This is a genomic window from Curtobacterium sp. MCJR17_020 (assembly GCF_003234365.2).
In the GTDB taxonomy this organism is placed as follows: Bacteria; Actinomycetota; Actinomycetes; order Actinomycetales; family Microbacteriaceae; genus Curtobacterium.
The window spans coordinates 2,507,925-2,738,610 of record NZ_CP126260.1 but is presented as its reverse complement, the minus strand read 5'-3'; the positions used below and the strand labels follow the sequence as shown (position 1 = coordinate 2,738,610).

203 protein-coding genes, 4 tRNA genes, 1 other RNA gene and 1 pseudogene (2 of these 209 only partly in view) are annotated in these 230,686 nt (G+C 71.3%); 132 read left to right on the top strand and 77 right to left on the bottom strand.

Translation table 11 applies throughout. From position 1 onward, the window contains the following. Positions 1-376: the 3' portion of a Pr6Pr family membrane protein gene (locus DEJ14_RS12830; RefSeq protein WP_111084259.1), read on the top strand. Its footprint begins 233 nt before the window's first position; only the last 376 of its 609 coding nucleotides appear in the window; the start codon falls outside the window, past its left edge; its stop codon occupies positions 374-376. Here the strand turns inward: DEJ14_RS12830 and DEJ14_RS12825 are convergent. Together DEJ14_RS12825 and DEJ14_RS12820 are read right to left on the bottom strand one after the other, a co-directional pair. Continuing rightward, a complete protein-coding gene (locus DEJ14_RS12825) occupies positions 373-1,116 on the bottom strand; it encodes a YqaJ viral recombinase family protein (RefSeq protein ID WP_111084258.1) in 744 nt (247 codons plus the stop codon). The two genes, DEJ14_RS12830 and DEJ14_RS12825, sit on opposite strands and share 4 nt — an antisense overlap. A 67-nt stretch (positions 1,117-1,183) precedes the next feature. After that, on the bottom strand, positions 1,184-2,395 hold the full coding sequence (locus DEJ14_RS12820; RefSeq protein WP_181437421.1) for an ROK family transcriptional regulator: 1,212 nt from the start codon (positions 2,393-2,395) through the stop codon (positions 1,184-1,186). A 144-nt stretch (positions 2,396-2,539) separates the two neighbouring features. On the opposite strand from DEJ14_RS12820, the gene DEJ14_RS12815 reads away from it, so the two are divergent. The 6 genes from DEJ14_RS12815 (at position 2,540) to DEJ14_RS12790 (ending at position 8,938) form a co-directional block, all read left to right on the top strand. Continuing rightward, positions 2,540-3,286, top strand: a complete 747-nt coding sequence (locus tag DEJ14_RS12815) for a sugar phosphate isomerase/epimerase family protein (RefSeq protein ID WP_111084257.1) — start codon at positions 2,540-2,542, stop codon at positions 3,284-3,286. After that, entirely contained in the window at positions 3,283-4,428 is a 1,146-nt protein-coding gene (locus DEJ14_RS12810) for a Gfo/Idh/MocA family protein (RefSeq protein WP_111084256.1), read from the top strand. The genes DEJ14_RS12815 and DEJ14_RS12810 overlap by 4 nt, the downstream gene beginning before the upstream one ends. 104 nt (positions 4,429-4,532) lie before the next feature. Next, on the top strand, positions 4,533-5,834 hold the full coding sequence (locus DEJ14_RS12805; protein WP_111084255.1) for an ABC transporter substrate-binding protein: 1,302 nt from the start codon (positions 4,533-4,535) through the stop codon (positions 5,832-5,834). A 225-nt stretch (positions 5,835-6,059) separates the two neighbouring features. Next, positions 6,060-7,055, top strand: coding sequence for a carbohydrate ABC transporter permease (locus tag DEJ14_RS12800; RefSeq protein ID WP_111084254.1), 996 nt, complete (start codon positions 6,060-6,062; stop codon positions 7,053-7,055). Beyond that, a complete protein-coding gene (locus tag DEJ14_RS12795; protein ID WP_111084253.1) occupies positions 7,048-7,887 on the top strand; it encodes a carbohydrate ABC transporter permease in 840 nt (279 codons plus the stop codon). Before DEJ14_RS12800 ends, DEJ14_RS12795 begins: the two co-directional genes overlap by 8 nt. A 109-nt stretch (positions 7,888-7,996) precedes the next feature. Continuing rightward, entirely contained in the window at positions 7,997-8,938 is a 942-nt protein-coding gene (locus DEJ14_RS12790) for a TolB family protein (protein ID WP_111084252.1), read from the top strand. 60 nt (positions 8,939-8,998) lie between these two features. Here DEJ14_RS12790 and DEJ14_RS12785 read toward each other — a convergent pair whose 3' ends face one another. Next, a complete protein-coding gene (locus DEJ14_RS12785) occupies positions 8,999-9,676 on the bottom strand; it encodes an ABC transporter ATP-binding protein (RefSeq protein ID WP_111084468.1) in 678 nt (225 codons plus the stop codon). Positions 9,677-9,810: 134 nt separating this feature from the next. Then, on the bottom strand, positions 9,811-11,355 hold the full coding sequence (locus tag DEJ14_RS12780; protein WP_111084251.1) for an ABC transporter permease: 1,545 nt from the start codon (positions 11,353-11,355) through the stop codon (positions 9,811-9,813). A 160-nt stretch (positions 11,356-11,515) separates the two neighbouring features. Between DEJ14_RS12780 and DEJ14_RS12775 the strand changes: the two genes are divergently transcribed. Both DEJ14_RS12775 and DEJ14_RS12770 read left to right on the top strand, forming a co-directional pair. Beyond that, positions 11,516-12,949 carry an oligosaccharide flippase family protein gene (locus DEJ14_RS12775; protein ID WP_111084250.1) on the top strand — a complete coding sequence of 478 codons (1,434 nt, stop codon included), beginning with the start codon at positions 11,516-11,518 and terminating at the stop codon, positions 12,947-12,949. Beyond that, positions 12,946-13,866 carry a glycosyltransferase family 2 protein gene (locus DEJ14_RS12770; protein ID WP_111084249.1) on the top strand — a complete coding sequence of 307 codons (921 nt, stop codon included), beginning with the start codon at positions 12,946-12,948 and terminating at the stop codon, positions 13,864-13,866. The genes DEJ14_RS12775 and DEJ14_RS12770 overlap by 4 nt, the downstream gene beginning before the upstream one ends. 9 nt (positions 13,867-13,875) lie before the next feature. Here the strand turns inward: DEJ14_RS12770 and DEJ14_RS12765 are convergent, their stop codons facing one another. Genes DEJ14_RS12765 through DEJ14_RS12755 form a run of 3 tightly spaced genes read right to left on the bottom strand, consistent with a single transcriptional unit; the run spans position 13,876 to position 16,972 of the window. After that, the gene (locus tag DEJ14_RS12765) at positions 13,876-14,586 is read right to left on the bottom strand and encodes a glycosyltransferase (RefSeq protein ID WP_258373184.1); all 711 of its coding nucleotides are present in this window, start codon (positions 14,584-14,586) and stop codon (positions 13,876-13,878) included. Continuing rightward, positions 14,583-15,938: a PIG-L family deacetylase gene (locus tag DEJ14_RS12760; protein ID WP_258373183.1), complete on the bottom strand. Its 1,356-nt coding sequence runs from the start codon at positions 15,936-15,938 to the stop codon at positions 14,583-14,585. Before DEJ14_RS12760 ends, DEJ14_RS12765 begins: the two co-directional genes overlap by 4 nt. Continuing rightward, complete coding sequence (locus tag DEJ14_RS12755) at positions 15,935-16,972, bottom strand: acyl-CoA dehydrogenase family protein (RefSeq protein WP_146249685.1); 1,038 nt, start codon at positions 16,970-16,972, stop codon at positions 15,935-15,937. The genes DEJ14_RS12760 and DEJ14_RS12755 overlap by 4 nt, the downstream gene beginning before the upstream one ends. A 104-nt stretch (positions 16,973-17,076) precedes the next feature. Between DEJ14_RS12755 and DEJ14_RS12750 the strand changes: the two genes are divergently transcribed. The 4 genes from DEJ14_RS12750 to rplL all read left to right on the top strand — a co-directional run bounded on the left by DEJ14_RS12750 (position 17,077) and on the right by rplL (position 20,544). Further along, entirely contained in the window at positions 17,077-17,817 is a 741-nt protein-coding gene (locus DEJ14_RS12750; protein ID WP_017888661.1) for a response regulator transcription factor, read from the top strand. Beyond that, complete coding sequence (locus tag DEJ14_RS12745; protein WP_111084246.1) at positions 17,814-19,331, top strand: sensor histidine kinase; 1,518 nt, start codon at positions 17,814-17,816, stop codon at positions 19,329-19,331. The genes DEJ14_RS12750 and DEJ14_RS12745 overlap by 4 nt, the downstream gene beginning before the upstream one ends. A 265-nt stretch (positions 19,332-19,596) precedes the next feature. Next, positions 19,597-20,112, top strand: coding sequence for a 50S ribosomal protein L10 (gene rplJ, locus DEJ14_RS12740; protein ID WP_111084245.1), 516 nt, complete (start codon positions 19,597-19,599; stop codon positions 20,110-20,112). Between the two features lie 51 nt (positions 20,113-20,163). Beyond that, on the top strand, positions 20,164-20,544 hold the full coding sequence (rplL, locus tag DEJ14_RS12735) for a 50S ribosomal protein L7/L12 (RefSeq protein WP_017888664.1): 381 nt from the start codon (positions 20,164-20,166) through the stop codon (positions 20,542-20,544). A gap of 181 nt (positions 20,545-20,725) precedes the next feature. On the opposite strand, the gene DEJ14_RS12730 is transcribed toward rplL, so the two are convergent. Both DEJ14_RS12730 and DEJ14_RS12725 read right to left on the bottom strand, forming a co-directional pair. Further along, complete coding sequence (locus DEJ14_RS12730) at positions 20,726-21,646, bottom strand: hypothetical protein (protein WP_111084244.1); 921 nt, start codon at positions 21,644-21,646, stop codon at positions 20,726-20,728. A gap of 188 nt (positions 21,647-21,834) precedes the next feature. Continuing rightward, on the bottom strand, positions 21,835-23,259 hold the full coding sequence (locus DEJ14_RS12725; RefSeq protein ID WP_111084243.1) for an amino acid permease: 1,425 nt from the start codon (positions 23,257-23,259) through the stop codon (positions 21,835-21,837). Positions 23,260-23,400: 141 nt separating this feature from the next. On the opposite strand from DEJ14_RS12725, the gene DEJ14_RS12720 reads away from it, so the two are divergent. The 5 genes from DEJ14_RS12720 to DEJ14_RS12700 all read left to right on the top strand — a co-directional run bounded on the left by DEJ14_RS12720 (position 23,401) and on the right by DEJ14_RS12700 (position 30,084). Further along, positions 23,401-25,284: an ABC transporter ATP-binding protein gene (locus tag DEJ14_RS12720; RefSeq protein ID WP_258373182.1), complete on the top strand. Its 1,884-nt coding sequence runs from the start codon at positions 23,401-23,403 to the stop codon at positions 25,282-25,284. A gap of 181 nt (positions 25,285-25,465) precedes the next feature. Continuing rightward, the gene (locus DEJ14_RS12715) at positions 25,466-26,830 is read left to right on the top strand and encodes a cystathionine beta-synthase (protein WP_111084242.1); all 1,365 of its coding nucleotides are present in this window, start codon (positions 25,466-25,468) and stop codon (positions 26,828-26,830) included. 14 nt (positions 26,831-26,844) lie between these two features. Next, positions 26,845-27,990, top strand: a complete 1,146-nt coding sequence (locus tag DEJ14_RS12710; protein ID WP_111084241.1) for a cystathionine gamma-synthase — start codon at positions 26,845-26,847, stop codon at positions 27,988-27,990. A 90-nt stretch (positions 27,991-28,080) separates the two neighbouring features. Then, positions 28,081-29,481, top strand: coding sequence for an MFS transporter (locus DEJ14_RS12705; RefSeq protein ID WP_111084240.1), 1,401 nt, complete (start codon positions 28,081-28,083; stop codon positions 29,479-29,481). Between the two features lie 30 nt (positions 29,482-29,511). Further along, positions 29,512-30,084, top strand: coding sequence for a substrate-binding domain-containing protein (locus DEJ14_RS12700; protein WP_111084239.1), 573 nt, complete (start codon positions 29,512-29,514; stop codon positions 30,082-30,084). Positions 30,085-30,117: 33 nt separating this feature from the next. Here DEJ14_RS12700 and DEJ14_RS12695 read toward each other — a convergent pair whose 3' ends face one another. Continuing rightward, positions 30,118-30,699: a TetR/AcrR family transcriptional regulator gene (locus DEJ14_RS12695; protein WP_181437420.1), complete on the bottom strand. Its 582-nt coding sequence runs from the start codon at positions 30,697-30,699 to the stop codon at positions 30,118-30,120. A 225-nt stretch (positions 30,700-30,924) separates the two neighbouring features. Between DEJ14_RS12695 and DEJ14_RS12690 the strand changes: the two genes are divergently transcribed. Next, entirely contained in the window at positions 30,925-32,181 is a 1,257-nt protein-coding gene (locus tag DEJ14_RS12690) for a multidrug effflux MFS transporter (protein WP_111084464.1), read from the top strand. Positions 32,182-32,245: 64 nt separating this feature from the next. Further along, positions 32,246-34,252 carry a helicase HerA-like domain-containing protein gene (locus DEJ14_RS12685; protein WP_111084237.1) on the top strand — a complete coding sequence of 669 codons (2,007 nt, stop codon included), beginning with the start codon at positions 32,246-32,248 and terminating at the stop codon, positions 34,250-34,252. A 19-nt stretch (positions 34,253-34,271) separates the two neighbouring features. Here DEJ14_RS12685 and DEJ14_RS12680 read toward each other — a convergent pair whose 3' ends face one another. Both DEJ14_RS12680 and DEJ14_RS12675 read right to left on the bottom strand, forming a co-directional pair. After that, positions 34,272-34,916, bottom strand: a complete 645-nt coding sequence (locus DEJ14_RS12680) for a hypothetical protein (RefSeq protein ID WP_146249684.1) — start codon at positions 34,914-34,916, stop codon at positions 34,272-34,274. 342 nt (positions 34,917-35,258) lie between these two features. Further along, positions 35,259-35,346, bottom strand: a tRNA-Ser gene (locus DEJ14_RS12675). Positions 35,347-35,467: 121 nt separating this feature from the next. Between DEJ14_RS12675 and pta the strand changes: the two genes are divergently transcribed. Continuing rightward, entirely contained in the window at positions 35,468-37,576 is a 2,109-nt protein-coding gene (gene pta / locus DEJ14_RS12670) for a phosphate acetyltransferase (RefSeq protein WP_111084235.1), read from the top strand. Between the two features lie 66 nt (positions 37,577-37,642). After that, the gene (locus tag DEJ14_RS12665; RefSeq protein ID WP_111084234.1) at positions 37,643-38,839 is read left to right on the top strand and encodes an acetate/propionate family kinase; all 1,197 of its coding nucleotides are present in this window, start codon (positions 37,643-37,645) and stop codon (positions 38,837-38,839) included. A 147-nt stretch (positions 38,840-38,986) separates the two neighbouring features. Here DEJ14_RS12665 and DEJ14_RS12660 read toward each other — a convergent pair whose 3' ends face one another. After that, positions 38,987-39,661: an SDR family oxidoreductase gene (locus DEJ14_RS12660; RefSeq protein WP_111084233.1), complete on the bottom strand. Its 675-nt coding sequence runs from the start codon at positions 39,659-39,661 to the stop codon at positions 38,987-38,989. Between the two features lie 37 nt (positions 39,662-39,698). Between DEJ14_RS12660 and ffs the strand changes: the two genes are divergently transcribed. From ffs to DEJ14_RS12600, 12 genes are all read left to right on the top strand, one after another. Further along, an RNA gene (gene ffs / locus DEJ14_RS12655) (signal recognition particle sRNA small type) lies at positions 39,699-39,795 on the top strand. A 283-nt stretch (positions 39,796-40,078) separates the two neighbouring features. Next, positions 40,079-42,931: a DNA polymerase III subunit gamma and tau gene (locus tag DEJ14_RS12650; RefSeq protein WP_111084232.1), complete on the top strand. Its 2,853-nt coding sequence runs from the start codon at positions 40,079-40,081 to the stop codon at positions 42,929-42,931. Next, entirely contained in the window at positions 42,931-43,530 is a 600-nt protein-coding gene (recR, locus tag DEJ14_RS12645) for a recombination mediator RecR (RefSeq protein ID WP_111084231.1), read from the top strand. The genes DEJ14_RS12650 and recR overlap by 1 nt, the downstream gene beginning before the upstream one ends. A gap of 116 nt (positions 43,531-43,646) precedes the next feature. After that, positions 43,647-44,912 (top strand): aspartate kinase, encoded by a 1,266-nt coding sequence (locus DEJ14_RS12640; protein WP_111084230.1) that lies wholly within the window; start codon positions 43,647-43,649, stop codon positions 44,910-44,912. A gap of 32 nt (positions 44,913-44,944) precedes the next feature. Beyond that, entirely contained in the window at positions 44,945-45,997 is a 1,053-nt protein-coding gene (locus DEJ14_RS12635) for an aspartate-semialdehyde dehydrogenase (RefSeq protein WP_111084229.1), read from the top strand. A 95-nt stretch (positions 45,998-46,092) separates the two neighbouring features. Then, the gene (locus DEJ14_RS12630; RefSeq protein ID WP_111084228.1) at positions 46,093-47,580 is read left to right on the top strand and encodes a malate:quinone oxidoreductase; all 1,488 of its coding nucleotides are present in this window, start codon (positions 46,093-46,095) and stop codon (positions 47,578-47,580) included. Positions 47,581-47,626: 46 nt separating this feature from the next. Further along, a complete protein-coding gene (locus DEJ14_RS12625; protein ID WP_111084227.1) occupies positions 47,627-48,733 on the top strand; it encodes an Rv2578c family radical SAM protein in 1,107 nt (368 codons plus the stop codon). A gap of 153 nt (positions 48,734-48,886) precedes the next feature. Beyond that, positions 48,887-50,140 (top strand): sensor histidine kinase, encoded by a 1,254-nt coding sequence (locus DEJ14_RS12620; protein WP_111084226.1) that lies wholly within the window; start codon positions 48,887-48,889, stop codon positions 50,138-50,140. After that, complete coding sequence (locus DEJ14_RS12615) at positions 50,137-51,351, top strand: hypothetical protein (protein WP_111084225.1); 1,215 nt, start codon at positions 50,137-50,139, stop codon at positions 51,349-51,351. Before DEJ14_RS12620 ends, DEJ14_RS12615 begins: the two co-directional genes overlap by 4 nt. 55 nt (positions 51,352-51,406) lie before the next feature. Further along, a complete protein-coding gene (locus DEJ14_RS12610; RefSeq protein ID WP_111084224.1) occupies positions 51,407-52,039 on the top strand; it encodes a response regulator transcription factor in 633 nt (210 codons plus the stop codon). Beyond that, a complete protein-coding gene (locus tag DEJ14_RS12605) occupies positions 52,039-52,665 on the top strand; it encodes a thymidine kinase (protein WP_111084223.1) in 627 nt (208 codons plus the stop codon). Before DEJ14_RS12610 ends, DEJ14_RS12605 begins: the two co-directional genes overlap by 1 nt. Before the next feature lie 379 nt (positions 52,666-53,044). Continuing rightward, positions 53,045-54,100 carry an LLM class flavin-dependent oxidoreductase gene (locus tag DEJ14_RS12600; protein ID WP_111084222.1) on the top strand — a complete coding sequence of 352 codons (1,056 nt, stop codon included), beginning with the start codon at positions 53,045-53,047 and terminating at the stop codon, positions 54,098-54,100. Positions 54,101-54,187: 87 nt separating this feature from the next. Here the strand turns inward: DEJ14_RS12600 and DEJ14_RS12595 are convergent, their stop codons facing one another. The 5 genes from DEJ14_RS12595 to DEJ14_RS12575 all read right to left on the bottom strand — a co-directional run bounded on the left by DEJ14_RS12595 (position 54,188) and on the right by DEJ14_RS12575 (position 59,657). Further along, a complete protein-coding gene (locus DEJ14_RS12595) occupies positions 54,188-54,805 on the bottom strand; it encodes a response regulator transcription factor (RefSeq protein WP_146249683.1) in 618 nt (205 codons plus the stop codon). Continuing rightward, positions 54,802-55,827 (bottom strand): sensor histidine kinase, encoded by a 1,026-nt coding sequence (locus DEJ14_RS12590; RefSeq protein ID WP_111084220.1) that lies wholly within the window; start codon positions 55,825-55,827, stop codon positions 54,802-54,804. The genes DEJ14_RS12595 and DEJ14_RS12590 overlap by 4 nt, the downstream gene beginning before the upstream one ends. 150 nt (positions 55,828-55,977) lie before the next feature. After that, positions 55,978-56,051 (bottom strand) — tRNA-Pro (locus DEJ14_RS12585). Positions 56,052-56,142: 91 nt separating this feature from the next. After that, positions 56,143-57,099 carry a metallophosphoesterase gene (locus DEJ14_RS12580; protein WP_111084219.1) on the bottom strand — a complete coding sequence of 319 codons (957 nt, stop codon included), beginning with the start codon at positions 57,097-57,099 and terminating at the stop codon, positions 56,143-56,145. Beyond that, positions 57,096-59,657 carry a transglycosylase domain-containing protein gene (locus DEJ14_RS12575; protein ID WP_111084218.1) on the bottom strand — a complete coding sequence of 854 codons (2,562 nt, stop codon included), beginning with the start codon at positions 59,655-59,657 and terminating at the stop codon, positions 57,096-57,098. The genes DEJ14_RS12580 and DEJ14_RS12575 overlap by 4 nt, the downstream gene beginning before the upstream one ends. Positions 59,658-59,707: 50 nt before the next feature. On the opposite strand from DEJ14_RS12575, the gene sp36 reads away from it, so the two are divergent. Next, positions 59,708-59,866, top strand: coding sequence for a Sp36 family protein (gene sp36 / locus DEJ14_RS12570; protein WP_017888699.1), 159 nt, complete (start codon positions 59,708-59,710; stop codon positions 59,864-59,866). After that, positions 59,863-60,324: a RidA family protein gene (locus DEJ14_RS12565; RefSeq protein ID WP_111084217.1), complete on the top strand. Its 462-nt coding sequence runs from the start codon at positions 59,863-59,865 to the stop codon at positions 60,322-60,324. The genes sp36 and DEJ14_RS12565 overlap by 4 nt, the downstream gene beginning before the upstream one ends. Before the next feature lie 78 nt (positions 60,325-60,402). On the opposite strand, the gene acs is transcribed toward DEJ14_RS12565, so the two are convergent. Next, positions 60,403-62,355, bottom strand: a complete 1,953-nt coding sequence (acs, locus tag DEJ14_RS12560) for an acetate--CoA ligase (protein WP_111084216.1) — start codon at positions 62,353-62,355, stop codon at positions 60,403-60,405. Positions 62,356-63,229: 874 nt separating this feature from the next. On the opposite strand from acs, the gene DEJ14_RS12555 reads away from it, so the two are divergent. From DEJ14_RS12555 to DEJ14_RS12500, 12 genes are all read left to right on the top strand, one after another. Continuing rightward, a complete protein-coding gene (locus tag DEJ14_RS12555) occupies positions 63,230-64,126 on the top strand; it encodes a TadA family conjugal transfer-associated ATPase (protein ID WP_258373181.1) in 897 nt (298 codons plus the stop codon). Continuing rightward, a complete protein-coding gene (locus DEJ14_RS12550) occupies positions 64,123-64,989 on the top strand; it encodes a type II secretion system F family protein (protein WP_111084214.1) in 867 nt (288 codons plus the stop codon). The genes DEJ14_RS12555 and DEJ14_RS12550 overlap by 4 nt, the downstream gene beginning before the upstream one ends. 84 nt (positions 64,990-65,073) lie before the next feature. Then, positions 65,074-65,286, top strand: a complete 213-nt coding sequence (locus tag DEJ14_RS12545; protein ID WP_111084213.1) for a DUF4244 domain-containing protein — start codon at positions 65,074-65,076, stop codon at positions 65,284-65,286. Continuing rightward, on the top strand, positions 65,270-65,620 hold the full coding sequence (locus DEJ14_RS12540) for a TadE family type IV pilus minor pilin (protein ID WP_111084212.1): 351 nt from the start codon (positions 65,270-65,272) through the stop codon (positions 65,618-65,620). Before DEJ14_RS12545 ends, DEJ14_RS12540 begins: the two co-directional genes overlap by 17 nt. 16 nt (positions 65,621-65,636) lie before the next feature. Next, positions 65,637-66,086, top strand: a complete 450-nt coding sequence (locus tag DEJ14_RS12535; protein WP_181437419.1) for a hypothetical protein — start codon at positions 65,637-65,639, stop codon at positions 66,084-66,086. After that, positions 66,062-68,869, top strand: a complete 2,808-nt coding sequence (gene topA, locus DEJ14_RS12530) for a type I DNA topoisomerase (RefSeq protein WP_111084211.1) — start codon at positions 66,062-66,064, stop codon at positions 68,867-68,869. The genes DEJ14_RS12535 and topA overlap by 25 nt, the downstream gene beginning before the upstream one ends. Next, positions 68,866-69,501, top strand: coding sequence for a dTMP kinase (tmk, locus tag DEJ14_RS12525; protein WP_111084210.1), 636 nt, complete (start codon positions 68,866-68,868; stop codon positions 69,499-69,501). Before topA ends, tmk begins: the two co-directional genes overlap by 4 nt. Before the next feature lie 61 nt (positions 69,502-69,562). After that, positions 69,563-70,705 carry a DNA polymerase III subunit delta' gene (locus tag DEJ14_RS12520; RefSeq protein WP_111084209.1) on the top strand — a complete coding sequence of 381 codons (1,143 nt, stop codon included), beginning with the start codon at positions 69,563-69,565 and terminating at the stop codon, positions 70,703-70,705. 49 nt (positions 70,706-70,754) lie between these two features. After that, complete coding sequence (locus DEJ14_RS12515) at positions 70,755-71,390, top strand: TetR/AcrR family transcriptional regulator (protein WP_111084208.1); 636 nt, start codon at positions 70,755-70,757, stop codon at positions 71,388-71,390. A gap of 46 nt (positions 71,391-71,436) precedes the next feature. Continuing rightward, positions 71,437-71,509 (top strand) — tRNA-Thr (locus DEJ14_RS12510). Between the two features lie 195 nt (positions 71,510-71,704). After that, positions 71,705-72,508, top strand: coding sequence for a glycoside hydrolase family 16 protein (locus DEJ14_RS12505; protein WP_111084207.1), 804 nt, complete (start codon positions 71,705-71,707; stop codon positions 72,506-72,508). Positions 72,509-72,606: 98 nt separating this feature from the next. Then, positions 72,607-73,047 (top strand): BLUF domain-containing protein, encoded by a 441-nt coding sequence (locus tag DEJ14_RS12500; RefSeq protein WP_123938665.1) that lies wholly within the window; start codon positions 72,607-72,609, stop codon positions 73,045-73,047. Between the two features lie 3 nt (positions 73,048-73,050). On the opposite strand, the gene DEJ14_RS12495 is transcribed toward DEJ14_RS12500, so the two are convergent. After that, positions 73,051-74,730 carry an HAD family acid phosphatase gene (locus DEJ14_RS12495; RefSeq protein WP_111084205.1) on the bottom strand — a complete coding sequence of 560 codons (1,680 nt, stop codon included), beginning with the start codon at positions 74,728-74,730 and terminating at the stop codon, positions 73,051-73,053. Between the two features lie 129 nt (positions 74,731-74,859). Here DEJ14_RS12495 and DEJ14_RS12490 point away from each other — a divergent pair, with 129 nt between their 5' ends. From DEJ14_RS12490 to DEJ14_RS12475, 4 genes are all read left to right on the top strand, one after another. Beyond that, positions 74,860-75,855, top strand: a complete 996-nt coding sequence (locus DEJ14_RS12490; RefSeq protein WP_111084204.1) for a Gfo/Idh/MocA family protein — start codon at positions 74,860-74,862, stop codon at positions 75,853-75,855. Between the two features lie 73 nt (positions 75,856-75,928). After that, positions 75,929-77,437: a D-alanyl-D-alanine carboxypeptidase/D-alanyl-D-alanine endopeptidase gene (dacB, locus tag DEJ14_RS12485; protein WP_111084203.1), complete on the top strand. Its 1,509-nt coding sequence runs from the start codon at positions 75,929-75,931 to the stop codon at positions 77,435-77,437. Positions 77,438-77,460: 23 nt separating this feature from the next. After that, positions 77,461-78,081, top strand: a complete 621-nt coding sequence (locus tag DEJ14_RS12480) for an isochorismatase family protein (protein WP_111084202.1) — start codon at positions 77,461-77,463, stop codon at positions 78,079-78,081. 71 nt (positions 78,082-78,152) lie between these two features. Then, positions 78,153-79,625: an NAD-dependent succinate-semialdehyde dehydrogenase gene (locus DEJ14_RS12475; RefSeq protein ID WP_502868831.1), complete on the top strand. Its 1,473-nt coding sequence runs from the start codon at positions 78,153-78,155 to the stop codon at positions 79,623-79,625. A gap of 19 nt (positions 79,626-79,644) precedes the next feature. On the opposite strand, the gene DEJ14_RS12470 is transcribed toward DEJ14_RS12475, so the two are convergent. From DEJ14_RS12470 to DEJ14_RS12425, 10 genes and pseudogenes are all read right to left on the bottom strand, one after another. Next, positions 79,645-81,498 (bottom strand): ABC transporter ATP-binding protein, encoded by a 1,854-nt coding sequence (locus DEJ14_RS12470; protein ID WP_111084201.1) that lies wholly within the window; start codon positions 81,496-81,498, stop codon positions 79,645-79,647. Between the two features lie 7 nt (positions 81,499-81,505). Continuing rightward, a complete protein-coding gene (locus DEJ14_RS12465; RefSeq protein ID WP_111084200.1) occupies positions 81,506-81,721 on the bottom strand; it encodes a hypothetical protein in 216 nt (71 codons plus the stop codon). Positions 81,722-81,880: 159 nt separating this feature from the next. Further along, on the bottom strand, positions 81,881-83,260 hold the full coding sequence (locus DEJ14_RS12460) for an MFS transporter (RefSeq protein WP_111084199.1): 1,380 nt from the start codon (positions 83,258-83,260) through the stop codon (positions 81,881-81,883). Positions 83,261-83,448: 188 nt separating this feature from the next. Next, a pseudogene (ribA, locus tag DEJ14_RS12455) lies at positions 83,449-84,102 on the bottom strand (GTP cyclohydrolase II); the annotation flags it as partial. Between the two features lie 29 nt (positions 84,103-84,131). Next, positions 84,132-85,256: a bifunctional diaminohydroxyphosphoribosylaminopyrimidine deaminase/5-amino-6-(5-phosphoribosylamino)uracil reductase RibD gene (gene ribD, locus DEJ14_RS12450; RefSeq protein WP_258373193.1), complete on the bottom strand. Its 1,125-nt coding sequence runs from the start codon at positions 85,254-85,256 to the stop codon at positions 84,132-84,134. A gap of 150 nt (positions 85,257-85,406) precedes the next feature. Continuing rightward, positions 85,407-85,964, bottom strand: coding sequence for a GNAT family N-acetyltransferase (locus DEJ14_RS12445; RefSeq protein WP_181437418.1), 558 nt, complete (start codon positions 85,962-85,964; stop codon positions 85,407-85,409). 2 nt (positions 85,965-85,966) lie between these two features. Continuing rightward, positions 85,967-86,977, bottom strand: coding sequence for a tryptophan--tRNA ligase (gene trpS, locus DEJ14_RS12440; RefSeq protein ID WP_111084195.1), 1,011 nt, complete (start codon positions 86,975-86,977; stop codon positions 85,967-85,969). Between the two features lie 42 nt (positions 86,978-87,019). Next, the gene (locus tag DEJ14_RS12435) at positions 87,020-87,862 is read right to left on the bottom strand and encodes an exodeoxyribonuclease III (protein WP_111084194.1); all 843 of its coding nucleotides are present in this window, start codon (positions 87,860-87,862) and stop codon (positions 87,020-87,022) included. Between the two features lie 247 nt (positions 87,863-88,109). Further along, positions 88,110-88,382, bottom strand: a complete 273-nt coding sequence (locus DEJ14_RS12430) for an HPr family phosphocarrier protein (RefSeq protein ID WP_111086640.1) — start codon at positions 88,380-88,382, stop codon at positions 88,110-88,112. Positions 88,383-88,451: 69 nt separating this feature from the next. Beyond that, positions 88,452-89,222 (bottom strand): DeoR/GlpR family DNA-binding transcription regulator, encoded by a 771-nt coding sequence (locus tag DEJ14_RS12425; protein WP_111086639.1) that lies wholly within the window; start codon positions 89,220-89,222, stop codon positions 88,452-88,454. 252 nt (positions 89,223-89,474) lie between these two features. Between DEJ14_RS12425 and ptsP the strand changes: the two genes are divergently transcribed. The 4 genes from ptsP (at position 89,475) to DEJ14_RS12405 (ending at position 94,428) form a co-directional block, all read left to right on the top strand. Next, complete coding sequence (gene ptsP / locus DEJ14_RS12420; protein WP_111086638.1) at positions 89,475-91,130, top strand: phosphoenolpyruvate--protein phosphotransferase; 1,656 nt, start codon at positions 89,475-89,477, stop codon at positions 91,128-91,130. Positions 91,131-91,198: 68 nt separating this feature from the next. Further along, a complete protein-coding gene (locus tag DEJ14_RS12415) occupies positions 91,199-92,737 on the top strand; it encodes a PTS mannitol transporter subunit IIBC (protein ID WP_258373373.1) in 1,539 nt (512 codons plus the stop codon). 90 nt (positions 92,738-92,827) lie between these two features. Beyond that, positions 92,828-93,265 (top strand): PTS mannitol transporter subunit IIA, encoded by a 438-nt coding sequence (locus DEJ14_RS12410; protein WP_027466426.1) that lies wholly within the window; start codon positions 92,828-92,830, stop codon positions 93,263-93,265. Next, the gene (locus DEJ14_RS12405; protein WP_111086637.1) at positions 93,262-94,428 is read left to right on the top strand and encodes a mannitol-1-phosphate 5-dehydrogenase; all 1,167 of its coding nucleotides are present in this window, start codon (positions 93,262-93,264) and stop codon (positions 94,426-94,428) included. Before DEJ14_RS12410 ends, DEJ14_RS12405 begins: the two co-directional genes overlap by 4 nt. Before the next feature lie 72 nt (positions 94,429-94,500). On the opposite strand, the gene DEJ14_RS12400 is transcribed toward DEJ14_RS12405, so the two are convergent. Further along, complete coding sequence (locus DEJ14_RS12400; RefSeq protein WP_111086636.1) at positions 94,501-95,460, bottom strand: diacylglycerol/lipid kinase family protein; 960 nt, start codon at positions 95,458-95,460, stop codon at positions 94,501-94,503. 186 nt (positions 95,461-95,646) lie between these two features. On the opposite strand from DEJ14_RS12400, the gene DEJ14_RS12395 reads away from it, so the two are divergent. From DEJ14_RS12395 to DEJ14_RS12375, 5 genes are all read left to right on the top strand, one after another. After that, positions 95,647-96,927 (top strand): ice-binding family protein, encoded by a 1,281-nt coding sequence (locus DEJ14_RS12395; protein ID WP_111086635.1) that lies wholly within the window; start codon positions 95,647-95,649, stop codon positions 96,925-96,927. 73 nt (positions 96,928-97,000) lie between these two features. Then, on the top strand, positions 97,001-97,933 hold the full coding sequence (locus DEJ14_RS12390; RefSeq protein ID WP_111086634.1) for an NADP-dependent oxidoreductase: 933 nt from the start codon (positions 97,001-97,003) through the stop codon (positions 97,931-97,933). A 120-nt stretch (positions 97,934-98,053) separates the two neighbouring features. Next, on the top strand, positions 98,054-98,578 hold the full coding sequence (locus DEJ14_RS12385) for a DUF805 domain-containing protein (RefSeq protein ID WP_111086633.1): 525 nt from the start codon (positions 98,054-98,056) through the stop codon (positions 98,576-98,578). A gap of 70 nt (positions 98,579-98,648) precedes the next feature. Continuing rightward, the gene (locus DEJ14_RS12380) at positions 98,649-99,227 is read left to right on the top strand and encodes a DUF805 domain-containing protein (RefSeq protein WP_111086632.1); all 579 of its coding nucleotides are present in this window, start codon (positions 98,649-98,651) and stop codon (positions 99,225-99,227) included. Beyond that, on the top strand, positions 99,224-99,943 hold the full coding sequence (locus DEJ14_RS12375; RefSeq protein WP_181437644.1) for a DUF805 domain-containing protein: 720 nt from the start codon (positions 99,224-99,226) through the stop codon (positions 99,941-99,943). Before DEJ14_RS12380 ends, DEJ14_RS12375 begins: the two co-directional genes overlap by 4 nt. A gap of 70 nt (positions 99,944-100,013) precedes the next feature. Here the strand turns inward: DEJ14_RS12375 and DEJ14_RS12370 are convergent, their stop codons facing one another. From DEJ14_RS12370 to DEJ14_RS12345, 6 genes are all read right to left on the bottom strand, one after another. Further along, positions 100,014-100,658 (bottom strand): TNT domain-containing protein, encoded by a 645-nt coding sequence (locus DEJ14_RS12370; RefSeq protein ID WP_111086631.1) that lies wholly within the window; start codon positions 100,656-100,658, stop codon positions 100,014-100,016. A 52-nt stretch (positions 100,659-100,710) separates the two neighbouring features. After that, positions 100,711-101,481: a succinate dehydrogenase iron-sulfur subunit gene (locus DEJ14_RS12365; protein WP_111086630.1), complete on the bottom strand. Its 771-nt coding sequence runs from the start codon at positions 101,479-101,481 to the stop codon at positions 100,711-100,713. 1 nt (position 101,482) lies between these two features. Continuing rightward, positions 101,483-103,276, bottom strand: coding sequence for a succinate dehydrogenase flavoprotein subunit (sdhA, locus tag DEJ14_RS12360; RefSeq protein ID WP_111086629.1), 1,794 nt, complete (start codon positions 103,274-103,276; stop codon positions 101,483-101,485). Positions 103,277-103,325: 49 nt separating this feature from the next. Further along, positions 103,326-103,772, bottom strand: a complete 447-nt coding sequence (gene sdhD, locus DEJ14_RS12355; protein WP_111086628.1) for a succinate dehydrogenase, hydrophobic membrane anchor protein — start codon at positions 103,770-103,772, stop codon at positions 103,326-103,328. An 11-nt stretch (positions 103,773-103,783) separates the two neighbouring features. Next, positions 103,784-104,248 carry a succinate dehydrogenase, cytochrome b556 subunit gene (sdhC, locus tag DEJ14_RS12350; RefSeq protein ID WP_111086627.1) on the bottom strand — a complete coding sequence of 155 codons (465 nt, stop codon included), beginning with the start codon at positions 104,246-104,248 and terminating at the stop codon, positions 103,784-103,786. A gap of 78 nt (positions 104,249-104,326) precedes the next feature. Then, positions 104,327-105,562 carry a glycosyltransferase family 4 protein gene (locus DEJ14_RS12345; RefSeq protein ID WP_258373372.1) on the bottom strand — a complete coding sequence of 412 codons (1,236 nt, stop codon included), beginning with the start codon at positions 105,560-105,562 and terminating at the stop codon, positions 104,327-104,329. Between the two features lie 188 nt (positions 105,563-105,750). Between DEJ14_RS12345 and DEJ14_RS12340 the strand changes: the two genes are divergently transcribed. The 15 genes from DEJ14_RS12340 to DEJ14_RS12270 all read left to right on the top strand — a co-directional run bounded on the left by DEJ14_RS12340 (position 105,751) and on the right by DEJ14_RS12270 (position 120,833). Next, positions 105,751-106,866, top strand: coding sequence for a mannose-1-phosphate guanylyltransferase (locus DEJ14_RS12340; RefSeq protein WP_111086625.1), 1,116 nt, complete (start codon positions 105,751-105,753; stop codon positions 106,864-106,866). A 96-nt stretch (positions 106,867-106,962) separates the two neighbouring features. After that, positions 106,963-107,325 (top strand): hypothetical protein, encoded by a 363-nt coding sequence (locus DEJ14_RS12335; protein WP_146249831.1) that lies wholly within the window; start codon positions 106,963-106,965, stop codon positions 107,323-107,325. Further along, positions 107,322-107,834 (top strand): hypothetical protein, encoded by a 513-nt coding sequence (locus tag DEJ14_RS12330; RefSeq protein WP_111086623.1) that lies wholly within the window; start codon positions 107,322-107,324, stop codon positions 107,832-107,834. Before DEJ14_RS12335 ends, DEJ14_RS12330 begins: the two co-directional genes overlap by 4 nt. A 234-nt stretch (positions 107,835-108,068) precedes the next feature. After that, positions 108,069-109,133, top strand: coding sequence for a BMP family lipoprotein (locus DEJ14_RS12325; protein WP_111086622.1), 1,065 nt, complete (start codon positions 108,069-108,071; stop codon positions 109,131-109,133). Positions 109,134-109,220: 87 nt separating this feature from the next. Continuing rightward, the gene (locus DEJ14_RS12320; protein WP_111086621.1) at positions 109,221-110,741 is read left to right on the top strand and encodes an ABC transporter ATP-binding protein; all 1,521 of its coding nucleotides are present in this window, start codon (positions 109,221-109,223) and stop codon (positions 110,739-110,741) included. Then, entirely contained in the window at positions 110,738-112,075 is a 1,338-nt protein-coding gene (locus DEJ14_RS12315; protein WP_502868760.1) for an ABC transporter permease, read from the top strand. The genes DEJ14_RS12320 and DEJ14_RS12315 overlap by 4 nt, the downstream gene beginning before the upstream one ends. Further along, positions 112,072-113,361, top strand: a complete 1,290-nt coding sequence (locus DEJ14_RS12310; RefSeq protein WP_111086620.1) for an ABC transporter permease — start codon at positions 112,072-112,074, stop codon at positions 113,359-113,361. Before DEJ14_RS12315 ends, DEJ14_RS12310 begins: the two co-directional genes overlap by 4 nt. A gap of 19 nt (positions 113,362-113,380) precedes the next feature. Continuing rightward, positions 113,381-113,860 (top strand): cytidine deaminase, encoded by a 480-nt coding sequence (locus tag DEJ14_RS12305; RefSeq protein ID WP_111086619.1) that lies wholly within the window; start codon positions 113,381-113,383, stop codon positions 113,858-113,860. A gap of 5 nt (positions 113,861-113,865) precedes the next feature. Further along, the gene (locus tag DEJ14_RS12300; protein ID WP_111086618.1) at positions 113,866-115,164 is read left to right on the top strand and encodes a thymidine phosphorylase; all 1,299 of its coding nucleotides are present in this window, start codon (positions 113,866-113,868) and stop codon (positions 115,162-115,164) included. A 120-nt stretch (positions 115,165-115,284) separates the two neighbouring features. Beyond that, on the top strand, positions 115,285-116,397 hold the full coding sequence (locus DEJ14_RS12295) for an adenosine deaminase (RefSeq protein WP_111086617.1): 1,113 nt from the start codon (positions 115,285-115,287) through the stop codon (positions 116,395-116,397). Positions 116,398-116,400: 3 nt separating this feature from the next. Then, entirely contained in the window at positions 116,401-116,847 is a 447-nt protein-coding gene (locus tag DEJ14_RS12290) for a PTS sugar transporter subunit IIA (RefSeq protein ID WP_111086616.1), read from the top strand. Next, positions 116,844-117,122, top strand: coding sequence for a PTS sugar transporter subunit IIB (locus DEJ14_RS12285; protein WP_111086615.1), 279 nt, complete (start codon positions 116,844-116,846; stop codon positions 117,120-117,122). Before DEJ14_RS12290 ends, DEJ14_RS12285 begins: the two co-directional genes overlap by 4 nt. A 53-nt stretch (positions 117,123-117,175) precedes the next feature. Next, entirely contained in the window at positions 117,176-118,018 is an 843-nt protein-coding gene (locus tag DEJ14_RS12280; protein WP_111086614.1) for a purine-nucleoside phosphorylase, read from the top strand. Then, complete coding sequence (locus tag DEJ14_RS12275) at positions 118,015-119,691, top strand: phospho-sugar mutase (protein ID WP_111086613.1); 1,677 nt, start codon at positions 118,015-118,017, stop codon at positions 119,689-119,691. The genes DEJ14_RS12280 and DEJ14_RS12275 overlap by 4 nt, the downstream gene beginning before the upstream one ends. Positions 119,692-119,879: 188 nt before the next feature. Continuing rightward, the gene (locus DEJ14_RS12270; RefSeq protein ID WP_111086612.1) at positions 119,880-120,833 is read left to right on the top strand and encodes a type IV toxin-antitoxin system AbiEi family antitoxin; all 954 of its coding nucleotides are present in this window, start codon (positions 119,880-119,882) and stop codon (positions 120,831-120,833) included. Between the two features lie 88 nt (positions 120,834-120,921). On the opposite strand, the gene DEJ14_RS12265 is transcribed toward DEJ14_RS12270, so the two are convergent. Both DEJ14_RS12265 and DEJ14_RS12260 read right to left on the bottom strand, forming a co-directional pair. After that, positions 120,922-122,706, bottom strand: a complete 1,785-nt coding sequence (locus tag DEJ14_RS12265; protein ID WP_111086611.1) for an acetyl/propionyl/methylcrotonyl-CoA carboxylase subunit alpha — start codon at positions 122,704-122,706, stop codon at positions 120,922-120,924. Between the two features lie 79 nt (positions 122,707-122,785). Beyond that, complete coding sequence (locus tag DEJ14_RS12260; protein WP_111086610.1) at positions 122,786-123,580, bottom strand: Maf family protein; 795 nt, start codon at positions 123,578-123,580, stop codon at positions 122,786-122,788. A 14-nt stretch (positions 123,581-123,594) separates the two neighbouring features. On the opposite strand from DEJ14_RS12260, the gene DEJ14_RS12255 reads away from it, so the two are divergent. The 4 genes from DEJ14_RS12255 (at position 123,595) to DEJ14_RS12240 (ending at position 128,166) form a co-directional block, all read left to right on the top strand. Continuing rightward, on the top strand, positions 123,595-124,854 hold the full coding sequence (locus DEJ14_RS12255) for a class I SAM-dependent RNA methyltransferase (RefSeq protein WP_111086609.1): 1,260 nt from the start codon (positions 123,595-123,597) through the stop codon (positions 124,852-124,854). A gap of 131 nt (positions 124,855-124,985) precedes the next feature. Beyond that, positions 124,986-125,702, top strand: a complete 717-nt coding sequence (locus tag DEJ14_RS12250) for a response regulator transcription factor (protein ID WP_111086608.1) — start codon at positions 124,986-124,988, stop codon at positions 125,700-125,702. 5 nt (positions 125,703-125,707) lie between these two features. Beyond that, entirely contained in the window at positions 125,708-127,120 is a 1,413-nt protein-coding gene (locus DEJ14_RS12245) for a sensor histidine kinase (RefSeq protein WP_111086607.1), read from the top strand. Then, entirely contained in the window at positions 127,117-128,166 is a 1,050-nt protein-coding gene (locus DEJ14_RS12240) for a DUF8320 family protein (RefSeq protein ID WP_111086606.1), read from the top strand. Before DEJ14_RS12245 ends, DEJ14_RS12240 begins: the two co-directional genes overlap by 4 nt. Positions 128,167-128,799: 633 nt before the next feature. Here DEJ14_RS12240 and DEJ14_RS12235 read toward each other — a convergent pair. Both DEJ14_RS12235 and DEJ14_RS12230 read right to left on the bottom strand, forming a co-directional pair. After that, complete coding sequence (locus DEJ14_RS12235; protein ID WP_111086605.1) at positions 128,800-129,054, bottom strand: acyl-CoA carboxylase subunit epsilon; 255 nt, start codon at positions 129,052-129,054, stop codon at positions 128,800-128,802. Positions 129,055-129,067: 13 nt separating this feature from the next. Further along, positions 129,068-130,663 carry an acyl-CoA carboxylase subunit beta gene (locus DEJ14_RS12230; protein ID WP_111086604.1) on the bottom strand — a complete coding sequence of 532 codons (1,596 nt, stop codon included), beginning with the start codon at positions 130,661-130,663 and terminating at the stop codon, positions 129,068-129,070. 74 nt (positions 130,664-130,737) lie between these two features. Here DEJ14_RS12230 and DEJ14_RS12225 point away from each other — a divergent pair, with 74 nt between their 5' ends. The 4 genes from DEJ14_RS12225 (at position 130,738) to DEJ14_RS12210 (ending at position 134,892) form a co-directional block, all read left to right on the top strand. Continuing rightward, a complete protein-coding gene (locus DEJ14_RS12225) occupies positions 130,738-131,538 on the top strand; it encodes a biotin--[acetyl-CoA-carboxylase] ligase (protein ID WP_111086603.1) in 801 nt (266 codons plus the stop codon). Positions 131,539-131,542: 4 nt separating this feature from the next. After that, the gene (locus tag DEJ14_RS12220; protein ID WP_159573018.1) at positions 131,543-132,091 is read left to right on the top strand and encodes a PH domain-containing protein; all 549 of its coding nucleotides are present in this window, start codon (positions 131,543-131,545) and stop codon (positions 132,089-132,091) included. Positions 132,092-132,157: 66 nt separating this feature from the next. After that, positions 132,158-133,465 carry a UDP-glucose dehydrogenase family protein gene (locus DEJ14_RS12215; RefSeq protein ID WP_111086601.1) on the top strand — a complete coding sequence of 436 codons (1,308 nt, stop codon included), beginning with the start codon at positions 132,158-132,160 and terminating at the stop codon, positions 133,463-133,465. A 41-nt stretch (positions 133,466-133,506) separates the two neighbouring features. Beyond that, positions 133,507-134,892, top strand: coding sequence for a hypothetical protein (locus DEJ14_RS12210; RefSeq protein WP_111086600.1), 1,386 nt, complete (start codon positions 133,507-133,509; stop codon positions 134,890-134,892). Here DEJ14_RS12210 and DEJ14_RS12205 read toward each other — a convergent pair. After that, positions 134,859-136,046 carry a glycosyltransferase gene (locus tag DEJ14_RS12205; RefSeq protein WP_111086599.1) on the bottom strand — a complete coding sequence of 396 codons (1,188 nt, stop codon included), beginning with the start codon at positions 136,044-136,046 and terminating at the stop codon, positions 134,859-134,861. The two genes, DEJ14_RS12210 and DEJ14_RS12205, sit on opposite strands and share 34 nt — an antisense overlap. 48 nt (positions 136,047-136,094) lie before the next feature. On the opposite strand from DEJ14_RS12205, the gene DEJ14_RS12200 reads away from it, so the two are divergent. Next, positions 136,095-137,318 carry a polysaccharide pyruvyl transferase family protein gene (locus DEJ14_RS12200; protein WP_111086018.1) on the top strand — a complete coding sequence of 408 codons (1,224 nt, stop codon included), beginning with the start codon at positions 136,095-136,097 and terminating at the stop codon, positions 137,316-137,318. Between the two features lie 106 nt (positions 137,319-137,424). On the opposite strand, the gene DEJ14_RS12195 is transcribed toward DEJ14_RS12200, so the two are convergent. Both DEJ14_RS12195 and DEJ14_RS12190 read right to left on the bottom strand, forming a co-directional pair. Next, positions 137,425-138,441: a GH25 family lysozyme gene (locus DEJ14_RS12195; protein ID WP_111086017.1), complete on the bottom strand. Its 1,017-nt coding sequence runs from the start codon at positions 138,439-138,441 to the stop codon at positions 137,425-137,427. A 107-nt stretch (positions 138,442-138,548) separates the two neighbouring features. Then, positions 138,549-139,841 carry an acyltransferase family protein gene (locus DEJ14_RS12190; protein ID WP_165918799.1) on the bottom strand — a complete coding sequence of 431 codons (1,293 nt, stop codon included), beginning with the start codon at positions 139,839-139,841 and terminating at the stop codon, positions 138,549-138,551. A 107-nt stretch (positions 139,842-139,948) separates the two neighbouring features. Between DEJ14_RS12190 and DEJ14_RS12185 the strand changes: the two genes are divergently transcribed. Together DEJ14_RS12185 and DEJ14_RS12180 are read left to right on the top strand one after the other, a co-directional pair. Further along, positions 139,949-141,820, top strand: a complete 1,872-nt coding sequence (locus tag DEJ14_RS12185) for a glycosyltransferase family protein (protein ID WP_111086015.1) — start codon at positions 139,949-139,951, stop codon at positions 141,818-141,820. A gap of 72 nt (positions 141,821-141,892) precedes the next feature. Further along, positions 141,893-142,924 carry a lysylphosphatidylglycerol synthase domain-containing protein gene (locus tag DEJ14_RS12180; RefSeq protein ID WP_181437580.1) on the top strand — a complete coding sequence of 344 codons (1,032 nt, stop codon included), beginning with the start codon at positions 141,893-141,895 and terminating at the stop codon, positions 142,922-142,924. Between the two features lie 178 nt (positions 142,925-143,102). Here the strand turns inward: DEJ14_RS12180 and DEJ14_RS12175 are convergent, their stop codons facing one another. Together DEJ14_RS12175 and DEJ14_RS12170 are read right to left on the bottom strand one after the other, a co-directional pair. Then, positions 143,103-144,656: a DUF2142 domain-containing protein gene (locus DEJ14_RS12175; RefSeq protein WP_111086013.1), complete on the bottom strand. Its 1,554-nt coding sequence runs from the start codon at positions 144,654-144,656 to the stop codon at positions 143,103-143,105. Further along, positions 144,653-145,138, bottom strand: a complete 486-nt coding sequence (locus DEJ14_RS12170; protein WP_111086012.1) for a GtrA family protein — start codon at positions 145,136-145,138, stop codon at positions 144,653-144,655. Before DEJ14_RS12170 ends, DEJ14_RS12175 begins: the two co-directional genes overlap by 4 nt. A gap of 113 nt (positions 145,139-145,251) precedes the next feature. Here DEJ14_RS12170 and DEJ14_RS12165 point away from each other — a divergent pair, with 113 nt between their 5' ends. From DEJ14_RS12165 to DEJ14_RS12140, 6 genes are all read left to right on the top strand, one after another. Continuing rightward, a complete protein-coding gene (locus DEJ14_RS12165; protein ID WP_111086011.1) occupies positions 145,252-146,388 on the top strand; it encodes a 5-(carboxyamino)imidazole ribonucleotide synthase in 1,137 nt (378 codons plus the stop codon). A gap of 122 nt (positions 146,389-146,510) precedes the next feature. After that, positions 146,511-148,181 carry a glycoside hydrolase family 6 protein gene (locus tag DEJ14_RS12160; RefSeq protein WP_181437579.1) on the top strand — a complete coding sequence of 557 codons (1,671 nt, stop codon included), beginning with the start codon at positions 146,511-146,513 and terminating at the stop codon, positions 148,179-148,181. A 53-nt stretch (positions 148,182-148,234) separates the two neighbouring features. Next, complete coding sequence (locus tag DEJ14_RS12155; RefSeq protein ID WP_111086009.1) at positions 148,235-149,332, top strand: glycosyltransferase family protein; 1,098 nt, start codon at positions 148,235-148,237, stop codon at positions 149,330-149,332. Positions 149,333-149,386: 54 nt separating this feature from the next. Continuing rightward, positions 149,387-149,854: a 5-(carboxyamino)imidazole ribonucleotide mutase gene (gene purE / locus DEJ14_RS12150; protein WP_216834593.1), complete on the top strand. Its 468-nt coding sequence runs from the start codon at positions 149,387-149,389 to the stop codon at positions 149,852-149,854. 8 nt (positions 149,855-149,862) lie between these two features. Further along, entirely contained in the window at positions 149,863-150,150 is a 288-nt protein-coding gene (locus DEJ14_RS12145; RefSeq protein ID WP_111086007.1) for a hypothetical protein, read from the top strand. A gap of 250 nt (positions 150,151-150,400) precedes the next feature. Then, positions 150,401-151,156: a glycoside hydrolase family 16 protein gene (locus DEJ14_RS12140; protein ID WP_111086006.1), complete on the top strand. Its 756-nt coding sequence runs from the start codon at positions 150,401-150,403 to the stop codon at positions 151,154-151,156. Positions 151,157-151,168: 12 nt separating this feature from the next. Here the strand turns inward: DEJ14_RS12140 and DEJ14_RS12135 are convergent, their stop codons facing one another. The 6 genes from DEJ14_RS12135 to DEJ14_RS12110 form a co-directional block, all read right to left on the bottom strand. Next, positions 151,169-152,311, bottom strand: a complete 1,143-nt coding sequence (locus tag DEJ14_RS12135; RefSeq protein ID WP_111086005.1) for a glycosyltransferase family 4 protein — start codon at positions 152,309-152,311, stop codon at positions 151,169-151,171. Positions 152,312-152,490: 179 nt separating this feature from the next. Further along, a complete protein-coding gene (gene rfbD / locus DEJ14_RS12130; RefSeq protein ID WP_111086004.1) occupies positions 152,491-153,342 on the bottom strand; it encodes a dTDP-4-dehydrorhamnose reductase in 852 nt (283 codons plus the stop codon). After that, the gene (gene rfbB, locus DEJ14_RS12125; RefSeq protein WP_111086003.1) at positions 153,339-154,325 is read right to left on the bottom strand and encodes a dTDP-glucose 4,6-dehydratase; all 987 of its coding nucleotides are present in this window, start codon (positions 154,323-154,325) and stop codon (positions 153,339-153,341) included. Before rfbB ends, rfbD begins: the two co-directional genes overlap by 4 nt. Beyond that, the gene (locus DEJ14_RS12120) at positions 154,322-155,968 is read right to left on the bottom strand and encodes a glycosyltransferase family protein (RefSeq protein ID WP_111086002.1); all 1,647 of its coding nucleotides are present in this window, start codon (positions 155,966-155,968) and stop codon (positions 154,322-154,324) included. The genes rfbB and DEJ14_RS12120 overlap by 4 nt, the downstream gene beginning before the upstream one ends. Next, entirely contained in the window at positions 155,965-157,500 is a 1,536-nt protein-coding gene (locus tag DEJ14_RS12115) for a glycosyltransferase family protein (RefSeq protein ID WP_181437578.1), read from the bottom strand. The genes DEJ14_RS12120 and DEJ14_RS12115 overlap by 4 nt, the downstream gene beginning before the upstream one ends. 13 nt (positions 157,501-157,513) lie before the next feature. Next, complete coding sequence (locus tag DEJ14_RS12110; protein ID WP_111086000.1) at positions 157,514-158,455, bottom strand: glycosyltransferase family 2 protein; 942 nt, start codon at positions 158,453-158,455, stop codon at positions 157,514-157,516. A gap of 98 nt (positions 158,456-158,553) precedes the next feature. On the opposite strand from DEJ14_RS12110, the gene DEJ14_RS12105 reads away from it, so the two are divergent. Genes DEJ14_RS12105 through DEJ14_RS12095 form a run of 3 tightly spaced genes read left to right on the top strand, consistent with a single transcriptional unit; the run spans position 158,554 to position 161,903 of the window. Next, a complete protein-coding gene (locus DEJ14_RS12105) occupies positions 158,554-159,162 on the top strand; it encodes a dTDP-4-dehydrorhamnose 3,5-epimerase family protein (RefSeq protein ID WP_111085999.1) in 609 nt (202 codons plus the stop codon). A 21-nt stretch (positions 159,163-159,183) separates the two neighbouring features. After that, positions 159,184-160,047: a glucose-1-phosphate thymidylyltransferase RfbA gene (rfbA, locus tag DEJ14_RS12100; RefSeq protein ID WP_111085998.1), complete on the top strand. Its 864-nt coding sequence runs from the start codon at positions 159,184-159,186 to the stop codon at positions 160,045-160,047. An 8-nt stretch (positions 160,048-160,055) separates the two neighbouring features. Then, positions 160,056-161,903, top strand: coding sequence for a glycosyltransferase (locus tag DEJ14_RS12095; RefSeq protein ID WP_111085997.1), 1,848 nt, complete (start codon positions 160,056-160,058; stop codon positions 161,901-161,903). A 121-nt stretch (positions 161,904-162,024) separates the two neighbouring features. Here the strand turns inward: DEJ14_RS12095 and DEJ14_RS12090 are convergent, their stop codons facing one another. From DEJ14_RS12090 to DEJ14_RS12065, 6 genes are all read right to left on the bottom strand, one after another. Beyond that, on the bottom strand, positions 162,025-162,591 hold the full coding sequence (locus DEJ14_RS12090; RefSeq protein WP_181437577.1) for a DUF805 domain-containing protein: 567 nt from the start codon (positions 162,589-162,591) through the stop codon (positions 162,025-162,027). A 23-nt stretch (positions 162,592-162,614) separates the two neighbouring features. Next, positions 162,615-163,469 carry a glycosyltransferase family 2 protein gene (locus tag DEJ14_RS12085; protein ID WP_111085995.1) on the bottom strand — a complete coding sequence of 285 codons (855 nt, stop codon included), beginning with the start codon at positions 163,467-163,469 and terminating at the stop codon, positions 162,615-162,617. Beyond that, a complete protein-coding gene (locus DEJ14_RS12080) occupies positions 163,466-164,620 on the bottom strand; it encodes a glycosyltransferase family 4 protein (RefSeq protein ID WP_220036446.1) in 1,155 nt (384 codons plus the stop codon). The genes DEJ14_RS12085 and DEJ14_RS12080 overlap by 4 nt, the downstream gene beginning before the upstream one ends. Before the next feature lie 74 nt (positions 164,621-164,694). Further along, positions 164,695-165,834: a glycosyltransferase family 2 protein gene (locus DEJ14_RS12075; protein WP_111085993.1), complete on the bottom strand. Its 1,140-nt coding sequence runs from the start codon at positions 165,832-165,834 to the stop codon at positions 164,695-164,697. Next, positions 165,753-166,982 (bottom strand): ABC transporter ATP-binding protein, encoded by a 1,230-nt coding sequence (locus DEJ14_RS12070; protein ID WP_111085992.1) that lies wholly within the window; start codon positions 166,980-166,982, stop codon positions 165,753-165,755. The genes DEJ14_RS12075 and DEJ14_RS12070 overlap by 82 nt, the downstream gene beginning before the upstream one ends. Before the next feature lie 3 nt (positions 166,983-166,985). Then, positions 166,986-167,888 carry an ABC transporter permease gene (locus DEJ14_RS12065; RefSeq protein ID WP_111085991.1) on the bottom strand — a complete coding sequence of 301 codons (903 nt, stop codon included), beginning with the start codon at positions 167,886-167,888 and terminating at the stop codon, positions 166,986-166,988. A gap of 190 nt (positions 167,889-168,078) precedes the next feature. On the opposite strand from DEJ14_RS12065, the gene DEJ14_RS12060 reads away from it, so the two are divergent. Together DEJ14_RS12060 and DEJ14_RS12055 are read left to right on the top strand one after the other, a co-directional pair. Continuing rightward, positions 168,079-168,672, top strand: a complete 594-nt coding sequence (locus DEJ14_RS12060) for a hypothetical protein (RefSeq protein ID WP_111085990.1) — start codon at positions 168,079-168,081, stop codon at positions 168,670-168,672. After that, positions 168,672-171,221 carry a hypothetical protein gene (locus DEJ14_RS12055; protein WP_111085989.1) on the top strand — a complete coding sequence of 850 codons (2,550 nt, stop codon included), beginning with the start codon at positions 168,672-168,674 and terminating at the stop codon, positions 171,219-171,221. The genes DEJ14_RS12060 and DEJ14_RS12055 overlap by 1 nt, the downstream gene beginning before the upstream one ends. A gap of 90 nt (positions 171,222-171,311) precedes the next feature. On the opposite strand, the gene DEJ14_RS12050 is transcribed toward DEJ14_RS12055, so the two are convergent. Continuing rightward, a complete protein-coding gene (locus tag DEJ14_RS12050) occupies positions 171,312-172,628 on the bottom strand; it encodes a glycosyltransferase family protein (RefSeq protein WP_181437576.1) in 1,317 nt (438 codons plus the stop codon). A 137-nt stretch (positions 172,629-172,765) separates the two neighbouring features. Between DEJ14_RS12050 and DEJ14_RS12045 the strand changes: the two genes are divergently transcribed. Together DEJ14_RS12045 and DEJ14_RS12040 are read left to right on the top strand one after the other, a co-directional pair. Beyond that, the gene (locus DEJ14_RS12045) at positions 172,766-175,255 is read left to right on the top strand and encodes a glycosyltransferase (protein ID WP_111085987.1); all 2,490 of its coding nucleotides are present in this window, start codon (positions 172,766-172,768) and stop codon (positions 175,253-175,255) included. Further along, the gene (locus tag DEJ14_RS12040; protein WP_111085986.1) at positions 175,252-175,998 is read left to right on the top strand and encodes a polyprenol monophosphomannose synthase; all 747 of its coding nucleotides are present in this window, start codon (positions 175,252-175,254) and stop codon (positions 175,996-175,998) included. Before DEJ14_RS12045 ends, DEJ14_RS12040 begins: the two co-directional genes overlap by 4 nt. 173 nt (positions 175,999-176,171) lie before the next feature. Here the strand turns inward: DEJ14_RS12040 and DEJ14_RS12035 are convergent, their stop codons facing one another. Beyond that, positions 176,172-177,473 (bottom strand): O-antigen ligase family protein, encoded by a 1,302-nt coding sequence (locus tag DEJ14_RS12035; RefSeq protein WP_284179212.1) that lies wholly within the window; start codon positions 177,471-177,473, stop codon positions 176,172-176,174. A 116-nt stretch (positions 177,474-177,589) separates the two neighbouring features. On the opposite strand from DEJ14_RS12035, the gene DEJ14_RS12030 reads away from it, so the two are divergent. After that, positions 177,590-178,948, top strand: a complete 1,359-nt coding sequence (locus DEJ14_RS12030; protein ID WP_111085984.1) for a hypothetical protein — start codon at positions 177,590-177,592, stop codon at positions 178,946-178,948. Positions 178,949-178,992: 44 nt separating this feature from the next. On the opposite strand, the gene DEJ14_RS12025 is transcribed toward DEJ14_RS12030, so the two are convergent. Next, complete coding sequence (locus tag DEJ14_RS12025; protein WP_111085983.1) at positions 178,993-180,369, bottom strand: O-antigen ligase family protein; 1,377 nt, start codon at positions 180,367-180,369, stop codon at positions 178,993-178,995. 65 nt (positions 180,370-180,434) lie between these two features. On the opposite strand from DEJ14_RS12025, the gene manA reads away from it, so the two are divergent. From manA to DEJ14_RS12000, 5 genes are all read left to right on the top strand, one after another. Continuing rightward, the gene (manA, locus tag DEJ14_RS12020; protein WP_111085982.1) at positions 180,435-181,643 is read left to right on the top strand and encodes a mannose-6-phosphate isomerase, class I; all 1,209 of its coding nucleotides are present in this window, start codon (positions 180,435-180,437) and stop codon (positions 181,641-181,643) included. A gap of 113 nt (positions 181,644-181,756) precedes the next feature. Continuing rightward, a complete protein-coding gene (gene galE, locus DEJ14_RS12015; RefSeq protein WP_111086023.1) occupies positions 181,757-182,719 on the top strand; it encodes a UDP-glucose 4-epimerase GalE in 963 nt (320 codons plus the stop codon). Between the two features lie 188 nt (positions 182,720-182,907). Then, positions 182,908-183,240 carry a WhiB family transcriptional regulator gene (locus tag DEJ14_RS12010; protein ID WP_374114433.1) on the top strand — a complete coding sequence of 111 codons (333 nt, stop codon included), beginning with the start codon at positions 182,908-182,910 and terminating at the stop codon, positions 183,238-183,240. Positions 183,241-183,417: 177 nt separating this feature from the next. Then, positions 183,418-186,255, top strand: coding sequence for a glycosyltransferase (locus tag DEJ14_RS12005; protein ID WP_146249785.1), 2,838 nt, complete (start codon positions 183,418-183,420; stop codon positions 186,253-186,255). Next, positions 186,252-187,655, top strand: coding sequence for a DUF5719 family protein (locus tag DEJ14_RS12000; protein ID WP_111085979.1), 1,404 nt, complete (start codon positions 186,252-186,254; stop codon positions 187,653-187,655). Before DEJ14_RS12005 ends, DEJ14_RS12000 begins: the two co-directional genes overlap by 4 nt. A gap of 37 nt (positions 187,656-187,692) precedes the next feature. Here DEJ14_RS12000 and DEJ14_RS11995 read toward each other — a convergent pair whose 3' ends face one another. Beyond that, on the bottom strand, positions 187,693-188,133 hold the full coding sequence (locus tag DEJ14_RS11995; RefSeq protein ID WP_111085978.1) for a metallopeptidase family protein: 441 nt from the start codon (positions 188,131-188,133) through the stop codon (positions 187,693-187,695). A 78-nt stretch (positions 188,134-188,211) separates the two neighbouring features. On the opposite strand from DEJ14_RS11995, the gene DEJ14_RS11990 reads away from it, so the two are divergent. Together DEJ14_RS11990 and ahcY are read left to right on the top strand one after the other, a co-directional pair. Further along, entirely contained in the window at positions 188,212-188,427 is a 216-nt protein-coding gene (locus DEJ14_RS11990) for a DUF3499 family protein (RefSeq protein ID WP_111085977.1), read from the top strand. 105 nt (positions 188,428-188,532) lie between these two features. After that, on the top strand, positions 188,533-190,011 hold the full coding sequence (gene ahcY, locus DEJ14_RS11985) for an adenosylhomocysteinase (protein WP_111086022.1): 1,479 nt from the start codon (positions 188,533-188,535) through the stop codon (positions 190,009-190,011). A 30-nt stretch (positions 190,012-190,041) separates the two neighbouring features. Here the strand turns inward: ahcY and DEJ14_RS11980 are convergent, their stop codons facing one another. Beyond that, on the bottom strand, positions 190,042-190,911 hold the full coding sequence (locus DEJ14_RS11980; protein WP_146249784.1) for an RDD family protein: 870 nt from the start codon (positions 190,909-190,911) through the stop codon (positions 190,042-190,044). A gap of 42 nt (positions 190,912-190,953) precedes the next feature. Here DEJ14_RS11980 and DEJ14_RS11975 point away from each other — a divergent pair, with 42 nt between their 5' ends. Then, the gene (locus DEJ14_RS11975; RefSeq protein WP_111085975.1) at positions 190,954-191,952 is read left to right on the top strand and encodes a stage II sporulation protein M; all 999 of its coding nucleotides are present in this window, start codon (positions 190,954-190,956) and stop codon (positions 191,950-191,952) included. A 13-nt stretch (positions 191,953-191,965) separates the two neighbouring features. Here the strand turns inward: DEJ14_RS11975 and DEJ14_RS11970 are convergent, their stop codons facing one another. The 5 genes from DEJ14_RS11970 to DEJ14_RS11950 are packed head-to-tail and all read right to left on the bottom strand — an operon-like array spanning position 191,966 to position 197,592. Then, entirely contained in the window at positions 191,966-193,318 is a 1,353-nt protein-coding gene (locus tag DEJ14_RS11970; RefSeq protein WP_111085974.1) for a DUF58 domain-containing protein, read from the bottom strand. After that, positions 193,318-194,346 carry an AAA family ATPase gene (locus tag DEJ14_RS11965; protein WP_111085973.1) on the bottom strand — a complete coding sequence of 343 codons (1,029 nt, stop codon included), beginning with the start codon at positions 194,344-194,346 and terminating at the stop codon, positions 193,318-193,320. The genes DEJ14_RS11970 and DEJ14_RS11965 overlap by 1 nt, the downstream gene beginning before the upstream one ends. Further along, entirely contained in the window at positions 194,343-195,566 is a 1,224-nt protein-coding gene (locus DEJ14_RS11960) for a DUF4350 domain-containing protein (RefSeq protein ID WP_111085972.1), read from the bottom strand. Before DEJ14_RS11960 ends, DEJ14_RS11965 begins: the two co-directional genes overlap by 4 nt. Continuing rightward, on the bottom strand, positions 195,563-196,204 hold the full coding sequence (locus DEJ14_RS11955) for a DUF4129 domain-containing protein (RefSeq protein ID WP_111085971.1): 642 nt from the start codon (positions 196,202-196,204) through the stop codon (positions 195,563-195,565). Before DEJ14_RS11955 ends, DEJ14_RS11960 begins: the two co-directional genes overlap by 4 nt. Continuing rightward, a complete protein-coding gene (locus DEJ14_RS11950; protein ID WP_111085970.1) occupies positions 196,201-197,592 on the bottom strand; it encodes a glycerophosphoryl diester phosphodiesterase membrane domain-containing protein in 1,392 nt (463 codons plus the stop codon). Before DEJ14_RS11950 ends, DEJ14_RS11955 begins: the two co-directional genes overlap by 4 nt. A gap of 151 nt (positions 197,593-197,743) precedes the next feature. Between DEJ14_RS11950 and mtrA the strand changes: the two genes are divergently transcribed. The 6 genes from mtrA (at position 197,744) to secA (ending at position 206,453) form a co-directional block, all read left to right on the top strand. Continuing rightward, positions 197,744-198,418 (top strand): MtrAB system response regulator MtrA, encoded by a 675-nt coding sequence (mtrA, locus tag DEJ14_RS11945; RefSeq protein ID WP_111085969.1) that lies wholly within the window; start codon positions 197,744-197,746, stop codon positions 198,416-198,418. A 5-nt stretch (positions 198,419-198,423) separates the two neighbouring features. Beyond that, entirely contained in the window at positions 198,424-200,145 is a 1,722-nt protein-coding gene (mtrB, locus tag DEJ14_RS11940; protein ID WP_258373313.1) for an MtrAB system histidine kinase MtrB, read from the top strand. Next, on the top strand, positions 200,145-201,833 hold the full coding sequence (locus tag DEJ14_RS11935; RefSeq protein WP_111085968.1) for an LpqB family beta-propeller domain-containing protein: 1,689 nt from the start codon (positions 200,145-200,147) through the stop codon (positions 201,831-201,833). The genes mtrB and DEJ14_RS11935 overlap by 1 nt, the downstream gene beginning before the upstream one ends. A gap of 100 nt (positions 201,834-201,933) precedes the next feature. Continuing rightward, positions 201,934-202,632 (top strand): ComF family protein, encoded by a 699-nt coding sequence (locus DEJ14_RS11930; RefSeq protein ID WP_111085967.1) that lies wholly within the window; start codon positions 201,934-201,936, stop codon positions 202,630-202,632. Between the two features lie 160 nt (positions 202,633-202,792). Beyond that, a complete protein-coding gene (hpf, locus tag DEJ14_RS11925) occupies positions 202,793-203,494 on the top strand; it encodes a ribosome hibernation-promoting factor, HPF/YfiA family (RefSeq protein ID WP_111085966.1) in 702 nt (233 codons plus the stop codon). A gap of 172 nt (positions 203,495-203,666) precedes the next feature. Then, positions 203,667-206,453 (top strand): preprotein translocase subunit SecA, encoded by a 2,787-nt coding sequence (secA, locus tag DEJ14_RS11920; protein WP_111085965.1) that lies wholly within the window; start codon positions 203,667-203,669, stop codon positions 206,451-206,453. A gap of 82 nt (positions 206,454-206,535) precedes the next feature. Here the strand turns inward: secA and DEJ14_RS11915 are convergent, their stop codons facing one another. Further along, entirely contained in the window at positions 206,536-206,976 is a 441-nt protein-coding gene (locus DEJ14_RS11915; RefSeq protein WP_111085964.1) for an Rv3235 family protein, read from the bottom strand. A 118-nt stretch (positions 206,977-207,094) separates the two neighbouring features. On the opposite strand from DEJ14_RS11915, the gene DEJ14_RS11910 reads away from it, so the two are divergent. Next, entirely contained in the window at positions 207,095-208,594 is a 1,500-nt protein-coding gene (locus DEJ14_RS11910; protein ID WP_111085963.1) for a sensor histidine kinase, read from the top strand. Positions 208,595-208,929: 335 nt separating this feature from the next. Here the strand turns inward: DEJ14_RS11910 and DEJ14_RS11905 are convergent, their stop codons facing one another. After that, positions 208,930-209,178, bottom strand: coding sequence for a WhiB family transcriptional regulator (locus tag DEJ14_RS11905; RefSeq protein WP_017888820.1), 249 nt, complete (start codon positions 209,176-209,178; stop codon positions 208,930-208,932). Between the two features lie 260 nt (positions 209,179-209,438). On the opposite strand from DEJ14_RS11905, the gene DEJ14_RS11900 reads away from it, so the two are divergent. Continuing rightward, on the top strand, positions 209,439-209,861 hold the full coding sequence (locus DEJ14_RS11900) for a hypothetical protein (protein ID WP_111085962.1): 423 nt from the start codon (positions 209,439-209,441) through the stop codon (positions 209,859-209,861). A 144-nt stretch (positions 209,862-210,005) separates the two neighbouring features. Here DEJ14_RS11900 and bcp read toward each other — a convergent pair whose 3' ends face one another. Then, positions 210,006-210,476 carry a thioredoxin-dependent thiol peroxidase gene (bcp, locus tag DEJ14_RS11895; RefSeq protein ID WP_111085961.1) on the bottom strand — a complete coding sequence of 157 codons (471 nt, stop codon included), beginning with the start codon at positions 210,474-210,476 and terminating at the stop codon, positions 210,006-210,008. 93 nt (positions 210,477-210,569) lie between these two features. On the opposite strand from bcp, the gene DEJ14_RS11890 reads away from it, so the two are divergent. Further along, a tRNA-Lys gene (locus tag DEJ14_RS11890) sits at positions 210,570-210,645 on the top strand. A 103-nt stretch (positions 210,646-210,748) separates the two neighbouring features. On the opposite strand, the gene DEJ14_RS11885 is transcribed toward DEJ14_RS11890, so the two are convergent. After that, on the bottom strand, positions 210,749-211,399 hold the full coding sequence (locus tag DEJ14_RS11885) for a YigZ family protein (RefSeq protein ID WP_111085960.1): 651 nt from the start codon (positions 211,397-211,399) through the stop codon (positions 210,749-210,751). 76 nt (positions 211,400-211,475) lie between these two features. On the opposite strand from DEJ14_RS11885, the gene DEJ14_RS11880 reads away from it, so the two are divergent. The 8 genes from DEJ14_RS11880 to DEJ14_RS11845 all read left to right on the top strand — a co-directional run bounded on the left by DEJ14_RS11880 (position 211,476) and on the right by DEJ14_RS11845 (position 217,387). Continuing rightward, positions 211,476-211,916, top strand: coding sequence for a hypothetical protein (locus tag DEJ14_RS11880; RefSeq protein ID WP_111085959.1), 441 nt, complete (start codon positions 211,476-211,478; stop codon positions 211,914-211,916). Further along, positions 211,913-212,374, top strand: a complete 462-nt coding sequence (locus tag DEJ14_RS11875) for an ImmA/IrrE family metallo-endopeptidase (protein ID WP_111085958.1) — start codon at positions 211,913-211,915, stop codon at positions 212,372-212,374. The genes DEJ14_RS11880 and DEJ14_RS11875 overlap by 4 nt, the downstream gene beginning before the upstream one ends. Then, a complete protein-coding gene (locus DEJ14_RS11870; protein WP_111085957.1) occupies positions 212,371-213,297 on the top strand; it encodes a hypothetical protein in 927 nt (308 codons plus the stop codon). Before DEJ14_RS11875 ends, DEJ14_RS11870 begins: the two co-directional genes overlap by 4 nt. A gap of 140 nt (positions 213,298-213,437) precedes the next feature. Then, positions 213,438-213,650, top strand: a complete 213-nt coding sequence (locus tag DEJ14_RS11865) for an SCO4848 family membrane protein (RefSeq protein WP_111085956.1) — start codon at positions 213,438-213,440, stop codon at positions 213,648-213,650. A 61-nt stretch (positions 213,651-213,711) separates the two neighbouring features. Further along, a complete protein-coding gene (locus DEJ14_RS11860; protein WP_111085955.1) occupies positions 213,712-214,389 on the top strand; it encodes a response regulator transcription factor in 678 nt (225 codons plus the stop codon). A 16-nt stretch (positions 214,390-214,405) separates the two neighbouring features. Then, positions 214,406-215,746: a sensor histidine kinase gene (locus DEJ14_RS11855; RefSeq protein ID WP_111086020.1), complete on the top strand. Its 1,341-nt coding sequence runs from the start codon at positions 214,406-214,408 to the stop codon at positions 215,744-215,746. 48 nt (positions 215,747-215,794) lie between these two features. Next, the gene (locus tag DEJ14_RS11850; protein WP_111085954.1) at positions 215,795-216,439 is read left to right on the top strand and encodes a PepSY domain-containing protein; all 645 of its coding nucleotides are present in this window, start codon (positions 215,795-215,797) and stop codon (positions 216,437-216,439) included. A gap of 108 nt (positions 216,440-216,547) precedes the next feature. Then, on the top strand, positions 216,548-217,387 hold the full coding sequence (locus DEJ14_RS11845; protein WP_111085953.1) for a VOC family protein: 840 nt from the start codon (positions 216,548-216,550) through the stop codon (positions 217,385-217,387). A gap of 19 nt (positions 217,388-217,406) precedes the next feature. Here the strand turns inward: DEJ14_RS11845 and DEJ14_RS11840 are convergent, their stop codons facing one another. Further along, positions 217,407-217,724, bottom strand: coding sequence for a hypothetical protein (locus tag DEJ14_RS11840; protein WP_146249783.1), 318 nt, complete (start codon positions 217,722-217,724; stop codon positions 217,407-217,409). Between the two features lie 70 nt (positions 217,725-217,794). Next, complete coding sequence (locus tag DEJ14_RS11835) at positions 217,795-219,357, bottom strand: amino acid permease (RefSeq protein ID WP_111085951.1); 1,563 nt, start codon at positions 219,355-219,357, stop codon at positions 217,795-217,797. A 431-nt stretch (positions 219,358-219,788) separates the two neighbouring features. Here DEJ14_RS11835 and DEJ14_RS11830 point away from each other — a divergent pair, with 431 nt between their 5' ends. The 4 genes from DEJ14_RS11830 to DEJ14_RS11815 all read left to right on the top strand — a co-directional run bounded on the left by DEJ14_RS11830 (position 219,789) and on the right by DEJ14_RS11815 (position 224,302). Then, positions 219,789-221,129 (top strand): quaternary amine ABC transporter ATP-binding protein, encoded by a 1,341-nt coding sequence (locus DEJ14_RS11830; protein ID WP_502868758.1) that lies wholly within the window; start codon positions 219,789-219,791, stop codon positions 221,127-221,129. Further along, the gene (locus DEJ14_RS11825) at positions 221,126-222,100 is read left to right on the top strand and encodes an ABC transporter permease (protein WP_111085950.1); all 975 of its coding nucleotides are present in this window, start codon (positions 221,126-221,128) and stop codon (positions 222,098-222,100) included. Before DEJ14_RS11830 ends, DEJ14_RS11825 begins: the two co-directional genes overlap by 4 nt. Before the next feature lie 14 nt (positions 222,101-222,114). Then, positions 222,115-223,029 (top strand): glycine betaine ABC transporter substrate-binding protein, encoded by a 915-nt coding sequence (locus DEJ14_RS11820; RefSeq protein ID WP_111085949.1) that lies wholly within the window; start codon positions 222,115-222,117, stop codon positions 223,027-223,029. Positions 223,030-223,138: 109 nt separating this feature from the next. Next, the gene (locus DEJ14_RS11815) at positions 223,139-224,302 is read left to right on the top strand and encodes a mechanosensitive ion channel family protein (RefSeq protein WP_111085948.1); all 1,164 of its coding nucleotides are present in this window, start codon (positions 223,139-223,141) and stop codon (positions 224,300-224,302) included. Positions 224,303-224,390: 88 nt separating this feature from the next. Here DEJ14_RS11815 and DEJ14_RS11810 read toward each other — a convergent pair whose 3' ends face one another. Next, positions 224,391-224,582 carry a hypothetical protein gene (locus tag DEJ14_RS11810; RefSeq protein WP_111085947.1) on the bottom strand — a complete coding sequence of 64 codons (192 nt, stop codon included), beginning with the start codon at positions 224,580-224,582 and terminating at the stop codon, positions 224,391-224,393. Between the two features lie 93 nt (positions 224,583-224,675). Between DEJ14_RS11810 and DEJ14_RS11805 the strand changes: the two genes are divergently transcribed. Beyond that, positions 224,676-225,827, top strand: coding sequence for an SLC13 family permease (locus DEJ14_RS11805; RefSeq protein WP_111085946.1), 1,152 nt, complete (start codon positions 224,676-224,678; stop codon positions 225,825-225,827). Positions 225,828-225,847: 20 nt separating this feature from the next. Here the strand turns inward: DEJ14_RS11805 and DEJ14_RS11800 are convergent, their stop codons facing one another. Then, the gene (locus tag DEJ14_RS11800; RefSeq protein WP_111085945.1) at positions 225,848-226,816 is read right to left on the bottom strand and encodes a magnesium transporter CorA family protein; all 969 of its coding nucleotides are present in this window, start codon (positions 226,814-226,816) and stop codon (positions 225,848-225,850) included. Positions 226,817-226,884: 68 nt separating this feature from the next. Beyond that, positions 226,885-229,353, bottom strand: a complete 2,469-nt coding sequence (locus DEJ14_RS11795; protein ID WP_111085944.1) for a zinc ribbon domain-containing protein — start codon at positions 229,351-229,353, stop codon at positions 226,885-226,887. A 135-nt stretch (positions 229,354-229,488) separates the two neighbouring features. On the opposite strand from DEJ14_RS11795, the gene otsA reads away from it, so the two are divergent. Then, a protein-coding gene (gene otsA, locus DEJ14_RS11790; protein WP_111085943.1) for an alpha,alpha-trehalose-phosphate synthase (UDP-forming) crosses the window boundary here: on the top strand, positions 229,489-230,686 show its 5' portion. Its footprint extends 395 nt past the window's final position; 1,198 of the gene's 1,593 nt are visible here — the first part of the coding sequence; it begins with the start codon at positions 229,489-229,491; its stop codon lies beyond the right edge, outside the window.

Here is a 230,686-nt window from a genome sequence, read left to right as displayed (position 1 = left end):
CACGGTCTACATCGCCACGACCGGGATCGTCTACAACACCCTGCTGACGAACGTGGACGTGTCGGCGAACGTCCAGTGGTCGAACGACGTGCTGCACAAGGTCATCCCCGCGTACGCGGTCCTCGACTGGCTGCTGTTCTCGGACCGGTCGAAGCTGCTCCTCCGCCACGTCTGGTGGTTCTTGATCTACCCGGCGGTGTGGACGATCGTCATCCTGATCCGCGGCGCGACCGACGGCTGGGTGCCGTACCCGTTCCTCGACCCCGCGCAGGGCTACGGCGTCGTGGCGATCTACTGCGTCGGCGTGGGCGTCTCGATCGGGTTGCTCGGCGTCCTGGTCGTGGGGATGAGTCGGCTGCGACTCGTCAAGGTCTAGGAACGGAAGTCGCGCAGCTTGTCGAGCACCAGGTCGGCGAGCTGCACGAGCTCTCGGATCTGGTCGTCGTCGCGGTCGACCCAGCGGCACTCGGGCTCGTCGGCGACGGGGACGAAGCCGTCGTGGCGCTCCCAGACGAACAGGGTGCGATCGGCACCGAGGACGTACTGCTGCCACCAGATCTGCCGCAGGTAGTGCCGGGGGATGCTCCGCCAGCCCTTCGCGGTGGTCTTGATCTCGGCGAGCACCACCCGCGAGCCCTGGACCCCGACGCCGTCCGGGGTTGCGAGGTGCGCCCGGTTCGCAGCGGCGTGGAACAGGTGCGCCGAGGGCTGGATGCCGTGCGTGGCCGCGACCCAGGCGGCGATGTGGGGCTCGCGGTCCTTGCCGTGCTCGGTGAACGCGTTGCCGGAGAACCGTGAGCCGTAGCGCTTCTCGGTGACGACGGCCTCGACCGCGTGCAGCGAGGCGAGCCGCGCGACGTCGGTCGCGGTGATGCCCGCGGCGCGGGCGCGGAGCCAGGCGAAGCGGTCCGAGGAGTGCGCGACGATCCGCTCGGTGTGGCCGCGCAGGGCGGTGAACGCGTCGCGCCCCGGGACCGCAGCCGGCGCGAGCGACCCGGGACGGGCCTCTCCCCACGAGCTCGGCCCGCCCGCCGCTTCGCGACGCTCGGGTACCGGCTCGCGTGGGCCCAGTCCGGGGTCCAGGTCGCCCCACAGGGTGGGCTGCACGATCGTCACTCGTCGATTCTCCCCCCGACCACCGGCAGGACCGAATCCGACGCGCTCACGAGGCGCAGCGCACACGTCAGGAGACCAGCTCGCGCCCCTCGGCGTACGCGACCAGCTCGTCGACCCCGGCGGGGGAGAGTGCGTAGCCGATCGCCAGTGCCGCTGCACCCTGCAGTGCGGCGAGTGACCCCGCACGCGACTGGGCGATGACGAGGTGTTCGGTGGCGAGCGGCATCGACCGCGAGTAGACGACCTCGCGGACGCCGGCGAGCAGGTGCTCCCCGGCCTGCGTGATCGAGCCGCCCAGGACGATCACCGACGGGTTCATGAGCGAGACGCACGTGGCGAGCACCTCGCCGATGTCGCGGCCCGCCTGTCGGACGGCGTAGATCGCGTCGAGGTCGGACCGGTTCACCAGGTCCAGCACGTCGGCGCCGGTGTGGGCGTCGTGCCCCTTCGCACGCAGGGCACGGGCGATCGCCGGACCGGACGCCACCGCCTCGAGGCACCCGGTGTTGCCGCAGTGGCAGGGGACGTCGCCGGCGCGGGACACCCGCACGTGGCCGATGTCACCGGCGGTGCCCTGGGCGCCGCGCTGCAGTTCGCCGTCCGACACGATGCCGGACCCGATGCCGGTGGCGACCTTGACGAACAACAGGTGGTCGACGTCGGGCCAGCCGTGCTCCCGCTCGCCGAGGGCCGCGATGTTCACGTCGTTGTCGAGCAGGACGTGCGCTGCGATGTGCTGGCGGAGCCACGACGGCACGTCGAAGCCGTCCCACCCGGGCATGATCGGCGGGTTCGCCGGGCGGCCGGTCGAGAACTCGACCGGACCGGGCACGCCGATGCCGATGGCGATGACGTCCTGTCGGGCGCGGCCGACCTCGTCGAGCAGCTCGTCGATGGTGGCGACCAGCCACGACAGGGTCTCCACGGGGCCGGCGGCGATGTCGATGCGTGCTTCGCGGGTGGCGAGCGGGGCGGCGACCAGGTCGGTGACGGCGACACGGCCGTGCGAGGCGCCGAGGTCGGCGGCGATCACGAGTCGGGCGCGGGGCTTCAGCGCGACCTGGGCCGGCGGCCGTCCTCCGGTGGAGACGGCGGTGTCGACGGGGCCGACGAGACCGACCTCGATGAGGGCGTCCAGGCGCACGCCGATGGTGGAGCGTGCGAGTCCTGTCAGTGCGGCGAGCTCGGCCCGGGTCCGCGGCACGCCGTCGCGGAGGATCTGGAAGAGCTCGCTCGTCCCGACCGGAGGCGACGCTGCCGTCCGAGTCAAGTCGACCATGGGGGGAGTGAAGCACACATCGAACGCGCCACGCAACGAAGTTCGTCGACCTTCCACGAACTTCTGCTTGACCGCCGACAGAAGTGGTCATAGTGTGACGCTCGGTCAGTGACGACCGCACCATCTCGACGAGGAGAACCCCTGGTGACCCAACCGATCTCGGTTCAGCTCTACACCGTCCGCGACGCCCTCTCGGCCGACCTGCCCGGCACGCTCCAGCGCATCGCCGACATCGGCTACACGAACGTCGAGGCCTTCGGCTTCGTCGACAACGCCGACGAACTCGCCGCCGCGCTGCGCGACGCCGGCCTCGCCGCCCCGAGCGGACACGCACGACTGCTGGACGCCGGCGAGCAGGACCTCGAGCGGATCTTCCACGCGAGCGTCACCGTCGGACTCGGCACCCTGATCGACCCGCACATCGACGAGGCCCGCTGGACCACCCGCGAGGACGTCGAGGCCATCGCCCGCGAACTGAGCGCCCTCGCCCCCCGCGCCGCCGACCACGGCCTGGTCCTCGGCTACCACAACCACGCGTTCGAGTTCTCGAACCGCATCGACGGTGTCAGCGCCTACGAGGTCTTCGCCGACGCGCTCTCCGACGACGTCGTGCTCGAGCTCGACACCTACTGGGTCAAGGTCGGCGGTGACGACCCGGTGGCGATCATCGGCAAGTACGGCGACAAGATCGAGTTCCTGCACGTCAAGGACGGCGACGGCTCGCACGACGACGACAAGCAGGTCGCCGTGGGCAACGGCATCATGCCGATCCGCGAGATCCTCGCCGCCGCACCCGACGCACTCCACGTCGTCGAGCTCGACGGCCACGAGGGCGACGTCTTCCAGGCGGTCGCCGACTCCTACACGTTCCTCGAGGGGGCCCGCGCATGACCGACACCACGGCGTCCACCGCCCTCGACAGCAGCACCCGGACCGGCCGCGTCGGCGTCGGCGTCATCGGCGCCGGGGTCATCTCCGACCAGTACCTGTCGAACCTCACCGTCTTCCCCGACGTCGAGGTCCGCTTCATCGCCGACATCGACCTGCCGCGCGCAGCCGCCCAGGCCGAGAAGTGGGGCGTCGCCGGGTCGGGCACCGTCGAGGAGCTCCTGGCCGACGACGACATCGAGATCGTCGTCAACCTCACGATCCCGGCAGCCCACGTCGAGGTCGCCCTGCAGGTCCTCGCCGCCGGCAAGCACGTGTGGGGCGAGAAGCCCTACGCCCTCGACCGCGAGAGCGCGACCGAACTCCGTGACGCCGCACGCGCCGCGGGCAAGACCGTCAGCGTCGCACCCGACACCTTCCTCGGTGCCGGCCTGCAGACCGCGCTCCGCACCATCCGCGACGGCCGCATCGGCAAGCCGCTCAACGGCCTGACGCTCTTCCAGAGCCCCGGCCCGGAGTCCTGGCACCCGAGCCCCGAGTTCCTCTTCGCGTACGGTGCCGGCCCGCTGTTCGACATCGGCCCGTACTACATCACCACCCTGGTGCAGACGTTCGGTCCGGTGAAGAAGGTCACGGCGACGGCGTCGAAGTCCCGCGCCACGCGCACGATCGGCTCCGGCCCGAAGGCGGGCACCGTGTTCCCCGTCGACGTCCCGACGAACCACTCCGCGCTGATCGAGTTCGAGGACGGCGGGAGCGCGCAGAGCGTCTTCTCGTTCGAGTCGGACCGCGGCCGCACCGGCGTCGTCGAGATCGCGGGCGAGACCGGCACCGTCGTGTTCCCGGACCCGAACAACTTCGACGGCGACACCGAGCTGTACGCGCTCGGTGCCGAGGAGCCCGAGACGATCCCCGCGGTCGGCTCCACCTACTCGCGCGGCACCGGCGTGGTCGACCTCGCCCGCTCGCTCCGCGCAGGCGACGAGAACCGTGTCCCCGGTGCCCTCGCCTTCCACGTCCTCGACGTGATGGTCTCCATCGCCGAGGCGGCAGAACGTGGCGAGGCGGTGCTCGTCGAGAGCACCGTGTCGCCCTCCCAGACCCTCCCCGAGGGTTGGGACCCCGCGGAGCAGACCCTGGCCTGACCGGCCCGGATCCGCCCCGCACACCACAGCAGCACCCGACGTTCCATCCCGCACCACCCCTGCACCATCCCTGCACCATCTCAACGACGAGAAAGTAGAGAGTCATGCGCACTGCCATCCGCGCACTGGCCATCACCGCGGCCGCCGCACTCACCGTGACCGGCCTCGCAGCCTGCTCCTCCGGATCGTCCGGTTCCTCCGGCGACTCCAAGACGCTCACCTACTGGGCGTCCAACCAGGGCACGTCGCTCCAGAACGACAAGGAGGTGCTGACCCCCGTCCTCAAGAAGTTCACCAAGGAGACCGGGATCAAGGTCGACCTCCAGGTCATCGGCTGGAACGACCTGCAGACGAAGATCCAGACCGCCGTCACCTCGGGCCAGGGCCCGGACGTCGTCAACATCGGCAACACCTGGGCCACCTCGCTCCAGGCGACCGGTGCGTTCCAGGAGTACGGCGACTCCGAGATGAAGGCGATCGGCGGTGCCGACAAGTTCGGCAAGGTCGCGCTCTCCACCGGTGGCGCCCCCGGCAAGACCGTCACGAGCGTCCCGCTCTACGGCCTCGCGTACGGCCTGTACTACAACAAGTCCATGTTCAAGGACGCCGGCCTCGAGGCGCCGACCACGTGGGAAGACCTCACGGCGGACGCCAAGAAGCTCACGACCGGCGGCAAGTACGGCTTCACCATCGCCGGTGGTTCGTACACCGAGAACTCGCACTTCGCGTTCATCACCTCGGCGCAGAACGGTGGCGAGTGGTTCGACAAGGACGGCAAGCCGACCTTCACCGACAAGGCGAACGTCGACGGCATCAAGCGCTACCTCGACCTGATGCAGTCCGACAAGGTCGTCAACACCTCGAACGCGCAGTACGACAACGGCACGCAGGCCGTCTCGGACTTCGCGAACGGCAAGGCCGCGATGATGCTGACGCAGAACAACGCGAACGCGACGATCACCTCGCAGGGCATGAAGACGGACGAGTTCGGCGTCGTGCCGTTCCCGACCACCGCTGACGGCGAGGACATCGCGTCGTTCCCGGCCGGCATCAACCTGTCGATCTTCAAGAACACGAAGAACAAGGACGGCGCGCTCAAGTTCGTCAAGTACATGACGAGCGCGGACACGCAGACCACGCTCGACAAGCCGTACTCGGCCCTCCCGGTGCTCGCCGCCGCGGCTGACTCGGTCACCGACGAGCAGACGAAGACGTTCCTCGACATCTACAACAACAAGGCCAAGCCCCTCCCGCTGGTCCCCGCCGAGGACCAGTTCGAGTCCACCGTCGGCAAGGCGATGAACGACATGTTCGCCAAGATCGCCACCGGCGGCTCCGTGTCCGACAGCGACATCAAGACCGCGCTGCAGACCGCCCAGGACCAGGTGTCCCAGGCGAACGGCTGATCCAGCCAGGAGGCCCGGGGCGCGTCCGCAAGGACGCCCCCGGGCCTCCACCCCTCGCGTCCACAGCCGGACGCACCGGGGCAGGTCGTCACCAGCCCCACAGCCCCAGAGCCGGCCATCCGCCGGCAGTGAGCGTTCCGTCTCACGCACGCCGTGCCTCCCGTCCGCTGCCACGGACCGGGGTGCGAAGCACCCGAACCCCCTCCTGCCGAAAGGCCCCCGCCCATGTCCACGACGGTCCTGCCCGATGCGGAGCGCATCGACCTGACGCACACGAAGGGCTCGACGCTGTCGGGCCGTCCGCCAGGTCGCAAGCGCAAGACCAACTGGCTGCCCTACGCGCTCGTCGCGCCGGCCATCCTGTTCGAGCTGCTCATCCACATCGTCCCGATGCTCACCGGCATCTGGATCTCGTTCATCCAGCTCACCAAGTACTTCATCGCCAACTGGGGCGCTGCACCCTTCGCGGGACTGCACAACTACTCGGTCGTCGTCGACTTCGACCAGGCGATCGGCAAGGGCGTCCTGCACTCGTTCCTGATCACCTGCGGCTTCACCGTGCTCGTCGTCGGCCTCTCCTGGACCTTCGGCATGGCCGCCGCGGTCGCACTGCAGAAGCCGTTCAGGGGCCGCGGGCTCTTCCGCACCCTGTTCCTGGTGCCGTACGCGCTGCCGATGTACGCCGGCATCATCACCTGGAAGTTCATGTTCCAGCGTGACTCGGGCGCGGTGAACCACGTGCTGGTCGACCAGTTGCACCTGTTCAACGGCACCGGCCCGTTCTGGCTGATCGGCTCGAACGCCTTCGTCTCCGTCGTCGTCGTGGCGATCTGGAAGACCTGGCCCTTCGCGTTCCTGATGCTGATGGCCGGCCTGCAGTCCGTGCCGAACGACGTGTACGAGGCCGCCTCGGTCGACGGCGCGAAGCCCTTCCGGCAGTGGCGCTCGATCACGCTGCCGATGGTCCGCCCGGTCAACGTGACGCTCGTGCTCGTGATGTTCCTCTGGACCTTCAACGACTTCAACACGCCGTTCGTGCTGTTCGGCTCGACCGCGCAGCCCCCGGCCGCGGACCTGCTGAGCTTCCACATCTACAACGCGTCGTTCATCACCTGGAACTTCGGCTCCGGTGCCGCGATGAGCGTCCTGCTCCTCATCTTCCTGCTCATCGTCACCGGCATCTACCTCGCCGTGACCAACCGGAGGTCCGTCCGTGCGTGAGACATTCGGCGCCAAGTCCTTCAAGGTCGTGACCCTGGTCATCCTGACCCTGTTCACGGTCGTGCCCCTCTACGTGATGATCACCACGGCCATCAAGCCGCTCGGTGACGTGCAGAACGACTTCACGTGGATCCCGACCAACATCACCATCCAGCCGTTCATCGACATGTGGTCGACGGTGCCGCTCGGCAAGTACTTCGTGAACTCGCTCGTGGTCTGCACGGTCGCCACGGTGTTCTCGCTGATCATCGCGACGTTCGCCGCCTACGGTGTCTCGCGCTGGAACTTCAAGGGCAAGAGCACCTTCACCACCGCGGTGCTCTCCACCCAGATGTTCCCCGGCGTGCTGTTCCTGCTCCCGCTGTTCCTCATCTTCACGAACCTCGGGAACTCGCTCGGCATCCAGCTCGTCGGCAGCTGGACCGGCCTGATCATCACGTACCTGACGTTCACGCTCCCGTTCTCGATCTGGATGCTCGCCGGCTACTTCGAGACGATCCCGCGTGAGCTCGACGAGGCCGCGATGGTCGACGGTTCCGGCCCGATGGGTGCCCTGTTCCGGGTCATCCTGCCCTCGGCCCGTCCGGGTCTCGTGGCGGTCGGCATCTACTCGTTCATGACGGCCTGGGGCGAGGTGCTCTTCGCCTCGGTCATGACCAACGGCGACGGGCAGACCCTGGCGGTCGGTCTGCAGCAGTACTCGACGCAGACGAACGTGTACTGGAACCAGATCATGGCCGCGTCCCTCGTGGTCTCGATCCCCGTGGTGATCGCGTTCCTCATCGTGCAGCGCCAGTTCGTGGCCGGCCTGACCGCCGGTGCCGTGAAGTAGGCGGTCTCACCCCGGCCCCGAGACTCGGGCTGGGCGACAGTCCTCGTGCCATCGAGCACGAGCGACGTCGCGCAGCCCGAGTCTCGTCGTTCCGGGCAGGATGGGCCGCATGAGTGGAGCGCGTGGGCGGCAGCTGCTGCCGGGACAGACCAGCCGGGTGCACGTGTACGACATGGCGTCGCGGACATCGCGGCTGGTGTTCGAGTCGAGGACGGTGCTCGTCGAGGCGCCGAACGTGCTCGACGACGGCGCCCTGGTGCTGAACGGGAACGGCGACCTCTGGCTGCTGCCGCGCGCCGACGGCGGGCAGGTCCTCGACGAGACCGCACTCCTGCCGGTGCCGATGCCGGGCGTCCCCGAGATCAACAACGACCACGTGCTCGACCCCTCGGGCAACTCCGTCGTGGTGAGCGGCCGCGACGGGGACCTGTACCGGGTGCCCGTGCCGGCCGGGGGAGCGGCGGCGACCCTCACCGACGTCACCACCGCGCTGCCGGTCGTCCGGAAGTTCTACCTGCACGGCATCGCCCCGGACGGGGAGACCCTCGCGGCGATCGTCGGGGAGCGCACCACGGAGGGCGTCTGGACCACCGACGTCGCACTCGTCGACCCCGCCACCGGCGAACCGACGTTCCTGACCCGCGACGAGCACCCCGACGACGGCGTCTCGTTCGCGGGCGAGATGCTCGTGTGGAACTCGGAGCGCTTCACGCCGGGCACCGCACAGCTCGTCGCGCTCTGGCCAGGGGCGACCGACCCGGTCCGGATCACGAACGACGACCGGGTGAACTGGTTCCCGCACGTCTCGCCGGACGGGGAGCACCTGCTCTACCTGTCGTACGAGCCGGGGGTGCAGGGCCACCCGGCCGACCAGCGCGTGGAGCTGCGGCGGCTGCCCGGGATGCTCGTCCGCGGCGCCCGGATCATGCCGGTGCCGGAGACCCTCGTCGTGCTCGACGGCGGCCAGGGCACGGTCAACGTCCCGCCGTGGTCCCCGGACTCCCGCTGGTTCGCCTACTGCGACTACCCGGTGGGTCGAGACTCGGTCTGAGCGACAGTCCTCGGGCTCGTGGCCACGAGGACTGTCGCCCACCGCGAGATTCGGGTCACCTCAGACCTCGCGCACCTGCCCCTGCTTGAGGTGCAGGCGACGCTCGGCCCGCTTCGCCACCCACGAGTCGTGCGTGACGATGACGACCGTCAGCCCGCGTTCCTTCCACTGCTTCTCGATGAGCCCCATGATCTCGTCGCGGGTGCCCTCGTCGAGCGCGCCGGTCGGCTCGTCCGCCAGCAGCACGCTGGGGTTCTTCACCAGGGCACGGGCGATCGCGACGCGCTGCTGCTGCCCGCCGGAGAGCTCGGCCGGCAGGTGCTCCATCCGCTCGCCGAGCCCGACCTCGCGGAGCGCAGCCGTGGCCCGCTCGCGGATCTCCGAGCGTGCTCGGTTCGCGAGTGACCCCGCGAACGCCGTCTCGACGTTCTCGAGCGCGGTCAGCGTCGGGATGAGGTTGAAGCTCTGGAACACGAAGCCGATCTCCGTCGCCCGCAGGTCGGTCAGCGCACGGTCGCCGAGCTTCGCCACGTCGCGGTCGCCGCCGAGGTGGATCGAGCCGGCCGTCGGCCGGTCGAGTGCCCCGAGCATCTGCAGCAACGTCGACTTGCCGCCGCCGGTCGGCCCCTGGATCGCCACGAGCTGTCCCTGCGGGATCGTCAGGTCCACGTTCGTCAGGGCGGTGACGGTGCGGTTCTTCTGCTTGTACGTCTTGCTGACGTTGGTCAGCCGGTACATCGGACTGGAGGCGCGGCTCGCCTCCGCCTGGCCGGGTGCGGTGTCGGTGCTGGTCACGGTCACTCCTTCTGGTCGCGTGCTCGGGGTCGGTGCGGGTCCGGCGGTCGGCACCGCGCCGGTGGCGGGGCCGGGCATCAGGCCACGCTCCGCAGTGCCTCGGCCGGACGGAGCTTGCTCGCGCGCCAGCCGCCGAGTGCGCCGGCGATGAGGCCACCGAGGATCGCGAGGCCGATCGCCAGCAGGATGACCTCGACGGTCACCGGGGCGTGCAGGACCACGTCGGTCGTCGACGCGGTGCTCGCGCCGCCGCCGAAGCCGCCGGCCGGGGCGCCGCCCGTCGTGCCGCTGCCCGCGGCCGCGGTCGCCGCGCCACCGGGCATGCCGCCGCCGCCACCCGCGCCGCCGCCACCGGTCGTGCTCGAGGCGCTCGCCGAGATGGTCGGGCTGATGATGTTCACCACGAGGATGCCGATCAGGCCGGCCGCTGCGCCGAGGACGCCGCCGATCAGGCCCTGCACGAGCGACTCGCCCGCGACCTGCCGGGTGATGCGGCCGTTCGACCAGCCGATGGCCTTGAGGGTCCCGAACTCGCGGGTGCGCCTCGTGACGCCGGAGATCGTGAAGAGGATCGCGATGAGGAACGCCGCCGCCAGCACCACGATCGACAGCCAGGTGCCGAGGTTCGAGACGAGGCTCGACGCGGTGCTCAGCGAACCGGAGACGCTCGACGCCAGGTCGGACTCAGTGGAGACCGTGGCGGTGGTGAGCTTCTTCTGCAGGGCGGTCTTGATCGCGCTGACGTCCGACGAGGACTCGGCGGACACGTAGATCGAGGTGACCTTGCCGTCGAGGTCCGCCAGCGCCTGCGCGGTGTCGAGGGGGATGTAGGTGTTCGAGCCCGTGGTCGACGACGAGCCGGTCGAGGTGACGATGCCGATGACCTCGAAGTCGGTGCCGCCGATGTCGACGGTGTCGCCGACCGCCTTCGACTCGCTCTTCGCGTAGGACGCATCCAGCACGACGACGTCCTTGCCGGCGTCCTTCGCGGTGAACGTGCGGCCCTTGGTGAGCTCGGTGCTGGTCAGGGGGCCGACGGCGTCGCCGGAGACCGGGATGCCGGTCACGGTGAACGAGTCGACGTTGAACGAGCCGCCGCCGAAGCCGCCGCCCTGGCCGGAGTCACCACTCGGCGGACCCTGCTGGGTGGAGCTGTCCGTGCCGCTGCTGTCGGAGCTGCTGCCGTCGGTCGACTGCTGGACCTCACCCGAGAACGTGCTGTTCTCGAGGGTCAGGACACCGGTGGCCGCCTTGACGCCGTCGGTGCCCGTCACGGTCGTGAGGTTGGCGGCGCTCAGCGTGCTCGTGCCGCGGGCGACGGCGAGCCGTGACTGCGACAGGTCGGTCGAACCGCTGCTGTCGCTGTCGTCACCGCTCTGGCTGCCGAAGTCGAAGCTCGGTCGACCGGAGCCCGACGCGCTCGGGGTCGTCGTCTTCGTGACGGTGATGTCGGTGCCGACGCCGTACACGGACTGCAGCACGCTCGACTGCGCGGCCTTCACGCCGCCGGCGATCGAGGACACGATGACCACGAGGGCGATGGCCAACGCCATGCCGATCGCGATGATGACGGTCTGCTTCTTGCGGTTCGTGAGTTCGCGCCTGAGGTAGGTCAGGAACATGGTTCTCCTCGGTGGTGGCCGGCTGGGGTCACCGGCCGTGCAGAGCGCACGGCGGGGCCGACGGAGGAGAACCTAGGCAGCCGCTCAGTGGCCGACCCATCGATGGCCTATGAGCCGTCTAAGCCCACGAGGATTCCCTGTCGTGTGATATGTTGGATGCGTGGCAATCGTGCGGAGCGGACTGATCAGCCTGGCCGGCACGGCTCTGCGCGCATCCGTGCAGATCGCATCGAACGTCGTCGTGGCGCGGCTGCTCGGTCCCGATGCGTACGGCACAGCCGCCACGGTGCTGGCGTTGGGGATCGTCCTCGAGCTCGTCCGGAACAGCGGGTTCGCCGCGGTCGTGCTGCGGTCGGGGGATCAGCCGAACGCAGTCATGGTCGCACTGCACCGGGCGAGCACCCTGGTCGGCGTGCTCCTCGCGGCCGTGGTCGGTTGTGCCGGGCTCACGGTCCTCCTGGTCGTGCCGTGGGCGCCGTACGGCACGCTGCTGCTCGTCGTGGCGACGGCGTTCCCGCTCGCCGGGTTCGTGGCGGTCCCGATCGCCGGCATGGCTCGTCGGCACGAGATGGCCAGGGTCGTGGCGATCGAGTCGATCTCGGTCGTCCTCGGTGCCGTCTTGTCGATCGTCCTGGCGTCCTCCGGTGCCGGGCCGATCGCCATGGTCGCTCAGGTCGTGGTCCTGTGGGTCGCCGTCGCGGTCGGTGTCATCGTGGTCCGCAACGTGCCCCGAGGCCCCGCGGCCCCGTGGGCCGGGGTCCGTTCCATGGCCGGGCTCGCGCGGGACGTCTCGCTCGTGCAGCTGGTCTCCCTCGTCGCACGTGCTGGTGACCGTGTGCTCGCCGCGGTCCTGTTCGGTCCGGCCGCCGCCGGTCTCTACGTCCAGGCGATGCAGCTGATGACGCTCCCGCTCGACCAGATCGGTGCAGCGGTCCAGCGGATCGCCGTGCCGGCACTGGCAGCAGCCGAGGTCGACCCGCGACGCCGCTACCGGCAGCTCGTCCGCATGGTCACGCTGCTCGCGTGGCCGGTGCTGACGCTGCTCGGCGTGCTGGCCGAGCCAGTCGTCCGACTGCTGTTCGGTGCGGCGTGGATCGGGTCCGCTGGACTCCTGCCCTTCCTGGCGGTCGCCGGCGGCGCACAGGCAGCCGGGTTCTCCGCGGTCTGGTACTTCGTCGCGAGCGGCCGGTCCGGGCGTCAGCTGCGGTGGGCGCTCGTAACACAACCCGTCGTGATCGCCGGCATCGCCGTCGGGGCGCAGTGGGGACTCCGCGGGATGGCTGCTGGGTACGCGGCAACCTGCGTCATCCTGGTCGTGCCCGCCTTCCTGGTGTCCACCTGGGGCACCAGCCTGCGGCTCCGGGACCTCGCGGTCTCCGTGGTGCCTGCTGCGACGGCGAGCGGGGTCGCCGCCCTCGCTGCCGTGGCTGCGCGCGACGTGGTGTCCTCGGACCCTGCGGGCGGTGTGCTCCTGCCAGCGGTCCTCGGCGTGGCGGCGGCTGGCCTGGTGTCCGTCGCCTTCCCGACCGTCCGCGGCGTCCTCCATCGACCGCTCCTGCGCGGTCTGCCGAGCGCGACTGGTCGTGGGCGATGACACCCCACGCGGGGCGGAGCCCGAGCAGCACCGCGCCGATCGGCGCGAACGACGACCAACCGTCGGTCGGCATCGTCGTCCCGGTCGGCCCGGGGGGCACCGACGACCTCGGAGCGCAGTTGGACGCACTCGTCCGGCAGACCTGGGAGGGCGCGGTGACCCTGGTGATCAGCTGCAACGGCGAACCGGTGCGGCTCGTCGCGGAGCTGTTGCGCGCGATCGAGTGGCCGGCCCGCTGGAGGACCATGGTGATCGACTCGTCGGCGGTCCGCGGGCCGAGCGCTGCGCGGAACGCCGGATGGCGCCGACTGGAAACGGACCTGGTGCTGTTCTGCGATGCGGACGACGTCGTGTCGGACAGCTGGGTCGAGGGGATGGTCCGTGGGCTCGAGCGCGCCGGAGTGTGCACCGGGCCCCTGCTGCAGGACGCGCTCAACGACGGCTGGATGTGGGAAGCCGTCCAGCAGCCGTGGCCCGTGGTGCGCTTCGGCCACCTCCCGCACACATCGTCGGCGAACCTGGGCCTGCGTCGGACCGTCCTCGAGCAGACGGGTGGGTTCGACCCGGAGTTCGGCGCTGCGGAGGACATCGACCTCGCCTGGCGGGCCACATACCTCGGGTACCCGACGTGCTTCGAGCCGACTGCGAGTGTGCAGTACCGGCTCCGGCGGAGCTCCGTCGCGCTGTTCCGGAACCACCGGCACTACGCACGTTGGGACCACGCACTGGTCGCCCGGCACCGGACGCAAGGCGCAGCCTGGCAGCGGCGCGAGGTCGTCCGCGAAGTCCTGGCGACCGGGTGGTCGATCGTCCGAGCACCGTTCGGGCGTCGGCACCGGCGCCGCGCGGCGATCCGACTGGGGACGCTGGCCGGGTGGCTCGAGCGGTACTCCGGCGGACGCCCCACGTCCGTCTGAGTCCGACGGTCAGCTCGCGTCGCCGTACGCCCGACGCAGGTGCTCCGCGTAGCCGCCGGGCGTCCGACCCGCGAACCGCCCGCTCGTCACCACCGGTCGGTCGACGGTCGCGTCCACGCGGAACCCCATCGCGTGCGCCCGCTCGACGAGCCGGACGTCCTCGTGCTCGGGGACGGGGTCGAACCCGCCGAGCGCCAGGTACGCAGCCGCTAGAACGCCGAGGTTCGCGCCGTGCACGTGTCCGAGCGCGGCGCCGGGCGGGTGCGCCTGCGTCCAGCGCGCGAGCACGACGGGGTCGAGGTCCTCCGGATCGGGGACCACGGCACCGACGAGCACGTGCGCCCCGGACCGGAGGGCGTCGGCCTGCTGGACGAGCCAGCCCACCGGCACACGTGAGTCCGCGTCGGTGTGGGCGAGCCAGCGGGTCGCCGGGTCACCGGGGTGCTGACGGAGCGCGTGCGTGGCGCCGATCGTGCGCGCTCGTCCGACCCCGACGTGCGGGGTCGGGACGACGTCGACGGGGAAGTGCCCAGCGACCGTGGCCGTGTCGTCGGTGCACCCGTCGAGCACGACGGTCACCGAGACCTGCACCGCGGGGTACTCCTCGGCGAGCCGGGCACGTGCGGCGAGCAGGGCGTCGAGGCAGGCGGCGATGCGGTCCTCCTCGTCGTGCGCGGGCACCACGACGTCGATGCGGACGACTCCAGGGGAGGCGGTCACCGGACGAGCCCCTCGGCCCGCGCGACCGACTCGACGCCGGGTCCGGGCAGCACGCTCAGGATGAAGTCCGGCTCGACGTGACGGACGAGGGCCGGCCGTGGCCACCGTTCCGCGAGCCGCGCGTCCACCGCGTCACCGCTCGACACCGCCTCGTCGTCGGGGTGCCGCCAGTGGCAGGCGACCAGCACGCCGTCGTCGTCGAGCGAGGCCAGCACGCGGTCGATCGTCGCGTCGAGGTCAGCGGGGGACAGGTAGTAGCCCACCTCGGACATCACCACGAGGTCCCACCGACCCGCTGGCCACTCGGCGGGCAGCGAGGCCTGCACGAACCGGGCCCCCGGCGCACGGACCGCGGCCTGTGCCAACGGCGCGGCCGAGATGTCGGTGCCGAGGACGGCGTCGGCCCGCTCGGCGAGCGCGGCGGTGAGGACGCCTGTGGCGCACCCGAGTTCGAGCGCCGACCGGTACCGCTGCTGGGGGAGCGCGGCGAGCGTCGCGGCACGCTTGCGGCGTTCGTACCAGGAGCCCTCGAAGTCCCACCCCTCGGGCTTCCGCTCGTAGTGCGCGTCGAAGGACTCCCGCGAGCGGGACGCCGTCGGCTCGGGCTCGAAGAACCACTCGGTGGACCGCAGGTGGTGCGCGGCGTGCCGGTCGTCGACGATCGCCTCGTCCCCGGCGGCACCGGACAGCGGGCGGATCTGCGAGGCGTAGGCGTCGAGGGCGGCGCGCTTCCGCTCCCGGACGGCGTCGGCCAGCGGCAGGACCCGGGCTCGGTCCCACGGCTGCGCGGACGCCGACGGGTCGTCCCAGTGCCACGCCCAGATCGGGTACGTCAGCAGCGACACCTCGTCGGCCTCGGCGGTGACCGCTTCGGCGACCTCACCGGCGATGCGGTGGTCCCGGTGACCGTCCCCCCGCCACGGCGCCACCACGAGCGTCGGCCGCACGGCGTCGTCGAGCGCTCGCCGCAGGGCGTCGGTGACCTCGTCCCGGTGCTCCCGAGTGCCGCCGTCGGGGATCCCGAACGACGTCGCCGTGGCGCCGGGGTGCAGCGTGGCGAGAGCGCGGACGAGTTCGCCGTCGCGCACGTCCGCCAGCTCCTGCGCCGTCGTGGTGGGGGAGTCCGGGTGGGAGCGCTCGCCGCGGGTCAGGAGCATGACGTGCACAGGGATCCCGGCGTCCGCGGCGCTGGCGATCAGTCCGCCGGCGCCCAGGGTCTCGTCGTCGGGGTGCGGCGCGACGACCATCACCGAGCGGATGCCGTCCAGGTCCACCGGTGTGGTCGGCACCGAGTCGAGGAACGGGGTCCACGCCGCGGGGTCGGTGCCCGGCTCGCGGTGGTCGAAGCTCACCACGCGACACCGCCGCGCTCGACGACGATCCGGCCGATGCGGGCGAGGTCGCGTGCGCCGTGGTCCTGCAGCACGTACAGCTCGAGGTCGGCAACCCGTGCCGCGACGATGGGGTCCGAGGTCAGGGGCGCCGGGCCGACGGTGGCGACGACCCGCTCGCGCACGGAGTCCACACTCCGACGGACCCGGGAGCGCACCGTCTGGGCGAGCAGCGGCCAGTCGACGTCGGGAGCGTCGGGGGCCTCGGAGCGGTCGATGCGGGCGGCGGCGTCGGCGAGGGCGTCCTCGGCGTCCGCGAGGTCGAGCACGGTCGCACCGAGGGCGGCCTGCAGCAGTTCGGACTCCGGGTGGGCTGCGGCCAGCGAGCGCAGGACCCGCCCGAGTCCGACCGCGCCGCCCCACCAGCACGCCGCGACACCGATGCCGCCCCACGCGAAACCAGGCCGTCGCAGGTACCAGCCGGGTGCGCCGACGACCTGTGCCGGGACGCCGTCGAAGTCCACCGGGCCGCTCGGCACGTCGGGCATGCCCCGGGCGACCCAGGCATCGTCGTGTGCGGTGACACCGTCCTGCCGCAGGTCGACGGCGACGAGGACGCGGTCGGCCCCGGCGTGTGCGGTCACCAGGGCGTGGGACAGCGTCGAGGCGAGGGAGCACCACGGCTTCGTGCCGGTCAGGAGCACCGTCCCGTCGTCCTGCGCCGTGGCGTCGAGGCGGAGGTCGGGGCCCTCGGCGGCGAAGACGCCCCAGGTCGAACCGGCAGGGACCGCCACGTCGGCTTGGTGCAGGATGCCGAGTGCGTCGAGGTGCGGTTCGACGGTGCGGGCGGTCGCGACGTCGCCCGCGGCGACGGCGGCGAGCGTGGCGAGGAATCCGCCGGCGGTCCCTGCGGACAGCAGCGGGGTGGTGGCGGCGAGCGTGCGCGCGGCCGTCAGACGGTCTGCCGGGCTCGAGCCGGGCCTCCCGGCCGTCCCCTCGATCCCCGCGGTGTCGACGTGCCTGGCGGACGGTGGCCAAGCGGAGGATCGCAGCATCCCCCCAACCTACGAAGGAGCGGCCGAGTGCTCTCGGAGCGATCCACAGAGCGCGGAGGGGCGGCCCACAGACAGCTCATAGGAATTCCTCGATACTCGAAGACGTGACCATCTCCCAGCCTGCAGCAGCCCCGCGCCTCACGCGTGCCGACGGAACCCCGTTGCGCATCCTGGTCGTCGACGACGAAGCCAGCCTCACCGACCTGTTGTCCATGGCGCTCCGCTACGAGGGCTGGGACGTCAAGAGCGCGAACGGCGGGCAGGACGCCCTGACGACGGCGCGGGAGTTCAAGCCCGACGCGATGGTGCTCGACGTGATGATGCCGGACCTCGACGGACTGCAGGTGCTCAGCCGGTTGCGGCAGAACAACGACGACACCCCGGTGCTCTTCCTCACCGCGAAGGACTCCGTCGAGGACCGCGTGACCGGGCTCACCGCGGGCGGCGACGACTACGTCACGAAGCCGTTCTCGCTCGAGGAAGTGGTGGCGCGACTGCGGGGCCTCATCCGCCGCTCGCAGATCTCGATCTCCGAGGCGGGCGACTCCCGCATCGTCGTCGGCGACCTGGTGCTCGACGAGGAGTCGTACGAGGTGCACCGTGCCGGCCGGCCGATCGAGCTGACCGCCACCGAGTTCGAGCTCCTCCGGTTCCTGATGCGCAACCCCCGTCGCGTGCTGTCGAAGGCGCAGATCCTGGACCGCGTGTGGTCGTACGACTTCGGCGGCAAGTCCTCGGTCGTCGAGATCTACATCTCCTACCTGCGCAAGAAGATCGACGCCGGCGAGACCCCGATGATCCACACGGTGCGCGGCGTCGGGTACGTCATCAAGCCCACCTCGTGACCCTCCGGCGTCGGCTCGTCCTGAGCATCGTCGCCCTCGTCGTCGCTGTCAGCGCGGTGATCGGGGCGGTGAGCATCATCGCGCTCTCCTCGATCCAGACAGGCGCCATCGACAAGCAGATCACGAGTGCCACCCACCGGGCACAGCGCTACCTCGAGCAGAACCAGAACGGACAGCCGAGCATCGACCTGTCCCGCCCGTCCGGGCAGGCCGCCGGCACCCTGACGGCGTACTTCGTCGACGGGCAGGTCGTCATCGCGAACGTGCTCGACGACTACGGGCGCCCCAGTGCCATCACGCAGTCGAGCGCCACTGCCCTCGGTCAGGTCCGCGTGGGCGGCGACCCCGAGACCGTCGACCTCGGCTCGGACATCGGTCGCTACCGGCTCACCGCCGTGACGGTCGGTCCCGCCGTGCTGGTCGTCGGGTTGCCGATGGCCCCGGTCTACGCCAGTGTCTGGTCGCTGCTCTGGGTGGTCGTCATCGTCGTCGGCGCCGCGCTGCTCGCCGCCTCGATCGTCGCCGCCGTCGTGGTCCGGCGTTCGCTGCGCCCGCTCGAGCGCGTCGCCGAGACCGCCTCGACCGTGGCAAGGATGCCGCTCGACCGCAGCGACGCCCTGGACGGGGTCCGCGTGCCCGACACCGACCCCCGCACCGAGGTGGGCCGGGTCGGCAGCGCCTTCAACCGGATGCTCGGGCACATCGGCAGCGCGATGCAGGCCCGGGAACGGTCCGAACAGAAGGTCCGGCAGTTCGTCGCCGACGCCTCGCACGAGCTCCGCACCCCGCTCGCCTCGGTGCGCGGGTACGCCGAGCTCACCCGTCGGATGGGCGGTGACTTGCCGAAGGACGTCGTCTACGCGATGAGCCGCATCGAGTCCGAGTCCATCCGGATGACGTCGATGGTCGAGGACCTGCTGCTCCTCGCCCGCCTCGACGAGGGGCGCGAGATCCAGTTCGACGAGGTCGACCTGACCGGGCTCGTGCTCGACGCCGTGAACGACGCGCACGCTGCCTCGCCGGAGCACGTCATCGAGATCGACGTGCCGTCGTCGCCCGTCGTGGTCGTGGGGGACGCCGCGCGCCTGCACCAGGTCATCGTGAACCTCGTCACGAACGCCAGGACCCACACCCCCGAGGGCACGCGCATCACCGTGGGCCTTGCGCCGTCGCCGTCGGGCGCCGGTGTCGACCTGACCGTGCGGGACACCGGGCAGGGCATCGACCCGGAGTTCCTGCCGAAGCTGTTCGAGCGGTTCGCCCGTGCCGACAGCTCCCGATCGCGCACCGTGGGGTCGACGGGGCTCGGGCTCGCGATCGTGGACGCGGTCGTGCAGGCGCACGGCGGGAGCGTCGAGGTGGCGAGCGAGCCGGGCGACACCGTGTTCACGGTGCACCTGCCGGTGGATCCGTCGGCCGCGTCGGAGTCGGAGTCCGCGTCGGCCGCGTCGGCCGCTTCTGCGGTGTCCGCTGATTGGTCGGGGACGCCCGCCGCGGTGGACGCGACCCACTGACGCTGGGGAGGCGCGGGGCGGGCCCGCACCGCGCCTCCCGACCGCCGTTTGGTCTCGTCCACGGCATCTGCTACTGTTCTCGAAGCCAAAGACCGCCGGATGTCGTGCTGCTCGCAGCGTGACCGAAGGTCCTCACTCGTGAGGCATCCCGCGCAGGTGTTCCGAACCACTCCCACCATCTGGTGAGAGCAGCTCCGAGCCTCTGCGCCGGAGCTTTTTTCGTTCGTGGACCTGGGGCTACCGGCAAGAAACCCCAAGGAGAACCATGGCGAACAAGGAAGCTGCGGTCGCCGAGCTCACGGAGTCCTTCCGTAGCTCGAACGCCGTTCTGCTCACCGAGTACCGCGGTCTCACGGTCGCGCAGCTCAAGGAGCTCCGCAACTCGATCCGTGAGCACGCCACGTACGCCGTGGTGAAGAACACGCTGACCAAGATCGCGGCGAACAACGCCGGCATCTCCTCGTTCGACGAGGAACTCGCCGGTCCGTCCGCTCTCGCCTTCGTCCACGGTGACACCGTCGCCGTCGCGAAGTCGCTGCGTGCATTCGCCAAGGCGAACCCCGAGCTCGTGGTGAAGGGTGGTTACTTCGACGGTAACCCGCTCTCCGCGACCGAGGTGGACAAGCTCGCCGACCTCGAGTCCCGTGAAGTTCTGCTCGGCAAGCTCGCCGGCGCCTTCAAGGCCTCGCTGTTCGGTGCTGCGTACCTGTTCCAGGCCCCGCTCTCGCAGGCCGTCCGCACCGTGGACGCCCTTCGCGAGAAGCAGGAGTCCGCGGCCTGATCAGGCTCGCGTTCCACAACCACACGTATTAGCTAGTAGTAGGAGAAAATCATGGCGAAGCTTTCGCAGGACGAGCTCATCGAGGCCTTCAAGGAGCTCACGCTCATCGAGCTCTCGGACTTCGTGAAGAAGTTCGAAGAGGTCTTCGAGGTCACCGCTGCTGCCCCGGCCGCTGCTGCCGCTCCGGCCGCCGCTGCCCCGGCCGAGGCCGCTGAGGAGAAGACCGAGTTCGACGTCATCCTCAAGTCCGCTGGTGACAAGAAGATCCAGGTCATCAAGGAGGTCCGTGGCCTGACGTCGCTCGGCCTCGGTGAGGCCAAGGCGCTCGTCGAGACCGCCGACGCAAAGATCCTCGAGGGTGCGAACAAGGAGACCGCCGACAAGGCGAAGGCGACCCTCGAGGCCGCTGGCGCCACGATCGAGCTCGCGTAGTCTCGACCGTTCGGTTCACGAAGGCCGCTGCCCCTCGGGGTGGCGGCCTTCGTCGTTGCCGGGGGTGTGGTGCGTGCGTGCGTGGCCCGAGACTCGGGGTGAGCGACACTTCTCGCGACGAAGAAGCCGAGATCAGTCGCTCACGCCGAGTCTCGATCTGCCGGGCCCGAGACTCGGGGGATCAGACGATGATCCTGTGCTGGCGGAACAGGGCGCGGAGTCGGTCAGGATCGACGAGATGCCACCAGGTCGGACGGACGACACTCCGGACCCCGGGTACCGAACGGATCCGGTCCTCTCGGACCTTCTCGTGCCAGACGGCATCACCCGGGGCGCGGCCAGCGAGCATTCCCCGATCGGTGTACTTCTGCTTGCCGTCGAACTCGACGACGACGCCGGTGTCCTCGAACCAGAAGTCGACCCGGTCCACTGCGCCGCTCGCGTGCCGGAACTCGTGCTGCGCGGCCGGACGAGGGAACCCGAGTTCGACCATCCGTACCGCCGCGTACGACTCTCCGACCGACTCGTGCAGCGGGTCGAGCGCCTCGTAGACGGTTCGGCACCTGACGGATCCGCGTCTGGGGCGCATTGGGAGTGCTGCCTCGAAGTCTTCGACCGAGAGCGTTCCTCGGCGAACCGCGTCGTCGATCGCCACCGCCGCCACGGACGGCTCGAGGGTCGTGGCGAGGTCGACAGCGGTGCGCAGCGCACTGGTGAGCCGCACGCCGGCGAACGAAGACGGCCTCGTGCCGGTCTCCGGAGGACCAGCGTGCCGCACGAGGTGGGCTCGGTGTTCCGTCTTGCGCGTTGCACCGTCGGTCACGTGGACGCGTTGCGGGGGAGAACCGATGAGTGGCCAGCCGTACGCGATCGCGGCCGTCAGGTGGGAGAAGGCAGCGTCGTCACGGAGCTGCGGCGCCAGAGCGCGTGCGATCAGGAGGTGTTGTTCGGTGCTGCTGACCTCCCGCCAGACCTGCGCGTCGACGTAGACGCCATCGGTGATCCGGACGAGCTGGCCCGCGCGGTGTCGCCGCTGGAGCAAGCGGGATCCGGTCGGGTCGAGACTCGTCGCTCGGAGAAGGCGCGTTCGTTCGGTCGTCATGGCTGGAGCCTCGCGGCCCGACGTCCGTCAGGTGCTCCGCGCGAGCCGGCCTGTGGAGAGTTCTTCGTGGCGGGGGAATGTGGACGAGACTCGGTGCTGCCCCCGCGATACTCGCGGTGAACGACACTTCTCGCGTGCCTGAGCGCGAGAAGTGTCGCTCAAACCGAGTCTCGGGGCGGGCCGGGCGGTCAGCGCAAGGTGCTGTGACGGCGGCCGTAGGCCAGGTAGAGCACGGCGCCGACGACCATCCAGATGCCGAAGGCGATCCACGTCGTCGCGCCGAGGAACACCGCCAGGAGGACGCAGCTCAGGGCACCGAGGATCGGCACGACGGGGAACAGCGGGACGCGGTACGAGCGCTCGAGGTCGGGCTGCGAGCGACGGAGCACGATGACCGACACGTTGACGAGCGCGAACGCCACGAGGGTGCCGATGCTGGTGGCGTCGGCGAGCTCGCCCAGGGGGACCAGGGCGGCGACGATCGTGACCGCGATGCCGATGATCAACGTGTTCGCGATGGGGGTACCGGTGCGCCGCGAGACCCGACCGAAGACCTTCGGGACCAGGCCGTCGCGGGCCATGGTGAGCAGGATCCGGGTCTGGCCGTAGAGCACCGTCAGCACGACGCTCGCGATCGCGACGACCGCGCCGATCGAGAACACCAGCGCGACGAGGGGCTGACCCGTGACATCGACCACGATGCGGACGAGCGAGGCCTCGGAGGACGAGAAGTCGGTCCACGAACGGGCACCGATCGCGGCGATGGCGACGAGGATGTACAGCGCCGTGATGAGCGCGATCGAACCGATGATCGCCCGGGGGAGGTCGCGGCGGGGGTTCTTCGCCTCTTCGCCGGCGGTGGAGGCGGCGTCGAAACCGATGTACGAGAAGAAGAGCCTGGAGGCCGCAGCGGTCACCCCGGCGGCACCCATCGGTGCGAGCGGTTCGAAGTTCTGCGCCTGGAAGGCCGTGAAGGCGACGACCACGAAGAACACGAGGAGTGCGATCTTCACGACGACCATGACGGTGTTCACCCAGGCGCTCTCGCGGGCTCCGGGGATCAGGACCACGGTGGCGAGCAGGACCAGGACGGCCGCCGGCAGGTTCACGACGCCGCCGTCCCCCGGGGGCGCGGACAGTGCCGTCGGCAGGTGCAGCCCGAACACACGCAGGGTCTCGTCGACGTACTCGCTCGCGCCGACCGCGACCGCTGCCACCGAGACGGCGTACTCGAGGACGAGGCACCACCCGCAGACCCAGGCGATGCCCTCGCCCATCGTGGCGTAGGTGTAGGAGTAGCTCGACCCCGAGGTCGGGACGGCTCCGGCCATCTCGGCGTAGGACAGCGCCGAGAGCAGGGCCGCGATCCCGGCGACGACGAAGGAGATCCACACGGCCGGGCCCGCGAGCGGCACGGCCGTGCCGAGCACCACCAGGATGCCGGTACCGAGGGTCGCGCCGACACTGATCATCGTCAGGTGCCAGACACCGAGCGACCGGCGGAGCGGTTCGCCGTTGACGCCGACGGCTGCCTCGGACTGCAGTTGCTCGATCGGCTTGCGGCGGGCGAGCTGCTGGCGGAGGGACGTGGGACGGGACGGCGCGGACGTCATGGGACCTCGGTGGTGCGGGGGCGGGGACGGCACATGCTCGCACGCCCCCTGAACGGGGTCAAATACGGCCGTCAGACTGCACCGCGGAACGGCGGTGATCGAGCGCGCGCCGATGTCCGACCGCGGGGATACGGTTGCTGCATGAGCATGGGCGGCGGGATGCGCGGGGGCGGTGGTCCGCGCGGCGGCGGCCGGATCTCCAGCGGTGACTTCCGTGCGCAGAAGGCCGCCAACGCCGAAGCGCCGAAGATCCCGCACCTGGTGAAGCGGATCGCCGGGCTGTTCGTCCCGCACCGCAGGTCGATCATCCTGACGGTCGTCCTCGTGCTGATCGGCGCGGCGATCTCCGTGATCCCGCCGCTGTTGACGCAGCAGGCGTTCGACCGCGGCCTGTTCCCACCCTCCGGCAGCCCCGACGTCCCGGTGCTGGTCGAGCTCGTGTCGGCGATGGTGTTCCTCTGGATCGCGAGCGCCGGAGTGGGCGTCTGGCAGACGTACCTGACGGCGACGGTCGGCAACAAGGTCATGGGCGCCATGCGGATGCGTCTGTTCGGGCACCTGCAGCGCATGGAGCTCGCGTTCTTCACCCGCACCAAGACCGGCGTGATCCAGTCCCGCCTGCAGAACGACGTCGGCGGCGTCGCGAGCGTGCTCAACAACACGATCTCGTCGGTGCTCGGCAACACCGTCACGGTCATCGCCGCGATCGTCGCGATGCTGCTGCTGAGCTGGCAGATGACCCTGGTCGCGGTCGTGCTGCTCCCGTTGCTCGTCATCGCGCAGCGTCGGGTCGGGCAGGTCCGTGCCCGCATCGCCGGGCAGACGCAGGAGTCGCTGTCCGACATGACGGCGATCACGCAAGAGGCACTGAGCGTCTCCGGCATCCTGCTGGCCAAGAGCTTCAACCAGCAGCGCAGTGAGACCCGCCGCTACGGTGACGAGAACCGCAACCAGATCCAGCTGCAGGTCCGCCAGCAGATGTCCGGACAGTGGTTCTTCGCGATCGTGCAGATCTTCCTGTCGATCATCCCGGCGATCATCTACCTCGTCGCAGCCTGGCTGATCATCGGCGACGTCCCGATCACCGCCGGCACCATCGTGGCGTTCACGACGGTGCAGTCGCGCCTGCTGTTCCCGACGGTCGGACTGCTCCGGGTGGTGCTCGACCTGCAGACCTCCGGAGCGCTGTTCGCCCGCATCTTCGAGTACTTCGACCTGAAGCCCGCGATCACGGACTCGCCCACCGCGAAGCCCGTCGACGACACGATGGTCGGTCACGTCGCCTTCGACGACGTGACGTTCACGTACCCCGACGGCGAGGCCGACAAGCCGACGCTCCGCGGGGTCTCGTTCGAGCTCCGGCCCGGCCAGTTCGCCGCCTTCGTCGGTCCGTCGGGCGCGGGCAAGACGACCGTGTCGTACCTGGTGCCACGGTTGTACGAGGCGACCGAGGGCTCCGTGCGGTTCGCCGGACAGGACGTCCGCGACCTCGTGCACGAGGACCTCATGCGCCACGTGGGGATCGTCAGCCAGGAGACGTACCTCTTCCACGCGACGATCGGCGACAACCTGCGCTACGCCAAGCCGGACGCCACCGACGACGAGGTCGAACGGGCGGCTCGGGCGGCGAACATCCACGACACGATCGCCTCGTTCCCGGACGGCTACGACACCGTCGTGGGGGAGCGCGGGTACCGGCTGTCCGGGGGCGAGAAGCAGCGGATCGCGATCGCCAGGGTGCTCCTGAAGGACCCGCCGGTGCTGGTGCTCGACGAGGCCACGAGCGCGCTGGACTCGATCTCGGAACGCGTGGTGCAGACCGCGCTCGACACTGCCGCCGCGGGGCGCACCACCATCTCGATCGCGCACCGGCTGTCGACGATCCGGGACGCCGACGTCATCTTCGTGCTCGACCACGGGCGGATCGTCGAGCAGGGGACGCACGACGAACTCCTCGCGCTGGACGGCACCTACGCGCTCCTGCACCGGCAGCAGAACACCCCGGCGGACGCCGTCGGCCGCTGACCCCGCCGATCACGGCCACCGACCTGCGGGCGGGCGCGCCGATCGGACACGCGCCCCCAGACCGGACGGGAGGCCCGTGGCGGCCCCGCCACGGGCCTCCCGTCCGACACGAGACACGACCAGGGCGAGGCGCACGTCACGACCCAGCAGAACGCGGTGTCGGCGTCCTAGACTCGGGCCCGTGCGTTACGCGAACTCCGTGGTCGACCTCGTCGGTGACACCCCGCTCGTCAAGCTCAACCGGGTCACCGAGGGGGTGCGCGCGACCGTCCTGGTGAAGGTGGAGTACCTCAACCCCGGCGGGTCGTCGAAGGACCGCATCGCCACGCGCATCATCGATGCTGCCGAGGCCTCTGGTGACCTCCGGCCAGGCGGGACGATCGTCGAACCCACGTCGGGCAACACCGGGGTCGGGCTGGCCCTCGTCGCCCAGCAGCGCGGTTACCGGTGCGTGTTCGTGCTGCCGGACAAGGTCGGCGAGGACAAGCGCAACGTCCTGACGGCGTACGGCGCCGAGATCGTCGTCACGCCGACCGCGGTGCCGCCCGAGCACCCGGAGTCGTACTACTCGGTGTCCGACCGGCTCGTCCGCGAGATCCCCGGCGCCTACAAGCCGAACCAGTACGCGAACCCGAACGGCCCCCGCAGCCACTACGAGACCACCGGTCCGGAGATCTGGCGCGACACCGAGCAGCAGATCACCCACTTCGTCGCGGGCGTCGGGACGGGTGGCACCATCTCGGGCACCGGGCGCTTCCTGAAGGAGGCGTCCGACGGTCGTGTCCGCATCGTGGGGGCCGACCCCGAGGGCTCGGTCTACTCCGGCGGCACCGGCCGGCCGTACCTGGTCGAGGGTGTGGGCGAGGACTTCTGGCCGACCGCGTACGACCCCGAGGTGCCGGACGAGATCATCGCGGTGTCGGACGCCGACTCGTTCGCGATGACCCGCCGCCTGGCGCGGGAAGAGGGCCTGCTCGTGGGCGGGTCCAGCGGGATGGCGGTCGTCGCAGCGCTGCGGGCCGCCCGCGACCTGACCGAGGACGACGTCGTCGTGGTGCTGCTGCCCGACGGCGGTCGCGGCTACCTCGGCAAGATCTTCAACGACCGGTGGATGCGCTCGTACGGCTTCGCCGAGACCGACGAGGCCCGCACCGTCGGGTCGCTCATCGCCGGCAAGGACGGCCGTCTGCCCGACCTGGTGCACGCGCACCCGGCGGACACCGTGCGCGAGGTCGTCGACATCATGACCAAGTACGGGGTGTCCCAGATGCCCGTGCTCAGCGCGGAACCGCCGGTCGTCATCGGCGAGGTCATCGGGGCCGTCGCCGAGAAGGACCTGCTCGAACAGGTCTTCACCGGTGCCGCGAAGATGACGGACGCCCTGACCGGCTTCGTGGGCGAGCCGCTCCCGTTGATCGGCGTGGGCGAGTCCGTGTCCGCAGCGCGCCGGGCCCTCGAGTCGGTGGACGCCCTGCTCGTCGTCGAGGACGGCAAGCCGGTCACGGTCCTGACCCGCCACGATCTCCTGACCTACCTCTCCGAGTAAGGAACGCAGCCAGCATGACCGAGTTCAGCACCCGCGCCGTCCACGCCGGCCAGGAGCCCGACGGCCCCACCGGCGCGGTCATCCCGCCGATCCACCTGACGTCCACCTACGTGCAGGACGGCATCGGTGGGATGCGGAACGGCTACGAGTACTCCCGCGCCGGCAACCCGACGCGCGACTCCCTGCAGACGCTGCTCGCCGACCTGGACGGCGGCGTGGCCGCGTACTCGTTCGCGTCCGGTCTCGCAGCCGAGGACGCCCTGCTCCGGGCGGCGCTCCGCCCCGGGGCCCGCGTCGTGATGGGGAACGACGTCTACGGCGGGACCCACCGTCTGGTCAGCCGACTGCACGTGCCGTGGGGCGTCGAGCTCGTCGTCGTCGACATGAGCGAGCTCGACCAGGTCCGGGCCGCGCTGCAGGGCGCTCCCGAGGACACCGTGCTCTGGGTCGAGACGCCGACCAACCCGCTCATGAAGATCGCCGACATCGCCGGACTCGCGACCCTCGGGCACGAGGCCGGTGCACTCGTCGTCGTGGACAACACCTTCGCGTCGCCGTACCTGCAGCAGCCCTTGTCGCTCGGGGCCGACGTCGTCGTGTACTCGACGACGAAGTACCTGGGTGGCCACTCCGACGTCGTCGGTGGGGCCGTCGTGCTCGCCGACCAGGAGCTCGCGGCGAAGGTGCAGTTCCTGCAGTTCGGCGCCGGTGCGATCTCGTCGCCGTTCGACGCCTTCCTGACCACCCGCGGCATCAAGACCCTGGCGGTCCGGATGGAGCGGCACTCCGCGAACGCGCAGGCCGTCGCCGAGGCGCTCGTCGCCGCGCCGGGCATCGAGCGCGTCTACTACCCGGGGCTCACCGACCACCCGGGGCACGACGTCGCGGCCCGCCAGATGCGCGGGTTCGGCGGGATGCTGTCCGTCGCACTGTCCGGCGGACCGGACGCGGCCCGCCGCTTCGCGGAGTCCACGGAGCTGTTCGCGCTGGCCGAGTCGCTCGGGGGTGTGGAGTCGCTCATCGGGTACCCGAGCGAGATGACCCACGCCTCGGTGAAGGGCACGGAGCTCGCGGTGCCCGAGAACGTGGTGCGGCTGTCCGTCGGCATCGAGGACGCGGGCGACCTGATCGCGGATCTGCAGCAGGCGCTGACGCGCTGAGGCGGACCTGCAGCAGGCGCTGACGCGCATCGCGCGTGGTCCGCGCCCCGCGACGTCGGCGGTGTCGCCCCTCGCCCCTACGATGAGCGGGTGAGCACCACGGCGACGAGGACGGGCCTGCTGAGCGGCCGGTACGCCCTCGCGACGATCGGCATGGTCGCCATCGTGGGCGTCGCGGCGTTCCAGAACCTGGCGATGACGACGATCATGCCGGTGATCAGTCGCGACCTGGACGGCGAGGCCCTGTACGCCCTGGCCTTCGCGGCACCGCTCGCGGCCGGGGTGCCCGGCATGGTGCTCGCTGGCAACTGGACGGACCGCGCCGGCGGCCGGATCGTCGCCTGGGTCTCCGCGCTGCTGTTCGCCGTCGGGACCGCCGTGGTCATGCTCGCGCCGACGATGGAGGTCTTCCTGGTCGGTCGACTGGTCGAGGGCTTCGGCGCCGGCGCGATCGACGTCGTGCTGTACGTGCTCGTGGCCCGGATCTTCCCCGCCGAGCTGCACGGACCGGTGTTCGCCGGGTTCGCGGCCGCCTGGGTGGTCCCGGCGCTCATCGGCCCGGCGATCGCCGGCATCGTCACCGACACGTGGAACTGGCACTGGGTCTTCGCGGGGGCGCTCGTGATCGCCGTCGGAGCGTTCACCGTGCTCGTGCCGACGCTCGGACGGCTGCAGGCACCGGCGGTCGAGCTGCGGCCACCGTGGCAGCGGATCCGGATCGGGTGGTCGGTCGCCGCGGCCGTGTCGATCCTGCTGCTCAACGTCGCGCCGGACCTGACCCCGTGGGGGATGGTGGCCGCGGTCGTGGTCGGCCTGGTCGGCTCGTGGTTCGCACTGAGGCCGCTGCTGCCGGCGGGCACCTTCCGCGCCGCCGCCGGACTGCCCTCGGTGGTGCTGCTGCGCGGGCTCGTGGCGGCGTCGTTCTTCGGCAGCGAGGCGTACGTGCCGTTCCTGCTGCAGGCGAAGCACGGCCTGTCCGCATCGGCAGCGGGGCTCGCGCTGACCGTCGCCGCGCTCAGCTGGGCGGCCTCGAGCTGGGCGCACGGTCGGCTGGGGGAGCAGCGCCTGACCGCTCGTCGGACCTTCGGGGTCGGCCTCGTGCTCGTCCTGGTGAGCCTGCTGGCGGCCTTCGCGGTGGCGACGCTCGACCTGCCGTGGCTGGTGCTCGTCGCCGGCTGGTTCGTCGGCGGCGCGGGCATGGGGGCCATCTACCCGCGGACGTCGATGCTCACGCTGCGGTTCTCGGGTGAAGGCGACGACGGGTTCGCGAGCTCGGCGCTCACCATCGCCGACGCCGCGGGCAGCGTCATCGGCCTGGCCGTCACCGGGCTGCTGTTCACCGCGACCGGCGGCGCCGAGGGCACGGTGTCCTTCCCCCTGGTCTTCGCGGCGATGATCTGCTTCGCCGCACTGGCGATCGCCGCGGTCCGGCGGCTCGGACCCGTCCCCGCGCCGGTGTCGTCGGCGTCGCCGGACCCCGCAGCCGGGTAGCGTGGCAGACCGGACCGAAGAGGAGACCCCGTGGTGCGCATCGTCGCTGCAGCCGTCGTCCTGACGGCCGCCCTCGCGTTGGCCGGCTGCCAGGGCACGACGTCCGCTGCGCCCACGCCGGTGCAGAGCACGGACCTGACCAGCTCCGACGGCGGGTTCGACAAGCAGGCCGTGATCGGCGTCGTGCTGGTCCACGACGACACGGCCCTGGGCGAAGACCTGCGCACCGGCCTGTCCGACGCCGGCTTCCGTCCCGACGTCCGGGTCGCACCCGCGTCGGGTGCGGCGGCGTCCCAGCGGACCGCGGTCGCCCAGCTCGTCCGCAAGGGCGCCAAGGCCCTGCTCGTGCACGCGGCTCGGCCGTCTGCGCTCACCGGGGTGATCCAGACCGCGCACGACGCCGGTGTCGTGGTGGTGTCCCTTGGCGATCCGCTGCCGGCGAGCGGTACGGGGGGCGACGGCGTGTCCGCCGACTACCGGGTGCCAGCAAGTGCCGACGACGCGGACCTGTCGGCCACCGCCGTCGAGGTGGTGCGGTCGTTGCAGCGCGGCGAGAAGCCGGAGACCGAGCCGAGCGACGGCGACACGACCGACGCCGAGTGAGCCGAGCCGATCAGCGCGGCGTCGAGCTGCAGCTCAGCTCCACCAGGCCGGGAACGACAGCGTGATCGTCTCGACCAGCGCCTTCCGCGACCGTCGGGGCCCGGCGAGCCAGGCCTCGATCGCCCCGACGAAGCCCTGCGCGACGTAGCCGGCGGCCACGTCGTCGAGGAGTTCCGGGCGGCGGGCGGCGTCGAGTTCGCGGATGTGCAGGGCGCTCGACTCGGTGAAGTGGCCCACGAGCAGCCGGTGCAGTGACGCGTCGTTCGGGTCCGGCAGTGCCTTGGCGTAGATGTCGCGGTGGGTGGTCACGTGCTCGACGACCGCGTTGATGCCCCGCCGCGTGATGGTCGCGAGCTCGGCTGCGTCGGCCCCGCGGGCGGCTGCGGCCCGTCGGTCGTCGGCGTCGTCCTGCCGGATGCGGTCGAGCTCCGGCGTCAGCACGTCGGCGAGCAGCGATCCGGGGGAGACCGCGTGCGAGTAGAACGTCGCGCGGTTGATGCCGGCGGCACGGGTGACGTCCGCGACGGTGATCTCGGAGACGGGGCGGTCGGCCGCCAGTCGCAGGATCGCTTCGCGCAGGGCGGCGGTCGTGTGCAGGATCCGGGCATCCACCATGACGCCCACCCCCTTCTGATCCGGTTCACCCGGAGGCCCCCGAGCAGTCCGACGGTACCGCATGGCGCGGGATCGGCACGCGGACGGCGGGTGGCAACACGCGGGCAATCCGTGCCGACGGCGTCGGGAGTGTTCCGTCGGCCCGTAGGATGGTTCCGCGGACGAATCGATTCGATCGACGCCGCGATCACCTCCCCGCCCCTCACCGCCGAAGGACTCCTGCTCGTGACCGCGCCCGCCACCACCGGTTCGCTCCGGGTCGTCCTGCACCCCGGAGACTCCCTCTCCCGTGGGCAGCGACTCGTCTACGTCTTCGTCCTGGGTGCCCTGACGGCGCTCGGGCCGTTCACGATCGACCTGTACCTGCCGGCGTTCCCGGCCATCAAGGAACAGTTCGGCGTCACCGACGGCGCCGTGCAGCTGACGCTCACGGCGACGACGCTCGGGTTCGCGTTCGGGCAGCTGCTCGTCGGTCCGTGGAGCGACAAGGTCGGCCGCCGGCTGCCGCTCATCATCGCGACGACGGTGCACATCGCCGCGTCGATCGGTGCGGCGACCGCTCCCGACATCGAGCTCCTCGCGGTGTTCCGCGTGCTCCAGGGCATGGGTGCGGCCGCCGGCGGTGTCGTCGCGATGGCCACCGTCCGCGACCTGTTCGGCGGCAAGCCGCTCGTCCGGATGCTGTCCCGCCTGGCGATGGTGAACGGGCTGGCGCCGATCCTCGCGCCGCTCATCGGCTCGCAGATGCTCCAGTTCACCAGCTGGCGCGGCATCTTCGTCTTCCTCGCCTGCTACGGCCTGGCCGTGGTGATCGCGTCGATCCTGCTCATCGTCGAGACCCTGCCGCCGGCCCGTCGCCGCGAGGCCGGGCACTCCACGATCGGTCAGCGGTACAAGGCGCTGTTCTCCGACCGGATCTTCGTGGGGGTCGCGCTCATCGGGGCGATGGTGTTCAGCGGGTTGTTCTCGTACCTCAGCTCGTCGCCGTTCCTGTTCCAGGGTGTCTACGGACTCGACGCCCAGCAGTACGGGCTGCTCTTCGCGGTGAACTCGGTGGGCGTCGTCCTCGGCGTGCAGATCTCAGCGCGGTTGGCGCAGCGCGTCGGGCCGCAGTGGATCCTGGCGTGCTCGACGGCGACCCTGTTCCTGGCGTCGATCGCGATCATCGTGCTCGACCAGCTCGGTGCGGGGCTCGTGGGCGTGCTCGTGCCCCTGTGGTTCTTCATCGCGGCGTGCGGGTTCTCGTTCCCCCTCGTCCAGGTCATCGGCCTGGCCGCGCACGGCAAGGAGGCCGGCACTGCGGCGTCGCTGCTCGGCGCCCTGAACTTCGGCGTCGCCGGCCTGATCTCGCCGATCGTGGGTTGGCTCGGCATCACGACCGCGACCCCGATGGCGATCGTGATGGCCTCGACGTCGGTGATGGCCATCCTGATCCTGTGGTTCGTGGTGCGGCCCCGGACGGTCCCCGAGCTCACGCACTGACGGGTTCTCCACAGCTGCCCGGAACAGCCGGACAGCGGCCCCCGCGCGTCCATAGGCTGTGCCCATGAGCGACGCGGTGGAGCAGGCACGGGCAGCGGCCGAGGCCGCCAAGCAGGCAGCGGACGAGGCACGCCGGCTGGCCGACGAAGCCGTGCAGCGGGCCGAGGAGCTCGCGGCCGCGCTCGCGGCACGAACATCAGCACTCACGCCGGACGCCGAACCGGCGGTCGCCGAGTCCCCGGCACCCTCCGGACAGGAGGCCCGGCTCGCCCCCGACGCGGAGCCCGCCTCCGCCACCCCACCGGCTCCGGAGCCCGCCCCGGCTGCCGGCACCGTGCCTCCCGTCAGCGGCGGAGCGGGCCCGCTGGGACCGGACGCCGTCGCCGCGATCCGCACCGGCTACACCGTCGAGGGGCAGGCGCTCGAACTCGGCGCCCTGGTGAACGGCGAGGCGCAGCCGGACGTCCAGGTCCGGATCCCGCTCGGCATGCTGAACCGGCACGGGCTGGTCGCCGGCGCGACCGGCACCGGCAAGACCCGCACGCTGCAGGTCCTGGCCGAACAGATCGCGGCGAACGGCGTGCCGGTCTTCGCGGCCGACATCAAGGGCGACCTGTCGGGGCTCGCGGTGGTCGGGCAGGGGAACGAGAAGCTGCTCGCGCGCACCGCGGGGATCGGCCAGCAGTGGCAGGGCGTCGCGAGCCAGGCGGAGCTCTTCTCGCTCGGTGGTCAGGGCACGGGCGTACCGATCCGCGCGACGGTGTCCGGGTTCGGGCCGTTGCTGCTGTCGAAGGTGCTCGGGCTGAACGACACCCAGGAATCGTCGCTCGGACTGGTGTTCCACTACGCCGAGCAGGCCGGGTTGCCGCTCGTCGACCTGGCCGACCTGCGGAGCGTGCTGACGTTCCTGTCGGGCGACCAGGGCAAGGGCGAACTCGCCGAGCTCGGTGGTCTGTCGAAGCAGACCGCCGGGGTCATCCTGCGCGAGCTCATCACGTTCGCCGACAAGGGTGCCGACCAGTTCTTCGGCGAGCCCGAGATCGACACGCAGGTGTTCCTACGCACGGCGGCGGACGGCCGGGGGATCGTCAGCCTGCTCGAGGTCCCGGGCGTGCAGGACCAGCCCGAGGTCTTCTCGACGTTCCTGATGTGGTTGCTGGCCGACCTGTTCAACGAACTGCCAGAGGTGGGCGACCAGGACAAGCCGAAGCTGGTGTTCTTCTTCGACGAGGCGCACCTGCTGTTCAGCGGGGCATCGAAGGACTTCACGGACCAGATCGTGCGGACCGTGCGGTTGATCCGGTCGAAGGGCGTCGGGATCTTCTTCGTGACCCAGACCCCGAAGGACGTGCCGAACGACGTCCTGGCGCAGCTCGGGTCGCGCATCCAGCACCAGCTGCGGGCGCACACCCCCGACGACGCGAAGGCGCTCCGGGCGACGGTGTCGACCTACCCGTCGAGCGACTACGACCTGGGTGAGGTGCTGACCTCGCTGGCGACCGGCGAGGCGATCGTCACCGTCATGAACGAGAAGGGTGCGCCGACGCCGGTCGCGTGGACCCGGTTGCGCGCGCCGCAGGGGTCGATGGACCCGATGCCCGCTGCCGAGATGCAGTCGCGGGTGCAGGCATCGCCGTTGCTCGCGACGTACGGCACGCGGGTGGATCCGGACTCGGCGCACGAGATGCTCGCGCGCCGGATGGAGGCAGCCGCTGCCGAGGCCGCTGCGACGGACGCGCAGAAGGACGCAGCGCTCGCGGCGGCCGAGGCCGAGAAGGAAGCGGCGCGTGTTGCGGCGACCGCGGCCAAGGAGGCCGCGGCGCAGGCCAAGCAGGAGGAACGCGAGCGGGCTGCTGCGCAGAAGGAGTACGAGCGGACGCAGCGCGAGTTCGAGAAGGCCGAGCGGGCTGCGGCGTCGTGGCGTTCGGGCCGGTCGGGGCGGAGCACGCGGACGACGACCTCACGGAAGGCGGACGACCCGCTGTCGGACCTGCTCGGTTCACGGCTCGGCGGCACGATCGCGAAGGAGGTCGTGCAAGGGATCTTCTCGACGCTGCGCCGACGTCGGTGACGTCCAGCAGCTCCGAGCGTCAGCGACCGAGCAGGCCGGTGAACTCGACGACGAGCAGACCCAGGACGACGAGTGCTGCCACGCCGCCGACGAACAGGTAGGCCGGCCGCTGTTCGTACCAGGCGCGGCTCGACGGGTAGCGCTTCGCGAAGACCCGGGCCGAGACCGGACGTGCCTCTTCCGTCACCTGGACGCCCAGGGCGTCGACGACCTGGGCGAGCCCGTCGTCGCCCCACACGTCGGCACGGATGCGGAACAGGTGCGCGCCCGTCGCGTCGAACGCCACGAGCTCGCGCATGGTGCGGTCGACCGAGCTGCCGTAGGTGGTGGCGAGCACCAGGCTGTGCACGCGGTCACGGGGGATCCGGCGGTGCGCGGTGACCACGCCCCGGATCGTCAGGCCGTCGGGGTCGATGCCGATGTACGCCGTGCTCAGTCGGACGAAGACGACGCCGACGAGGACCGCCAGCGCGACGACCACGGTCGCGACCATCGCCCACGTCCGGAACGGGAACGACACCCAGACCAGGGCGACGGCGAGCGGTACGGCCGAGAACACGATGCTCAGCGCGGTCGAGCGGACCAGGGAACGGCGGGGGCGGAGGACGACGTCGTACACGGTGGCGCGCAGGTGTGGCGTCGCTGGCACCGTCATTTCCCCCATGCGCGTCTCCTGAACCCTCGGGTCTCCCGGGCACGCCGAATCGGCCGCCCTGCGAGCGACGCCCCTGCCGCTCGATGCACCGCGGTCGACTCGTCCCGGAGTCGTCCGCTCCGGCAAGCATAGGTGAACGACGGGGACCGGGGACAGCCCGTTCCACCCCGGATCGGCGTTTGACGGCCAGTCCTTGGCGGACAGGGGACAGGTGAGTCCGCCGCGTGGGGGACCGGCGACGAGGAACGCCGCGAACGAAGAAAGCCCCGCACCGGAGTGCGGGGCTTGCTCGGCGGAGAACGGGGGATTCGAACCCCGCAGTTGGGTGCTGCGCGCGCACCCAACTGCTGCTGGCGGAGAATGGGGGATTCGAACCCCCGAGGGCTTGCACCCAACACGCTTTCCAAGCGTGCGCCATAGGCCACTAGGCGAATTCTCCTTGCGCTGTCTCGCGACGGCGACACCCAATGGTACAGGTTCTGCCGGGTGCTCACGACCGTGTGTCGTCGAGGGCGGTGCTCCCAGTTGTCGTGACATGTCCGACGACTACCCTGGGGCGCGTGTCGACCCGCATCTACATCACGTCAGCAGAAGGGCACACGGGCAAGAGCACCGTCGCCCTCGGTGTCCTCGAGACCCTCGCGCGCTCCGTCGGCCGCGTCGGCGTGTTCCGCCCCGTCGCCCGCTCGGTCGCCGAACCCGACTACGTGCTCGAACTGCTGCTGCAGCACACCGCGGTCGGGATCTCGTACGACGACGCCGTGGGGGTCACCTACGACGACGTCCACGCGGATCCGGACGCAGCGCTCGGCACCATCGTGAACCGCTTCGCCCAGGTGGAGCGGCAGTGCGACGCGGTGGTCGTGCTCGGGTCCGACTACACCGACGTCGGCAGCCCCACCGAGCTGTCGTTCAACGCGAAGGTCGCCGCGAACCTCGGCGCCCCGGTGCTCCTCGTCCTCGGCGGTCGTGACGCAGCCGAGCGCGGTGCCCGCACGCCCGAGGGGATGGCGCAGGTCGCGGACGTCACGACGAGCGAGCTGCGGGCGGCGCACGCGCAGCTGTTCGGTGTCGTCGTGAACCGCGCCGACCCGGAGGCCCTCGCCGCCATCGTGGCGAGTGTCGAGCAGGCCGTGCACGACGACCACCCGGACGTGCCGGTGTGGGCGATCCCGGAGGACCGCGTCCTCGTCGCCCCGACCGTCCGTGCGCTGCTGCAGGCGACCGACGCGACCCTGGTGCGCGGGGACGACGCCCTGCTCGACCGCGAGGCACTCGGCACCGTCGTCGCCGGCATGAGCATGGAGAACGTCCTGCCCCGCCTGATCGAGGGCGGCATCGTCGTGGTCCCGGGTGACCGCAGCGATGTGCTCATCGCGACCCTGCTGGCGAACCAGTCGGACACGTTCCCGAGCCTGGCCGGCGTCATCCTGAACGGCGGGTTCGAGACCGCACCGCAGATCTCCCGGCTGCTCGAGGGCCTGTCGAGCTCACTGCCGATCGCGCAGAACGACCTGGGCACGTACGACACCGCCCTCCGCATCACGCAGACCCGCGGGCGCCTGGCGGCGGACTCGCCCCGCAAGGCCGACCTCGCGCTCGCCCTGTTCGAGCAGCACGTCGACGCCGAGTCCCTGCGCGACCGTCTGCAGCTCACGCCGTCCGGCGTCGTCACGCCGCTCATGTTCGAGCACGGCCTGCTCGACCGGGCACGGGGGTACGGCAAGCACATCGTGCTGCCCGAGGGCGAGGACGACCGCATCCTCCGCGCGGCGTCGACGCTGCTCGCCCGCCAGGTCTGCGAGCTGACGATCCTCGGTGTCCCCGCCGCGATCCGCTCCCGCGCGACCGAGCTCGGACTCGACCTCGAAGCCGCCCAGCTCGTGTCGCCGTTCGACCCCGAGCTCCGCGAACGCTTCGCCGAGGAGTACACCCGCCTCCGGGCGCACAAGGGCATGTCGATCGAGCTCGCGCGCGACACCGTGACCGACGTCTCGTACTTCGGCACGATGATGGTGCAGCTCGGGCTCGCCGACGGCATGGTCTCCGGTGCGAAGCACACCACGGCGCACACCATCCGGCCGTCCTTCGAGATCATCAAGACCCGTCCCGACACCTCGATCGTGTCGAGCGTGTTCCTGATGGCGCTCGCCGACCGCGTCCTGGTCTACGGCGACTGCGCGGTGATCCCGGACCCGACGAGCGAGCAGCTCGCCGACATCGCGATCTCGTCGGCCGAGACGGCGACCCAGTTCGGCATCGACCCGCGCGTCGCGATGCTCAGCTACTCGACCGGCGACAGCGGCACCGGCGCCGACGTCGACAAGGTCCGCGCCGGTACCGCGTTCGTCCGCGAACGCCGTCCCGACCTGCTCGTCGAGGGCCCGATCCAGTACGACGCCGCTGCCGACCCGACGGTCGCGAGCACGAAGATGCCGGACTCACCGGTGGCCGGCAAGGCGACCGTCTTCATCTTCCCGGACCTCAACACGGGCAACAACACCTACAAGGCCGTGCAGCGCTCCGCCGGCGCGGTCGCCATCGGGCCGGTCCTGCAGGGACTGCGCAAGCCGATCAACGACCTGTCCCGCGGCGCTCTCGTCAGCGACATCGTGAACACCGTCGCGATCACCGCGATCCAGGCCGGCACCGCGTCCGACGCGGCCTGACCTGCGCGACGCACACCGCGCCTCCCGTCCGGCCGACCAGGCCATGAGCAGAAAGCGACACCACCCGTGACCGCAGCCCTCGTCGTGAACTCCGGATCGAGTTCGTTCAAGTACCAGCTCATCGAATTCGAGGGGGAGCGCACGCTCGCCTCCGGGCTCGTGGAGCGCATCGGCGAGTCGGCCGGCGCGTGGAAGCACACCAACGCGCTGACCGGGGAGTCGTCGTCGAACGACGCCGCGTCCGTGCCGGACCACGCCGCCGGGTTCCAGGCGATGATCGACGCGTTCGCCAAGGTCGGCCCGTCGTTCGACGAGCACCCGCCGGCCGTCGTCGGCCACCGCGTCGTGCACGGCGGCACCACCTTCGACCGCGCGACGGTGGTGACGGACGACGTCGAACGACAGATCGAGGCACTGAACAGCCTCGCGCCGCTGCACAACCCGGCGAACCTCGAGGGGATCCGGGCCGCGAAGCAGGTGTTCTCCGACGTCCCGCACGTCGCCGTGTTCGACACCGCGTTCCACCAGACCATGCCGACGCACGCGTACACCTACGCGATCCCCGCCGACCTGGCCGCGAAGTACTCCATCCGCCGCTACGGCATGCACGGTACGAGCCACAAGTACGTGTCCGAGCAGGCCGCCGTCTTCCTCGACCGCCCGCTGTCCGAGCTGAAGACCATCGTGCTGCACCTGGGAAACGGTGCCTCGGCCGCAGCGATCGACGGCGGGAAGTCGATCGAGACGTCGATGGGCCTCACGCCGCTCGAGGGCCTCGTCATGGGCACCCGTTCCGGCGACCTCGACCCCGCCGTCCTGCTGCACCTGCACCGCGAGGCCGGGCTGTCCTTCGACGAGCTCGACACCATGCTCAACAAGCAGTCCGGGCTGCTCGGCCTGACCGGCAACGGCGACATGCGCGACGTCCAGGACGCCGCCCTCAACGGCGACGAGGTCGCCGAGGCGGCGCTCGCCGTGTACCGCCACCGCATCCGTCGCTACGTCGGCGCGTACACCGCGCAGCTCGGCGGGCTCGACGCGGTGGTCTTCACCGCCGGCGTCGGCGAGAACAACGCGCTGCTGCGCCGGCGCGTGCTCGCCGGGCTCGAGCACCTGGGCATCGAGATCGACGCGGACCGCAACGAGCTCGGATCCCGGGAGGCCCGGCTCATCTCCTCGGACACGTCACGTGTCGCGGTGCTCGTGATCCCGACGAACGAGGAACTCGAGATCGCCCGGCAGTCGGCTGCGGTCGCGCTCTGACGCGCTGCGCGCTGTCCTGCTTTGGTGCGGGGTTGCGGACAAGGTGCGAGGTCGCGGTGCGGGCACGGTGTACGGAACCTCGCACGGGGAGCGAGGAGGCTCGCACGGTGCGAGGGGCGCTGTGCGGGGTGCTGTGCGGGGCGCGGGTCAGGACAGGGCGTCGAGGGCCGCGGGGATCGGCGTGTTGCCGCTCGTGACCTCGAACTGGACCCCGACCGCCGAATCGTCGAGCAGCGCGTGCAGCACGACCGTGGCGACGTCGGCACGGGGGATCGAGCCACGCGGGACGGTGCGCCCGACGTCGACCGTCCCCTGCGGTGGGGTGTCGAGCAGGCCACCCGGACGCACGATCGTCCACCGCAGCCGTCGGGCGCGCAGGTTCGCGTCGGCCTCGGCCTTCGCCCGGAGGTAGACCTGGAACACGGCGGCGTCGTCCTTCGCGGGGACCACCGCGGCCTCCGGGTCGTAGGTGTCCGCCGCCATCGCCGACACCATCACGTACCGGTCGATGCCGGCGCGCTCCGCGGCATCCGCGAGCAGGATCGCGCCGTCCCGGTCGACGGTGAGCTTGCGCTCCGCACCGCTGTTCGGCCCGGCGCCGGCGGCGAACACCACGGCGTCGACCCCCCGGAGGCGCAGTGCCAGGTCGTCGTCGCCGAGCTGTTCGAGGTCCGCGACGATCGCCGCGGCGCCCTGCTGCTCCACGTCGGCGACGTGTGCGGGGTTGCGGACGATCGCGACGGCGTCGTGTCCGGCGTCGGTGATCTGGCGGGCGAGGAGCAGTGCGATCTGGCCGTGTCCTCCGGCGATGGCGATCTTCATGTGTCAATCCTGCCCGGTCGCATCCGGTAGAGTTGTCGGCGGCTCCTCACGTGACGCCATCCAGGTGAACTCCCCCAGGGCGGAAACGCAGCAAGGGTAGCCGGGCTCTGGCGGGTGCGTGGGGAGTCTTTTCTGTCTCCGCAGGGGGAGCCGGGCTGTGTCCGTCTCCTGCGCGGGTGCGTGGGGCGTCTTCCTCTGCCTGCTGGGCTCTCCCGCCTTGCCCAAGGGTGCCCGCCGCTGCAGCCGCGGCTGAGCCCGAGCAGCGTCCCGCACCGCGCCTCCTGTCCGACCCCGTGTCGGCCGGGAGGCGCGGTGCCGTCCGTGCGCTCGGCCCAGCCCGCGCAGGCGGTCCGGTCCAGTGCCCGTGGACCTGTGGAGGGGCACGCGGGTGTCGGTCGTCCCGGCTACCCTGGTCGCGTGGTCACCGCCCTGTATCGCCGTTACCGGCCCGAGAACTTCGCCGAGCTCATCGGGCAGTCGCAGGTCACCGACCCGCTCCGCACGGCGCTCCGCACCAACCGCGTCAACCACGCCTACCTGTTCAGTGGCCCGCGCGGCTGCGGCAAGACGACCTCGGCCCGCATCCTGGCGCGGTGCCTCAACTGTGCCGAGGGGCCGACCGACACCCCGTGCGGCGTCTGCCCGAGCTGTGTCGAGCTCGCCCGCGACGGCAGCGGTTCGCTCGACGTCATCGAGATCGACGCCGCGAGCCACAACGGTGTCGACGACGCGCGAGACCTCCGTGACCGCGCCGTGTTCGCCCCCGCGCGCGACCGCTACAAGATCTTCATCCTCGACGAAGCGCACATGGTCACCCCGCAGGGGTTCAACGCGCTGCTCAAGCTGGTCGAAGAACCGCCGGAGCACGTCAAGTTCATCTTCGCGACGACCGAGCCGGAGAAGGTCATCGGCACCATCCGGTCGCGCACCCACCACTACCCGTTCCGGCTCGTGCCGCCCGCCGTCATGCTCGAGTACATCGAGCAGCTCTGCACGCAGGAGTCCGTGACGGTCGCACCCGGCGTCCTGCCCCTGGTCGTGCGCGCCGGCGGCGGTTCCGTCCGCGACACCCTGTCCCTGCTCGACCAGCTCATCGCCGGCAGCGAAGACGGCGCGATCGCCTACGAACGCGCGGTCGCCCTGCTCGGCTACACCGACGCCGCGCTGCTCGACGACGTCGTGGACGCCCTCGCCGTGGCCGACCCGGCCTCCGCCTTCGCTGCGATCGATCGGGTCGTGCAGACCGGTCAGGACCCGCGTCGGTTCGTCGAGGACCTGCTCGAGCGGCTGCGCGACCTGATCGTCGTCGCGGCGACGAACGAGAGCGCCGCAGCGGTCCTGCGCGGTGTCTCGCCGGACGAGCTCGACACCATGACCCGCCAGGCCGGCGTCTTCGGTGCCACCGGGCTGTCCCGTGGCGCGGACATCGCGAACAAGGCGCTGACGGACATGACCGGAGCGACCTCGCCCCGGCTGCACCTCGAGCTCATGACGGCGCGCATGCTCGTGCCCGAGGCCGACGACACCCAGCGCGGTGCCCTCGCCCGGGTCGAGCGGCTCGAGCGCCGCGTCGGTGTCGGGGACGCCGGCGGACACCAGGCACCGTCCGGCGCGGTCGCGGCGCAGGGGGCGACCCAGCCGGCCGCCACCAGCACGGCGGCCGCACCGGCCCCGTCGTCGGCTGCGGCACCGCGTCGGCAGGAGCCCGCCGCGCAGCAGGTCCCCGCCGCCCAGCAGGCCCCGGCGGCGCAGCAGGCTCCCGCCGCGGCGCCGGCGAACCCGGCTCCGGCGGCGCAGTCCGACGCCGGCAGTGCGGCACGTGATGCCGCAGCCTCCTGGGCCGCAGCCGTCCCGAGCGCTCCCGAGCCCGCTGCTCCGACCACCCCGACCACCCCGACCACCGAACCGGTCAGCGCCTCGTCACCCGTCAGTGCTTCGTCACCCGTCAGTGCTTCGTCCACGGGCCAGGGCACGACGATCGGTGACGAGCCGGCGGTCCGGACCGTCGGCGCCGTGGGCTTCCAGCAGATGCGCGACGCCTGGCCGCAGATCGTCGAGCACGTGCAGCACGCCAAGCGGTCGGCGTGGTCGGTGGTCGTCACCGCACAGGTGACCGCGCTGCGCGACGACGTCCTGACCCTGACCTTCCCGAGCCAGCAGGACGTCGCCTCGTTCAAGGAGATGTCCGACCCCTCGGCCAGTGTGAGCGAACTGCTCCGCGCCGCGATCATGGACGTCATCGGGCTCCGCGTGAAGTTCGTCGCCCGTGGTCCCGGGGGCCCGGGGCAACAGCGCACCCCGGCTCCCACGCAGCAGCCGTCCGCCCCGGCCGGCCGTCCGGCGCCGGCGGGCCAGCCCGCTGCACAGCCGCAGCCGCAGCCATCGGCGGCGCCGCAGTCCGCCGCGCCCGCTCCGACGTCGGCCCCGGCCTCCGAGGCTGCTGCAGCCACCGGGGCCGCTCCGGTCGCCGCTGCCGAGGCCGCCGCCTCCGCAGCGCCCGCCACGACGGCGGCACCCGAAGCCGCGGCATCGGCGCCAGAGTCCGTTCCCGCCGCCACCGAGACGGAGCCCCGTCCGGCGCAGGCACCCGCCCCGGCATCGGCATCGGCACCCGCTCCCGGGCAGGCACCGGCTGCCGAGCAGGCGCCGGCTCCCGCTGCTGCGTCGGCACCCGCTCCGAAGCAGGCACCCGCTCCTGCGCAGGCGCCCGCACCGTCCGGCGCCCCTGTCACCGACTGGGCGGTCGCGACGATCCCCGCCAGCGACCCCACCGCCGACGCCGTGCCCGAGTCCGTCGAACCCGGCTGGGCGGCACCCTTCGGCACCGCTCCGGCCGCCGCGCCCGTCGCCCCGGCCGAGTCCGTCGACCCGCAGCAGCCCCGGTCCGAGGCTCCCGCGCAACCCGCCGGTGCCACCGCACCGCAGGGGGTGCAGCCGACCGACGGCGGACCGCAGGCGTCGTCGTCGACGGTCGCCGCGCCTCCCGGAGGACCCGTCGTACCGGGCGTGCCCGTCGACGACTACCCGCTGGACGACGAACCGTACGACGACGGCGCGCCGTTCCCGGACCCCGGTCACGGCCGATCCGCCGCAGCGCCCGCGCAGGCGCCGGCCGCCCCGCGCGCGCAGACCGCTCCGCCGGCCGCGCCGCGGACCGCACCACCGGCACGTCGTGCGCCGGTCGCCGGTCGCTACGGCGAGGCCGTCGTGCGTGAGATCCTCAACGCCCAGTTCATCGAGGAGACCGCTCTCCACCAGGACGGTGCCTGATGTACGACGGGATCGTCCAGGACCTCATCGACGAGTTCGGTCGCCTGCCGGGCATCGGCCCGAAGTCGGCGCAGCGCATCGCGTTCCACATCCTGCAGACCGAGTCGTTCGACCCGTCGCGGCTGTCCGAGCTGCTGGCGGACGTCAAGGAGCGCGTGCGCTTCTGCGAGATCTGCGGCAACGTCACCGAGAACGTCCAGTGCAGCATCTGCCGCGACCCGCGCCGCTCGCCGGCCACGATCTGCGTGGTGGAAGAGGCGAAGGACGTCGCGGCGATCGAGCGCACCCGTGAGTTCCGCGGGCTCTACCACGTGCTCGGTGGCGCGATCAGCCCGATCGACGGCATCGGCCCGGACGACCTGCGGATCCAGCAGCTCATGACGCGCCTGGCCGACGGCACGGTCGAAGAGGTCATCATCGCGACCGACCCCAACCTCGAGGGCGAGGCGACGGCGACCTACCTGAGCCGGCTGCTCGTCCCGATGGGCATCCGGACGACCCGGCTGGCCTCGGGCCTGCCGGTCGGCGGCGACCTCGAGTACGCCGACGAGGTCACGCTCGGCCGTGCGTTCGAGGGCCGTCGCGTCGTCGGCGGCTGAGCCCCACGCAGGATCGTTGCGTGTGGGGCGGCTCGCACGCAACATCCTCGAAACACCGACTACCATTGTGAGACCGCGTGACCTCGCGGTGTCGCCGTCTCCGGGAGTACCAGCCAGTGGCCTTGATCGTGCAGAAGTTCGGTGGATCCTCCGTCGCGGACGCCGAGAGCATCAAGCGCGTGGCGAAGCGGATCGTCGAGACGAAGAAGGCCGGCAACGACGTCGTCGTGGCGGTGTCGGCGATGGGTGACACCACCGACGAACTCGTCGACCTGGCGCACTCGGTCACCCCGATCCCCGCCGGCCGTGAACTCGACATGCTCCTGACCGCGGGGGAGCGCATCTCGATGGCGCTGCTCGCGATGGCGATCAAGAGCCTCGGGGTCGAAGCCTCGTCCTACACCGGCAGCCAGGCGGGCATGCTCACCGACGCGCAGCACGGCAAGGCGCGCATCGTCGACGTCACCCCGAAGCGCGTGCGCGAGGCGCTCGACTCCGGCCACGTCGCCATCGTCGCGGGGTTCCAGGGGTTCAACCGCACGACGGGCGAGATCACCACGCTCGGCCGGGGCGGCTCGGACACGACCGCCGTCGCGCTCGCGGCCGCGCTCGACGCCGACGTCTGCGAGATCTACACCGACGTCGACGGCATCTTCACCGCCGACCCTCGTGTCGTGCCGAAGGCCCGCAAGGTCGACCGCATCACGAGCGAGGAGATGCTCGAACTCGCGGCGTCCGGCGCCAAGGTCCTCTACATCCGTGCCGTCGAGTACGCCCGCCGGCACGGCGTCACCCTGCACGTCCGGTCCTCGTTCAACAACACCGAGGGCACCATCGTCTACAACCCTGCCGAGGGGGAAACCGTGGAAGAACCGATCATCACCGGGATCGCCGGAGACCTCTCCGAGGGGAAGATCACCGTCGTGGGCGTCCCGGACCAGCCGGGCAAGGCCGCCGAGATCTTCACCAACGTCGCACGCGCCGGGGCGAACATCGACATGATCGTCCAGAACGTGTCGGCGGCGTCGACCGGGCGGACGGACATCTCGTTCACCCTGCCGAAGGACCAGGGCCAGACCGTGCTCACGGCGCTCGAGGTCGCGAAGTCCGACATCGGCTACGAGAGCATCCAGTACGACGACCAGATCGGCAAGCTCGCCCTGGTCGGTGCCGGCATGCGCACCAACGCCGGCGTCTCGGCGAAGCTCTTCCGCGCGCTGCACGACGCGTCGATCAACATCGAGATGATCTCCACCTCGGAGATCCGCATCTCGGTCGTCACCCGCGCCGACACCCTCAACGAGGCGATGCGGGTCGTGCACAGCGCGTTCGACCTCGACGCCGACGCCGAAGCCGTCGTCTACGCCGGCACCGGCCGCTGACCCACGCTGACCCGCTGAACCAGGAGCACCGCATGAGCACCCTCACCGTCGCCGTCGTCGGCGCCACCGGACAGGTCGGCGCCGTGATGCGTCGTCTGCTCGAAGAGCGCGCGTTCCCGGCCGACCAGGTCCGGTTCTTCGCGAGCGCCCGGTCCGCCGGCACGACCCTGCCGTTCCGCGGCGAGCAGATCGTGGTCGAGGACTCCGAGCTGGCCGATCCGTCGGGGATCGACATCGCCCTGTTCTCGGCCGGTGCCACCGCCTCGCGGGCCCTCGCGCCGAGGTTCGCCGCAGCCGGGGCACTCGTCGTCGACAACTCGAGCGCCTGGCGCATGGACCCCGAGGTCCCGCTCGTCGTGAGCGAGGTCAACCCGCACGCGATCGACCAGGCGCCGAAGGGGATCATCGCGAACCCCAACTGCACCACCATGGCGATCATGCCGGTGCTCAAGGTGCTGGACACCGAGGCCGGGCTCCGCCGTCTGGTCGCGACGACCTACCAGGCCGTCTCCGGCTCCGGGCTCGCCGGCGTCGAGGAGTTGCTCGGCCAGGCGCGTGCCGCCCTCGAGCAGGACACCGCAGCGCTCACCCACGACGGTTCCGCCGTGACGTTCCCCGAGCCGGTCAAGTACGTCCGCCCGATCGCCTTCGACGTCGTGCCGCTCGCCGGCAGCATCGTCGAGGACGGCCTGGGCGAGACCGACGAGGAGAAGAAGCTCCGCAACGAGAGCCGCAAGATCCTCGAGCTCCCCGACCTGCTCGTCGCCGGCACGTGCGTGCGTGTGCCGGTCTTCACCGGCCACTCCATCTCGGTGCACGCCGAGTTCGAGCGTCCGCTGTCGCCCGAGCGTGCGACCGAGATCCTGTCGAGCGCACCCGGCGTGGAGCTGTCGGACGTGCCGACGCCGCTGCAGGCCGCCGGCCAGGACCCCGCGTTCGTCGGCCGCATCCGTGCCGACCAGTCCGCGCCCGAGGGCCGTGGGCTCGCGCTGTTCGTCAGCAACGACAACCTGCGGAAGGGTGCAGCGCTCAACGCGGTGCAGATCGCCGAAGCGATCGTCGCGCGCCGCACCGTCGCCGCGTAGCGGCACGGCTGCGCGGAGCGGCACGGCCGCGCGCAGCGACTCGGTCACCGCGCGCGGCTGACCGGCCTGTCGGTCGACGCCGGTAGGATCGACGGGTGGCAGTGAAGCAGGTGGACCCGATCGATGTCGTCCTCGTCGGGGGAGGCATCATGAGCGCCACCCTCGGCGCGATCATCCACCGGCTCGAGCCCTCGTGGAAGATCCGCGTGTACGAGCGTCTCGGCGCCGTCGCGCAAGAGTCCTCGAACCCGTGGAACAACGCCGGCACCGGGCACTCCGCGCTCTGCGAGTTGAACTACACGCCCGAGCTCGCTGACGGTCGCGTCGAGATCGCGAAGGCCGTCACGGTCAACGAGCAGTTCCAGGTCTCGCGGCAGTTCTGGTCGCACCTGGTCGAGATCGGTACGCTGCCCGACCCGTCGAACTTCATCAACCCGACCCCGCACATCTCCTTCGTCTGGGGTGCGGACAACGTCGAGTACATGCGCAAGCGGTACGAGGCGATGCGGGGGCACCCACTGTTCGCCGGGATCGAGTTCTCGGACGACCCCGCCCAGATCCGCAAGTGGGCGCCCGCGCTCATCCCCGGTCGCAAGAAGGACCAGCCGATCGCGGCGACCTACTCGGCGGCGGGCTCCGACGTCGACTTCGGGTCGCTCACCCGGCAGCTCTTCGACCAGCTCGAACTCGACGGTCTCGAGTTCGAACCGAACCACCAGGTCAAGAACATCTCGCGGGGCAAGGACTTCGACGGCTGGGCGCTCGACGTCCTGAACGAGGTCGGTCGGTCGACGCAGAAGATCGCCGCGAAGTTCGTCTTCGTCGGTGCCGGTGGTGGGGCCCTGCAGCTGCTGCAGAAGTCCGGCATCCCGGAGATCCGCGGGTACGGCGGCTTCCCGGTCTCCGGCGAGTTCCTGCGCACCGACGATCCCGAGGTCGTGCAGAAGCACGCAGCCAAGGTCTACGGCAAGGCGAGCGTGGGTGCGCCGCCGATGTCGGTACCGCACCTGGACACCCGCATCGTCGACGGCAACGCGTCGCTGATGTTCGGGCCGTACGCCGGCTTCAGCCCGAAGTTCCTGAAGCAGGGGTCGATGCTCGACCTGTTCAAGTCGATCCGACCGCACAACCTGCGCCCGATGCTGAGCGTCGCGTTCTCGAACTTCGACCTGGTGCGCTACCTGATCGGCCAGCTGCTCGCCTCGAAGCAGACCAAGTTCGACGCGCTGCGCGACTTCATGCCGAGCGCCGAGCCCGAGAACTGGCACAAGATCATCGCGGGCCAGCGGGTGCAGGTCATCAAGCCGGACAAGGACAAGGGCGGGGTGCTGCAGTTCGGCACCGAGGTCATCACGGCTGCCGACGGTTCGATCGCCGGGCTCCTCGGGGCCTCGCCGGGGGCGTCGACCGCTGTGCCGATCATGCTCGGCCTGCTCCGGAAGTGCTTCCCCGACCGGTGGGACGGCTGGCAGGACGCAGTCCACGAGATGGTCCCGACCTACGGGCAGGACCTCGGTGACGACGCCGCCCTGGCCGACGCCACCCTCGAGCGCACGGCGAAGGTGCTCGGCCTGCACCACTGACCGGCTCCGGCTTGCGGCCCGTTCGAACATGTGTTCGAATGACGGTATGCGGTGGAGTGGACAGGCGATCGATGCCGAGCAGAGCGATGCCCTGCCGGGCATGGAGTCGAACAGTGGGTTCGTCCGGAGTGTGACGACGCCCGAGTTCGCGGGCGTCACGTTCCACGAGGTCCTGGCGAAGAGTGCGCTGAACCGGGTGCCGAGCGCCGACGGCTCCGGCACCTACGGGTGGACCATCAACCCGTACCGGGGGTGCAGTCATGCCTGCGTGTACTGCTTCGCTCGGCCGACGCACACCTACCTCGAGTTCGACGGCGGAGCCGACTTCGACCAGCAGATCGTCGTGAAGACGAACGTGGCCGACGTCCTGCGGCGTGAGCTCGGCAAGCCCACGTGGGACCGCCACCCGATCGCGCTCGGCACGAACACCGACCCGTACCAGCGTGCCGAGGGTCGGTACCGGCTGATGCCCGGGGTGATCCAGGCGTTGGCGGACAGCCGCACCCCGTTCAGCATCCTGACGAAGGGCACGCTGCTCCGGCGCGACCTGCCGCTCCTGGCCGAGGCGGCGAAGGTGGTGCCGGTCGACCTCGCGATGTCGATCGCCGTGTACGACGACGACCTGCAGCAGTCGGTGGAGCCAGGCACACCCACGACGCCTGCGCGGCTCGCCACCGTGCGGGCGATCCGCGACGCCGGGCTCGACTGCTCGGTGTTCCTCATGCCCGTGCTGCCGTACATCACCGACACCCGTGCACACCTCGACGACGCCGTGGGTCGGGCTGCTGCGGCCGGTGCCACGAGCGTCATGTACTCCGCGCTGCACCTGCGGCCGGGCGTGAAGCCGTGGTGGTTCGAGTGGCTCGGACGCGAACGGCCCGACCTGGTGGCGCGCTACCGGGCGATGTACCTCGACAACACCTTCGCGCCGAAGGACTACCGCCGGTGGCTGTCGGAGCGCATCCGACCGATCCTGGCGGCGCACGGCGTCGGCCTCGGGCGCGTGGACCCGGCGACGGGGTCGATGGGCTTCTCGGACCCCTCGACGGTGCCGCAGGAACAGTCGATCCCGACGACGTCGCCGCTCAAGCGCGCAGATCCGGGCTTCGACCGCCGCCTGCTCCGACCGGTCGCGACGCAGACGTTATTCTGAGCACCGAGGTGTGCGCGTTCGGGGGACATCGGTGCGCCGTGGGGGCCGGTATCATCGACCGGGTCGCCGAACGGACGCTGTTTCGGGGTACACGGTCAGCACCGAGGTGTTTGATCGTGGGCGGCATTCCCGCCACCCGGAAGGACCCATCTCGTGCTCGGCATCCCCACGCACCTCGCTCCGCGAGTGAACGCGTGGTCGACGGTGCGGGCGTTCCACGCCGGTGCGATCGGATCGCTGGTGGCGGCGGCGATCGCGCTGCTGCTGTACCGGCTGTCCGAGCCCGACGTGCAGGTGATCAGTGCGGTCCTGGCGCTCGTCCCGATGCTCGGCATGATCGGCGTGCACGTGCAGTTCGGCACCTGGCGCTCCGCGGTCGCGTTCCTGGTCGTCGGCGGCGTCTGTGCGTGGTGGTTCGCGATGGTCGTGCAGCAGCAGGTCCCGTTGGGCTGGGTCACCTCGTACCTGCTGTCGCTGGCGGTCATCCCGCTCATCCTGGTCGGCGGTGCCGGCGCGGTGCCGAGCCGCGTCGTCCTGTGGTCCTTCCTCGGGTTCCTGACCGGACGGGCGGCGACGTGGATCGCGGTCGTCCAGGCCGACGGCCCACCGCGTCCGCTCGTGCTCGCCTGGGTGACGCTCGGGTTCGTGGTCGTGCTGGTGCTGTTCACGAGTCGGAGCACCGGTCGGTCGGAGCGGGTGCAACCGGAGTTGCTGCGGTCGGCGCGCGAAGAGCACGTCTCCGCGTACCGTGCCGGGGTCGAGGCCGAGGCGGCTGCGATCCTGCACGACACCGTCCTGAACCACCTCAACGCGATCTCCCTGGCTCCCGACGGCCCGATGGACCCGCACCTGGCGCGGACCGTCGAGGCCGACGTCGCCGTCCTGACCGGCAAGGGGTGGTTGGCACCGGCCGCCCGGCAGCGACCGGGTGCAGCGGTCGACGCGTTCGCCGTCATGGTGGACCAGCACCGTGCGACCGGTCTCGACGTCACGGTGTCCGGCGACCCGTCCGCACTCGACCGGCTCGACCAGCGGGCCGTCACCGCGCTCGTCCGCGCCGTGGGCCAGTGTCTCGCCAACGTCCGCAAGCACGCCGGCGTCGACGCGGCCGAGGTCAGCGTCTTCGACGACGGCGCGTCGTGCACCGTGATGGTGGTCGACGACGGTCGTGGCTTCGACGAGGACTCCACGGGCTCCGACCGGATGGGCCTGCGTGGCTCGGTCCGCGACCGCATCGGGCGGGTGGGCGGCGACGTCCAGATCTGGTCGTCGCCCGGTTCGGGGACGAGCGTGATGATGACGGTGCCGTTCGGACCGGTCACCGCCACGACCGACGCCGTGGCCACCGACCACGTCGGCACCGTGGTCCCGGACGAGGTCGGCGGCGTGCAGGGAGCCGACCGGTGAGCGCCACGACCGAGGCTCGTCGGACCGCGCAGCAGTACGACCCGCTCGGCGCGATGGGGTCGCGTCCGCTCGCGATCGGGCTCGGCGCCGCCAGCATCGTCTGGGCGCTCCTGGTGTCCGTGTTCGACCGTGACGTCGTGGGCAGCCCCACCCTCAGCGCGCTCACCGTCATCCTGGTCGCGGCGTCGGCAGCGGTCGTGTTCACCGCCTCGAGTCCGTTCCGCGCACCGTTCCCGCGGTGGGCGTTCGTCGCGCACGTCGGGTTGCTCGGTCTGGCGTCCGTGACGAGCGTCGCCGCGCAGTGGGGCCCCGACCGCAGCGCGCTGAACGACTTCATGTCGCTCATCACGGCGACCGGCATCGTGATGGTCGCGCCGTACCGGCCCTGGACGGACCTGACCATCGGCGGCGCCCTGCTCGCCGTCGTGAACGCCGCGACCTGGGGCGTGGGCGCAGCGACGTTCCCGCACGAGATCCCCGTCGCCGTCGCGGCCTTCCTCGCGGCAGCGCCGACCCTGGTGCTGACCGCTGCGTCGGCCGTCTTCGCGTGGACGTTCGCGGGCCTGGCCGAGCGGGTGCAGATCCGGGCCGGTTCCTACTCCGTCGAGCGTGCGGAGCGGGACGGCATCGCGGCGAGCGTGCAGCAGGACCGGTCGACGATCCTCGCCCGCGACGTCGCACCGTTCTTCGCCGAGCTGCGCACGCGCGAGGTCATCACCGACGCCGACCGCGAGCGGGCACGGCTGATCGCCGACGGCATCCGCCGGGCGATGGTCGCCGACGCGGACCGCACCTGGTTCGAGCAGGCCGTGCGCGTCGAGGGCGGGGACGCCCCGGTCGTCGACGACCCGGGCGGGCTCGCCGCGCTGCTCGACGCCGACCAGCGCTCCGTGGTGCGGACGTTCCTGCGGGCCGCGTTCCGCGCCTCGACCGTCGACCCGGCCGGGTTCCGGGCAACGCTCCGACGCGCGGACGCGCAGGACGACGCGGCCACCCGCGGCGATCCGGCGCGCGCCGACCCGGCCCGCGACGAAGCGGCCCGCGACGCCCGCGTCCTGCTCGAACTCGACCTCGCCGTGGCCGACTCCGACGTCGGGATCCACCGCACCTTCGACCCCTACTTCGCCGTCCTCCGTGTGACGTTCCCCGACCTCGACGTCGCGGTTCGTCCGTCCGCCCTCGCACTAAGGTTCTCCTATGACCAGCACTGACCCGAACAGGCTCTCGGAGGGGTCCCCGTCCCTCCCGAACCCGGGGGCACGACGTGTGCGGTTGGCCATCCTCGACGACCACGAGGTGCTGCTGGACAGCCTGTCGAGCTGGATCGCGGTGAACGCGTTCGACTTCGACCTGGCCCTGACCGCGCACACCTGGCTCGAGATGGTCCACAGCGACAGCTTCCCGACCGACCTGGTGTTCCTCGACTTCCAGCTCAAGGAACCCGTCTCGATCGAGGCCCGTGTCCGCACCTGCCGCGCCGCCGGTGCGAAGGTGATCGTGCTCTCCAGCGTCGACAGCCGCGAGTCCCGCGACCGTGCCCTGGCAGCAGGCGCCGCGGCGTTCCTGTCGAAGTCCCTGCCGATGCGTGAGGTCATGGACGTCGCCCGCGAGATCATGGGCGTCGCACGCGAGACCCCGCAGCCGCGCGAGTGGCGTCCGCTGCCCACCGGGGCGGCCGCGCACCAGCGTCCGAAGCTCAGCCACGGCGAGGAAGAAGCGCTCCGGCTGTACGTGTCCGGCTACTCGACGAACGAGGTCGCCGCGCAGATGAACGTGCAGTACGAGACCGCGAAGACCTACCTGCGCCGGGTCCGCGAGAAGTACAGCAAGGTCGGCCGTCCCGCCTCGAAGAAGTCCGACCTGATCCGGCGGGCTGCCGAGGACGGGTTCCTCGCGTAGTGGCGAAGCTCTACTTCCGCTACGGCGCGATGAACAGCGGCAAGAGCACGGGGCTCCTGCAGGCTGCCTACAACTACGAGGAGCGCGGCCACCGGGTCCTGCTCGCGAAGCCCGCGGTGGACACCAAGGGCGACCGCGAGATCGTGTCCCGCCTCGGCGTGACCCGCACCGTCGACCTGGTCTTCGCCCCCGACGCCGACGTCCGGTCCGCGGTCGCCGCGGCCGGTGCCGTCGACCCCGAGTCCGACCGCCTCGACGACATGGTCCGCGCCGTCAGCTGCGTCCTGGTCGACGAGGCGCAGTTCCTCACCCCGCGCCAGGTCGACGACCTGCTGCGCATCGCGGTCCTCGACGAGATCCCGGTGATCACGTACGGCATCCGCACCGACTTCCGCACCGAGGCGTTCCCGGGCAGCGCCCGCCTGCTCGAGGTCGCGCACTCGCTCGAAGAGCTCAAGACGATCTGCCGGTGCGGTCGCAAGGCGGTCTTCAACGCCCGCACGGTCGACGGCCGGTTCGTCTTCGACGGCTCGCAGGTCGCCATCGACGGCGTCGACGTCGCCTACGAGTCGCTCTGTGCCAACTGCTACCTGACGGAGTCCGGCGGCCGGCTCGACGGCGCCTGAGCGGTCGCGCTCGCCGGCCGGTCACGACACCCCACTCGGGTTCGTCGAGCGGTCGTGTCGCGTCGGCGGTGCGCTCGTCGGGCGACCGGACGTGACCGGTCCGCGCGGTGCGCGCAGCACGTCGTGACCGCTCGGCGTCCGAGACGCGACCGCAGACGGCCTGGAGGCGCGGTGCAGCCCCGCCACGGGCCTCCCGGCCGTCGCGCCTGACGCCCAAGGCGCGCCGCATGCGTCCGCCGTTCAGTCGCGAACCGTCGCTTGTGCGACGTCCAGGCGACGCCTGGTGACCGGTCGGCCGGCGGACGACGGCGTATTCCGACCGGTGGAGGAGGCGGTCTCGTCGTGGAATGCGTGCGCCGCGGCGCGCGTTGGTGACCACATGAGCGACGACACCCTGCACCTGTCCGTCCTGGACCTGGCGACGCGCGAGTACGGCCAGTCCAACACCGAAGCCCTGCAGGGCTCGATCGACATGGCGGTCCACGCCGAGAAGCTCGGCTACGAGCGGTTCTGGGTCGCCGAGCACCACGGCATGCCCGGCATCACCTCGTCGGCCCCCGCGGTCCTGCTGAGCGCCGTCGGCGCGGCCACCTCGACCATCCGCATCGGCTCCGGCGGTGTCATGCTGCCGAACCACGCACCCCTCGTCATCGCCGAGCAGTTCGGCACGCTCCGAGCGCTGTACGGCGACCGCGTCGACCTCGGACTCGGCCGTGCGCCGGGCACCGACGGGGCGACCGCGATGGCGCTGCGCCGCACCGACCGGCTCGACGTCGACGACTTCCCCGACCGCCTCGCCGACCTGATCGGGTTCTTCACCGGGATGTCCTCGGACAACCCGTTGTCGGGCATCCGTGCGGTGCCGGGCTACGGCGACGTGCCGGAGTTCTGGCTGCTCGGGTCCTCCGGGTACAGCGCGCAGGTGGCCGGGGCGCTCGGCGTCTCGTTCGCCTTCGCCCACCACTTCGCGTCGGACAACACCGAGGCGGCGCTCGCCCTGTACCGGGACTCGTTCCGGCCCTCGCGGTTCCGCCAGACGCCGAACGCCCTCATCGGCGTGCAGGTCGTCACCGACGAGGACCCGGCCGTCGTCGACGAGCAGAGCGCTCCCGGCATGATCTCGTTCATCCGGATGCGCTCCGGCCGGAAGCCCGAGCCGGTCTCGATGGACGAGGCCCGTGCGTACGAGTTCAACGACCTCGAGCGTCGGTTCATCGCCGCCCGCACCGAGCGCCAGGCCTACGGCACCGCGGACCAGGTCGCGGACAAGATCAACGCGCTCGTGGCGTCCACCGGGGCGAACGGCGTGATCGTCGCTCCGGGTGCTGCGCAGGCGCGGTACCGGCACCAGGCGCTCGACGTGGTGGCCGGGCTGCACGCGTCCGGGCGGCTCGTGCGCGCGGGTGCTGCTGCGTCGGCTTCGGCGTCGGTCTAGCACGCTCGTTCGTTCGCTTCGTGAGCAGGAATGGTCGGGTCGCCATCGGGCACCCGACCATTTCTGCTCACCAAGTGGGGCGAAGCTTCAGCTGAGCAGACCGAGGCGCGTCGCCGCAGCCACGGCGCCGACCCGCGAACCGACGTCGAGCTTCCGGAACACGTTGTAGACGTGCCGCTTGACGGTGCCGATCGCGAGCTGCAGGTCCGCCGCGATCTCGGCGTTGGTGCGCGCGGCGGCGAGGAGCCGCAGGACCTCGAGCTCGCGGTCGCTGAGCGGTGTGCCCGCGCGAGCCTCGGTGACCAGGTCGACCGGGAACGTCACCGGTGCGGCGTCGGCGTGCGCGGCGCGGGCGATGCGGTCGACGAGCTCGCGGCTCGGGGTGTCCTTCGTCACGAAGTCGACCGCGCCGGCGTCGAGCAGCGTCCGGCGCAGGACGGCGTCGCGGTGCATCGTGAGCACCACCACGCGGATGTCCGGACGGGTGCGGCGCACCGTGGCGATCGTGGTGCGCGCCGGCGGACCGTCGAGCTCGACGTCGAGGAGCAGGACGTCGATGGCGGCCGCCTCGGGGGAGTCGAGCACGTCGGACGGACGCTCGCCGTGTGCGACCACACGGATCGTGGGGACGGCGGCGAGGATCGTGGCCAGTCCTTCGCGGAACAGCTGGTGGTCGTCGACGATCGCGACGTGCGTGATGGTCACAGCGTTCCCCGCGGGATCGTCAGGCGGACGGTGGTGCCGGTGCCCGGGGTGCTCTCGACGTCGAGTCGCGCGCCGATGACCGCGGCCCGCTCGCGCATCGTCTGCTGCCCGAGGCGTCCGTCCGCGTCGGCATCGGGGTCGAAGCCCGGACCGTCGTCGGCGACCGTCACGACGAGGGCGGCCGGCGTCCACGCGAAGTGCACCTCGGCGGTGGAGTCCGGAGCGTGCTTCCGCCGGTTGGTGAGCGCCTCGAGCAGGATCGTCAGTGCTTCCTCGGCCTGCCAGTTCGGCAGCTGCTCGGGCGTGCCCGTGGCACGGAACGACAAACGATCGTCGTCGGGGAAGAGGTCCCTGGCGTGCCGGGCGAGCGCATCGTCGAGCAGTGCATCTCCGACGCGGGCGTGCAGGCTGACCGCCAGGTCCTGCACGTCGCCGAGTGCTCCGCGCAGCAGCCGCGCGGCGTCGTCGAGCTGGTCGGCCCGTTCGCCGGCCGGGGGATCGGTCAGCAGCACCAGGTCGAGCCGCTGCAGTCCGGCGAGGATGCCGTGCGCCACGCGGTCGTGCAGGTCTCGCGCGATCTGCGTGCGGGAGTCCAGGTGCGCCGTCGTGACGCGTTGGCGCAGCGCCTCGGTGTAGGCGACGGCCCCGGCGGGGAACCGGCTCCAGATGCCCGCGTGCAGAGCTCTGGTGGCACGCAGGACGTCGGCGGTGGACTCCGCGCCGACCTCGTCCACGAAGAGCGGCAGGTAGGCGTCGAAGAGCATCTCCGCGGCGAGCATCGCGCCGGCGGGGTGCTGCGCGTGTTCGGCGTGCAGGGAGCCGGTGGCCAGGTGCTCCGGATCGAGGTAGGTGTTGCTCACGACGCTGTCCGCGGCGCCGGCGGCGTAGCGCGCGTGTGCCTCGGCGATCATCGACGTCACGTTGTCGACGAGGTTCTGCGTCAGGACCGGGTCGTCGGCGAGCTCGGGGAACTGTGCGGCGATCCGTTCGAGGACCGGGCGGAGGTGGTCGGCGCGTGACATCGCTGTCGAGGCTATCCGCGTCGTCGCGGCCGGGGGAGCGGCGGCCACGTCGTGTGTCGGGAGGTGTAGTGCTGAGCGCACGACTGTGGAAAAGCAGAAGGCCCCGGTTCCGGAGAACCAGGGCCTTCTTCGTACTGTCTCAACACAGTGTCGGGGTGACAGGATTTGAACCTGCGACCTCCTCGTCCCGAACGAGGCGCGCTACCAAGCTGCGCCACACCCCGCGGTGTGATCACTCCGTACCGGAGCAACCCGACAATACTATCCGATGATCGGGGGTGCTCACGACCATCTGGGGAACTCCCGGGCGCGTCGTCAGGAGGTGCGGGCGGTGAGCGTGACGACGACCGCTTCGGGGCGGCACGAGAACCGGACCGGCGCGTAGATCGAGGTTCCGAGACCGGCCGAGACCTCGAGCCACGACCAGTGGTTCCGGTGCTCCCACTTGTGCAGCCCGCTGACGTACCGGCGGGGGAGGTCGCTGTTCGTGACGAGCGCACCGACCCCCGGTACCTGGACCTGGCCACCGTGGGTGTGCCCGGCGAAGATGACGTCAGCGCCCTGGGTGACGAATGCATCGAGCACGCGACGGTAGGGCGCGTGCGTCACTCCGATCGCGACGGGAGCTGGGCCGTCCTCGTCTTCGGACCAGGGCACCTCGCCGCGCATCTCGTCGACGTTCGTGGGGAGCAGATCGAGCCGGTCCCAGTCGCGGTGCGCGTCCGAGGTGCCGAACAGCTCGAAGCGGGAGCCGCGGAGCTCAATGGCGCGGGCGTGGTCGTTCAGGTCGAGCCACCCGAGGGACTCGAAGAACGCCGTCTGCCGGTCGATGTCGAGCTCGACGGGCTTCGCCTCGCTGTGCATGCGGCTCGGGCCGGAGAAGTACTTGAGCGGGTTGCGCGGCGACGGTCCGAAGAAGTCGTTCGACCCGTAGGCGAACGCGCCGGGAACACCCCGGAACGGCTCCAGTGCGTACTCCACGGCTGCGTTCGCCGTGGGGTGCCCGAGGTTGTCGCCGGTGTTGACGATGAAGTCCGGCTCGACCAGGGACAGGTCGCGCAGCCACTGCTGCTTGTCGGCCTGCCACGGGGCCATGTGGATGTCGGACAGGTGCAGGACGGTGACGTCACGGGACCCCGGCGGGAGGACCGGGACGGTCTCCCACCGGATGCCGAAGCGTCGACGCTCGACCAGGGAACCCCAGGCGAACGAGGCGGCGCCGACGGCCGCGCCGGCTGCGAGGACCCCGAGCGCGGCGCGACCGCGGGTCACTTGCAGTCCTTGGGCGCCTTGCCGTTCTTGTCGCCGTAGAGCTGGATCGTCACACCGGCGTTCTTGTCCGCTGCCGAACTGATCGCCGGGTCGACGGCCGCGACCTTGCAGGTCTTGTTGCCGCCGCCCTTGGCGAAGTCGTCCGACACGCTGACGTTGCCGAAGCCGGCGTCGTTCAGTGCCGAGCGGGCATCACCGAGCGAGTCTCCGCCGATCTCGGGCACGTTGGCCTGCGACCCGTCCGAGGTGTAGACCGTCACGCTCGAGCCGGAGGACAGGAGTGCACCGGCGGACGGCGAGGTCGACGACACCGAACCGGGGTTGCCGGTGCCGGGGCGGGTGCCACCGTCGACGTAGTTGAAGCCGGCGCCGGAGATCGCTGCGCGGGCTTCGTCAGCGGTCTTCCCCTGCAGGTTCGGCAGCGCCTTGGCGTTGCCACGGATCGCCGTCGGCTGCGGGTCCGTGAAGGCACCGGCGGGGTAGGTGGCGTTGACCGCGGTCATCGCCTGACGCCAGACGTCGGCACGCGAGCCGGCGTACGTCCCGCCCACGCCGTTGCTGTAGTGCCGGAGGTTGTTCTTCTTGCCGTCGGTGTTGCCCTGCCAGTAGGCGGTGGCGACGCGTGAGCTCGCCCCCACGAGCCAGATCTGGTCAGCCTCGTCGGTCGTGCCCGTCTTGGCGAACATCTGGGTGCCGTCCGGCGTCTGAGCACCGCGCGCGGTACCGCTGGTGATCGTGCCCTTCATGGCGTAGATCGCTGCCTGTGCGAAGGCGGGGTCGACAGCCTGCTGGCAGTCCTTCGTCTGGCCGCCGAGCTGCTTGCCGGACGGCGAGGTGATCTGGTCGATCGCGATCGGCTTGCAGTAGATGCCGTTGTTCGCGACCGCGGCGTAGGCGGCGGCCATCGTCATCGGGGCGATCTCGTTGGTGCCGAGGATCGCGGACGGGTTCTGGTACTGCAGCTCGCCGCCGTCAGCACGGTGCACGCCGAGCGACTGCGCGATGTCGCGGATGTCGCAGAGGTCGAGCTTCTGGGCCATCGATGCGAACGCGCCGTTGATCGAGCCAGCGGTGGCCCCGAGCACGCTCCAGTTACCGCCCTCGCCCGGAGCGTCGTTCGAGACGTCGAACTTCGTGTAGTCGGTCTGACCGCAGATGGTCCACGGCGTGACCACACGTTCAGCACCGCTGACGGTCTCATTGAGCCCGTGGCCCGTCTTGATCCAATCCAGCAGCGTGAAGAGCTTGTAGGTCGAGCCGGTCTGGAAGCCCCCGGAGTTACCGTACTTGTAGTCGACGCTGTAGTTCAGAGACGTGGACGTGGGTGCCGACTTCAGCGACTCGTCGAAGTCCTTGTTCTGCGCCATCGTGATGATGCGGCCGGAGCCGGCCTCGATCGAGTTGAGCGTCGCACCGAGCGCCAGGTTCGTCTCGGCCTTGTTGTCGTAGGTGTTGAGGAGCTGCTTCTGCTCGGCGTTGAGGTCGATGTTCAGCGTCGTCTGGATCTTGTAGCCGCCGTTCCGCCACGCGGTGTCGCGCGCCTTCTGCGACGAGCCGAGCTGCGACATCTCGAGCACGACCTTCTTGGCGTAGTCGCAGAAGAACTGCGAGCCGTCGCCGACCGATGCCCGGCAGCCCTGCGAGGGCTGCGTCAGGTGCACGTAGTCCGCCGGCTTCGACAGGCGGGCCGTGCGGTACTCGGCCTCGGTCAGGTTCTTCTGGTCGTACATCGAGCGCAGGATGACGTTGCGCCGGGCGACGTTGGCGTCGTACTTCTTCGGCGTCGACAGGTTGCGCGCCTCGGGGTACTGCACGATGGCCATCAGCGAAGCGGCCTCGGCCGCCGTCAGCTTCGTCGCGCTCTTGTTGTAGTAGTGCTGCGCCGCGGCCTGCACACCGTAGGTCTGGTCGCCGAAGTAGGCGATGTTCAGGTAGGCGGTGAGGATCTCCTTCTTGGAGTACTTCTTCGCCAGCCCGATCGCGAGCTTCATCTCCTCGAGCTTGCGGGGGATGGTCTGCTCGACGGCCTCGTTGTAGGCCTTCTCCTGCTCCTTCTTGGTCGGCAGGTTCAGGGCCTCGTTCATCTTGATGTTGCGGACGAGCTGCATGGTCAACGTCGACCCGCCGCCCGAGTCGCCGAGCCCGCCGGCGATGCTGCCCACGCCGGCACGGATGAGCGAGGTCATGTCGACGCCGCCGTGGCTGTAGAAGCGCTTGTCCTCGCCGTCGATGGCCGCGTTCTTCAGCTGGTCGCTGATCTGGTCGAACTTCAGTTCCTGCCGGTTCTGGTCGTACAGCGTCGCGAAGTGCACCGACTTGCCGCCCGAGTACGCGTACAGCTCGTTGCGCTGCGGCAGGTCACCGATCTCGATGTACTCCGGCAGCGACTCGAACACACCGATCGTCGACGTCGTCGTGACACCGGCGACCGCGATGGCCGGGGTGACCCCGATCGTGACGAGCAGGCCGGCGAGGGCACTGAACCCGACGAATCCGATGAAGGCGCCGACTGCTGAGACGGGCTTGGTCCGCGAGGCAGACGTCTTCTGGGCAGACATAGGATGCAGCCTAAACGACACCCACGACTGAAAGGCTGGCAAGGAACCGCATGACTCGCTGGGAGTACTTCACCACGCCCCTGATGATCCACAACACCACCGCCATCCTCAACAACTACGGGGACGAGGGCTGGGAACTGGTCCAGATCGTCACCGGCCCCGAGGGTGGGCTCGTCGCGTACCTCAAGCGCCCGAAGGCCGACGCATGAGCGTCGCGGACCGCCTCGCCGAGCTGGGGCTGACGCTCCCGCCGGTCGCCGCACCCGTCGCCGCCTACGTCCCCGCGGTCGTCACCGGCCAGTACGTCTACACGGCCGGCCAGCTGCCGTTCGTCGACGGCGCACTGCCCGTCACCGGCAAGGTCGGCACCACGGTCGACGCCGAGACCGCCACCGCGCAGGCCCGCGTGGCCGCGCTCAACGCACTGGCCGCAGTCGAGTCGGTCGCCGGCTCGCTCGACCGCGTCGCCCGGGTCGTCAAGGTCACCGTGTTCGTCGCGTCGGAGCCGTCCTTCACGGGCCAGCCCGGGGTCGCGAACGGTGCCTCCACCCTGGTCGGCGAGGTCTTCGGCGACGCCGGCGTCCACGCGCGCAGCGCGGTGGGCGTGGCGGTGCTGCCGCTGGACGCTCCTGTGGAGGTCGAGCTGGTGGTGGAGCTCACCGCCTGACGGCGGCGACCGACGGAACGAACGTGAGCAGGGCCTCCAGTCCGAGATGGACGGGAGGCCCTGCTCACGTTTCCGGGACTACATGAGTTCCGCGATGGTCGCCATGATCGTCGGGTCGGCCAGCGTCGTCGTGTCGCCGATGCGGCGGCCCTCGGCCGCGTCGCGGAGCAGACGCCGCATGATCTTGCCGGAGCGCGTCTTGGGCAGTTCGGGGACAATGACCACCTGGCGGGGCTTCGCGATCGCACCGATGCGCTTGCCCACCCAGTTGCGGAGTTCGGTCGACGCCGATTCGCGGTCGACGTCGGCAGCGGCCTCGGCGGTCAGGATGACGTACGCGACGACCGCCTGTCCGGTGGTCTCGTCGGCGGCTCCGACGACGGCCGCCTCGGCGACGCCCTCGTGCCCGACCAGGGCGGACTCGATCTCGGCCGTCGACAGGCGGTGCCCCGAGACGTTCATGACGTCGTCGACGCGGCCCTGGATCCAGATGTCGCCCTGACCGTCGAGCCGCGCGCCGTCGCCGGCGAAGTAGCGGCCCGGGAACCGCGACCAGTACGTCTCGACGAAGCGGTCCGGGTCGCCCCAGATGCCGCGCGCCATCGACGGCCACGGCTCCGTGATCGTGAGGTAGCCGCTCTCGCCGGGGTCGGCACGGTTGCCGTCGTCGTCGACGATCTCCGCGACGATGCCGGGCAGCGGCGTCTGCGCGGCGCCGGGCTTGAGCTTCGTGACGCCGGGCAGCGCGGAGATCATGATCGCGCCCGTCTCGGTCTGCCACCACGTGTCGACGATGGGCGTGCGGTCGTGGCCGATGACCTGGCGGTACCAGTTCCACGCCTCGGGGTTGATGGGTTCGCCGACACTGCCGAGCAGGCGCAGGGTCTCGAGACTGCGGGCCTCGGGGATCTCGCGGCCGGCCTTCATCGCCGCGCGCACGGCGGTCGGCGCGGTGTACAGGACGGTGACGCCGTAGGAGTCGACGATGTCCCACCAGCGACCGGGCTTCGGCTCGTCGGGCGTGCCCTCGTACAGCACCTGCGTCACGCCGTTCGCCAGGGGGCCGTAGACGACGTACGAGTGCCCGGTGATCCAGCCGATGTCGGCGGTGCACCAGTAGACGTCCTTCTCCGGGTGCATGTCGAACACGTTCTTGTGCGTGTACGCGGCCTGGGTCAGGTACCCGCCGGAGGTGTGCACGATGCCCTTCGGCTTCCCGGTCGTGCCCGAGGTGTACAGGATGAACAGCGGGGTCTCGGCGGGGAAGGCCTCTGGCGTGTGCTCCGGGGCGGCCTTCGCGACCTCGTCGTGCCACCACAGGTCGCGGTCGTTCCAGGCGATCTCGTTGCCGCCGCGCTTGACGACCAGGACGTGCTCGACGCTGTCGGTGCCCTCGCCCTCGAGTGCCTCGTCGACCGCGGGCTTGAGCGCTGACACCGCGCCACGGCGCCAGCCGCCGTCCGCCGTGACGACGAGCTTCGCGCCGGCGTCCTCGATGCGGGCGCGGAGGCTCTCGGCGCTGAACCCGCCGAAGACCACGGAGTGCACGGCGCCGATGCGGGCGACGGCGAGCATCGTCACGACGGCCTCGGGGATGAGCGGCAGGTAGACGACGACGCGGTCGCCCCGCCCGACGCCGAGGTTGGTGAGCATGTTCGCAGCGCGCTGCACGTCGGCGGTCAGCTCGGCGTAGGTGATCCGGCGGGTGTCGCCGGGAGCGCCCTCGAAGTGGATCGCCACCCGGTCGCCGTTGCCCGCGCGGACGTGCCGGTCGAGGCAGTTCTCGGCCACGTTGAGCGTGCCGTCGGCGAACCACTTCGCGAACGGGGCGCTGGACCAGTCGAGGGTCTGCGTGAACGGCGTGCGCCAGTCGAGCAGACTGCGGGACTGCTCGGCCCAGAAGGCCTCGCGGTCGGCGGCGGCGGCCTCGTGCAGGTCTTCGTGCGCGACGGCGTCGGCGACGAACTCGGGTGTCGGCGGGAAGGTGGCGCCGTCGTCCTCGCGGTGGTCGGTACGGGTCGGAGTGGACATCGATGTCCTTTCGCGTCGTTGCGTCCTCAGGGTGCGCCACGGAGACTACCCCTCGGCCCGTGCGCTGCGCGGTTCCGTGACGAGCGGCGGCCCGTGCGCTGCGCGGTTGCGTGACGAGCGGCGGCCCGGGTTCGGGGAGCGGGCCCCCGAAGGCGGGCCCGGGTCTGGGGCAGCGGGGCCGCGACGGCGGGCACCAGCGTGTCCTGGTCGCGGCGGCACGCCCGGCGGTCGTGTCGGGGGTTGCCCCGAGGGGCGGATCGTGGGGTACAGTAGTTCCTGCTGGACTCGTTTCCGGCGGCATCGAATCGGATTCCCCCCAATCCTTCGATGTCCAGGCGGCACCAGTTCCCCCCAACCGGTGCCGCCTCTTCTTTTGTCCGGGGTCCGGCTCGAGTGATCAGCGCTCGCCGGCCGCCGACGATCGGCGGCGATCCGCACGGGGACGCCGGTCGAGTGGACAGACCGGTACATGCTCACGCATGGAGCGTCCGACGGACTCGTAGCAATTGCTACTCCGTCCCGGTGCCCGTGGTCGACGGCGCCCGCTCGTGTGGTCTGTCGTCGCGCTGCGCCGGGCGCTCCTCACCGAGTGGGGTACGGCTTTCCGTTTCGGGGGACAAATCGGTCCGTTGGTGCTGTCGGCTCCTACCCCTCCACAAGCCGGTTGTGGCACCGGATGCCGAAAACGGCTCTCCTCCTACGCTCTGGCGTCATGCACCGTCACCGTGCCACGCCGTTCCTGCCCGGGGCCGGGCCTGTCCCGCCCAGGGCCGGACCGTTCCTCCCTGGGGCCGGGCCTGTTCCGCCCGGGGCTGCCGCCGCCCTTCGGCGCCGAACGCACGGTGTCGTCGAGTTCGAGGAACTCGCCGGCCTCGTGACGGACGCCGGGGTCACCGACGTCTTGGTCGTCGGCGGCGTCGGCACCTGGACCGACCGTGGCGGCGGACTCGAAGCCGCCGCGCCGCGCCTGAGCGAGGCGCGCACCCGGGAGCTCGCCACGCGGCTGGTTGCGCTCGGCGGACGCCACGTCGACGAGACCACGCCGTACGCCGACGTCCGGCACGGCGACGGGATCCGGGTGCACGTCGTGCTCGCCCCGGTCTCGGTCGGTGGCACGGCGATCTCGATCCGGCTCCCGCACCCAGACCGGCCGACCCTCGCTGCACTCGACCGCGCCGGCACCTTCGAGCACGTGCCGCGCTCCGTCGTCGAGGCCGCCGTGCACCAGCGCCGCAACGTCCTGGTCACCGGTGCCACCGGCAGCGGCAAGACCACCCTGCTCGCCGCGATGCTCGGCGCCGTCCCGGCCGACGAGCGGATCGTCACGGTCGAGGACGTCGCCGAGCTGCGCATCGCCCATCCGCACGTGGTCGCACTCGAGGCGCGGCAGGCGAACGCCGAGGGTGTCGGCGCGCTCGGGCTCGACCGGCTCGTGCGTGAGGCCCTGCGGATGCGTCCGGACCGGATCGTCGTGGGGGAGTGCCGGGGCGCCGAGGTCCGCGAGCTCATGTCCGCGCTGAACACGGGCCACGACGGAGGTGCCGGCACCGTGCACGCGAACGGTGTCGCGGACGTCGCCGCTCGGCTCGAGGCGCTCGGCGCCCTCGCCGGGCTCGGCGTCGAGGCGCTCGCCCGACAAGCGGTCAGCGCGTTCGACCTGGTGCTCCACGTCGAGCGTCGGGCAGGCGGACGACGGCTCGCTGCGGTGGGCGCGTTCCACGTCGGGGCGGACGGGAGGCTCGGGGTGCGACCGGTGGACGGGGCACCGTGAGCAGGGGGTCGCCGATCCGCCGGCGTCGTGGCCGGCGTCCCGTGCCGTTCGACCCGGCGCGCGTCGCCGGCACCCTGGACCGGGTCGCGACGCTCGTCGCCGCCGGGGTCCCGCCGCCGCGGGCCTGGGAGCTCGTCGGCAGGCTCCCCGCCGGGACCACTCCCGCGTCCGCGGACATCGCCGTCGTCCTGCGGGTCGCGGACCGGACCGGCGCCCCTGTCGCGGAGACGCTCGGGGCACTCGCCGGCGCGCTCCGCCGATCGGCCGCGTCGGACCGGGCGATCCGGGTCGCCCTCGCCGGCCCGCGCACCAGCGCCCGCGTCGTCCTGGCGCTGCCGTTGTTCGGCCTCGGACTCGGGGCCGCGTGGGGGTCCGGAGCCGTGCAGGTCCTCACGAGCTCGCCGCTCGGCTGGGTCTGCTCGGCGCTCGCCACCGTGCTCGTCCTGTCCGGGCGCGCCTGGACCGCGCGGCTCGTCCGGTCGGCGACGCCGGACGGACGCGTGCCCGGGGTCGTCCTCGACGCCTGGGCGGTGGCCGTCTCGGGCGGTGGTTCGTGGATCGCCGCCGGCGAGGCGGTCCGTCGTGCCGCCGACGGGATCGTCCCGCCGGCTGCCGACGTGGTCCGCCTGCGCGAGGTCCTCGACCTGGCCGTGCGAGCGGGCGTGCCCGCGGCGGGACTGCTGCGCCGCGCCGCGGAGGACGTCCGTGACGACGCTGCTGCCGCTGGCCTCGCCGCGGCCGAGCGCCTGGCCGTCCGACTCGTGCTGCCGCTCGGTGTCTGCGTCCTGCCCGCGTTCGTGCTCGTCGGGGTGGTGCCGGTCGTGGTCGGCGTCCTCTCCTCCACCGTCGTCGGTGCGCGATGACCTCTCCACAGATGCCGCTCGAGGCCCCGATCGTGCGGTGGCCACGCGCGACGCTGGGATCACCGCAACAGAAGGGACGAACAAATGAGCACCACCCCGAACCGAATCCGTCGCACCAGCCGCGTCATCGACCGGCTCCGCGCCGTCGCGCAGGACGACCAGGGGTCCGCGACCGCCGAGTACGCGGTCGTCATCCTCGCCGCCGTGGCGTTCGCCGGCGTGCTCGTCGCCGTCATGCGCTCGGGCGAGGTGCAGACCATCCTCACCGAGCTCGTCCGCGGTGCCCTCTCGCTGTGACCAAGCGCGGCGCTCTGACCGGGGCTCGGTCACGGTCGAGTTCGCGGTCGTGCTGCCCGCCGTCGCACTCGTCCTCACCCTGCTCGTCGCGGCCGTGCTGGTCGTCGACGGACGAGGACGCCTGCAGTCGGCCGCCGCGGCAGCTGCGCGCGGCGTCGGGCGCGGGGACGACGGCGTCGGACTCGCCGCCGCCGAGCGGATCGCGCCCGGATCCTCCGTCACGGTCCGGCGCACCGACGACCTGGTGTGCGTCGACGCCACGCGCGGCGGCACCGGTCCGTTCTCGGCACTGCCGCTCCGGGCGACGGCGTGTGCTGCGGCCGGGGGACGCTGACCGCGAGCGCGGTTCGGTGACCGTGCTCGTCGCCGCCGTCCTCGGCGTCGGGGTACTCGTCGCGTCGTCGGCGCTCGCCGCCGCCGGACACCGCACGCAGGCAGTCCGGGCCGGGGATGCGGCCGACACCGCCGCGACCTCGGCCGCTGCGGCGTCCGTCGGACTCCTGACCGGCTCGCCGTGCGACGTCGCCGAGCGGGTCGCACGGGCGAACGGCTCGGCCCTCGTGGCCTGTGACCTCGCCGCCGCGACGGCCCGGGTGCGGGTGGTCGTCGGCTCCGGACCGTTCGCCGTCGGCGCGTCCGCGGTCGCCGGTCCGGCGGACGACCACCCCGACCACGGTGTGTATGGTGTGCCTGTCGGCCACCGGTCACCGATGTCCCGGGCGACCCGGACACGTTCGTGTCCAGGGCCGACCAGCACCACGGATCAAGGAGACACGTGCCAGGCACGAAGAAGCTCGTGATCGTCGAGAGCCCTGCGAAGGCGAAGACGATCGCGCAATACCTCGGTGACGGATACGAAGTCCAGGCCTCGGTCGGACACATCCGCGACCTCGTCGAGCCCAAGAACCTGCCGGCCGAGCTCAAGAAGGGCTCCCTCGGCAAGTTCTCGGTGGACGTCGACAACGGCTTCGAGCCGTACTACGTCGTGTCCGACGCCAAGAAGAAGACGGTCGCCGAGCTCAAGCGTGCGCTGAAGGATGCCGACGAGCTCTACCTCGCAACAGATGAAGACCGCGAGGGTGAAGCGATCGCCTGGCACCTGCTCCAGGTCCTCAAGCCGAAGGTCCCCGTCAAGCGGATGGTCTTCCACGAGATCACGAAGGAGGCGATCCAGCGTGCGCAGGAGGCCACCCGTGAGCTCGACACCGCCCTCGTCGACGCACAAGAGACCCGCCGCATCCTCGACCGTCTCTACGGGTACGAGGTCTCGCCGGTCCTGTGGCGCAAGGTCGCCCCCGGCCTCTCCGCCGGTCGTGTGCAGTCCGCCGCGACCCGGCTCGTGGTCGACCGCGAACGCGAGCGGCTCGCCTTCGTCTCGGCCAACTACTGGGACCTCTCCGCTCGGTTCGAGAAGACAGGGGAGTCCTCCTTCTCGGCGCGACTCGCCCGGCTCCAGGGCACGCGCGTCGCCTCGGGACGCGACTTCGACGACCGCGGTGCGCTCAGCGGTGACGTCGTGCGTCTCGACGAGGCCGCAGCCGCCTCGCTGACCACCGTGCTCGAGCGCGCCGGGGACGCCACCGTCCGCAGCGTCGACTCGAAGCCGTACACCCGCCGTCCGGCGGCACCGTTCACCACGTCGACCCTGCAGCAGGAGGCAGCGCGCAAGCTGCGCCTGTCGCCGCGGCAGACGGCGCGTGCGGCGCAGACGCTGTACGAGAACGGGTACATCACCTACATCCGTACCGACTCGGTCTCGCTCTCGAAGCAGGCGATCGACGCGGCCCGCAAGCAGGCGGCCGACCTGTACGGCGCCGCGACAGTGCCGGACAAGCCCCGTCTGTACGCGAGCAAGAGCAAGAACGCGCAAGAGGCCCACGAGGCGATCCGTCCCTCGGGCGACTCCTTCCGCACCCCGCAGGAGCTCCAGGGCACGCTCACCGGTGTCGAGTGGCGGCTCTACGACCTCATCTGGAAGCGCACCGTCGCGTCCCAGATGGCGGACGCCAAGGGTTCGACCGCATCGATCGTGCTCGGCATCTCGTCGACCGAGTCGGTCGAGGGCATCACGTCGACCGCGAACGGCACGGACGCCGAGTTCACCGCGTCCGGCACCGTCATCACCTTCCGCGGGTTCCTCAGCGCCTACGAGGAAGGCCGCGACGAGGACCGCCACGAGTCGAGCGAGCGTGCCGGTCAGGACGTCGCACTGCCCGACGTCAAGCAGGGCGAGCACCTCGAGGTGCACGACGTGCTGGCGAAGGGGCACGACACCACGCCCCCGCCGCGCTTCACCGAGGCCAGCCTCATCAAGACGCTGGAAGAGCTCGGGATCGGGCGTCCGTCGACCTACCCGACGATCAGCCCGACGATCATCGACCGCGGCTACGTGTCCCTGCGCGGCACCCAGCTCGTGCCGAACTGGATCGCGTTCAGCGTGGTCCGGCTGCTCGAGGAGTACTTCGGCGAACTGGTGGAGTACGACTTCACCGCCGAGATGGAAGAGGACCTCGACCGGATCGCCCGCGGCGACGCGGACCGGGTCGACTGGCTCAAGGGCTTCTACTTCGGTGGTGGCGACGACGACCAGCGCGGCCTGCGGACCGTCATCGACAACCTCGGCGAGATCGACGCGCGTGAGATCAACTCGGTCGAACTCGCACCGGGCCTCACCCTGCGGATCGGTCGCTACGGCCCGTACATCGAGGTGCCGAGCGACGACCCGGAGAAGCCGCGTCGCGTCAACGTCCCCGAGGACCTGGCACCCGACGAGCTGACCGTCGAGAAGGCCAAGGAACTCGTCGATGCTCCCGTCATCGGCGACCGCGTCGTGGGCATCAACCCGGACACAGGCAAGGAGGTCCTGGCGAAGGACGGCCGCTTCGGCCCCTACGTGACGGAGCGCACCCCCGAGCCCGAGCCCACCGTCGACCCGAAGACCGGCGAGGTCGTCGACGCCACGGCCGCCGCCCCGGAGCCCGCAGCGGCCGAGGCCCCCGCCGAGACGACGACCGGCAAGAAGGCCCCGGCGAAGAAGGCCCCGGCGAAGAAGACGACGAAGAAGGCCGCGGCGCCCAAGGAACGGACCGCCTCGCTCTTCAAGTCGATGGACCCGGCGACCGTCGACCTCGAGACCGCGCTGAAGCTCCTCGACCTGCCCCGCGTCGTCGGACAGGACCCGGAGACCGGCAACGACATCACCGCGCAGAACGGTCGCTACGGCCCGTACCTGAAGAAGGGGACGGACACCCGGACGCTCCCGGGCGAGGACGCGATCTTCGACATCGACCTCCCCGGTGCGCTCGAGATCTTCTCGCAGCCAAAGTACGGCGGCAACCGTGCCGCGAGCTCCGCGCTGAAGGAGTTCGAGGCGGACCCCGTGTCCGGCAAGCCGATCAAGATGAAGGACGGCCGCTTCGGCCCCTACGTCACCGACGGCGAGACGAACGCGACGATCCCGAAGGGCGAGGACGTCGAGGCCGTCGACCACGCCCGTGCGGTCCAGCTCATCGCGGACAAGCGTGCCAAGGGCCCGGTCAAGAAGAAGACGCCGGCCCGACGGGCGCCGGCGAAGAAGAAGTGACCGGACGGTTCATCACGCTCGAGGGCGGCGACGGCGCGGGTAAAACGACCCAGGCCGAGCTGCTCTCGGCGTGGCTCGTCGAGCACGGCCGGACCGTCCTGCGCACCCGCGAACCCGGCGGCACCGATCTGGGCCTCCGGATCCGCGAGATCGTGCTGCACGAGCGTGGGCACGTGTCGCCCCGAGCCGAGGCGCTGTTGTACGCGGCAGACCGCGCACACCACGTCGAGACGGTGGTGCGTCCCGCGATCGCCCGCGACGAGGTCGTGCTGCAGGACCGGTACATCGACTCGTCGGTCGCCTACCAGGGCGTCGCGCGCGGCCTCGGCGCCGAGCACATCCGCTCGGTGTCGGAGTGGGCGGCGGACGGCCTGGCGCCGGACCTGACGATCCTGCTCGACCTCGACGTGACGGTCGGACGCGCACGGGTCGCCGCGGCCCGTGGCGACACGTTCGACCGTCTGGAGTCCGAGGCCGAGGCGTTCCACGAGTCGGTGCGACGGGCCTTCCTGGACACGGCGGCGGCCGAGCCCGACCGCTTCCTGGTGGTCGACGCCGGCGGTTCCACCGAGGACGTGCAGCGTGCCATCCGTGCCGCGGTGGCCCCGCTCGTCGCGATCGACCCGGCATGACCGTGGTCGCCCGCAAGGTGGTGATCGCCCGCATGACGGTGGTCGCTGACAGGATGGTCCCGTGAGCGTGTGGGACGGCCTGACCGGTCAGGAAGAAGCAGTCGCCTCCCTCCGGAACGCCGCGGAGTCGACCGACGGCACCGGCGGCATGACGCACTCGTGGTTGATCACGGGGCCGCCCGGGTCCGGCCGGTCGAACGTGGCGACGGCGTTCGCCGCGGCCCTCGTGGGCAACGGTCCCGACGACGACCACACCCTGCAGCAGATCACCGCGAAGACCCACCCCGACGTGTCGGTGCTCACGACGCAGCGCGTGATCATCACGATCGACGAGATCCGGCAGCTCGTGACCTCGTCGTACTACTCGCCCTCGGTCGGTCGGTACCGCATCGTCATCATCGAGGACGCCGACCGCATGACGGAACGCACCTCGAACCTGCTGCTCAAGGCGCTCGAAGAACCTCCGGAGCGCACCGTCTGGATCCTCTGCGCCCCGAGTGAAGCCGACCTGCTGCCCACCATCCGCTCGCGCGTCCGCTCCGTACGCCTCCGGGTCCCCGGCATCGAGTCCGTCGCCGACCTGCTGGTCGCCCGCACCGGCATCGACCGCGCCCTCGCGATGGACGCAGCACGGCAGGCGCAGAGCCACATCGGCATGGCGCAGCGCCTGGCGACGAGCGAGGACGCCCGCGATCGTCGCCGCCGCACCCTGACGACCGTGCTCGGCGTCCGGAGCGTCGGCGACGCCGTGATGGCCGCCGCCGACCTGCTCGCCGTCGCCGACGAAGACGCCAAGGCCATCACGCAGCAGCGCGACTCCGAAGAACGCGACGCCGCACTGCGATCGCTCGGCATCGAGCCCGGCGGGACGATCCCGCCGGCCCTCCGCTCGCAGCTCCGGCTGCTCGAGGACGACCAGAAGCGCCGTGCGACCCGCAGCCTGCGCGACGGTCTCGACCGCATCCTGGTCGACGTGTCCTCGCTGTACCGCGACCTGCTCCTGCTCGGTCTCGGCGCTCCGGCGGAACCCGTCAACCTGGCGATGCGCGACCACCTCGACCAGGCCCTGCAGTCGGTCACGCCGGCCGCGGCGCTCGAGGTGCTCGACGCGATCGCCCTCGCCCGGCAGCGGATCGCCGCGAACGTGGCGGCGTTGCTCGCGCTCGAGGCGCTGCTCGTCACGATCGCCCGCGTCCGGCGCTGACCGCGACGGGCCTCTGCCCGCGGCGAGCGGGGCATGGGACAATCACGGCATGCCCGACGCTGAACCCGGCCTGCGCGAACGGAAACGCCGCGCCACCCGCCGCGCCATCCAGGCGGCCGCGCTCCGCATCGCGATCGAGGACGGCCTCGGAGCGGTCACCGTGGACGAGATCTCGCGTCGAGCCGACGTCTCACCCCGCACGTTCTTCAACTACTTCCCGAGCAAGGAACAGGCGATCCTCGGGGACGACCCGGAGCTGCCCGATGACGCCGCGCTGCAGGAGTTCGTCGACGGGGGACCGGACGGCGACCTGCTGTCGGACCTCGGTGCACTGCTCGTGCACTCGACGCAGGAGCTCATCGAGGAACGCGGACTCATCGAGGAACGGCAGCAGGTGCTCCGGGCGAACCCCGAACTGTTCAGCCGACGCATGGAGTCGATGAAGGAGTTCCAGGCCGAGATCCAGGCGGCGGTCGCCCGGCGGCTCGAACGCGAGGACCCCGAGCTCGCCGCGGACCCCGACGCGCTCCGTCGTCGGGCGCGCCTGGCGTCGATCGTGGCGCTCGGTGCGCTCCGGCACGCGTGGTGGGAGTGGTCCGGGTCCGAAGCCGGTTCGCACCTGGTCGACGAGCTCCGCAGGTCCTTCGCCGAGCTCGGCGTGCTCGTTTCGCGTTCACTCGTCTGAGCCTGTATAGTCATTGATCGTGCCGCTCCGGGTTCGGAGCGAGCGCGCCGCCTTAGCTCAGTCGGTAGAGCGATTCACTCGTAATGAATAGGTCGTCGGTTCGATTCCGACAGGCGGCTCGGAACACATCCCCGGTCACGGATCTGCAACAGGTCCTGACCGGGGATTTCTGCGTCTGCGGGAAACCGCACCCCTTGGCTCCGGACCAGACAGCGGGGGAGGACGCGGGTTAGCCTCGTCAGGACGCGGGGATCCCCGCGACCGACCACCTGCACCGCCCCGTACCCCCTCGGCGGACGACCGACGGAGGTACCGTGTTCAAGCGTGCGACGACCGTCGTCCTGGTGGCTGCTGCGGCTGCTGCGCTGGCCATCACGGCCGCCGCGGTGCCGGAGTCGCGGGCGACGTCATCGGCGGCCCCGGCCGGCGCATCGAGCAGCAGCGCGACCCCGACCCCGCACCCGACCACGGTGGCCACCGATCCGACCATCGGGCGCACGCCGACCTTCTCGGTGGACTTCGACACGCCGGCTGCGGCGAACGGCCCGTTCGCGGCGACGTACGCGCAGTCGTGGCAGCCGTACCCGGACGCTACCGGCGGCAAGTACTGGTCGAGCAAGATGGTCAGCGCGCACGACGGGTACATGGACATCGCCCTCGACGGCGAGCACGGTTCGGCCGGCACGTTCGGCACCCCCGAGGACGCCTGGTCGCACGTCGGCGGGTCGTTCAGCATCCGCGCCCGTGCCACCGGCGGCGACAAGAACGGCGCAGCGATCATGCTCTGGCCGACGTCGAACGACTGGGCGGACGGCGAACTCAACTACCCCGAGGGCAACTTCGACGGCTCGCCGCGGGTGTTCCACCACTCGATGCTGGCCGGGGACGAGAAGGCGTCGGACAACTACAACACCCGGGTGTCCTGGCGGGACTGGCACACCTACACGACGGAGTGGATCCCCGGGCGGGCGATCCACTACTACCTCGACGGCAAGCTCGTCTTCACGGTCGCGCGGAACGTCCCGACGACCCCGCACCGCTACATGGTGCAGGTCGGCAACTGGGGCAAGGCCGGCAACCTGCAGATCGACTGGGTCCGCACCTACGACGCGCAGTGACGGGCCGCGCCGGCCCGCTCCCCGTTCTGGGGCTGCGCCGGACCGCCGTCGTGCGGGACGATCGAACCGAAGCCACGTTCTCCGTTCGAAAGGTCGTCATGCTCCTGTCACTCGTCTACATGAGCGCCGCCGACGAACCCTTCGACCAGCCCCGCCTCGACGCGCTCCTCGAACACGCCAGGGCCCGGAACGCCGCATCCGGCTTGTCCGGCCTGCTCGTGTACAAGGACGGCCGCTTCATGCAGCTGCTCGAGGGTCCGGAGGCCGCGGTCCTCGAGACCTACCAGCGCATCACCGAGGATCCCCGACACACCGACGTCGGGCTGCTCGTCGAGGAGCGGATCCACACGCCGCGGTTCGGCGAGTGGACGATGGCGTTCGACCGCGACCACGAGACCGCGCTCCCCGACGGCTTCGACACGTTCCTGTCCGACGGCGATCGGAGTGCGGACACCAGCAAGGCGCGAGCGTTGCTGCGCTGGTTCCGCACCCACCCGATGGCCGCGCCCGACGCCGCACTCGGCAAGCACCGGCGCTGAAGGTCAGGGCAGGTAGTACGTCGGGTTCGGCAGCTTGACGCTGCGGTCCGCCGAGCCCCCGAGCAGGTCGCTGTACTGGTCGCCGAAGTTCGCGACCACGTCGTAGCGGCCGCCCGATCGTGACTCGATGTGCGCCCGGGTCTGCGACTTGTACTCGACGGTGGTGCACTTCGCCGTGGCGCAGGTGATGTACGACGGCTGCTGCGACGCCCCGACCCCGGTCCACTTCGTGTAGTACGTCTCGGTGCCGCGCTTCGTCGCCGAGAACTGCGGGTAGCCGGCGCGCTGCAGGTTGTCGATGGTGGCGGTCTCCTGATCGGCGTTCCGGCCGGTCAGCCCGATGACCGTGCAGCCGGAACGCTGTGCGATCGACACGAGCGAGGTCATCGACGGGGTCGCGGGGAACCGTTCGTCCTGCACCCACTCGTCCTGCAGGGCGGGGTCGAACACGAAGTGCATGTCCGCGACCTCCATGTCGTAGGTCCAGAGCGTGGTGTCGTCGGCGTCGAGCACGATCGCGGGGTTGCGGTGCAGCTTGCGGCCGACGGCGCACTGGGCGGCGACGACGGGGGCCTGCCGCCGGACGAGGGACCGCATCTCGCGGATGTAGGGGGAGTCGGTGCGGTTCGCGAGTCCGGTGCCGGGGTCGCCGTAGTAGGTGGCGATGGTCTTCTTGACGGAGTCGATGTTCGGGATGCCCTCACCGGACTGCGTCGCGCCGGAGGAGCCGTCGGCCGCCATCGTGAACTGCGTCCGTGGGGACAGTCGGGGCTCGGAGACGCCGGGCAGATCGGTTGAGGGGAGGTAGTAGGTGGGGTTCGGCAGCTTGAGGGACCGGTCGGCGTACCCGCCCTGCAGGTCGCTCCACTGGTCGCCGATGTTCAGCGTGATGTCGTAGCCGAGGTCCTGCTCGATGTGCTTGCGGGTCAGGGCCTTGTACTCGACGGTCGTGCAGCTCGCTGCGGCGCAGGTCACGTACGACGGCTGCTGCGAGGCGCCCTTGCCGGTCCACTTCGTGAAGAAGCGGTCCTCGGTGAAGGCGGTGTAGCCGACCTTCGACAGGTTCTGCACGGTCGCGGTCTTCTGATCGTCGTTCCGGCCGGTCAGTCCGAACACCGTGAAGCCCATCGCGGCGGCGCGGTTGACGAAGCCGACCATGGACGGGGTGGCGGCGAAGCGCTCGTCCTGCACCCACTCGTCCTGCCGTGCGGGGTCGAACACGAAGTGCATGTCCGCGACCTCCATGTCGTACGTCCACAGGGTGGTGTCGTCGGCGTCGAGGACGATCGCGGGCTTCTCGCCGTGTCGGACGGCACGGTCGTGGATGCGCTGCAGCGACGCTCCCTGGCGGGCGACGATCGATCGCATCTCGCGGATGTAGGGGGAGTCGGTCCGGTTCGCCAGACCCGTGCCGGGGTCGCCGTAGTAGGTGGCGATGGTCTTCTTGACGGAGTCGATGTTCGGGATTCCCTCGCCGCCCTGCGTCGCACCGGACGTGCCGTCGGCAGCCATCGTGAAGTGCGTCCGCGGCGTCAGGCCGGCGTCGGCGGAGTGCCCCGGCGAGTGTCCCGGTCCGCGTCCTGGGTCGCCCCACCCGTGTGCGTTGGCCGGACCGCCGACGAGGGTGGACGTGAGGACGATCGCGGCGCTGGTGGCGACGACGGAGAGGACGGAACGGCGCATGGAGGACCTGCACACCTTCGACTCGGGGAGGAGTGACCCCCGGATGGGGGATCGTGGAGCACGTTAGCTGGCAATCACCAGTGGAGTCCATACCAAAGTGCTGCGGCCAGTCCTGGTAGACATGGCCGCATGACGGTTCGCTGGGGAGTCATCGGTACGGGCGGCATCGCCCGGTCCTTCGTGGGCGACTGCGTCGCCGCGGGCATCGAGTTCACGGCGGTCGGCAGCCGCACCCGGGACGGTGCCGAGGCGTTCGCGGCGGAGTTCGGCATCCCACGGGCGCACGGCTCCTACGAGGACCTCGTCGCCGACGACGCGGTCGACGCCGTGTACGTCGCGACCCCGCACGTCCGGCACGCCGAGGACGCCCTGCTCGCGATCCGCGCCGGCAAGCACGTCCTCGTCGAGAAGGCCTTCACGATGACGGCGGCCGAGGCGCGGACGGTGGTCGATGCTGCCCGTCGAGCGGGCGTCGCGGTGACCGAGGCGATGTGGACCCGGTTCCTGCCGCAGATGGCGATGATCCGCGAGGTCCTGGCCGAGGGGCGCATCGGCCGGCCGGTGCTCGTCGAGGCGACGCACCACCAGGCCCTGCCCACCGACCCGTCGCACCGGCTGCGCGATCCCGCCCTCGGCGGTGGAGCCCTGCTGGACCTGGGCGTGTACCCGGTGTCCTTCGCCGTCGACGTGCTGGGGGTGCCCACCTCGCTCGTCGCGGCCGGCACGCTGAGCGAGCAGGGTGTCGACACGCAGGGGGGCATCGTCCTGACGCACGACGGCGGTGCACAGTCGGTGATCCACTTCGGGATGGACGTGCGCAGCCCGAACACGGCCTCGGTGATCGGCGAGTCGGGGCGCATCGACGTCGACTCGACCTGGTACACCCCGACGACCTGGCGGATCCGAGACCGCGACGGCGTCGTGGTCGAGGAGTTCGACGCGCGCGAGGAGCTCGCCGGCTACGGCCACGAGGCGCGCGCGTTCGAGGCGATGGTCACGTCCGGCGTGCACGAGGGCGGTCCGATGGACGCCGAACAGTCGGTCGCGATCATGGCCGTCATGGACGAAGCCCGCCGCCAGGTCGGCGTGCGCTACCCCGCGGACGACGCCTCCACAGCGCCCTGATCCGGGTCGCGTCGTCCACATCGGGACGATCCGGCCTGGAGGCTCCTGCCGCAGTTCCGTAGGATCGGTCGCGATGTCCGAGCAGCAGCCCACCCCGCCTTCCGTACCGGAGCGTGTCCGCGCCGCCGTCGCGGCCGCGCGCGCCTCCGCCGTGCGCCGCCCCGTGCCCTGGATCGCCGGTGGCCTCGCGGCCCTGCTCGTGGTCGGTTCGGGCGGGGCCGTCGCGGTCGCGGCGGCGATGACACCGGACACGGGCACGACGGCCGCGCCGGCGACCACGTCGAGCGCGACCTCGACACCGAGCCGCTCGACCGCCACCACGAAGCGACCGACGAGCACGCCGACACCGACCCCGGACGCCCGCGCCGTGCCGAAGGACCCGGCCGGCCCGTCCGCCCTGCGCACCTGCTCGATCGCGGGCGCCGCGTCGGCGAGCGGTCTCGGCGCGTTCGAGGGGTACGTGATGGACGCGAAGACGGGCGAGGTCCTGTTCTCGAAGGACGGCGACAAGGCTGCCCAGACCGGCAGCGTCATGAAGACCCTGACGACGGCGACGGCGCTCGCGGTGCTCGGCGGCGACCACCGCATCCCGACCACGGTCACGCAGGAGTCCGGCGGGACCATCGCGCTGGTCGGGCACGGTGATGCCACCCTGTCCGCCGGCAACGGCACGGTCTACCCGGGGGCCCCGACGCTCGCGCAGCTCGCCCAGCAGGTCAAGGCGAAGGTCGGCGACACCCCCGTCACCACGATCGTGACCGACGACACGTACTGGAGCGACGCCGACGCGTGGGACCCCACGTGGCCGGTGTCCGAGCGCACCATCGGGTACCAGCCCGAGGTCACCGCGCTCATGGTCGACGGTGACCGGGCGAACCCGGCCGCGGCGACCTCGCCCCGGTCCGAGGACCCGGTCGGCCGTGCAGGCGCCGCGTTCCGCACGGCCCTGGCGAACGCCGGGGTCGCCGGGGCGGGGTCGGCACAGATCGTCAAGCGCGCCACGACCAGCACGGACACCATCGCAACGGTGTCGTCGCAGCCGGTGTCGACGCTGATCGGGCAGATGATCCCGAACTCGGACAACACCCTCGCCGAGATGCTCGCCCGGGTGTCGTCGAAGGAGTCCGGCTCGAACGGGTCGGCGGCCTCGCTGACCACGGTGTACCAGTCAGCGCTCGGCTCCTACGGCGTCGACCCGGCCGGCATCGTCATCAAGGACGGCTCGGGCGAGAGCGCCGCGAACGCCGTGTCGCCGAACTTCGTCGCCCACCTCATGGTGCAGGTCGCCGCCGGTGCGAAGGGCCTCGGTACCCTCGCGAACGCCCTGCCCGTGTCGGGCCAGTCCGGCACCCTCGCCAGCCGCTTCACCGGCGCGAACGCCGTCGCCCGCGGCAAGGTGCACGCGAAGACCGGGTGGATCGACAGCGCGAACACGCTCGGCGGGTACATCGACGCCGCGGACGGATCACGCTTGACCTTCGCGTTCTACGCCATCGGGTCGTCCCGCGCGGCCGCGCTGCCGGCGCTCGACGCCGTGACCGCGGCGGCCTACTCGTGCGGGAGCAAGCTCACCGACTCCTGAGTCACCGGGTGTTGGATGGGCCCATGGCACGGGCTCTCCTCATCGTCGACGTCCAGAACGACTTCACCGAGGGCGGTGCGCTCGGGGTGACCGGCGGCGCGGCCCTCGCGGAACGGATCAGCGCGTTCCTCGGCCGGCACGCCGAGGAGTACGACCTGATCGTCGGCTCCCGCGACTGGCACCACGGCGACGACGACAACGGCGGACACTTCGCCGGACCGGAGGGCCCCGACTTCGTCGACACCTGGCCCGTGCACTGCGTGGCCGGCACACCGGGCGCCGAGTACCACCCGGAGCTCGACACCGAGCCGATCGACGTCGACGTCTTCAAGGGCCAGGGCACGCCGGACTACTCGGCGTTCCAGGCACGGACCGAGGCGGGCGTGCCGTTGCCGGAGATCCTGACCGAGCACCGGGTCCACTCCGTCGACATCGTCGGCATCGCCACCGACCACTGCGTCCGGGCCTCGGCCCTCGACGCCCGCGCCGCCGGCATCGACGTCGCGGTCTACGAGGACCTGGTCGCCGGCGTCGACGATGAGCGCAGCGCCCGCGCGCTCGACGACATCCGAGCGGCCGGCGGGCACGTCGACCGCAGTGACATGGACGAGGGGCTCGCGAACCCCGGAGGAGCACAGCTGTGACCGACACCAGCACCGAGACCAACACCGACACGAGCACCGACACGAGCACCACGACCGGCGACCTCACCACGATCGTGGGCGACGACCACGTCACCGTGCACGGCGTCCCGACGGGCCTGTTCATCGGCGGATCCTGGCGCCCGTCGACGAGCGGCGCGACGTTCGCCGTCCGCGACCCCTCGACCGGCGACGTGCTGGCCGAGGTCGCCGACGCCACCCCCGAGGACGGCATCGCCGCGCTCGACGCCGCGGTCGCCGCGCAGCAGGAGTGGGCGGCGACCGCACCGCGCCAGCGTTCCGACGTACTGCGCCGCGCGTTCGACCTGGTCCGCGCCCACGAGGACGACCTGGCCGCCCTGATGACGCTCGAGATGGGCAAGCCCCTGGCCGAGGCCCGCGGCGAGGTGGTCTACGGCGGCGAGTTCCTCCGCTGGTTCTCGGAGGAGGCCGTCCGCATCGGCGGCGACTACCGCACGAACCCCGAGAGCACCGGACGCGCGATCGTCCTGAAGCGTCCGGTCGGCCCGGTGTACGCGATCACCCCGTGGAACTTCCCCCTCGCCATGGCGACCCGCAAGATCGGCCCCGCACTGGCGGCCGGCTGCACGGTCGTCGTGAAGCCGGCGGAGCTCACGCCGCTGACCACGCTGTTCCTGGTCGAGCTGTTCCGCCGTGCCGGGCTGCCGGACGGCGTGCTCAACGTGGTGCCGTCCCTCGACGCCAAGGGCCTGTCCGAGCCGATCATCGCCGACCGCCGCCTCCGCAAGCTCACCTTCACCGGATCGACGCCGGTCGGGTCCGCGCTCCTCAAGCAGGCGGCGGACAACGTGCTCAAGACGAGCATGGAGCTCGGCGGCAACGCCCCCTTGCTGGTGTTCGACGACGCCGACCTCGATGCCGCGGTGGACGCCGCGATGCTCGCGAAGTTCCGGAACGTCGGCGAGGCCTGCACGGCCGCCAACCGGTTCTTCGTGCAGGAGGGCATCGCCGACGCGTTCGTGGCCGCCCTCACCGCGAAGGTCGACGCGCTTCGCATCGGCCGGGGCACCGAGGACGGCACGACGATGGGCCCGCTCATCGACGACCGTGCGGTGGACAAGGCCGCCGGACTCGTCGACGACGCGGTCACCCGCGGCGCTCGGCTCGTCACCGGCGGACACCGCGTCGAGCGGCCCGGCACCTACTACGCGCCCACGGTGCTCGACGACGTGCAGCCGGGGTCGGAGATCCTGACGACCGAGATCTTCGGACCGGTCGTGTCGATCACCCGCTTCGCGACCGAGGACGAGGGCATCCGGCTCGCCAACGACACCGAGTTCGGGCTCATCGCCTACGCGTTCACGACGGACTTCCCGCGCGGGCAGCGGCTCGCCGAGCGTCTGGAGACCGGGATGCTCGGGCTGAACACCGGCGTCGTGTCGAACGCAGCGTTCCCGTTCGGCGGGGTGAAGTCGTCCGGCCTCGGACGTGAGGGCTCGCACGAGGGCATCGAGGAGTACCTCGAGACCGTGTACGTGCTCACCCCGGACCCGTTCGCCGCCTGAACGGGCCCGGCAGCGGGGCTCAGACCAGCAGCTGGTGCTTCGCCAGGTCGCGGTAGAGCGGCGTCGACTCGACGAGCTCGGAGTGTGTGCCAGCGTCGACGACCCGGCCGTGCTCGAGCACGACGATGACGTCGGAGTCCACCACGGTGGACAGCCGGTGCGCGATGACGAGCAGGGTGCGGTCTTCGGCGACGGCGTCGATCGCCAGCCGCATCTTCTGCTCGTTCACGCCGTCGAGCGACGACGTCGACTCGTCGAGCAGCAGGATCGGGGGAGCGGCGAGCAGCGCGCGGGCGATGGCCAGCCGCTGACGCTCGCCGCCGGAGAGCATCACGCCGTCCTCGCCGACCTGGGCGTCGAGCCCACGCGGGTCGCGGTGCAGGACCTCGCCGAGGTTGACCGCCTCGAGCACGCGGACGCAGTCGTCCTCGGTCGCGTCCGGCGAACCGAGCAGCAGGTTGGCGCGGATGGTGCCGGCGAGTACCGGGGCGTCCTGCTCGACGTAGCCGATCTGGGCGCGGAGCTCCTGGCGGTCCATGCCCCGGACGTCAATGCCACCGAGCCGGATGACGCCCTCGGTGGGGTCGTAGAACCGCTCGATCAGGGCGAGGGTCGTCGACTTGCCAGCACCCGACGGGCCCACGAGTGCCACCCGCGAGCCGCGGGGGACACGGAACGACACGTCGTGGAGCACCACGTCGTCGGCCGGACGCTCGTCGGCGAGGCGATCCGGGCCTCCCGGTCGATCCACCGCGCCGGACGCGACGGCGCCGTCCGGACCGGACGCATCCGCTGCAGCCGCGTACCGGAACGTGACGTGCTCGAACGTGATGGCGTCGTCGGAGGCGACCGCGGCGGCGGGGCGCGCAGCGGCGTCGTCCTGCGCCTCGGTCGGCAGGTGCAGGATCTCCTCGATCCGGCCGAGCGCACCGAGCGCCTGCGCGACCGCGACGGCGGCGCCCATCGCCTGGCCGAGCGGCATGATCATCATGAAGAGCAGCAGGATGAACGTGATGAGCGTGGCGATGGTGATGGTGCCCGCGGCGACCTGGGCCCCGCCGACGCCGAGCACGGCGATGAACGCCACCTGCATGACGATGCTCGCGACCGGCACGACGAACGCGGACATCTTCGCGATGTCGAGGCCGCGCTGGTAGGCCTCGGTCGCGTGTCCGTCGACCTCGTGCACCTCGCGCTCGGTGGCACCCGCCGCGCGGATCGTGCGGACGGCGCCGATGCCGCGCTCGACGGCCGCGGTCAGGTCGCCGACCTTCTCCTGCGCACGCTTCGACGCGATCCGGATGCGCCGGCTCAGTCCGCCGACGACCACGATCGCGACCAGGACGATGACGACCACGATCACGAGCAGCAGCGGGTCGATGATCGCCATCGCGATGATCGCGCCGATGAAGGTGAGGGCGCCGCCGATCGACTCGATCAGGCCCTGGGTCAGGACGGCGCGCAGGAGCGTGGTGTCGCTGCCGACGCGGGACACCAGGTCACCGGTGCGACGGGTGTCGAACTCCGAGATCGGCAGGTTGAGGATGCGGGCGATGAGCTTGCGGCGCGTGGAGAGCACGACGCCCTCGCCTGCACGCTGGAGCAGGAAGTGCTGCACACCGTTCAGGACGCCGGCGACCAGGACGAGCCCGACGAGCAGCCAGACGAGCGTGCTGAGCGTGTTGCCTTGCTGCACCGCCGTGACGACCTGGTTGACGAGCAGCGGCTGCGCGAGCGACGCCCCGGCGCCGAGGATGCTCAGCACGATGATGACGACCATCGCCGGCTTGTTCTCGAACAGGTAGGACAACAGGCGGCCGAAGGTGGCGCGGGGGCCGTCGGTCTTCTTGGGGCGCGCGAAGGGGAGACTCATCGTGTTCCTAGTTTCTGCCGTACTTCTTGTGCACTGCCTGTCGGCTGACACCGAGCAGGGTCGCGATCTCCTGCCACGACGCCCCGGCGTTCCGGGCGGCACGAGCAGCGAGCTCTTCGGTCCGGTCGAGTTCACGGCGGAGCTCGCGCACGCTGGCGAGGGCGGAGAACGGGTCGTCCCCGGAGGCGCCGGCCGCGAGGCTCGTGATGGTCGGTCGGTCCATGGCTGTCAACCTACATTGACGCACTGACGTCTGTCAACCTGAGTTGACGGACAGGCTGGTGCGACGGCGTCTTGCGCCGGGAAGTGGGCGTGCGCGCACGAAGGACGGGAGGCCCGGTGCCAGCTGGCACCGGGCCTCCCGTCCGTCTGTGGTCGCGTCTCAGGCGTCGGCGAACTCCTTGCTCTTCGTCTCGCGGACGAAGAGCAGCGCGACGAGCGTCACGACGGCGGCGATCGTCAGGTACAGCCCGACCAGGAAGATGTTGCCGTCGGCCTTCCACAGCGCCAGGGCGATCGTCGGCGCGAGCGAGGCACCGAGGATCGACGCGACGTTGTACGCGATCGCCGAGCCGGTGTACCGGACGTTCGTCGGGAACAGCTCCGGCAGCAGCGCACCCATCGGTCCGAAGGTCAGTCCCATCAGCGACAGCCCGACGATGAGGAACGTCACCACCGTGATCGGGCCCTGCGACGCCGCGAACCAGAACTGGAACGTCAGGCCGAACAGCGCGATGCCGATCGTGGTCGGGATGAGGGTCTTCCGGCGCCCGAACTTGTCGGCCAGGATGCCGGCGATCGGGGTGAAGATGCCGAAGAACACGACGCCGATCATGAGCAGCGTCAGGAACTCACCGCGGCTGTAGCCGAGGCCGACCTTCGGGACGAGCGGACCGGCCTCGGCACCGGTGGTGCCGTACGACAGCGTGAACGTGGTCATGAAGTAGAAGAGGACGTACGTCGCGACCATGCCGAACGTGCCGACGATGAGCGCCTTCCACGAGGTGCGGAACACCCGGCCCAGCGGGATCTTCGCGACCGTGCCGGACTCCTGGACGCCGCGGAACACCGGCGACTCGACGAGCTTGAAGCGCACGTACAGGCCGACGATGACGAGCACCGCCGAGAGCAGGAACGGGATGCGCCATCCCCACGCCTGGAAGTCGGCGTTCGGGGTGCCGTCGGCACCGGCGGGCATCGCGGCGTTGATCGCGATGAACAGGCCGTTCGCGAGCAGGAAGCCGATCGGTGCGCCGAGCTGCGGCATCGAACCGAAGACGCCGCGCTTGCCCTTGGGGGCGTTCTCGGTGGCGAGCAGTGCCGCACCGGACCACTCGCCGCCGAGGCCGACGCCCTGGGCGAATCGCATCACGGCGAGCAGGACCGGCGCCCACACGCCGATGGTGCTGAACGTCGGCAGGCAGCCGATCAGGAACGTCGCGGTGCCCATGACGAGCAGTGATGCGACGAGGGTGGTCTTGCGGCCCACCCGGTCACCGAAGTGCCCGAAGATGATCGACCCGATCGGCCGCGCGAAGAAGGCGAGGGCGAACGTCACGAACGACGACAGCTGCGATGCCGTGGGGTCCTCGTTCGGGAAGAACAGCGTCGGGAAGACGAGGACCGCGGCCGTCGCGTAGACGTAGAAGTCGTAGAACTCGATCGAGGTGCCGACGAGGCTGGCGATGACGACGCGCGAGCGCGGGTTGCCTGCTGGTGCCGGAGCTGAGGTCGGGGTTGCTGGTGCCGGTGCGGCGGTCATGGGTGTCGTGTGGTCTTCCGTGGTGCGCACTCCTGGCAGGGAGCACGGATACCCGAAACGGCGGACACCGATCGGTTCGCGCAGGGTGGCGCGGGCACCGATCGGGTGCGTTCGGTTGGTGGGGGACCGCTTGTGACGGAAGACAACATCGTACGACAGATGTCGCCCACCTGCGAATCAGCCCAGAGTCAGCTGGCGGCTCCCGCGCCGGCGCCCGCCCCGGCGCTGGCGCCGGCCTCGAGGTGCGCGGGCAGCCGGTGCCCCATCCGGTCGCGCTTGGTGTCGAGGTAGCCGGCGTTCTGCGCCGAGACGCCGACGACCAGCGGCACGAGCGACTCGACGGTGATGCCGTGCTCCTCGAGCTGGCGACGCTTCTCGGGGTTGTTCGAGAGCAGCCGCACGCGGGTGATCCCGAGCTCGGCGAGGATGCCCGCGGCGCCGCCGTACGCACGGGAGTCGGCCGGCAGCCCGAGCGCCAGGTTGGCGTCGAGCGTGTCGAGTCCGTCTTCCTGCAGTCGGTAGGCCTTGAGCTTGTTGATGAGCCCGATGCCGCGTCCTTCCTGCCCGCGCAGGTAGACCACCACGCCGCCCTCGGCAGCGATCGTGTCGAGCGCGGCGTCGAGCTGGGGCCCGCACTCGCACTTCAGTGAGCCGAACGCCTCTCCGGTCAGGCACTCGGAGTGCACGCGGACCAGGGCGCCGTCGGACGGGGCGGACCCGTCGGGCAGCGCGCCGATGATCGCGACGTGCTCCGCGCCGGTCACGAGGTCGCGGTAGGCGCGCATCTGGAACGTGCCGTGGGTGGTGGGGACGTTCGTCGACACCTCGAACTGGACGGGGCTGCCCGGGGTGGAGGAGGTCAGCGCATCGGTCATGGGGTGCTCCGGTCGTTCGTGGGCCCGTCGTCTCCGAACCCGGGTGCTGCGTCGTGCTGCTGCGGTGTCTGCTGCTGCGCTGTCTGTGCTGGCGCTGTCTGTACTGGCGCTGTCTGCGGTTGCGCTGTCGCGCTGCGCTGCGGTCGGGCTCGGACCAGCAGGTCAGGGCCCAGGCTGGTGGTCGATAGTACGTCCAACCGCCGACGCCCGGACATGCTTCCCACCCCGAGGTCGTCGAGGGCGACCCGGGGCCCGCCGAGCAGGATCGGGGCGACGTACACGAGGTACTCGTCGACGAGCCCGGCGGCGATGAGCGCGGAGGCGACGGTGGGGCCGCCCTCGACGAACACCGAGTGCACGCCGTGCCCACGCAGGGCAGCGAGCGACGCGGCGAGGTCGTGCCCCGGCAGCGTCACGAGCCCGCGGGGGTGTCGCCGGACCGCGGCGTCGTCGGGGACGGCGCGGTCACCGAGCACGACCGCGAGCGGCTGGTCGGCGAGGAGTTCGCCCGCGTCACCCCGAGCGGTCAGGCTCGGGTCGTCGTCGAGCACGGTGCCGGTGCCGACCAGGATCGCGTCGTGCGCGGCACGCTGCTCGTGGACGTGCTGCCGGGCTGCGGCGCCGGTGATCCACTTGCTCGTCCCGTCGGCAGCCGCGGCGCGGCCGTCCAGGCTCGAGGCCCACTTCACGGTCACCCACGGACGTCCGAGGCGGACCGACAGGAGCCACCGTTCGAGGAACGCCTCGGCCTCGTCGGCGAGCACACCGGACACGACGTCGACCCCGGCGGCGCGGAGCCGGTCGGCACCGCCGTGCACGTCCGCGCCCGGATCGTCGATCGCGTACACGACACGGGCGACCCCGGCCTCGATCAGGGCGACGGCGCAGGGGCCGGTGCGGCCGGTGTGGTTGCAGGGCTCGAGGGTGACGACGGCCGTCGCGCCGCGCAGCTGTGCCGGGTCGACCTTCGCCATCGCGTCGACCTCGGCGTGCGGGGTCCCGGCACCCTTGTGCCACCCCTCGGCGAGGACGTCGCCGGCGGGGGAGAGGATCACCGCGCCGACCCGCGCGTGGTCGCCCACGACGGGCCCGAGTGCCGCGAGTTCGAGCCCGCGGCGCATCGCCCGGACCTCGGTGGGTCGTGCCGTGTCGCTCACGGATCGAGCCTACCGGCGGCGGATCGGTGACGCGTCATCGTCGGGAACGCGGCGTCATGGGGGACCGGGTCACGGGACGCGGCGTCATGCGGGACCGGGTCACGCGGCGTTGCATCACGAAGCGTCGGGCCACGGGAGGTCCGATGCGGGCGCACCGTCGGCCCGGCGCAGGGCGGTCCAGGCGGTCGTCGGTCCGCCGTCGCGGCCGGGGATCCGGGCGGGCCCGACGCCGGTGAACGAGAACCCGGCGCTGCGGGCGACCGCGGCCGACGCCGTGTTGCCCTCGTAGCACTCCCAGTAGACGTCCGGAGCCCCGTCGGCGACGGCCCAGTCGACGACGAGCTCGACCGCTTCGTGCATCAAGCCGGCGCCGCGGGCCGAGGGTGCCAGCCAGAACCCCAGGTCGCGGCCGGCCGTGCGGTACCCGATGATCCCCTCGAGCCAGGAGGACCCACTGCGACGGATCGCCCAGGTGTACTCGCGGTCCGACGCCCAGCCGGGTCCGACCAGGGCGTCGACGAAGGTCCGTGCGTCCTGTTCGCGGTACGGCGTGGGGATCGTCGTCCAGCGGACGATGTCCGGGTCCTGGCAGGCGTCGGTGATCGCCGCGGTGTCCGCCCGGGTCGGGACGTCGAGTCGAACCCGGGCGGACTCCAGCGTGACCGGTAGCACGGTCAGCCGCGCGAGCGCGGGACGAACCCGATCCGGTCGTACACGCGCGCCAGGGTCTCCTGCGCGATGGACTCGGCACGGTCCGCGCCGACGGCGAGCAGCCGGTCGAGCTCCGCGGGGTCGTCGAGCAGCTCGAGCGTGCGGGTGCGCACCGGCTCGAGCTCGGCGACGACGGCGTCGGCGACCGCGCCCTTGAGGTCTCCGTAGCCCTTGCCCGCGAACGATGCCTCGAGTTCGGCGACGGGGGTCCGGCTGAAGGCGGACAGGATCGCGAGCAGGTTCGTCACGCCCGGCTTCGCCTGCCGGTCGGAGCGGATCTCGCGCTCGTCGTCGGTGACCGCCGACTTGATCTTCTTCGCGGTGCGCTTCGGGTCGTCGAGCAGCCGGATCAGGCCGCTGTCGGACGCCGCCGACTTGCTCATCTTGCTCGTCGGGTCCTGCAGGTCGTAGATGCGCGCCGTCTCGGTGCCGATGCGGGCCTCGGGCACGACGAACGTGTCGCCGAACCGCGAGTTGAAGCGTCCGGCGAGGTCACGGGTGAGCTCGACGTGCTGACGCTGGTCGTCGCCGACCGGTACGACCTTGGTGTCGTAGAGCAGGATGTCCGCGGCCATCAGGACCGGGTACGTGAAGAGCCCGACCGACGCGGCCTCGGACCCCTGCCGCGCCGACTTGTCCTTGAACTGGGTCATCCGGCTCGCCTCACCGAACCCGGTGAGGGTGTTGAGCACCCAGGCGAGCTCGGCGTGGGCCGGGACGTGTGACTGCACGAACAGCGTCGACTTCGTCGGGTCGATGCCCGACGCGATGTACTGCGCGGCCGTCGCCCGGGTGCTCGCGCGGAGCTCGGCCGGGTCCTGCGGCGAGGTGATCGCGTGCATGTCGACGACGCAGTAGATGGCGTCGAAGTCGTCCTGCAGGTCGCGCCACTGCATGAGCGCCCCGACGTAGTTGCCGAGGTGCAGCGAACCGGCGGACGGCTGGATGCCCGAGAAGATGCGGGTCTTGGTCATGGTGGTGTTCCTGTGGGTCAGGTGGAGCGCAAGGAGTGGGGATCAGAGTTCGTAGTCGACGACCACGGGAGCGTGGTCGGACCATCGCTGGTCGTACGCCGCGGCGCGGTCGACCGTGTACTCCGTGACCTTCGCCGCGAGGTCGGGCGTGGCCATCTGGTAGTCGATGCGCCAGCCGGTGTCGTTGTCGAACGCCTGGCCGCGCCAGGACCACCACGTGTACGGCCCCTCGACGTCGCCGGCCTGCGCACGACCGACGTCCACCCAGCCGAGCCCCGGGCCCGTCGAGCCGTCTGCGCCCTCGACCGGTTCGCCGTCGGCACCGAAGAAGCGCGAGAAGTAGGCACGCTCGCGCGGCAGGAAGCCCGCTCGCTTGACGTTGCCCTTCCAGTTCTTGATGTCGCGCTGGTCGTGCCCGACGTTCAGGTCACCGACGACGACGGCGAGCGGGTTGTGCGCCCGGAGGGTGGGCAGCCGCTCGGTCATGGCGTCGAGGAACTTCCACTTCTCGTCCTGCTTGGGGGTGTCGACCTCGCCCGAGTGGACGTAGGTGGACACGACCGTGACCGTGCTGCCGCCGATCTCGTAGTCGGCCTCGAGCCAGCGGCCGGCGGAGTCGAACTCGTCCGGTCCGAGGGCGACGCGGTGGATCTGGGCGGAGTGTCGCGAGGCGATCGCGACCCCCGCCCGGCCCTTGGCGGTCGCGGGGTCGTGCACGATGTCCCACTCGTCGCCGAGCAGACCGGCCAGGTCCTCGCTCGACGCACGGACTTCCTGCAGGGCGAGCACGTCGACGTCGCGGGTGGCGAGCCAGTCGCCCATGCCCTTGCGGAAGGCGGCGCGGACGCCGTTGACGTTGACGGATGCGAGGCGCAGGCGTGTCATGCCGACCACCTTATCGGCGGGTGCCGACAGCCTCGGACCGCACCGGTTCGAGGTTCCACGACTCGCCGCGTGCCGTTCGCCGAGGTTCCACAGCCCGACGCGGGCGACGCCGAGATGCCGAGATTTCGGAACCCCGGGGCGGGGCGGACGGACGGGGCGGGCGGGGCACGGCGGTGGGGCCGCCGCACGACGGACGGGAGGCACGGTGCCTGCTGGCACCGTGCCTCCCGTCCGTCGCAGTGCGGCGTCAGGCCGCGTCGTGGTCCGTCTGCAGGAACTCGACCAGGCTGTCGGCGGTGGTCTCGGCGTCGTCGCCGGTCACGGTGAGGCTGACCTCGTCGCCGTTCTCGATGCCCAGGCCGAGCAGGGCGAGGATGCTGCCGGCGTTGCCGGACTTGTCGCCCTTGGCGATCGTGACCTGGTGGCCGGAGGCCGTCACGGTCTGGACGAAGAGGGACGCGGGGCGCGCGTGCAGGCCGGACGCGCTGGCGACGGTCACGGTGCGGGTGGCTTCGGACATCGATGTACTCCTGTCGATGGGTGGTGCGCTCATGCTAGCGAGCGCCGGATGGGCGGGTCGGGCGAGCGGTCAGGGTCGACCGGGCCAGAACACCTCGGTGCCGGCGGCCTCGACCTCGCGGACCAGGTCGAGGTTGACAGCGGGGTCGGTGATGATCGTGTCGATGGCGGCGAGGGGTGCGACGCGGCCGAACTCCTCGCGGCCGAACTTGGTGTGGTCGGCGAGCAGGATGCTGCGGCGGGCGGACTTGATCATCGCCGACTTCACCGCCGCCTCGGCCATGTTGTGGGTCGTCAGGCCGCGCTCCGGGGTGATCCCGTTGATGCTCACGAAGGCGACGTCGACGCTCACCATGCCGATGAGCTGGTGCGTCCACGTCCCGACGCCGGCCAGGGAGTCGCTGCGGATGTTGCCGCCGAGCAGGTGCAGGTCGATGCCCGGGCGGTTCGCGACGGCCATCGCGACAGGGAGGGAGTGCGTGACGACGGTGAGTCCGCGGTCGGTCGGCAGCATCTCGGCGAGGCAGATGGTGGAGGTGCCGGCGTCGATCATGATCGAACCGTTCTCCGGCAGCTCCTCGAGCGCGGCCTCGGCGATGACCATCTTCTCGGCCTGGTTGATGCCGCCCCGGTCGCCGACACCGGGGTGGATCGTGATGCGTTCGACCGGGATCGCCCCGCCGTGGGCACGTCGGACCAGTCCCCGTCGCTCCAGCGAGGTGAGGTCGCGGCGGATGGTCTCGGGCGTGACCTCGAGCAGCTCGGCGAGGTCCTTGACGTCGACCCGCCCCTGCGCGCGCGCCTGCTCGACGATGCGCTGGTGGCGTTCTGGTGCGTACATCGGACCTCGTCGTCTCCTGGTCGGAACGGAACGGACATGACCGGGCACGAACCTGACAGAACCGAGCCGGAGCGGCTGGCCGCCAGACGCAAACGGGCATCTGTTTCTGCATTTTTATCCCCGGATGTGTTTGTTTGTCAACGCGGATCGGGGTAGTGTGCTGCTCAGCCGCACCGGCGAGGTCCCGTCGCAGCCGTGCGCGCACCGAACGAACACCCCACCGCAAGCGCGTGTGAGATGAAGGAGTCTCGAATGTCCGAACTGCTCGGCACCGGCGTCGGCCGCGGCGTCGCCCACGGCCCCGTGCTCCGCATGGCGGACCCGCTCGGCGAACCGTCGAAGGACGCCCTGACCGGTTCGGCGGACGACGCGAAGCAGGCCGTGCACGACGCACTGGCCGCGGTGGCCGAGGACCTCAACAAGCGCGGACAGCTCGCCGGCGGCGACGCCCAGGCCGTGCTCGAGGCGCAGGCGCTCATGGCGCAGGACCCGACCCTCCTCGACGACGTGCACACGCGCATCGACGGCGGCACCAACGCCGAACGCGCCGTGTACGAGGCGTTCACGCAGTTCCGCGATCTGCTCGTCGGCATGGGCGGCTACATGGGGGAGCGCGCGGCCGACCTCGACGACGTCGCCCAGCGCATCATCGCGAAGCTCCGCGGCGTGCACGCCCCCGGCGTTCCCGAGTCGGACACCCCGTTCGTCCTCGTCGCCCGTGACCTCGCTCCGGCCGACACCGCACTGCTGGACCTCGACAAGGTCCTCGCGCTGGTCACCCGTGACGGCGGCCCGACCTCGCACACCGCGATCCTCGCCCGCGCCAAGGGCATCATCGCGATCGTCGGCGTCACCGGTGCCGACGACCTGGCCGACGGGCAGCCGATCGTCGTCGACGCCGTCGCCGGCACCGTCGTGACCGAGCCGTCCGAGGCCCTGGTGGCCGAGGTCGAGCAGCGCATCGCCGACCGGCTCGCCGCGGCCGCCGCACCGCTCACCGCCGGTGCCCTGGCCGACGGCCACCTCGTGCCCCTGCTCGCGAACCTCGGCAGCCCCGCCGACGCCGCGGGCGCCGTTGCTCTCGGTGCGGAGGGCGTGGGGCTCTTCCGCACCGAGTTCCTCTTCCTCGACTCGCCGAAGGCGCCGACCGTCGACGAGCAGACCGAGTCCTACCGTCAGCTCCTCGCCGCGTTCCCGGGCAAGAAGGTCGTCGTCCGTGCGCTCGACGCCGGCGCCGACAAGCCGCTGCCGTTCCTCACCGACAAGGACGAGGAGAACCCGGCGCTCGGCCGTCGCGGACTCCGTGCGCTGCGGAACCACCCCGAGGTGCTGCGCGACCAGCTCGTCGCACTGGCCCAGGCGGACGCCGCGACCGAGGCCGACCTCTGGGTCATGGCCCCGATGGTCGCCGATGCCGAGGAGACCGAGTACTTCGTCACCCTGGCCCGCGAGCTCGGCATCCGCACCGCCGGCGTGATGGCCGAGGTGCCGTCGCTCGCGCTGATGGCCGAACAGGTCTTCCAGAACGCGGACTTCGTGTCGATCGGTACGAACGACCTGACCCAGTACACGATGGCCGCCGACCGCATGCTCGGCACCGTCGCGTCCTACCAGGACCCGTGGCACCCCGCTGTCCTGCGCCTCGTCGCGCAGCTCGGTGCGGCCGGTGCCGACGCGGGCAAGCCCGTCGGCATCTGCGGCGAGGCCGCTGCCGACCCGCTGCTCGCCGTCGTGCTGGTCGGCCTCGGCGCCACCACCCTCTCCATGACTCCCGCGGCCCTGGCCGACGTGCGCGCCGAACTCGGTCAGCACACGCTCGAGCAGGCCCGTGAGATGGCCCAGGCGGCACTCGCCGCGAGCACGGCGGCGGCCGCGAAGTCCGCCGCAGCCGCGGCGCACGCCGCCTGAGCACGCACCACCGGCACCACCCCTCCCCGCACCACGCAGCAGCTCCACCACACAGAAAGTCACCGCACATGACAACGTCGTCCGTTGCAGCGCCCGACGCACCCGCGAAGTCGCGGGGCGGCGCACGCGTCGCCGTTCAGAAGTTCGGCACGTTCCTCTCCGGCATGGTCATGCCCAACATCGCGATCTTCATCGCGTGGGGCATCATCACCGCCTTCTTCATCGAGACCGGCTGGACGCCCGTGGGCATCCTCGGCGGCTTCGGTGAGACGGGCGGCGTCGCCAACGTCGGCCTCGTCGGGCCGATCCTGACGTACCTCATCCCGCTCGCGATCGCGATCCAGGGCGGCCGGATGGTCTACGAGACCCGCGGCGCCGTCGTCGGGTCGATCATGACCATGGGCGTCATCATCGGTGCGAACGGCACCACGATGATCCTCGGCGCGATGATCTGCGGACCGCTCGGTGCGTACCTCATCAAGCAGATCGACAAGATCTGGGACGGCAAGATCAAGCCGGGCTTCGAGATGCTCGTCAACAACTACGCGGCCGGCATCCTCGGCTTCGGTCTGGCGATGGCCGGGTTCTTCTGGCTCGCCCCGCTGTTCAAGCTCATCGCCGAGGGCCTCGGCGACGCCGTGAACTTCCTCGTCCAGCACTCGCTGCTGCCGCTCGCCAGCGTCATCATCGAGCCGGCCAAGGTGTTCTTCCTGAACAACGCGATCAACCACGGTGTGCTCGACCAGCTCGGCGCGCAGCAGGTCCAGGAGTCCGGCAAGTCGATCCTGTTCCTGCTCGAGGCGAACCCCGGCCCCGGCCTCGGTCTGCTCCTCGCCTTCACCTTCTTCGGTGTCGGCATCGCCCGCTCGACCGCTCCCGGCGCGATCATCATCCAGTTCTTCGGTGGCATCCACGAGATCTACTTCCCGTACGTGCTGCAGAAGCCGGTCCTGTTCATCGCCGTCATCCTCGGTGGTGCCACGGGCGTCGCGACGAACGTCGCGTTCCAGTCCGGTCTCGTCGCTCCGGCATCGCCCGGATCGATCTTCGCCGTCCTCGGTGCCACGGAGCGCAACAGCTTCCTCGGTGTCATCCTGTCGGTCGTCCTGTCCGCCGCGGTGTCGTTCGCGGTCTCGTCGTTCTTCCTGCTCGCCAGCCGCAAGCGCGACCTGGCCAACGGCGGCGGTGACATGAGCGCCGCGATGGCGAAGCTCCAGGCGAACAAGGGCCGCGACGTGAACTCGGCGACCGCGGGTCTGCTCGGGAACAACGCCCCGGCCAACACCGAAGAGGCCGCCGCGTCGGGCACCACCGCCACCGCGACGAGGGTCCAGAACCTGGTCTTCGCCTGCGACGCCGGCATGGGCTCGAGCGCGATGGGCGCCAGCGTCCTGCGCAACAAGATCAAGAAGGCGGGCATCGAAGGGGTCACGGTCTCCAACAAGGCGATCGCGAACCTGACCGGTGACGAAGACCTGATCATCACGCAGGAAGAGCTCACGGACCGCGCCAAGCAGAAGAACCCGAACGCACAGCACGTGTCGGTCGGCAACTTCATGAACGCGCCGCAGTACGACCAGGTCGTCGAGCAGCTCAAGAACCAGTAACGCCACCACCAGTAACGAAGTGCAGTATCGGAGGGGACGGGGACATCCCCGTCCCCTCCGACATGCCGTCGAACACCAAGGAGAACCACGATGCCCGTCCTGCAGGAGAGCCAGATCCGGATCCACACCGAGGACACCGCGCCGACCAAGTCGGAGGCGATGAAGGAGGCGGCCGAGATCCTCGAAGCTGCGGGCGCGGTCACCGCTGACTACTACCCGGCGATGCTCGAGCGCGAGAAGAGCGTGTCCACGTACATGGGCAACTTCCTCGCCATCCCGCACGGCACGAACGACGCGAAGGACGCCATCAAGTCGTCCGCACTGTCGTTCATCCGCTACGCCAGCCCGATCGACTGGGACGGCAACCCCGTGCGCTTCGTCGTCGGCATCGCCGGCGTGAACAACGAGCACCTCGACATCCTGTCCAAGATCGCGATCGTGTTCTCCGACGAGGACGAGGTCCAGAAGCTCACCGACGCGGCCGACACCAGCGCGATCCTGTCGATCCTCGGCGAGGTCAACGAGTGAGCACCACCGACCGGGGCACCGCCGTCCACTTCGGTGCCGGCAACATCGGCCGCGGCTTCGTCGGGCTCCTCCTGCACGAAGCGGGCTACGAGGTCGTCTTCGCCGACGTCGCCGCGCCGCTCATCGACGCCCTCGCCGCCGCCGACTCGTACACCGTGCACGAGGTTGGCACCGGAGCGCAGGACCACGAGGTCACGAACTTCCGCGCCCTGAACAGCGCCCAGGACGAGGACGGCGTCGTCACCGAGATCGCCGCTGCCGCGATCGTCACCTGCGCAGTGGGCCCGAACGTCCTGAAGTTCATCGCGCCGGTGATCGCGCGGGCGCTGCAGCAGCGCGACGCGGACGCTGCGCCCATCGCCGTCATGGCGTGCGAGAACGCGCTGAACGCCACGGACCGTCTGCGCGAGTTCATCGTCGACGCGCTCCCGGCCGAGGGCCGTGACGCGGCGCTCGCGAAGGTCGTCTTCGCGAACACCGCCGTCGACCGCATCGTGCCGGCCCAGCCCGAGGGCGCCGGCCTCGACGTCACCGTCGAGACCTACTTCGAGTGGGCCATCGACCGCACGCCGTTCGGCGGCAACGAGCCGGAGATCCCCGGCGCGCACTACGTCGACGGCCTCGCTGCCTCGATCGAGCGCAAGCTCTTCACGGTGAACACCGGGCACGCCACCGTCGCGTACCACGGCTTCGTCGCCGGGGCCGACAAGATCTCCGACGCCATCGCGATCCCCGCCGTGCGCTCCGAGCTCGAGTCCGTCCTCGCCGAGACGAGCGACCTGCTCGTCCGCCGCCACGAACTCGACCCCGAGGTGCACCGCGCCTACGTGCAGGCGATCATCGCTCGGTTCGAGAACCCGCACCTGCCCGACACGGTCACGCGCGTCGGCCGTCAGCCGCTCCGCAAGCTGTCCCGCGACGAGCGCTTCGTCTCGCCCGCGGCGGCGCTGGCCGAGGACGGCACCGAGCCGACCGCACTGCTCGACGCGATGGGCGCGGCGCTCCGCTTCGACGTCGCGGACGACCAGCAGAGCGTCGAGCTGCAGGCGCTCCTGGCCTCGGACACGTCCGATGCCGAGGTGGTGACGCAGATCACCGGCCTGGCCGTGGAGCACCCGCTGCACGCAGCGTTCGCAGATCGCGTGCGTGTCGCGCGCGGCTGACGCTCTCGACGTGGCCCAGCGATGACGGGAGGCCCGGTGCCAGCTGGCACCGGGCCTCCCGTCATCACGTGGTCACCGCGACGGCCCCACCCGGATGGTGAGCCCGCCGTGGTCCACCGTCAGCCGCACCGCGACCACGGTGCCGAAGGGGTCGCCGTCGAGCTGGACCTGCTCGGGCTGGTCCAGCTCGAGGTCGAGGACCCGTGCGCTCGTGTACCGCAGCGTCCGGGTGGCCGGGATGAGCCACGACAGGAAGCGGCCGAAGCCGGTCCGGTGGAAGAAGCGGTTCAGGGACAGGCCGTAGCCGACGCCGGCCCAGCCGACCGTCCGCCCGGGGCGGAACGCGACCGCGTCGAGGACCCCGTCGTCCGGCTCCGCCGCAGGCAGCAGCAGGACGCCGGCGGTCAGGGTACCGCAGTTCCCGACGATGACGGTGTGCGCCCGCATCGTCCGGGTGTCACCGTCGTCGAGTCGGTACCGCAGGTCGATCTGCCGGTTGCCGATCACGGACCGCATGATCGGGTCGGAGTACGCGAGCCACCCGAACCGTTTCTTCAGGCGTGCGTTGGTGTTGGCCGCCATGTTCGCGTCGAGGCCGATGCCCGCCATCACCAGGAAGGCGTGGCGCGTCGTCGTGCCCTGCGGGTCCGTGAGCTCGGCGAACGCGAGGTCGACCGGCCGATCGGTCCCACCGAAGGCGGCCCGGACCGAGCCGGCGACGTCGTTCAGCGGGATGCGCAGGTTCCGGGCGTACAGGTTCCCGGTCCCCACGGGGAGGACGGCAAGTGGCACGCCGGAGCCGTGCAGCACCTCGGCTGCGACGCGCAGCGTGCCGTCGCCGCCGACGACCAGGACGACGTCCGGCGCGGTGGCGAGCGCGTCGACCGCAGCGGCACGGCCGTCGTCGGACGCCGCGGTCTCGAACCAGGACGTGGGAGCCCAGCCGTTCCGCTCCTCCTCGGCCGTGACGGTGTTGCGGAGGACCCGCAGGTCGACCTTGACGGGGTTGACGACGATCGCGGCGCGCGGCATGAGAGGACGATACCGAACAGCCGTCGTCGACCAGGACGGACCGGTTCTGTCCGGTATCGGCTGATCCGGGTGAACCTGGGAGTCAGGACCTCGGAACACATGCGATCCGGACACACTCGGGACACGGTGAACGCCGGGTGACTTCGACACCCCATCGGTTCTTCGCCATCACAGGCAGGGGCCGCCATGGCCAGATCGCCCATCTCCCGTTCGATCGTCGTCATCAGCACCGGGATCGGACTGGCCGCAGCACTCGCCCTCGGCGCCTCGTCGGCCGCGTCCGCCGCCACCATCATCGACGGGCCCGTCGGTCTCGGGACCGCGGCGAGCTACGGCGTCCTCGGCGCCGAGACCGTGACGAACACCGGTCCGACCGTGGTCAACGGTGACCTCGGCGTCTCGCCCGGTACCTCGATCACCGGCTTCGGCGGCACCGGCAACGGGATCGTGAACGGCACCGTCCACCAGACCGACGCCGCGGCCGCGCAGGCCCAGTCGGACACCACGACCGCGTACAACGTCGCCGCTTCGCTGACGCCGACGCAGACCGGGCTCCAGGAGCTCAACGGACTCAGCCTCAGCCCGGGCGTCTACAACGGTGACACGCTGCAGCTCGCGAACACGGGTCAGCTGACCCTGGCCGGCAGCGCGGACTCCGTCTGGGTGTTCCAGGCCGCGTCGACCCTGACGATCGGGTCCGGCACCAGGATCGTCATCACCGGTGGCGCCAGTTCGTGCAACGTGTTCTGGCAGGTCGGCAGCTCCGCGACCATCGGCAGTGCCGCCCAGTTCCAGGGCACCGTCCTCGCGGACCAGTCCGTGACCGCCACGACGGGTGCGACGGTCGTGGGCCGACTGCTCGCCCGGAACGCAGCGGTGACGCTCGACGACAACACCATCACCCGGCCGACGAACTGCCCGGCTGCCGGAACGCCGTCCGAGAGCGTCGCACCGACGATCACCTCGGGCACCCCGACCGACGCGACCGTCGGCACGCCGTACTCGTTCCCCGTCACCGCGACGGGCAACCCGGCACCCACGTACTCCGACGGCGGAACCCTGCCGCCCGGACTCACGATCAACCCGGACACGGGTGTCATCTCCGGCACACCGACCACGCCCGGCACCACGACGGTGACGATCACGGTCGACAACGGCACCGCACCGCCGGACACCGAGACCTACGTCGTGACCGTCCGCGCGCCCGCGCCCACCGCGACGCCGACACCGACACCGACCGCTACGGCACCGGTTCCCACCACACCCGCCTCGACCGCTCCCGCCGTGCCGGTCGTGGGTGGGAACGGCAGCGGTGGCGGCGGCACCACCGAGCTCGCCTTCACGGGGAGCGACCCGACGATCCCGCTCACCGCGGCGGGCGCGATGCTGCTCGCCGGCATCGCCGTGATGGTGCTCCGTGGACGGACGCTCCGTGCACGACGCCGGATCCTGTCCGAGGACCACTGACGGGTGACCGAGCCGGCGCCGTCGGCCGTCTCGGCACCGACGGTGCCGGCGGCTCGGGCGTAGCGTCGGCCGCATGACGAAGCACTGGGTGGCACCGCGGTTCGGCGGCAGCGAGGTCCTCGAGTTCGTGGACACCGAGGTCGCCGCACCCGGACCCGGCGAGGTCACCATCGCGGTCCGCGCAGCCGGCATGAACCCCGCCGACACGAAGCACACGCGGCAGGGCGACCCGGCCGACCTGCCGATCCCCGTCGGCTACGAGGTCGCCGGGGTGCTCACCGCCGTCGGACCCGACACGACCATCGCGTCGGGTGGGGGAGCGGTCGGGGACGAGGTCCTGGCGTTCCGGGTCGCCGGTGGGTGGGCGTCGTCCCTCACCGTCCCAGCGGCCGACGTGTTCGCCAAGCCCGCAGCGCTCGGGTTCCCCGAGGCGTCGAACCTGCTCCTCGCGGGCACGACCGCAGCCGACATGCTGCGCGTCACCCGTGCCGCCGGGCGCGACACCGTGCTCGTGCACGGCGCCTCGGGGGCGGTCGGCGTCAGCCTGCTGCAGCAGCTCCGCCTGCTCGGCGCGCGCGTCATCGGCACGACGTCCGAGCGTGGTGCGGACGTCGTCGGTCGCTTCGGCGGCGAATGGGTCGCGTACGGCGACGGCCTGGAGGCGCGGGTCCGGACGATCGCGCCCTCCGGCATCGACGTGGCACTGGACTGCGTGGGCACCGACGAGGCCGTCGACGTCTCGCTCGCGGTGGTCGCCGACCGCGACCGCATCGTCACGATCGCCGCGCCGGCGCGCGCCGCCGAGGCGGGGTTCGCGGCGGTCGGCGGGGCGCAGCCCGCGAGCAAGGCGTTCCGCGACTCCGTGCGACAGCGACTGATCGACCTGGCCGGGGCCGGACAGCTCGAGGTCCCGGTGGCGCGCACGTTCCCACTCGCCGAGGCGAAGGCGGCTGCGGAGTTGCTGGAGTCCGGGCACCCCGGCGGCAAGCTGGCGCTGGTGCCCTGAGCCGGTCGGAGCCCTGTCGGAGGGCAGTCGCTGTGCTGTCCTCCGCTGGGGGGACGCGTCCGGTCGCTGCCGCTGCCAGACTCGACGGTGATCGCAGTCGGCCCCGGAAGGAACGAACCAGTGAGTGACCAGTACCCGCCGCAGAACCCGTACGGCCAGCAGCCCGGACCGTACGGCCAGCAGCCCGGACCGTACGGCCAGCAACCCGGACCGTACGGCCAGCAGCCGACCGGCCCGCGCCAGCCCCCGCTGTGGGCGCCCTGGTACGGGATCCCGTTCGCGCAGGCGTTCCCGCGGTTCTGGAAGAAGTACGTCCGGTTCGACGGCCGCGCGAGCCAGTCGGAGTTCTGGTTCTGGGCCCTCTGGTACGTCATCGGCTCGGCGGCCACCGGCGTCGTCGGTGGCTTCTTCGACGTCCTGCCGTTCTTCGACGACGCGTCGAACGGGCTGAGCGGGCTCTGGGCCCTGGCCTGCGCCCTCGGCTTCATCGCGCTGACGGTGCGACGACTGCACGACGTGAACCTGAGCGGGTACTTCGCCTTCCTCTTCATCATCCCGCCGCTCGGCGTCCTGTTCTCGCTGATCGTCGGTCTGATGGGCTCGAACCCGCAGGGGCAGCGGTACGACGAACCCCACCGTGGGTGACGAGCGACGGCCCCGCGACGGTTCTGGTTGACTCGGACTCGACTACCAGCCAACGATCGAGGGGGACACCGTGAGTGACCAGTACCCGCAGAACCCGTCCGGCCAGCAGCCGGGCGGCCAGCCGAACCCGTACAACGGAACGCCGCAGTACGGCCAGCAGCCGGCGACCGGCCCGAACGGCGAGCCGCCGATCTGGGCCCCCTGGTACGGGATCTCCTTCGGCAAGGCCGTCGGACGCTTCTTCAAGAAGTACGCGACCTTCAGCGGCCGCGCGAGCCGCAGCGAGTTCTGGTGGTGGTACCTGGCGAACGCGATCGTCGGCATCGTCCTCGGCATCCTGTACGGCATCGGCATCGCGACGTCGGAGCGCTCGACGGTGTCGATGTCGACCGCGACCTCGGCGAGCGTGCAGTCGACCGTGACCAGCCCGTCAGCGCTCTTCGTGATCGCCGGCATCCTGATCGGCCTCTGGGGTCTCGCGATCATCATCCCGACGCTCGCCCTCGGCTGGCGTCGCCTGCACGACGCCAATCTGCCCGGTGCCCTGTGGATCATCGCGATCTTCGTCGGCATCGTCGGCATCGTGTTCGGCCTGCTGCCCTCGAACCCGCAGGGCGAGCGCTACGACCGACCGACCGGCGCTCGATGAGCAACGACACACCGCAGTGGGGCCAGCCCGGCGGCGACCAGCCGTCGGGGCAACCTGATGCTGGGCAGCAGCAGCCGGGGTACGGGCAGCAACCCGGTCCGTACGGCCAGCAGCCCGGGTACGGCCAGCAGCCGGGGTACGGGCAGCAGCCCGGTCCGTACGGCCAGCAGCCGGGGTACGGGCAGCAGCCCGGGTACGGCCAGCAGTACGCCGACCCGTACCCGCAGGCCGGTCCGCCGATCCCGGTCGGGCCCGACGGAGCGCCGCCGCTGTGGGCACCCTTCTACGGTGCAGGGTTCCTCGACGCCTTCACGCGCTTCTTCAAGAAGTACGCCAGGTTCGACGGGCGCGCCAGCCGCAGTGAGTACTGGTACTGGATCCTGGCGAACGCGATCGTGACCCTCGTTCTGTACGGCGGGTTCATCGCCGGCATCATCTCGTGGAGCGCCTCGACGTCCACCACCGACGAGTACGGCTACACGCACAGCGAGGGCTCGCCCCCGGCCTGGATCTTCATCCTGCTCGTCCTGTACGGCCTCTGGTGGCTCGCGACCCTCATCCCGAACATCGCACTGGGGTGGCGCCGCGTGCACGACGCGAACCTCGCCGGTCCGCTCTGGCTCATCGGGATGTTCGTCGGCATCGCCGCGATCGTGTTCGGCTGCCTGCCGCCGAACCCGGCCGGTGCGCAGTACGACCGCCCCGACCCGGCGTAACGCCGCACAACGGCAATCGGCCCGCACTGCGCGAACGCGCGGTGCGGGCCGATCTGCGTCGTGCGAGGTGTCAGACCACGCGGAGTCGAGCCAGTGCACCGTCGACGACGAGGTCGCGCACGGTGACCGTGGGGTCGGCGATCTGGAAGCGGAGCGCACCGCCCGGCTGCTCGAACCACGGCTGCACGAAGCGGACGTTCACCATGAACGGGCGCTCGACCAGGTAGCGGTGGGTCTCCGGGACGCCGGCGACGTGCGGCGGCAGCGACCGGCTCGGCAGCGGGGTGTCAAGGGGGTGCAGCAGGTAGCCGTCCGGACCACCGATGCGGTCGACAGGGACGCCCGCGGGGATCTGGATGGTCAGCCCCTGTTCGCCGGCCTGCGACACCTGCTGCGCCAGCTGCGGGTACGTCGACGCCGCACGGTCACGGAGCCCGTCGAGCTCGTGCCGGGCGATGTCGCGCGGAGCCGGGAACGGCCGGTTCAGGAACCGACGGAGCATCTCGACCGCGTCCTCCTCGCCGCGCGCGGTGGCGAGGCGACGGGCCGTGCCGTAGTCGACGACCTCGAGCGCGAACTCGTCGGACGCCTCGGCCGGGACCACGCGGAGCGCGCCCTCGACCGGCGGCTCGTGCAGGGTCTCTCCGGGGAGCTGCACGTAGCGGATCGTGTAGCCGAGCTGGTCGAGGATGGGGCGGGTGGCCGCGAACGTCATGGAGCGGAGCCTATCGGTGGAGTCGATGTCGAGTCTTGGACGACCCCGAGTGTCAGGCGCGGCCCCGCATGACGGCCTGCTTGACCTCGGAGATCGCCTTCGTCACCTGGATGCCACGGGGGCAGGCGTCGGTGCAGTTGAAGGTGGTGCGGCAGCGCCAGACGCCCTCCTTGTCGTTGAGGATGTCGAGGCGGACCTCGGCGGCATCGTCACGCGAGTCGAAGATGAAGCGGTGTGCGTTCACGATCGCGGCCGGGCCGAAGTACTGCCCGTCGGTCCAGAACACCGGGCACGACGAGGTGCACGCGGCGCAGAGGATGCACTTCGTCGTGTCGTCGAAGCGTGCGCGGTCGGCCACCGACTGGATGCGCTCCTTGCCCGGGGTGGGCGCCGACTTCGGCTGCAGGAACGGCTGGACCTCGCGGAAGGACTTGAAGAAGGGCTCCATGTCGACGACGAGGTCCTTCTCGAGCGGCAGACCCTTGATGGCCTCGACGTAGATCGGCTTGGAGACGTCGAGGTCCTTGATCAGGGTCTTGCACGCCAGCCGGTTCCGCCCGTTGATGCGCATCGCGTCCGAGCCGCAGACACCGTGGGCGCAGGAGCGTCGGAACGTCAGGGAGCCGTCCTGGTCCCACTTGATCTTGTGCAGGGCGTCGAGGATGCGGTCGGTCGGCAGCATCATGACGTCGAAGTCCTGCCAGCGCGGCTCGTCGTCGACGTCCGGGTCGAAGCGCCGGATGATGAGCGTGACGGAGAAGGACCCGGGAGGCGCGTCGGTGGTGTCGGTCCGGGGTGCGTCGGAGACCAGGGTGTCGGTCATCTCAGTACTTCCTCTCCATCGGCTGGTACCGGGTCACGACGACCGGCTTCCAGTCCAGCGTGATGTGGTCGTCGGCGAGTGACGAGTGCGGGTCGCCCGTCAGGTACGCCATCGTGTGCTGCATGTAGTTCTCGTCGTCGCGCTTCGGGTAGTCGTCGCGCATGTGGCCGCCGCGGCTCTCCTTGCGGTTGCGGGCCGAGTAGACGACCACCTCGGCCAGGTCGAGCAGGAACCCGAGCTCGACGGCCTCGAGCAGATCGGTGTTGAACCGCTTGCCCTTGTCCTGCACCGAGACCTGCATGAAGCGGTTCCGGAGCGTGTGGATGGTCTCGGTGACGCGGGCGAGGGACTCGTCGGTACGGAACACCTGGGCGTTCTTGTCCATCTCGTCCTGCAGCTCCTTGCGCAGGACGGCGATGCGCTCGGTGCCGGTCGAGGCGCGCAGCTGGTCGAGCATCGCCCGGACGCCGGCCGCGGGGTCCTCGGGCAGCGGGAGGAACTCGGCGGTCTTGACCCACTCGGCGGCGTTGTTGCCCGAGCGCTTGCCGAACACGTTGATGTCGAGGAGCGAGTTCGTGCCGAGTCGGTTCGAGCCGTGCACCGAGACGCACGCGCACTCGCCGGCGGCGTACAGGCCGGGGACGACGGTGGTGTTGTCGTAGAGCACCTGTGCGTCGGTGTTCGTCGGGATGCCACCCATCGCGTAGTGCGCGGTCGGCATGACCGGCACCGGCTCGACGACGGGGTCGACGCCGAGGTAGGTGCGGGCGAACTCCGTGATGTCCGGGAGCTTGGTCTCGAGGACCTCGGCACCGAGGTGCGTGCAGTCGAGCAGGACGTAGTCCTTGTTCGGGCCGGCACCGCGGCCCTCGGCGACCTCTTGCACCATGCACCGGGCGACGATGTCGCGTGGGGCGAGGTCCTTGATGGTGGGGGCGTAGCGCTCCATGAAGCGTTCCCCGGAGGCGTTGCGCAGGATCGCACCCTCACCACGAGCACCCTCGGTCAGCAGGATGCCGAGGCCCGCGAGGCCGGTCGGGTGGAACTGGAAGAACTCCATGTCCTCGAGCGGCAGGCCCGTGCGCCACACGATGCCGACGCCGTCGCCGGTCAGGGTGTGCGCGTTCGAGGTGGTCTTGTACATCTTGCCGAAGCCGCCGGTTGCGAAGATCATCGCCTTGGCGTGGAAGACGTGCAGCTCACCCGTGGCGAGCTCGAACGCGACGACGCCGGCCGGCTGCTTGCGCGTGACGCCGTCCTCGCCCACGACGTCGACCATGATGAGGTCGAGCGCGTAGAACTCGTTGTAGAACTCGACGCCGAGCTTGACGCAGTTCTGGAACAGCGTCTGCAGGATCATGTGGCCGGTGCGGTCGGCCGCATAGCACGCACGGCGGACCGGCGACTTGCCGTGGTCGCGGGTGTGGCCGCCGAAGCGACGCTGGTCGATCTTGCCCTCGGGCGTGCGGTTGAACGGCAGGCCCATGTTCTCGAGGTCGATGACGGCGTCGATGGCTTCCTTCGCCAGGATCTCGGCGGCGTCCTGGTCGACCAGGTAGTCGCCGCCCTTGATCGTGTCGAAGGTGTGCCACTCCCACGAGTCCTCTTCGACGTTCGCGAGGGCCGCGGCCATCCCGCCCTGCGCCGCACCGGTGTGCGAGCGGGTCGGGTAGAGCTTCGAGATGACGGCCGTCTTCGCCTTCGGGCCGGCCTCGATCGCGGCACGCATGCCCGCGCCTCCTGCGCCGATGATGACGATGTCGAACTGGTGGTGGTGCACGGTGGTCTCGGTCACAGGGGTCTTTCCGTAGACGGTGGGAAGGCGGTCGGCAGCGGGGATGGTGCTACTGCGCCGGGCAGAAGGAGGGCAGGTCCGCGGCGGCTGCGCCGGCGGGGCACGGGTCGAACGTCCAGCAGACGAGCAGGCCGAGGACGATCAGCACGACGCACGCGATGAGGATCGCGGCGAGGAGCGTCTTCCGGATGCCCGGCTTCGACACGTAGTCGTTGACGATCGTGCGCATGCCGTTCGAGCCGTGGATGAGCGCCAGGACGAGCATGAGTGAGTCCCACACCTGCCAGAACGGGTTGGCCCACTTGCCGGCGACGAAGGCGAAGTCGATCTGCTTGACGCCCTCGCCCGCCACCATGTTGACGAAGAGGTGGCCGAAGATCAGCACGACGAGCAGGACGCCCGAGCCGCGCATGTAGATCCAGCCCCACTTCTCCCAGTTGGTGGAGCGGCGAGCGGCCGAGGCGGAACGGGGAGGTTCGACGATCTGCGTGGTCATCAGGTGCCCCTCTAGTTGAAGTCCGCGAAGAGGTTCATGAGCTGGCGGGGCAGGAAGCCCGCGATCGCGATCGCCCACAGGACGATGACGACCCAGAACATGGCCCGCTGGTACTTCGGCCCCTTGGACCAGAAGTCGACGAGGATGATCCGGAGCCCGTTGAACGCGTGGAACACGATGGCCATCACCAGGGCGATCTCGCCGAGGTTCATGATCGGGGTCTTGTACGTGCCGATGACGGCGTTGTACGCCTCGGGTGAGAGGCGCACCAGTGCCGTGTCGAGGATGTGCACGAGCAGGAAGAAGTAGATCGCGACACCGGTGATCCGGTGCAGGACCCACGACCACATGCCGGTCGATCCGCGGTAGAGCGTGCCCTCGAGCTTCCGAGAAGCCCGTGGAGCATCGATACGCTTTCCATCGATACGTACGTCGGGGACGGCGGTCGCCGTACCGCCGCCGGTGGGCTCAGCCATGAGCTCGTCCTTCCGTAGGACGGGCTCGCCCGATCGGCGAGCCCTTGCCGTTCGTGTTCGTGTGGAACACGACCCATCCTATGCGCGGGTGCTGACCTTCTCGTCCCGACCGGCCCGCAGGCCCCGACCCGCGGGCGGCGCGCCGATGTTCCTGGCGGTGTCGTGGTGCCCGAGGAGCTGGTCACCGACGGCCTCCCACGTGGTGCCCTCGACCCGGAGACGGCCCGCCGATCCCATCCGTTCCGCGAGTGCACGGTCGTGGTGGAGCCGCAGGACCGCCTGTCGCAGGGCCTGCGGTGCGTCGGTGTCGTAGAGCTCGCCGTCGAGTCCGGGGGCGACGAGGTCGAGCGGACCACCCGACGCCGGCGCGATCACCGGCAGTCCCGAGGCGTGCGCTTCCTGGAGGGTCTGCCCGAAGGTCTCGGCCGGACCGGTGTGCACGAAGAGGTCGAGCGAGGCGTACGCGTCGGCGAGGGCATCGCCGCGGAGCGGTCCGGTGAAGGTGACGTCGAGGTGCCGCAGGCGTCGCTCGAGCAGCGCCCGGGACGGCCCGCCGCCGGCCACGACGACACGCATGCCGGGGATCCCGCCGAGCTCGGCGAGCCGTTCGACCTCCTTCTCCGGGGCCAGCCGCCCGACGTAGCCGACGATCGTCTCGCCGTGCGGTGCGATCCGGCGTCGGAGCGCCCGGACGTGGGCGGACTCCCGCCGGGCCGGGTGGAAGAGCTCGGTGTCGACCCCGCGCCCCCAGCGCGCGACGCGGGGGACCCCGTCCTCGGCGAGCATCGCGGCGGTCGCGCTCGACGGTGCGAGCGTCAGCGAGGCGCCGGCGTGGATGCGCCCGAGGATCCTGCGGACCAACGGGACGGTCGCCGTCAAGCCGTTGCGGCGGGCGAAACCGGCCACGTCGGTCTGGAAGACGGCGACGGAGGGGATGCCGAGCCTCCCGGCTGCCGTGATCGCGCGCCCACCCAACAGGAACGGACTCGCGGCGTGGAGCACGTCGGCGCCGGAGGCGGCGAGGATCGTGTCGAGGACAGGGTGGGGGAGCGCGACCGGGAACTGCCGGTACGCGACGGCGGGGATCCGGTGCACGTCGAAGGAGCGGTAGCGCTCGACAGCGCTGCGCGACCGGAACTGCGCGAGCCCCGGGGTGTCCGGTGCGATCACGACCGCGCGGTGGCCACGGCGTTCCAGGTGGTCGAGGACCGCCAGGACGCTGGTGGTCACGCCGTTGAGGGTGGGCAGGAAGCTCTCGGTCACGACGGCGACGGTCCGGGGGGACGTGCCGCGCTCCACGCTGCGTGCGCTCATGGTGCTGCCCATGCTCCGGGCGCCACGTGACCCCGTGGAGCCGACGACGTGAACGGGGCGGAGGCGACGGGTGAACAACGCGACGCCGTCGCCGCGCGCACGCTCGACGCTGCCCTGCGGGAGCCCGCATGCGGGAATCGTGCGGAGACCACCCAGGATCCGCGCCGTGGGACCGGTACGGTGAGCGCGTGGCTGACGCTCTCGAAGACTTCTACGCGATCATCCCCGCAGGGGGCATCGGATCGCGCCTGTGGCCGCTGTCGCGCGCGGACGCACCCAAGTTCCTGCACGACCTGACGGGCTCCGGTGCCTCGCTGCTCCGGCAGACCTGGGACCGGCTCGCCCCGCTCGCGGGCGACCAGCGGATCATGGTCGTGACCGGACGGGCGCACCGCGTCGCCGTCGAGTCGCAGCTGCCCGGGGTCGAGGACCACAACGTGGTGCTCGAGAGCGAGCCGAAGGACTCCACGGCGGCCATCGGTCTCGCCGCGGCGATCCTCGTGCGCCGCGAACCCGACGTCGTCATCGGCTCCTTCGCCGCCGACCACGTCATCGGCGACGCCCGTGGCTTCCGCCGTTCCGTGCGCGAGGCCGTCGCCGTCGCCCGTGCCGGGTACATCACGACCATCGGCATCACGCCGACCGAGCCCGCCATCGGTTTCGGCTACATCCACGCGCACGGCGACACCCTGGACATCGAGGGCGCACCGACCGCGCACGCCGTCCGGTCGTTCGTCGAGAAGCCCGACCTGGACACCGCACGCTCCTACGTCGAACAGGGCACCTACCTGTGGAACGCGGGCATGTTCATCGCCCGCGCCGACGTGCTGCTCGAGGAGATCGGCCGGAACAACCCGACGCTGCTCGCCGGCATCAACGAACTCGCGGACGCCTGGGACACCTCGGCCCGCGGCGCGGTCGTCGACGCGGTGTGGCCCACGCTCGAGAAGATCGCGATCGACTACACCGTCGCCGAGCCCGCTGCCGCTGCCGGACGCATGGCCGTCGTCCCCGGCGACTTCGACTGGGACGACGTCGGCGACTTCGCCTCGCTCGCCAAGCTGCAGTCGGGTGGCCGCCCGAACAACCTCGCCGTCCTCGGCGACGGTGCGCGCATCCTGGCCGACTCGTCGAGCGGCATCGTGATCTCGCACAGCCAGCGGCTCATCTCGCTCATCGGGGTCGAGGACATCGTCGTCGTGGACACCCCCGACGCGCTGCTCGTCACGACCAGTGCGAACGCGCAGCGGGTCAAGGGCGTGGTGGACGCGCTCAAGATCAGCGGTCGCGGCGACGTCCTGTGACGACGTCGCACCGGGCTGCCGTCCGGTGATGTTCCAGGTGTAGGGACGCTGGGGAGCGACACGGTTGATTCCGCGGGGAAACTGCATGCTGAACACGTGTACGTGGGGCAGGCGCGGAACGTGCTCCCCGATGAGGCCGGGCAGGGTGACCAACTGGCTGGTCTCGGTCGCACCGCGCCCGGGCACCATGTGGACCCCGCTACGACAGTGTTCGGTGCAACGACGTTCGGCACGGACACCGATCCGGCTGGTTCGCCGGAGCGGCGGCCGGTCCTGAACCACGACCCCCTCACCAGTGACGGGGCGGGGTACCTGGACGCGGATACGGAGTCGATCTACAACGTCGGCCGGGTCACCACCGGGAACGACGGCGACGCCAGCCCGTTCCGTCCGAAGCCGCCGACCGCCCGGGACGAAGATCTGCTCGATCGCCTCGACCCCTTGATCGGAGAACGATGATCGCCAACCGTTGGACCACGCTTCGCCGTACCGTCGCGAGTTCGCTCGCGCTGGCGGCGGTTTCCGCGATCCTGGCGGGTTGCGCCCTGCACGAGCCGGACGCGGGAGACTCACGACGAACGGAGGCACAAGTGGACGCTGAGACCGCGAAGCGACAGATGGTGGAAGCGGTCGACGACGCGACCGAGCGCCTCGGCGGCGATTGGAGATCGCGCACCGGGCCGGACTACGCGGAGGACTGCGTCCTCGCGGACGGCGAGGCGGGCGCGCAGTGGCGCTACCTCACGGGGAGCACGCTGGCCGGGCGGCCCCAGGCCGACGCCGCTCAGATGACCGAGCACTGGGAAGCGCAGGGGATGAAGGTCACCCGGCGTGATTCCAGTGACGGGCCCGCGATCTTCGGCGCCGGCGCCGGCAGGGTGTCCTCGATCAGCGTGTACGCCTACTCGGGGAACTACACCGTCCAGGCCGTCTCGCTGTGCTTCCCGGGTGACGCCGACGAGCTCTGACCTCCAGCGTTCGGTCGGTCCGGCCACGTCCTGTAGCGCTCCACCGACAAACCCCTCGAACTGGGGGTCTACGGGTGACCTCGCGTTACGGGCGCGTTTCGGCGCGGTCGCGATCCCGTAACCGATCCACCGGACCGGGGCAACGGGTCCTGTACCGGCCGGGCGGTCGTGTACTGTCGCCACGATCGCCCGGAACGCACGTGGTCCGGGCACGCTCCCCGGAGGAACCCACCCGTGACATCTCGTACCCGACGCGTCGTCCTCAGCGGCTTCGCGCTCCTCGGCACCGCCGCCGTCCTCGCAGGCTGCGCCTCGGCGCCGTCCGACACGACGACCGCCAAGAAGACCGACTTCCGCCCCTGCATGGTCTCCGACGCCGGTGGCTTCGACGACAAGTCGTTCAACCAGCTCGGCTACGAGGGCATGAAGGACGCCGCCAAGGACCTCGGTGCCACCTACAAGGAAGCCGAGTCGAAGGACGCCACCGTCTACGACTCGAACATCCAGCAGCTCATCGGCCAGAACTGCAACCTCGTCGTGACCGTCGGCTTCAACCTCGCCGACGCCACGAAGAAGCAGGCTGCGGCGAACCCCGACACCGACTTCGCGATCATCGACGACAGTTCGATCGACGCGGAGAACGTCAAGCCGATCACGTTCGACACCTCGCAGGCCGCGTTCCTCGCCGGCTACGCGGCGGCGTCCTACTCGAAGACCGGCGTCGTCGGCACCTTCGGTGGCATGCAGATCCCGACCGTCACCATCTTCATGGACGGCTTCGCGGACGGCGTGAAGTACTACAACGAGCAGAAGGACAAGGACGTCCAGGTCAAGGGCTGGAACGTCGACACCGGCAAGGGTTCGTTCACCGGTGGCTTCGAGGCCGGCACGCAGGCCAAGTCGGTCGCGCAGACGCTCCTCGACCAGGACGCCGACGTGATCCTGCCCGTCGGCGGTCCGATCTACCAGTCGGCTGCCGAGGCCATCAAGGACGCCGACAACGGCTCCGTCCTGATCGGTGCGGACAGCGACCTCTACGAGGCCGACCCGCGCTACAAGGACATCGCCTTCACCTCGGTCGAGAAGGGCATGCGCCCGGCCGTGAAGGACGTCGTCGAGCAGGCGGCCGACAAGAAGTTCTCGAAGACCCCGTACGTGGGCACGCTCGAGAACGAGGGCGTCGGCATCGCGCCGTTCCACGACTACGAGTCCAAGGTCGACAAGGGCCTGCAGGGCGAACTGGACGACATCAAGGCCGGCATCATCGACGGCTCGATCAAGGTCAAGACCCAGTCCTAACCCGATGGACGCGGGCGGGGGATCTTCCCTCGCCCGCGTTCTCGTGCGCCCGCGTGGCGCGCGCGAGACAGAAATAGACTCCCGAACATGAAGCTCGAACTCCGCGGCATCACCAAGCGGTTCGGCGCCCTGGTCGCCAACGACCACATCTCGCTCACCGTCGAGCCGGGTGAGGTCCACTGCCTCCTGGGTGAGAACGGCGCCGGCAAGTCCACCCTGATGAACGTCCTCTACGGCCTGTACGACGCCGACGAGGGCCAGATCCTGCTCGACGACGTGGTCCAGGACTTCGACGGCCCCGGTGACGCCATGCGCGCCGGCATCGGCATGGTGCACCAGCACTTCATGCTCGTCCCCGTCTTCACCGTCGCCGAGAACGTCATGCTCGGTCAGGAGCAGACCACCTTCGGTGGCCGACTCGACCTGGCCGGCGCCCGCAAGCGGGTCAAGGAGATCTCCGACCGCTTCGGGTTCGACGTCGACCCCGACGCCAAGATCGAGGACCTGCCCGTCGGCGTCCAGCAGCGCGTCGAGATCATCAAGGCGCTCTCCCGCGACGCCTCCGTGCTGGTGTTCGACGAGCCGACGGCCGTCCTCACCCCGCAGGAGACCGACGAGCTGATGGGCATCATGCGGCAGCTCCGCGAAGCCGGCACCGCGATCGTCTTCATCACCCACAAGCTCCGCGAGGTCCGCGAGGTCGCCGACCGCATCACGGTGATCCGGCTCGGCAAGGTCGTCGGCGAGGCCTCGCCCGCGGCGACCAACAACGAGCTGGCCGCGATGATGGTCGGCCGCGCCGTCTCCCTCGTCGTCGACAAGACGCCGTCGACCGGTGGCGAGGACGCCCTGGTCGTCGAGGGCCTCACCGTCACCGACCCGTCCGGGATCGTGCTGGTCGACGACGTGTCGTTCTCGGTCCGTCGCGGCGAGGTCCTGGCGATCGCCGGGGTGCAGGGCAACGGACAGACCGAGCTCACCGAGGCGATCCTCGGTCTCGAGCCCGTCCACGCCGGCCGCATCACGCTGGACGGCAAGGAGCTCACCGGCCGCAGCGTCAAGCAGGTGCTCGACGCCGGCGTCGGCTTCGTCCCCGAGGACCGCAAGGAGGACGGCCTGGTCGGCGAGTTCACCATCGCGGAGAACCTCATGCTCGACCGGTCCGACCACGACGCGTTCGTCCGCGCCGGCACCATCCGCGCCGCCGAGCGCGACGCCTTCGCCGACGAGAAGATCGCCGAGTTCGACATCCGCACGCCGGGCCGCGCGACCGCTGCCGGTCGGCTGTCCGGCGGCAACCAGCAGAAGATCGTCCTCGCCCGCGAGCTCAGCCGCGAGCTCCGACTGTTCGTCGCCGCGCAGCCCACGCGCGGCATCGACGTCGGGTCGATCGAGTTCGTGCACAAGCGCATCGTCGCCACCCGTGACACCGGTGTGCCCGTCATCGTCGTCTCCACCGAGCTCGACGAGGTCGTGGCACTGGCCGACCGCATCGCCGTCATGTACCGCGGCGGCATCGTCGGGATCGTGCCGGCGACCACCCCGCGAGACGTCCTCGGCCTCATGATGGCCGGCGAGATCCCCGAAGGAACGGAGCTGGCAGCGTGACCGCGCAGGACCCAGACAACACGCAGCAGCCGCTCACCGACGACCGTCTGCAGGAGGCCCCGGAGACCCCGCACCTGATGACGGACTCGGCCGAGGACACCGAGCGCCGCAACGGCGCCCCCGGCACCGACCGCTGGCACGCCGCGATGCAGAGCATCCTGAACGGCTCCGTGCTCGTCACGGTCCTCGCGGTCGTGCTCGCCCTCGTCGCCTGCGGCATCCTCATCGCCCTGACCGACGAGAACGTCCGCGCCACGGCCGGCTACTTCTTCGCCCGTCCCGCCGACATGCTCCAGGCCATCGGCACCGCGGTCGGCGGCGCCTACGCCTCGCTGTTCCAGGGCTCGGTGGTCAACTTCGGCGCCACCAGCTTCCAGCAGGCGATCGCCCCGCTCACCCGGTCGATCGACTACGCTGTGCCGCTCGTCGTCGCCGGCCTCGGGATCGCGCTGTCCTTCCGCGCCGGGTTGTTCAACATCGGCGGCCAGGGCCAGATCCTGATGGGGGCCGCGGCCGCCGGCTGGGTCGGGTTCTCGTTCGACGGACCCGCCGCGATCCACATCCCGCTCACGATCGTCGCCGGCATCGTCGGCGGTGCGGTCTGGGGCGGGATCGTCGGTGTCCTCAAGGCGCGCACGGGTGCGAACGAGGTGGTCGTCACGATCATGCTCAACTACGTCGCGCTCTACCTGGTCAGCTACCTGCTCCGGACCCCCGGTCTGCTGCAGGCTCCCGGCAGCAGCAACCCGATCTCCCCGGCCACGAAGGACAGCGCCCTGCTGCCGCAGCTGTTCGGCGTGCGGTACGGCGTGGACCTCGGCTTCATCGTCGCGATCATCGCCGTCGTCGTGGTCTGGTGGCTCGTCAACAAGTCGTCGCTCGGCTTCCGGTTCCGCACGATCGGTGAGAACCCTCGTGCCGCCCGCGTCGCCGGCATGAGCGTGCCGGCGCTGACGATCTGGGTGATGGTCATCTCCGGTGCCCTCGTCGGCATCGCCGGTGCCTACCAGGTGCAGGGTGCGGTCACGACGGGCTTCACCTCGGGCATCGACGCCGGCATCGGCTTCGACGCGATCACCGTCGCGCTGCTCGGCCGCTCGAAGCCGTGGGGCGTGTTCTGGGCCGCGATCCTGTTCGGTGTGCTGAAGAACGGTGGCTACGCCATGCAGGCCGCCAACGGCATCCCGATCGACATCGTCGGTGTCATCCAGGCCCTCATCGTCCTGTTCATCGCTGCGCCGCCGCTCGTCCGCGCGATCTTCCGGATCCCGCAGCCGGGAGCCCGCCAGCGCACGAAGACGAGCAAGAACAGCAAGAAGGCGGTCGCCGCGTGAGCACCCTCAGCCCCACCGCGGCGCCTGCGTCGCCCCTGTCCGACCGTCCGGTCGAGACGACCCGCAGCTTAAAGCTCCCGATCGGGTACGCCGTGTTCACGCTGCTCGCGGTCGTGTTCTTCGTCCTGCTCAGCCGTGCCGGCACGACCACCTTCCGGCTCGCGAACGCCGGCGACTTCGTCGCGCTGCCGAACGTCCCACTGTCGGCGGCACCGACCGGCTACGTCGTCGTCGTGCTCCTCGCGATCGCCACGGTCTACGCCTTCGTCGAGGTCCGCGCGTACCGGCACGTCCCGCTCTGGGTGACGTCGGTCTTCGCGATCGTCTTCGTCGTCGGCTTCCTGACGTGGGCAGCGGCCGGCGCCACGATCCCGCTGCCCGGCCTGCTGGTCGGCGCACTCGGGCTGAGTGTCCCGCTCGTGTTCGGTGCCCTCGGCGGCGTCATCTCCGAGCGGGTCGGCGTGGTGAACATCGCCATCGAGGGCCAGTTCCTCGCGGGTGCGTTCACCTCGGCGCTCATCGCATCGCTCACCGGCTCCGCGTGGGTCGGGCTCGTCGGCGCGCTCGTCGCCGGTGTGCTCGTGTCGTTCATCCTGGCCGCGTTCAGCATCAAGTACCTCGTCGACCAGGTCATCGTCGGTGTCGTCATCAACGCCCTCATCTCGGGCCTGACCGGCTTCCTGTACTCGCAGGTGCTGTCCCCGAACGAGACCACGCTCAACGTCGGCGTCCGGTTCCCGAAGTTCGAGATCCCGCTGCTCCACCAGATCCCGGTCATCGGTCCGGTGTTCTTCGAGCAGAGCGTCATCGTCTACCTGGCGTACGTGGCCGTCGCGGTCGTCACCTTCGGCCTGTTCAAGACCCGCTGGGGCCTGCGCCTCCGCGCGGTCGGCGAGCACCCGCAGGCTGCCGACACGGTGGGCATCAACGTCACGAGCACCCGGTTCTGGAACGTGTCGCTCGCCGGCGCGATCGCCGGCCTCGGTGGCGCGTACTTCACGCTCGACGCGGTCGGACCGTTCACGAAGGACATGACCGCGGGAGCCGGCTACATCGCCCTGGCCGCCGTCATCTTCGGTCGCTGGGACCCGATCAAGGCCACGCTGGCGGCGCTGCTGTTCGGCTTCGCGTCGAACCTGCAGAACACGCTCGGGGCGATCGACTCGCCCGTGCCGAGCGAGTTCCTGCTGATGCTGCCGTACGTGGTGACGATCTTCGCGGTGGCCGGCCTGGTCGGTCAGTCGCGCGGTCCCGCCGCGTCCGGCAAGCCGTACATCAAGAGCTGACGGCCAGGAGGCACGGCACATGACCGACACGCAGCAACCAGGTGACCAGGCGGTCACCGCCACAGCCCCTGCGGACGCAGCCCCGGGCCTCCCGTCCGACGTGGACTGGACCGCCCTGCGGACGGCAGCGACCGCTGCCATGCGACGCGCCTACGCGCCGTACTCGTCGTTCCCGGTGGGCGCCGCGGCGCTCACCGACGACGGCCGGATCGTCTCCGGCTGCAACGTCGAGAACGCGAGCTACGGGGTGACGCTCTGCGCGGAGTGCTCGCTCGTGTCGCAGCTGCACATGACCGGCGGCGGCAAGCTCGTCGCGTTCACGTGCGTCGACGGCGACGGGGCGACCCTCATGCCCTGCGGCCGCTGCCGCCAGCTGCTGTTCGAGCACTCGACCGAGGGCATGCTCCTCGAGACGGTCTCGGGCATCCGCACCATCGACGAGGTCCTGCCCGAGGCGTTCGGGCCGCGCACCCTCGCCACCTACCAGCAGGAGCACTGATCCACATGGCCGTCGAGCCGTTCGACACCGTCGACCTCATCCGCACGAAGCGATCCGGCGGCGCCCTGAGCACCGCCGAGGTCGACTGGCTCGTCGATGCGTACACGCGCGGCTACGTCGAGGACCCGCAGATGGCCGCGATGGCGATGGCGATCTTCCTGAACGGGATGGAGCGGCGCGAGGTCAAGGACCTCACGCTCGCGATGATCGCGTCGGGGGAGCGGATGTCGTTCGGGTCGCTCGGCAAGACGACCGTCGACAAGCACTCCACGGGCGGGGTCGGCGACAAGATCACGCTGCCGCTCGCACCGCTGGTGGCGTCGTTCGGCGTCGCGGTGCCGCAGCTGTCCGGCCGCGGCCTCGGTCACACCGGCGGGACGCTCGACAAGCTCGAGTCGATCCCCGGGTGGCAGGCTGCGCTGTCGAACGACCGGATGATGGAGATCCTGTCCGACGTCGGCGCGGTCATCTGCGCCGCTGGCTCGGGTCTCGCACCCGCCGACAAGAAGCTGTACGCCCTGCGCGACATCACCGGCACCGTCGAGTGCATCCCGCTCATCGCGTCGAGCATCATGTCGAAGAAGATCGCCGAGGGCACCGGTGCGCTCGTGCTCGACGTGAAGTTCGGTTCCGGTGCGTTCATGCCGACGTACGAGGCGTCGCGCGAGCTCGCGCAGACGATGGTCGACCTCGGGAACGACGCCGGGGTGAAGACCTCGGCGCTGCTGACCGACATGGAGGTCCCGCTCGGGCTGACGATCGGCAACGCGCTCGAGGTGCGGGAGTCGGTCGAGGTGCTGGAGGGCGGCGGTCCGGCCGACGTCGTGGAGCTGACCGTCGCGCTGGCCTCCGAGATGCTCACGCTGGCTGGACTGCCGGACGCCGATCCCACCGCGGCGCTGGCGGACGGTCGCGCGATGGACACCTGGCGCCGGATGATCTCCGCGCAGGGTGGGGACCCCTCCGCCGCGTTGCCGGTCGCTCGCGAGCAGCACGTCGTCACCGCGCCGTCGTCCGGTGTGCTGGCGCAGCAGGACGCCCTGCCGTTCGGCGTCTCGGCCTGGCGCCTCGGCGCCGGTCGTGCCCGCGCGCAGGACCCGGTGCAGGCCGGGGCGGGCATCGAGCTGCACGTCAAGCCCGGTGACACCGTGACCGAGGGGCAGCCGCTCTGGACGCTGCACACCGACGACGCCTCGCGGATCCCGCGCGCGCTCGAGTCGCTCGAGGGTGCGTGGTCGATCGGCTCGTCCGACGCTGCCGTGGCGGCCCGCGGGCCGATCGTGCGGGAGCGCATCGCGGGCTGAACGCGACCGTCCGACCGACTGGAGGCTCTCCGCACACGTGTGGAGAGCCTCCAGTCTGTGCACGGGTCTGTTGTGCACAGGTGCCTGCGCGCGGTCGCTGACCACCGATAGCCTGGTCGCATGAGCGCCGACGCCCCGACCTACCGCCTGCCCGACGCCGGAGCGGTCATCAACGACCTGCCGAAGGTCTCGCTGCACGACCACCTCGACGGCGGCCTGCGCCCCGCGACGATCGTCGAGCTTGCCGGTGCCGCGGGTGTCACGCTGCCGACCACCGACCCGTCCGAGCTCGGGCAGTGGTTCGCCGACCAGTCGAACTCGGGCTCGCTCGTCGAGTACCTGAAGACGTTCGACGTCACCATCTCGGTCATGCAGACGGCTCCGCAGCTGCACCGCGTCGCGAAGGAGTTCGTCGAGGACCTGGTCGCCGACGGCGTCGTGTACGGCGAGGTCCGCTGGGCCCCGGAACAGCACCTGCAGGGCGGGCTGACGCTCGACGAGACGGTCGAGGCCGTCCAGGCCGGCATCGAGGAAGCGGTCGACGCCGCGGGCGGGCGCATCCGCGTCGGCCAGCTCGTCACCGCGATGCGCCACGCCGACCGCTCGCTCGAGATCGCCGAGCTCGCCGTCCGGCACCGTGACAACGGGGTCGTCGGCTTCGACATCGCCGGTGCCGAAGCCGGGTTCCCCGCCTCGAACCACCGTGCCGCGTTCGACCACCTCGCATCCGAGCTGTTCCCCGTCACCGTCCACGCGGGCGAAGCCGACGGACTCGCCTCGATCCGGTCCGCGCTCGTCGACGGCCGCGCGCTGCGCCTCGGGCACGGCGTCCGGATCTTCGAGGACGTCACCCTCTCCGACGCCGGTGACGGCTCGACGCTGGCCTCCCTCGGCGAGGTCGCGTCGTGGGTCCGCGACCGCGAGATCCCGCTCGAGGTCTCGCCGTCCTCCAACCTGCAGACCGGTGCGATCGCGGCCTGGGGCGACGACCTCGCCGACCACCCCTTCGACGTGCTCTACCAGCTCGGCTTCCGGGTCACGGTGAACACCGACAACCGCCTGATGAGCGGGACGTCGCTGTCGAAGGAGCTCGCACTGCTCGCCGGCACGTTCGGCTACGACCTCGACGACCTGGCGGCGTTCCAGATCAACGCGGCGCTCGGCTCCTTCCTGCCGCTCGAGGACCGCGAGGAGATCATCGCGACCATCACCTCCGGGTACTCGGAGGCCTGACGCATGGGACTGCCGCCGCTGCCGGACGCCGCCGTGCTCCTCGGGGCCACCGCGCCCACCTGGCGTGACGCGATGCGCCTGGCCGGCGGCGCGCTCGTCGCGTCCAGAGCCGCGACCGACGAGTACACGGACGCCATGATCGGCATGGTCGAGGAACACGGGCCGTACATCGTGATCTCGCCGGGCCTGGCGTTCGCCCACGCCCGACCGGGTGGCGCGGTCCTCGGCGACGGGCTCGCCGTCGTGACCCTCGAAGCACCGGTCGCGTTCGGCCACCCGCACAACGACCCGGTCCGTGTGGTCCTGGGGCTCGCGGTCGCCGGGGTCGGCACGCACCTCGAGTCCATCGGCGAGATCGCGAACCTGTTCAACGACCAGGCCGTCACGGGGCGGATCGCCGACGCGACGACGGCGGACGAGGTCCGCACGATCATGGGGGTGTCCGCGTGAAGATCGTGACCATCTGCGGCGCGGGCATCGGCTCGAGCGGGATCCTCAAGGTGAACGCCGAGAAGGCGTTGTCCGCCCTCGGACTGCAGGCATCGGTCGTCGCGGCCGACGTGGCCTCCGTGCGCGACGTGTCCAACGACGCCAACGTGATCCTCACCAGCCAGGAGTTCGTCGAGGCGATCGGCGACACCTACGCCGAGGTCATCGTGATCCGGAACCACTTCGACCAGGGTGAGATCACGGCGGCGGTGGACCGGGCGCTCGGCGAGCACTGAGGCGGGTGCGCCGGCGGCCGCTGTGCCGGGCGTCGGCCCTTTAGAGTTGGGGCATGAGCACCGAGAACCCGCTGAACGACCCCGCTGCCGACCCGTTCGAGGTCGCGCGCGACGCTGCCGCCGTCATCGCCGCGAAGTCCGGCATCGAGCGGCACGACATCGCCCTGACCCTCGGCTCGGGCTGGGGCAAGGCCGCCGACATCATCGGTGAGACCGTGTCCGAGATCCCGGCGGACCAGGTCCCCGGGTTCAGCGCCTCGGCGGTGCCCGGACACTCCGGCACCATCCGGTCGATCCGCCTCGCCGACGGCCGCCACGCGCTCGTCATCGGCGCACGCACGCACTACTACGAGGGCCATGGCGTCCGCCGGGTCGTGCACAGCGTCCGCACCGCCGCGGCCACGGGTGCCACGGTCATGGTGCTGACGAACGGCGCTGGTGGCATCAAGGAGCACTGGACGCCCGGTACGCCCGTGCTCATCAGCGACCACATCAACCTGACCGCCGACAGCCCGCTCGAGGGTGCGACGTTCATCGACCTCACCGACCTGTACTCGGCCCGGCTGCGTGACGTGGCGCGGTCGGTCGACCCGTCCCTGGACGAGGGCGTCTACACGCAGTTCCGCGGCCCGCACTACGAGACCCCGGCAGAGGTCCAGATGGCCAAGGCCATCGGCGGACACATCGTCGGCATGTCCACCGCGCTCGAGGCCATCGCCGCCCGTCAGGCGGGCATGGAGGTCCTCGGGTTCTCCCTCATCACGAACCTCGCCGCCGGCATCCAGAAGACGCCGCTCTCGCACACCGAGGTGCTCGAGGCTGGCAAGCAGGCCGAGCCCGTGATCGCGGACCTGCTCGCCCGCGTGGTGACCGCCCTCGGGCAGCCGGCGTCGTGAAGATCGATCTCGACCACGTGCTCGGCACGGCTCGGTCCTGGCTCGCGCAGGACCCGGATCCGCAGACCCGCGACGAGCTGACCGCCGCGATCGACGCCGCGTCCGACGGCTCCGGTCCGGCCGTGCAGGCACTCGCCGCACGGTTCGGCGGACGGCTGCAGTTCGGTACCGCCGGCCTCCGCGCCGAGCTCGGCTACGGACCGCTCCGCATGAACCGGGTCGTCGTGTCGCAGGCCGCTGCCGGTCTCGCACGCTTCCTGATCGACACGGGCCGGTCGCGTAGCGTCGTGATCGGGTACGACGGCCGGGTGAACTCCGACGTCTTCGCGCGCGACTCCGCCGAGGTCATGCGCGGCCTCGGGCTCGAGGTCACGCTGCTGCCGGTCGCCCTGCCCACGCCGGTGCTCGCGTTCGCCGTGCGGCACCTCGACGTCGGCGCCGGGGTGATGGTCACCGCGAGCCACAACCCGCCCCGGGACAACGGGTACAAGGTCTACCTCGGCCAGGACGACGACGGGTCGCAGATCGTGCCGCCGGTCGACGGTCGCATCGCGGACGCCATCGACGCCGTCGCCGCGGGGTCGATCACGGACCTGCCCCGGGGCACCGACTACAGCGTCGCGTCGTCCGCGCTGCTCGACGCCTACGTGGCCGCGACGGCCGCCACGGTGGCGACGCCGACCCTGCCGCTGCAGGAGCAGCCCACGGTCGTGTACACGGCGATGCACGGTGTCGGGTGGGAGACCGCACGCGCGGTGTTCGCCGCCGCCGGGTTCGCGTCGCCCGCGGTCGTGCCGGAGCAGATCGAGCCGGACGGAGCGTTCCCGACCGTGTCGTTCCCGAACCCCGAGGAACCCGGCGCGATGGACCTGGCGATCGCCCGCGGGCTCGCCGTCGGCGCAGACCTCGTCATCGCGAACGACCCCGACGCCGACCGGCTCGCGCTCGCGATCCCGGCGGTCTCCGACTCCGGGGCTCCGACCTACCGCCGCCTGTCCGGCAACGAGGTCGGGTGGCTGCTCGGGTGGCAGGCTGCCGTCCGCGCGTCGGAGACCGGCGCCACGGGCACCCTCGCGGCGTCGATCGTCTCGTCGCCGGCGCTGGCCCGCGTCGCCGCCCGCCACGGTCTGGAGTACCGCGACACCCTGACCGGCTTCAAGTGGGTCTCGCGGGTCCCCGGGCTGCTCTTCGGGTACGAGGAGGCACTCGGCTACCTGGTGGACCCGTCGGTCGTCCGCGACAAGGACGGCATCTCGGCGGCACTGGCGCTGCTGTCGTTGGCGTCGGACCTCGCCGCTGCCGGATCGTCGATCGCCGGGCAGCTCGACGCCTTCGCCGCCGAGTTCGGGGCGTTCGCGTCCGGGCAGGTCGCGACCCGCGTCGACGACCTGTCCCGCATCGGGGAGATCATGGCGTCGCTCCGGTCCGCGCCGCCGTCGTCGCTCGGCGGGCTGGACGTCCGCACCGTCACGGACTACGTCGACGGGGTGGAGGGCTTCCCGCCGTCGGACATCCTGCGCTACGACCTGACCGGTGACGCGCGGGTGATCGTCCGACCGAGCGGCACCGAGCCCAAGGTCAAGGTGTACATCGACACCGTCGCCGAGACCCCCGCCGAGGCCCAGCGCCTCGTCGACGCCCTGGCGGCGTCGGTCCGCCCCTTGGTCTCCTAGGGCCGCTGCCCGGATCGTTCGTGTCGTGCCCCGGTAGCGCTCCGCTCGTTCGTGTTGCGCCCCGCTGCGGGCATCGCGCCCCGACTCTTCGGGGCGCGATGCTCGCAACGGGGTGCGCTGCCCCGTGGCCTGTCCACAGATCGCGCGGACCCCGCTCGCGACGGACTGTGCGTCGCGATCATCGGAGCATGGAACACGAACCCATCTCGACCGTCGGCCTCGCGCAGGACCCCGGTCGTGCGTCGGCGATCCGTCGCGCAGCGGATGCCGGCGACCTCGTCCGGGTGCACCGTGGCACGTACATCGGGTCGGGCGAGTGGGCGTCGATGACGGAACGCGAACGACATCGCATGCTCGTGCGGAGTGTGCTCGCCGGCGGGACGGGCTCCGTCGTGGTGTCGCACCGGTCAGCGGTCGCCATGCTAGGACTTCCGTGGATCGGGGCGTTCGGCGAGCGTGTCACGGTGACCGACCCGTCCCGGGACCGGGGCCAGGTCAAGCGGAGCGTCCAGCGCATCGGCAGCGCCGGCCGGCGACCGTCCTCGGTCGAGGTCGACGGTGTGCCCGTCACGACGTTGACCGAGACCGCGGTCGACGTCGCCCTTCGCGAACACCCGTGGCGCGCCATCGTCGTGCTCGACGCGGTGCTGCGGCGCGGCGTCGAGCGGGCGACGATCCTCGAAGCGCTCGGAGGTCGTCGTGCTCGCGGGCATCGACGCGCGCGGGAACTGGTCGAGTACGCGGATCCGCTCGCCGAGTCACCGGGGGAGAGCATCACACGGTGGGGGGCGCACGTGCTCGGCGCTCCCGACCCGGTACTGCAGCAGGAGTTCCGGCACGACGGCCTGCTCCGCGACCGGGTGGACCTGTGGTTCGCGGAAGCCGGGGTGATCGTCGAGTTCGACGGGCGGGTGAAGTACGACGACCCGCGGCGAGGGCGTACAGCGGCAGACGCCCTGGTCGACGAGAAGCGGCGGGAGGACCGTCTCCGCCGCCGCCGTGGGGTCAACGGCTTCGCACGGGTGATGTGGTCGGACGCGATGCCCGCGGGGCAGCTCCCGCGGATCCTGCACGACGCCGGAGTGCCGCTCGGCCCGAACTGGAGTACTGCCTGGCGTCATGCTGCGATCCGCGCCCTCTGACGGTCATCGCGCCCCGAAGAGTCGGGGTGCGATGACCACAGCGGGGCGCAACCCGAGCTGACGGTCCGCGTGCGACCGCCGCGCGCGCCTACGCCAGCTCGAGCAGCACGTGACCGGAGGAGACCGTCTGGCCGACCGGGGCGTTCAGCCCGGTGACGACGCCGTCCTTGTGGGCCTGCACGGGCTGCTCCATCTTCATGGCCTCGAGCACGACGAGCAGGTCGCCCTTCACCACGGTGTCACCCTCGGCGACCGCGAGCTTCACGACGGTCGCCTGCATCGGCGACGCGACGGACCCGCCGGACTTCGCGATGCCGCCCTTGACCGCCGACGAGCGGCGCTTCGGGGGAGCGGAGGGACCGGCCGGACGACGACCGGCGACTCCGGCGGCGGCACCGCCACCGACGATCGACGGCATGGTGACCTCGATGCGCTTGCCCTGCACCTCGACGACGACGGAGTCGCGCGAAGCCGGTGCCGGCAGTTCCTCGGGGGAGCCGCTCCACGCCGGGATCTCGTTGACGAAGTCGGTCTCGATCCACTGCGTGTACACGGAGAACGGCGAGGAGTCGTCCGTCGCGAACGCCGGGTCCGACACGACCGCACGGTGGAAGGGCAGCACGGTCGGCAGGCCGGTGACCTCGAACTCGGCCAGTGCTCGACGCGAGCGCTCCAACGCCTCGGCACGGGTGGCGCCGGTGACGATGAGCTTCGCGAGCATGGAGTCGAACGAACCGGACACGACGTCGCCGCTCACGACTCCCGAGTCGACGCGGACACCGGGCCCGGACGGCGCGTTGAACGCGTGCACGGGGCCGGGCGCGGGGAAGAAGTTGCGGCCCGGGTCCTCGCCGTTGATGCGGAACTCGAACGAGTGCCCGCGGGGCGTCGGGTCGGAGTAGTCGAGCACGCCGCCCTCGGCGATGCGGAACTGCTCGCGCACCAGGTCGATGCCGGTGACCTCTTCGGACACGCAGTGCTCGACCTGCAGGCGGGTGTTGACCTCGAGGAACGACACCGTGCCGTCGGCGCCGATCAGGAACTCGCACGTGCCGGCACCGACGTAGCCGACCTCGCGCAGGATCGCCTTCGACGACTCGTACAGTCGCTCCTGCTGCGCGTCCGTCAGGTAGGGCGCGGGCGCCTCCTCGACGAGCTTCTGGTGCCGGCGCTGCAGCGAGCAGTCACGCGTCGACACGACGACGACGTTGCCGTGCTCGTCCGCCAGGCACTGGGTCTCGACGTGGCGCGGCTTGTCGAGGTACTTCTCGACGAAGCACTCGCCCCGACCGAACGCCGCGATGGCTTCACGCGTCGCCGACTCGAACTGCGAGGCGACCTCGTCGCGCGTCCGTGCGACCTTCAGGCCACGGCCACCGCCGCCGAAGGCCGCCTTGATGGCGACGGGCAGGCCGACCTCGTCGGCGAACGCGATGACCTCGGAGGCGTCCTTGACGGGCTCGATGGTGCCGGGGGCGAGCGGCGCGCCGACCTTCTCGGCCACGTGGCGCGCGGAGACCTTGTCACCGAGGCGCTCGATCGAGTCGGGCGACGGGCCGATCCAGGTGAGTCCGGCGTCGATGACGGCACGGGCGAAGTCGGCGTTCTCGGCAAGGAACCCGTAGCCCGGGTGCACGGCGTCCGCGCCGGACCGTCGGGCGACCGAGATGATCTTGTCGATGACGAGGTAGGTGTCGGCGCTCGTGGTGCCGTTCAGCGCGTAGGCCTCGTCGGCGAGGCGGGCGTGCAGGGCGTCACGGTCCTGGTCGGCGTAGACGGCGACCGATGCCTTGCCTGCGTCGCGGGCCGCGCGGATGATGCGGACGGCGATCTCGCCGCGGTTCGCGATGAGGACCTTGCTGATACGGGGCATGAGACATCAGCGTATTCGTGCAACGGGAGCACGAATTGACTGGCACCCACAAAGAACCGGGCCGAACAAGTGCGGATGTCTACAGTGACCAGAACTCGTGCCAGCGGACGCCGAAGCCGCGGAGGAGCATCGACCGCAGCACCGGCAGGGACAACCCGACCACCGCCGACGGCGCCCCGTCGATGCGCGAGATGTACGCCGCCGCAAGCCCGTCGATGGTGAACGCCCCCGCGACCTCGAGCGGCTCGCCCGTCGCCACGTACGCGTCGATCTCCTCGGCGGACAGGTCGTCGGCGAACGTCAGCACGGCGCTGTCCACGGCGACCACGCGGTCGCCGCCGGCGGCCAGGGCCGACCCACCGGGCGCGACGTCCCCCAGCTCCGGCACGCCGGCAGGAGACGTCACCAGGCTGCGGACGGGAGGCACGGGGCGGGCCGCATCCGGGCCTCCCGTCCGTCCCGTGGCCGGGTCCAGGTCGCGGCGCCGGTCGTCGCGTCGTCGATCGATCACGCAGTGCCCACTCCACAGCGTCCCGCCGCCGGCGGCGAGCATCTGCCGCCAGCGCTCCCGGGCCACCGACGGGTCGTGCGGCTTGCCGTACAGGCGCCCGTCGACCTCGAAGGCGGAGTCGCCGCCGAACACGAAGCCGTCGACCGGCGACCCGGCGACGTCGGCGTCCGCGACGGCCGATGCCTTGGCGACGGCCAGCAGCGACACGAGCTCCGGGCCGGTCAGGTCACGGCCGAGCGCGGTGGCGGCAGCGGACGCCGCGGCGTCCTCGTCGACCCCGGGCGACACGAGCACGGGCTCGATCCCGGACTGGGCGAGGAGTGCTCGGCGGGCGGGGGATGTACTCGCGAGGTACAGACGCATGGGACCATCGAACCATGGGTGAATCCGTCGGAACGCTGCTCGAACTCGACGTCACCGGGATCGCCCACGGCGGCATCTCGGTGGCACGGCACGAAGGCCGGGTGGTCTTCGTCTCGGACGCGATCCCCGGGGAGCGCGTCGTCGCCCGGGTGACCGAGGACCGGAAGAAGTCGTTCTGGCGCGCCGACACCGTCAGCGTCGTCACCCCGAGCGAGCACCGCGTCGACCACGTCTGGGCCGAGGCCGCGCTCGACCGCGACCCCGAGACGCGCCCGGGCGGTGCCGAGTTCGGCCACATCGCCCTCGCCCACCAGCGCACGCTGAAGCACGACGTGCTCGTCGACTCGTTCTCGCGCTTCGCGCACACCGACCTGACGGAGGTCCTGGGATCAGACGTCGTCGTCGAGGCGGCGCCCGGTGACGACGCCGCGAACGGCCTCGGCTGGCGCACCCGGGTCCGGCTGCACGTCGACGAGCACGGCACCGCCGGCCCGTTCGCCGCGCGCTCGCACTCCGTCATCCCCGTCACCAGCCTGCCGCTCGCGAACGACGCCGTGCAGGAGAGCGCGCCGCTCGGCCGTGGCGTGATGCCCGGCTCGTCGGTCATCGACGTGCTGGCACCGAGCGGCTCCGAGGGGGCGCGCCTCGTCATCGACGAGCAGAAGCCCACCGTGGTGACCGAGGTCGTGGGGGAGCGCACCTTCGAGGTGGACGACAACGGCTTCTGGCAGGTGCACCGTGCCGCGGCGTCGGTGCTCACCGAGGCCGTGCAGGACCTGGTCGACCGCGACCGACTCGACCCCGAGGGCACCCACCTGGACCTGTACGGCGGCGTCGGCCTGCTCGCCGCCGCACTCGGCGACCTCGTCGGCCCGAAGGCGCGCCTCACGAGCGTCGAGAGCGCCGCACGCGCGACCGAGCACGCGCAGGAGAACCTCGCCGAGTGGCTCGGTGCGCGCGCCGAGACCGGCCGGGTCGACCGCTGGCTCGCGACCACGGTGGCGAACGCCTCGCGCGCCGAGAAGGACCGGTTCCGCGCCGGCACGATCGTCCTCGACCCGCCGCGCGCCGGTGCCGGTCGTCAGGTCGTCGAGCAGATCGCGGCCCTGCACCCGTCGCAGGTCGTCTACGTCGCCTGCGACCCCGTCGCGCTCGCCCGCGACGTCGCGACGTTCGCCGACCTGGGGTACAAGCTCGAGGCGCTGCGGGCGTTCGACCTGTTCCCGCACACGCACCACATGGAGGCCGTGGCGCGCCTGACGCCCGCGCGGTGACGGGCAACCGGGCGGTTTCGTCCGCGTGGCGCGTCCGGTTTCCCCGGACCTGAGTCCAGCCTGGGTATCCTGGGCGCTGATGGCGATCCGGTTTCAGGGGCCGGGGACGCACATCGGAACGAGAGGCCACAGTGGGAGCAGGAACGACAACCGCAGCCGAGACGTCGGGCACGGCCACCAGGCCGGTCCGGGTCGCGATCGTGGACGACCACGAGTCCGTGCGACTCGGGATCCAGGCGGCGTGCCAGAACGAGGGCTTCGAGGTGGTGCTCACCGCCGCGAGCGTGCCCGAGTACGTCCAGAACCTCGACGGGCGCGAGGTCGACGTCGTCGTCCTCGACCTGTCCCTCGGTGACGGCTCGACCGTCACCGAGAACGTCAAGGGCGTGCAGGGGACCGGCTCCGCCGTGCTCGTGCACTCCATCGCGGACCGCGTCGCCAACGTCCGTGAGGCACTCGCAGCAGGGGCTGCCGGTGTCATCCCGAAGTCGTCCGCCACGAAGACGGTGATGGCAGCGGTCGCCACCGTCGCGCGTGGTGACGTGCTGAACAACCTCGAGTGGGCGAGCGCCATCGACGCCGACCGCGACTTCGCGAAGGCCCAGCTCGGCCGACGCGAGCGCGAGATCCTGCACCTGTACGCCTCGGGCCTGCCGCTCAAGCTGGCGGCGCAGCAACTCGGCATCGGGTACTCCACTGCCCGTGAGTACCTCGACCGCATCCGCGTGAAGTACGTCGAGGTCGGTCGCCCGGCCCCGACGAAGGTCGACCTCCTGCGACGGGCGGTCGAGGACGGCATCCTCCCCGGGCTCGACTCGGGCATCGACCCCGACGGCGACGGTCGCTGAACACGATGGCGAGCGCGGCTGAGCCGGCGTCGCGCCGGGGGAGCGGCCCGGGGACCGGTCGGGGAACCGGTCGGTGGTTCGGCCGCGGGTCGGGCGGCGCTGGTGCGGCGTCTGGCCATGCCGGCCGCGTCTCAGCAGGCTCGGGCCGTGCTCCCGGTGGCGACCCGGTCGGCTTCGGTGACGGCGCGCCGTTCGGCGCCGACCCGTCGCGCAGCGTCCGCGCGTCGATCACGCAGGCGTCGGTGGAGCGTGCCTTCGCGATCCTGCTGGCGATGACCGCGGTCGGCCTCGGCGTCGTCGACACCCCGGCGGTCCTCGCCCAGCTGCCGTACCTCGATCCGTTCTGGGGCCCGGTCGTCGCGATCGCGCTCGGGGCGTCGTTCGTCCTGGTCGGGGTCTCGGCGTTCGTGCCGCGGGTGGCGCAGTTCGCGCAGATCCTGTGCGCCCTGCTCTTCCTGGTCGCGTTGACGACGTGGCCGCTCACGGTGCAGGACTCGATCCCGTCCACGCAGCAGCCGTGGCCGTGGTGGTTCTGCACCGTCGGCTCGACCGCGGCAGCCATGGGCTTCGCCACCTGGCGGGCCACGATCTACACCGCACTCGTACCGGCGATCTACGTCGTCCTCCGCCTCACCCCGGTCGGTGGCGACGCCGGGCTCGTCCGTGCGCTGCTCGACGGCGTGTACACGGCGCTGCTCAGCGGTGCGGTGCTCGTCATCGCCGTGGTCCTGCGCCGGGCCGCTTCGTCGGTCGACACGGCGCAGTCGACCGCGGTCCGCCGGTACTCGCTCGCCATCCGCGAGCACGCGGTCGAGGTGGAGCGCGTGCAGGTCGACGCGATCGTGCACGACAGTGTGCTGACGACGCTGCTCTCCGCCGCGCGGGCCGACACGCTCGAGGCGAAGACCCTCGCCGCGCGCATGGCACGGAACGCCATCGACCACCTCGAGGCCGCCGCGGCCGACGGTCCGGACGACGACACCCCCGTCGCGCTCGCCGACCTCCGCACCCGCATCGGCGAGGCGATCGGTGCCCTCGCGGCGCCCGTTCGGCTCGTCCCGGCGCCGGCCGGGTCGGTCCGGATGCCAGCGTCGGTCGCGGATGCCCTCGCGTCAGCAGCACTGCAGGCAGCCGTCAACAGCGTCCAGCACGCCGGTGGGCCCGACGTCGCCCGGTGGGTCCGCGTCGAGCAGCTCGACGACGGCGTGCACGTCGAGGTCGGTGACGACGGTCGCGGCTTCGACGTCGCGACGATCCCGTCCGAGCGACTCGGGGTGCGGCGGTCGATCATCGAGCGCGTCGCCGCCGTCGACGGCCGTGCCGAGGTGCACACCGCCCCGGGCGAGGGCACCCGCATCGAGCTGAGCTGGTCGCCGACCACGCCGTCCACGCCCACGACGACGGGAGCCGCAGCATGAGGGTCTCCCTGCCCGCGAGCATCGCGCTCGGCCTGGCGTCGCTGTTCTCCGTCTACCACCTGGTCCTCGCCGTCGCGTCACTGCAGCGCGTGCACGACGTCGGCCCCGTCATCGCCTGCATGGTCCTCTACGCCGCGGCCACCGGCACCGCGCTGTTCGTGCCCGGCAAGGTCCTGCCGGTCTGGACGGCGTGCTTCTCGCTCGCCACCGCGATCGTGATGCCGCTCGTCGCGGCGCCGGTCGTCGACCTGGCGAACGGTCCGGGGTCCGCCACGTGGTGGATCGCCGCCGTCGGCACGCTGATGGTCGTGCTCGTCGTGCGGGGACGCGGCCCGTTCGCCTGGGCCGGGGTCCTGTTCCTCGCCGTGTACACGGTCGCCTGGGCCGGTCTCGATGCGCTCGGCACACTCGGGGTGCTCGGCAGCGTGGCCTGGGTCGCGATCGCCACGGTGTTCGCCGTGGCCATGAACCGTGCCATCCGGAACACCCGCGAGCTCGTCCGTGCGGAGCAGGAGACCGCCGACTGGCAGGCGGCGCAGGACGCCCACGTCTTCGAGCGGCAGTTCCGCCTGAGCCAGACCACCCGGATGGCACTGCCGATGCTGCAGCGGATCATCGACTCGTGCGGTGACCTCGACGACGCGGACCGGGCCGAGTGCCTGCACCTCGAGCAGGCCATCCGCGACGAGATCCGCGGCCGCTCCCTGCTGTCCGAGGACGTCCGCGACGAGGTCATGCGCCTGCGCCGCCGGGGCGCGACGGTGCAGCTGCACGACGACGGCGGTCTCGACGAGCTCGAGGTCGACGACGTCCGCCGCATCCACGCCCGCATCGCCGAGGCGCTCCGCCAGGCCCGCGAGGCCGACAACGTCATCGTCCGCACCGTCAGCGAGGGCTCCGACTCCGCGGTCACGGTCGTCGGGCTCAAGCTCGACACGGCCGCGAGCGAGTCCGCCGCCCTCGGAGCGGGCATGGAGGACGACGACGGCGACGAGGACGACTCCGTGGCCCTCTGGCTCGAGATCCCGCGGCACGAGCCCGCCTGAGGCGCGCTGCGCCTGCTCGAGCTCGCGCCCGGTGCGTGCGCGTCGTCCGACGAACCACGAGGTGATCGACACGTGGAATGTCGCGACATGCGCACGCATGCGGTGCGTGCGCATCATCCGACGGACCACGAAATGATCGACGCGTGGAGTGTCGCGAAAGTGGCGCGCGCGGCAGTGGGCGTGGGGCGCGGCCGCACCGTGGTCGCGCCGGGCTGGCACCGACGGCTGACGCGACCATTCCGACAACGCACGAGTCGTTCGACGCGTGGAGTGTCGCGAACGGGGTGCGCATGCGAACGCCCCGGAAACGGGGAACGGGCCGGTCGTATCCGACCGGCCCGTTCACGACCCGAGGCTGAGCGACAACCCGAATGTCGCCCTGCCTCGCAGCGGGCGGTGGCGTCGTACCCTAGTCGGCCACCGACCTGCGATGTTCTTCGTTGAAGGACACCGAACACCAGTAACTATGCCAACCCACAACCCCGGTGTCAGTCGTCATTATGGGGGACAAATTCGGCATTTCCGGCCCTCTTGGGCGATTCGTGTCCCCCGTGCGAGGGGATACCGACCGGGAAGTGCAGCCTGCAACGGCAACCGACACGGTGACACCAGGGGTACAGCGAGGTCAGATGGTCAGCGGAGCGATCGGCTCCAGGCGCCGGGGCCGTGGTCGAGCGGACGACGCAGACCGCGGGCCGACGCCTGCCACCCGGTCCGCGGCTCGTCGACGACCTCGGCGCGCCCGGCCGCCGCGGCTTCGTCGGCCTGGCGCTGCAGCACGGCCACGACCGCTGCGAGCTCCTCGGGGGTGGCCTCACCGGAGACCACCCGGACGTCGGCCACCGAGGCGGGCTCGTCCGAGGGGACCGGAGCTGCGTGACGACCCATCAGTGCGCACCCATCAGAGGGGGATGTTCCCGTGCTTCTTGGGCGGCAGCGTCGCACGCTTGCCGCGCAGGGCACGCAGGGCCTTGATGACCGAGACGCGGGTGGCGTGCGGCTGGATGATGCCGTCGAGCTCACCGCGCTCGGCCGCCAGGTACGGCGACGCGACGTTGTAGGTGTACTCGTTCGCGAGCTTCGTGCGGACCGCTGCGACGTCCTCGCCGGACTCCTCGGCGCGCTTGATCTCGGCGCGGTACAGGATGTTGACGGCGCCCTGACCGCCCATGACGGCGATCTCGGCGGTCGGCCAGGCCAGGTTGATGTCCGCGCCGAGCTGCTTCGACCCCATCACGATGTACGCGCCGCCGTAGGCCTTGCGCGTGATGACGGTGACGAGCGGGACGGTGGCCTCGGCGTAGGCGTACAGCAGCTTCGCGCCGCGCCGGATGACCCCGGTCCACTCCTGGTCGGTGCCGGGCAGGTAGCCGGGCACGTCGACCAGGGTCAGGATCGGGATGCCGAACGCGTCGCAGAACCGCACGAAGCGGGCTGCCTTCTCGCCGGCGTCGATGTTCAGCGTGCCGGCCATGGTCTGCGGCTGGTTCGCGATGATGCCGACGGTGCGGCCCTCGACCCGGCCGAAGCCGATCAGGATGTTCGGCGCGAACAGCGGCTGGACCTCGAGGAACTCGCCGTCGTCGACGACGTGCTCGATGATCGTCGTGACGTCGTACGGCTGGTTCGTCGAGTCCGGGATCACGACGTCGAGCTCGTGGTCGGCGTCGGTGGTCTCGAGCTCGGGGGCGACGTCGTAGGCGGGGGCGTCGGACAGGTTGTTGTCCGGCAGGAACCCGATGAGCGAGCGGGCGTAGTCGAGCGCGTCGGTCTCGTCCTCGGCCAGGTAGTGGGCCACGCCGGAGACGGCGTTGTGCGTCTGTGCGCCGCCGAGCTCCTCGAAGCCGACGTCCTCGCCGGTGACGGTCTTGATGACGTCGGGGCCGGTGACGAACATGTGGCTGGTCTTGTCGACCATGATCACGAAGTCGGTGAGGGCGGGGGAGTACACCGCACCGCCGGCCGCCGGGCCCATGATGATCGACAGCTGCGGGATGACGCCGGACGCCTGGGTGTTGAGGCGGAAGATCTCGCCGTACTTGCCGAGCGCGACCACGCCCTCCTGGATCCGGGCCCCGCCGGAGTCGAGGATGCCGATGATCGGCACGCCCGTCTTCAGCGCGTGCTGCATCACCTTGATGATCTTCTCGCCGGCGACCTCGCCGAGCGAGCCGCCGAAGACGGTGAAGTCCTGCGCGTACACGGCGACGTTGCGGCCGTGGATCGTGCCGACGCCGGTGACGACCGCGTCGCCGTAGGGGCGCTTGGCGTCCATGCCGAACGAGGTGGTGCGGTGGCGGACGAACTCGTCGAACTCCACGAAGGAGTTCTCGTCGAGCAGCTGCTCGATGCGTTCGCGCGCGGTGCCCTTGCCCTTGGCGTGCTGCTTGGCGATCGCGGACTCGCCCGCGGCGGTCACGGCCTCGTGGTACCGCTCGCGGAGGTCGGCCAGCCGGCCTGCCGTCGTCGAGAGATCGGGGGTGTCTCCTGAAGTCACCCGCTCACCCTACCGGCGGCGAGGTCGGGGCCGGTTGGAGGACCCCCACGGTTCCTGCCCGTACATTTGCGTGCATGTCCACATCCCCGTCGTCGTCGTTCCCCGCCACCAGCGAAGCGGTCCGGTCGACGGGCGCGACCCTCACCGTCCCCGACGAGACCGGCTCGACCAACGCCGACCTGCTCGCCGTGGCAGCCGAGCAGCAGCACGGCAGCGTGGTCGCGACGCTCCACCAGACCGCGGGCCGAGGACGCCTCGACCGCACGTGGAGCGCACCGGCGGGCGAGGCGCTGGCCGCGAGCCTGCTCGTGCGCGCCGACCTCGCCGACCACGACCGCGGCTGGCTGCCCCTGGTCGCCGGCGCCGCCATGCGTGACGCGATCGCACGGGTGCTGCCCGACGTCGCCGACGTCGCCGTCAAGTGGCCGAACGACGTCCAGGTCGCGGGCGACAAGGTGTGCGGCATCCTCTGCCAGGTCGCCTCCGACGGCAGCATCGTGGTCGGCGCCGGCGTGAACCTCACGATCCCCGCCGACCGCCTGCCGACCCCGACGTCGACGTCGCTGCTCGTGGCGGGCGCGGTCGACGACGCCCCCGCGTTGGCCGACGCGGTCCTGTCCGCCTTCCGGGCAGCCGTCCTGGAGGCCGTGGCCGGCCTGGTCGCCGGTGGTCCCGCCGCCGAGTCGGTCCGGTCCCACGTCCGCGCCACGTGCGGCACGATCGGTCGCCGCATCCGCCTCGAGCTGCCCGACGGCACCGTGGAGGAGGCCGACGCCACCGGCATCGACGACGAGGGCCGCATCACGATCCGGGATCGAGCGGGTGACTCCAGGGGCGTCGCCGTGGGGGACGTCACCCACCTGCGGTATGCATGACGGCATGACCGCCGAGCCGCCGCCCGAACGCGTCGTCGCTCGCCTGCGACCGCACGCTCGTCGGCTCGTGCGCCCGGCGGTGTTCGTCGTGCTGGTCATGGTCGCCGGCGGGTTCGGGTTCGGCGTGTTCCAGGCGCAGCTGGCGTGGCTGAACGCCGTCGTCGCCGGACTCGTCGTGGTGCTCGTGGTGTTCGGCGGCGCCGTACCGCTGTTCCGCTGGATGTCCGAGCGGTACGTCGTCACGACCCGGCGGCTCGTCGTCGTGCACGGGCTCGGCACCCGGACCCGGCAGGAGCTCCTGCACTCCCGCGGGTACGACGTGACGGTGCGCCGGCGCGGGCTCCAGGGCGTGTTCCGCTCCGGTGACGTCCTGGTGTTCCCGGGCGACGACCCCGCCGTGGTGCTCGCGGATGTCCCGCACGCCGACCTCGTGGTGGCCGTCCTGCACGACCTGGTCGAGGCGTACGAGGCCCGGCGACGCCACCGCGAGCCGGACTGGGACGAGATCGTCGGCGGCCCGGACCGACCGCCGTGGGGCGACGTCCGCGCCTGACGCCGCCGCGACACCCTGGGCACCGCGGTGCTGGAACTCCCACGAGAAACCGGTACCTTCTTCGTCGTGCGTATCTCTGTCATCGGCTGCGGGTACCTCGGTGCCGTGCACGCCGCCTCCATGGCCAAGCTCGGACACGAGGTCGTCGCCGTCGACGTCGACCCGACCAAGATCGAGCGGCTCGCTGCCGGCGAAGCCCCCTTCTTCGAACCCGGGCTCCCGGAGATCCTGACCGAGGCCCTCGCCTCCGGCCGGATCCGCTTCACCACCGACATGGCCGAGGTCGCCGGTGCCCGCGTGCACTTCCTCGCCGTCGGCACGCCGCAGAGCCCGACCGGTGCCGCGGACATGACCTACGTGAACGCCGCCGTCGCCGCACTCACCCCGTACCTGTCCGCCGGCGAGTTCGTCGTCGGCAAGTCGACCGTCCCGGTCGGCACCGCCGCACGCCTCGCCGCCGAGGTGTCCGAGGCCGTGCCTGGCGCGACACTCGTCTGGAACCCCGAGTTCCTGCGTGAGGGCTTCGCCGTGCAGGACACCATCAGCCCGGACCGCTTCGTCTACGGTGTGCCGGACGGTGACGCCGGGCAGGCCGCCGTCGACGCCCTCGACGAGGTCTACGCCGAGGCGCTCGCGTCCGGCACACCCCGGCTCGTCGTCAACCTGCCCACCGCCGAGCTCGTCAAGATCAGCGCGAACGCGTTCCTCGCCACGAAGATCTCGTTCATCAACTCGATGGCCGAGATCGCCGAGGTCGCCGGCGCCGACGTCACCGCGCTCGCCGACGCCATCGGCCACGACGCCCGCATCGGCCGCAAGTTCCTCAACGCCGGCCTCGGCTTCGGCGGAGGCTGCCTGCCCAAGGACATCCGGGCGTTCCAGGCCCGGGCGAACGAGCTCGGCGTCGGGGAGTCCCTGGCGTTCCTGGCCGACGTCGACGCCACGAACCTGCGCCGTCGTGCGCACGTCGTCGAGCTGGCGCAGGAGCTGCTCGGCGGGGTCGTCAGCGGCAAGCGCGTCGCGGTCCTCGGTCTGGCCTTCAAGCCGAACTCGGACGACGTCCGTGACTCGCCGGCCCTCGACATCGCTGCCCGACTGCACGAGCTCGGTGCCACGGTGTCCGCCTACGACCCCGAGGCCGTCGTCACCGCGCGTCGCGTGCACCCGGAGCTCGACTTCGTCGAGACGGCGGCGGACGCGCTGTCGGGTGCCGACCTGGTCCTGGTGCTGACCGAGTGGACCGAGTTCCGCGAGCTCGACGCGACCACGGTGGCGTCCCTGGTGTCGAGCCCGGTCGTCATCGACGGCCGCAACTGCCTCGACCGCGACGCCTGGACCGCCGCCGGCTTCACGTACCGCGGCATGGGGCGCTGACGCCGATCGTCGCGGAGCGGCTCCGGCGGCTGTCCTCTGGCGTGCTGCGTCCCGCTGGACGACTCCGCGGGCGCGACTGGGCGACCCCCGTCGTGCTCGCCGCCACCCTGCTCGTCCTGACGGCCTCGGTGGCGCGGACGTTCTCGTCGATGCCGCTCGCGAGCGTCGACGAGTCGGCCCACGTCGACTACGTCCTGCGGGTCTGGCACGGCCAGCTGCCGGTCCTGTCCGACGGCATCCGGTTCCGTCCGGGCTTCGGCGGGACACCGCCCGTCCAGTGGGTCGCACAGCACCCGCCGCTCTACTACCTGCTGCTCGCCCCGGTGATGGGCCCGCTCGTCGACGCCGGGCACCCGGTGCAGGCCGTGGTGCTCGGCCGTCTGGCGAACGCCGTGTTCGTCGCCGCGATCGTGCCGGTCGCCGCGTGGGCTGCGGCCCGGTGCTTCCCCGGGGTCGTGCGGCTCCCGGGCACCGTGGCCGTCGTCACCGCGTCGACGAGCGTCCTCGTGGTGCAGGGCGGTGTCGTGTACAACGACTCGCTCGCAGCGTTGACCTGTGCGCTGGCGTGTGGCGTCTCGGGTGCAGCGCTCCGGTCCGGCGTGGGACCGGGACTCGCCGTCGGGGGAGCGCTCGTGGCGGCGGCCGGCACGACCACCCGCCTGTCGTTCGCCCTGTGGCTCGTGGCGATCGTCGTCGCGTTCGCACTGGCCCGCACCGTCCGGTTCGGGCGGCTCCGCGGCGTCTGGGCCCGCGTCGTCGTCGCGGCGGTCCCGGTGCTCGCCGCAGCAGCAGCCTCCGGGTGGTTCTGGCTGCGGAACCAGGCCCTGACGGGCTCGTTCAGCGGCCGGCCGACCGCCTGGCCCGGGTACACCCCGCGGCCGCACTACTCCGAGGCCGAGGTCGTCTCGATGCTCGGCTTCTGGCGGCAGCTCTTCGCCCTGTACCGCGGCTCGTTGCCGATCGCGAGCCCGCTGCCGTGGGTGCTGCTGCTCATCCCGGTGCTGTTGTTCGTCGCGGCCCTCGTGCTGCGGCGACTGCGCCCCTGGGCACCCGCCGACGACGACCGGTGGCCGCGCCGCCTCGTCGTCGCGATGCTCGTCGTGGTCACGCTGCTGTTCGTCGTCGTCGAGATCCGTTACACCGCGGGGGGTGGCGCACCGCTCAACCGGTACACGCTCACGGTGCTGCTGCCGATCGTGTTCGCGATGGCCGCGGGCTTCCTCGCCTGGCGTCGTGCGACGACGTGGCTCGTGCTGGTCTGGGGTGCCGTGGCCGTCGTGCCGACGTGGTCGCTCGTCCGGTTCGAGGGCTCCGAGCTCGTCGGGCATTCCGGCGCCGTCGTCGTGGTCGCGTTCGCAGCGGCGGTCGTCTGCGCCGCCGGGATGCTGGTGGCCTACGCGACGGCCGCGCGCAGCACCGCTCGGTAGCGCTCGCCGATCCGTTCGGTGGAGAACTCCGCCGCCGACACCACGGCCTGCTCCTGGTAGCGCGCCCGTGCGGCGTCGTCGGTGAGCACGCGCTGCAGGGCTGTCCGGAGCGCGGGGACGTCACCGGGGGGCACGAGGACCCCGGACACGTCGTCCTGCACGACGTCGCGGATGCCGGGCAGGTCGCTCGCGACGATCGCGGCACCGACGGCGGCGGCCTCGAGCAGGGTGACGGGCAGTCCCTCTTGGTCGCCGTTCGCCGCGGGGATCGACGGCACCGCCACGACGGTGGCCGCAGCCAGGGTCTCGAGCACCTCGGAGCGCCCGCGCTGGCCCAGGAACGTCACGGGAAGTCCGGCGGCCTGCTGCTCGAGCTGTGCTCGGTAGGGGCCGTCGCCGACGACGGTGAGTCGCCACGGCACGTCGTCGCCGAGTCCCCGCAGCGCCTCGATCAGGTTGCCGAAGCCCTTCTTCTCGACGAGCCGGCCGACCGCCACGACGTGGTGCTCCTGCGCGGGGACGCGGGCGCGGGTGTCACGGGCCGGGCCGAGGTCGACGCCCATCGGGATCACGGTCGACCGGGCCTCGGGCACGCCCCACTCGGTCAGGCGGTCGCGCATCTCGGAGTTCACCGTGGTCACGTGGGCCGAGCGGCCGAACACCCAGCGCTTCAGGCGGACCAGGGGAGCGGCACGGAGGGCGTAGATGTCCCCGCCGTGCGTCGTGACGACGATGGGGACGCCCGGGGCCGCCAGCGTCGCGACGAGCGCCTGCGGGATCGCCCAGTGCGCGTGGATGACGTCGGGCTTCGCGGAGCGGACCACGCGGCGGATCGCGAACCACTGCGCGAGCACCAGGGCCGGCACCTGCACGATCCGCGACCGGCGTTCCTTGAGGTTGTCGAGGATCGCGCCGTCGGCCAGGTCCTCGAACGCCTTCGGGAAGTACGGGAACCGCCGGACGCCGACGTCGCCGATGCGTTCGGTGGTGGCACCGCCCGGGACCCGCGGCGTGAGCACCATCGTGTCGAACTCGAGCGCCTCTTGGTGCGCGAGGTCGAGGACGAACGCCGGCACGCCGTCGTCCGGACGGGCCGGGAACGTCGAGCCGAGGACGAGCAGGCGGGGACGGGCGGAGGGGGTGGGGCGGGACATCGTGCCTTTCCGGGGTCGCGGGGGGACGGTCCGGTAGGCTCTCCACCCGTGCGCGTTCTGATCCACAATAGCGATTCGCCCCACAACCGCGGGGACCGGGCGATCCTCGCCGGCAACGTCGAGCTGGTCCGCAGGCGGTGGCCGGACGCCGAGATCGTCTCCCTGTCGCAGTACCCCGAGCGGGACGCCGCGTGGTTCGGGATCCGGTTCCTGCCGGTCTCGCCGTACAGCACCGGCATCGGCGACCTGTTCGCCCTGCTGCGTGCCGCGCGCAGCGCCGACGTCGTCCTGTGGGGCGGCGGCGAGATCCTGAAGGACTACACGAACAAGCTCGGTCTCGTGTACTGGTTCGGCAAGATGCTGCTCGTCCGCGCGGTGAACAAGAACCTGATCGGCGCCTTCCAGGGCATCGGCCCGACCACCGCCGGCGTCAGCAAGCGCCTGATCCGCGCCACCATCGACCTGTGCCGCTCGTTCGCCGTCCGCGACGACGAGTCCCGCGAGAAGCTCCTCGCGTGGGGCGTCCGCACGCCGATCGTGTCGTCGTTCGACCCGGCCGTCGTCGGTACCGTCACCACACCCGACGCCGACGTGCTCGAACGGCTCGAGCGCACCACCGGCCTGACCGCCGAGCGCCTCGAGGGCTCGATCGGCTTCGGCGTCCGCCGCTGGTTCCACTACAAGCGCAGCGGCTGGATCCCGTTCCGCTTCCTGCCGAAGCGCTTCCGGCAGACCGGCGTCGACAGCGACAAGCTCGTCACCTACCGCCAGGCCGTCGCCGACCTGGCCGACCGCGTCATCGACCGCTGGGACGCCGACGTCGTGTTCTACCCGATGCACATGGAGGCCTCGGAGGGCGACGCCGCCTTCGCCCGCGAGGTCATCGCCCTCATGCGGCACGCCGACCGCACCCACGTGGTCGAGGCCGACGAGTTCTCGCCGTCCGAGTACGCGGGCCTGATGTCCCGCAGTCGCCTGTTCCTGGCGAGCCGCCTGCACTCCGCCATCGTCGCGACCATCGCCGGCGTCCCCGCCGCGGTGCTCTACTACGTCGACAAGGGCCGGCTGTTCTTCGAGCAGATGGGCCAGCAGGAGTTCTCGAAGCCGATCGAGGCAGCACTCGAGCCGACGTTCGTCGACGACGTGACGGCGCAGCTGGAGCGGCTCGACGCCGACCGCGACGCGGTCCGCGCGCAGCTCGCCGAGGGCGTGGCCCGGATGGCGACCGCGCTCGACGCCGACTTCGCCGAGGCGACCCGCGACGTCCGCTGACACCAGCGGCTCGCGATCGTGAGCCGGTGAGGGACGGGAGGCCCGTGGCGACACCGCCACGGGCCTCCCGGTCCGTCATCCGCACGCGTTCAGGGCGTGACGCGCGTCACTCGGTCTTGGCCGCGAAGCGCTTCAGGTACGTGATGTTGTTCCGGTAGACGTCCTGGTCGCCGGGGAGCACCCCGCTGGACGCCCACTGCCAGAACGTCCACTTCGACCAGCTCCGCCCGAGCGTGCCCGGCGTGGTGAAGTCCTTGACCGGGTAGATCGCGACGAACAGCGGGTTCTTCGAGAACTGGTTGCTGTTGTTCGTGCAGCGCTTCCACCAGTCGGTGGTCGTGTAGATCGCGGGGTAGCGGTGGATCTTCTTGTAGACGGTGTTCGAGAAGTCCTTGATCCAGCTGCGCATCTGGCCCCAGGTCTTGCCGTAGCAGGTGCCCTGGGCTGCGCTGCCGTACTCGATGTCGAGCAGGGGCGGCAGGGTCTTGCCGTCCTTGCTCCACTGCCCGCCGTGCGCGAAGAAGTAGTTCGCCGTCGCGGCGCCGCTCGCCTGGCTCGGCTGCGCGTACACGTAGCCGCCGCGGTACAGGTTCCGCTGCTTGGCGGTGGCGTACTGCTGCTTGTAGGTCGAGCTGACGTACGAGGTGCCCTCGGTCGCCTTGACGTAGGCGAACCGGGCGCCGTTGCGGTACGCCTGCAGGAAGTTGACGCTCGGCTGCCAGGCGCTGATGTCGAAGCCCTGGACGCGTCCCGGTGGTGGGCCGGACGCGGTGGCGGCGGAGGAGGTGCTCAGCGACTGGGCGCTCACGCCACCGGCGGCGCTGTCTGGCGCGGTGACCGTGACGTGTGATGCACCGGCGTGGGCGGCGATGCCGGCCCCCATGGTGTGGTTGCCGGTACGGTCCATCTCGGCGATGGAGAGCTGGTCAGCCGCGGGTGCCGCGGGAGCCGCCGGTGCAGCAGCTGCAGTGGGGGCGGGGGTCGCCGCCGCTGTCGTCGTCGCAGTCGGTGCCGGTGTGGCCGGGGCGGTCTCGGCGACCGCCGTTCCGCTGCCGAAGGTGATGGCCCCGGCGACGGCGGCAGCGGTGCCGAGTCCGAGGATCTTGGTGATCGGTGCGCGCATGTGGTCTCGTCTTCCCTGTCGAGATGCCGTGGGCCCCTGATCACCCACGCCGCGGTCCGAGCGATGCTACCTGGCGAGCGACCGTGCTGTCCGCCACGCGCAGGGCGTCAGCGCGCGGTGCGGCTGCTCGCGTCGGTGGCGGCGTCGTCGCTCTCGACCTCGGGCAGGCGACCGCGGTGCGAGACCTCGGCCGTGGCGTGCTTCTGCCGGCGGTTCATGAAGTTGCGCTCGACGAGCCACCAGAAGCCGATGCAGATGCCGATCACGACCGGGATCACGACGAACACCATCATCAGGAACTGGTACTTCGGGTACAGGCCGAGGGGCAGGAGCAGCAGGTTGCCGAGGCCCAGCAGCGGGCTGTGGAACAGGTAGATCGAGTACGACACCAGACCGGCGAGCACGAACGGCTTCCAGGCGAAGAAGCGGGCGAGCCAGGTGTGGTTGCCGGTGACCGCCTGGCGTCCCATCCAGGTGAGCAGGATGCCGGCGAGGATGCCGGTGACGACCTCGGACGGCCAGGTCTGGTGCTGCCAGTAGTCACGGTTGCGGAAGAACACGAGCAGGGTCCCGAGGGCCATCGCGCCGACGAACGCGCCGCTCGCCCACCGCGGGCCACCGAGTTTCGAGCGCTCGCGGACCACGCCGGACAGGTGCTCGTCGCGGGCCTTCACGGTCAGTTCGGCGGCGAGCATCCCCACCGCGAACAGGCCGACGAACCACGGGTGCATGAACGAGTAACGGCTCTCGGCACCCATCCACATGCCGATCAGGACCAGGCTCGACGCCGTCGCCCACCCGCCGAAGACCCGCCACAGCGGCAGGATCAGGAGCGGCATCAGGAAGTAGATCTGCCACTCGACCGCGACCGTCCACATCGGGCCGTTGATCTTGCCGATGTACTGCGGGAAGAAGTCGTGCACCAGGAAGAAGTGCGTCAGGAACGTGCCCCAGCCCATCGGCAGCTTCGTGTCCCACTGCGTCCCGCCGGGCTGACCGAGCACGGGGACGAACAGGATCAGCAGGGCGAACAGCACGAGCGACGCCCAGTACGGCGGGATGATGCGTCGGGCGCGACGCCAGACGAACTTCCAGAACCCGCCGGGCAGACGGTAGCGGTCGAACCGGGTCAGCACGGGCAGCATGAGCACGTAGCCGGACAGCACGATGAAGAGCGGGACCCCGAGGTAGCCCCAGCCGATGATCGGGCGCAGCCAGGGCAGCTCGGTCGGGCCGGTGCCGGTCGTCCCGGTGAAGAGGTACGCGTGGTAGAAGACCACCGCGAGTGCGGCCAGCCCCCGGAGTCCGTCCAGGTAGGGGAACTCGAGACGGCCGCCGGCGCGGGGCGCGGGGGCAGCGGAGTCGGCTGCGGGTACTGCGGCGCGGGTTTCGGTGGCCAACGATCGTCCTCGTGGTGGTCGGAGCGGGGTCGCAGGCAGTCTCCCACACGCCGACCCGGCGCCGCGATCAGGGACCCTGTGCCTGGTGTTTCGGTTCGGATGTCATGATGAAGCACGTGACCTCGACGAGCGCAGCCGCAACGCAGATCACCCACGAGCCCGTCCACCGGCGTTCGGGGGCGGTTCCGAGCCGGTTCAAGCACGTCGTCGCGCCGGTCATCCTGGCGGTGCTGGTCGTCGTGGGCGTCGGGCTCAGCGCCGCCGTGGCGTACCACAACCGCCTCGGCGTGACGAACGTCGACGGCATCTCCTACATGGGCATCGCCCGGGAGTACGCGAACGGCTGGCTGCCCGACGCGATCAACGCCTACTGGTCGCCGATGGTGTCCTGGATGATGGCGCCGTTCATCGCGGCCGGCCTCGGCATGCAGACGGCCTTCGCGGTCGTGAACTGCTTCGCGGTCGCCGTCGTGCTCGGCATCGGCGGCTGGCTGGTGTGGTCGCAGAACCACCGCATCGTGCCGGCCGTCCTCTTCATGGTCACCGCGATCCCGGCACTGATGAGCGCGGTGTCGGTGCAGACCCCCGACCTGCTCGTCGTCGCGTGGGTCGTCGGCTACCTGTGGGCACTCCGGTGGGCCGACCAGGCGCTGCACGGTTCGACGCGGGCCCGGTTGGTCTCCGGCGGGGTGCTCGGTGCGGTCGCGGCCGTCGGGTACTTCGTGAAGCTCTTCCTGTTGCCGGTGGCGGTCGGCGCGGTGATCCTGTGGCTGCTGCTCCGGGTCTGGTCCGCCCGACGCCGTCGCGAGCCGGTGCTGCACTGGTGGACGTCGCCCGTGGCCACGATCGTGGTCTTCGCCGTCGTCATCGCGCCGTGGGTGGGTGCCCTGACCATGAAGTACGGCTCGCCGACCCTGGGCTCGTCGCTCTCGGTGAACATCGGCTCGAAGTTCGACGACGGCGGGCGTGCGACCGACTGGCCGTTCCTGCCCGTGCCGCCGAACTCGCACGCGTTCTCGCCGAACGAGGACTTCACCCCGTCGGTCTACAAGCAGGGCCCGATGGACAACCCGGACCCGTCCGTGGTGCCGCCGACCACCGAGTCGACCACCGAGGACACCGCGCCGAAGGTCACGAAGGACTCCGGCATCGCGGCCCGCGCCGGCTACTACCTGCACGAGCGCACGCTCGCGCTGCCCTACTACCTGCAGAAGATCAGCACGTTCGCGCCGTTCGCTGCACCGATCGCCCTGCTCTTCGCCGCTGCCCTGGTGATCGGCGTGGTCCGGTTCCGTCGGTACGCGTTCACGTGCATCGTCGCGGCGACGACCCTGGTCTACTTCGTCGGCTACGGCATGATCACGTCGTCGTCGAGCGGTGGCGGGAACGCGCGGTACTACTGGCCGCTGTTCTACCTGACGGCGATGATCGGCGCGCTCATGCTGCCGGCCGTCTGGCGGTTGGTCCGACGACGCGGCGTGGTCCGGACGATCGTGGCGTGCGTCGCGATCGCGGTCGTCCCCGTGGCGTCGTTCACGCAGAACTGGGTCGGGTCGCCGGCACCCTTCTACCCGTCGGTGAACCGCACCGAGGCGCTTCGTGTCACCGGCCCGACCGACGTCCCCGAGATCGTGCGGCTCGCCGACCAGATCCGGGCGAGCGGAGCCCTGCCCGAGGACGCCACCGTCATCGGCTCGAACTACCGGTCGCTGTCCTCGTTGGCGTTCCTGACCGACACGCGTGTGTACGGTCGCTCAGGTCAGGGCTACACGTACCACTCGGACGCGATGCGCAAGCTGTTCATCGACGAGGGCGTGCAGTACTTCGTGCAGTTCGACCCCGCCAATGCGCCGGCACGCGACTACTCGATGGCCGGGAAGCTCGTCGGCACGTACAACGCGACGATCTCGTGCAGCGCCGACCGGTCCACCGATCCCGAGATCCCCTGCCGCATCCAGATCGTGAAGTTCGCGAAGTAGCCGCCGCTCCAGGGAGCGCGCCACACCAGCGTCTACGATGACCTGGTCCCGAAGCCCGGCAGGAGACCACGTTTGTCAGGAACCACCAGCGACACCCCCGCGCCCGAGGGGAAGCGTCCGCCGACCTGGCGACGGTTCCTCGGCAAGGCGATCCCCATCGTCTTCTACGTCCTGCTCGGGGTGTTCCTCGTGCTGTACCTGCGCGGCGTCGACTGGGGACAGCTCGCCGAGGCCGACTGGCAATGGGGCTGGGTGGTCGTCGCGACGCTGATCAGCCTCGGGTTCCGCTACTGGGGTGTCGGCATCTGGTTCTACCTGCTGCGGCGGCTCGGTGCGACCGGCCTGAAGGGCAGCGGCGTCACGCTGACCTACGTCTACGCGAAGTCCTGGATGGGCCGCTACATCCCGGGGGCCGCGACCTGGATCATCGGCAAGGTCTACTTCGCCTCGAAGCACGGCGTCTCGAAGGCCCGGCTCGGCGTGAGCGGCCTGCTCGAGGGCGCCCTGCAGATCGCCGCCACGCTGGCCCTGGCGCTCGTGCTGCTGCTCATCGACCCGCGCACGCACGACCTCGACCCGTGGCTCATCGCCCTGATGATCGCGGCGTTCATCGGCTGCGTCGTCTGCCTGATCCCGCGTGTGTTCGTGTTCCTGATCGGCATCGCGCTGAAGATCCTGCGCCGCAAGCCGCTCGAGGCCGACGTCCGCCCGAACCTCGGCACGGTGCTCGGCGGGGCCGGACTGTACGTCGCCGGCGCGGTGCTGTCGGGTACCGCGTACTACTTCATCACGCTGGCGGTGTACCCGTCGCTGAAGCTCTCCGACGCGGCGTTCGTCATCGGTGCCGCCAGCATGGCCTCGGCGATCAGCATGTTGGCGGTCTTCGCCCCCGGCGGGCTCGGTGTCCGCGAGGGCGTCCAGGCCCTCCTGCTCGCGTTGGTGATGCCGGTGCCGGTCGCCCTCGTGGTGGTCGTCGTCACCCGCATCTGGAGCCTCGCGGTCGACGGACTCTTCCTGCTCTGCGCCGCAGCCCCGACGTGGTTCCGTCGTGGTCGCCCGACCGACGACCCCTCCGCGGTCGAAGGCAGCGCCCCCGCCGCCTGACCCGCACGTCGTGAGCAGGAACGGTCGGGTCCGCCGTGCGCGACCCGACCGTTCCTGCTCACCATCCGGGGGCACGCGACGCGCGTGACGACGGACGGGAGGCCCGTGCCAGCTGGCACCGGGCCTCCCGTCCGTCTGGTGCAGCGTCCACCCCGTCACCCGAACGCCCGACGTGCGGTCACGACGCGGGGGCGGCCACCCGACGATCGGCGCGGGCGACCTGGACGACCGACGCGACCAGGCCGACGGCCACCAGCGCGACCACGACCACGAGCACTGCGGGCGGCACCGGCCCGATCTCCGTGTAGCGGAGCAGTCCGCGGCCCGTCACCGGGAACAGGGCGGCGTTCCAGAACCACGCCGACGCCACCGCGAAGCCGTACACGCCCACCGCGGGCAGCAGGACGGCCAGCGCCACCGCGACCCACGAGCGCGCGCGTCCGGCGGGCACCAGGCGACGCCAGGCCAGGGCGCTCAGCACGATCAGGCAGACGATCGCGGGGAAGTAGTAGCGCCCCTGGGTCGCGGCGACCTCGGTGGTGGTGAGGTACGAGTGCGCGCTCGTCCGGTTCTGGATGCCGATGAGCAGCGCCGGGAACACCGCCAGGCACAGGGCCACCCGCAGGTCCGGGCCGCGCCGGAACGCCCAGCCCACGAGCACGACGAGCGCGATGACCGTCAGGACGGCGGTGAGGAGGTCGCCCATGCTGACCTGTGCCCGACCGCCGAAGCTGCCCCAGAACGTGCGCGCGAGCGTGCCCCAGCTGACGTCGAGGAAGTGCCCGAGCGTCGGGTGCTCGCCGGGCGGGAAGTCCTTCGGCGGACGCATCGCCGTGTACCCGTTCGGCTGGATCCGGCCGTACGCGAACCAGTTGTGGATCCACCACCACGCCCCGATGCCACCGGACACGGCCATCGTCACCACGGTGCGGACCACCCGTTGCCGCAGCGACAGCACCCCGGCGCCGGCGAAGAGCACGACCACCGCCACGAACGGCACGGCGGGCAGTCCGGTGCCCTTGATCCAGACCAGGGCGCCGAGCACCACCGCGAGCGCGATGGTGGTGCGCCACCGGGTGTCACCGGTGAGCAGCCGGGTGGCGAGCCACACGACGATTCCGGCGACGAGCAGCACGGGGGCGTCGTTCGAGAACGAGGAGCCGATGGACGCGAGCTCGGGCGTCGCGAACACGGCGAGCCCACCGACGAGCGCGGCCCGCGGCGACCGGGTCACGCGGCGGACGGACGCCCACGCCAGCAGCGGCAGTGCGGTGACGGCGAGGACGTCGGCGAGCCGCAGCGCGGTGAACGCCCGGTCCCACCGCAGGTCGCCGAAGTCCACGGCACGGAGCACGGCGGCACCGGCGAGGTAGGCGGTCGGCGGGTGCTGGGTCATCTGGTTGACGGTCGACGACGGCCCGGGGGCGTTCTGCAGCAGCTCGCTGACGGTCGACCACTCGCTGGACGGCTTGGTCGCCTGCTCGACCTTCGCGGCCTGCACCGCGTTGGTGACGGACAGGTCGCCCGGGGCGGCCCAGGCGTCACCGAGCGCGACGTGCACGGCGGCGTCGATGTGCGCCGTCTCGTCCGGGGCCTCGAAGACCGGGACGATCAGCGCCCAGGCGACGAGCCACAGGCCGAAGGTCGCCGTGACGACGGCGATCGCCACACGCTCCCAGCGGGCGGTGCGGGGTGGTGCGGTGGTGCTGGTGGTGGTCTCGTGGGCCGTCACCCGGTCGAGTCTAGGGCGCGCCCCTCGGGTGCGACGTCGGCGGCCGCGGGCTCGGAGCCGGTCCGCTCGGGGTGGTACACCCACACCTTGTAGAGCCAGAAGCGGAACACCGTGCCGAGCACCAGGCCGACGATGTTCGCGACGTTGTCGGCGAAGACCGAGGTCAGTCCCATCACGTAGTGGGACACCCCGAGGCACGCGAGCGCGATGACCATGCCGCCGAGCGAGACGACGACGAACTCGATGCCCTCGCGGGTGGCGACGGCACGGCGCTGCTCGCGGAACGTCCAGTACCGGTTGCCCATCCAGTTGACGAAGATGGCGACGACGGTGGAGATGACCTTCGCCCAGAACGGCCCGGAGTGCACCTCGTCGGGGTTCAGGACGGTGATGCGCAGCACGTTGAACACCGTGGTGTCCACGACGAAGCCGACGGCACCGACCACGCCGAAGCGTGCCAGCTGGGCAATGAGGCGCCGCACGTGCCCTCCAGGATCCGTAGAGTTGTCGCGGGCCGTGCACAACGCGACCCGATCAGCGATTGTAGACAACGCGTTCACCCCGGACGGTGTGAACGCCGGAAGGATCACACAGCATGGCGTTGCGCGTCGGGGTCATCGGTGGGGGACAGCTGGCACGGATGATGGTGCCGGCGGCCGTCGAGCTGGGGATCGACATCCGGGTCCTCGCCGAGGGGCCGGGCATGTCGGCCGCCATCGCCGCCTCGGCCGAGGGCGACTACCACGACGCCCAGTCCGTGCTGGCGTTCGCTCGCGACGTCGACGTGGTGACCTTCGACCACGAGCACGTGCCCCAGGACGTCCTGCGCGCCCTGGTCGACGCCGGTGTGGCCGTCCGCCCCGGACCCGGTCCGCTGGCGGTCGCCCAGGACAAGATCACGATGCGCACGAAGCTCTCCGAGCTCGGCCTGCCGGTGCCGGACTGGGCCGCGGTGCACGACCCCGACGAGCTCCGGGCCTTCCTCGACGAGCACGGCGGCCGTGCGGTCGTGAAGACGCCCCGCGGTGGCTACGACGGCAAGGGCGTGCGGGTCGTGTCCGACCCCTCGGACGTCGACGACTGGTTCATCGCGGTCGCCGAGGCCGGCGGCGGGCAGGCCCTGCTCGCCGAGGAGCTCGTCCCGTTCACCCGCGAACTCGCGCAGTCCGTCGCCCGCCGCCCCTCCGGCCAGGTGGTCGCGTGGCCGCTGGTCGAGACCGTGCAGCGCGACGGTGTCTGCGCCGAGGTCATCGCCCCCGCGCCCGACAGCGCCGGACGCATCGCCGACGTGACGGAGTCGATCGCGGTCCGGATCGCCGAGGAACTCGGGGTCACCGGGGTCCTGGCCGTCGAGCTGTTCCAGACCGCCGACGAGCGCATCCTCATCAACGAACTCGCGATGCGACCGCACAACACCGGCCACTGGACGATCGACGGTGCGACGACGAGCCAGTTCGAGCAGCACCTGCGTGCCGTCCTCGACCTGCCGCTCGGCGCCACCGGGTCGTTCGCCCCGGCCGCCGTGATGATCAACGTGCTCGGCGGACCGGCCGACGGCGACCTGGCCGCCCGGTACCCGGCCGCGCTCGAGGCGTTCCCCGAGGCGAAGTACCACTTCTACGGCAAGTCCCCCCGACCCGGTCGGAAGATCGGGCACGTCACCGTGATCGGCGACGACGTCGACGACGTCGTCTACCGGGCACGCGCGGCCGCGGCGCACTTCGACGACTGACAACGGGTGTCGGCACTGTTGCCGACACCCCCTCGGGTGCCACCCGCACTGGCGGCTGGCCGCCACGGCGCGCGCGTGGTGCCATGGACGGGTCAGGGGTCCGATCGTCCAGGGGAGTGTCCATGCGCCGCCGTCCGCGCCGTGCTGTCGTCTGCGGCGCCGCCGTCGCACTCACCGCCCTCGTCGGCGGGCTGCTGCCCGTCGCGGTCGGGTCGAGCGCCACCGCCGCGACGTCCGCGGCGACCATCCGGTCCGCATCGGCTGCGTCGCTGTACGGTGCGGGGCCCTACCGGTCGCCCACGAGCGAAGCAGCGAAGGCAGCCACCGCGCTCGCCGCCTCGGACCCCGCTGGTGCCGCCGCGGCGTCGACCATCGCCCGGTACCCCGTCGCGACGTGGCTCGGCGAGTGGACGCAGGGGACCCAGCTGACCAAGACGATCAGCACGGCGGTCTCGGGAGCCGAGCAGTCCGGCACCACCCCGGTGTTCGTGCTGTACGCGATCCCGGACCGGGACTGCGGCGGGTACTCCGCCGGCGGGTTCTCCGAGGTCTCCTACGACGCCTGGGTCGACCAGGTCACCGCGGCGCTCGCCGGACACCGCGCCGCCGTGATCGTCGAGCCGGACTCCCTCGCGATGCTCAGCAACGCGAAGTGCAGCACCGCGCTCGACGACCAGCGCTACCGGATCCTGTCCCGCACGGTCGCCGGGCTCACCGCCGCCGGGGTGCCCGCCTACCTCGACGCCGGCAACTCGAACTGGGTGCCGCCCGCGACGATGGCCGCACGGCTGAACAGTGCCGGCGTGCAGCGGGGCCGGGGGTTCTTCACGAACGTCGCGAACTACTACCCGACCGCGCAGGAACAGGCCTACGCGCAGAAGGTCTCCAGCGCGACCGGGGGATCGCACTACGTGATCGACACCTCGCGGAACGGGCAGGGCTGGCGGGGGACCTGGTGCAACGGCCCCGGCGCCGGACTCGGCACCTCGCCCCGGGTCGCCACCGACGGCACCGCACTCGACGCCCTGCTGTGGGTGAAGACCCCCGGCGCGAGCGACGGCACCTGCAACGGCGCCCCCGCCGCGGGCAAGTGGTGGTCCCCCTACGCCCAGGCGCTCGTCGCGAACGCCCGGCTCGGGGTCCCCGCGGCCGACCTCGCGCCGCAGGGATCGCTCGAGGTCGTCGCCGGCACCGGTGGCGGCGTCCGGGTCCGCGGGTGGGCCTTCGACGAGGACGACCCCACGCAGCCCGTCCGGGTCCGTGCCACCGTCGACGGCGTCGCCGCGGGAGCCGTGACCGCCGGACTCCGCCGCACCGACGTCGACGCCGCCGCGGGCGTCGGGGCGACCCACGGCTTCGAGGCCGTCGTCCCCGCTGCCGCCGGCGCTCGCCGGGTCTGCGTGACCGCCGTGAACATCGGCGCCGGGTCGGACACCACGCTCGGGTGCGCCACCGTCCGCGCCTTCCGGCACGACCCCTACGTCGCGCTCGAGTCGGTGACGGGGAAGCGGGGCGGCATCAGCGTCCGTGGTTGGGCCTTCGACGGTGACGCCGTGTCCTCCGCCAGCACGGTCGCGATCACGGTCGACGGCAGGCGGGTGACGTCGTTGTCGGCGGGACGCGTGCGCGCCGACGTCGACCGGACGTGGGGGTCCGGAACGAAGCACGGCTTCGCCGGCACCGTCGCCCTCAAGGCCGGCAAGCGGACCGTCTGCGCGGTCGCGCGGAACACCGGCACCGGGAAGGACCGGAAGGCGAGTCCCTGCCGGACGGTGACGGTCGCGCGGCGCTGACCGCTCGCACGGTCCGCGATCCCGCACCGTGCGAGGTGCGAGAGGATGGGCGCATGCCGCGTGATCTCGTCCGCCGGGCCGCACGTCGACTCCGCCGGGTCGTCGCCGGGACACCCCTCGTGCCTGCTCCGCTGCCGGTCCTCGGTTACGTCGTCGCGGGTGGTGACGGTGCCCACCCCGCGTCCGCCCACGTGCGCGTCGTCCGGCGCACCGAGCACCTGGCGGCCAGCGGCACGGCCGAGGTCCGCCAGGTCGACCCCGTCGCGTTCGTCGACGGGACCGACACGACGTCGTACGCCGCCGTCCTGGTGCAGCGCGACATCCTGCCGCGCGACGCCGTGCAGCCCTTCCTCGCGGCGGCTGCTGCCCGCGGCGTCCGCGTCGTCGGCGAGGTCGACGACGACTTCTTCACCGAGTCCGGCCGCCAGCGCCTCGCCCGCGCCGAGTACGACCCGGACCGCCTCGCCTCGATCGACGCACTGGTCCGCGGTGCCGACACGGTCGTCGTGAGCACACCGGAGCTCGCCGAGGTCGTGCGCCCGGTCGCCCGCGACGTCACGGTCGTGCCGAACGCACTCGACCCGGGGCTGTGGACCCCCGGCGCAACCGAGGACGACGACGATCGCCCCGGGGCAGAGCACCGGGTGCTCTACATGGGCACGCTCACCCACGCCGCCGACCTCGAACTCCTGCGCGACGTCTTCACCGACCTGACGGCCACCGACGGCACGCCGATCCGGCTCGAGGTCATCGGGGTGACCGACGAGGGCGGCGCCGACTGGTTCCGCCGCGTCGAGGTGCCGGACGGCCACTACCCGGCGTTCTCCCGCTGGCTCGTGGCGCACCGGGAGCGCTGGCGTGCCGGTGTCGCGCCCCTGCGTGACGAGGAGTTCAACCGCGCGAAGAGCGACCTGAAGTTCCTCGAGTACACCGCACTCGGTCTGCCCGCAGTGGTCTCGGACCGGCCCTCGTACGCCGTGGCGCGGGCCCACGGGGCCGTGGCGGTGCCGGACGACGTCGGGGCCTGGCGCGATGCGGTGCGCGCTGCCGTCGAGCGCGGGACGGCTGACGAACGGGCCGTCCGGTGGGTCACGGGGGAGCGCACGATCGGCCGTGACGACGGCGCCTGGCGCCGCGTGCTGCTCGGCTAGGCTCGTCGCGTGACCGACACCGACGCACCCGTCCAGCCGCTCGTCTCGATCATCATGGGGTCGGACTCCGACTGGCCGACGATGCGCGCTGCGGCCGACATCCTGGCCGAGCTCGGCATCCCGTTCGAGGCGGACGTCGTGTCGGCGCACCGCACGCCCGACAAGATGACCCGGTTCGCCCGCGGCGCCGCCGAGCGTGGCATCCGCGTCGTGATCGCCGGTGCCGGTGGTGCCGCGCACCTGCCGGGCATGGTGGCCTCGATGACGACGCTGCCCGTGATCGGCGTCCCCGTGCAGCTCGCACGCCTCGACGGCCTCGACTCGCTGCTGTCCATCGTGCAGATGCCGGCCGGCATCCCGGTGGCGACGATGGCGATCAACGGTGCCGCGAACGCCGGACTCCTCGCCGCGCGGATCATCGGCACCTCGGAGCCCGCGGTCGCGGCTCGCCTGACCGAGTACGCCGACGGCCTCGAGCGACTGGTCGAGGAGAAGGCCGCGCGCCTGCGCGACTCCCTCTGAGCAACGCCGTGACCACTCGACTCCGTCGCCACACCGCGACCCTCGTCCTGGTCGGTGTCGCGGTCGTCGCAGCCGTGGTGTGCGCCGTCGCTGCCCGGGGTGCCGGCCCGGTGGACCCGGTGTCCTGGTGGTTCCGAGGCGCCGACGAGCACGTCGTCGCGACGAAGTCGCAGTACGAGTCGTGGCTCCTGGCTCTGCACGTGGCCGAGGTCGCAGCGGTCGTCGCGGTCGTCGCCCTCCTCGCCGCGGTCGTCACCGCCGTGGTGTCGTCACGCCGCCGTCGCACGCGGGTCTGAACACCACCACCGGCCCGAGTCCACGAGTCGCCGGCAGCCCCAGAACGGGGGACGCAACACGGCGCTGATCAGCACTTCTTCGACGTAGACGGAACGTTCTGCAACCCCCGCGTACTGGGGATAAACCGGTTCTGTCAACCCCGCGCGCGGGCTGCATTTCGCAACTACGGTGAACGGCGGGTGGTCGAGATCCGGCAGCCCGGCACCCACGGGAACGGGTGCGAACCGTCACGTCAGGGAGTGACAGCTCATGCAGAAACGCGCAACCAAGCGGGCCGCACTCACCGTCGTGCTCCTCAGTGCCGCACTCGTCGCAGGACCGCTCGGCACGGGAACCGCAGCGTCCGCCAGTTCGGCACCGATCGGGAACGTCGGGAACTTCAAGCAGACCTTCCGCGAGAACTTCAGCACGGCGGCGGCCGCCAAGGGGAAGTTCGCCAAGACCTACGCGAAGTCGTGGCAGCCCTACCCGGACGGCACCGGGGGCATGTACTACTCGGGCGCCCAGATCAGCTCGCACAACGGGTACATGGACGTCAAGCTCGACGGCAAGCACGGCGCCGCCGGCACGTTCGGCACCCCGTCGGGTGCGTGGGGGCACAAGGGCGGCAAGTTCATCGTCCGTGCCAAGGCGACCGGCGGCGACGGGAACGGTGCCGCGTTCATGCTGTGGCCCTCGTCCGACAAGTGGTCGGACGGTGAGATCGACTACCCCGAGGCGAACTTCGACCAGCAGCCGATGCTGCACCACCACTCGATGACCCCCGGCCAGGAGGTCAACGCGACGAGCCTGAGCACCGGCGTCTCCTGGCGCTCGTGGCACACGTACTCGATCGAGTGGATCCCGGGGAAGTCGGTGCGCTACCGCCTCGACGGCAAGGTGATCAAGACGATCACGAAGCACGTGCCGAAGACCGCGCACCGGTACATGTTCCAGGTCGGCAACTGGGGTGCCACCGGCCACCTGTACATCGACTGGGTCAGCACCTACACGTACAAGAAGTGACGTGCCGCCGGCTCAGAGGTCGGCGTGCAGCTGCCAGGTCTCGGCGGCGGAGTCGCTCCAGTCGTACATGCGGGCGCGGTCCGGCCCCGCGACGGCGAGCTGCCCGGCGAGCAACGGGTCGTTGACCACCTGGTAGACCGCCTGTGCGATCCGCTCCGGGTAGGACTCTCGCGGGTTCCGGGCGACGGTGACTCCGGCGTCCGACGCGACCTCGGCCACGGCGGGGTCGTCGGAGTGGATGACCGGGGTGCCGAAGCTCATCGCCTCGATCACGGGCAGGCCGAAGCCCTCGGCGAAGCTCGGGAACACGAAGACCGTGGCCCGGTCGTAGACCACGGCGAGGTCGGCGTCGTCGATCCGCCCGAGCACCTTCACCCGGTCGCGGGCGAGCCCGGCGCGCTCGGCGGTGCCGTACACGTCGACGTCCCCCCAGCCGTCCGGGCCGGAGATCACGAGTGGGATGTCGGCGGGGGCGTCGGGGTGCGCGAGTGCTTCGATGAGGGACCCGAGCGCCTTGCGTGGTTCGAGCGTGCCGACGGCCAGCACGTAGCGGTCCGGCAGGCCGAGACGCTCGGCGCGCAGGTCGGCGTCGACGGGCAGCCGCAGCCGACCGCTCGGAGCCCCGCCGATGACGCGCAGTCGGTCGTCGAACCGGTGGATCTCGTTCAGTGCGCTCGCGACCGCGTGGGTGGGCACGACGACGGCGTCGGCGTGCTTCCACGCGCGCTTCACCATCGCCTTGTGGAAGTGGACGCCGCGGGGCGTCAGGGTCTCGGGGTTCGTCCACGGCACGGTGTCGTGCACGGTGACGACGGTCTGCCGGCCCGGGTCCTGGAACCGGTCGTGCTTGACCAGGGGAGCGAGGACGCTCGGCGCGTGCACCATGCCCTTCGCGATGCCACCGACGAAGCCGCCCTGCCACGCGAGCGAGAGTTCAGGACGGGCCAGCGGCAGACGCTGCAGGTCGGACAGACCGGGCAGCAGTGTGCGCAGGTGGGCCATCTCGTCGGAGCTGACCGCGGACACGACCCCGGCGACGTCGCAGCCGCTCGGCGCGTTCGCGACGAGGTGCCGGGCGAGCTCTTCGGCGTACCGCCCGATGCCACCCGGAACAGGTGCGACGACCTGGTCGACGAGGACGTGGAGGGTGGTCATGGTGCTGCTCTCCTCGTCGTGGTGATGGGGCCGAGGACCGGCCCGGCGCCCGGCTGCCCGACCCTACCAGGGCAGGTGGGCCGCCCCCTGGAAGCCGCGGCAGGAGACCGGGACGGGAGGCCCGGATCACGTTCGCGACGCGGCGGACGTGATCCGGGCCTCCCGGTCGACTGCCGTGCCTACTTCGTCAACGCTCCTGCGGCCACCGCGGCGCGCAGCGCCTCGCGCCAGTCGCGCATCGGCGCCAGGCCGGCGCGCGACCAGCCGTCGTGGCCGAGCACGCTGTACGCCGGGCGCGGCGCCGGCCGGACGAACGCGGCGCTGTCGGTCGGCAGGACGCGCTCGGGGTCGAGTCCGAGCTCGGTGTAGATGGCGCGGGTGAAGTCGAACCACGACCCCTGCCCGGCGTTGGTGCCGTGGTAGACGCCCGCGGGGGCGTCGCCGTCGACGAGCTCGACGATCCGCGCGGCGAGGTCGCCGGTCCACGTCGGCTGACCGACCTGGTCGGTGACGACGCTCACGGTGTCGTGCGAGCCGGCCAGCCGGAGCATCGTCGCGGCGAAGTTCGGTCCGTGCGCGCCGTAGATCCAGGCGGTCCGGACGACGTACGACGTGTCCGGGGCGATCTCGCGCACGAACGCCTCGCCCGCGGCCTTGGTGCGGCCGTAGGCGTTGATCGGGTCCGTCGGGGCGTCCTCGGCGTACGGGGCGGTGCCGTTGCCGTCGAAGACGTAGTCCGTCGACACGGTGACGAGCTTCGCGCCGTGGCGGACCGCGGCCTCGGCCAGGAGCTTCGGGCCGGTCGCGTTGACGGCGAAGGCGTCGTCCTCGTGGCACTCTGCGTCGTCGACCTTCGTGTACGCGGCGGAGTTGATCACGACGTCGTGTCCGGCGACGGCGGCGTCCACCGCGGCCGGGTCGGTGATGTCGAGCTCGGCGCGCGAGAGTGCCGTGACGTCGCGGCCGGCGAGCGCGGCCTGGAGGTCACGGCCGAGCATGCCGGCGGCGCCGGTGATGAGGTACCTGGTCATGCGATCGCTGCGCGCTCCTTGAGCGGCTCCCACCACGAACGGTTGTCGCGGTACCACTGCACGACGTCGGCCAGGCCCTGCTCGAAGGGGACCTGCGGCTCGTAGCCGAGCTCGGCCTGGATCTTCGAGATGTCGACCGAGTAGCGCAGGTCGTGCCCGAGGCGGTCGGCGACGCGGTCGACGTACGACCAGTCCTTGCCGGTGGCGTCGAGGAGCAGCTGCGTGAGCTCCTTGTTGGTGAGCTCGGTGCCGCCACCGATGTTGTAGATCTCGCCGGCGCGGCCACGGGTCAGGACCATCGCGATGCCGCGGGTGTGGTCGTCGACGTGCAGCCAGTCGCGGATGTTGTTGCCCTCGCCGTACAGCGGGACGTGCACGTCGTCGATGAGGTTCGTGACGAAGAGCGGGATGACCTTCTCGGGGAAGTGGTACGGCCCGTAGTTGTTCGAGCAGCGCGTGATCGAGAGGTTCAGCCCGTGGGTGCGGTGGTAGCTGCGGGCGAGCAGGTCGCTGCCGGCCTTCGACGCCGAGTACGGGGAGTTCGGCTCGAGCGGGCGCTCCTCGTCCCACGAGCCCTCGCTGATGGAGCCGTAGACCTCGTCGGTGGAGACGTGCACGAAGCGCTCGGTGCCGTGGCGGAGCGCAGCGTCGAGCAGGCGCTGGGTGCCGACGACGTTCGTCTCGACGAAGATGCCGGAGTCGCGGACCGAGCGGTCGACGTGGGACTCGGCGGCGAAGTGCACGATCGCGTCGACCGTCGGGACGACCTCGTCGAGCTTCGCGGCGTCGCGGATGTCGCCGTGCACGAAGGTGTAGCGGGGGGAGTCGGCGACCGGTGCGAGGTTCGCTTCGTTGCCGGAGTAGGTCAGCGCGTCGTAGACGACGACCTCGGCGCCCTCGAGGCCGGGGTACGCGTCCTCCAGGGTGCGGCGGACGAAGTTCGAGCCGATGAAGCCGGCCCCTCCGGTGACGAGGATCTTCACGAGTTCTCTTTCCTGACGGTCGGTTCGTGGGTCGGCGGCGATTCTAGCGGGAGCCCGGTGACGGGGGTGGTCGTGGTGCTCGGCACGGCGGCCGTGGTGCTCGGCACTGCGGCCGCGCGCCAGACGAACACGGCGGCTGCGACGGCGGCGGCGAGGAACAGCGCGCCGGCCAGCGCGATCGGGAGCGGCCCGGCGAGCGAGCCACCGGCCATCGCCGACAGGCCGCCGGGGGTGACCCGGAACTGGACGTTCTCCCACGCGCCGCGGTACGCGATGCCGATGCCGTACAGGGCGATGGCGAACGAGCCGACGGCGGCGATCCGGGCGAGCCGACGGCGCAGTTCCGGACGGACGACCAGGGCACGCCACGCCACGGCCTGCGACAGCACGAGGGCGACGACGGCCACGAACAGGAACCGGCCCTGCAGCCCGTTGCCCTGGTGGGTGCCGAGGTAGTTCCGCCAGTTGTAGGCAAGGGTCGCGACGACGACGAGCACCGGCCAGACCAGGGCGATGGTCATCACCCGGCGTCCGGCGCCACGACGCGCGTACGACCAGCCGAGGGCGACGAGACCGACGATCGCCAGGGCGTCGACGACCATGGGCGGCAGTGGCCACTGGTTCGCGCCGAAGTCCCCGAAGAACGAGGCGGTCAGGCCGTCCCACTGCCGACCGGCGAACGCGCCGGGGTTCGCGCCGCCCGACGGGTACGGCTGCACCGTGGTGACGCCGCGCAGGGCGTCCGGCAGCAGGGTCCCGCTGACGAGCAGCGTGCGGACCCACCACCAGCCGGACACCGCGGCGGCGGCGACGACGACCACGCCGGCGTGCAGGGCCGCGCGGCGCCACGGACGTGCGGTGCGCTGGTCGCGGTCGCGGTCGCGGTCGCGCTCGTCGCGCTCGTCGCGCTCGTCGCGCTCGTCGCGGGCCAGCGCGAACACGAGCACGACGAACGGCACTGCCAGCAGGCCGAGTGCGCTGATCGCTGCAAGGCCGGTCACCGCCACGGCCAACCCGGCCGTGGTCCACCACGACCGGTCACCGGTGAGCACGCGCACGCTCAGCCACACGAGCACGGCGCCGAGCAGGATCATCGGCGCCCACGACGTCACGCCGGCGGCGACCTGCGCGAGCTGCGGCACCGCGAAGAGCAGCAGCGGTGCGACCAGGGCGGTCCGTGGCGACCGCGTCACCCGGCGGACGGTCGCCCACACGAGCACGGGCAGCGCGGTCACGAGCACGACGTCGAACAGGCGCAGGACGAGCACCGAGGTGGCCCAGTCGTGCGCCCCGAAGCGGATCAGGCGCAGGATGCCCGCGGCGACGAGCCAGTACGTCGGCGGGTTCTGCGACATCGGGTCGATCGCGGGGGAGTCGCCGGGGACCGCTGCCAGGAGCGCGTCGACCGTGGGGCGGTCGACGGCGGGCACCGGGTGCTCCACGATCTGCCGGATCGCAGCGAGGTAGTGCATCTCGCCGCCGTGCGGCCACCCGAGGCCGAGCGCCAACCGGAACGCGGCGTCGACGTGGGCGGGCTCGTCGGGAGCGCCGAACGCGGGGGTGAGCAGGGCGAAGCCGAGCAGCAAGCCCAGCCATGCGGCCGTGATCGTGCCGAGCACGACCCACTCGCGGCGGGCGGTCACACCGTCACCGCCGTCCGGCGCACGAAACGCACCAGCAGGACCGCCGTGGCGATCAGCGCGACCGCTGCCACAGTGGCCAGCGTGAAGTTCCCGCCGGCGGCGAGCATGCCGTACTGGTCGAACTTGACGATCGAGAACTCGTCGATCCAGAACGCGGCGTCGCGGCCGAACGCCCGGAGCGCGTAGACGACGCCGTAGAGGGCGATGGCCGTCGCTGCGACGGACATGCCGACGGCCAGTCGTGTGGCGCCGGCCGCGGTGACGGTCACGCGCCGCCAGGCCAGGGCGCTCAGGGCGATCAGGGCGATGAGGGTGGGGTAGTAGTAGCGCCCCTGGGTGCCGGCGACGATCGTGTTCCGCACGTAGCCGCCCCACCCGCTCTGCATGTGCAGGGCGATCAGGATGACGGGGTACGACGCCAGGACGATCGCGGGCCGCAGCGACGGGCCGCGGCGGAACGCCCAGACGACGATGCCGGCGATCGACACGATGGTCAGGCCGTCGATCAGGAACTGGGCGAACTGGAACTGCGTCAGGCCGCCGACGCTGCCCCAGAACGTGCGGGTCACGCCGTTCCAGTAGTCGCGCAGGAAGACCTCCGGACTGGCGGCGGTGTCGTCCGGGAACGGCATCGACGGACGGGCGTAGGCCATGCCGTCGGGCTGGATCGCGTGGTACACGAGGATGTTCCGCAGCCACCACCACCCACCGACGACACCGGCGATCCCCAGCGTCCAGGTGGTGCGCAGCACGTTCCGCCAGACGGTCGCGCGGGTGCAGCCCGCCGCCATCACCGCGATCCCGACGAAGGGGACCGCGGGCAGGGCGGTTCCCTTCGTCAGCAGCATCGCGCCGAGCAGCAGGCCGATCCACACCGTGGTCCGCACCCGCTGGTCGCCCGTCAGCAGCCGGACGACGAAGTACACCAGCGCACCCGCGAGGGGCAGCATCAGGGCGTCGTTCGTCACCGAGGTACCGATCGACGCGATCTCGGGGACGGCCAGGATCGCCGCCCCGCCGACCACGGCAGCCCGGGGCGAGCCGGTCAGTCGACGCACGGTGGCCCACGCCAGGAACGGCAGGGGCAGCACGAGCAGGGCGTCGAACAGCCGCAGGGCCATCACGGCGTGGTCCCACCGCAGGTCCTCGAAGTGCACCAGGTGGAGCACCCCGGCGGCCAGCGCGTAGTACGTGGGCGGGTGCTGCGACATCTGGTCGATGCTCGTCGGGTGCACGCCGGGGAACTCCCGCAGCAGCTGGCCCCACGTCGCGTTGTCCGACGCCGGCTGTCGCAGGTTGCTGATCTGCGTGTCGTGCGTGGCGTTGAGGTAGTGCATCGCGCCCGGCTCCGGCCAGGCGTCACCGATCGCCAGGTGCAGGACGGCGTCGACGTGCGTCGGCTCGTCCGGCGCCTTGTAGGTGGTCGTCACGATCGCCCAGACCGCCAGGACGGCGGCGAAGGCGACCGTCAGGGCGATGACGACGACGCGCTCGGCACGGCCGACCCGTGGGCGGGCGACGGTGCCTGACACGGCCGGGGCCGTGTCAGTCGCCATACCGCTGCAGTTTCTGCAGGTCGAGCTGCTCCTCGGCCAGCGTGCGGTTGAGGCGGGTGAGGTCGGCGACGACGCCGATCACGATGGAGAGCAGCGCCGTGATGAGCAGCACCACACCGAGGATGATCGACTGCAGGTGGTTGCCGGGGGTCTGCATCGCGAGCAGCACCAGGTAGCGGACGAGCGGCCAGAGCCCGAGTCCGCCCAGGATCACGCTGACCCAGGCGAAGAGCGCCATCGGCCGGTACATCAGGTACACCCGGGCGATCGCCGAACCGGACTCGAACATGTGCTGGAAGATGTTGCTGAACAGCCGGGACTCGCGCGTCTTCGGGTTCGTCGTGATCGGTACCGACGCGATCGCCAGGCGCTTGTAGCCGGCCTGCACGATGGTCTCCATGCAGTAGCTGAAGCGCGTGACGATGTTCAGGCGGATCAGCGAGTACTTCGAGTAGGCGCGGAACCCGCTCGCGGCGTCGGGCAGGTCGAGCCCGGCGGCGCGGCTGGCGACCCACGACCCGAAGCGCTGCATGAGCTTCTTGAAGCCGGAGAAGTGCTCGATCGTGCGGGTCTGCCGGTCGCCGATGACGATCTCGGCTTCCTTGCGCAGGATCGGCTGGACGAGTTCGGCGATCTGCGCCTGCGGGTACTGGTTGTCGCCGTCGGTGTTGACGACGATGTCGGCACCGTGCAGCAGGGCGTAGTCGACGCCGTCGCGGAACGACCGGGCGAGCCCCATGTTGGTCGTGTGGTGCACGAAGTGCTTGACGCCGTGCTCCTTGGCGACCTCGACGGTGCGGTCGGTGCTGCCGTCGTTGATGACCAGGATCTCGATCTCGTCGATGCCGTCGATCTCACGCGGGATCGAGTCGATGACGCTGGCGAGGGTGTTCTCCTCGTTGAGGCAGGGGATCTGGACGAATAGCTTCACGGGCTCGCTTGGTCTCGTTTCGGGAGTCGCAGCGCGCGGGGCGCGGGGCACAGAACCAGGACAGCCTATGCGATGCGCCACCTTGCTAGGCTTCCCCGGTGCAGATCCGCGAACTGAAGATCCCCGGCGCGTGGGAGTTCACGCCCGTCCAGCACGGCGACGCACGAGGAGCATTCCTCGAGGCGTACCGGGCCGACGTCCTCGAGGAGACGGTCGGTCACCCGCTGGACCTCCGCCAGGTGAACATGTCGATCTCGTCGGCCGGCGTCGCGCGGGGCATCCACTACGCCCTCGTCGCCCCGAGCCAGGCGAAGTACGTCACCGCCGTCCGTGGCGCCTTCATCGACTACATCGTCGACATCCGCGTCGGTTCGCCGACGTTCGGGCAGTGGGACTCGGTCCGCATCGACGACGTCGACCGCAAGGCCGTGTACCTGTCCGAGGGCCTCGGCCACGCGATCGTCGCGCTCGAGGACCACTCCACCGTGAACTACCTGGTCAGCGCGCACTACGACCCCCAGCGCGAGAAGGGGATCACGATCCTCGACCCGACCGTCGGGCTCGAACTGCCGGACGGCATCGGTGAGCCGGTGCTCTCCGAGAAGGACACGAGCGCCCCGACGCTCGAAGCGGCCGCTGCCGCCGGTCTGCTGCCGACGTACGAGGAGTGCGTGGCCTACACCGAGTCCCTCCGCACGACGAAGTAACGAAGTAAGGAAGCGATCTCGATGAAGGGCATCATCCTCGCCGGTGGATCCGGCACGCGCCTCTGGCCGATCACCAAGGGCATCAGCAAGCAACTCATGCCGATCTACGACAAGCCGATGGTCTACTACCCCCTGTCGACCCTGATGATGGCCGGCATCCGCGAAGTGCTCGTCATCACGACGCCGGAGTACAACGAGCAGTTCAAGGCCCTGCTCGGCGACGGCTCCGCCTTCGGCATGGAGATCCAGTACGCCGTGCAGCCGTCCCCGGACGGGCTCGCGCAGGCCTTCGTCATCGGCGAGGACTTCATCGGCGACGACAGCGTCGCACTCGTCCTCGGCGACAACATCTTCCACGGCACCGGCCTCGGCACGAACCTGCGGAAGAACACCGAGGTCGACGGTGCGACGATCTTCGCGTACCACGTGGCCGACCCGAAGGCCTACGGCGTCGTGGAGTTCGACGACGACTTCACGGCCGTCTCCATCGAGGAGAAGCCGGCCGAGCCGAAGTCGAACTACGCCGTCCCCGGCCTGTACTTCTACGACAACAAGGTCATCGAGATCGCGAAGACGATCGAGCCGAGCGCCCGTGGCGAGCTCGAGATCTCGACGGTCAACGAGCGCTACCTCGAGGCCGGTGAACTCGGCGTGCAGGTCCTCGACCGTGGCACCGCGTGGCTCGACACCGGCACGTTCGAGTCGATGATGCAGGCGTCCGAGTACGTCAAGGTCATCGAGGACCGCCAGGGCTTCAAGATCGGGTGCATCGAGGAGATCGCCTGGCGCAACGGCTGGATCGACGACGCGCAGCTCGCCGAGCTCGCCGCGCCGCTCGTCAAGGGCGGCTACGGCGTCTACCTCCAGCGGCTCCTCGGCGCCTAGCACCGCCCGTGGCCTCCGGTTCTGGGTGGTTCGGTCGCCGTCGTCGCGACACGACGGCTGCCGAGCACCCCGACCGGGAGGCCCGTCCCGCGCCCGCAGCGACGACCGACGTCGTCCGCGTGGCTGGCTTCGACGACCCCCTGCCGCACCCGGACCAGGACGTCACGGTCCTCGTCACGACCCGGTCCGACCGGCACGCCGAGGTCGCGCGCCTCGTCGCCGTCGCCCGCGAGGCCTTCGGCCGCGGCACTGACGTCCGCGCCGTGAGCTACGTCGCCGACGCCTCGCCGCGCGATCCGTTCGGTCGTCGCCTGCCGTGGGTGCGCACCGTGCCGGTCGACGGCCTGGGGTCCGCGATCAACGCCGGCCTCGTCGCCGGGGTCGGACGGGTCCTCGTGCTCGTCGACACATCGGTGACGATCGATGCCGCTGGCCTCCGGGCACTCGCCGAGACCGGAGTCCACCGCCTGGTGCAGGCCTCGGTGCGCACGGCGGACGGTTCGGCGCGGAACGGTGCACTGCTCATCCGTCCCGGCGCTCTCCCGTGGTCGGACGACCGTCCGTTCGGCACGGGGGGCTCGGTGTTCGGTGCCGATCAACCCGTGCTCGCTGTGCCCCGGGCCGCGATCGTCCCTGCGCCCGTGCTCACGGACGAGCCGACGACGCTCGTCGGGTGGACGCACGCGTGCGCTGTGCGCCAGCGACCGCAGTCGGGTCCAACGATCCTGGTGGAGGACGTCGGCGAGACCGTCCGACTCGCTGAACCCGGGCGGACGATCGACGCTGCCACCGTGGACGTGTTCTCGTCGTGGCGGGACGCGAGACGGGACTCGGTCGACGGCCGGGGCGCTGCGGTCTCCGCCGGGCCGCCGCTGCCACCGTGGGGAGCGCGACCCGTGACACCGGTCCGCCGGACGACCAGCAGCGTCACCGACCCGCTCACCTGGTCGCTGAAGATCGCCGCTCCCGCCGGGCCCGAGGGTGACGGCTGGGGCGACGTGCACTTCGCCGCCGAGCTGGCCGGGGCACTCGAGCGGCTCGGGCAGCGTGTCCGGATCGACCGCCGCGACGCCCACGTGCGGGACGACGACGCCTCGGACGACGTGACGCTCGTGATCCGCGGGCTCGACCGGGTGCCGCCGAACCCCGCGTCGGTGAACCTCCTCTGGGTGATCAGCCACCCCGACGACGTCTCGGACACCGAGCTCCGGTCGTTCGACGCGGCGTTCGCCGCCGGGCCGGTCTGGGCTGCTGCGGCCGCAGCACGGTCGGGGGTCCCGGTCCGCACGCTGCTGCAGGCGACCGACCCCGCGGTGTTCCACCCGGGTGCGCGGGCGACGACGAGCCCCGACGCCGACCGGGTGGTGTTCGTCGGCTCGACCCGCGGCGCCGCGCGCCCGGTGGTCGCCGATGCCGTGGCGCTCGGAGCCGACCTCCGCGTGCACGGCCCGGCGTGGCAGGGCGTGGTCCCCGACGCAGCGCTCGGCAAACCGTCGCTGAGCCGGGCCGAGGTCGCCACGGCCTACGCCTCGGCGCGCGTGGTGCTCAACGACCACTGGGCGGACATGGCGGCCGGTGGCTTCGTGTCGAACCGGGTGTTCGACGTGCTGGCGTCCGGGGGAGTCGTCGTGACGGACGAGGTCGCCGGGCTGCCCGAGGTGCTCGACGTCCCGACGCTCGCGGTGGCGCGTTCCCGTGACGAGCTCGCCGCGCTCCTCGACCCGGCGCGAGTGTGGCCGTCCGCTGCCGAACGGGCGGCGGTCGCGTCGCGCATCGCAGCGGAGCACTCCTTCGATGCCCGAGCCGCCGTACTGCTCGGGGCGGCCCGTACCGAGCACGCCCGCCTCCGCGCCTGACCCGTCGCTCCGCGTCGACGAGTCCCGCCCTGAGCTGCGCCCCGCCGTGGTCATCGCGCCCCGAAGAGTCGGGGCGCGATGACCGTGCCGGGGCGCGCCCGGCGTCGATCGGCCGTGCCCCCTAGGCCGCGCGGTGGGCGACGGGGACTCCGGCGCCGGACGGCTCCGGGTCCGACGGGAGCGTCGGGCGCCAACTGCGGCGCAGGGCACCGAGCAGCAGGAACAGGTCCATGACCGGGACGCCACCGAACAGCGCGATCCACGTCGGCGACCCGATGTCGCGGAGTCGTCGCGCGCCGAGTGCCAGGTTCGGGATGGCCGTCAGCACGCACCACACGAACAGCACCCACTGCGACGGCGGCCCCTGGGCGACGACGTGCCAGCCGTCGGGGCTGCCGTTCAGGCTCAGGACGGACTGCCCGATCCCGAGGAACCCGGGGGTGTTCTGGAAGGTCGACATCGAGTCGTCGGCGTCCGGGATCCCGGTGGCCATCGGCACGAACGTCACGACGAGCCAGACCACGAGCACGTCGACGGCGCGTGCCCACCAGAACTCGGCCCGGCTCGCACGGGCACGGCGGAACGTGAACGCCCCCGTCCAGTAGCGGCGTGCGGCGTCGATCGGGCCGCAGCCGAGCCAGGGTTCCGGGTCGCGGTGCACGACGCTGAGCCGAGTGGGGTCGCGCACGGCCCTGCAGGCCCCCGACCGGGCTACTTGCGTGTGACCCAGCGGGCGCGGGCGGAGAGGCCCGCGTGCAGGGCGACGCGCAGCGGCCAGAGCCACCACGCCCGGTACTTCCGCGACAGGAACCGGTACGCGCTGCGGTGGTGCTCGATCTCCATCCGGCGCCGGTTGGACGACGTCGAGTGCGCCCCGGTGTGGGTGACCACGGCCGTCGGCACGTACACGTTCGCACGACCGGAGCGACCGACGCGCTGGCCCAGGTCGACGTCCTCGAAGTACATGAAGTACGACTCGTCGAACCCGCCGAGCTCGCGGAACAACGACGTCCGGATGAGGAAGCACGCGCCGGACAGCCAGCCGGCCTCGCGCTCGACGACCTGCGTGGTGGACCAGTACCGCTGGCTCCACGGGTTGGCGGGCCAGAACCGCGAGAACGCCGCGTGGCCGAGCCCGGTCCGGAGCGACGGCAGTTGGCGTGCGGACGGGTAGGTCTCACCCTGCTCGTCGAGGATCCGCGGCCCGAACGACCCGCCGGACGGCAGCCGGTCGGCGGCGCGCACGAGTTCGTCGATCGAGCCGGGTGCGAGCACGACGTCGGGGTTCGTGACGAGCAGGAACTCGGGGCGGACGTCGGGCAGGACGTCGTCGAGGGCGCTCAGCGCGGCGTCGATGCCCCCGCCGTAGCCGCGGTTGCCCCCCGATGACACCACGACGGCACCGTAGGACTCACCGATCGCCCGCAGTGCGTCGATGTCGGCCGACCCGTTGTCGGCGATCACGACGGCGACCGGCTCCGAGGACGCCGCCGCGACGCTCGCCAGGAACGGCCGGATGGTCTCGCCGGTGTTGTAGGTGACCGTCAGCACGGCGACGCGGATCACCGGGTACCCCCGGCCCGAGCGTCCCGGGCCACGGCCGAGTAGGCCTCGACGTGCACGGCTGCCGTGGCCTCCCACGTGAACGAGGAGGCCCGGGCCAGCGCGGCCGCCCGGTGCGACGCGACGAGCGACGGGTCGTCGAGCAGCCGCGTCATCGCTGACGCCAGTGCGGGGCCGGACGGCTCGGTGTAGACCGCTGCCTCACCGCCGACCTCGGGCAGCGACAACCGCCTCGTGGTCAGGACGCACGCGCCGGAGGCCATCGCCTCGACCACCGGCAGCCCGAAGCCCTCGCCGAGCGACGGGTAGACGACGAACTCCGCGCCGCCGAGGTAGCCCGCCAGGTCCTCGAGGGGCAGGTAGCCGGCCTCGATCACGTGGTCGTCCGGCTGCAGCGCGTCCAGCCGGGCGATCGCGGACTCGTCCCAGCCCCGCGCTCCGGACAGCACGAGCCACGGGGCGTCCGCGCGCGCGGCGCGCACCGCGGTGTAGGCGTCGAGCAGCGCGGTGACGTTCTTCCGCGGTTCGATCGTGCCGAGGAACGCGATCCAGGGCGCACCCTCGGGCAGCGTCGCGGCGATCCGGGCGTCCTCGACCTCGGCGGTGGACGGCTCGTGGAACACGGCACGGTCGACGCCGAGCGGTGCGACCCGGACGTCGGCGCGGATGCCGGTCACGACCCGTGCGGCCTCGGTCGCGGTGGCCGCGCTCGGCACGATGACGACCGGGCGGGAGCGCAGGGACCGACGGCTCCACCAGGTGAAGAACGTGCGCTTCAGGCGGGAGTGCCACTCGGGGTTCGAGAAGAACGTGGCGTCGTGCAGGGTGACGACGGACCCGCCGCGCCACGCGAACGGGAACGTGTAGTGCGGGGAGTGCAACACCTGCGCCCCGAGTCGTCGGCCGAGTGCCGGCAGGCCCGTCTGCTCCCACAGGAACCGGAGCGGCACGGAGTCGGTCCACGCCGGCGCGATGTGCACGGTTGCGTGCGGTGCCACGGCGGCGAAGTGCGAAGCGTGCACCGGTCGGACCACCAGGTGGACGTCGAGCGCCGGGTCGGTCAGGTGCGACACGACCCCCTCGACGTAGCGGCCCACACCGCCGAGTGCACGCGGTACCGCGGTCCCGTCGACGAGGACGGTGAGCTGCGGCACGCGAGGGTCCTTCCGAACGGGGGCGCCACGGTCGGGTCCGTCGGCGGGGGAGTGACCAGGATAGCCCTCCGCGCTCATGCGCCCGGGTCCACGCTGCGGCGCGGGACGGACGCGCGCCGCGACTCGCGGAGCCGCCGCGCGAGGTGCGACGGGAGCGCCCCGACGACGTCCGCGAACGCTGCCAGGACGAGCCGGGCCTCCCGTCGGGTGGAAGCGGCGAGCAGTCCGCGCAGGCCGCGGAAGAGGGTGCGGGCGCTCGCCCGCAGGACGGTGCCCCACGGCGCGTGCCAGAGCGCGACGACCAGCCGGTTCCGCGCGTTGCGGAAGAGGAACAGGTCGCTCTGCACCCCGGACGACGCCGAGTGGTCGTGCTCGACGACCGCGTCGGCCGCGTGTTCCACGCGCCAGCCGCGTCGGCGGAGTCGCCACGCGAGCTCGGTGTCCTCGTAGTACATGAAGAGCGACTCCTCGAGCAGGCCGACGTCGTCGAGGGCGCTCCGCCGCAGGGCGGAGGCCCCACCGGAGAACCCGAATACGTCGACGTCCGCGACCCGGTCGACGGGCGCGAACCAGTCGCGGTCCATGCCGTTGCCGTCGCGGTCGATGCGCACGCCGGTCGAGTTGAGCCGCACCTCGCCGTCGGGCGACGGCGTCCATGGGCGGCCGTCGTGGCCCTGCAGCACGCGCTGGCCGGGTGTGGGCGTCGCGCCGACCGGGAGGCCCGTCCAGCGTCCGGCGAGCACGATGCGGCCCGTCACGGCCGCGACCTCGGGCCGCGCCTGCGCCAGGTGGTCGCGGAGCGCCGCGACGAAGCCCGGCGCGGGGACCGCGTCGTTGTTGAGCAGGACGACGACGTCGGCGTCCGCGTGCCGGATGCCGGTGTTCGCGCCGGCCGCGAACCCACCGTTGTGCTCCCGTGCGACCACGTCGACGTCGGGCAGGTCACGGCGGAGGACGGCGACGGAGTCGTCCGACGAGCCGTTGTCGACGACGACCACCTGGTCGGCCGAGCCCTCGGCGAGCACGGCGCGGACGGCCGCGGTCGTCAGGTCGGCGCGTTCCCAGTTGACGACGACGACCGCGGTGCGCGGGACGCCCGGGGTCCGGACGTCGGTGTCGTCGTCGCTCGGGCTCAGTCCAGCTCCTCGATCGAGGGCTGCGCGTAGACCGTGCCCACGGCGTTCTCGAACCCGGGCACCTCGAACGAGTCGCACTCCGGCATGTCGTGCAGGTGGCGGCCGGCGGAGTCCATCATCGACACGTTGATGAAGTACTTCCCGGTGCCGAACGCGGTGTCGGCGATCCGCAGGCGGAGCTTCCGGCGACCGTGCAGCGGCTGCAGTTCGAGGCCCATGATGCCGGTGGTGGTGCCGTACACGACCTGGCCGCCGGCGTTGTTGATCTGCACCGCGGCCTCCCAATCGGCGATGCCGTCCAGGTGCTCGAACTCCATGTCCACGACGAGGTCGTCGCCGGGCATGACCTCGGCGCGGGGCTCCTTGCCGTCGACGTGCACGCTCGCGCCGATGACCTTGCCGCGGCCGACGGCGACGTCGGTGCTGAGCTCGCCCTGGCGGCGTTCCTCGAGGACGTCGCGGAACATGCTCACGGCCTGGACGGGATCGCCGTCGTGCAGCACCTTGCCCTTGTTGAGCAGCACCACCCGGTCGCACATCTCCTGCACCTGGCTGAGCGAGTGCGTGACGATGATGATCGTCTTGCCCGCCTCTTGGAAGGTGCGGATGCGGTCGAGGCACTTGCGCTGGAACGCCTCGTCGCCGACGGCGAGCACCTCGTCGACGAGCAGGACGTCGGGGTCGGTGTGCACGGCGACGGCGAAGGCGAGTCGCACGTACATGCCGGATGAGTAGAACTTCACCTGGGTGTCGATGAAGTCGCCGATGCCCGAGAACGCCAGGATGTCGTCGAACTTCTCGTCGGTCTGCTTGCGGCTCAGCCCGAGCAGCGACGCGTTGAGGTAGACGTTCTCGCGCCCGGACAGGTCGGGGTGGAAGCCGGCGCCGAGCTCGAGCAGGGCAGCGAGGCGACCGCGGCGGGACACCGTGCCGGAGGTCGGCTGGATGATGCCGCCGATCGCCTTGAGCAGCGTCGACTTGCCGGAGCCGTTCTGGCCGATGAGGCCGACCGTCGAGCCGGCCTGGATCGACACGGTGACGTCGTCGAGGGCCCAGAAGTCCTGGCGGTGCTTGCGGCCGGCGCGACCGAGCGTGACGATGCGCTCGCGCAGGGTGTTGTCCTTGCGGACCGTGAAGCGCTTGCGGACGTGGTCGATGACGATGACGTCCGGCCGCTCGGCGGTGCCCTCGGTGGGCGTCGGGGCGACGGGGGTGCTGATGGCCATGGTCTACAGCTCCTGCGCGAAGTTGCCCTGCAGACGGGAGAACACCCGCTGCGCGCCGAGGAGGCAGAGGACACCGATGACGAACGCGATGCCGAGGCGCAGCATCAGGTGGTCCGGGTACGTGACGTCGGCCGGGTCGTGCAGCCAGATCGCGTTCTGCATGCCGAGCACGGCCAGCGTCAGGGGGTTGTTCGTGTAGGCCGTGATGAGCCAGTCGGTGTTCACGGTGGCGACCACGCGCGAGTACGAGTACACGATCGGCGAGGCCCAGAGCAGCACCATCAGGCCGACGTCGATGACGAACTGCACGTCGCGCAGGTACACGTTGAGCGCGGACAGCACCAGGCCGATGGCCGCACCGTAGACGAGGATCACGGCGAGCGAGGGGATCAGGTAGATCAGCCCCTCGTGGAACGGGAAGACGCCGATGACCACGGTCGCGGCCAGCAGGATCGCGAACTGGATGGTGAAGTTCACCAGGGCCGCGCCGACGCTGGCGAGCGGGAAGACCTCGCGCGGGACGTAGACCTTCTTGATCAGCCCGGAGTTGCCGACGATCGAGCCGGTCGACCCGGCGACGATCTCGCTGAAGAGCGTGTAGGCGGTCAGGCCGGTGAAGACGTAGATCGCGAAGTTGTCGATGCCGTTGGCGGCGCCGAGGACCTTGCCGATGACGAAGTAGTAGATGAGCAGCTGGGTCAGCGGGCGCACCAGCGTCCACACGAACCCGAGCGCCGAGTCCTTGTACCGCGCCTTCAGGTCACGTCGGATGAGCATCCCGAGCATCTCGCGCTGCCGGAAGACGTCGCGCAGCTCTCGCCAGGTTCCGCGGAAGGCGCTCGTCGGAGCGCCGATCACGACGAGGGGTTCCTTCGCGAGCGCCGCCATGCGGGCTTGATCGACCATACGTCTCTTCGTTCGTGGGGGCAGGACCGGAACAGCATACTCACCGGGCCCGCGCGGCAGGGATGGGCGACGGCCGTCGTGCACCCCGAGCGGGGGTGATTCCGGACCGATCCAACCCTCAACCTTCACTTTGGGGTTACCGTTGTCGCAACCCGGACCCTTGTCAACATCCACAGGACGGCCCGTCAGCATGCTCCTCGCATCCAGGCCGATCGCTGCGTTCGCGGTGGTCGGTGCCCTCAGTGTTCTCTTGGCCGGTTGTTCCGGTGGTGGCGACGACGCCACCCCGTCGCCGTCCGCGTCAGCGACCCGCACCGCCAGTCCGACCCCGACCGCCGACGACCCGGCGACCGCGGAGCCCACCGGCACCGCGTCGTCGCCCGCGTCCGAGGCCACCGACGACCCCACTGCCTCGGACGACGACACCCCCGGTGCCTTCCCGGGGAGCGGCTCGACCAACGAGCCGGACACCGACCCGTCGGACTTCCCGGCGACCGCGGTCGTCACCTACAGCGGCTGGGACACCGCCTCGAAGTCGCTGCAGGCCGGCGGACTCGTCTCCGGCACCACCGACACCAGCGGGACCTGCACGTTCACCGCGAAGAAGGGGAGCGTCACGCGCACCGCCACGAGTGCGGCGCAGGCGAGCGCCTCCTCGGTCAACTGCGCGCAGGTCGCGTTCCCCGCGGCCCAGGTCCCCAGCGGCACCTGGTCCGTCACCCTGACCTACGCCGTCGGCTCCGCGTCGACGACGTCCGACCCGATGCCGGCGGAGGTGCCGTGATGCGTTCCATCCAGACCGAGTCGGACGGGCGCCGTCGCCGACCCTTCCGGACCTCCCTCGCGATCGTCGCGGCACTCGCCGTCGCCGTCAGCGGGCTGACCTTCGGCACGATCCTGTCCGAGCAGACCACGACCGAGTCCGCCTCGGCCGCCGTCGCCGGCGACTTCGACCCGGGCAACATCATCAGCGATGCCAACTTCTACAACGGCTCGGCGATGAACGCCGCGGCCGTGCAGTCGTTCCTGACGAGCGTCGCCCCGAACTGCCGGAAGTCGTCGAGCGGACCCGCCTGCCTGAAGGACTTCTCGCAGAAGATGAGCGCGATCGGTGCCGTCTCCGGCCGGTGCAGCGCCATCGCCGGCGGCACCAAGTCCGCCGCGACGATGATCGCCCAGGTCGGCGCCGCGTGCGGCATCAGCCAGAAGGTGCTCCTCGTGCTCCTGCAGAAGGAGCAGGGCATCGTCACGACGTCCTCGCCGACGTCCTACATGTACCTGCACGCCACCGGCTTCGCGTGCCCGGACACCGCCCCGTGCGACCCGGCGTACTTCGGATTCGGTCAGCAGGTCTACGCCGCCGCGCTCCAGTTCAAGCGCTACCAGGCGTCGCCGACCTCGTGGGCGTACCAGGCGGGTCGGACCAACTCGATCCTCCTCAACCCGAACGCGGCCTGCGGTCGCAAGTCCGTCTACATCCAGAACCAGGCGACCGCGGGACTGTACATCTACACCCCGTACACCCCGAACACCGCCGCGATGTCGAACCTCTACGGCACCGGCGACAGCTGCTCGGCGTACGGCAACCGCAACTTCTGGCGCATGTACACCGACTGGTTCGGCTCGGCGACCGGTGGCGGCAACCCGTACGGCAACGTCGACGCGGTCACGCCGAGCTCGACCTCGTCGATCACGGTCAGCGGCTGGGCCGTCGACCCGGACACCACGAGCGCGCTCCGCGTCGCGTTCTACGTCGACGGCGCCGGAGCGAAGACCGTCACCGCGAACGTGAACCGGCCCGACCTGTCCGCCACCCTCGGCGCGAACAACCTCAAGCACGGGTTCTCGACCGAGCTGACCGGGCTGAGCGTCGGCAAGCACTCGGTGTGCACCTACGCCATCAACCAGGGCAAGGGCAGCAACACGCTGCTCGGCTGTTACACCCGCACCGTCGTGAGCGCAGCCCCGAAGGGTGCACTCGACACCGTCACCGGCAGCGCCGGCACGATCACCGCGACCGGCTGGGCCCTCGACCCCGACTCGGCGAAGCCCGCCCCGTGGAAGATCCTGGTCGACGGCGTCAGCAAGGCGACCGGCACCACCGACCGCACCCGCACCGACGTCGCCAAGGTCTACAAGGGCGTCGGCAGCACCCTCGGGTTCTCGAAGACGATCGGCGGCATCACGCCGGGCACCCGCACCGTGGCGCTGTACACGCAGGACAAGCCCGGCACCGACTACGTGAAGGTCGCGTCGAAGTCCGTCACCGTCAGCGCCCCGACCACCGGCAAGACCGGCAAGACCGGAGCGCTCCGCGGCTCGTACGAGTCCGTCAGCGGCGGCGCCGGCACGGCCACGGTGCGCGCGTGGGCGATCGACCCGGACGTCTGGGACCCGGTGAAGTACAAGGTCCACGTCGACGGCGTCAGCACGAACAGCGGCACCGCGAACGCCACCCGCACCGACGTCGAGGCGAAGCACCCGTCCTGGGGTTCCGACGTCGGCCTGGCACTCCGCCTGACCGGGCTGAGCGCCGGCAACCACACCGTGCGGGTCTACTTCCAGGACCTGCCGAGCGGCACCTACAAGAGCTTCGGTACGAAGACCGTGAAGGTGACGTCGGCCACGGCCCCGTCGTCCGGCACCACCGGCAAGACCGGCAAGACCGGCGCGGTGACGGGCTCGTACGAGTCGGTCACCGGCGGCGTCTACAGCGCGACGGTCAAGGGCTGGGCGATCGACCCCGACGTGTGGGACCCGGTCAAGTACAAGATGCACCTGGACGGCGTCGCGATCGACCCGGGCGTGGTGAACGCCAAGCGCACCGACGTCGAAGCGGTCCACCCGGGCTGGGGCTCGGACGTCGGCCTGTCCGTGCAGCTCACCGGCCTGACCGCCGGCACGCACACCGTGCGCGTGTACTTCCAGGACCTGCCGAGCGGCACGTACAAGAGCTTCGGCACGAAGTCCTTCACGGTCATCGATCCGCCCTCCACGGGCAAGACCGGCAACACCGGTGCCGTGAAGGGGTCGTTCGACTCCGTCACCGGCGGCAAGGGGACCATCACCGTCACGGGCTGGGCGATCGACCCCGACGTGTGGGACCCGGTCAAGTACAAGATGCACCTGGACGGCGTCGCGGTCTCGCCGGGCACGGTGAACGCGACCCGCACCGACGTGCAGAAGAACTACCCGAACTGGGGTTCGGACGTCGGGCTGTCGCGGGTGCTCACCGGGCTGAAGCCCGGCACGCACACCGTGCGGGTCTACTACCAGGACCTGCCGAGCGGGACGTACAAGAGCTTCGGGACGAAGACGGTGACCGTGCAGTAGACGGTCGCCGAGACGGACGGGAGGCCCGGTGCCAGCTGGCACCGGGCCTCCCGTCCGTTCCGTGGTCGCGACGTCAGTGCTGTCGGAACGTCAGCGGCGCACGCGCCGGGCCATCAGTCCCACGCCGTGCAGCAGCCGGTACTCGGGGGAGCGGGTGAGGCCCGCGAACCGCGCCGCGATCTGGTCGCGCTCCGCCTCGGCCTGGCGGCGGGCGGTGTCGTACGCGCCGACCTGCTGCTCCGACGCGACGAGCCGCCGGTTGATGTCCTGCACCCCGGACAGGTGGACGTCGCGGTCGTGCTCGGCCTGGCGCAGGACCTCGCGCTGTGCGGTCGCCCAGCGCAGGAACGCGTTCCGCTCGCCGGACCGACCCGAGGCGATCGCCACGGCAGCGTCCAGGACCGGACCGACCTGCTCGGCGCGCGCACGGAACGAGTGCCGCTCGACGACCACGGCACGGAGTCGGGCCGTCAGGGCCGTGCGCTCGGCGCGGGGCATCGCGAGCACCCGCTCGAGCGACGCGGCGTCGTCGAAGACCGGCACGTCGGACAGGCCGAGCTCGTCGAGGCCGAGCGCGCAGTCCGTCACCGGCAGCGCCCCGGACGCGAGTGCCTCGTACAGGCGCGAGTTCAGGGTGCCGTACTCGGCGGCCGGGGCGATCACGTCGTCGACGACGAAGCCGGCGGCGCGGTACACCTCGGGCAGCGCGAAGTAGGACACCGCGGGGCGGAGCTCGACGCCGGCCGTGGCCTCGACGTGGTCGACGTTCGCGGCGAACCACACGATCGGCTCAGCCGGGGCGACCTCGGCGAGCACGTCCTGCACACGGCGGCGCACGCCCCAGAAGTTGACGGTCGTGACGGCACGGTCCGTGCGTTCGGACGCCGTGGCGGGCGCGGTCGTGCCGGCCTCCTGCGGGCGCTCGTCGGTGAACAGGTCCAGGTCGACACCGATCGGGACGACCTCGACCGGACCGTCGTACTGCGCGGCGACGGCATCGCGGGCGATGCCGGACGACGTCCACACCGCGTCGAACTCACCGAGGTAGGGCAGAGCCGCCCACTTCGCGGTCCAGTTCCGCACCCACGCGACCAGGGCGGTGCCGGCGGGGACGTACCCGGGGACGAACGACTCGATCATGCTGACCACGACGGCGGTGTCGGCGGGGACCGCTTCGCCCCAGCGCTCGAGCGGCCACATCGCGACGCCCCAACCCTCGGCACGGAGCGCCCGTGCGAGCCCGAGTGCGACGAACAGGTCGCCCTTGCCCTCGGTCGGGTCGGCGGTCGAGACGGCGAACCGGACGGTGCCGCGCGGCCCCTCGGCGTGCGCACCGGCCGCGATGGCCGCGTACTCCGGTGCGAGGGGCGAGGACAGGGGAGTGTTCGGGATCACTGCGGCAGTCACGCGGCCCATTCTGCACGAATCGGCGACGGCCACAGGGGAGTGGCGGGGCGCGCCTTGTAGGGTGTCATCGGCTCGCGGCACCCCGTGGGCCGAGCCACCGATCCGCGCCGTGCGCGGCAGCTGCTGGAGGAACTCGCGTGACAGAGCGCAAGCCGGGAGTCGTGTCCGTCATCCTCGTGAACTACAAGGGCACGGACGACACCCTGACGAGCATCGCGGAACTCCGCAAGCAGGACTGGCCGCAGGACAAGCTCGAGGTGATCGTCGTCGAGAACGGCTCCGGTCCGGAGCACCTCGGCCGGCTGCAGGCCTCCGACCTCGACTTCACCCTGGTCGACGCGGGCGCCAACCTCGGTTTCACCGGCGGGTGCAACCTCGGCGTCGAGAAGTCCTCCGGCGAGGTCGTCGCGTTCCTCAACAACGACGCCCGTCCCGACACCGGGTGGGTGCGCGAGGCGATGGCCACGTTCGCGTCCGGCGCCGACATCGGGGCCGTGGCGTCGAAGGTCCTCGACTGGGAGGGCGTCAACATCGACTTCACCGAGGCTGCGATGACCTGGTACGGCATGGGCTACAAGCCCTTCGCCGGGTCGCCGGACACCGGCCGCTGGGAGAGCGAGACCGACGTCCTGTTCGGCACCGGCGCCGCGATGTTCATCCGCGCCGAGCTCTTCGAGCAGCTCGACGGCTTCGACGACCGCTACTTCATGTTCTACGAGGACGTCGACCTCGGCTGGCGACTCAACCTGCTCGGCTGGCGCTTCCGGTACCAGCCGAAGTCGGTCGCGTTCCACAAGCACCACGCGTCGATGAACAAGTTCGGCGACTTCCGCGAGACCTACCTGCTCGAGCGGAACGCCCTCTTCACGCTGTACAAGAACCTCGGCGACGAGCAGCTCGCCGCCGCACTGCCCGGCTCGCTGGCGCTCGCCGTCCGCCGTGCCGTGGGCCGCGGGGAGCTCGACTCCACGGAGCTCGACCTGCGGAACCCCGGCGACGACAGCGTCCCCACCATCCCGGTGCCGAAGACGAGCATGGCCGGCATCTACGGCGTCGACCAGTTCGTCGAGCAGCTGCCGTCGATGACCGAGTCGCGCCGCGCGATCCAGGCCACGCGCGTCCGCAGCGACCGCGAGCTCCTGCGCCTGTTCGGCAACCGCGACGAGCCCGCGTACCCGATCGAGAACTACCTGGCCGGCTACGACAAGATCGTGCACTCCCTCGGCGTGCTCGAGGTCGGCACCCGCCGCCGCATCCTCATCATCACGGGCGACTCGATCGGCGCGAAGATGGCCGGTCCCGCGATCCGCGCCACCCAGATGGCCAAGCAGCTCGCGTCCGAGCACGACGTTCGCGTGGTCAGCCTGACCCGCTCGTCGCAGATCGACCCGTCGTACGAGGTCGTCACCGTGCCGCACCGCCACCCGCGCCAGATGGTCGAGCACGAGGGCTGGGCCGACGTCATCATCGTGCAGGGCCACGCGCTCCGGCTGTTCCCGGTGCTCGAGTCGACGAGCAAGATCCTGGTCGTCGACGTGTACGACCCGCTGCACCTCGAGCAGCTCGAGCAGGGCCGCAGCGACGACGTCGACCAGTGGAACCGGCAGATCCTCGACGCCTCGGACACGCTCAACCACCAGCTCGAGCTCGGCGACTACTTCATCTGCGCCTCGGAGCGCCAGCGCATGTTCTGGCTCGGCCAGCTCGCCGGTTCCGGCCGGGTCAACGCCCGCACGTACTCGCGGGACGCCGACCTCCGCTCGCTCATCGGCGTCGTGCCGTTCGGGCTGTCCTCGACCCCGCCGGTGCACGACCAGCCGCGCGTCAAGGGCGTCGTGCCGGGCATCGGCAAGAACGACAAGCTCGTCGTCTGGGGCGGTGGCATCTACGACTGGTTCGACCCGATCACCCTGGTCCGCTCGATCGCCCAGCTCGCCGCCCGCCGGCCGTCGGTGAAGCTCTTCTTCATGGGCGTGCAGCACCCGAACCCCGACGTGCCCGAGATGGACATCGTCGCGAAGGTCCGTGCCGAGGCCGACGCCCTCGGTCTGACCGGCAGGCACGTGTTCTTCAACGACTCGTGGATCCCGTACGAGGAACGCGGTGCCTACCTGCTCGAGGCCGACGCCGGCGTCTCGACGCACTACGAGCACCTCGAGACCACGTTCTCGTTCCGCACCCGCATCCTCGACTACCTGTGGGCGCGCCTGCCGATCGTCACGACGGCCGGCGACTCCTTCGGTGACCTGGTCGCCGAGCAGCAGCTCGGCGTCGCGGTGCACGAGCAGGACGTCGACGGCCTGGCCACCGCGCTCGAGACGGCGCTCTTCGACAAGAAGGCCCGGGCCCAGTTCATCGCCAACGTCGACCGCGTGCGCGAGCAGTTCACGTGGGAGAACGTCCTGGCGCCGCTCGTCGAGTTCTGCCGGAACCCGATCCGCGCGGCGGACAAGTCGGTGCGCGACACCAGCACGAAGCTCGCGCCCCACACGATGCGCGTGCGCGTGCCGGACCGCAAGAAGCTCTCGGGCGTCCGCTACGACGTCGGGCGCGCGGTGCACTACTTCCGCACCGAGGGCCCGCGCAGCGTCGCGGGGAAGATCAAGCGACGCCTCGGCAACCGGTGAATCCAGCCGAGACGACGGCCCTCGTCGTCGTCCCGACGTACGACGAGGCCGAGAACATCCGAGCCATCGCCGACGCGATCCTGACGGCGTCGCCCGGTTCCCACCTGCTCGTCGTCGACGACGGCAGCCCGGACGGCACCGGCGACATCGTGCGGTCCATCGCGGCCGACGACGACCGGGTGCACCTGCTGCAGCGGTCGGGCAAGCTCGGGCTCGGCACGGCCTACGTCGCCGGGTTCCGGTGGGGCCTGGAGCGCGGGTACCCGCTGCTGGTCGAGATGGACGCCGACGGCTCGCACCCGGCCGACCGGCTGCCGGCGCTCATCGACGCGGTCACCTCGTCGGACGACGTGCTGCTCGCCATCGGGTCGCGCTGGGTGCCCGGTGGGTCGGTCGTCGACTGGCCGCTCCGTCGTCAGGCGCTGAGCCGGGGCGCGAACACGTACGCGCGGTTGGTGCTCGGGATCCACGTGCGGGACATCACCGCCGGGTACCGCGTCTACCGTTCCGACGCCATCGCGCGGATGGACCTCGGCTCGATCGACTCGAAGGGGTACTGCTTCCAGGTCGACATGACGCTGCGCGTGGACGCCCTGGGCGGCCGCATCGTCGAGGTGCCGATCCGGTTCCGCGACCGCGTGCACGGGGTCTCGAAGATGAGCCGCTCCATCGTCGTCGAGGCGATGCTCCGCGTCACGCAGTGGGGCCTGCAGCGCCGCCTGGGTCGTCCGACGCGCCCGTAGCGCTCGCGCCGCGCTCGCGCCGCCGTGTGCGCCCGCACCGCGCCCGCGCGCTCGCTCTCGTGCCCCCGTGTGCGGCCCCGAGGTTCCGAGATCTCGGAACCTCGGGGCTCCTGACGCTGCTCCGTGGAACCTCGGCGGCACACGGGCGGCGTGTTGTGGAACCTCGGTGGCACCTACGCCCGCGGCAGGTGCCGGCGCCACGAGCGCCGCCGCGCCGCGATCACGAGCACCGTCACGAAGAACATCAGGCCCGCACCGTGCAGCAGGTAGCTCTCCGCCGTGCTCGTCACCGCGAGCAGCACCAGCACCGCGGCCGGCCACACGTAGGCCACGCCGGGGAACGTCGTGGCCGTGACCCATGCCCGAGCGAAGGCCAGCAGTGCGGCGATCCCGAGGATGATCGTGCCGGCCACCCCGAGCTGCAGCCACGCGTCGACGAACGCGTTGAGGCCGGACGTGAACCGCGCGCCGGACGGGTCGATGAGCGTGACGTACGGCACGACGGGCTCGGTCGGCCAGGTCCCGACCCACCCCCAGCCCTGGATCGGGTAGCGCTCGGTCAGGACGCGGATCTGCGACCACAGGTCGATGCGCGTCGCCGTGCCCCCAGCCGCGCCGATCTCCGCGAGCAGCCGGTGCCGCGCGAACACGGCCACGACGAGGGTGAGCAGGACCGCGCCGCCGAGGACGCCGTTGACCACCGGTCTGGTGGCGGGCCGTGCGTGCCGGAGCGACCAGAGGGCCAGCGCGGTGACGGCGAGGGCGATCATCGCGAGGCCGGTGATGGGGGACTGCACGAGCATCAGCGCGATGACGGCGAGGGCGGTGGAGCCGATGGCCCGCCACATGGTGACCGAGCGGGTGAGGAACTCGACGACGAAGGTGACCAGGGCCATCGCGGCGATGAACCCCATGAAGTTGCGGGTGCCGCCGATGCCCTGGATCGGGCCGCCGTAGGCGATGTCGCCGCGGATCCCGAAGGCCGGCAGCGGGACGTCGAGCACCAGTCCGGACAGGACCTCGAGGCCGAGGGCGACGACGAGCAGGATCCGGAACGCGTCACCCGACGCCCGGATCACCTGCACCAGGTCCCGCCCGAGCGCCAGGTAGAGCCCGAGCCCGATGAAGCACACCGTCTGCACCAGGCCGCGCAGGGCGACCCACGAGTACTCGCTCCAGAGCACGCTCAACGCGCAGTACCCGACGAACGCCAGCAGCGACAGGGGCAGCACGCCGTGCCACTCGATCCGGTACCGCTGCCCGAGCAGGCTCAGCCCGGCGAGCACGAACAGCGTCACGAGGACGGCCCACGTGCCCGACCGGCCGACGAGGGCCTGGACGGTCGGCTGCCCGAACCCGAACAGCACGATGACCGTCGCGAGCGCCTGGCTGAACCGTCCACCGGCCGAGAAGCCGATCCAGGCGGAGAGGTACCGGCGCCCGAGCACGTGTCTGCTCACCCGGCCGTCCGTCACGCGTCCATCTTGGCGTACGACCTTGTGACGAGTCGCCCGCATCGCGGAACGGCTGTATCGACGATCCGCGGTGTGGCGTCATCGACGATGCGCGATGCTGACCTAGCTTCACTGCAATGGACCCCCTGCGGAGGGCCGCCGGCCTGCCGCTGGTCGCGGTCGTCATCGGCTTCGCCGCCGCCGCGCTCGCCTGGTACCGGCTCGGCCCCGTGCCCCGGAACACCGTCTGGGCCGAGGACGGCGGGGTCTTCCTGCGGGAGCGCATCGCCCTCGGTCCCGTGGACACCCTGCTGCACCCGTACGCCGGGTACGTGCACCTGCTGCCCCGGATGGTGGTCGACCTCGGGTACGCACTGCCGACCGAGCGGTACGCCCAGGTCGTCTCGCTGTCGTCCTGCCTGGTGGTCGGGGTCGTGTGCGCGCTGGTCTTCGTCCTGTCCCGCGACGTGGTCCGACCGTGGCCATTCCGCCTCGTGCTCGCCGCGGTGCCCGTCGTGCTGCCGCTCGCGCCGTACGAGATCAGCGGGAACGCCGCCAACCTGCACTGGTACCTGCTCGTGCTGGTGCCGTGGGTGTTCGCGCACCGCAGCCGGACCTGGTGGGGAGCCGTCGGGCTCGCCGTCGTCGCCGGACTCGCGGTCCTCACCGAACCGCAGACGATCCTGTTCACGCCGCTGCTCCTGCTCGCGTGGCCGCTGCGTCGTCCTGGTCGCGGTGGGTCTCGCCGCGCTCGCCTGCTCCCGCTGCCCGTCACGGTCGTGGCGCTCGCCGGGGCCGTCGTGCAGGTCGTCACGACGCTCACCCACCCGCGTGACCTGACGCCCGGCGCTCCCGCGTTCCGCGACGTGCTCGCCGGGTTCCTGCTCCGGCCCGTCGCCGGCGCGTGGGACCCGCACCTCGGCGTCGTGGTCACCACGGTCGTCGAGCACGGCTGGGCGCCGGTCCTGGTGCCCGTCAGCGCACTGGTGCTGGTCCTGGTCGCCGCTGTCGTCGTCGGGCCGGCCCGCTCCCGGTGGCTGGTCGTCGCGCTGACGGTCGCGTCCGGTGCCGTGTGGTGGGCCGCGCTGCTGGCGAACGACGGTGCCGGGCAGCCGTGGGCGAACCCCACGGCCGCCATGGCGGCGATCCCGCCGCAGCGGTACGCAGCCGCGTCCGGCCTGCTGCTCGTCAGCGCCGCGGTGGTCGCCGCCGCCGCGCTGGTGGACACCGACCGGTGGTCGGGTGTCGCGCAGCGGACGGGAGGCACGGGTCGCCTCGTCGGGGCGCTGGCCGCCTGGTGCGTGGTCGCCGCCGTCGTCGCGTCAGCCGTCCTGCACGTCGCGCCGGCGGACACCCGGCGCAGCGACGGGCCGGTGTGGGCGGAGCAGCTGCCCGCGGCCGCCGAGGCGTGTCGCGACGACCCGACGCTCGAGGTCGTGCGGGTGCGGTCGAACCCGTGGTCGTCACCGGTCGCGTGCGCGTGGCTGTTCCGCTGACGCAGGACGCTGACGCGGGACCGCTGACTGCGGGCCGCTGACGCTCAGCGGGTGGTGGCCCAGCGGAACTCGCGTTTCGCGGGCGGGGTGCGCGGGCCGTCGCCGGTCGAGGTCGGCTCCTCGCCGGTCAGGACGATCCGGGTCTTGATGGCGATGAGCGCGAAGAGCACCCAGTTCCCCTGGTAGAGCAGCCGGGACTCGGCGACGGACTGCACGAGGAGCGCGACGACGACGAGCAGCGGCAGGAGTGACACCGGGTCGAACGTGCGCGGACGGAGTGCGGCGTCGTAACCGATCCGCGTCGCGCACGCCCACGAGCGCGACAGCGTCGTGACGACGTACAGCAGGAACAGGACGAGGCCGATGATGCCTGTCTGCATCCAGACGTCGAGGTAGGCGTCGTGCGCCTGCAGGTACGTCACGCCCTTGCGGTGCGCCACGGCCAGGGTGGGGATGCCGGGCCACCAGTAGCCGATCCAGCCCCAGCCGACGACGGCGTGCTGGTCGATCAGACCGAGCACCTTCGCCCAGATCTCGCCGCGGCCGGTCGCGTCCGACCCCTTGCCGAGCAGCTCCGAGACCGGTCCGCGCAGCACGAACGCCGCGCCGGCGACGACGACCGCGCCGACCGCGAGCAGCAGGTAGCGCGGGGTGCGTCGCTCGGTCGGGACCCGGCGCATCCACGCGGCGACCAGGGCGACGACGGCGACGACCAGCGCGGCCGCGATGACCGTGGAGGAGCGGGTGAGGACGAACCCGAGGGCGGCGACCACGAGCCAGCCGGTGGCCCGCTGCCGGCGCATCCGGCCCTCGGCGAGCTGCAGCACGACGACGATCGCGACGAGCAGCGCGACCATCGCCAGCAGGTTCGCGTTGCCCGGCAGACCCTGGATGCGGCCACCGGTGAAGAGCTCGGCGCGTGAGAAGTAGAAGGCGTCCGGGATGTCGGCGTCGCCGTAGTCGGTCCAGATCGGCGCGATGGGGTGCCGCACGAACACCGCGACGACGGCCTCGAACACGATCGAGAGCAGCAGCACCCAGCGGAGCGCGAGGCTGAGCGCGTCGAGGATCCGGCGCCAGGTCAGGGTGGACGCGATCGTGAAGGCCACGGCAGCGCAGATCACCTGCACGGTCAGGCTCGAGATCGTGGCGAACCGCCAGTGCGACCAGGCGACCGACAGCAGGCACCACGCCAGGAAGGCCCAGAGCGGCCAGGGGGAGCGCACGAGCGGCGGCTTCGCCCGGACCAAGATCGTGACGCCCCAGGCGGCGACGAGCGCCCACAGGACGCCCGCTCCGACCCAGGTGAGGGTGTTCGGGACGGCGTCCCCGGCGAACAGCACGAAGATCGTGGTCGCACCGAAGGCGAACGCCTCGCGCTCGGGTACGGTCCCGCGTGCCAGCGGCCAGGTGTTCGTCACGACGTCAGGCTACCGGCGGCGGCGGGCCACCGGAGTCCCCGGATCCCGCCGGTAGGCTCTCGCCCATGTTCCTCGGCATCACGAACACCCCCCGCGACTACGCCTGGGGCTCGGTCACCGCGATCCCGGAGCTCCTCGGTCGCACCGTCACCGGCGCCCCGCAGGCAGAGCTCTGGCTCGGCGCCCACCCGGGCAGCCCGAGCGTGGTCGTCAACCCGGCGATGGTCGGCGGTGCCGACACGCTGCTCGACTGGATCGCCGCCGAGCCGCAGGACGCCCTCGGCGGCGACCGCGCAGGCCTGCCGTTCCTGTTGAAGGTGCTCGCAGCGGCGGCGCCCCTGTCGCTGCAGGCGCACCCGACGCCGGAGCAGGCCGAGGCCGGCTTCGCGCGCGAGGAACGCGAGGGCATCGCGATCGACGACCCGGCGCGCAACTACAAGGACCCGTTCCCGAAGCCCGAGCTCGTCGTCGCCCTGAGCGAGCGGTTCGAGGCCCTGAGCGGTTTCCGCCCGGTCGAGGAGACCCTGGCCGAGGTCCGCGTGCTCGACGCCGGCAGCGGTCGGCTCGGCCCGCTCGAGGCGCACCTGCAGCACGGCCTCGAGGACACCGTGCGGTGGCTCGAGACGGCCGACGACTCCGCGCTCGCCGTCGTGCAGGCCGCGAGCGACCTCGCCGTCGCCCTCGACGACGACCTGCTGACCCCGAACACGGCGACGGTCCGCGACCTGGCGACGAGCTGGCCGGGCGACCCCGGCATCGTCGTCTCCCTGCTCATGCACCGGGTGACGCTCACCGCGGGACAGGCGATGTACCTGCCCGCCGGCAACATCCACGCGTACCTGGACGGCCTCGGCATCGAGCTCATGGCACCGTCCGACAACGTGCTGCGCGGGGGACTGACACCGAAGCACGTCGACGTCCCCGAACTCCTGCACGTGCTCGACTTCACGGCCTACCCGGCACCGGTCCTCGAGCCGGAGCGCCTGGCCCCCGGCGTGGACCGCTTCGCACCAGAGGGCGTCGGCTTCGCGCTGCTGCGGGTCGACGGCGACGGACGACCGGTCGGGCTGAGCACCGGCGGGGTGGCTCCGCTGGCCGGCCCGTCGATCGCGATCTGCACCGAGGGCGTCGTGACGCTCGTCGGCGCGACGTCCGCCACGTTGCTCCGCAAGGGCGAGTCCTGCTTCATCACACCGGACGAGGGCGACGTCACGGTCGAGGCCGACTCGTCGAACGGCGTGACGTCCACGGTCTTCATCGCGACCGGCCGGTAGCGCGGAGCGACGCGGGCACCCGGGCCGCACCGGACCGGCGCGGAGCCGCACGCGCTGGCGCGGTCCCGCACACCGCGACCGGGGCGACGCAAGCGTCCGCTAGCGTGGCGACCATGAGTTGGCTGGTCACCGGCGGTGCCGGGTACATCGGGTCCCACGTCGTCCGAGCACTGCGCTCGGCCGGCATCGACACGGTCGCGTTCGACGACCTCTCGAGCGGCTTCCGCGCGTTCGTGCCGGACGACGTGCCGTTCGTCGAGGGCACGATCCTGGACGGCGAGCTGGTCGCCCGCACCCTGCGCGAGCACGACGTCACCGGCGTGGTGCACGTCGCGGGCTTCAAGTACGCCGGTGTCTCGGTCGAGCGTCCGCTGCACACCTACGAGCAGAACGTCACCGGCATGGCGACGCTGCTCCGTGCGATGGCCGAGAACGGCGTCACGAAGGCCGTCTTCTCGTCGAGCGCCGCGGTGTACGGCACCCCGGACGTCGACGTCGTCGTGGAGTCGACCCCGAAGGCACCGGAGTCCCCGTACGGCGAGTCGAAGCTCATCGGCGAGTGGCTGCTGCGCGACATGGAGGTCGCAGCGGGCTTCACGACGACCTCGCTCCGCTACTTCAACGTCGTCGGGTCCGGCGAACCCGACCTGTACGACGCCAGCCCGCACAACCTGTTCCCGCTCGTGTTCGACGCCCTGTTGGCCGGCCGCACGCCGCGCATCAACGGCGACGACTACGCCACCGAGGACGGCACCTGCGTCCGTGACTACATCCACGTCGCCGACCTCGCGCACTCGCACGCCGTCGCGGCCCAGAAGCTCGAGGCGGGGGAGCCGCTCGAGCAGGCGTACAACCTCGGCAGCGGCGACGGGGTGAGCGTCCGGCAGATCATGGACGCCATGGCGAAGGGCACCGGGATCGCCTTCGACCCCGAGATCGCGCCGCGCCGCCCCGGTGACCCGGCGCGCATCGTGGCCACCGGCGAGGCCGCCACGCGCGACCTCGACTGGGCGATGCGCCACACCCTGGACGAGATGGTCACGAGTGCGTGGGAGGCCCGCCGCAGCGCCTCGTAGCGGCTGAGGACGTGTCAGCTGTCCCCCGAAACCCCGACAGACCGGGCGCGACACGCCCAGACGGGGGACATGACACGCCGAAGCGGTCAGTGCCTTCTATGATCCGCGACTTGACTCAGGCGAATGACACCGCTGTAATTACAGGCAACGACTTCAATCGTTGTGGTCCCGTTATCGAGACGTCAGGGGTGATCAGGGTGAACGGTTCCGACTTCCACGCCGGAGTTCCGGAGGACTGGCACGTCGACCCCGTGGCGCTCGGCGTCCCGGGTGTTCGACGGCCGGAGACGGACGACGAGGAGAACCCGCTCGCGTGGCAGGTCGACTCGCTGTGCGCACAGACCGACCCGGAGGCGTTCTTCCCCGAGAAGGGCGGCTCCACGCGCGAAGCGAAGAAGATCTGCACGTCGTGCGAGGTCCGGGCGCAGTGCCTCGAGTACGCGCTCGAGAACGACGAACGCTTCGGCATCTGGGGCGGCCTGTCCGAGCGCGAGCGTCGCAAGTTGCGCAAGCGGGCGTAGTCGCGGTCACGGCGCGCCAGCGCCGTGCGACTGCGCCCCTGAGGAGCCTGCGACGAAGGCGCCGGAAGCCGGCCGCGTCGAGACGTCCTCCACACAGCACTGACGTTCCCACAGGTTCACGGCGCGCCGCCGTCCGCAGCGGACGCCGTGCCTCCAGACCGTAGAGTGACGCCCGTCATGCAGCCCAGAGTCACCGCGATCCTCGTCGCCGCCAACGGAGCGGCCCACCTCGACCGGACCCTGGACGCACTCGCGGCCCAGACCCGCCACCCCGAGAACCTGGTGGTCGTCGACGTCGGATCGACCGACGGCTCCACCGCCGGCCTGTCCTTCGGCGGGTCCGCCGAGCTCCTGCGCCTGCCGGCCGGACGCCCCTTCGGTGAGGCCGTCGCCCGCGGGGAGCGCGAGGCCCCGCCCGCCGTCGTGGACGAGCCCGTCGACGAGTGGCTGTGGCTGCTCGGGCACGACAACGCACCGTCGCCGACCGCGCTCGCCGACCTGCTCTCCGCCGTCGAGATCGCGCCGTCCGTGGTCGTGGCGGGTCCGAAGCTCGTCGCCGACGACGACCCCTCGCTCATCCGCGCGTTCGGCGAGAGCATGACGCGCTTCGGCCGATCGATCGGTCTCGTGCAGGACGAGCTCGACCAGGGTCAGCACGACCGGCACACCGACGTGCTCGGCGTCGCCGCCGGCGGCATGCTCGTGCGCCGATCGGTGTGGACCGAGCTCGCCGGCTTCGACCCGGCGTTGCCCGACGTCGATGCCGCCCTCGACTTCTGCGTCCGGGTCCGCTTGGCCGGGCACCGCGTCGCCGTGGTCCCCGAGGCGAAGGTCACCACCGCCGGTCCGATCGAGGAGTTCGGCCGCAAGCGCGTCTCCGAGGCCCGCCGTGTCCGCATGCACCGGCAGGCGCAGCTGCACCGCCGGATGACCTACGCGCCGGGCGGACTGCTCTGGTTGCACTGGCTCACCCTCGTCCCCTTCGCACTCGGCCGGGCGATCGGCCACCTCGTCGCCAAGCACCCCGCGGCCGTCGTCCCCGAGCTCGCCGCGGCGTTCGCGGTGGCCTTCGGCGGCGGCACCGGTCGGGCGCGCAGGAACCTCGCCCGCACGAAGAAGCTCGGTTGGGCCGCCGTCGAACCGCTCCGGGTCAGCTGGCGTCGGGTGCACGAGCACCGCACCACCTCGCGCGACGTCGAACTCGCCCGGGTCGAGGACGCCCCGATCGCGCGGGCGTCGTTCCTCGGCGACGGTGGGATCTGGGTCGTGCTGGCCGCGGCCGTCCTGAGCGTCGTCACGCTCTACCCCCTGCTCGGCTCACCGGCGTTGACCGGCGGTGGCCTGCTGCCCCTCAGCACGAGCGTCGGGCAGCTCTGGCAGAACGTCGGGTACGGCTGGCACTCGCTCGGCACCGGGTTCACCGGTCCGTCCGACCCGTTCGCCGCCGTGCTGGCGGTCCTCGGTTCGATCGTGTTCTGGTCGCCCTCGACGTCCGTCGTGCTCGTGATGCTCGTCGCGTTCCCGGTCTCCGCCCTCGGCGCCTGGTTCGCGGTCCGCAAGGTGACGACCCGCAAGTGGGTGCCGGTGATCGGTGCGGCGCTGTACGCCATCGCGCCCTCGCTCGTCGGCGCGGTCACGACGGGCCACCTCGGCGCCGTCATCGCGCACCTGGTGCTGCCGTGGTTGTTCGTCGCCGTGCTCGAGGCGCACCGCTCGTGGGCCTGGGCCTCGGGTGCCTCGCTGCTGTTCGCGGTCGTGGCGGCCTCGGCGCCGTCGTTGCTGCCGGTCCTGCTGATCGGGTGGCTCGTCGCGCTCGTCGTCGGGTGGCGCCGTGCACACCGTCGGGCCTTCATCCCGGTGCCGACCGCGGTGCTCTTCCTGCCGCTCGTCCTCGCCCAGGTCGCGCGCGGCAACCTCCTCGCCGTCTTCGCGGACCCCGGCGTCCCGTCCGCCACGCGTGCGCCGTCCGCGCTGCAGCTGGCCATCGGCCAGCCGCTGCCGGACTGGAGCGGGTGGCTGCCCGCCACGTCCGGGCTCGCCGCCGTCGGCACGTGGCTGCCGATCGTGATGGCCGTCCTGGCCGTCCCGATCGCCGCCGCTGCGATCGGCGCGATGCTCGGACACCGCTGGGCCGTCGCCGGCTCGGCGCTCGTCGTCGCACTGCTGGGCTTCGGCACCGCGTTCGCCGCCACCCACGTGACCGTCACCGGCGTCGGGTCGACCACCACCATCGTGTGGCCGGGCAGCGGGCTGTCGGTGTACTGGCTCGCGATCGTGGTCGCTGCCTGCATCGGGATCGACGTGCTGCCCAAGGCCGCACCGGTCACGGGACTCGTCGCGACGGTGCTCGCCGGTGTGGCGGTGGCCCCCGCCTTCGCCGCGTTCTACCTCGGCAACGCCGCGATCCAGCCGACCACCGGCCGGGTGCTCAGCGCGTACGTGAACGCCGAGGCGCAGGCGAACCCCGACGTCGGCACGCTCGTCGTGGTGCCGCAGGACGACGGGTCGCTCGCAGTCGCGCTCGAACGCGGCCAGGGTGCCACCCTCGACGACCAGTCGACCCTCGACGCGACCGCCCTGCGGTTGAGCGAGTCCGGCGCCCGGCTCACGACGCTCGCCGGCAACCTGGCGAGCCGCAGCGGCTACGACCCCCGGCCGGCGCTGCAGGAACTCGGCATCAGCTTCGTCCTGCTCGACGACGCCGGTGACGACCCCGAGGCGCAGACCGTGCACGACCGGGCCGCGGGCACGATCGGGCAGAACGCGCTCTTCACGAGCATCGGTGAGACCACGAACGGCCAGCTGTTCCACTACGAGGGCGACGTCGACCGGACCGCCACCGGGTCCGCCGCCGCCCGTGCGACGCACGTCCTGTACCTGGTCGTGCTCGGCGTGGTGTTCGGGGCGGCCGCCCTGCTCGCCGTGCCGACGGCCCCGCGCCGTCGCCGCGCCACCTCGAACGTCATCGAGGCCGAGGAACCCGCGACCACCTTCGACGAGGAGCGCGACGAATGAGCACCACCACCCGCTCCGTCCGACGCTGGGTCGTCCGCGGCACCGCGACCGCGATCGCCGTCGTCGTCGCTGCCGGCGCCGTCACGGCCGCGCACGCCTACGGCACCGCGGCCGAACCGGGTCGCCCGGCCGGCCGGACCGTCACCCCGGTGCCCGCCGACGCCGAGCGCGTCTGCGCCGGCAGCGCCCTGCGGCTGTCCGACGACTCCGGCAACGACGCCACCCAGGCGAGCACCGTCGGTTCGGCGACCGTGGCCACGGCGACGACCGGTTCGACCGTCGAGCGGACCTCGCTCGACCCGTCGTCCACCGGTGGCAGCGACCCGCGCCTGCTCACCGCCCCCGCGGGCGACACGACACCGCAGGTCGCGGGCAGCAGCTACCAGAGCGTCTCCAGCGGCGACCTGGTCGGTGCCGGCGCGGCGTCGTGCGACGACCCCTCGCAGTCGACCTGGCTCGTCGGCGGCTCGACCGAGACCGGGCGCACCAGCCTCGTCACCCTGTCGAACCCCACCGACGTGAACGCGACCGTCGACCTGGTGATCTACGACGGCACCGGCACGGTCAGCGCCCCCGGCACGACCGGCATCGTCGTCGCCCCGAACACCCAGAAGGTCGTCCCGCTGTCCGGCTTCGTGTCCGACCAGGGATCCACCGTCGTGCACGTGTCGTCCTCGGGCGGGCAGATCGTCGCCCACATGCAGGAGACCGTCGTCCGCACGCTGACCCCCGGTGGCTACGACATCGTCTCCGGCGGCGCCGCCCCCTCGCGGTCGCAGGTCATCCCCGGCGTCGTGCTCGCCGGCGCACAGGAGGCACAGCGCGGTGACGACACGGCGGACGCCGCCCCCGTCGTCCGGCTGTTCGTCCCCGGCACCGAGTCGGCACGCGTCACGCTCGGCATCAGCACGGCGGACGGCGGCGGCACGACCGTGAACGCCACCGCCGAGCCCGGCGTCGTGACCGACGTCGCGCTCGACGACTTCCCGGACGGCCGGTACTCGTTCACCGTCACGTCGACGCAGCCCGTCGTCGCCGGTGCCCGCACGACCTCACCGACGGCTGACGGCAACAGCGACCTCGGCTGGTTCGCCTCGGCCGAGCCCCTGGGCGACCAGGTCATCACCGCGGTGGCACCGGGGGAGGGCGTCCGGATGAACTTCGTGAACCCGACGCGCGAGGACCGTGCGATCACGATCCGCTCCGGCGACGAGAAGCGCACCATCCAGGTGCTGTCCGGCGCGACCGCGACCATGCCGGTGCAGACCGCGAAGCAGCTCTCGATCGCCGGTGCCGAAGGGGTCGTGGTGGGCGTGACCTACCGCGGGGACGACGGCATCGCCGGGTTCCCGGTCCGGCCGTCCACCCAGGTGTCCACGCCGGTGCGCGTCTACCCCTGACGGTGACGACGACGTGGTGCCTCCGGGCACCGCGTCGTCACCAGTGGCGGTAGCGGTCCGGCGCCAGGTCCCACGGGTCCTTGCCGATCAGCTCGCCGACGGCGCGGAACACGGCCGTCTCGATGATGATCCGCCGATCCGCGTCGTCCTTCTCGGGGCTGCGGTTCACCCGCTCGACGGGGATCCGGAACACGGTGACCCTGCGGGTGTCGCGGTCGATGCGCCAGCGGGGCATCGCGTCGGGCAGGGTGGCGTCGGTCGGCATGTCCGCCACCTGGAACACCACGCCCGCCAATTCGTCGGGCCAGAGCCCGATCAGGTAGTGGGCGCTGTCGCCGACGATGCGGTCGAAGGCCTCGGCGCGGGTGGTGATCGGCGCGAGCTCGGGACCGGTCACGCTCGACCGCCCGCCGCGTCCGTGCCGGGACCGGCCTCGACCGCGGTCGACGGGAGTGACGAGGCGGGGCTTGCGACGCATCCCCACATCGTACGCGTGCCGTCGTCACTCCCGGTCGCTCCGGTCGCTCGTGCTCGCTCCGCTAGGCTCCCTGACGACATGGACGTGAGGATCTGCAGCAAGGTCGCGTGCGCCGCGAGCGCTTCGGCGACCCTGACCTACGACTACGGGGACTCCATGGTCGTCGTCGGCCCGCTCTCCACGCGGGTCGAACCGCACGGCTACGACCTCTGCGCCCGGCACGCGGCCGGCCTGCGCGTCCCGCGCGGCTGGCAGGTGGTGCGGCGCGAGCCGCTGCAGCGCGAGACCGACTGAGCGCTCGCGTCCGCAACGCACCAGCGGTGGTGGACGGGGAGGCCCGTGGAACGTGACCGACGTCGGCTGGGGACCCGCGCCTCCCGGCATGGAAGACTGGTGGGCATGCCCACCGAAGCCCAGACCGCAGCCCCGTACCGCGTCGCCGACCTCTCGCTCGCCGAGGCGGGCCGTCACCAGATCCGCCTCGCAGAGAACGAGATGCCGGGCCTGATGGCCCTGCGCGAGGAGTTCGGTGCGTCGCAGCCGCTGGCCGGCGCGCGCATCGCCGGGTCGCTGCACATGACGGTGCAGACGGCCGTCCTGATCGAGACGCTCGTCGCCCTCGGTGCGCAGGTGCGGTGGGCGAGCTGCAACATCTTCTCCACGCAGGACGAAGCCGCGGCAGCGATCGCGGTCGGCCCGACCGGCACGCCGGACGCGCCTGCCGGCGTCCCCGTGTTCGCGTGGAAGGGCGAGACGCTCGAGGAGTACTGGTGGTGCACCAGCCGCATCTTCGACTGGACCGCCGAGGCCGCTGCCGTCGGAGCCGACTGGGCCGGTCCGAACCTGATCCTGGACGACGGCGGTGACGCCACCATGCTCGTGCACACCGGAGCCGACGCCGAAGCCGCTGGTGCTGCGCCGGTCGCCGGCGCCGACGCGAGTGCCGAGTGGAAGATCGTGCTCGACACCGTCGCGGCGTCGCTCGAGACGTCGTCCGACCGCTGGACGCGCATCGCCGCGGACATCGAGGGTGTCACCGAGGAGACCACCACGGGCGTGCACCGCCTGTACGAGCTGTCGCGGAACGGACAGCTGCGGTTCCCCGCGATCAACGTGAACGACTCCGTGACGAAGTCGAAGTTCGACAACAAGTACGGCATCCGCCACTCCCTGCCCGACGGCCTGAACCGTGCGACCGACGTCCTGATGGGCGGCAAGGTCGCGTTCGTGGTCGGTTACGGCGACGTCGGCAAGGGTGCGGCGGAGGCACTGCGCGGCCAGGGCGCCCGCGTCATCGTCAGCGAGGTCGACCCGATCTGCGCGCTGCAGGCCGCGATGGACGGCTACCAGGTGGCCCGTCTGGCCGACGTCATCGAGACCGTCGACATGGTCATCACCTGCACGGGCAACCTCGGCGTCGTGGGCGTCGACGAGATGCTCGGGCTGAAGCACCTGGCGATCGTCGCCAACGTCGGCCACTTCGACAACGAGATCGACATGGCCGGCCTCGAGTCGCTGCCCGGTGTGGAGAAGGTCGAGATCAAGCCGCAGGTGCACGAGTGGCGCCTGCCGACCGGCCGCTCGATCCTGGTGCTGTCCGAGGGGCGGCTGATGAACCTCGGCAACGCAACCGGCCACCCGTCGTTCGTGATGAGCAACTCGTTCACGAACCAGGTCCTGGCACAGATCGAGCTGCACACCCGTCGTGACGAGTACCCGACCGGGGTCTACGTGCTGCCGAAGCACCTGGACGAGAAGGTCGCGCGCCTGCACCTCGGCGCCCTCGGGGTGGAGTTGACGACGCTGCGCCCGGAGCAGGCGGCGTACATCGGCGTGCCGGTCGAGGGCCCCTTCAAGCCCGAGCACTACCGGTACTGAGCCGGGCGCGCCGCGGTCGGCGGCGGCGCGCTACCGCGGGAAGCCCGGGGGGCGCGCCGATGCCGACGCGCCAGCCGCGGTGAGCAACCCGACGCGGGAGCGCAGCGCCTGCACGTCCCGCCCACGGCGCAGCACGACGACCCCGGCGAGGAACACCTCAGCGGGCACCGGCGGCACCGGGTGGGCGAAGGGTGCGACATCCGCGGCCAGCGCACGGGCGGCGGACTCGCGGAGTTCGGGGCGCATCACGGCTGCTCCGCGGAAGAACGCGCCGAGCCGGTTCTCGAGCCGCTGCGGTAGCGCCGAGACGTCCGCGACCGTGGCCCAGGCCGTCAGCTCGGGTGGCAGCACCACCTGGGGGTCGCGCTGCTTCGGCAGCCGCTCGTGCTGCACCACGGTGCCGGCGAGCAGGTCCCCGAGGCGCCGCGGACGACTGCCGAACAACGCCACGAGCAGCGCCACCGACCCGAACGTCATCCACAACTCGAACAGCCCGACGAGCGCGCGGGTGAAGGCGTGCCGGAACCCGATCGCACCGCCGTCGACCCGGACGACCCGCGTGCCGACGGCGTACCGGCCGACGCTGCGGCCCCGGGTCACGGTCTCGACGGCGGCCGGCACCAGCACGAGCACGGCGACGAACAGGGCGATGCTCAGTGCGGCGCCCCACGCCTCGTCGAGGCCGCTCGGCCACAGCCGGGACACCCCGAACACCAGCAGCAGGTACAGGACGAGCAGGCACACCCCGTCGAGGAGCGCCGACGCCAACCGCAGGACGAGTCCGGCCGGCTGCACGTCGAGCGCGACCGCCTCGCCCACCACGAGCTCGTCGGCGGTCTCGTCCAGGGCGAGCGAGAACCGGGCGTCGGCGAGGTCGCGCGGCGTGCGGGGCTTCGACATGGGATCATTCTGTCGGAAGTCGGCCGACACGAGGGGGAACACGTGGACCTGGACGCCTACGCCGAGGTGCACCGCGACCGGTGGCAGGAGCTCGACCGCCTCGCGCGCGCCCGGCACACCACCGGTGCCGACGTCGACCAGCTCGTCTCCGGCTACCAGGCCGCCGCGACGGACCTCGCCCGCATCCGCGGCGCCGCACCCCGCACCGCGACCGGCGACCGGCTGTCCCTCACCCTGTACCGCGCCCGCCTGCGCTTCACCGGCACGCCGGTCGACCCGCTCACCGCGGTCGCCCTGTTCTTCACCCGGCAGCTGCCCGCGGCGCTGTACCGGATCCGCTGGGTGACGATCTGGGTGGCGCTGGCCACCGTCGCGATCGGCGCGATCGTGGCCGTCTGGATCACGACCACACCGGGGGCGACGGCGACCTTCGGCACGCCGGAGGCGCTCCGCCAGTACGCCACGCAGGACTTCGTCGACTACTACTCCGACCACGGCCTCGGCGCGTTCACGGCGCAGGTGTGGACGAACAACGCCTACATCGCGGCCACCATGGTCGCGTTCGGCATCACGGGCGTCTTCGTGCCGTTCTCGATCATGCAGAACGCCGTCGGGCTCGGGGTCTCCGCGGCGATCATGCACTCGCAGGGCCGCCTGGCCGACTTCTTCCTCTACATCGCCCCGCACGGCCAGCTCGAGCTGTACTCGGTGTTCCTCGCCGGCGGCGCGGGCCTGATGATCTTCTGGTCGTGGGTCGCTCCGGGTCCGCACCGGACCCGTGCGCAGGCCCTCGCCGAGGACGGCCGAGCCCTCATCACGATCGCGGTCGGCCTGACGCTGACGCTGCTGCTGTCCGGCCTGGTCGAGGGCATCGTCACCCGCCAGGACTGGCCGTGGCCGGTCAAGATCGGCATCGGGACGATCGCGCTCGCCGCGGTCCTGGCGTACCAGTGGGTGCTCGGCGGTCGTGCGTACCGGGCCGGGGAGCGCGGCGACCTCGACGAGTTCGAGCGCGGCACGTCCGCCCTGGTCGCCGGGTAGCGTCCGCCCCGCTTCAGAGCCGGCCGGTCGCCTTCGCGCGCAGGTAGGCGTCCGCCACGAGCGGTGGGACGTCCTCCGGCGCGCCACGGACGACCTCGGCGCCGCTCCGGCGTGCGACGTCGGCGACGCCGTCGGCGTCGAGCAGGGTGCGTTCGGCGGCGGCCCGCCGGTACACGTCGCGCTCCGCGCCGGTGGGGAGGCCCGGCACGCGTCCGCCCCGCGCGGTGCGGATCGTCGTGGCCGGGTCCACCCCGCCGCGTGCGGTCCGCTGCACCGCCGGGTCCTCGATGCTCGTCACCACGACGGCGTGCCGCCGGGTGAGCCGGGGCAGCACCGCCAGCAGGTCGCCGGAGGCACCGACCGAGTCGAGGCTCGACGCCAGCACGACGAGCGCCCGTGACGTCGTGATCGAGTCGACGAGCGCCGGCACGGCGGACCAGTCGGTCGCGGCGAGTCCGGGTTCCGCCATCGCGAGGGCCTCACCGAAGCGCTGGACCACGTCGGTGCGGGTCGCCCCGTGCACACGGTCGTGGACGGTGTCGTCGAGGACCGCCAGGTCGACCCGGTCGCCGGCGGCTGCGGCCAGGGCGCCGAGGAGCAGCGCGGACTCGATGAAGGTGTCGAGGCGCGGTTCGTCGGCCACCCGTCCGGCCCCGGCGCGTCCGGCGTCGACGACGACCACGACCCGCCGGTCGCGCTCCGGGCGCCAGGTGCGGACCACGAGGTCCTGCCGTCGGGCGGTCGCTCGCCAGTCGATCGAGCGGACGTCGTCGCCCCGGACGTAGTCGCGCAGCGAGTCGAACTCGGTGCCGTGGCCGCGGAGCTGCAAGGTGGTCTCGCCGTCGAGTTCGCGCAACCGGGCCAGCCGTGACGGCAGGTGCCGTCGCGAGCGGAACGGCGGGGTGACGACGAGTTCGCCCGGCGCCGTGAGGACCCGTTGCCGGGCTGCGAGACCGAGCGGACCGAAGGCCCGGACCGCGACGCCGGCGGTGCGGCGTCGACCGCGGCGGAACGGGGTGAACCGCATGCGGGCGGTCCGTCGTTCGCCCGGGGGCACCGTCATCCGGATCCGGCGCGGCCGGTGTCCGGCAGAGGGCTCCCACATGTCGCGGACGATGCTCCGGAGCACCCGCCCGCCGTCGTTCGCGAGCACGAGCGTGCCGTCGGCGGTGCTGTCCCGACGGGCCAGTCGCGGCATCCGCCGCTCGACCCGCACGCGTGCCAGGTCGGCGGCGAGCAGCACGTCGAGGGCCGCGGCGAGCAGCACGACCACGACCCACGCCAGGCCGGCCCACCCGCTGGCGAGCAGCACGGTGGGCACGATGGCGACGGCGAGCAGCGCGACGAACCGGCCGGAGACCGCCACTAGATCGGCACCCGCACCTGCTCGAGCACCTGCTGGAGCACCCCGTCGGCGCCGACGCCCTCGAGCTCGGCGTCGGCGGCCACCCGGAGCCGGTGGCGCCAGACCGGCAGGGCCATCGCCTGCACGTGGTCGGGCGTGATGGCGTCGTAGCCGGTGAGCCACGCCCAGGCCTTCGCGGCGGCGAGCAGGGCCGTCGCACCGCGCGGGCTGACCCCGACCCGGACGGACGGTGCCTGACGGGTCGCGCGGGCGAGGTCGACGATGTACGCCAGCACGTCGTCACGGGCACCGACGGCCCGGACGGCGCGCTGCGCGGCGAGGACCTCGTCGACGCCGACCACGGGGGTGATGCCCGCCGACCGGACGTCCCGCGGCACGAAACCGTCGGCGTGCCGGCGGAGGACCTGCCACTCGACGTCGCGCGGCGGGATCTCGAGCGTCAGCTTCATCAGGAAGCGGTCGAGCTGCGCCTCGGGGAGCGTGTACGTGCCCTCGAACTCGATCGGGTTCATGGTCGCGGCGACGAAGAACGGGTCGGGCAGGAGCCGGGCGTCGCCGTCCACGCTGACCTGGCGTTCCTCCATCGCCTCGAGCAGGGCGGACTGGGTCTTCGGGGGCGTGCGGTTCACCTCGTCGGCGAGCAGCACGTTGGTGAACACGGGGCCCTCGCGGAACGGGAACGTGCCGGTGGAGGCGTCGTACACGAGCGAACCGGTCACGTCGCCGGGCATCAGGTCCGGCGTGAACTGGATCCGCTTCGTGTCGAGGGACATCGCGGCGGCCAGGCTGCGGACGAGCAGGGTCTTGGCGACGCCGGGCACGCCCTCGAGCAGCACGTGCCCCTGCGCCAGGAGTCCGACGATCATGCCGGACACCGCGCCCTCCTGTCCGACGACGGCCTTGGCGACCTCGGCCCGGACCCGCCCGAAAGCGTCGCGGAGCCCGGGGTCGTGCTGGTTCCGGTCGTGCGGGGCGCGGTCGCCCGGCGCGGGGACGTGCTGGTCGGGGGCAGCTGGCAGGTCGGTCACGGTCGTGCTCCTGGTCGGTCGTGGTCGGTGCTGGGACGGTCGCCCGAGGTGGATCGTCGGAGGGCCCGCTCGAGGTCGTCGAGTGCCCTCGTGCCGTCGACGAGGGCGCGGTCGTCGAGGGTCGGACCGCCGACGAGGACGGCGCCGACGCGGTCGTGCGGGATGCCGGTGGCGCGGGCGGCTGCGCGGACGACGTCGTCGACGTGCGCGGACCGGGGGAGTCCGAGCAACCGGCCGATCCGGCGGACCGCGGCGACGCGGAGGGTGTCCAGGGCGTGGGTGCGGTCGTGGGTGCGGGCGTACATCCGGGCCCGGCCCTCGGTGGTCTCGGCGGCGCGGACCACGACGGGCATCCGCTCGACGACGAGCGGCCCGAGACGTCGGCCCCGCCACACCGCGGCGGCGACGGCCACCAGGGCCAGCAGCGCGAGGCCGCTCGGCACCCACGGCGGTGCGAGCTCCCCGAGTGTCGGGGCTGCGTCGGGGGCGCCGACGGTCGGCGTGTACCAGGTGAGCCGGTCGTCCGAGCCGAGCAGGCCGAGGGCGAGCGCGGCGTTCCCGGCGGTCGTGATCGTGTCGTTGCGGAAGGCCGAGCTGGTGCCGACGAGGGTGACGTCGCCGCCGGCCGTCGCCGTGCGGACGAGGCCCCAGGCTCGGTCCTCGCCGCTGCCGGACGGCGCGCAGCGGTCCGCGTCGGGGTCGTCGACCGTGTAGCCGTACCCGGCGGTGGACACCCGCGCAGCCGACGCCGCGGCCGGGATCGCACAGGACGCGGTGGACACGGTGTCGCCGCCCTCGGGCGCGGTGGCCGTGGTGACGTCGAGGCCGAACGACGCGAACGGGGTCGAGTCGACGCCCACCAGGACCACGTGCTCGGCGGTCCGGGCGATGCGCTCGGCGACGCCTGGGTCGAGGACACCGTCGGAGTCGTCGACGAACACCGTGCCACCGTCGATCCCGTCGGCACGGTCGGTCACCCGGACGGAGGTGCCACGCTGCTCCAGGACCCGGACCAGCGCGGCCGATCCGCTCGCGGTGGTCGAGGTCGGGTCGAGGGGACGTCGCTCCGGCGGCTCGGCGCCCTGCACCACGGCCGTGAGCACCGCGAGCACGATCCCGACGAGCACGATGGCGATCCAGAAGCCGAACCGGAACCGTCGGCTCTCGCGCTGCTCCGGTCGGGGTGCGGCCGTACGCGGCACGTCGGTGGCGGTGCTCATGCGGGCACCACCGGCCCCGTGGACCTGGCCGGACGGGCCTGGCGCACGCCCCGCTCGGTGTCGAGGACCCGGCGAGCAGTGGCCTCGTCGGCGTCGAGCCCGAGGTAGCGGACGGCGTCGAAGGCCGTTGCGGCGTCGTCGAGCGCCGCGGCCTCGGCGGGGAAGGGCACGGCTGCGCGGGCGGCGATGGTGCGTGCGGTCGCCCCGGGGACGTCGGGGACCAGGTCGCGCTCGCCGAGGCCGCGGGCGGTTGCCCGGAAGCCGTCGAGGACCGCGGCCGACCAGTCGCCCCGGCGGATCGCGGACTGTGCGGCGTCGAGCAGTTCCCGGGCGGAGCGGAGGTCGTCGTCGTCGAACACCCCGCCGGCGTCGTCCGCGCCGCTGCGTGCACGACGTCGGGGGAGCCCGCGGGCCACGACGACGAGCACGACGACGGCGACGAGCACCACGATCGCGATCACCAGGGCCGTGCGGGCCGCGACGGGGGAGTCGAGTCCGTCGGCGCGGAGCGACCCGAGCCAGTCGAGGAACGTCCGTGACGCGCGGTCCCACCAGGTCACGTGCGCGCCGTCGTACGCGGGGCGGTCGAGTTCGCGTTCGAGCAGACGGCGGGCCTCGCCGGGGTCGACCGCGGTCATGCGGTCCCGTCCGGCGGGCGGTGCTGCCCCTGCTGCGGCGGGTGTTGCGGGTGTTGCGGCCACGGTTGCTGCTGTCCGGGCCAGGGCTGCTGCGCCTGCTGCTGTCCGGGCCACGCCTGCGGGGGCTGTCCGGGCCACTGCTGCGGCTGCTGCTGCGCCCACGGCTGCTGCTGCCCGGCCCACTGCTGCGGCGGCCACGGCGGTCGGGAGACCGGCGCGGACGGTGCGAACGGGTCGGCCGGCTCCCCGGTGTCGAGGTGCGAGGCGATGCGCTGGTCGAGGGCCTCGGTCCGGATCCGCCGGTCGATGGTCAGGAAGGTGACGACCGCTGCGCTCAGCACGTCGGTGACGCACTGCACCGCGATCGCGAGCAGGCTGCCGATGACGATCAGGACGAGGGCGCCCGCACCGATGCCCGAGGACGCGTCGGTCTGCCCGAGCGGGTCGAACACGCCGCCGACGAGCACGGCCCCGATGGTGAGCGGTGCCGACGCGATCGACGCCGCGACGCCGAACATCACCTGCACGAGCAGCAGGACGCCGAAGGTCCGCCAGAACGCACCGCGGGTCAGCCGCCACGACTGCGCGGCGGCGGCGAAGACCGGACGACCCTCGAGCGCGATGGTCGGCACCGTGAAGGCGAAGCGGATGCCGAGCCAGGTCAGCACCACGCCGAGGCCGAGGACCATCACGAAGACGGCGAGCACGAACCACCCGGCGCTGGCGTCCCCGGCGCCGAGCGCCGCGAAGAACGCGACGAAGACCACCGCGACGATGATCCCGACGACGAGCCCCGCGCCGATCTGCACGAACATCCACGCGACGACCGGCCACCGCCGCCCGGCGAGCAGCGCCCACAGGCCCCGGAAGGTCGCGCGACGGCCGAGCACCCGCTGGCCGGTGTCCGCGGCGACCGGTGCCACCAGGAAGCCGCGACCGAGGTACGCCAGGAACGGCAGGCCGATCGTCAGCAGGATCCACAGCGTCACCGAGCCCGCCACGATCGTGTCGCCACCACCGCTGCCGTCGAACGCCGTCATCATCCGCGACTGCAGCGCCTGCTGGCCGAACGTGCTGACGAGGGTGGAGAGCAGCCCGAGCACGCCGCTCAGCAGCACGCTCCAGAGCAGCAGGACGCGGGCGTTGCGGCGGAAGACCGTGAAGGCGCCGCCGAGCACGTCACCGAACCCGAGGGGGCGCAGGGGGATCACCGGACGCGAGCCGGACGGCGGACGACCGCCGGGGGGTCGACCCGGCCCCGGGGTGGGCGGCGGCGGCGCGGAGAACCGGGGCGGGCCTCCCGGCTGTCCCTGCCACGCACCCTGCTGCCCGGCGCCCTGCTGCCCGGCACCCTGCTGACCACCGCCAGGCGTCTGCCAATCGGACATGACCTCGGCCCCCTTCGTCGTGTCGGTCCGCGCTGCGACGCGCGGTCCACCTCCATCCTGGCGGAAAACGCCGCGTGACGGGGCCTCGGCTATCGTGTGGGGACACGTGCCGACCCGGCACCACCCGCACGCCACACGGAGTCCACATCACATGACACCGCGCATCCTCGTCGTCGACGATGACCAGGCCCTCGCCGAGATGATCGGCATCGTCCTCCGCTCGGAGGGCTACGAACCCGAGTTCAGCGCCGACGGCAACGACGCCGTCGACGCGTTCCACAGCACGAAGCCGGACCTCGTCCTGCTCGACGTGATGCTCCCGGGCATCGACGGCATCGAGGTCTGCAAGCGCATCCGTGCCGAGAGCGGCACGCCGATCATCATGCTCACCGCCAAGAGCGACACCGCCGACGTCGTCCTCGGCCTCGAGAACGGTGCCGACGACTACGTCGTCAAGCCGTTCAACCCGAAGGAGCTCGTCGCCCGCATCCGCACGCGGCTGCGGCCGAGCGCCACCGACGCCACGGTCCTGCACGTCGGTGACGTCACGGTCGACGTCGCCGGGCACGAGGTCCGCCGCGGTGACACCGTCATCCCGCTCACCCCGCTCGAGTTCGACCTGCTCCGCGCGCTCGCCGAGAAGCCGAACCAGGTCTTCACCCGCGAGATGCTGCTCGAGCAGGTCTGGGGCTACCACTACAAGGCCGACACCCGCCTGGTGAACGTGCACGTCCAGCGCCTGCGCGCGAAGATCGAGCACGACCCGGACAACCCGAAGACCGTCACCACGGTCCGCGGCGTCGGGTACCGGGCCGGAGGAGCCTGACCACCGTGCCGCCCGCCCCGCCCGCCGGCACCGCTCCCGGCACGGCAGCAGGCGCCGCCCCCGGCACGGCCACCGTGTCGATCGGGGTGGTCGGCCGCGGCCGACGACGGATGCGCCGCTGGGTCCGTCGTGGCTGGCGGCCCGTCGCGTACGTGTGGCGTCGGTCCCTGATGTTCCGCTCGGTCGCCATCACCGTGATGACGACCGGACTGGCGGTCGGGATCATCGGCACCGCCGTCATGGTGAGCATCTCGACGAACGTCTACTCGCAGCGCCGCGACCAGATCGAGTCCGAGTCGGCCCGCGCGACCATCGTCGCGCAGGGGATCTTCGACGCCGCCACCGCTGCCGAGGACAACAACCAGTCCGAGCTCGAGACGCTGCAGAACGAGGCGCAGCAGGCGATCCTGTCGAACACGACGAGCCCCGGCGGCACGAGCATCGCGATCGAGCGGAGCCCCGACCAGTCCACCCCGCAGACGCTGCAGACCATCGCGAGCCAGGACTTCCCGGACGCCGTCATCACGGACGCCCTGCGCAAGGAGGTCGGCGCGAACACCGGGAAGCTCAGCCTGCAGCCGGTGCAGCTCGACGACGACGGCCGCCGCGTGCCCGGGCTCGCCGTCGGCTCGACGCTGCAGATCCCGAGCGCCGGCCAGTACGAGCTGTACCTCGTCTACGACCTGTCCGATGCCCAGCAGACCCTCGACTTCGTGTCGCAGACGCTCTCGATCGGCGGCGTCGCGCTCATGGTGCTCATCGCCCTGGTGACGTCGCTCGTGGTCCGGTTGGTCGTCGTCCCGATCCGCGAGGCGGCGGAGACGAGCCGCAAGATCGCCGCCGGACGCCTCGACGAACGCATCCCGGTGCGCGGCCAGGACGACCTGGCGACCCTCGCGCGGAGCTTCAACGGCATGGCCGAGGCGGTCAGTCGGCAGATCACCCAGCTCGCCGAGCTCTCGCGCGTGCAGCAGCGCTTCGTGTCCGACGTGTCCCACGAGTTGCGCACGCCGCTCACCACCATCCGGCTCGCCGGCGACATGCTGTTCGACTCGCGGCACGCGTTCGAGCCCTCGGTCGGGCGCTCGGCCGAGCTCCTGCACGCCCAGGTGGAGCGGTTCGAACTGCTGCTCGCCGACCTGCTCGAGATCTCCCGCTACGACGCGCAGGCCGTGCAGCTCGACACGGAGCCGTCGGTGCCGGCGGCGCTCGCCGCGGACATCGTCGAGGAGTTCCGCCCCCTGGCCGAACGCGCCGGCATCGACCTGCAGCTCGCCACACCCGGCGGCCACACCACGATGCGACTCGACGCCAAGCGCGTCCGCCGCATCCTGCGCAACCTGGTCGGCAACGCGATCGAGCACGGTGACGCCAAGCCCGTCCAGGTCGTCGTCGACAGCGATGCCCGCACGGTCGCCATCGCGGTGCGCGACCAGGGCGTCGGCATGCCGCCGGAGGACGCCAGCCGCGTGTTCGACCGGTTCTGGCGCGCCGACCCGAGCCGCAAGCGCACCATCGGCGGCACCGGCCTCGGGCTCGCGATCAGCCTGGGGGACGCGAAGCTGCACGGCGGCCGGATCGACGTGTGGTCCCGCCCAGGGCAGGGATCGACGTTCGTGCTCACGCTGCCGCGCAACGAACAGGCCGCCACGGCGACGTCGGCGATCCCGCTGCCCGAGCTCGACGAGTCGTACGACGGCCCCCGCGCCGTGCGAGAGGAGTCCTGATGCGCCGCCGTCCCCGTCTCCGGCACGTCGTGGCCGCGGCCCTGGCCGCTCTCGGCGTGTTCGCCCTGACCGCCTGCGCCGCGATCCCCGTCTCCGGCGACGTCCGCACCGGGCAGACGATCAAGGACGAGTCGCTCTCCGGCGTCGACTTCCGGCCGGACAAACCGATCACCGGCTCCGACCAGACCGCGATCCTGCGCGGGTTCATCGCGGCGGCGACCGGTGCGCAGGACAACTACGCCATCGCCCGGCAGTTCCTCGCCTCGGACTTCTCGCAGCAGTGGAACCCGCGGCAGGGCGTCACGATCCGCGACGGCAGCGGCACCGTCGAGCGCGCCGACGACCGCGAGCTGACGTACACGCTCACCGCGAGCGCGACCGTCGACTCCGAGGGGGAGTACACCCAGGCGGTCCGCCCGACCTCGTCCACGCTGACGTTCCAGTTCACCCGCGAGGACGGCGAATGGCGCATCGCCTACGCCCCCGACGGCATCATCCTGTCCCCGGTGAGCTTCGACTCCGTCTTCCAGCAGCACGCGCTGTACTTCTACGACCCGACGTTCCGGTTCCTCGTGCCCGACGAGCGCTGGTTCCTCGCCCGCTCGTCCACCAGCACCCGCATCGCCAGCGCCCTGATGGCCGGTCCCGCCGACTGGCTCAAGGGTGCCGTCGTCTCGTCGTTCCCCGAGGGCACCCAGCTCTCCCTGAACGCGGTCACCATCGACAGCGGCACGGCACTCGTCGACCTGTCCAGCGACGCCCTGCGCGCCAGCACCGTCGACCGCGTCCGGATGCGCGAGCAGCTGAGCAAGTCGCTCGCCTCGGTCGCCACCATCTCGTCGGTGTCGATGACCATCGAGGGCGCGAGCCTGTCCGTCCCCGACTCGAGCGGGGCGAACGCGCAGCAGAACCCGGACGTCGACCCCCGCCCCCTCGTCGACGAGGACGGTGTGGTCGGCTACGCGGCCACGGGAACCGGCAAGGTCTCGAAGCTCGGCGGCGGCGTCGGCGACACCGTGGCCGGCCTCGACCCGACCTCGATCTCGCTGTCCGCCTCCGGCACCACGGCCGCCGTCGGCAACCGCGACGGTGCCGTCGTCGTCCGCGGCGACGACCACCTGCGCGTCGACGCCCGCGAGGACCTCGTCGCCCCCGCGATCGACGACCTCGGGTTCGTCTGGGTCGGCCAGTCGTCGGACACCCGCCGGATCACCGCCTACGGCCTCGGCGGCGACCCGCACCAGGTCGCGACGTCGTTGCCGCGCGGCGACCTCGTGTCGTTCCAGGTGTCCCGCGACTCGACCCGGGCACTCGCCCTGATCCAGACCGCCGACGGCCCCGGCCTGTACGTGATGGCGATCATCCGCGGGTCCGACCGGTCCCCGACGTCGTTCGGCGCAGCCGTCCGGGTGCAGGCGGCCACCGGCGACGCCGTCGGGGCGACGTGGGTGAACGACACCGACGTGGCCTCGGTCGGGCAGACCACGGCCGGGCCGAACGTCGTCCGGACCACCATCGGCGGGCAGTCGAGCACCCTGCCGAAGCCGGACGGGCGCGCGACCTCGATCAGTGGTGGGAGCGGTGGTGCGCTGCTGCTCCGGATGTCGAGCGGGTCGGTGCTGCAGTCCACCGGCGGCGGTTGGGACACCACCGGCGTGACCGCGGACGTGCTCGGCGTCCAGCGCTGACGTCGCGGTCCCCCCTCCACACCCACCCCGGCCGGGAGGCCCGTCCACCGTCCGCCCCGTCGGTTCACGACCGCCGTGCGGTCGCCACCACACTCGTCGCATGCGCACCGAGGACCCGCCCACCGAGGACCGGTCCACCGCGGACCCGCTCACCCCGTGGCGCGACGCGGCGCTCGCGGTGCTCGGCTTGTTCCTGCCGGTGGAGTGCCTGGGCTGCGCACGGCCGGACCGTGCGCTCTGCCGAGCCTGCCGCGCCGCCCTGGCCGCACGCCCGCGTCGGGTCCGACTCGTCGCGGGCGTGCGGCTCGACGCCGCCTTCGAGTACGAAGGACTCGTCCGCACCCTGCTGCTCGAGCTGAAGCTGCGCGGTCGGGTGGACGTCGCACGACCGCTCGGCGCTCGCTTCGGTGCGCTCGTGCGTGTCGCGCTCGCCGAGGCACCCGTCGGCACCGTCGTGCTGCGGGTCCCGCCGTCGCGGGCGGGGGCACGGCGTCGGGGGTTCGACCCCGTGGTGCTGCTGCTCGCCCGCGGTGGCGTCCGCGGCACCGGGCGGCTCCGGCGGGCGCGGGTCCGAGGTGGACCGGCGAACGGTGAGCCGGGCCAGAAGGAACGGACGGCGATCGAGCGGGTCGCCGCGACCGTCGGCACGCTGCGGGCGTGCGGGGTCGACGGGCGGGACGTGGTGCTCGTGGACGACGTCGTGACGACCGGCGTCACGATGGCCGAGGGGGTGCGGGCGGTCCGCGCCGCGGGCGGCCGGGTCGTCCGGTGCGTGGCCGTCGCGAGCGTCGAGGACTGACGGCTCGGTGAACACCGGGTGACCGCTGTGCGTCCGGTGGGTGTCCTGCGGACTCGCCGACGCGCCGTGACGCGGGACCTGCGGCGGGTCTAGCCTCGCGGCAAGGCGTTCGGGTTCGCCGGATGGAGGCGACGCGCCGAAGCTCGATGGGAGCCGCGACATGGACGTGACGATCACAGGCCGGAACGTCGGGGTCACCGACCGATTCCGCACCTACGTCGAACAGAAGTCCGAGAAGATCGACGTGCTCGCTGACCGTGCGCTCGCCTTCGAGGTGCGCATCAGCCGCCACCACGAGAAGTCGGGCAGCAGCCAGGGCGAGGACCGCATCGAGCTGACGCTCATCGGTCCCGGGCCCCTCGTACGGGCGGAGTCCGCGGCGTCCGACAAGTACGCCGCCTTCGACCTCGCCTTCGCCCGCATCATGGAGCGTCTGCGTCGTGCTCGTGACCGGCGCAAGGTGCACCGCGGTCGTCACCGCCCGACCTCGGTGGCCGAGGCTGCCGGCAGCGGTTTCGACGGCATGGGGGTGGTCCCCGCTGACGGCCGCCTCATCGAGGACGTCGCCACCGGCGCGGTCCCGGTCGTCGACGCCGACGCACCGGAGGACGAGGACGACGAGGTCTACAGCCCCGTGGTCATCCGGCACAAGGTCTTCGAGGCCGCCCCGATGACCGTCGACGACGCCCTGTACTTCATGGAGCTCGTCGGACACGACTTCTACCTGTTCGTGGACGCCGAGACCCACCGCCCGAGCGTCGTCTACCGACGCAAGGGCTGGGACTACGGCGTGATCGGCATCGACGACCAGACCGGCGCCGCGGCGTCGGTGGACGCCGAGCCGGCCGCCGCGCTCGCCTGACGCGATCGCTGCGGACACCGTCCGACCCGTGTGTGCGCGGTCCGTCCGCGGGCCGCGCACACCGCTGCCCCCCCCACCGACGCCCCTCACAGCGCACGGCACCGGGGGGTTGCTAGCATGACTGGTCGATCGGGCGCGCAGGTCGCGCACGACGACCCCGTAAGGAGCTCACGTGGCAAACGTGCTGGAGAAGGTCCTCCGCATCGGCGAAGGACGCACCGTCCGCCGGCTGAAGGCGTACGCCTCGGCGATCAACGACCTCGAGGACGACTTCTCGAGCCTCACCGACGAGGAACTCCAGGACGAGACGAAGGAGCTGCGCGAGCGGTACGCCAACGGCGAGACCCTCGACGACCTGCTCCCCGAGGCGTTCGCCGCCGTGCGGGAAGCAGCGAAGCGCACCCTCGGCATGCGGCACTTCGACGTGCAGCTCATGGGCGGGGCGGCCCTGCACCTCGGCAACATCGCCGAGATGAAGACCGGTGAGGGCAAGACCCTCGTCGCGACGACGGCGGCCTACCTCAACGCGATCCCGTCGCGCGGCGTGCACGTCATCACGGTCAACGACTACCTGGCGTCGTACCAGTCCGAGATCATGGGTCGCGTCTTCCGCGCCCTCGGCATGACGACCGGCTGCATCATCGCCAACCAGACGCCGGCCGAGCGCCGCGAGCAGTACGCGGCGGACATCACCTACGGCACGAACAACGAGTTCGGCTTCGACTACCTGCGCGACAACATGGCGTGGCAGGCCTCCGACATGGTGCAGCGCGGCCACTTCTTCGCCGTGGTCGACGAGGTCGACTCGATCCTCATCGACGAGGCCCGCACACCGCTCATCATCTCCGGCCCGTCCTCGGGCGAGGCCAACCGGTGGTTCACGGAGTTCGCCTCGATCGCCAAGCGCCTGACCCCGGGCGAGGACTACGAGGTCGACGAGAAGAAGCGCACCGTCGGCGTGCTCGAGCCCGGCATCGAGAAGGTCGAGGACTACCTCGGCATCGACAACCTGTACGAGTCGGCGAACACCCCGCTCATCTCGTTCCTCAACAACTCCATCAAGGCCGTCGCCCTGTTCAAGCGCGACAAGGACTACGTCGTGATGAACGGCGAGGTGCTCATCGTCGACGAGCACACCGGCCGCATCCTGATGGGCCGTCGCTACAACGAGGGCATCCACCAGGCGATCGAGGCGAAGGAGAACGTCGAGGTCAAGGCGGAGAACCAGACCCTCGCCACGGTCACGCTGCAGAACTACTTCCGGCTCTACCAGAAGCTCTCCGGCATGACCGGTACCGCCGAGACCGAAGCGGCCGAGTTCATGTCGACCTACAAGCTCGGCGTGGTCCCGATCCCGACGAACAAGCCGATGCAGCGCATAGACCAGACCGACCTGGTCTACAAGAACGAGAAGTCGAAGTTCGAGCAGGTCGCCGAGGACATCGCCGAGCGCCACGAGCAGGGCCAGCCCGTCCTCGTCGGCACCACGAGCGTCGAGAAGTCCGAGTACCTGTCGAAGCTCCTCGCCAAGAAGGGCGTGAAGCACGAGGTCCTCAACGCGAAGAACCACGCGCGTGAAGCCGCGATCGTCGCCCAGGCCGGTCGCCTCGGCGCCGTCACCGTCGCGACGAACATGGCCGGCCGAGGCACCGACATCATGCTCGGCGGCAACTCCGAGTTCCTCGCGGTGCAGGAGATGCACGCCAAGGGCCTGTCGCCGACCGAGACCCCCGACGAGTACGAAGCCGAGTGGGACGAGGTCTTCGCCCGCGTCAAGGCCGAGGTCGAGGTCGAGGGCGACAAGGTCCGCGAGGCCGGTGGGCTCTACGTCCTCGGCACCGAGCGCCACGAGTCGCGCCGCATCGACAACCAGCTGCGCGGTCGTTCCGGTCGTCAGGGTGACCCGGGCGAGAGCCGCTTCTACCTGTCGCTCACCGACGACCTCATGCGCCTGTTCAACTCCGGTGCCGCCGAGAGCCTCATGGGCCGCTCGAACGTGCCGGACGACCTGGCGATCGAGAACAAGCTCGTCGGCCGTGCGATCCGTTCCGCCCAGGCGCAGGTCGAGGGCCGGAACGCCGAGATCCGCAAGAACGTCCTGAAGTACGACGACGTCCTGAACCGGCAGCGCGAGGCGATCTACAGCGACCGCCGCCACATCCTCGAGGGCGACGACCTGCACGACCGCGCGCAGTCGTTCCTCAAGGCCGTCATCGACGACGTGATCGACACCCACACCGGTGAGGGCTCGCCGGACGACTGGGACCTCGACGCCATGTGGACCGAGCTCGGCACGCTCTACCCGATCTCGATCTCCATCGACGAGGTCATCACCGAGGCCGGCTCGAAGGGCAAGGCGTCGCGCGACTTCCTCGGTCGCGAGATCCTCTCCGACGCCAAGCTGGCGTACTCCACGCGTGAGGAACTCCTCGGCGACGAGGCGATGCGCGAGCTCGAGCGTCGTGTCGTGCTGTCGGTGATCGACCGTCGCTGGCGCGATCACCTGTACGAGATGGACTATCTCAAGGACGGCATCGGCCTCCGCGCCATGGCTCAGCGTGACCCGCTCGTCGAGTACCAGCGCGAGGGCTACGCGCTGTTCCAGACGATGATGGGCCAGATCCGCGAAGAGTCGGTCGGCTACCTGTTCAACCTCGAGGTCCAGGTGCAGTCCGACGGCGAGAACGCCGTCATCGAGGCCAAGGGCCTCGGCGAGGACGAGGTCTCCGGCCTCGAGTACTCGGCACCGTCGATCGACGGCGAGGTCGAGGTGCGCGACGAGAAGGGCCGCCTCGAGCAGGCCGCGACGGCGCGCGCGCAGCAGGCCCAGGCCCAGGCCGAGGCGGAGGCAGCTGCCGAGCCCGAGCAGGGCTCCGCGTTCGGCAACGCGGCCACGGCTTCCGGCCAGGCAGCTGCGGCCGGCAACCGCGCCGAGCGTCGTCAGGCGTCGAAGAAGTAGTCCGCGTGCGCGACAGCGCATCGTGAGCAGCAATGGTCGGGTCCCGCCTCGGGACCCGACCATTGCTGCTCACCGAGCGCGGCTACAGGACACCGATCGCGGTCGCCCGCCACCTGCCGTCCCGCGTCTCCAACCGCATCGCCACGGCGCGTGCATGACTGCGCGTGTGCACGACGACGGTCGCCTCGGCGACGCCGTCGGCCGGTCGGCAGACGAGCACGCTGCCGACCCGCAGCACCGGGCGGCTCCGCGACCGCCGGCGCACCGAGCGGGCGTGCGCGGCCACGGCTGCACGTTGCTGCAGATGTCGGTGCACGTCGTCGGTGATCCAGCGGGCGATGCTGTCGACCTCGCGGGCCCCGGTCAGGACCTCGGCGACGCACAGGCCGAGGGCGCGTGCGGTGTCCGCCGGGTCCGGTGGACCGCTCGCCGGTTCGTCGACCGGCTGCGGTTCGACGATCGTGAGCGGCGGCGAGTGCGCCGTCGTCGTCGTGTGGTCGATCCGGCGTGCCTGCTCTGCCACCCCTGCCCCTTCCGTTGCTGGAGCGAGCGTATGGGGCGTGCAACATGAGAAATACGAAGCTGTTGGGCCTGTGGAGAGGGCGACGTTCTCCACAAGACGGCGCACCTAGACTGGCTGGGTGTCGACCCTCAGTGACCTCGTCCTCGCGCAAGGCCGTTCCTCCGAAGCCGATGTGGAGTGGCTCCACCTGCTCGTGGGGGACTGGCAGCTCCTCGCCGACCTGTCCTTCGCCGACATGGTGCTGTGGGTGCCGACTGCCGAGGACGGCTCGTTCGTCGCCGTGGCACACGCCCGACCGAGCTCCGCGGCCACGCTGTTCTACCGCGACATCGTCGGGCAGGAGATCCGCGAGGAGTGGCGCGGCCAGGTGACCGAGAGCTTCGCCGGCGCCCGCGTCGTCGACTCCGCCGAGCCCGACTGGTACGAGGACACCCCCACCCGGGTCCGCGCGATCCCAGTACTGCGGCGGCTCAGTGCCAAGAGTGCGGAGACCACCGAGCGGCCGATCGCCGTCGTCACGCGCCACTCCAACCAGGACGAGATGCGGACGCCGAGCCGTCAGGAACTGAACTTCACCGCGAGTGCGAACGACCTGTTCGGCATGATCGCGACGGGCGACTTCCCGGACCTCGGCGCACCGGCCGGTCCGCGCCGCGGCGCCCCGCGCGCCAGTGACGGCCTGCTGCGCCTCGACACCGCCGGCATCGTGACGTTCGCCAGCCCGAACGGCCTGAGCGCCTTCAACCGGATGGGCTTCGAGGGGGAGCTCGAGCGGAAGTCGTTGGCCGAGGTCACCACCGAGCTCATCGGCGCGCAGCTCGACGTCGACGAGTCGCTTCCCCTCGTCGTCACCGGTCGCGCTCCGTGGCGGGCCGACATCGAGTCGAAGGGCGTGACGGTGTCGCTGCGGTCGATCCCGCTCCGCGACCACGGCGACCGCATCGGTGCGATCGTGCTCTGCCGCGACGTGTCGGAGCTCCGGCACCAGGAGCGCGAGCTCATCACCAAGGACGCGACGATCCGCGAGATCCACCACCGCGTCAAGAACAACCTGCAGACGGTGGCGTCGCTGCTGCGCATCCAGGCTCGTCGCACGCACTCCGACGAGGCACGGACCTCGCTGCAGAACGCCATGCGTCGCGTGGCAGCCATCGCGGTCGTGCACGACACGTTGTCGAGCGGCCTGAGCCAGACGGTCGACTTCGACGACGTCTTCGACTCGGTGCTCAAGCTCGTCACCGAGGTCGCCGCGTCGCACAACACCACCGTGCACCCGAAGAAGACCGGCGAGTTCGGGGTGCTGCCGTCCGAGGCTGCCACGCCGCTCGCACTCGGGCTCACCGAGCTCGTCACGAACGCCGTCGAGCACGGGCTGGACGGCCGCGACGGCGAGGTCGAGATCGTCGCCCGCCGGTTCGACGACCACCTGGAGATCGAGGTCCGTGACAACGGCGTGGGTCTGCCCGAGGGGAAGGTCGGGTCGGGCCTCGGCACCCAGATCGTCCGCACGCTCATCCAGGGCGAGCTCGGCGGCACGATCGACTGGCACACCCTGACCGGCAGCGGTACCGAGGTGACGATCACCATCCCGTTCCGCTGGCTGACCGCTCCCGCCTAGCCCCTGCGCCGCGCCGCGCCCGCGGGAGTTGCGCGTCGGGTTCGCGCCCGCGCACGGGCATTGCGCCCCGGCTCTTCGGGGCGCAATGCCCTTGCGGGGGCGCGCATGGGCGCCCCCGCATCTGCGGGGCACCCGCCGCCGCGCCCGCGCCGAGCTTCCGAGATCTGCGCATCTCGGCGTGCGATCGCGCGTGTTGTGGAACCTCGACGGTCAGCGCGCGGCGTGTTGTGGAACCCCGAGGACCAGCGCCCCGCGCCGCCCCGCCGACCACGGGCAGGACGACGCCCGCCGTCCCCGAGGGGACGACGGGCGTCAGTGCGTCAGGCGGGACCGGGTCAGGAAGCGCGGCGGGCGCGGGCGGCGCGACGCTTCAGCGCACGACGCTCGTCCTCGCTGAGGCCACCCCAGACGCCGGAGTCCTGGTTGTTCTCGAGTGCGTACTGCAGGCACATCTCGGTGACCGTGCAGCGCGCACAGACCGACTTGGCCTTCTCGATCTGATCGACGGCGGGCCCGGTGTTCCCGACGGGGAAGAAGAGCTCGGGGTCCGCGGTGAGGCAAGCTGCCTTGTCACGCCAGTCCATGTGTGGTGCTCCTTGATGTCGATGCTCGAACGGCAGGCCGGGGCCGGGGTTCGGGGGATCGGAACGCTGACCATGCATGAGGCATGAGGGGACAACTGTGGGGAGGAGTCCGCTGGAAGCGAGTCTGACGCCCGCGTGACGCTCGGGGGAGGAGCGACGAACCACGGGAGACGCACACCACATCGTGCCGTCCAAACGACCTCGAATATCGTTCCATACTGGTAGGGGCAAATCAAGGGTTCCGATGCTGGAGGATCACTGTGCACGATGACGACCCGACGGCGGTCGACCGTCCTGAGCGACGCTCACGCGCGCTGATCGGCCTGCTGGTGGTGGTCGGCCTCGAGTTCGCGGCGCTCGTCGTGGTCACGGTCGTCCTGGTCGTCGAGCTGATCGTCGCGCCGGCGTCGAGCCTTGCGTCCGGGATCGCCCTGACGATCCTGTCGGCCGTCGCGGCGCTCTGGCTCGGTGCGCTCCTGAACGGCCTGTGGAAGCGGCGCGCTTGGGTGCGCTCGGGGATCATCGTCTGGCAGGTCCTGCAGGGTGCGATCGCGATCGGCGCGTTCCAGGGCGTCTTCCGCGAGCCGGCGGTCGGCTGGGTCCTGCTGATCCCCGCACTGCTCGGCATCACGTTCGTGCTGTCGCGGTCGGTGACGGCCGCGCTCGCGCGTCCGGTGGAGTAGCGCGCGCCCCGCACGGGGCGACGCGCCAGCGGCGCGCGGCGCCAGCGCCGGCCGAGCCTGCGAGGGCGGTCTGCAGACAGCGCACTGGAGGCCCGGTGCCGGTTCTCGGAACCGGCACCGGGCCTCCAGTGCGTGGCCGGGTCCTCAGACCAGGCCGAGCTTCTTCCGCAGGCTCGCCACGTGTCCGGTCGCCTTGACGTTGTACAGCGGCAGCTGCACGGTGCCGTCCTCGTCGACGACGATCGTGGAGCGGATCGTGCCGGTCACGATCTTGCCGTAGTTGTTCTTCTCGCCCCACGCGGCGTACGCCTTGTGCACCGCGAGGTCCGGGTCGCTCAGCAGTGGGAACGTGAGCGCCTGCTCGTGCTGGAAGGTCTTGAGCTTCGCCTGCTCGTCCTTCGAGACGCCGAGGACCTCGTAGCCGGCTGCCTGCAGCGACGACATGTTGTCGCGGAAGTCGCAGGCCTCGGTGGTGCAACCGGGGGTGGACGCCGCCGGGTAGAAGTACACGATGACCTTCTTGCCCCGCAGTGCGGCGAGCGAGTGCTCGACGCCGTCCTGGTCCGGCAGTGTGAAGTCGGGGGCGGTGTCGCCGGCGGCGAGACGGTCGGTCATGGTGCTCCTGTTCGCTTGGTGCCCACGAGTGGTCGTGAGCGCGCAGAACCCATGCTATTGTTGATTCCCGTTGCGGCACGGAAGCCGGAACATGCACCTCTAGCTCAATTGGCAGAGCAACTGACTCTTAATCAGTGGGTTCTCGGTTCAAGTCCGAGGGGGTGCACCACAACAACGAAGGCCCCGACTCATCGAGTCGGGGCCTTCGTGCGTTCCGGGGGTGTGCACGCGTTCCGAGCGGGACACGCCCGAGGTGCGTCCGGCGGTCGGATTCAGTCCGCGGCGACGTCGACGATCCGTTCCGCGCCGATCACGAGATCGACGGCGCCGGCGGAGGCCGCTGCGAGGTCGGCGGTCAGGGTCGCGAGCGCGTCGGCGGGCACCCACACCTCGAACGTCGCCGCGCGTCCGTAGGTCGTCGTACCGAGGGTCGCGTGGTGGTGCCGGACCCAGTCGCGCAGGACGTTGTCGAGCCGGCCGGCCTCGGCGTGCGGGGCGTCGAAGTGCACCTGCGTGAGCGCCTCGCGCCGGACGAGCGAGGCAGTGTCGAGGGCCTCGGAGACCGAGGTCGAGTAGGCGCGGACGAGTCCGCCGGCGCCGAGCTTCACGCCGCCGAAGTAGCGCGTCACGACGGCGACCACGTCGGTGAGGTCGCGGCGGCGTATCACCTCGAGCATCGGCACGCCCGCCGTGCCCGACGGTTCACCGTCGTCCGACGACCGAGCCTGGTCGCCGAGCGTGCCGGTGACCATCGCGGTGCAGTTGTGCCGGGCGTCCCAGCGGCGCCGTTTCACCTCGGCGATGACCCGTTCGGCGTCCGCGACGTCCGACACGGGGGCGACCGTGGTGATGAACCGCGACTTCGTGATGACGATCTCGTGCTCGACCGGGGCGGCGATCGTCGCGGGGAAGCTGCGGGCCATGCCCTCGAGGCTAACGGCGTGCACGGTGTCCGCCGCGCTACGATGTCGTGCACGCACGGCTGGGGAGGAGTCCGACATGGAGACCGGTGATCCGAGGGGCGGGGTCCTGGACGCCGCCGAACTCGCACGGCGCATCAACCTGCTGCTCGACTTCGAGGAGTCCCAGCGCGGTACCCCGGTGCCGTTCGCCTCGATCGAGGAGTACGTCGCCGCCCGCGGCGGTTCGCTCTCGCGGGCGAAGTGGACCTACATGCTCTCCGGCGACGGCCGACGCAACCGCGACACCGAGCTCCTGCGGCTCCTCGCCGGGTACTTCGAGGTCGACGAGCGCTTCCTGCTCGAGGACAGCGACGTCCCCGAGCGCATCGGCGCCCAGCTCGCCCTCGTCCGCTCCCTGCGCTCCGCTCGCGTGAGCGGGTTCGCTGCACGCACGTTCCCCGGCGAGCTCTCGCCCGAGGCGCTGCGGCGCATCGCCGAGGTGCTCGAGGAGGAATCACAGCGCGGGAGCGTGGCGTGACCGACCCGCTGCTCGAGTCCTTCTGGGCACGCGGCGCGGTCGAGGGGTGGTCCGACGTCGACCAGGCCGTCGCCGCCGCGGCCGTCGTCGTGGACAAGCCCATCGTCGTCCGCGAAGAGGCGTTCCTGGCGACGGAGCCGGTGTGCGGCTTCGTCGCCACGCTCGAGCACGCCCACCTGATCATGATCTCGCCGACCGCGTCGCCGACCTTCCGGGCGTTCGTCATCGGACACGAGCTCGGTCACGTCCTGCACCGGCACCAGGAGCACGCGCCACAGTCGGCCTACATCCGCGACGTCATCCCGGACCTGCCCGAGTACAAGGTCGAGCGGGCGCTGGCGCGGGGGATGTTCTCGAACGCGTACGAGCACGAGGCCGAGGTCTTCGCCGACGCGCTCGCGACGCTCATCCGGCGGCACCGCGGCCGCCCGAGCGCCTTCCGCGGGGTCTTCGGGTGATCGTCGCCGTCGTCCAGGCGGTGCTGCTCATCGCCGGGACGATCGCGCTCTTCGTCCTGCAACGCGGGCAGGACCGGACCCTGGCGGTGACCTTCCTGCTGTTCGCCGGCACCATCGTCACGAACGTCGATCCGCTGTACCGGTGGCTCGACCCGCTGCTCGGCGGCTCCAACGTGGTGACCGTGGTCAGCGACTGCCTGATGGTCGCCGGCACGAGCACGCTGCTCTGGGGCGTGGCGAAGGCGGTCGGGGCGGCGCGGCCCTGGCTCCGGAACGCGATCGTGGTGTCGTGCGCCGCGGTGGTGGTCGTGGTGGTCGTCGCCTTCGTGGTGCTAGACAGGCCCGCCACCACGACGACGTTCATGCTCGACGCCGGGTCGCACCCGGCCGCGACCGTCTACTCGATCGCGCAGACCGTGTACCTCGGGGTGGCGCTCGGCGCGACGGGCCTCATCTGCGTCCTCCGCCTGCGCGAGGCGCGGACGACGACGGACCTGGTCGGGCTGTGGGTGCTGGTGCTCGGCGGTGTCCTCGGGGTCGTCCGGATGGTCGTCGTCGTGGTCATGGACCTGGCGCACGTCCTGGGGGACCTCGACCGGATGCGCTCCCTCGCGCTGCCGTACGACGTCACGACGCCCGGTGCCGTGATCTGCGTCTCGACGGGGATGCTGCTGCTCGTCGTCGGACACCGGGTCTCGCGACGTCGGCGCACCCGCCGGGTCGACGCGGCGCTGCGCCGTCTCGAGCCGCTGCACGAGCGGATCGGTGCCGACAACGCCTACCCGTCGACCGATGACCCCGCCACGCGGTTGAGCCGCGCGATCGTCGAGGTCAACGACGGGCTCCGGCGGACGCGAGCGCCGTTGACCGATGCCGAGCGAGCCGTCCTCGCCGAGGCCGAATCAGCGCTCGACTCCGTGTAGCCCGAAGGGGTGGCTCGACGGTCTCCCGACGCCCGTGTAGGGTTTGTAGCAAGTGCTACAGATCCTGTGGCTCATCGGTGGGACTCGGCCGCGTTGGGGGCGGCCGAGCACCACCGACACTCGTTGTCTAGACTCGGACGGTGCTCGTCTTCGCCGCAGTCGTCCTGTTCATCGGTGCCGTCTTCAACGTCGTCACCTGGCCGCGCTTCTTCCAGCGCGTCGCGAAGGACACCCGCGCGCGGGACGCCGCGGGCAAGCCGACGACGTTCTACACGGTGCACCTCGTGCTGCTGCTCATCGCGCTCGCCATCGCCGTGGCCGCGGTCGTCGCCGGGATCCTGCTGCTGGTCTGAGCCGATCGCCGTCGGGCGTCGCTTCAGCGCTGCTTCAGGGCGGCACGGCAGGATCGTCGCCATGCGTGTCCTGGTGGTCGACGACGAGGTGCGGCTCGCCGACGGCGTCCGTCGCGGCCTCGAGGCCGAGGGGTGGGCGGTCGACGTCGCCCACGACGGCGTCGACGGTCTGTGGCACGCCCGCGAGTTCCGCTACGACGCGATCGTCCTCGACCTCATGATGCCGGGGATGAGCGGATGGGCGGTCTGCGCCCAGCTCCGGGCCGACCAGGACTGGACGCCGGTGCTCATGCTCACCGCCAAGGACGGCGAGTGGGACCAGGTCGAGGCCCTCGACGCGGGCGCCGACGACTACGTCACGAAGCCCTTCTCGCACCCGGTCCTCGTCGCCCGGCTGCGCGCGCTCGTCCGCCGCGGTGCGCGGGAGCGCCCGGCGGTGCTGACCCTCGGCGACCTGGTCGTCGACCCGGCCGCACGGACGGTGACGCGTGCGGGAGCCCCCGTCGACCTGACGAGCCGCGAGTTCGCGGTGCTCGAGTACCTCGCGCGGCGCTCCGGGCAGGTGTGCTCGAAGCGCGAGGTGATCGAGAACGTCTGGGACGTCGACTTCGAGGGCGACCCGAACATCGTCGAGGTGTACGTCGGGCACCTCCGGCGCAAGCTCGACCGGCCGTTCGGGCGGACGTCACTCGAGACCGTCCGCGGTGCGGGCTACCGACTGGCGGCCGACGGTGGCTGACCGGGGGACGGTCCGCATGCGCCGCTTCCGGTCCGTGCGCGCGCGGACCACGCTCGGCGCCGGCGTGGTCGTGCTCGCCGCCCTGGTCGTCGGTGCCGTGGGGTTCGTCGTGGTGCTCCGCCTGGTGCTGCTCGACGGGGTGCGGACGTCCGCCGAGGCCGGACTCGAACAGGTGTCGTCGCGGGTCGAGTCCGACGGTGCCGGTGCGGTGACCGACTACGAGGACGTCCTGGTGCAGGTGGTCGGCGACGGCGGCTCGGTCCTCGCACACGGCGAGGACGCCGACGCTCCGGCCCTGCCGACCGCCGACGAGTCCCGGTGGTCGCACGACGGCGAACGCTGGCTGCTCGTCGCCGACGACGTCGACCTGCCCGGTGGGGGTGAGGCGACCTTGGTGTACGGCGTCTCCCTCGAGCAGACCGACACCGCGATCCGGACCGCCGTGGTGCTCCTCGTCGTCGGGGTGCCGGTGCTCGTCCTCGTGCTCGGGATCGTGACGTGGTCCGTGACCGGGCGGTCGTTGCGGCCGGTGGAACGGATGCGCACCGAGGTCGAGACGATCCGTGCCGCGCAGCCCGATGCCCGCGTGGTCGTGCCGGACACCGGCGACGAGATCGCCCGGCTCGCGACCACCATGAACGCCATGCTCGACCGGCTCGACCGATCCGCGGCGGGGCAGCGGCAGTTCGTGTCCGACGCCTCGCACGAGCTGCGGTCGCCGATCGCGTCCCTCCGTCAGCACGCAGAGGTCGCCGTCGCGTACCCGGACCGCACCGACGTCGCCGAGTTCTCCGACGTCGTGCGGTCCGAGGCCGTGCGCCTGCAGGACCTCGTCGCCGGGCTGCTCGAGCTGTCACGGCTCGACGAGGGCGGCGCGGGCGTCCGTCGTCCCGTGGACCTCGACGACCTCGCACTCGACGCCGTGGCGCGAGCGCGGGCGCGGGCCCGGGTGCCGGGTGGGGCGACCGGCGACCGCGTGATCCGGGTCGGCGGCTCCGGGATCTCCGCCGCACGCGTGCTCGGCGACGAACGGCTGCTCACCGGCGTGGTCCGGAACCTCGTCGACAACGCCGTCCGGCACGCCACGTCGCGCGTCGCGGTGGCCCTGGTCGAGCAGGACGGCGCCGCGGTGCTGACCGTGGACGACGACGGCACCGGGATCCCGGCGGCCGAGCGCGACCGGGTGTTCGAGCGGTTCGTCCGGCTCGACGAGGCCCGCAGCCGCGACGCCGGTGGTGCCGGCCTCGGTCTGGCGATCGTGCGGGACGCCGTCCGGGCGCACGGCGGCGAGGCGACGGTGGCGGACTCGCCGCTCGGCGGGGCGCGGTTCGTCGTGCGCATCGCACTCGGCGGCTGAACAGGCGGCTTCAGGTCTGCTTCAGCACCCCGCCGACATGCTCGTCCCATGACCTTCCGCACCCAGCTCCAGAAGCCCTCTGCCCGCCGCGTCGCCGCCCTCGCCGCCCTGCCCGTCGTGGCCGCGCTCGCCCTCACCGGCTGCTCCACCGACGGGTCGTCCGACTCGGCGGCGTCGTCCTCGAACGGATCGGCCGCGACGGGCGCCACCACCGGCACGTCGGGTGGCGCGTCCGCGACCGCCGCCTCGGCGACGTCGAACGACGCCCTGCTCGCCGCCGTCGCGACCGCACGCGGGAGCGTCGGCTCCGGCACCGTCATCTCGGTCGAGCAGGAGCAGCGCGGCAGCGCGTACGAGGTCCTCGTCGTGACGAAGGACGGCACCGAGCACGAGGTGCACACCGACGCCGCCGGCACCGGGGTGACCGGTACCCCGCAGACCGAGACCGCCGACGCCGACGACCGTGCCGAGCACGACCGGTTCGTCGCAGCGGCCGACCTCGACGTCAGCGGGGCCGTCAGTGCCTTCGAGGACCTGCACGCCGGTTCGATCACCGAGCTCGGCCTCGACGACCACCTGGGCAAGGTGGTCTGGGAGGGTGACGTCGTCGACGGGTCCGGCACCAAGCACAGCGTCCGGATCGACGCCGGTTCGGGCGACGTCGTCACCGACCAGGTCGACACCGACGACTGACCCGTCGACTGACCCGACGACGGACCCGACGACCGACCCGGCCGACGTCGGCGGTCAGCGGTAGACCTGGGGCATCCGACCCGGGCGTCGGCGACCTCGGGAGACACCATGACGGACCAGACCCCTCGCACCTACCCGCAGGGCGTGCCGAGCTGGATCGACGGACGACACCCGGACCCCGACGCCGCGCAGGCGTTCTACGGCGGTCTGTTCGGCTGGGACTCCGAGGAGCGCCTGCCGCCCGGGGCCCCCGGCTCGTACCGGATCGTGAGCATCGACGGACGAGAGGTCGGCGCGATCGCCTCGGGTGACGAGCCGGCGTCGTGGACCACGTACATCGCCGTGGACGACGCCGAGGCGGTGGCCGCTCGGGTCGTCGAGCTCGGTGGCACCGCCGCTCCGGCGGAGGACGCCGGGCCGGGTGGCGCCGCGGGCCGCAGCGTCGACTGCGTCGATCCGCGCGGTGCGGCGTTCGGACTCTGGCAGGCGCGCGACCGGCTCGGGTCGCAGCACATCAACGCCCCCGGCGGCTGGGTCTTCAGTGACCTCCGCTCGACCGAACCGGAGCAGGCGATCTCGTTCTACGAGCAGCTGTTCGGCTGGCGGGTCTCCGGCATCGAGGAGGGCCCGAGCGCGATGGTCCGGCTGCCCGGCTACGGGGACCACCTCGCGGCCACCTCCGACCCCGACACCCGGCAGCGGCAGGTCGGCGCACCGGAGGGCTTCGCGGACGTCATCGGCGCCCTCGCCCGACTCGACGACGGGCCGGACGACTGGCACGTGTCGTTCAGCGTGGCGGACCGTGACGCCGCTGCCGCACGGGCCGAGGAGCTCGGCGGGACCGTGCTCGGCACCTGGCAGGGGCCGTGGACGCGTGCGGCCGAGCTGCGGGACCCGCAGGGCGCCACGTTCCGCATCACGCAGTTCGCCGCGGAGGGCGACGTCTGAGCGCAGCGCCCGTGGACCGTCAGCCGGTGGTGAGCGGCGGCCCGAGCACCTTCTGGATCGCCAGCGCGGCGAGCTGCTCGTCCGAGGTGTCGAGCAGCACGCGGAAGGTCTCCGGCTCCGTGACGAACTCGACGCAGACGGCGTCCTCGTCGCACGGTCCGAGGCGCCACCCCGACACCGCGTCCATCGGCACGGAGACCCGCGCCTCGCGCTCGTAGTCGGTCTCGGCCTCGAGGCGGTCGGGGAACACCCGGAGGTGTCCGTACGCGCCTCGCCAGCTGAGCTGGAGATCGAGGGTGGGTGGAACAGACGCAGGGGAGACAGAGCGGTCCGGCACCCGCCGATCGTACCGACGGGTGCCGGACCCACTGCACTCGGCGCGCGACGTGCTGCGCTCCGGGGACAGATCAGACGGTGTCGTCGGACCCCTTTTGCTCGCCGCCGTCCTCGCCGTCGCGACGGACCTGGTTCGCCGGGTCGCGGACGCCGATCGGGTACGGACCGGTGACGCCCTGTCGGAGCGACGCGATGCGCAGGATGCGGTCGCGCTGCAGGAACCAGCCGACGATGAGCAGCGGGATCACGATGACGAGGGACGCGATCGTGTAGGTGCCGACGGGGTAGTCGATCGCCATCAGCACGATGACCGACGCCAGGAACGCCAGGGTGAGCCACGCGGTCACCGGGGCACCCGGCAGCTTGAAGGACGGCTCCTTCGCCAGTCCCTGCTTCGCCCACGACCGGAGCCGCATCTGGCAGAGGATGATCGTGCCCCACGCCGTGATGATGCCGAGGCTCGCGATGTTCAGCGCGATCTCGAACGCCTGGCTCGGCACGAAGTAGTTCAGGACGACGCCGGCGACGGTGAAGCCGGCGGTGAGCAGGATGCCGGCGTACGGCACACCGCCCTTCGACATCTTGGTGGTCCACTTCGGCGCCGAGCCGTTCATGCCCATCGAGTGCAGGGCGCGACCGGTCGAGTACAGGCCGGCGTTGAGCGAGGACAGTGCCGCGGTGAGCACGACGAAGTTCATGATGCCGCCGACGATCGACCCGACCTGCGGGTTGCCGAGCGACGAGAAGAACGTCACGAACGGGCTCTCGCCCTCCTTGTACGCCGTGTACGGCAGGAGCAGGGAGAGCAAGATGATCGACCCGACGTAGAAGACCGCGATGCGGAACACGACGGAGTTGATGGCGCGGGGGATGACCTTCTCGGTGTTCTGCGTCTCACCGGACGCGGTGCCGACGAGCTCGATCGCCGCGTACGCGAAGACGACACCCTGGATCACGATGACCGCGGGGAGCAGCCCGTTCGGGAACAGCCCGCCGTTGTCGCCCCAGATCGAGAAGCCCGTGCGGACGGCTTCGCCGCCGGCCTCGACCGGGAACGCGAAGACGAGCCAGATGATCGCGACGACGAGGAACGCGACGAGTGCCGCGACCTTGATGAGCGCGAACCAGAACTCGAGTTCGCCGAACACCTTGACCGCGACCATGTTGGCGGCGAGCACGACGATCAGGGCGATCAACGCAAGGAGCCACTGCGGTGCGGCGGTGAACGCGGACCAGTACTGCAGGTAGATCGCGACAGCGGTGGTGTCGACGATCGAGGTCATCGCCCAGTTCAGGAAGTACATCCAGCCGGCGGCGTAGGCGAACTTCTCGCCGTAGAACTCACGCGCGTAGGAGATGAACGACCCCGACGACGGACGGTGCAGCACGAGCTCGCCGAGGGCGCGCAGGATGAAGAACGCGAAGATGCCGCAGATCAGGTAGGTCAGCGCGAGCGCAGGGCCCGCGGTGTGGAGTCGTCCACCCGCACCGAGGAAGAGTCCGGTACCGATGGCCCCACCGATCGCGATCATCTGCAGCTGCCGGGGCTTCAGACCGTGCTGGTAGCCCTCTTGCTCGTGCGAGAAGTCGTTCGCCGGAGCACGGTTCACGCCCGTGTCGTTCTGCGCTGTCATGCGCGCCAACCTACATGCGCACGGAACCGGGGCGGCACACAAACCTCCGAACGAGCTGATCTGTAACGAGACGGACACGATCGCGATCCCCATGTGCATGGGCGACACGCCGACGACGGGGTACAGCGGTGCCGGGATTCCGGCGGACGTCGATTGTGGTCGGGGGACAAGACACCGTTAGGTTTGAACGTCCCCACAGGCCCGATGGTCGGGGACACGACGACCAGGACGCGTCCACGGCCAGCAGCGCCGGGGCCGTACGGTCGGCCGGACCGGGACCGCCCCGAGCGTGGTCCTCGCGTGCGTGATCGCTCGCTCTGCGCCGTTGCGCGGGGCTCGACGTGGCCGCGCGCACCGTCCCGGACGACCCGTCCGCAACCACACCGTCGCCGCACGCGCGCTCGTTCGCCGTGGCGACGCGAGGAGCCCAGTTGTCCATCGCACCACCCCAGAGCCGGCACACCCCGTCGCCGGACCCCACCGGCACGTCCCCGGACCCCACCACGTCGCCGGCGGTCAGCGTCCGCGACGTCTACAAGGTGTTCGGCCGCCGACCCGCCGAGGCCGTCCGCCGCCTCGCCGCCGGTGCCACCCGCGACGAGGTCCGCGAGCAGGGATCCGCTGCGGTCATCGACGCGTCCTTCGACGTCCGACCCGGCGAGATCTTCGTCGTCATGGGGCTGTCCGGCTCCGGCAAGTCGACCCTCATCCGGATGCTCAACGGCCTGCTCGAGCCCACCGCCGGCAGCGTCGAGATCGGCGGCCGCACGGTCACCGGCGCGACGCCGAAGGGGATCCGCGACATCCGCCGGTCCAGTGTGTCGATGGTGTTCCAGCACTTCGCCCTGCTGCCGCACCGCACCGTGCTCGAGAACGTCGCGTACGGCCTCGAGGTGAACGGTGTCGACAAGACGACGCGGCTCGCGAAGGCCCGCGAGGTCATCGACCTGGTCGGCCTGGACGTCTGGGCCGACGCGAAGCCCGACGAGCTGTCGGGCGGCATGCAGCAGCGCGTCGGCATCGCCCGTGCGCTCGCCGCCGAGACCGACGTCCTGCTCATGGACGAGGCGTTCAGCGCGCTCGACCCGCTCATCCGCCGCGAGATGCAGGAGCAGCTCGTCGACCTGCAGCAGCGGCTCGGCAAGACCATCGTCTTCATCACGCACGACCTCAACGAGGCGATGTTCCTCGGTGACCGGATCGCCGTGATGCGCGACGGCCGGATCGTGCAGATCGGGTCGCCGGAGGACATCCTGACCGACCCGGCGAACGACTACGTCGCCCAGTTCGTGCAGGACGTCGACCGCGCCCGCGTGCTCACCGCCGCGAGCGTCATGGAGCCGGCCCGCGCCACCGTCCCGCTCACGGTCGGTCCCCGTGGAGCGCTGCGCACCATGCGCGACCTGCAGACGGCCGCGCTCTTCGTCACCGGTCGTGGCCGCAAGCTCGAGGGCTGGGTCCGCGACCGCCACGTGATGCGCCAGGTCAAGGCCGGCGACACGAACCTCGACGCGATCGTGAACACCGAGTACGCCCGGGTCGCCCCCGACACGGCGCTGACCGACCTGTTCGAGCTCGCCGTCGAGTCGCCCCTGCCGATCGCCGTCGTCGACGACGAGCAGCGCCTGCTCGGCGTCGTCCCGCGCGTCACCCTGCTGGCGGCACTCGGCAACGTGCCGACCGCGACGATGCCGATCCCGGTGCTCGAACCGGTCACCCGCATCTCCGACTCCGACATGGACTCGACCCTCGCCGAAGGAGACCACGCATGATCACCCCCGGTACCAACTCCTTCGGTGACTTCCACCTGCCCCTCGGCACGTGGGTCGCCGCGATCGTCGACTGGATCACCACCTACCTGTCCGGCTTCTTCGACGTCGTCCGCTACGTGTTCACGTGGATGGACGCGTGGATGGAGTACTTCCTGTCCACCCCGCCGTTCTGGGTCGTCGTCGCGGTCCTCGTCGTGCTGGCGTTCCTGGCGAAGGGCTGGAAGCTCGCGCTCGGCGCTGCCATCGGCCTGCTGTTCATCGTCAGCGTCGGGCAGTGGACGAACGCCATGAACACCCTCGCGCTCGTCGTGGTCGCCGCCGGTCTGGCCGTCGTGCTCAGCATCCCGCTCGGGGTGTGGGCCGCCCGGTCCGACGCCGCGAGCCGGATCATCCGCCCGGTCCTGGACTTCATGCAGACGACCCCGGCGTTCGTCTACCTGATCCCGGCGCTGCTGCTGTTCCGCGTCGGCGTCGTCCCCGGCATCGTCGCGACGATCGTCTTCGCGATGGCCCCCGGCGTCCGGCTCACCGAGCTCGGTATCCGCGGGGTCCCGAGCGAGGTCGTCGAGGCCGGTGCCGCCTTCGGGTCGAGCCCGTGGCGCATCCTCCGCCAGATCCAGCTGCCGTTGGCGAAGGCCAGCATCATGGCCGGCGTCAACCAGGTCATCATGCTGTCGCTGTCGATGGTCGTCATCGCCGGCATGGTCGGCGCTGGCGGCCTCGGCGAGCAGATCGTCGCCTCGCTGAACCGCATCGACGTCGGTCTCGGGGCCGAAGCCGGCCTGTCGGTCGTGGTCCTGGCGATCCTGCTGGACCGCCTGACCGCAGCGCTCGGCGGCGACGCGAGTGGTGTCTCCCGGCCGTGGAGGCGCGGGCGGAAGCCCGCCGTGACCGCGACGCCGAACGCGGCGACCGCCCAGACCGCCGCCACCACCGAAGCGGTCAGCGACCGTCAGACCGTCGACGCGTGAGGAAGGAACAGATCATGAAGCGAACCAAGCGCACCCTCGCGGCGGCCGTCCTCGCCGTCGCCACCGCCGTCGGCCTGTCCGCCTGCATGCCGCCCGGCTACTACGGGGCCTCCGGCACCGTCGACAACGGCGACCAGAAGTCGATGCACGTCGTCGTCTTCAACGGTTGGGACGAGGACACCGCCGCCAGCTACCTCTGGAAGCACGTGTTGGAGCAGAAGGGCTACGACGTCCAGCTCACGAACTCCGACGTCGCACCCGCGTACACGGGCCTGGCATCCGGCGACTACGACGTGGTGTTCGACACCTGGCTGCCGAACACGCACAAGGAGTACATGGACACGTACGGCAAGGACCTGACGGACCTCGGCGCCTGGAACGACCAGGCGTCGCTGGAACTGGCGGTGCCGAAGTACTCGGACATCGACTCGATCGACGAGCTCAAGGCGCACGCGTCCGACTTCGGCAACAAGATCATCGGCATCGAGCCCGCCGCCGGTGAGACGAAGGTCGTGTCCGAGCAGGTCATCCCGCAGTACGGCCTGGACGGCATGGACTTCATCACGAGTTCGACGCCGGCGATGCTCGCCGACCTCAAGGCCTCGATCGCGAAGAAGGAGGACGTCGTCGTGACGCTGTGGCGTCCGCACTGGGCGTACGACGCCTTCCCGATCAAGGACCTGAAGGACCCGAAGGGGGCGCTCGGCAAGAACGAGGAGATCCACACGATCGCCAAGAAGGACTTCGAGCAGGACTTCCCGCAGGCGTCGAAGTGGATGGAGGACTTCTCGATGGACTCCGACACCCTCTACTCGCTCGAGAACGCGCTCGTGAACAGCGGCGCGAAGGCCAGCGAGTACCCCGCGATCACCGAGAAGTGGGCTTCCGAGCACCAGGACTTCGTCGATTCGCTCACGTCCGGCAAGTAGTCAGCAGGTCGGACAGGAGGCCCGGTGCGCGTCGTGCGCACCGGGCCTCCGTCGCGACCGGGGCCGGTTTTCTGAACGACGCCTGTCGTTTCGTTGCTTGCATGGAGGGATGGACATCCTCCTCCGACTCCTGGTCGCGATCGGGTTCGCCCTCCTCATCACCGCCGTCGCCGCGGTCGTCCTGCACCTGGTGCTGCGGACGGTCGCGCGACGGGAACGGTGGGCCGGCGTGCTCTCGCGCCGGGCGAAGCACCCGTTCCGCACCACCCTGCTCGTGGTCCTGCTCTGGATCGCGTTCACCTCGAGCGTCCCGCGCGACGCCGACGCGTACCCGTGGCGCGACGAGGTCGTGCACGGGTTCCTCATCGTCACGATCGCGGTGGGCTGCTGGCTGGCGTGCCAGATCGCGATCTTCCTCGAGGACCTCGGCCTGCACCGGTTCCGCATCGACGTCCCCGACAACCGCCAGGCCCGCCGCATCCGCACGCAGGTCCTCATCATCCGGCGGCTGACCGTCGCCGTGCTCGTCATCATCGCCGTCGGCGCGATCCTGCTCACCTTCGACGGGGTCGAGGCCGCGGGCGCGAGCGTCCTCGCGAGCGCCGGCCTCATCTCGGTCGTCGCGGGTCTGGCGGCGCAGTCGACCCTCGGCAACGTCTTCGCCGGCATGCAGCTCGCGTTCTCCGGGTCGATCCGCGTCGACGACGTCGTCGTGGTCGAGCAGCAGTGGGGGCGGATCGAGGAGATCACCCTGACCTACGTGGTCGTGCACCTGTGGGACGACCGGCGCTTCGTGCTGCCGTCGACGTACTTCACGAGCACCCCGTTCGAGAACTGGACGCGCACGAACAGCGAACTGCTCGGTGCCGTCGAGATGGACCTGGACTGGCGGGTCCGCCCCGGGGAGATGCGCGAGGAGCTCGACCGGATCCTCGACCGCACCGAGCTGTGGGACCGCCGCGTCAAGGTGCTGCAGGTGACCGACGCCGTGCAGGGGTACGTGCGGGTGCGGGTCCTCGCGACGTCGCACGACGCGCCGTCGCTGTTCGACCTGCGCTGTTACATCCGCGAGGAACTCGTCGAGTGGATCCAGCGCACCCACCCCGACGCCCTGCCGGTCCAGCGCGTGCTCATGGTCGACGAGACGGCACCGCGGCGGCGCACGGCGTCGACCGCCGCCGACTCGGCGCTGTTCGCGCCGGGGCAGGAGGACCGCGCGGCGCTCTTCACCGGCCCGATCCAGACGTCCGACATCCCGCCGTCACAGCGCTGACGGGCTCCGCACCGGACACGAGACGGACGGGAGGCCCGGTGCCAGCTGGCACCGGGCCTCCCGTCCGTCGTGTGGTCGCGATCGCGACCTACGGCTGGCGCGCCTTGACGGCGCGGTCGTCCTCGACCACCGTGCCGATCGCCACGATCGTGGTCGCGATCCACGCGACCCACGTCAGGGCGAGCCGCCAGTCGCGGGGTCCCTGGCGGGTGGTCTGGAGCACGCTGTAGCCGCTGATGAGCGAACTCCACACCGCACCGTTGAACATGAACTTGCGCACAGAGGCCTCCTGTCGTCGTGCTGCCAACGCTACCGGTCAGTACATTGGAGCGCCGCCGGACACCCTGCCCGGCGCACTCGTGGAGGAGCGCCCGTGCGTCAGGCCGTCATCGGAGCAGTGCTGCTCGTCATCGGCGCGGTGTGCGTCGCGCTCGGCCTGCTGCCGCTCGACGACCTCGGGGTCCTGGCCGAGCGGGTCCTGCCCGTCCTCGGGTTCGTCCTCGGGCTGACGATCGTCGCCGAGCTCGCTGCGGACGCCGGGGTGTTCGACCGACTCGCCGACGTCGCGGCACGTGTCGGCGGAGGACGCACGATCGGGCTCTGGGGTGCGGTCGTCGTCCTCGCCGTGCTCTGCACCGTGTTCCTGTCGATCGACACGACCGCGGTGCTGCTCACCCCGATCGTGATCTCACTGGCGCGCCGGGTCGGGCTGCCGCCGATGCCGTTCGCGCTCACCACCGTCTGGCTCGCGAACACCGCGTCCCTGCTGCTGCCGGTGTCGAACCTGACGAACCTGCTCGCCGTCGACCGGATGGGCCTCGGCGGACCGCTGCCCTTCGCCGGGCTGATGGCGTGGCCGGCCGTCGCCGGGGTCGTCGTGCCGTGCGCCGTCCTGCTCGTGGTGTTCCGCGGCAAGCTCTTCGGGCGCTACACGCCGGTGTCGGTGCGGCGTCCGTCCGACCCGGTGTCGTTCTGGGCGGCGTCGGCTGTGCTCGTCGCGCTCGTGGTGGCGCTGACCGCCGGGGTGACGGTCTGGATCGCCGCCGTCGCCGGTGCCCTCGTGCTCGTCGTCGTCGCGGCGTTCCGGTCGCCCGCCGAGCTCCGGCCGTCGCGGGTGCCGTGGTCGACGCTGCTGTTCGCCGCCGGGCTCTTCGTCGTGGTCGAGACCCTGCACAGCACCGGGCTCACCGACCCGATCGTGCGGGCGCTCGGCGACGGCACCGGGACCGGACCGCTCCTGCTGCTCGGCGCCGGGGGAGCGGTGGCGGCGAACGCGATCGACAACCTGCCCGCGTACCTGGTGCTCGAGCCCGCTGCCGGTCACGAGGCCGTGCGGTACGCGGCGCTCCTCATCGGCGTGAACGCCGGGTGCCTGGTGACGCCGTGGGCCTCGCTCGCCACCCTGCTGTGGCACGCACGGCTGTCGGCCGAGGGCGTGCACCTGTCGTGGGGCAGGTACATGCTGCTCGGGTGCATCGCGGCTCCGCTCACCGTGGTCGCCGGGGTGCTCGCGCTCGCGATCTGAGCGCGTGGGCACCGCCGCGGTCAGAGCCAGTCGCGACGCTTGAACGAGGCGTAGAGCAGCAGCGACGAGACCACGGCGAGACCGATGGCCAGGGACAGACCGGACCAGTGCCCTTCGCCGGGGAACGCGACGTTCATGCCGAACGCGCCCGTGATCGCGGTGGGCACGGCGATGATCGCGGCCCAGCTCGTCACCTTCTTCATCACCGTGTTCTGCCGGTTCGACGCCAGGTTGAGGTTCGTGTCCAAGACGCTGGAGACCGCGTCGCGCAGCTGCTCGACGGAGTCCGAGATCGACACCAGGTGGTCCTCGACGTCGCGGAAGTACGGTCGGATGCCGTCCGAGATCGTCTCCGCGTCGCCGTGCAGCAGCGAGGCGACGCTGTCGCGGGTCGGGACGACCAGGCGACGCAGCACGCCGAGCGCCTTGCGCAGGCGGAAGGACCGCCGCTGGATCTGCTGCTCGCGGGCGTTGCTCCGCTCGAACAGGTCGTCCTCGAGGTCGTCGATCCGTCGCTCGATGTCCTCGACGGTGTCGGTCGCGTGGTCGACGACGGCGTCGAGCAGCGCCCACATGAGCCACGGGACCCCGTGACCGGCGATGTCGGCGTTCGCGGTGAGCCGGTGCTCCATCGCCGAGGTGTCGACGTCGGCGCCGTGGATGGTGACGAGGGCGTGCTCGGTGACGAAGGCCTTGACCTCGTGCGTGACGAGTCCGCCGTCGTCTCCGAGCCCGTCGACGTCGTAGACGACCAGGAACAGGCTGTCCCGGTAGCGGTCGAGCTTCGGGCGCTGCCCGTGCTCGACGGCGTCCTCGACTGCGAGGGCGTGGATGCCGAGTTCCGCTTCGACCTGCTCGAGGTCGGCGTGCGTGGGGTCGGTGTAGTCGACCCAGACGATGCCCGAGTCGGCGACGACGTCCGAGATCCGGTCGACCGGGAAGTCCCGTTCCGTCGCGTCGCCGTTCCGCCACGCCCGTGTCCTGACCATGCGCGTCAGCCTAGTGAGACGGCCGGCCCGGGGATCCCAGGCCGGCCGTCGTCGCGCGCGGTGGTGCGTCAGTACGCGGAGACGAGCTTCCCGTCCTCGACCTTCAGGTACTGGTACACATCGAAGCTGTCCTCGCCGTGCTCCTTGTCCCCGAAGTACGAGGTGTAGTCGTACTCGACGACACCGTCCTTCGTGCTCTGCACCATGACCGTGCCCGAACCGGAGGCCTCGACCTCGACCTCGGGCATCGTCGTGACGTCGTAGCGCACGGCACCGTCGGCGTCGTACGGGCCGTACCAGGGGCACCCGCTCAGCGCGCTGAGGTCGGTCTTCGTGGCGCAGTCGTCGATCAGGTCGGTCACGTACTGCTCGGCGTCCTGCTGCAGCGCCTTCGTGGCGGTGGGGGTGAAGTCGACGTACCCGGACGACGTCGCGCCGACCGACACCTGCTCGGTGCCGCCGGTGAAGTACTTCGTCCCGCCGACCTCGACCTCGTACGTGCCGGGGTAGGCGAGCGAGGTGAACCGGCCGTCGCTGATCTCGCCGATCTCCTTGCCGCCGACCGTGACCGGGGCGCCCTCGAGCACCTCGGACGCGGTCAGCGTGACGGTCTGGGCGAGCGGCTCGGTGACGCGCCACTCGTCCTTCACCAGGAACGAGGTGCCGGTGCGTCGGAGGCTGACCTGGCCGGAGCGGTTCTTGCCGTCCTGGGTGTAGCTGACGGTGGCGAGGGCGCTGTCTCCGCTCGTCGAGACGCGGCCGACGCGGATGTCCGACGGGCGGTCCTTCGCGCTCTTCAGCACCGCGGTGTCGAGCATGGCGGCGTCGGACGGCACCTCGCTGAGTCGGGCGGCGGTGTCGGCGTCACCGCTCGCGATGGCCTGCACGTAGGACTTCACGGTCGGCGCCGGGCCCCACACGTTGGCGCGGAGCACACCGGTGGTGACGGCTCCCGCGATGACGACGACGACCACGGCGCCGCCGGCGATGAGCGAGCGGACCAGGACCTTCTTGGCGCGCGGCGACATCGGAGCGGGCGTGGGAGCGCCGCCGCCGACGAAGGGCTGTTCCGGCTGACCGGGGTGGCCGACGCCGGGCGTCGCTGCCCACGCTGCTGCTGCCGGGTCGCTCGCGGGTGCCGCCGACGGGAACGCCGGGCCGGCAGACGGGAACGCCGGAGTCGCTGCCGGGAACGACGGCGCGGCCGCCGGGCGCGGGTCCGCTCCGACGAGGCGCGAGGTCCGCAGCACCACGCCACCGCCGAGGCGGGGGAGCAGCACGGGCGCGAGGTACCGTGCCACGGCCTCGATCGCGCCGCCCCACAGCGCGAACACGAGCGGCGTCCACGGTGCGATCCCGATCGAACCGGTCCCGCTGACGGCGCTGATGCCCGTCGCCTGGTAGGACACCAGCCCGGTGCCGAGCACGAAGAGCAGGAGTCCGAGGGCGAACCAGACGACCGGGGTCACGACCCAGTCCAGCGTGGTGCGGAACCGGTCGTTGCGGCGGACGGCGAGTGCGAGGCCCGCGACGACCGAGGTCGCGACGACGAGCAGGACGACGAGCCAGGTCCAGCCGCCGGCGCCGCCGAAGACCGACGCCGTGCTGCCCGCCGAGCCGAAGCCGGACAGCCCGACGCCGCCGAGGAACCCGAGGGCGGTGAGGCCGACCGCGACGTTGCCGACGAGCACCGGCAGTGCTGCGCCCCACGAGGGCTGTGCGACCAGGGCGACGACGATGACGACGACCGTCACCAGCACGACGAGCACCGTGAGCTGCGACGCCGCGACGCGCAGTGTGCCGAGGACGCGACCGGCGAACACGTTCCGGCCGAGGAGGGCCGACGGGCGTGCGAGCACTGCGGCGAGTGCGCCGATCACGAAGGCGCCGAGGATGCTGCCGAGGCCGACCGCGTGCACGGGGTCGATGGACGCGCCGGAGACGGCGGGGAACCGGATGGCGAGGATGCCCGCGGCGGCGTTGGTCAGCACCGTGGTCACCAGCCCGGACAGGACGGCGGTCAGCAGGATCGCGGTGCGCCCGAGCCCGCGGGTGCGGATGCGACGGGTGAGGACGACGGCCAGCACGACCTGCGCGGCGAGCACGAGCGCCGGGACGACCGCGAGCGCGCCCGACCCCGACCCGAGGAAGCCGATCGAGCCGGACAGGTGCAGGCGACCGAGGTCGGCGAGGGCGACGAGCTGGGCGGGGGTGCCGAGCAGGACGCTGACCCCGGACAGCAGCGACTGGACGTCGGGGGTGCTCCCGGCGCCGAGGTCGGTCCCGGTGCCGGTCGACCCCGACCCGACGGAACCGGATCCTGATCCGCCCGCTGCCAGCACGGCGACGGTGAGGAGCAGCGAGATCGCAGCGACCACGTAGGCGGCGACCCAGCCGCCGACGGCGGCGAGCACGGCGGCCAGCCAGTCACGGCCGGACACGGACCGCAGCAGGCGACCGAACGCATCCGACGACTGCGGACCGGGCTGCCCCGGCGGAACGGGCGGGACGGGCGGGTTCGGCGGGTTCTCGCTCATGGCTGGTGGGTCCTCTCCGACCGGGAGGCCGATGCCGCACGCCAGCACCCGTGTCCCCCCGACACGCACCTGAAGCGTACCGGAACCCGCCGATCCGCCGTGAATGCGCTGTCCGGGCGCTGGTAAGTTCCCACCGTGTCTGCGCCTTCTCGTTCCTCCACCAAGTACGCCTTCGTCGTCGCCTCGAACCGCCTGCCGGTGGACCGGGTCGTCGACCAGGACGGCAACGAGGGGTGGCGGCACTCGCCCGGTGGCCTCGTCACCGCCCTCGAGCCCGTGATGCGCGCGAACGACGGGGCATGGGTCGGCTGGGTCGGCCAGCCCGAGGTCGAGGTCGAGCCGTTCGACAACGAGGGCATCCACATCGTGCCGGTCCCGTTGTCCGACGACGACGTCGAGGAGTACTACGAGGGCTTCAGCAACGACACCCTCTGGCCGCTGTACCACGACGTCATCGAGCACCCGAGCTACCACCGCGACTGGTGGAACGCCTACAAGCGCGTCAACGAGCGCTTCGCGGCCCAGATCGCCGAGATCACCGAGCAGGACGGCATCGTCTGGGTGCAGGACTACCAGCTGCAGCTCGTGCCGGCACTGCTCCGGGCCAAGCGTCCCGACCTGACGATCGGCTTCTTCAACCACATCCCGTTCCCGCCGGTCGGCATCTACGCCCAGCTGCCCTGGCGCGCGCAGATCCTGGACGGCCTGCTCGGCGCCGACGTCATCGGCTTCCAGCGCCACGACGACGCGAGCGATTTCCTCCGAGCGGTCCGTCACATCAAGGGCTACACGACGAAGGGCCAGACGATCGACGTCCCCGTGGACGACCCGGACGCACCGCGCAGCCGCAAGGGGATCACGGTCCGACACGTCGAGGCCCGGCACTTCCCGATCTCGATCGACGCCGAGGCCTTCGAGGACATCGCGCGCCGTCCCGAGGTGCAGGAGCGTGCCCGCGAGATCCGCGAGAGCCTCGGCAACCCGAAGACGGTGCTGCTCGGGGTCGACCGCCTCGACTACACCAAGGGCATCCGGCACCGCATCAAGGCCTTCGGTGAGCTCGTCGAGGACGGCCGCATCAAGGTCGAGGACGCCGCCCTCATCCAGGTCGCGAGCCCGAGTCGCGAGCGCGTCGACACCTACGCCACCCTCCGCGACGAGATCGAGCTGAGCGTCGGCCGCATCAACGGCGACCTCGGGGTCATCGGCCACCAGCCGATCTCGTACCTGCACCACGGCTACCCGCGCGAGGAGATGGTGGCGCTCTACCTGGCCGCCGACATCATGCTCGTCACCGCGCTGCGGGACGGCATGAACCTCGTCGCGAAGGAGT

What these genes read in the sequence shown, in the direction of transcription:
- DEJ14_RS11800 (WP_111085945.1), bottom strand. Translation starts at nt 226,816, where the DNA reads ATGGTCAGGACACGGGCGTGGCGGAACGGCGACGCGACGGAACGGGAC.
- DEJ14_RS12480 (WP_111084202.1), top strand. Translation starts at nt 77,461, where the DNA reads ATGGCACGGGCTCTCCTCATCGTCGACGTCCAGAACGACTTCACCGAG.
- DEJ14_RS12820 (WP_181437421.1), bottom strand. Translation starts at nt 2,395, where the DNA reads ATGGTCGACTTGACTCGGACGGCAGCGTCGCCTCCGGTCGGGACGAGC.
- DEJ14_RS12345 (WP_258373372.1), bottom strand. Translation starts at nt 105,562, where the DNA reads ATGAGCGCACGCAGCGTGGAGCGCGGCACGTCCCCCCGGACCGTCGCC.
- DEJ14_RS11850 (WP_111085954.1), top strand. Translation starts at nt 215,795, where the DNA reads ATGACCTTCCGCACCCAGCTCCAGAAGCCCTCTGCCCGCCGCGTCGCC.
- ahcY (WP_111086022.1), top strand. Translation starts at nt 188,533, where the DNA reads ATGCCCACCGAAGCCCAGACCGCAGCCCCGTACCGCGTCGCCGACCTC.
- DEJ14_RS12235 (WP_111086605.1), bottom strand. Translation starts at nt 129,054, where the DNA reads ATGGGTCGTCACGCAGCTCCGGTCCCCTCGGACGAGCCCGCCTCGGTG.
- recR (WP_111084231.1), top strand. Translation starts at nt 42,931, where the DNA reads ATGTACGACGGGATCGTCCAGGACCTCATCGACGAGTTCGGTCGCCTG.
- DEJ14_RS12300 (WP_111086618.1), top strand. Translation starts at nt 113,866, where the DNA reads ATGGCCGTCGAGCCGTTCGACACCGTCGACCTCATCCGCACGAAGCGA.
- DEJ14_RS11835 (WP_111085951.1), bottom strand. Translation starts at nt 219,357, where the DNA reads ATGACAGCGCAGAACGACACGGGCGTGAACCGTGCTCCGGCGAACGAC.
- DEJ14_RS12495 (WP_111084205.1), bottom strand. Translation starts at nt 74,730, where the DNA reads ATGCGCCGTTCCGTCCTCTCCGTCGTCGCCACCAGCGCCGCGATCGTC.
- DEJ14_RS12205 (WP_111086599.1), bottom strand. Translation starts at nt 136,046, where the DNA reads ATGTCCCGCCCCACCCCCTCCGCCCGTCCCCGCCTGCTCGTCCTCGGC.
- DEJ14_RS12070 (WP_111085992.1), bottom strand. Translation starts at nt 166,982, where the DNA reads ATGGCCATCAGCACCCCCGTCGCCCCGACGCCCACCGAGGGCACCGCC.
- dacB (WP_111084203.1), top strand. Translation starts at nt 75,929, where the DNA reads ATGTCCGAGCAGCAGCCCACCCCGCCTTCCGTACCGGAGCGTGTCCGC.
- bcp (WP_111085961.1), bottom strand. Translation starts at nt 210,476, where the DNA reads ATGACCGACCGTCTCGCCGCCGGCGACACCGCCCCCGACTTCACACTG.
- DEJ14_RS12055 (WP_111085989.1), top strand. Translation starts at nt 168,672, where the DNA reads ATGCGTTCCATCCAGACCGAGTCGGACGGGCGCCGTCGCCGACCCTTC.
- DEJ14_RS12790 (WP_111084252.1), top strand. Translation starts at nt 7,997, where the DNA reads ATGAGTGGAGCGCGTGGGCGGCAGCTGCTGCCGGGACAGACCAGCCGG.
- purE (WP_216834593.1), top strand. Translation starts at nt 149,387, where the DNA reads ATGGGGTCGGACTCCGACTGGCCGACGATGCGCGCTGCGGCCGACATC.
- rfbA (WP_111085998.1), top strand. Translation starts at nt 159,184, where the DNA reads ATGAAGGGCATCATCCTCGCCGGTGGATCCGGCACGCGCCTCTGGCCG.
- DEJ14_RS12710 (WP_111084241.1), top strand. Translation starts at nt 26,845, where the DNA reads ATGACCGAGTTCAGCACCCGCGCCGTCCACGCCGGCCAGGAGCCCGAC.
- DEJ14_RS12415 (WP_258373373.1), top strand. Translation starts at nt 91,199, where the DNA reads ATGACAACGTCGTCCGTTGCAGCGCCCGACGCACCCGCGAAGTCGCGG.
- DEJ14_RS12395 (WP_111086635.1), top strand. Translation starts at nt 95,647, where the DNA reads ATGGCCAGATCGCCCATCTCCCGTTCGATCGTCGTCATCAGCACCGGG.
- DEJ14_RS12265 (WP_111086611.1), bottom strand. Translation starts at nt 122,706, where the DNA reads ATGCCCCGTATCAGCAAGGTCCTCATCGCGAACCGCGGCGAGATCGCC.
- DEJ14_RS12065 (WP_111085991.1), bottom strand. Translation starts at nt 167,888, where the DNA reads ATGGTCGATCAAGCCCGCATGGCGGCGCTCGCGAAGGAACCCCTCGTC.
- DEJ14_RS12460 (WP_111084199.1), bottom strand. Translation starts at nt 83,260, where the DNA reads ATGACCGCCGCACCGGCACCAGCAACCCCGACCTCAGCTCCGGCACCA.
- DEJ14_RS12500 (WP_123938665.1), top strand. Translation starts at nt 72,607, where the DNA reads ATGCTCCTGTCACTCGTCTACATGAGCGCCGCCGACGAACCCTTCGAC.
- DEJ14_RS12005 (WP_146249785.1), top strand. Translation starts at nt 183,418, where the DNA reads ATGCAGCCCAGAGTCACCGCGATCCTCGTCGCCGCCAACGGAGCGGCC.
- DEJ14_RS12410 (WP_027466426.1), top strand. Translation starts at nt 92,828, where the DNA reads ATGCCCGTCCTGCAGGAGAGCCAGATCCGGATCCACACCGAGGACACC.
- rplL (WP_017888664.1), top strand. Translation starts at nt 20,164, where the DNA reads ATGGCGAAGCTTTCGCAGGACGAGCTCATCGAGGCCTTCAAGGAGCTC.
- DEJ14_RS12785 (WP_111084468.1), bottom strand. Translation starts at nt 9,676, where the DNA reads ATGTACCGGCTGACCAACGTCAGCAAGACGTACAAGCAGAAGAACCGC.
- DEJ14_RS12590 (WP_111084220.1), bottom strand. Translation starts at nt 55,827, where the DNA reads ATGTCACGCGCCGACCACCTCCGCCCGGTCCTCGAACGGATCGCCGCA.
- DEJ14_RS12635 (WP_111084229.1), top strand. Translation starts at nt 44,945, where the DNA reads ATGAGCACCCTCACCGTCGCCGTCGTCGGCGCCACCGGACAGGTCGGC.
- DEJ14_RS12600 (WP_111084222.1), top strand. Translation starts at nt 53,045, where the DNA reads ATGAGCGACGACACCCTGCACCTGTCCGTCCTGGACCTGGCGACGCGC.
- DEJ14_RS12805 (WP_111084255.1), top strand. Translation starts at nt 4,533, where the DNA reads ATGCGCACTGCCATCCGCGCACTGGCCATCACCGCGGCCGCCGCACTC.
- DEJ14_RS12140 (WP_111086006.1), top strand. Translation starts at nt 150,401, where the DNA reads ATGCAGAAACGCGCAACCAAGCGGGCCGCACTCACCGTCGTGCTCCTC.
- DEJ14_RS12225 (WP_111086603.1), top strand. Translation starts at nt 130,738, where the DNA reads ATGTCCACATCCCCGTCGTCGTCGTTCCCCGCCACCAGCGAAGCGGTC.
- DEJ14_RS12000 (WP_111085979.1), top strand. Translation starts at nt 186,252, where the DNA reads ATGAGCACCACCACCCGCTCCGTCCGACGCTGGGTCGTCCGCGGCACC.
- DEJ14_RS11885 (WP_111085960.1), bottom strand. Translation starts at nt 211,399, where the DNA reads ATGGCCCGCAGCTTCCCCGCGACGATCGCCGCCCCGGTCGAGCACGAG.
- DEJ14_RS11880 (WP_111085959.1), top strand. Translation starts at nt 211,476, where the DNA reads ATGGAGACCGGTGATCCGAGGGGCGGGGTCCTGGACGCCGCCGAACTC.
- DEJ14_RS12625 (WP_111084227.1), top strand. Translation starts at nt 47,627, where the DNA reads ATGCGGTGGAGTGGACAGGCGATCGATGCCGAGCAGAGCGATGCCCTG.
- DEJ14_RS12295 (WP_111086617.1), top strand. Translation starts at nt 115,285, where the DNA reads ATGAGCGCCGACGCCCCGACCTACCGCCTGCCCGACGCCGGAGCGGTC.
- DEJ14_RS12470 (WP_111084201.1), bottom strand. Translation starts at nt 81,498, where the DNA reads ATGAGTCTCCCCTTCGCGCGCCCCAAGAAGACCGACGGCCCCCGCGCC.
- DEJ14_RS12195 (WP_111086017.1), bottom strand. Translation starts at nt 138,441, where the DNA reads ATGCGCGCACCGATCACCAAGATCCTCGGACTCGGCACCGCTGCCGCC.
- DEJ14_RS11855 (WP_111086020.1), top strand. Translation starts at nt 214,406, where the DNA reads ATGCGCCGCTTCCGGTCCGTGCGCGCGCGGACCACGCTCGGCGCCGGC.
- DEJ14_RS11825 (WP_111085950.1), top strand. Translation starts at nt 221,126, where the DNA reads ATGATCACCCCCGGTACCAACTCCTTCGGTGACTTCCACCTGCCCCTC.
- DEJ14_RS12270 (WP_111086612.1), top strand. Translation starts at nt 119,880, where the DNA reads ATGGAACACGAACCCATCTCGACCGTCGGCCTCGCGCAGGACCCCGGT.
- DEJ14_RS12730 (WP_111084244.1), bottom strand. Translation starts at nt 21,646, where the DNA reads ATGACGACCGAACGAACGCGCCTTCTCCGAGCGACGAGTCTCGACCCG.
- DEJ14_RS12155 (WP_111086009.1), top strand. Translation starts at nt 148,235, where the DNA reads ATGCCGCGTGATCTCGTCCGCCGGGCCGCACGTCGACTCCGCCGGGTC.
- DEJ14_RS12425 (WP_111086639.1), bottom strand. Translation starts at nt 89,222, where the DNA reads ATGTACGCACCAGAACGCCACCAGCGCATCGTCGAGCAGGCGCGCGCG.
- DEJ14_RS12755 (WP_146249685.1), bottom strand. Translation starts at nt 16,972, where the DNA reads ATGCTGCGATCCTCCGCTTGGCCACCGTCCGCCAGGCACGTCGACACC.
- DEJ14_RS12030 (WP_111085984.1), top strand. Translation starts at nt 177,590, where the DNA reads ATGGACCCCCTGCGGAGGGCCGCCGGCCTGCCGCTGGTCGCGGTCGTC.
- DEJ14_RS12305 (WP_111086619.1), top strand. Translation starts at nt 113,381, where the DNA reads ATGACCGACACGCAGCAACCAGGTGACCAGGCGGTCACCGCCACAGCC.
- ptsP (WP_111086638.1), top strand. Translation starts at nt 89,475, where the DNA reads ATGTCCGAACTGCTCGGCACCGGCGTCGGCCGCGGCGTCGCCCACGGC.
- DEJ14_RS12370 (WP_111086631.1), bottom strand. Translation starts at nt 100,658, where the DNA reads ATGACGTTCGCGGCCACCCGCCCCATCCTCGACCAGCTCGGCTACACG.
- DEJ14_RS12770 (WP_111084249.1), top strand. Translation starts at nt 12,946, where the DNA reads ATGACACCCCACGCGGGGCGGAGCCCGAGCAGCACCGCGCCGATCGGC.
- DEJ14_RS12565 (WP_111084217.1), top strand. Translation starts at nt 59,863, where the DNA reads ATGAGCGTCGCGGACCGCCTCGCCGAGCTGGGGCTGACGCTCCCGCCG.
- DEJ14_RS12220 (WP_159573018.1), top strand. Translation starts at nt 131,543, where the DNA reads ATGACCGCCGAGCCGCCGCCCGAACGCGTCGTCGCTCGCCTGCGACCG.
- DEJ14_RS12515 (WP_111084208.1), top strand. Translation starts at nt 70,755, where the DNA reads ATGCCCGACGCTGAACCCGGCCTGCGCGAACGGAAACGCCGCGCCACC.
- rplJ (WP_111084245.1), top strand. Translation starts at nt 19,597, where the DNA reads ATGGCGAACAAGGAAGCTGCGGTCGCCGAGCTCACGGAGTCCTTCCGT.
- DEJ14_RS12290 (WP_111086616.1), top strand. Translation starts at nt 116,401, where the DNA reads ATGGGACTGCCGCCGCTGCCGGACGCCGCCGTGCTCCTCGGGGCCACC.
- DEJ14_RS12240 (WP_111086606.1), top strand. Translation starts at nt 127,117, where the DNA reads ATGAGGGTCTCCCTGCCCGCGAGCATCGCGCTCGGCCTGGCGTCGCTG.
- DEJ14_RS12245 (WP_111086607.1), top strand. Translation starts at nt 125,708, where the DNA reads ATGGCGAGCGCGGCTGAGCCGGCGTCGCGCCGGGGGAGCGGCCCGGGG.
- DEJ14_RS12280 (WP_111086614.1), top strand. Translation starts at nt 117,176, where the DNA reads ATGAGCACCGAGAACCCGCTGAACGACCCCGCTGCCGACCCGTTCGAG.
- mtrA (WP_111085969.1), top strand. Translation starts at nt 197,744, where the DNA reads ATGACACCGCGCATCCTCGTCGTCGACGATGACCAGGCCCTCGCCGAG.
- DEJ14_RS11980 (WP_146249784.1), bottom strand. Translation starts at nt 190,911, where the DNA reads ATGTCGAAGCCCCGCACGCCGCGCGACCTCGCCGACGCCCGGTTCTCG.
- DEJ14_RS11820 (WP_111085949.1), top strand. Translation starts at nt 222,115, where the DNA reads ATGAAGCGAACCAAGCGCACCCTCGCGGCGGCCGTCCTCGCCGTCGCC.
- DEJ14_RS12780 (WP_111084251.1), bottom strand. Translation starts at nt 11,355, where the DNA reads ATGTTCCTGACCTACCTCAGGCGCGAACTCACGAACCGCAAGAAGCAG.
- DEJ14_RS11795 (WP_111085944.1), bottom strand. Translation starts at nt 229,353, where the DNA reads ATGAGCGAGAACCCGCCGAACCCGCCCGTCCCGCCCGTTCCGCCGGGG.
- rfbD (WP_111086004.1), bottom strand. Translation starts at nt 153,342, where the DNA reads ATGACCAGGTACCTCATCACCGGCGCCGCCGGCATGCTCGGCCGTGAC.
- DEJ14_RS12660 (WP_111084233.1), bottom strand. Translation starts at nt 39,661, where the DNA reads ATGAAGATCGCCATCGCCGGAGGACACGGCCAGATCGCACTGCTCCTC.
- ribD (WP_258373193.1), bottom strand. Translation starts at nt 85,256, where the DNA reads ATGCGCCGCGGGCTCGAACTCGCGGCACTCGGGCCCGTCGTGGGCGAC.
- sdhD (WP_111086628.1), bottom strand. Translation starts at nt 103,772, where the DNA reads ATGACCACGCAGATCGTCGAACCTCCCCGTTCCGCCTCGGCCGCTCGC.
- DEJ14_RS12060 (WP_111085990.1), top strand. Translation starts at nt 168,079, where the DNA reads ATGCTCCTCGCATCCAGGCCGATCGCTGCGTTCGCGGTGGTCGGTGCC.
- DEJ14_RS12365 (WP_111086630.1), bottom strand. Translation starts at nt 101,481, where the DNA reads ATGACCGACACCCTGGTCTCCGACGCACCCCGGACCGACACCACCGAC.
- DEJ14_RS11930 (WP_111085967.1), top strand. Translation starts at nt 201,934, where the DNA reads ATGCGCACCGAGGACCCGCCCACCGAGGACCGGTCCACCGCGGACCCG.
- DEJ14_RS12390 (WP_111086634.1), top strand. Translation starts at nt 97,001, where the DNA reads ATGACGAAGCACTGGGTGGCACCGCGGTTCGGCGGCAGCGAGGTCCTC.
- DEJ14_RS12465 (WP_111084200.1), bottom strand. Translation starts at nt 81,721, where the DNA reads ATGGACCGACCGACCATCACGAGCCTCGCGGCCGGCGCCTCCGGGGAC.
- sp36 (WP_017888699.1), top strand. Translation starts at nt 59,708, where the DNA reads ATGACTCGCTGGGAGTACTTCACCACGCCCCTGATGATCCACAACACC.
- hpf (WP_111085966.1), top strand. Translation starts at nt 202,793, where the DNA reads ATGGACGTGACGATCACAGGCCGGAACGTCGGGGTCACCGACCGATTC.
- DEJ14_RS12695 (WP_181437420.1), bottom strand. Translation starts at nt 30,699, where the DNA reads ATGGTGGATGCCCGGATCCTGCACACGACCGCCGCCCTGCGCGAAGCG.
- DEJ14_RS11905 (WP_017888820.1), bottom strand. Translation starts at nt 209,178, where the DNA reads ATGGACTGGCGTGACAAGGCAGCTTGCCTCACCGCGGACCCCGAGCTC.
- DEJ14_RS12800 (WP_111084254.1), top strand. Translation starts at nt 6,060, where the DNA reads ATGTCCACGACGGTCCTGCCCGATGCGGAGCGCATCGACCTGACGCAC.
- DEJ14_RS11990 (WP_111085977.1), top strand. Translation starts at nt 188,212, where the DNA reads ATGGACGTGAGGATCTGCAGCAAGGTCGCGTGCGCCGCGAGCGCTTCG.
- DEJ14_RS12680 (WP_146249684.1), bottom strand. Translation starts at nt 34,916, where the DNA reads ATGGGGGAAATGACGGTGCCAGCGACGCCACACCTGCGCGCCACCGTG.
- DEJ14_RS12135 (WP_111086005.1), bottom strand. Translation starts at nt 152,311, where the DNA reads ATGACCACCCTCCACGTCCTCGTCGACCAGGTCGTCGCACCTGTTCCG.
- DEJ14_RS11935 (WP_111085968.1), top strand. Translation starts at nt 200,145, where the DNA reads ATGCGCCGCCGTCCCCGTCTCCGGCACGTCGTGGCCGCGGCCCTGGCC.
- galE (WP_111086023.1), top strand. Translation starts at nt 181,757, where the DNA reads ATGAGTTGGCTGGTCACCGGCGGTGCCGGGTACATCGGGTCCCACGTC.
- trpS (WP_111084195.1), bottom strand. Translation starts at nt 86,977, where the DNA reads ATGACCAAGACCCGCATCTTCTCGGGCATCCAGCCGTCCGCCGGTTCG.
- DEJ14_RS12575 (WP_111084218.1), bottom strand. Translation starts at nt 59,657, where the DNA reads ATGTCTGCCCAGAAGACGTCTGCCTCGCGGACCAAGCCCGTCTCAGCA.
- DEJ14_RS11860 (WP_111085955.1), top strand. Translation starts at nt 213,712, where the DNA reads ATGCGTGTCCTGGTGGTCGACGACGAGGTGCGGCTCGCCGACGGCGTC.
- DEJ14_RS12260 (WP_111086610.1), bottom strand. Translation starts at nt 123,580, where the DNA reads ATGCGTCTGTACCTCGCGAGTACATCCCCCGCCCGCCGAGCACTCCTC.
- DEJ14_RS11950 (WP_111085970.1), bottom strand. Translation starts at nt 197,592, where the DNA reads ATGTCCGATTGGCAGACGCCTGGCGGTGGTCAGCAGGGTGCCGGGCAG.
- DEJ14_RS11995 (WP_111085978.1), bottom strand. Translation starts at nt 188,133, where the DNA reads ATGCGTCGCAAGCCCCGCCTCGTCACTCCCGTCGACCGCGGTCGAGGC.
- DEJ14_RS12185 (WP_111086015.1), top strand. Translation starts at nt 139,949, where the DNA reads ATGAAGCACGTGACCTCGACGAGCGCAGCCGCAACGCAGATCACCCAC.
- DEJ14_RS11955 (WP_111085971.1), bottom strand. Translation starts at nt 196,204, where the DNA reads ATGACCGCGGTCGACCCCGGCGAGGCCCGCCGTCTGCTCGAACGCGAA.
- DEJ14_RS11815 (WP_111085948.1), top strand. Translation starts at nt 223,139, where the DNA reads ATGGACATCCTCCTCCGACTCCTGGTCGCGATCGGGTTCGCCCTCCTC.
- DEJ14_RS12165 (WP_111086011.1), top strand. Translation starts at nt 145,252, where the DNA reads ATGGCGTTGCGCGTCGGGGTCATCGGTGGGGGACAGCTGGCACGGATG.
- acs (WP_111084216.1), bottom strand. Translation starts at nt 62,355, where the DNA reads ATGTCCACTCCGACCCGTACCGACCACCGCGAGGACGACGGCGCCACC.
- sdhC (WP_111086627.1), bottom strand. Translation starts at nt 104,248, where the DNA reads ATGGCTGAGCCCACCGGCGGCGGTACGGCGACCGCCGTCCCCGACGTA.
- DEJ14_RS12255 (WP_111086609.1), top strand. Translation starts at nt 123,595, where the DNA reads ATGGGTGAATCCGTCGGAACGCTGCTCGAACTCGACGTCACCGGGATC.
- DEJ14_RS12330 (WP_111086623.1), top strand. Translation starts at nt 107,322, where the DNA reads ATGATCGCCAACCGTTGGACCACGCTTCGCCGTACCGTCGCGAGTTCG.
- DEJ14_RS12435 (WP_111084194.1), bottom strand. Translation starts at nt 87,862, where the DNA reads ATGACACGCCTGCGCCTCGCATCCGTCAACGTCAACGGCGTCCGCGCC.
- DEJ14_RS12160 (WP_181437579.1), top strand. Translation starts at nt 146,511, where the DNA reads ATGCGCCGCCGTCCGCGCCGTGCTGTCGTCTGCGGCGCCGCCGTCGCA.
- DEJ14_RS12810 (WP_111084256.1), top strand. Translation starts at nt 3,283, where the DNA reads ATGACCGACACCACGGCGTCCACCGCCCTCGACAGCAGCACCCGGACC.
- DEJ14_RS12430 (WP_111086640.1), bottom strand. Translation starts at nt 88,382, where the DNA reads ATGTCCGAAGCCACCCGCACCGTGACCGTCGCCAGCGCGTCCGGCCTG.
- DEJ14_RS12725 (WP_111084243.1), bottom strand. Translation starts at nt 23,259, where the DNA reads ATGACGTCCGCGCCGTCCCGTCCCACGTCCCTCCGCCAGCAGCTCGCC.
- DEJ14_RS12685 (WP_111084237.1), top strand. Translation starts at nt 32,246, where the DNA reads ATGAGCGACGCGGTGGAGCAGGCACGGGCAGCGGCCGAGGCCGCCAAG.
- DEJ14_RS12545 (WP_111084213.1), top strand. Translation starts at nt 65,074, where the DNA reads ATGAGCACCACCCCGAACCGAATCCGTCGCACCAGCCGCGTCATCGAC.
- DEJ14_RS12400 (WP_111086636.1), bottom strand. Translation starts at nt 95,460, where the DNA reads ATGCCGCGCGCCGCGATCGTCGTCAACCCCGTCAAGGTCGACCTGCGG.
- DEJ14_RS12720 (WP_258373182.1), top strand. Translation starts at nt 23,401, where the DNA reads ATGAGCATGGGCGGCGGGATGCGCGGGGGCGGTGGTCCGCGCGGCGGC.
- DEJ14_RS12320 (WP_111086621.1), top strand. Translation starts at nt 109,221, where the DNA reads ATGAAGCTCGAACTCCGCGGCATCACCAAGCGGTTCGGCGCCCTGGTC.
- DEJ14_RS12490 (WP_111084204.1), top strand. Translation starts at nt 74,860, where the DNA reads ATGACGGTTCGCTGGGGAGTCATCGGTACGGGCGGCATCGCCCGGTCC.
- manA (WP_111085982.1), top strand. Translation starts at nt 180,435, where the DNA reads ATGTTCCTCGGCATCACGAACACCCCCCGCGACTACGCCTGGGGCTCG.
- DEJ14_RS12375 (WP_181437644.1), top strand. Translation starts at nt 99,224, where the DNA reads ATGAGCAACGACACACCGCAGTGGGGCCAGCCCGGCGGCGACCAGCCG.
- DEJ14_RS11845 (WP_111085953.1), top strand. Translation starts at nt 216,548, where the DNA reads ATGACGGACCAGACCCCTCGCACCTACCCGCAGGGCGTGCCGAGCTGG.
- DEJ14_RS11960 (WP_111085972.1), bottom strand. Translation starts at nt 195,566, where the DNA reads ATGAGCACCGCCACCGACGTGCCGCGTACGGCCGCACCCCGACCGGAG.